The sequence below is a fragment of the Chryseobacterium viscerum genome (genome assembly GCF_002899945.2).
Taxonomy (GTDB): domain Bacteria; phylum Bacteroidota; class Bacteroidia; order Flavobacteriales; family Weeksellaceae; genus Chryseobacterium; species Chryseobacterium viscerum.
Genome location: NZ_PPEG02000010.1, coordinates 57,672 through 280,610 on the forward strand (window position 1 = coordinate 57,672; position 222,939 = coordinate 280,610).

At 36.7% G+C, this 222,939-nt stretch carries 199 protein-coding genes and 3 riboswitches (1 of these 202 cut by a window edge); of the genes, 123 read left to right on the forward strand and 76 right to left on the reverse strand.

All coding sequences use genetic code 11. The features are described from left to right. Positions 1-30, forward strand: partial view of a nitrilase-related carbon-nitrogen hydrolase gene (locus C1634_RS21400; protein ID WP_109739108.1) — the end only. It extends 723 nt beyond the left edge of the window; 30 of the gene's 753 nt are visible here — the last part of the coding sequence; its start codon lies beyond the left edge, outside the window; it ends in the stop codon at positions 28-30. A gap of 53 nt (positions 31-83) precedes the next feature. On the opposite strand, the gene C1634_RS21405 is transcribed toward C1634_RS21400, so the two are convergent. From C1634_RS21405 to C1634_RS21415, 3 genes are read right to left on the reverse strand one after another with little or no spacing between them, the layout of a single operon-like run. Continuing rightward, positions 84-383, reverse strand: a complete 300-nt coding sequence (locus tag C1634_RS21405) for a thioredoxin family protein (RefSeq protein WP_103235066.1) — start codon at positions 381-383, stop codon at positions 84-86. Between the two features lie 12 nt (positions 384-395). Further along, positions 396-773: a rhodanese-like domain-containing protein gene (locus tag C1634_RS21410; RefSeq protein ID WP_109739109.1), complete on the reverse strand. Its 378-nt coding sequence runs from the start codon at positions 771-773 to the stop codon at positions 396-398. Positions 774-777: 4 nt separating this feature from the next. Then, the gene (locus C1634_RS21415) at positions 778-2,187 is read right to left on the reverse strand and encodes an MBL fold metallo-hydrolase (RefSeq protein ID WP_103235064.1); all 1,410 of its coding nucleotides are present in this window, start codon (positions 2,185-2,187) and stop codon (positions 778-780) included. Positions 2,188-2,532: 345 nt separating this feature from the next. Here C1634_RS21415 and C1634_RS21420 point away from each other — a divergent pair, with 345 nt between their 5' ends. The 13 genes from C1634_RS21420 (at position 2,533) to C1634_RS21480 (ending at position 17,429) form a co-directional block, all read left to right on the forward strand. Then, complete coding sequence (locus C1634_RS21420) at positions 2,533-4,059, forward strand: helicase HerA-like domain-containing protein (RefSeq protein WP_103235063.1); 1,527 nt, start codon at positions 2,533-2,535, stop codon at positions 4,057-4,059. A gap of 148 nt (positions 4,060-4,207) precedes the next feature. After that, a complete protein-coding gene (locus C1634_RS21425; RefSeq protein WP_109739110.1) occupies positions 4,208-5,431 on the forward strand; it encodes a 3'-5' exonuclease in 1,224 nt (407 codons plus the stop codon). Positions 5,432-5,681: 250 nt separating this feature from the next. Then, positions 5,682-6,884 (forward strand): diaminopimelate decarboxylase, encoded by a 1,203-nt coding sequence (lysA, locus tag C1634_RS21430; protein WP_185145155.1) that lies wholly within the window; start codon positions 5,682-5,684, stop codon positions 6,882-6,884. Between the two features lie 302 nt (positions 6,885-7,186). Beyond that, positions 7,187-8,920, forward strand: coding sequence for a thiamine pyrophosphate-dependent enzyme (locus tag C1634_RS21435; RefSeq protein WP_103231461.1), 1,734 nt, complete (start codon positions 7,187-7,189; stop codon positions 8,918-8,920). 136 nt (positions 8,921-9,056) lie between these two features. After that, entirely contained in the window at positions 9,057-9,539 is a 483-nt protein-coding gene (locus C1634_RS21440; protein ID WP_103231460.1) for a hypothetical protein, read from the forward strand. Positions 9,540-9,549: 10 nt separating this feature from the next. Beyond that, positions 9,550-9,969: an energy transducer TonB gene (locus tag C1634_RS21445; protein WP_103231459.1), complete on the forward strand. Its 420-nt coding sequence runs from the start codon at positions 9,550-9,552 to the stop codon at positions 9,967-9,969. A gap of 132 nt (positions 9,970-10,101) precedes the next feature. After that, positions 10,102-11,538, forward strand: a complete 1,437-nt coding sequence (miaB, locus tag C1634_RS21450; protein ID WP_103231458.1) for a tRNA (N6-isopentenyl adenosine(37)-C2)-methylthiotransferase MiaB — start codon at positions 10,102-10,104, stop codon at positions 11,536-11,538. A 10-nt stretch (positions 11,539-11,548) separates the two neighbouring features. Beyond that, positions 11,549-12,067: a hypothetical protein gene (locus tag C1634_RS21455; RefSeq protein ID WP_103231457.1), complete on the forward strand. Its 519-nt coding sequence runs from the start codon at positions 11,549-11,551 to the stop codon at positions 12,065-12,067. Beyond that, positions 12,039-12,836: a tetratricopeptide repeat protein gene (locus tag C1634_RS21460; RefSeq protein ID WP_103231456.1), complete on the forward strand. Its 798-nt coding sequence runs from the start codon at positions 12,039-12,041 to the stop codon at positions 12,834-12,836. The genes C1634_RS21455 and C1634_RS21460 overlap by 29 nt, the downstream gene beginning before the upstream one ends. 36 nt (positions 12,837-12,872) lie before the next feature. Further along, entirely contained in the window at positions 12,873-14,165 is a 1,293-nt protein-coding gene (locus tag C1634_RS21465) for a sigma-54 interaction domain-containing protein (RefSeq protein ID WP_103231455.1), read from the forward strand. A 13-nt stretch (positions 14,166-14,178) separates the two neighbouring features. Further along, positions 14,179-14,883, forward strand: coding sequence for a hypothetical protein (locus C1634_RS21470; RefSeq protein WP_103231454.1), 705 nt, complete (start codon positions 14,179-14,181; stop codon positions 14,881-14,883). Next, positions 14,873-15,424, forward strand: a complete 552-nt coding sequence (locus C1634_RS21475; protein ID WP_103231464.1) for an LptE family protein — start codon at positions 14,873-14,875, stop codon at positions 15,422-15,424. Before C1634_RS21470 ends, C1634_RS21475 begins: the two co-directional genes overlap by 11 nt. A 1-nt stretch (position 15,425) precedes the next feature. Beyond that, complete coding sequence (locus C1634_RS21480; protein ID WP_103231453.1) at positions 15,426-17,429, forward strand: tetratricopeptide repeat protein; 2,004 nt, start codon at positions 15,426-15,428, stop codon at positions 17,427-17,429. 38 nt (positions 17,430-17,467) lie between these two features. Here the strand turns inward: C1634_RS21480 and C1634_RS21485 are convergent, their stop codons facing one another. The 4 genes from C1634_RS21485 to C1634_RS21500 form a co-directional block, all read right to left on the reverse strand. Next, positions 17,468-18,076, reverse strand: coding sequence for a DUF4126 domain-containing protein (locus tag C1634_RS21485; protein WP_103231452.1), 609 nt, complete (start codon positions 18,074-18,076; stop codon positions 17,468-17,470). Between the two features lie 268 nt (positions 18,077-18,344). Then, positions 18,345-18,716 carry a ribonuclease P protein component gene (gene rnpA / locus C1634_RS21490; protein ID WP_103231451.1) on the reverse strand — a complete coding sequence of 124 codons (372 nt, stop codon included), beginning with the start codon at positions 18,714-18,716 and terminating at the stop codon, positions 18,345-18,347. Between the two features lie 103 nt (positions 18,717-18,819). Then, complete coding sequence (locus C1634_RS21495; protein WP_103231450.1) at positions 18,820-19,545, reverse strand: tRNA threonylcarbamoyladenosine dehydratase; 726 nt, start codon at positions 19,543-19,545, stop codon at positions 18,820-18,822. Continuing rightward, positions 19,538-20,164 carry a TatD family hydrolase gene (locus C1634_RS21500; RefSeq protein ID WP_103231449.1) on the reverse strand — a complete coding sequence of 209 codons (627 nt, stop codon included), beginning with the start codon at positions 20,162-20,164 and terminating at the stop codon, positions 19,538-19,540. The genes C1634_RS21495 and C1634_RS21500 overlap by 8 nt, the downstream gene beginning before the upstream one ends. A gap of 96 nt (positions 20,165-20,260) precedes the next feature. Between C1634_RS21500 and C1634_RS21505 the strand changes: the two genes are divergently transcribed. The 12 genes from C1634_RS21505 (at position 20,261) to C1634_RS21560 (ending at position 32,099) form a co-directional block, all read left to right on the forward strand. Further along, the gene (locus C1634_RS21505; protein WP_047097234.1) at positions 20,261-20,890 is read left to right on the forward strand and encodes a TetR/AcrR family transcriptional regulator; all 630 of its coding nucleotides are present in this window, start codon (positions 20,261-20,263) and stop codon (positions 20,888-20,890) included. Positions 20,891-20,993: 103 nt separating this feature from the next. Then, a complete protein-coding gene (locus tag C1634_RS21510; protein WP_103231447.1) occupies positions 20,994-21,989 on the forward strand; it encodes an outer membrane protein assembly factor BamD in 996 nt (331 codons plus the stop codon). 41 nt (positions 21,990-22,030) lie between these two features. After that, a complete protein-coding gene (locus C1634_RS21515) occupies positions 22,031-22,354 on the forward strand; it encodes a DNA-directed RNA polymerase subunit omega (RefSeq protein WP_027372958.1) in 324 nt (107 codons plus the stop codon). Positions 22,355-22,477: 123 nt separating this feature from the next. Further along, positions 22,478-23,683, forward strand: a complete 1,206-nt coding sequence (gene coaBC, locus C1634_RS21520; RefSeq protein ID WP_103231446.1) for a bifunctional phosphopantothenoylcysteine decarboxylase/phosphopantothenate--cysteine ligase CoaBC — start codon at positions 22,478-22,480, stop codon at positions 23,681-23,683. Between the two features lie 36 nt (positions 23,684-23,719). Continuing rightward, a complete protein-coding gene (gene porD / locus C1634_RS21525) occupies positions 23,720-24,625 on the forward strand; it encodes a type IX secretion system protein PorD (RefSeq protein WP_103231445.1) in 906 nt (301 codons plus the stop codon). Positions 24,626-24,793: 168 nt separating this feature from the next. After that, positions 24,794-26,443, forward strand: a complete 1,650-nt coding sequence (locus C1634_RS21530; protein ID WP_109739111.1) for a DNA repair protein RecN — start codon at positions 24,794-24,796, stop codon at positions 26,441-26,443. Positions 26,444-26,494: 51 nt separating this feature from the next. After that, positions 26,495-27,961, forward strand: a complete 1,467-nt coding sequence (locus tag C1634_RS21535; protein WP_109739112.1) for a DUF5687 family protein — start codon at positions 26,495-26,497, stop codon at positions 27,959-27,961. A gap of 3 nt (positions 27,962-27,964) precedes the next feature. Further along, positions 27,965-28,681: an ABC transporter ATP-binding protein gene (locus C1634_RS21540; RefSeq protein WP_103231442.1), complete on the forward strand. Its 717-nt coding sequence runs from the start codon at positions 27,965-27,967 to the stop codon at positions 28,679-28,681. 20 nt (positions 28,682-28,701) lie between these two features. After that, a complete protein-coding gene (locus C1634_RS21545; RefSeq protein WP_103231441.1) occupies positions 28,702-29,640 on the forward strand; it encodes a Dyp-type peroxidase in 939 nt (312 codons plus the stop codon). A gap of 229 nt (positions 29,641-29,869) precedes the next feature. After that, positions 29,870-30,430, forward strand: coding sequence for an RNA polymerase sigma factor (locus tag C1634_RS21550; RefSeq protein WP_103231440.1), 561 nt, complete (start codon positions 29,870-29,872; stop codon positions 30,428-30,430). Beyond that, entirely contained in the window at positions 30,417-31,025 is a 609-nt protein-coding gene (locus C1634_RS21555) for a hypothetical protein (protein ID WP_103231439.1), read from the forward strand. The genes C1634_RS21550 and C1634_RS21555 overlap by 14 nt, the downstream gene beginning before the upstream one ends. A gap of 30 nt (positions 31,026-31,055) precedes the next feature. Continuing rightward, positions 31,056-32,099, forward strand: coding sequence for a porin family protein (locus C1634_RS21560; RefSeq protein ID WP_103231438.1), 1,044 nt, complete (start codon positions 31,056-31,058; stop codon positions 32,097-32,099). Between the two features lie 74 nt (positions 32,100-32,173). Here C1634_RS21560 and fumC read toward each other — a convergent pair whose 3' ends face one another. Continuing rightward, positions 32,174-33,568 carry a class II fumarate hydratase gene (fumC, locus tag C1634_RS21565; RefSeq protein WP_103231437.1) on the reverse strand — a complete coding sequence of 465 codons (1,395 nt, stop codon included), beginning with the start codon at positions 33,566-33,568 and terminating at the stop codon, positions 32,174-32,176. Positions 33,569-33,795: 227 nt separating this feature from the next. On the opposite strand from fumC, the gene C1634_RS21570 reads away from it, so the two are divergent. Both C1634_RS21570 and C1634_RS21575 read left to right on the forward strand, forming a co-directional pair. Continuing rightward, on the forward strand, positions 33,796-35,403 hold the full coding sequence (locus C1634_RS21570; protein ID WP_109739113.1) for a fumarate hydratase: 1,608 nt from the start codon (positions 33,796-33,798) through the stop codon (positions 35,401-35,403). Between the two features lie 93 nt (positions 35,404-35,496). Continuing rightward, positions 35,497-35,781 (forward strand): hypothetical protein, encoded by a 285-nt coding sequence (locus C1634_RS21575; RefSeq protein WP_171006268.1) that lies wholly within the window; start codon positions 35,497-35,499, stop codon positions 35,779-35,781. Between the two features lie 93 nt (positions 35,782-35,874). Here C1634_RS21575 and C1634_RS21580 read toward each other — a convergent pair whose 3' ends face one another. Continuing rightward, positions 35,875-36,747 carry a helix-turn-helix domain-containing protein gene (locus C1634_RS21580; protein ID WP_165835378.1) on the reverse strand — a complete coding sequence of 291 codons (873 nt, stop codon included), beginning with the start codon at positions 36,745-36,747 and terminating at the stop codon, positions 35,875-35,877. Between the two features lie 155 nt (positions 36,748-36,902). Between C1634_RS21580 and C1634_RS21585 the strand changes: the two genes are divergently transcribed. The 14 genes from C1634_RS21585 (at position 36,903) to C1634_RS21650 (ending at position 57,924) form a co-directional block, all read left to right on the forward strand. Beyond that, positions 36,903-38,981 (forward strand): T9SS type A sorting domain-containing protein, encoded by a 2,079-nt coding sequence (locus C1634_RS21585; protein ID WP_103231434.1) that lies wholly within the window; start codon positions 36,903-36,905, stop codon positions 38,979-38,981. Between the two features lie 181 nt (positions 38,982-39,162). Then, positions 39,163-42,000: an alpha-amylase family glycosyl hydrolase gene (locus C1634_RS21590; protein ID WP_109739114.1), complete on the forward strand. Its 2,838-nt coding sequence runs from the start codon at positions 39,163-39,165 to the stop codon at positions 41,998-42,000. 75 nt (positions 42,001-42,075) lie between these two features. Then, positions 42,076-42,182, forward strand: a riboswitch (SAM riboswitch). A 94-nt stretch (positions 42,183-42,276) separates the two neighbouring features. Then, a complete protein-coding gene (locus tag C1634_RS21595; protein ID WP_109739152.1) occupies positions 42,277-44,721 on the forward strand; it encodes a TonB-dependent receptor plug domain-containing protein in 2,445 nt (814 codons plus the stop codon). 7 nt (positions 44,722-44,728) lie between these two features. Then, complete coding sequence (locus C1634_RS21600; protein ID WP_109739115.1) at positions 44,729-46,027, forward strand: APC family permease; 1,299 nt, start codon at positions 44,729-44,731, stop codon at positions 46,025-46,027. A gap of 159 nt (positions 46,028-46,186) precedes the next feature. Continuing rightward, complete coding sequence (gene prfA, locus C1634_RS21605) at positions 46,187-47,272, forward strand: peptide chain release factor 1 (RefSeq protein WP_103232213.1); 1,086 nt, start codon at positions 46,187-46,189, stop codon at positions 47,270-47,272. Between the two features lie 77 nt (positions 47,273-47,349). Next, positions 47,350-48,027, forward strand: coding sequence for a hypothetical protein (locus C1634_RS21610; RefSeq protein ID WP_103232214.1), 678 nt, complete (start codon positions 47,350-47,352; stop codon positions 48,025-48,027). Between the two features lie 94 nt (positions 48,028-48,121). Continuing rightward, positions 48,122-50,224 (forward strand): prolyl oligopeptidase family serine peptidase, encoded by a 2,103-nt coding sequence (locus tag C1634_RS21615; RefSeq protein ID WP_103232215.1) that lies wholly within the window; start codon positions 48,122-48,124, stop codon positions 50,222-50,224. 139 nt (positions 50,225-50,363) lie between these two features. Then, positions 50,364-52,484, forward strand: a complete 2,121-nt coding sequence (gene scpA / locus C1634_RS21620; RefSeq protein ID WP_103232216.1) for a methylmalonyl-CoA mutase — start codon at positions 50,364-50,366, stop codon at positions 52,482-52,484. A 44-nt stretch (positions 52,485-52,528) separates the two neighbouring features. Then, positions 52,529-53,512, forward strand: a complete 984-nt coding sequence (locus C1634_RS21625) for a M28 family peptidase (RefSeq protein ID WP_103232217.1) — start codon at positions 52,529-52,531, stop codon at positions 53,510-53,512. 406 nt (positions 53,513-53,918) lie between these two features. Continuing rightward, positions 53,919-54,656: a hypothetical protein gene (locus C1634_RS21630; protein WP_103232218.1), complete on the forward strand. Its 738-nt coding sequence runs from the start codon at positions 53,919-53,921 to the stop codon at positions 54,654-54,656. 27 nt (positions 54,657-54,683) lie between these two features. After that, a complete protein-coding gene (locus C1634_RS21635; protein WP_109739116.1) occupies positions 54,684-56,075 on the forward strand; it encodes an RtcB family protein in 1,392 nt (463 codons plus the stop codon). A gap of 109 nt (positions 56,076-56,184) precedes the next feature. Further along, positions 56,185-56,730, forward strand: a complete 546-nt coding sequence (locus tag C1634_RS21640; protein ID WP_103232220.1) for a nucleotidyltransferase family protein — start codon at positions 56,185-56,187, stop codon at positions 56,728-56,730. Between the two features lie 2 nt (positions 56,731-56,732). Further along, positions 56,733-57,431, forward strand: a complete 699-nt coding sequence (gene prfH, locus C1634_RS21645; protein WP_109739117.1) for a peptide chain release factor H — start codon at positions 56,733-56,735, stop codon at positions 57,429-57,431. Next, a complete protein-coding gene (locus C1634_RS21650) occupies positions 57,418-57,924 on the forward strand; it encodes a tetratricopeptide repeat protein (protein WP_103232234.1) in 507 nt (168 codons plus the stop codon). Before prfH ends, C1634_RS21650 begins: the two co-directional genes overlap by 14 nt. A 47-nt stretch (positions 57,925-57,971) precedes the next feature. Here C1634_RS21650 and C1634_RS21655 read toward each other — a convergent pair whose 3' ends face one another. After that, positions 57,972-58,259: a cytochrome C gene (locus C1634_RS21655; RefSeq protein WP_103232221.1), complete on the reverse strand. Its 288-nt coding sequence runs from the start codon at positions 58,257-58,259 to the stop codon at positions 57,972-57,974. A 19-nt stretch (positions 58,260-58,278) separates the two neighbouring features. Then, a complete protein-coding gene (locus tag C1634_RS21660; protein WP_103232222.1) occupies positions 58,279-58,572 on the reverse strand; it encodes a c-type cytochrome in 294 nt (97 codons plus the stop codon). 197 nt (positions 58,573-58,769) lie between these two features. Here C1634_RS21660 and meaB point away from each other — a divergent pair, with 197 nt between their 5' ends. Then, positions 58,770-59,762: a methylmalonyl Co-A mutase-associated GTPase MeaB gene (gene meaB, locus C1634_RS21665; protein WP_103232223.1), complete on the forward strand. Its 993-nt coding sequence runs from the start codon at positions 58,770-58,772 to the stop codon at positions 59,760-59,762. Here the strand turns inward: meaB and C1634_RS21670 are convergent. Next, a complete protein-coding gene (locus C1634_RS21670; protein ID WP_103232224.1) occupies positions 59,759-60,307 on the reverse strand; it encodes a DUF4251 domain-containing protein in 549 nt (182 codons plus the stop codon). The genes meaB and C1634_RS21670 overlap by 4 nt on opposite strands. Before the next feature lie 105 nt (positions 60,308-60,412). Here C1634_RS21670 and C1634_RS21675 point away from each other — a divergent pair, with 105 nt between their 5' ends. Both C1634_RS21675 and C1634_RS21680 read left to right on the forward strand, forming a co-directional pair. Next, a complete protein-coding gene (locus C1634_RS21675) occupies positions 60,413-61,219 on the forward strand; it encodes a M48 family metallopeptidase (RefSeq protein ID WP_103232225.1) in 807 nt (268 codons plus the stop codon). Between the two features lie 86 nt (positions 61,220-61,305). Further along, positions 61,306-61,617, forward strand: a complete 312-nt coding sequence (locus tag C1634_RS21680) for a hypothetical protein (RefSeq protein ID WP_103232226.1) — start codon at positions 61,306-61,308, stop codon at positions 61,615-61,617. Positions 61,618-61,652: 35 nt separating this feature from the next. Here the strand turns inward: C1634_RS21680 and C1634_RS21685 are convergent, their stop codons facing one another. The 13 genes from C1634_RS21685 to C1634_RS21745 all read right to left on the reverse strand — a co-directional run bounded on the left by C1634_RS21685 (position 61,653) and on the right by C1634_RS21745 (position 73,708). After that, positions 61,653-62,264, reverse strand: a complete 612-nt coding sequence (locus tag C1634_RS21685; RefSeq protein ID WP_103232227.1) for an outer membrane beta-barrel protein — start codon at positions 62,262-62,264, stop codon at positions 61,653-61,655. Then, on the reverse strand, positions 62,248-63,063 hold the full coding sequence (locus C1634_RS21690) for an ABC transporter ATP-binding protein (RefSeq protein ID WP_103232228.1): 816 nt from the start codon (positions 63,061-63,063) through the stop codon (positions 62,248-62,250). Before C1634_RS21690 ends, C1634_RS21685 begins: the two co-directional genes overlap by 17 nt. Continuing rightward, positions 63,063-63,815, reverse strand: coding sequence for an MlaE family ABC transporter permease (locus C1634_RS21695; protein ID WP_103232229.1), 753 nt, complete (start codon positions 63,813-63,815; stop codon positions 63,063-63,065). Before C1634_RS21695 ends, C1634_RS21690 begins: the two co-directional genes overlap by 1 nt. 103 nt (positions 63,816-63,918) lie before the next feature. Next, positions 63,919-65,247: an exopolysaccharide biosynthesis polyprenyl glycosylphosphotransferase gene (locus tag C1634_RS21700; protein WP_228410132.1), complete on the reverse strand. Its 1,329-nt coding sequence runs from the start codon at positions 65,245-65,247 to the stop codon at positions 63,919-63,921. A gap of 85 nt (positions 65,248-65,332) precedes the next feature. Continuing rightward, positions 65,333-65,962, reverse strand: coding sequence for a 7-carboxy-7-deazaguanine synthase QueE (locus C1634_RS21705; protein ID WP_103232231.1), 630 nt, complete (start codon positions 65,960-65,962; stop codon positions 65,333-65,335). A 7-nt stretch (positions 65,963-65,969) separates the two neighbouring features. Beyond that, positions 65,970-66,854, reverse strand: a complete 885-nt coding sequence (locus tag C1634_RS21710; protein WP_103232232.1) for a bifunctional 5,10-methylenetetrahydrofolate dehydrogenase/5,10-methenyltetrahydrofolate cyclohydrolase — start codon at positions 66,852-66,854, stop codon at positions 65,970-65,972. Between the two features lie 33 nt (positions 66,855-66,887). Next, positions 66,888-67,511 carry a hypothetical protein gene (locus C1634_RS21715; protein ID WP_103232233.1) on the reverse strand — a complete coding sequence of 208 codons (624 nt, stop codon included), beginning with the start codon at positions 67,509-67,511 and terminating at the stop codon, positions 66,888-66,890. After that, positions 67,489-68,769: an AAA family ATPase gene (locus tag C1634_RS21720; RefSeq protein WP_109739118.1), complete on the reverse strand. Its 1,281-nt coding sequence runs from the start codon at positions 68,767-68,769 to the stop codon at positions 67,489-67,491. Before C1634_RS21720 ends, C1634_RS21715 begins: the two co-directional genes overlap by 23 nt. Before the next feature lie 23 nt (positions 68,770-68,792). Further along, complete coding sequence (pgi, locus tag C1634_RS21725) at positions 68,793-70,433, reverse strand: glucose-6-phosphate isomerase (protein ID WP_109739119.1); 1,641 nt, start codon at positions 70,431-70,433, stop codon at positions 68,793-68,795. 202 nt (positions 70,434-70,635) lie between these two features. Then, a complete protein-coding gene (locus C1634_RS21730; RefSeq protein WP_103232342.1) occupies positions 70,636-71,241 on the reverse strand; it encodes a hypothetical protein in 606 nt (201 codons plus the stop codon). Beyond that, positions 71,231-71,665: an RNA polymerase sigma factor gene (locus C1634_RS21735; RefSeq protein WP_394337111.1), complete on the reverse strand. Its 435-nt coding sequence runs from the start codon at positions 71,663-71,665 to the stop codon at positions 71,231-71,233. The genes C1634_RS21730 and C1634_RS21735 overlap by 11 nt, the downstream gene beginning before the upstream one ends. Positions 71,666-71,764: 99 nt before the next feature. Next, positions 71,765-72,640: a TraB/GumN family protein gene (locus C1634_RS21740; protein ID WP_103232344.1), complete on the reverse strand. Its 876-nt coding sequence runs from the start codon at positions 72,638-72,640 to the stop codon at positions 71,765-71,767. Positions 72,641-72,796: 156 nt separating this feature from the next. After that, positions 72,797-73,708: a DUF4349 domain-containing protein gene (locus C1634_RS21745; RefSeq protein ID WP_103232345.1), complete on the reverse strand. Its 912-nt coding sequence runs from the start codon at positions 73,706-73,708 to the stop codon at positions 72,797-72,799. 209 nt (positions 73,709-73,917) lie between these two features. Between C1634_RS21745 and C1634_RS21750 the strand changes: the two genes are divergently transcribed. After that, positions 73,918-75,276 carry an acyl-CoA dehydrogenase family protein gene (locus tag C1634_RS21750; RefSeq protein WP_103232346.1) on the forward strand — a complete coding sequence of 453 codons (1,359 nt, stop codon included), beginning with the start codon at positions 73,918-73,920 and terminating at the stop codon, positions 75,274-75,276. 60 nt (positions 75,277-75,336) lie between these two features. Here C1634_RS21750 and C1634_RS21755 read toward each other — a convergent pair whose 3' ends face one another. Beyond that, positions 75,337-75,714, reverse strand: coding sequence for a DoxX family protein (locus C1634_RS21755; protein WP_103232347.1), 378 nt, complete (start codon positions 75,712-75,714; stop codon positions 75,337-75,339). Between the two features lie 156 nt (positions 75,715-75,870). On the opposite strand from C1634_RS21755, the gene C1634_RS21760 reads away from it, so the two are divergent. Continuing rightward, the gene (locus tag C1634_RS21760; RefSeq protein ID WP_109739121.1) at positions 75,871-76,119 is read left to right on the forward strand and encodes a hypothetical protein; all 249 of its coding nucleotides are present in this window, start codon (positions 75,871-75,873) and stop codon (positions 76,117-76,119) included. A gap of 109 nt (positions 76,120-76,228) precedes the next feature. Here the strand turns inward: C1634_RS21760 and C1634_RS21765 are convergent, their stop codons facing one another. Both C1634_RS21765 and lon read right to left on the reverse strand, forming a co-directional pair. Then, positions 76,229-77,341 carry an AI-2E family transporter gene (locus tag C1634_RS21765; RefSeq protein WP_103232349.1) on the reverse strand — a complete coding sequence of 371 codons (1,113 nt, stop codon included), beginning with the start codon at positions 77,339-77,341 and terminating at the stop codon, positions 76,229-76,231. Positions 77,342-77,543: 202 nt separating this feature from the next. Further along, positions 77,544-79,949, reverse strand: a complete 2,406-nt coding sequence (lon, locus tag C1634_RS21770) for an endopeptidase La (RefSeq protein ID WP_103232350.1) — start codon at positions 79,947-79,949, stop codon at positions 77,544-77,546. A gap of 260 nt (positions 79,950-80,209) precedes the next feature. Here lon and C1634_RS21775 point away from each other — a divergent pair, with 260 nt between their 5' ends. The 11 genes from C1634_RS21775 to serS all read left to right on the forward strand — a co-directional run bounded on the left by C1634_RS21775 (position 80,210) and on the right by serS (position 93,775). Next, positions 80,210-82,363 (forward strand): peptidylprolyl isomerase, encoded by a 2,154-nt coding sequence (locus tag C1634_RS21775; protein ID WP_103232351.1) that lies wholly within the window; start codon positions 80,210-80,212, stop codon positions 82,361-82,363. A gap of 126 nt (positions 82,364-82,489) precedes the next feature. After that, positions 82,490-83,440 (forward strand): MlaD family protein, encoded by a 951-nt coding sequence (locus tag C1634_RS21780; protein ID WP_103232352.1) that lies wholly within the window; start codon positions 82,490-82,492, stop codon positions 83,438-83,440. An 11-nt stretch (positions 83,441-83,451) separates the two neighbouring features. After that, the gene (locus tag C1634_RS21785; RefSeq protein WP_103232353.1) at positions 83,452-84,789 is read left to right on the forward strand and encodes a (Fe-S)-binding protein; all 1,338 of its coding nucleotides are present in this window, start codon (positions 83,452-83,454) and stop codon (positions 84,787-84,789) included. 89 nt (positions 84,790-84,878) lie between these two features. Then, a complete protein-coding gene (locus tag C1634_RS21790) occupies positions 84,879-85,664 on the forward strand; it encodes a (Fe-S)-binding protein (RefSeq protein WP_103232354.1) in 786 nt (261 codons plus the stop codon). 20 nt (positions 85,665-85,684) lie between these two features. Further along, positions 85,685-86,821 (forward strand): hypothetical protein, encoded by a 1,137-nt coding sequence (locus tag C1634_RS21795; RefSeq protein ID WP_103232355.1) that lies wholly within the window; start codon positions 85,685-85,687, stop codon positions 86,819-86,821. A 111-nt stretch (positions 86,822-86,932) separates the two neighbouring features. Beyond that, positions 86,933-87,421 carry a hypothetical protein gene (locus C1634_RS21800; RefSeq protein ID WP_103232356.1) on the forward strand — a complete coding sequence of 163 codons (489 nt, stop codon included), beginning with the start codon at positions 86,933-86,935 and terminating at the stop codon, positions 87,419-87,421. 99 nt (positions 87,422-87,520) lie between these two features. Then, complete coding sequence (locus C1634_RS21805; RefSeq protein ID WP_103232357.1) at positions 87,521-88,654, forward strand: glycosyltransferase; 1,134 nt, start codon at positions 87,521-87,523, stop codon at positions 88,652-88,654. 10 nt (positions 88,655-88,664) lie between these two features. Continuing rightward, a complete protein-coding gene (locus tag C1634_RS21810; protein WP_103232358.1) occupies positions 88,665-89,918 on the forward strand; it encodes an oligosaccharide flippase family protein in 1,254 nt (417 codons plus the stop codon). A gap of 66 nt (positions 89,919-89,984) precedes the next feature. After that, positions 89,985-91,883, forward strand: coding sequence for an asparagine synthase (glutamine-hydrolyzing) (gene asnB / locus C1634_RS21815; protein WP_109739122.1), 1,899 nt, complete (start codon positions 89,985-89,987; stop codon positions 91,881-91,883). Between the two features lie 38 nt (positions 91,884-91,921). Next, positions 91,922-92,440, forward strand: a complete 519-nt coding sequence (locus C1634_RS21820) for a hypothetical protein (RefSeq protein ID WP_103234930.1) — start codon at positions 91,922-91,924, stop codon at positions 92,438-92,440. A 66-nt stretch (positions 92,441-92,506) separates the two neighbouring features. Next, positions 92,507-93,775 carry a serine--tRNA ligase gene (gene serS / locus C1634_RS21825; protein WP_109739123.1) on the forward strand — a complete coding sequence of 423 codons (1,269 nt, stop codon included), beginning with the start codon at positions 92,507-92,509 and terminating at the stop codon, positions 93,773-93,775. Positions 93,776-93,829: 54 nt separating this feature from the next. Here the strand turns inward: serS and C1634_RS21830 are convergent, their stop codons facing one another. The 9 genes from C1634_RS21830 to C1634_RS21870 form a co-directional block, all read right to left on the reverse strand. After that, positions 93,830-94,567 carry a hypothetical protein gene (locus tag C1634_RS21830; RefSeq protein ID WP_109739124.1) on the reverse strand — a complete coding sequence of 246 codons (738 nt, stop codon included), beginning with the start codon at positions 94,565-94,567 and terminating at the stop codon, positions 93,830-93,832. Positions 94,568-94,585: 18 nt separating this feature from the next. After that, the gene (locus C1634_RS21835; protein ID WP_103234928.1) at positions 94,586-95,311 is read right to left on the reverse strand and encodes a sulfite exporter TauE/SafE family protein; all 726 of its coding nucleotides are present in this window, start codon (positions 95,309-95,311) and stop codon (positions 94,586-94,588) included. Next, positions 95,302-95,754, reverse strand: a complete 453-nt coding sequence (locus tag C1634_RS21840) for a FixH family protein (protein ID WP_103234927.1) — start codon at positions 95,752-95,754, stop codon at positions 95,302-95,304. The genes C1634_RS21835 and C1634_RS21840 overlap by 10 nt, the downstream gene beginning before the upstream one ends. Positions 95,755-95,764: 10 nt before the next feature. Then, positions 95,765-97,219, reverse strand: a complete 1,455-nt coding sequence (gene ccoG, locus C1634_RS21845; protein ID WP_109739125.1) for a cytochrome c oxidase accessory protein CcoG — start codon at positions 97,217-97,219, stop codon at positions 95,765-95,767. 95 nt (positions 97,220-97,314) lie between these two features. Further along, complete coding sequence (locus C1634_RS21850) at positions 97,315-98,196, reverse strand: cbb3-type cytochrome c oxidase N-terminal domain-containing protein (RefSeq protein ID WP_103232098.1); 882 nt, start codon at positions 98,194-98,196, stop codon at positions 97,315-97,317. 9 nt (positions 98,197-98,205) lie between these two features. Next, positions 98,206-98,406 carry a cbb3-type cytochrome oxidase subunit 3 gene (locus C1634_RS21855; protein WP_103232097.1) on the reverse strand — a complete coding sequence of 67 codons (201 nt, stop codon included), beginning with the start codon at positions 98,404-98,406 and terminating at the stop codon, positions 98,206-98,208. 17 nt (positions 98,407-98,423) lie between these two features. Continuing rightward, positions 98,424-100,685, reverse strand: coding sequence for a cytochrome-c oxidase, cbb3-type subunit I (gene ccoN / locus C1634_RS21860; protein ID WP_103232096.1), 2,262 nt, complete (start codon positions 100,683-100,685; stop codon positions 98,424-98,426). A 21-nt stretch (positions 100,686-100,706) separates the two neighbouring features. Continuing rightward, positions 100,707-100,919, reverse strand: coding sequence for a cbb3-type cytochrome oxidase assembly protein CcoS (gene ccoS / locus C1634_RS21865; protein WP_103232095.1), 213 nt, complete (start codon positions 100,917-100,919; stop codon positions 100,707-100,709). A gap of 109 nt (positions 100,920-101,028) precedes the next feature. Beyond that, positions 101,029-103,407, reverse strand: coding sequence for a heavy metal translocating P-type ATPase (locus tag C1634_RS21870; protein ID WP_109739153.1), 2,379 nt, complete (start codon positions 103,405-103,407; stop codon positions 101,029-101,031). An 89-nt stretch (positions 103,408-103,496) separates the two neighbouring features. Between C1634_RS21870 and C1634_RS21875 the strand changes: the two genes are divergently transcribed. The 12 genes from C1634_RS21875 to C1634_RS21930 all read left to right on the forward strand — a co-directional run bounded on the left by C1634_RS21875 (position 103,497) and on the right by C1634_RS21930 (position 113,262). After that, positions 103,497-104,210 (forward strand): Crp/Fnr family transcriptional regulator, encoded by a 714-nt coding sequence (locus C1634_RS21875; protein WP_109739126.1) that lies wholly within the window; start codon positions 103,497-103,499, stop codon positions 104,208-104,210. 60 nt (positions 104,211-104,270) lie between these two features. Then, a complete protein-coding gene (gene panB, locus C1634_RS21880) occupies positions 104,271-105,086 on the forward strand; it encodes a 3-methyl-2-oxobutanoate hydroxymethyltransferase (RefSeq protein ID WP_103232094.1) in 816 nt (271 codons plus the stop codon). Positions 105,087-105,089: 3 nt separating this feature from the next. Beyond that, positions 105,090-105,407: a hypothetical protein gene (locus C1634_RS21885; RefSeq protein ID WP_103232093.1), complete on the forward strand. Its 318-nt coding sequence runs from the start codon at positions 105,090-105,092 to the stop codon at positions 105,405-105,407. Positions 105,408-105,418: 11 nt separating this feature from the next. Continuing rightward, positions 105,419-106,096: an RluA family pseudouridine synthase gene (locus tag C1634_RS21890; protein ID WP_103232092.1), complete on the forward strand. Its 678-nt coding sequence runs from the start codon at positions 105,419-105,421 to the stop codon at positions 106,094-106,096. Between the two features lie 107 nt (positions 106,097-106,203). Further along, positions 106,204-106,300: riboswitch (TPP riboswitch) on the forward strand. Positions 106,301-106,357: 57 nt separating this feature from the next. Continuing rightward, on the forward strand, positions 106,358-106,564 hold the full coding sequence (thiS, locus tag C1634_RS21895; RefSeq protein ID WP_103232091.1) for a sulfur carrier protein ThiS: 207 nt from the start codon (positions 106,358-106,360) through the stop codon (positions 106,562-106,564). A 24-nt stretch (positions 106,565-106,588) separates the two neighbouring features. Beyond that, on the forward strand, positions 106,589-108,400 hold the full coding sequence (gene thiC / locus C1634_RS21900) for a phosphomethylpyrimidine synthase ThiC (RefSeq protein ID WP_103232090.1): 1,812 nt from the start codon (positions 106,589-106,591) through the stop codon (positions 108,398-108,400). Then, a complete protein-coding gene (locus C1634_RS21905) occupies positions 108,397-108,984 on the forward strand; it encodes a thiamine phosphate synthase (protein ID WP_103232089.1) in 588 nt (195 codons plus the stop codon). The genes thiC and C1634_RS21905 overlap by 4 nt, the downstream gene beginning before the upstream one ends. Then, positions 108,960-109,700: a hydroxymethylpyrimidine/phosphomethylpyrimidine kinase gene (locus C1634_RS21910; RefSeq protein ID WP_103232088.1), complete on the forward strand. Its 741-nt coding sequence runs from the start codon at positions 108,960-108,962 to the stop codon at positions 109,698-109,700. Before C1634_RS21905 ends, C1634_RS21910 begins: the two co-directional genes overlap by 25 nt. A gap of 2 nt (positions 109,701-109,702) precedes the next feature. Then, positions 109,703-110,317: a thiamine phosphate synthase gene (locus tag C1634_RS21915; RefSeq protein WP_103232087.1), complete on the forward strand. Its 615-nt coding sequence runs from the start codon at positions 109,703-109,705 to the stop codon at positions 110,315-110,317. Then, the gene (locus C1634_RS21920) at positions 110,314-111,090 is read left to right on the forward strand and encodes a thiazole synthase (RefSeq protein WP_103232086.1); all 777 of its coding nucleotides are present in this window, start codon (positions 110,314-110,316) and stop codon (positions 111,088-111,090) included. The genes C1634_RS21915 and C1634_RS21920 overlap by 4 nt, the downstream gene beginning before the upstream one ends. Positions 111,091-111,099: 9 nt before the next feature. After that, positions 111,100-112,218 (forward strand): 2-iminoacetate synthase ThiH, encoded by a 1,119-nt coding sequence (gene thiH, locus C1634_RS21925; protein ID WP_109739127.1) that lies wholly within the window; start codon positions 111,100-111,102, stop codon positions 112,216-112,218. Between the two features lie 336 nt (positions 112,219-112,554). After that, complete coding sequence (locus tag C1634_RS21930; protein WP_165835379.1) at positions 112,555-113,262, forward strand: HesA/MoeB/ThiF family protein; 708 nt, start codon at positions 112,555-112,557, stop codon at positions 113,260-113,262. 169 nt (positions 113,263-113,431) lie between these two features. Here the strand turns inward: C1634_RS21930 and C1634_RS21935 are convergent, their stop codons facing one another. Next, positions 113,432-115,660, reverse strand: a complete 2,229-nt coding sequence (locus C1634_RS21935; protein ID WP_109739128.1) for an outer membrane beta-barrel protein — start codon at positions 115,658-115,660, stop codon at positions 113,432-113,434. 120 nt (positions 115,661-115,780) lie between these two features. After that, positions 115,781-115,878, forward strand: a riboswitch (SAM-I-IV-variant riboswitch). A gap of 298 nt (positions 115,879-116,176) precedes the next feature. Between C1634_RS21935 and C1634_RS21940 the strand changes: the two genes are divergently transcribed. Continuing rightward, positions 116,177-118,921, forward strand: coding sequence for a TonB-dependent receptor plug domain-containing protein (locus C1634_RS21940; protein ID WP_103232082.1), 2,745 nt, complete (start codon positions 116,177-116,179; stop codon positions 118,919-118,921). A gap of 113 nt (positions 118,922-119,034) precedes the next feature. Here the strand turns inward: C1634_RS21940 and C1634_RS21945 are convergent, their stop codons facing one another. Both C1634_RS21945 and C1634_RS21950 read right to left on the reverse strand, forming a co-directional pair. Continuing rightward, positions 119,035-119,874: a DUF5694 domain-containing protein gene (locus C1634_RS21945; RefSeq protein ID WP_103232081.1), complete on the reverse strand. Its 840-nt coding sequence runs from the start codon at positions 119,872-119,874 to the stop codon at positions 119,035-119,037. 28 nt (positions 119,875-119,902) lie between these two features. Beyond that, positions 119,903-122,026 (reverse strand): outer membrane beta-barrel family protein, encoded by a 2,124-nt coding sequence (locus C1634_RS21950; protein ID WP_103232080.1) that lies wholly within the window; start codon positions 122,024-122,026, stop codon positions 119,903-119,905. Between the two features lie 180 nt (positions 122,027-122,206). Between C1634_RS21950 and C1634_RS21955 the strand changes: the two genes are divergently transcribed. Then, on the forward strand, positions 122,207-123,226 hold the full coding sequence (locus tag C1634_RS21955) for a sensor histidine kinase (protein WP_109739129.1): 1,020 nt from the start codon (positions 122,207-122,209) through the stop codon (positions 123,224-123,226). Then, positions 123,219-123,896 (forward strand): LytR/AlgR family response regulator transcription factor, encoded by a 678-nt coding sequence (locus C1634_RS21960; RefSeq protein ID WP_109739130.1) that lies wholly within the window; start codon positions 123,219-123,221, stop codon positions 123,894-123,896. Before C1634_RS21955 ends, C1634_RS21960 begins: the two co-directional genes overlap by 8 nt. A gap of 149 nt (positions 123,897-124,045) precedes the next feature. On the opposite strand, the gene C1634_RS21965 is transcribed toward C1634_RS21960, so the two are convergent. After that, positions 124,046-126,313 carry an aconitate hydratase gene (locus tag C1634_RS21965; protein WP_103232650.1) on the reverse strand — a complete coding sequence of 756 codons (2,268 nt, stop codon included), beginning with the start codon at positions 126,311-126,313 and terminating at the stop codon, positions 124,046-124,048. A 318-nt stretch (positions 126,314-126,631) separates the two neighbouring features. Next, positions 126,632-129,415: a bifunctional aconitate hydratase 2/2-methylisocitrate dehydratase gene (locus tag C1634_RS21970; protein WP_103232649.1), complete on the reverse strand. Its 2,784-nt coding sequence runs from the start codon at positions 129,413-129,415 to the stop codon at positions 126,632-126,634. Positions 129,416-129,669: 254 nt separating this feature from the next. Between C1634_RS21970 and C1634_RS21975 the strand changes: the two genes are divergently transcribed. The 8 genes from C1634_RS21975 (at position 129,670) to C1634_RS22010 (ending at position 139,269) form a co-directional block, all read left to right on the forward strand. Then, positions 129,670-130,494, forward strand: a complete 825-nt coding sequence (locus C1634_RS21975; RefSeq protein WP_228410133.1) for a WG repeat-containing protein — start codon at positions 129,670-129,672, stop codon at positions 130,492-130,494. 296 nt (positions 130,495-130,790) lie between these two features. After that, the gene (locus C1634_RS21980) at positions 130,791-132,908 is read left to right on the forward strand and encodes a TonB-dependent receptor (protein ID WP_103232648.1); all 2,118 of its coding nucleotides are present in this window, start codon (positions 130,791-130,793) and stop codon (positions 132,906-132,908) included. Positions 132,909-133,133: 225 nt separating this feature from the next. Next, positions 133,134-133,886, forward strand: a complete 753-nt coding sequence (locus C1634_RS21985) for a hypothetical protein (RefSeq protein WP_103232647.1) — start codon at positions 133,134-133,136, stop codon at positions 133,884-133,886. Next, positions 133,874-134,416, forward strand: a complete 543-nt coding sequence (locus tag C1634_RS21990) for an acyl-CoA thioesterase (protein ID WP_034692538.1) — start codon at positions 133,874-133,876, stop codon at positions 134,414-134,416. Before C1634_RS21985 ends, C1634_RS21990 begins: the two co-directional genes overlap by 13 nt. A gap of 165 nt (positions 134,417-134,581) precedes the next feature. Then, positions 134,582-135,511: a 2-hydroxyacid dehydrogenase gene (locus C1634_RS21995; RefSeq protein ID WP_109739131.1), complete on the forward strand. Its 930-nt coding sequence runs from the start codon at positions 134,582-134,584 to the stop codon at positions 135,509-135,511. A gap of 205 nt (positions 135,512-135,716) precedes the next feature. After that, on the forward strand, positions 135,717-136,979 hold the full coding sequence (locus tag C1634_RS22000) for a serine hydrolase domain-containing protein (RefSeq protein WP_103232645.1): 1,263 nt from the start codon (positions 135,717-135,719) through the stop codon (positions 136,977-136,979). A 25-nt stretch (positions 136,980-137,004) separates the two neighbouring features. Beyond that, positions 137,005-138,807: an Ig-like domain-containing protein gene (locus tag C1634_RS22005; RefSeq protein WP_109739132.1), complete on the forward strand. Its 1,803-nt coding sequence runs from the start codon at positions 137,005-137,007 to the stop codon at positions 138,805-138,807. Positions 138,808-138,816: 9 nt separating this feature from the next. Beyond that, entirely contained in the window at positions 138,817-139,269 is a 453-nt protein-coding gene (locus tag C1634_RS22010) for a heme-binding domain-containing protein (RefSeq protein WP_103232643.1), read from the forward strand. A 157-nt stretch (positions 139,270-139,426) separates the two neighbouring features. Here the strand turns inward: C1634_RS22010 and C1634_RS22015 are convergent, their stop codons facing one another. The 5 genes from C1634_RS22015 to C1634_RS22035 form a co-directional block, all read right to left on the reverse strand. Further along, positions 139,427-139,939: an NUDIX domain-containing protein gene (locus tag C1634_RS22015; RefSeq protein WP_103232642.1), complete on the reverse strand. Its 513-nt coding sequence runs from the start codon at positions 139,937-139,939 to the stop codon at positions 139,427-139,429. Beyond that, the gene (xerD, locus tag C1634_RS22020) at positions 139,936-140,850 is read right to left on the reverse strand and encodes a site-specific tyrosine recombinase XerD (protein WP_103232641.1); all 915 of its coding nucleotides are present in this window, start codon (positions 140,848-140,850) and stop codon (positions 139,936-139,938) included. The genes C1634_RS22015 and xerD overlap by 4 nt, the downstream gene beginning before the upstream one ends. Positions 140,851-140,856: 6 nt before the next feature. Next, a complete protein-coding gene (locus C1634_RS22025; protein ID WP_103232640.1) occupies positions 140,857-141,279 on the reverse strand; it encodes a deoxycytidylate deaminase in 423 nt (140 codons plus the stop codon). A 52-nt stretch (positions 141,280-141,331) separates the two neighbouring features. After that, positions 141,332-142,099 carry an enoyl-CoA hydratase/isomerase family protein gene (locus C1634_RS22030; RefSeq protein ID WP_103232639.1) on the reverse strand — a complete coding sequence of 256 codons (768 nt, stop codon included), beginning with the start codon at positions 142,097-142,099 and terminating at the stop codon, positions 141,332-141,334. A 105-nt stretch (positions 142,100-142,204) separates the two neighbouring features. After that, positions 142,205-143,692 carry a catalase gene (locus tag C1634_RS22035; protein WP_109739155.1) on the reverse strand — a complete coding sequence of 496 codons (1,488 nt, stop codon included), beginning with the start codon at positions 143,690-143,692 and terminating at the stop codon, positions 142,205-142,207. Positions 143,693-143,826: 134 nt separating this feature from the next. On the opposite strand from C1634_RS22035, the gene C1634_RS22040 reads away from it, so the two are divergent. The 9 genes from C1634_RS22040 to C1634_RS22080 all read left to right on the forward strand — a co-directional run bounded on the left by C1634_RS22040 (position 143,827) and on the right by C1634_RS22080 (position 151,595). Next, a complete protein-coding gene (locus C1634_RS22040; RefSeq protein ID WP_103234933.1) occupies positions 143,827-144,777 on the forward strand; it encodes a LysR substrate-binding domain-containing protein in 951 nt (316 codons plus the stop codon). A gap of 245 nt (positions 144,778-145,022) precedes the next feature. Then, complete coding sequence (gene metK, locus C1634_RS22045; protein WP_109739133.1) at positions 145,023-146,303, forward strand: methionine adenosyltransferase; 1,281 nt, start codon at positions 145,023-145,025, stop codon at positions 146,301-146,303. An 86-nt stretch (positions 146,304-146,389) separates the two neighbouring features. After that, positions 146,390-146,881: a hypothetical protein gene (locus C1634_RS22050; RefSeq protein WP_103234931.1), complete on the forward strand. Its 492-nt coding sequence runs from the start codon at positions 146,390-146,392 to the stop codon at positions 146,879-146,881. Positions 146,882-147,075: 194 nt separating this feature from the next. Further along, on the forward strand, positions 147,076-147,666 hold the full coding sequence (locus C1634_RS22055; RefSeq protein WP_109739134.1) for an RNA polymerase sigma factor: 591 nt from the start codon (positions 147,076-147,078) through the stop codon (positions 147,664-147,666). Positions 147,667-147,868: 202 nt separating this feature from the next. Next, positions 147,869-148,564, forward strand: coding sequence for a YjjG family noncanonical pyrimidine nucleotidase (locus C1634_RS22060; RefSeq protein WP_103235166.1), 696 nt, complete (start codon positions 147,869-147,871; stop codon positions 148,562-148,564). A gap of 180 nt (positions 148,565-148,744) precedes the next feature. Next, entirely contained in the window at positions 148,745-149,194 is a 450-nt protein-coding gene (locus C1634_RS22065) for a PepSY-like domain-containing protein (RefSeq protein ID WP_202980648.1), read from the forward strand. Positions 149,195-149,229: 35 nt separating this feature from the next. Then, the gene (locus tag C1634_RS22070) at positions 149,230-149,436 is read left to right on the forward strand and encodes a PepSY-like domain-containing protein (protein ID WP_103235167.1); all 207 of its coding nucleotides are present in this window, start codon (positions 149,230-149,232) and stop codon (positions 149,434-149,436) included. 192 nt (positions 149,437-149,628) lie between these two features. Continuing rightward, positions 149,629-150,300, forward strand: coding sequence for a response regulator transcription factor (locus tag C1634_RS22075; protein ID WP_103235170.1), 672 nt, complete (start codon positions 149,629-149,631; stop codon positions 150,298-150,300). Next, positions 150,300-151,595, forward strand: coding sequence for a sensor histidine kinase (locus tag C1634_RS22080; protein ID WP_103235168.1), 1,296 nt, complete (start codon positions 150,300-150,302; stop codon positions 151,593-151,595). Before C1634_RS22075 ends, C1634_RS22080 begins: the two co-directional genes overlap by 1 nt. A 46-nt stretch (positions 151,596-151,641) precedes the next feature. Here the strand turns inward: C1634_RS22080 and trpS are convergent, their stop codons facing one another. The 7 genes from trpS to ileS all read right to left on the reverse strand — a co-directional run bounded on the left by trpS (position 151,642) and on the right by ileS (position 158,629). After that, the gene (trpS, locus tag C1634_RS22085; protein WP_109739135.1) at positions 151,642-152,610 is read right to left on the reverse strand and encodes a tryptophan--tRNA ligase; all 969 of its coding nucleotides are present in this window, start codon (positions 152,608-152,610) and stop codon (positions 151,642-151,644) included. Positions 152,611-152,955: 345 nt separating this feature from the next. Further along, complete coding sequence (locus C1634_RS22090; RefSeq protein ID WP_103234274.1) at positions 152,956-153,600, reverse strand: SanA/YdcF family protein; 645 nt, start codon at positions 153,598-153,600, stop codon at positions 152,956-152,958. A 15-nt stretch (positions 153,601-153,615) separates the two neighbouring features. After that, positions 153,616-154,254, reverse strand: a complete 639-nt coding sequence (locus tag C1634_RS22095; protein ID WP_103234273.1) for a lipoprotein signal peptidase — start codon at positions 154,252-154,254, stop codon at positions 153,616-153,618. Further along, positions 154,254-154,454 carry a DUF2683 family protein gene (locus tag C1634_RS22100; protein ID WP_103234272.1) on the reverse strand — a complete coding sequence of 67 codons (201 nt, stop codon included), beginning with the start codon at positions 154,452-154,454 and terminating at the stop codon, positions 154,254-154,256. Before C1634_RS22100 ends, C1634_RS22095 begins: the two co-directional genes overlap by 1 nt. Positions 154,455-154,470: 16 nt before the next feature. Further along, entirely contained in the window at positions 154,471-154,716 is a 246-nt protein-coding gene (locus C1634_RS22105; protein ID WP_103234271.1) for a DUF6576 domain-containing protein, read from the reverse strand. 78 nt (positions 154,717-154,794) lie between these two features. Next, the gene (locus tag C1634_RS22110) at positions 154,795-155,175 is read right to left on the reverse strand and encodes a TraR/DksA family transcriptional regulator (RefSeq protein WP_002983772.1); all 381 of its coding nucleotides are present in this window, start codon (positions 155,173-155,175) and stop codon (positions 154,795-154,797) included. A 58-nt stretch (positions 155,176-155,233) separates the two neighbouring features. Beyond that, entirely contained in the window at positions 155,234-158,629 is a 3,396-nt protein-coding gene (gene ileS / locus C1634_RS22115; RefSeq protein ID WP_103234270.1) for an isoleucine--tRNA ligase, read from the reverse strand. A 383-nt stretch (positions 158,630-159,012) separates the two neighbouring features. On the opposite strand from ileS, the gene C1634_RS22120 reads away from it, so the two are divergent. The 3 genes from C1634_RS22120 (at position 159,013) to C1634_RS22130 (ending at position 162,742) form a co-directional block, all read left to right on the forward strand. Beyond that, entirely contained in the window at positions 159,013-160,701 is a 1,689-nt protein-coding gene (locus C1634_RS22120) for a M23 family metallopeptidase (protein WP_103234269.1), read from the forward strand. A gap of 67 nt (positions 160,702-160,768) precedes the next feature. Beyond that, complete coding sequence (locus C1634_RS22125; RefSeq protein ID WP_103234268.1) at positions 160,769-162,061, forward strand: phenylacetate--CoA ligase family protein; 1,293 nt, start codon at positions 160,769-160,771, stop codon at positions 162,059-162,061. 75 nt (positions 162,062-162,136) lie between these two features. Continuing rightward, positions 162,137-162,742 carry a hypothetical protein gene (locus C1634_RS22130; RefSeq protein ID WP_109739136.1) on the forward strand — a complete coding sequence of 202 codons (606 nt, stop codon included), beginning with the start codon at positions 162,137-162,139 and terminating at the stop codon, positions 162,740-162,742. Positions 162,743-162,775: 33 nt separating this feature from the next. Here C1634_RS22130 and C1634_RS22135 read toward each other — a convergent pair whose 3' ends face one another. Continuing rightward, on the reverse strand, positions 162,776-164,032 hold the full coding sequence (locus tag C1634_RS22135; protein ID WP_109739137.1) for an NAD(P)/FAD-dependent oxidoreductase: 1,257 nt from the start codon (positions 164,030-164,032) through the stop codon (positions 162,776-162,778). 98 nt (positions 164,033-164,130) lie between these two features. On the opposite strand from C1634_RS22135, the gene C1634_RS22140 reads away from it, so the two are divergent. The 10 genes from C1634_RS22140 (at position 164,131) to C1634_RS22185 (ending at position 176,759) form a co-directional block, all read left to right on the forward strand. Continuing rightward, positions 164,131-165,651 (forward strand): HAL/PAL/TAL family ammonia-lyase, encoded by a 1,521-nt coding sequence (locus C1634_RS22140; RefSeq protein WP_185145156.1) that lies wholly within the window; start codon positions 164,131-164,133, stop codon positions 165,649-165,651. 81 nt (positions 165,652-165,732) lie between these two features. Next, positions 165,733-166,464: a 3-oxoacyl-ACP reductase FabG gene (gene fabG / locus C1634_RS22145; protein ID WP_103232887.1), complete on the forward strand. Its 732-nt coding sequence runs from the start codon at positions 165,733-165,735 to the stop codon at positions 166,462-166,464. A 1-nt stretch (position 166,465) separates the two neighbouring features. Continuing rightward, positions 166,466-167,686, forward strand: a complete 1,221-nt coding sequence (locus tag C1634_RS22150; RefSeq protein ID WP_103232886.1) for a beta-ketoacyl-[acyl-carrier-protein] synthase family protein — start codon at positions 166,466-166,468, stop codon at positions 167,684-167,686. Between the two features lie 4 nt (positions 167,687-167,690). Further along, entirely contained in the window at positions 167,691-167,945 is a 255-nt protein-coding gene (locus C1634_RS22155) for an acyl carrier protein (protein WP_103232891.1), read from the forward strand. A 120-nt stretch (positions 167,946-168,065) separates the two neighbouring features. Beyond that, on the forward strand, positions 168,066-168,950 hold the full coding sequence (locus tag C1634_RS22160; protein ID WP_103232885.1) for an LpxL/LpxP family acyltransferase: 885 nt from the start codon (positions 168,066-168,068) through the stop codon (positions 168,948-168,950). A 175-nt stretch (positions 168,951-169,125) separates the two neighbouring features. Further along, positions 169,126-170,652, forward strand: a complete 1,527-nt coding sequence (locus tag C1634_RS22165; protein WP_103232884.1) for a phytoene desaturase family protein — start codon at positions 169,126-169,128, stop codon at positions 170,650-170,652. A 2-nt stretch (positions 170,653-170,654) separates the two neighbouring features. Further along, on the forward strand, positions 170,655-172,343 hold the full coding sequence (locus tag C1634_RS22170) for a C45 family autoproteolytic acyltransferase/hydolase (protein ID WP_109739139.1): 1,689 nt from the start codon (positions 170,655-170,657) through the stop codon (positions 172,341-172,343). Further along, a complete protein-coding gene (locus C1634_RS22175; protein ID WP_103232882.1) occupies positions 172,340-172,705 on the forward strand; it encodes a hypothetical protein in 366 nt (121 codons plus the stop codon). Before C1634_RS22170 ends, C1634_RS22175 begins: the two co-directional genes overlap by 4 nt. Before the next feature lie 6 nt (positions 172,706-172,711). Continuing rightward, a complete protein-coding gene (locus C1634_RS22180; protein WP_228410134.1) occupies positions 172,712-173,965 on the forward strand; it encodes an alpha/beta hydrolase in 1,254 nt (417 codons plus the stop codon). A gap of 157 nt (positions 173,966-174,122) precedes the next feature. Beyond that, positions 174,123-176,759: a T9SS-dependent M36 family metallopeptidase gene (locus C1634_RS22185; RefSeq protein WP_103232880.1), complete on the forward strand. Its 2,637-nt coding sequence runs from the start codon at positions 174,123-174,125 to the stop codon at positions 176,757-176,759. 51 nt (positions 176,760-176,810) lie between these two features. On the opposite strand, the gene C1634_RS22190 is transcribed toward C1634_RS22185, so the two are convergent. The 16 genes from C1634_RS22190 to C1634_RS22265 all read right to left on the reverse strand — a co-directional run bounded on the left by C1634_RS22190 (position 176,811) and on the right by C1634_RS22265 (position 189,336). Then, complete coding sequence (locus tag C1634_RS22190; RefSeq protein WP_109739140.1) at positions 176,811-177,983, reverse strand: DUF2062 domain-containing protein; 1,173 nt, start codon at positions 177,981-177,983, stop codon at positions 176,811-176,813. 4 nt (positions 177,984-177,987) lie between these two features. Then, entirely contained in the window at positions 177,988-178,464 is a 477-nt protein-coding gene (locus tag C1634_RS22195; protein WP_109739141.1) for a hypothetical protein, read from the reverse strand. Beyond that, a complete protein-coding gene (locus C1634_RS22200; protein ID WP_103232878.1) occupies positions 178,461-178,841 on the reverse strand; it encodes a 3-hydroxyacyl-ACP dehydratase in 381 nt (126 codons plus the stop codon). Before C1634_RS22200 ends, C1634_RS22195 begins: the two co-directional genes overlap by 4 nt. Positions 178,842-178,925: 84 nt before the next feature. After that, on the reverse strand, positions 178,926-179,561 hold the full coding sequence (locus tag C1634_RS22205; RefSeq protein ID WP_109739142.1) for a hypothetical protein: 636 nt from the start codon (positions 179,559-179,561) through the stop codon (positions 178,926-178,928). Further along, the gene (locus C1634_RS22210) at positions 179,527-180,153 is read right to left on the reverse strand and encodes a LolA family protein (RefSeq protein ID WP_103232876.1); all 627 of its coding nucleotides are present in this window, start codon (positions 180,151-180,153) and stop codon (positions 179,527-179,529) included. Before C1634_RS22210 ends, C1634_RS22205 begins: the two co-directional genes overlap by 35 nt. Next, positions 180,146-180,901 (reverse strand): polysaccharide deacetylase family protein, encoded by a 756-nt coding sequence (locus C1634_RS22215; protein ID WP_109739143.1) that lies wholly within the window; start codon positions 180,899-180,901, stop codon positions 180,146-180,148. The genes C1634_RS22210 and C1634_RS22215 overlap by 8 nt, the downstream gene beginning before the upstream one ends. 171 nt (positions 180,902-181,072) lie before the next feature. Continuing rightward, the gene (locus C1634_RS22220; protein WP_103231428.1) at positions 181,073-182,134 is read right to left on the reverse strand and encodes a beta-ketoacyl synthase N-terminal-like domain-containing protein; all 1,062 of its coding nucleotides are present in this window, start codon (positions 182,132-182,134) and stop codon (positions 181,073-181,075) included. Beyond that, a complete protein-coding gene (locus C1634_RS22225; RefSeq protein WP_103231427.1) occupies positions 182,131-183,330 on the reverse strand; it encodes a beta-ketoacyl-[acyl-carrier-protein] synthase family protein in 1,200 nt (399 codons plus the stop codon). Before C1634_RS22225 ends, C1634_RS22220 begins: the two co-directional genes overlap by 4 nt. A gap of 63 nt (positions 183,331-183,393) precedes the next feature. Further along, the gene (locus tag C1634_RS22230) at positions 183,394-183,651 is read right to left on the reverse strand and encodes a phosphopantetheine-binding protein (RefSeq protein ID WP_103231426.1); all 258 of its coding nucleotides are present in this window, start codon (positions 183,649-183,651) and stop codon (positions 183,394-183,396) included. Between the two features lie 84 nt (positions 183,652-183,735). Then, positions 183,736-184,275 (reverse strand): 3-oxoacyl-ACP synthase, encoded by a 540-nt coding sequence (locus tag C1634_RS22235; protein WP_103231432.1) that lies wholly within the window; start codon positions 184,273-184,275, stop codon positions 183,736-183,738. Positions 184,276-184,285: 10 nt separating this feature from the next. Further along, a complete protein-coding gene (locus C1634_RS22240) occupies positions 184,286-185,443 on the reverse strand; it encodes a beta-ketoacyl synthase N-terminal-like domain-containing protein (RefSeq protein ID WP_109739144.1) in 1,158 nt (385 codons plus the stop codon). Continuing rightward, the gene (locus C1634_RS22245) at positions 185,440-185,868 is read right to left on the reverse strand and encodes an acyl-CoA thioesterase (protein WP_109739145.1); all 429 of its coding nucleotides are present in this window, start codon (positions 185,866-185,868) and stop codon (positions 185,440-185,442) included. The genes C1634_RS22240 and C1634_RS22245 overlap by 4 nt, the downstream gene beginning before the upstream one ends. Then, on the reverse strand, positions 185,858-187,126 hold the full coding sequence (locus C1634_RS22250; RefSeq protein ID WP_103231423.1) for an ABC transporter permease: 1,269 nt from the start codon (positions 187,124-187,126) through the stop codon (positions 185,858-185,860). The genes C1634_RS22245 and C1634_RS22250 overlap by 11 nt, the downstream gene beginning before the upstream one ends. Further along, on the reverse strand, positions 187,113-187,871 hold the full coding sequence (locus tag C1634_RS22255) for an ABC transporter ATP-binding protein (protein WP_103231422.1): 759 nt from the start codon (positions 187,869-187,871) through the stop codon (positions 187,113-187,115). Before C1634_RS22255 ends, C1634_RS22250 begins: the two co-directional genes overlap by 14 nt. A gap of 1 nt (position 187,872) precedes the next feature. Next, positions 187,873-188,868: a BtrH N-terminal domain-containing protein gene (locus C1634_RS22260; protein ID WP_103231431.1), complete on the reverse strand. Its 996-nt coding sequence runs from the start codon at positions 188,866-188,868 to the stop codon at positions 187,873-187,875. 63 nt (positions 188,869-188,931) lie between these two features. Beyond that, the gene (locus C1634_RS22265; protein WP_103231421.1) at positions 188,932-189,336 is read right to left on the reverse strand and encodes a hypothetical protein; all 405 of its coding nucleotides are present in this window, start codon (positions 189,334-189,336) and stop codon (positions 188,932-188,934) included. A 313-nt stretch (positions 189,337-189,649) separates the two neighbouring features. Here C1634_RS22265 and C1634_RS22270 point away from each other — a divergent pair, with 313 nt between their 5' ends. Beyond that, positions 189,650-189,829: a bacteriocin gene (locus C1634_RS22270; protein ID WP_123921544.1), complete on the forward strand. Its 180-nt coding sequence runs from the start codon at positions 189,650-189,652 to the stop codon at positions 189,827-189,829. Between the two features lie 462 nt (positions 189,830-190,291). Here C1634_RS22270 and C1634_RS22275 read toward each other — a convergent pair whose 3' ends face one another. Genes C1634_RS22275 through C1634_RS22295 form a run of 5 tightly spaced genes read right to left on the reverse strand, consistent with a single transcriptional unit; the run spans position 190,292 to position 196,925 of the window. After that, positions 190,292-190,735, reverse strand: coding sequence for an ABC transporter permease (locus C1634_RS22275; RefSeq protein WP_103231419.1), 444 nt, complete (start codon positions 190,733-190,735; stop codon positions 190,292-190,294). Between the two features lie 7 nt (positions 190,736-190,742). Continuing rightward, on the reverse strand, positions 190,743-191,174 hold the full coding sequence (locus C1634_RS22280; protein ID WP_103231418.1) for a hypothetical protein: 432 nt from the start codon (positions 191,172-191,174) through the stop codon (positions 190,743-190,745). Then, positions 191,174-192,313, reverse strand: coding sequence for a beta-ketoacyl-ACP synthase III (locus tag C1634_RS22285; protein ID WP_103231417.1), 1,140 nt, complete (start codon positions 192,311-192,313; stop codon positions 191,174-191,176). The genes C1634_RS22280 and C1634_RS22285 overlap by 1 nt, the downstream gene beginning before the upstream one ends. A 1-nt stretch (position 192,314) precedes the next feature. Beyond that, positions 192,315-193,229, reverse strand: a complete 915-nt coding sequence (locus C1634_RS22290) for a hypothetical protein (RefSeq protein WP_103231416.1) — start codon at positions 193,227-193,229, stop codon at positions 192,315-192,317. Between the two features lie 42 nt (positions 193,230-193,271). After that, a complete protein-coding gene (locus C1634_RS22295) occupies positions 193,272-196,925 on the reverse strand; it encodes an MMPL family transporter (RefSeq protein WP_109739147.1) in 3,654 nt (1,217 codons plus the stop codon). 192 nt (positions 196,926-197,117) lie between these two features. Between C1634_RS22295 and C1634_RS22300 the strand changes: the two genes are divergently transcribed. From C1634_RS22300 to C1634_RS22390, 19 genes are all read left to right on the forward strand, one after another. Next, the gene (locus C1634_RS22300) at positions 197,118-198,125 is read left to right on the forward strand and encodes a hypothetical protein (RefSeq protein WP_103231414.1); all 1,008 of its coding nucleotides are present in this window, start codon (positions 197,118-197,120) and stop codon (positions 198,123-198,125) included. Between the two features lies 1 nt (position 198,126). Beyond that, positions 198,127-199,266: an EpsG family protein gene (locus C1634_RS22305; protein WP_228410135.1), complete on the forward strand. Its 1,140-nt coding sequence runs from the start codon at positions 198,127-198,129 to the stop codon at positions 199,264-199,266. 208 nt (positions 199,267-199,474) lie between these two features. After that, positions 199,475-202,894, forward strand: coding sequence for a T9SS type A sorting domain-containing protein (locus C1634_RS22310; protein WP_103231412.1), 3,420 nt, complete (start codon positions 199,475-199,477; stop codon positions 202,892-202,894). 280 nt (positions 202,895-203,174) lie between these two features. Continuing rightward, positions 203,175-205,751, forward strand: coding sequence for a type I DNA topoisomerase (gene topA / locus C1634_RS22315; protein WP_109739148.1), 2,577 nt, complete (start codon positions 203,175-203,177; stop codon positions 205,749-205,751). 378 nt (positions 205,752-206,129) lie between these two features. Continuing rightward, the gene (locus tag C1634_RS22320) at positions 206,130-206,504 is read left to right on the forward strand and encodes a hypothetical protein (RefSeq protein ID WP_103231410.1); all 375 of its coding nucleotides are present in this window, start codon (positions 206,130-206,132) and stop codon (positions 206,502-206,504) included. A 182-nt stretch (positions 206,505-206,686) separates the two neighbouring features. Continuing rightward, positions 206,687-208,153: a T9SS type A sorting domain-containing protein gene (locus C1634_RS22325; RefSeq protein WP_103231409.1), complete on the forward strand. Its 1,467-nt coding sequence runs from the start codon at positions 206,687-206,689 to the stop codon at positions 208,151-208,153. A gap of 161 nt (positions 208,154-208,314) precedes the next feature. Continuing rightward, on the forward strand, positions 208,315-209,385 hold the full coding sequence (locus tag C1634_RS22330) for a formimidoylglutamase (protein WP_103231408.1): 1,071 nt from the start codon (positions 208,315-208,317) through the stop codon (positions 209,383-209,385). 3 nt (positions 209,386-209,388) lie between these two features. Continuing rightward, entirely contained in the window at positions 209,389-210,390 is a 1,002-nt protein-coding gene (locus C1634_RS22335) for a glycosyltransferase (RefSeq protein ID WP_103231407.1), read from the forward strand. Between the two features lie 111 nt (positions 210,391-210,501). Then, the gene (locus tag C1634_RS22340; RefSeq protein ID WP_109739149.1) at positions 210,502-211,620 is read left to right on the forward strand and encodes a glycosyltransferase family 4 protein; all 1,119 of its coding nucleotides are present in this window, start codon (positions 210,502-210,504) and stop codon (positions 211,618-211,620) included. Positions 211,621-211,657: 37 nt separating this feature from the next. Further along, a complete protein-coding gene (locus C1634_RS22345; RefSeq protein ID WP_394337112.1) occupies positions 211,658-212,539 on the forward strand; it encodes a polysaccharide biosynthesis/export family protein in 882 nt (293 codons plus the stop codon). Positions 212,540-212,541: 2 nt separating this feature from the next. Continuing rightward, a complete protein-coding gene (locus C1634_RS22350; protein ID WP_103231404.1) occupies positions 212,542-215,046 on the forward strand; it encodes a polysaccharide biosynthesis tyrosine autokinase in 2,505 nt (834 codons plus the stop codon). A gap of 213 nt (positions 215,047-215,259) precedes the next feature. Further along, a complete protein-coding gene (porG, locus tag C1634_RS22355; RefSeq protein ID WP_103231403.1) occupies positions 215,260-216,150 on the forward strand; it encodes a type IX secretion system protein PorG in 891 nt (296 codons plus the stop codon). Between the two features lies 1 nt (position 216,151). After that, the gene (locus C1634_RS22360; protein WP_103231402.1) at positions 216,152-216,901 is read left to right on the forward strand and encodes an isoprenyl transferase; all 750 of its coding nucleotides are present in this window, start codon (positions 216,152-216,154) and stop codon (positions 216,899-216,901) included. A gap of 26 nt (positions 216,902-216,927) precedes the next feature. Further along, entirely contained in the window at positions 216,928-219,462 is a 2,535-nt protein-coding gene (locus tag C1634_RS22365) for a BamA/OMP85 family outer membrane protein (protein ID WP_109739150.1), read from the forward strand. A gap of 8 nt (positions 219,463-219,470) precedes the next feature. After that, entirely contained in the window at positions 219,471-220,025 is a 555-nt protein-coding gene (locus tag C1634_RS22370) for an OmpH family outer membrane protein (protein WP_103231430.1), read from the forward strand. Positions 220,026-220,091: 66 nt separating this feature from the next. Continuing rightward, entirely contained in the window at positions 220,092-220,595 is a 504-nt protein-coding gene (locus C1634_RS22375; RefSeq protein WP_109739151.1) for an OmpH family outer membrane protein, read from the forward strand. 70 nt (positions 220,596-220,665) lie between these two features. Next, positions 220,666-221,151: an acyl-CoA thioesterase gene (locus tag C1634_RS22380; RefSeq protein WP_103231399.1), complete on the forward strand. Its 486-nt coding sequence runs from the start codon at positions 220,666-220,668 to the stop codon at positions 221,149-221,151. Between the two features lie 48 nt (positions 221,152-221,199). Next, positions 221,200-222,063, forward strand: a complete 864-nt coding sequence (gene rfbD / locus C1634_RS22385) for a dTDP-4-dehydrorhamnose reductase (RefSeq protein ID WP_103231398.1) — start codon at positions 221,200-221,202, stop codon at positions 222,061-222,063. 7 nt (positions 222,064-222,070) lie between these two features. Beyond that, on the forward strand, positions 222,071-222,751 hold the full coding sequence (locus C1634_RS22390) for a hypothetical protein (protein ID WP_103231429.1): 681 nt from the start codon (positions 222,071-222,073) through the stop codon (positions 222,749-222,751). The last annotated feature ends 188 nt before the right edge of the window (positions 222,752-222,939 follow it).

The following is a 222,939-nucleotide window of genomic DNA, read 5'->3' on the forward strand; positions in this document are numbered from 1 at the left end:
GACAGAGATCACTTTTCAATTGAATTATAAATAAAAAAACAGGCTGAAATTCATTGAATTTCAGCCTGTTTTTTTGTCTTTTGCTATGCATATTGCTGCAGAAGGTTCGTTAATGTATTCACATCATGAACACCACTTTCCTTCCATAATAATTCTCCATTTTTGAAAATCGCCAGCGTAGGTACTCCGCGCACTCCGTATTGAGCGGCTAATGCGGGATACTGGTCTACATCTACCTTGATGATTCTGGCTTCTTCGCCAATATTTTCCTTTACTGTATTTAATACCGAAGACTGTACTTTACAAGGCTGACACCATGTTGCGAAAAAGTCGATCAGTACGGGTCTCTCGGAATCAATGATTTCCTGAAATTTTTGTGACATATTTTGGGTTTATTAGTTTATCTTTTTAGATGTTTCGTCCTGAATAGCCTTTACGTTTTTCCAGCTTGTACCATCATAAGCCTCCACTCCATTTTTCTTCAAAATTTCCATAGCCTGATCCGCCTGGATTCCTTTGTTGCAGAAAACCACAATTTTTTTACCCTTAAGGCTTTCTATATTATTCTGAATCTCTGCCAAGGGAATATTAATGGCATTTTTTGCCGTTCCCGCAGCATATTGTTCCGGAATTCTGACATCCACCAACGTTACATCAGAACTGTTGACAACTTCCGTGATGCTGACTTTGGGCGTTTCTGGAATATGAGACGTTTTACAGGCACTTAGCGTAAAAGCTAATGCTAAAACAAGTCCAAAAAAACGAATCTTCATGATCTTACGACGTTTTGGATTGACATACAAAATCCGTAGTGGGGAATTTTTCCGTTTTTTTGATTCCGTTAAAACCTCCTTCGATCTCAGTGAAATTTCTGATTCCGTGTGAATTAAGAATGCTTGCGGCGATCATGCTTCTGTATCCGCCGGCACAGTGCAGGAAGAAGTGTTCAGAATCATCCATCGTGCGGGCCCAGTCACTGATAGCATCCAATGGTTTGTTGTAAGCATTGTCAATGTGCTCTGCAGAATATTCAGTCAGTTTTCTCACATCAATTACTGTAACATCTTCTGTAAACTGTTCAGCAAATTCAGCAGGGGTAATTCTTTTGATCTCATCCGTTTCTTTACCTGCATTTTTCCAGGCATCAAAGCTTCCTTTCAGATAACCTACTACATTGTCAAAACCTACTCTGCTTAATCTGGTAATTACTTCCTCCTCAGTTCCCTCGTCTGTTACCAGTAATAAAGGATGCTTTACATCCACGATAAGATTTCCTACCCATGGGGCAAAGTCACCTTTCAATCCTATATTGATAGAGTTGGGAACAAATCCTTTATGGAAGTCCGCAGCTCCTCTTGTATCTAAAATTAGGGCTCCTGTTTCTTCAGCCAGTGCTTCAAAGTCTTCAGGTGCAACAGGTTGTAGACCTTTGTCCATGACAACATCCAGACTTTCATATCCACCTTTGTTTAGCGCTACATTCATTCCGAAATATTTCGGTGGCGCTGTTAAACCATCAAGAACTTCTCTGATGAAAGATTCTTTATCCGGTTGATTAAGTGCATAATTCGTCTTCTTTTGGTTTCCTAAAATATCCACAGTTTCCTTCTGCATATTCTTTCCGCATGCAGAACCAGCTCCGTGAGCAGGATACACCGTGATGCTGTCAGCTAACGGCATGATTTTGTTTTGAAGGCTGTCATACAGAATTCCTGCAAGATCTTCCTGAGTAAGGTTGGTCGCTTTCTGAGCAAGATCCGGTCTTCCAACATCACCTAAAAACAGGGTGTCACCTGTGAAAATTGCCGTTTCAACACCATTTTCGTCTATTAAAAGGTAAGTGCTGCTTTCCATCGTATGTCCCGGAGTGTGCATTACCTTTATTTTTACTTTTCCAATCTCAAAAATCTGATTGTCTTCCGCAATAATGGCATCAAATTCAGGAGCAGCAGTAGGTCCGTATACAATCGGAGCTCCTGTTTTCTTGCTTAAATCCAAATGTCCCGATACGAAATCAGCGTGGAAATGGGTTTCAAAAATATATTTTAAAGTGACATTATCTTTTTCCAGACGATCCAGGTAAGGTTTTACCTCTCTTAGAGGATCTATAATGACTGCTTCATTCTCTGATACAATATAATAGGCACCCTGAGCCAGACAGCCCGTATATATTTGTTCAATTTTCATTGGGGTCTTTTTTTAATGAGTTAAAGATACAAAGTATTAGATAAATTCTAAATGAAATGTTAAATTCCAGTGATAGTTTCTTTCAATATTTTGTTAAACGAATGTTTAGTACTTTTTGTTTTTAAGCAAAAAGAATGCCTTACATAATGGTAATTTACAAATGCTGTTTTTTATCATGTTTCTTTAGTTGAATGAGCTTATTGACTAGGGATTTAATGGTCGTGGTTTAGAATTTGCTTATGCAGGGTTAAATGTATTTTTCTGGAGAATAGAGAAAAGTTCATTGTAAAATATTTAAAAATATCTTGTAAAAAATTTTATATTTATAAGTTAAAAAACAATCAGATGGCAGACAAAGCACAATTTATTGAAGAATTAAATGCTAGATATACTCCAAAAGGAGAACATATTATATTGGGAAAGGGAATGCTGGATGGAGAAGTGGTTCCTGGAGTAAACGTAACAATTCCCCTGAAAACGATTAACCGTCACGGTCTTATTGCCGGAGCTACCGGAACAGGTAAGACGAAAACATTGCAGGTATTTGCAGAACAGCTTTCCCATGCGGGAATTCCTTCATTGGTTCTGGATATTAAAGGAGATTTTTCAGGGATTGCTGAAGCAGGGCAGATGAATCCAATCATTGAAGAAAGATATGCTAAAACCCAGCTTCCTTATAATCCACAAGGATTTCCGGTTGAATTGATGAGTATTTCCGGAGGAGAAGGCGTGAAATTAAGAGCCACTGTTACAGAATTTGGACCTGTTTTACTAAGCAAAATCCTTGAACTTAACGATACTCAGCAAAGCATCATGTCTATTGTCTTCAAATATTGCGATGATAAAGGACTTCCATTGATCGATCTTAATGACCTGAAGAAGGTATTGCAGTATGTAACAGATAATGCACAGGGAAAAGCTGAGCTTGCAGCCAATTACGGATCTATTGCTTCTGCTTCTTTGGGGACTATTTTAAGGTCTATCGTTGCATTGGAACAGCAGGGCGCTGCAGGTTTCTTTGGTGAATTAAGCTTCGATGTTCAGGATTTACTGGAAACAAGAGATGGTAAGGGAGTAGTCAACATATTAAGAGTAGCAGACATTCAGAATAAGCCACAGCTTTTCTCCACATTCATGCTTTCACTTTTTGCTGAAATTTATATGACATTTCCGGAAGAAGGAGACAGTGGAAGACCAAAACTGGTATTATTCATCGATGAAGCTCACCTGATTTTTGATGAAGCATCAAAAGCTCTTCTTTCGCAGATTGAAACGATGGTAAAACTGATCCGTTCAAAAGGAGTAGGGATCTATTTTATTACCCAGATTCCTGGTGACGTACCCGAAAATGTACTTTCTCAATTAGGATTGAAGATACAGCACGCGCTGAGAGGGTTTACAGCAAAAGATAAAAAAGAGATTACCAAGGCGGTAGAAAACTATCCTACAACAGAATATTACAATGCTTCCAGCCTGATTCAGAATTTAGGAATTGGAGAAGCGTTTGTAACAGCTTTGGATGAAAAAGGGATACCCACACCATTAGTACACACTTATCTGATCTCTCCGGAATCAAGAATGGATGTTTTGAGTGGGGCGGAAATCTCAGAACTGACGTCTAAATCAGCTCTCGTTGCAAAGTATGAAGAAGCTATAGACAGAGAATCTGCTTACGAAATGCTAACCAACAGAATGGAACAGGCTGCACAAAACCCAGCTCCGACACAAAAAACGAAACCTGTAAAAGAAGAGCCGGGAATGTTTGAACAGGTATTGCAAAGTAAAGCGGGCCGTACTTTCACCAGTACATTAATGAGAGAAGGAGCAAAAGCGATTCTCGGTATGTTTGGTTTGGGAGGCAGAAGAAGATAATTTTGAAGCATAACCTGCTATATTTTGACATATTTTTTGTTATTTTAGCAAGTTATCTTTACATAACAGTAAAAATAGAACCGGATCTTATTGGGGAATAATACACGGTTTTACAAATAAACTAAAAACAGCAGTTAACACACATTCAATGTATTCGATTATAGATATAGAAAGTAATGGTGCAGGTTATAGAGACGAATGCATTATAGATATTGCCATCTACCGGTATGATGGTCAGAAAATTACTGACCAGTTTATATCTTTGGTAAATCCTGAAGGAAATATTACTCCTTTTGTACAGAAACTGACCAATATTACCCCTAAAATGGTCAAAACTGCCCCGAAATTTCATGAAATAGCCAAAAGAGTTATTGAAATAACGCAAAATACCACTTTGGTAGGTCATAATATCGATTTTGATTACAGAATGCTTCGCCAGTCATTCAAAAGATTAGGCTATGATTTTAAAATCAATACGTTAGATACCATTCCTTTAGCAAAGAAACTGATTCCTGATGAGGTAAGTTATTCATTAGGGAAACTGGTAAAATCACTTGGAATTCCTTTGACGAATCATCATAGGGCAGACGGTGATGCAAGAGCAACGTTAGACCTTTTCAAACTTCTGATTTCGAAAGATATTGAAAACGAGATTATTCAGGAACAGCATGAAGAGTCTAATGCAAAAACCTATATCAACAAGATCAAAGAGCTTACTCAGGATCTTCCTAATGATAAGGGTTTTGTTTATTTTCAGGATGAGGTAGGGCGCATCATGTTCTCAGATTATGTTCAGGATATCAACAAGTTTTCCAAAAAAGTTTTCAATTCCAAGTCAAAAAAATGGGAAAAGATTCAAAAAGAGGTTGAGCAGATTAACTATGAACTTACCGGGACAGATATTATTGCAAAGTTGATTCTGAACTCTAAGAATATTAAAAAGAAAGAAGTTTTGCCTTTTGGGCTTTATTTCAGAAACAATAAATATATTGTTGAAAAGAATAATCTCAATAAAACAGAAAAACCGGTTTTAAAATTCAGATCATTTACCCAAGGAACAAAAGCAGTTCAGTTTATTGGTTCTCAGGAAGAATTTACTGATTTTTCCGTGCTTAAACAGAAAATTGAATTCAGGAAAAGAAATGAATTGTGGCTGGGGTTAGGACGAAAATTGGGCGAAAAATTATTTTTAATCATTGAAAATGGAAAAGTGATTTCTTTTGGATTTTATGAATTGTTTACGCAGATTCAGACCTTAAGCAAGCTGGCTAAGTTAAAAATAGATCTTCCATTATCTTCCACAGACTTGAATAATGAATTGCAGCTGGCACTGCTTCGTGGTGATTTTGAGACCCTGCCGTTACCCAAATAATAGAGGAAATTACACGTTATTAAGAAGATGCTTTTCAAATCATTTTTCTTAAAATAAAAAATAAATAGTATTTTTGTAAAAAATAAGTAGAAGCAATGCAAAATTTTAAACAAATTAAAACTGGAAAAAAGGGAACTGTAAAGTTCTCTAAGGTTTGGAATATTTAAAAGAGTTGTCTTGCATAAAAAATAATCAATGTGGCAGACTCTTTTTTGGAAGAATCTGCCTTTTTTTATGTTAAAATGAAATTATGAATTCAAAAGAATTATTAAAGATTGCCAATGAGTTTGGCACACCAGTGTATGTTTATGATGCCGAGTCCATCAAAGTTCAATACGAGAAACTTACATCTTCTTTTTTAAAACATACAAAGTTCTTCTACGCAGCGAAGGCATTGACAAATATCAATATCCTTAAGTATGTCAAGAACCTGGGCGCATCTTTGGATTGTGTATCTATTAATGAAGTCAAACTTGGACTAAAAGCAGGGTTTTCGAAAGAAAAAATATTGTTTACTCCCAATTGTGTTGACTTGGCTGAAATAGAAGAGGCAATGGCTTTTGGAGTTCATATCAACATTGATAACATTTCTATTCTTGAGCAATTCGGGAATAAATACGGAAATACATATCCTATTTTAGTAAGAATCAATCCACATATTTTCGCCGGAGGTAACTATAAAATTTCGACGGGGCATATCGACAGTAAATTCGGTATTTCTATTCACCAGGTTCGTCACATCGAAAGAGTGATGAAAAGTACGAATCTGAATGTTGAAGGTCTTCACATGCATACAGGAAGCGAAATCAAAGATCCGGATGTGTTTTTGCAGGCTTTGGAAATTATGCTGGAACTTTCTGAGCATTTCCCGAACCTGAAATACCTGGATATGGGAAGTGGTTTCAAAATTCCTTATCAGGATAGTGAAGAAGAGACCGATGTGAGAACATTAGGTAAAAAAGTTGAAAAAGTAATTTCTGAGTTTTCAAAATCTACTGGTAAAAAATTCGAATTATGGTTTGAGCCGGGGAAATTCTTAGTGGGAAAAAGCGGATATTTATTAGTGAAAGCTAATGTAATCAAGCAAACTACAGCTACCGTTTTCGTAGGAGTAAACTCAGGATTCAACCATCTGATCCGTCCCATGTTCTACGATTCTTACCACATGATTGAAAACTTATCCAATCCAAAAGGAGCAGAAAGGATTTATACTGTAGTAGGAAATATCTGTGAAACCGATACATTCGCTTGGGACAGAAAACTGAACGAAGTAAGAGAAGGGGATGTCCTTGCTTTCCATAATGCAGGAGCCTATGGTTTTGAAATGAGCTCAAACTTCAACTCAAGATTAAAACCTGCAGAAGTGTTGTTCTTGGATGGAAAAGCTCACTTGATTCGTAAGAGAGATGAGTTTGAAGATCTATTGAGAAATCAGATCGAAATAGTAATGTAAACTTAAGATATACTAGATAAACAGCCTCCTTTTTGGGTGGCTGTTTTGTTTTTAAATCAATTCGGTTAGACTTTGCTGATGTGCTAAACCTATAAGGTTTGAAGAAGAAGAAAAAATCCCCCAAAATAATGGGGGATTTTTTTCTGAAAAATAATAAGGTTTTATGATAAAATTACAAAGTTTTAACATTGAAATGGGACTGGGTTTTCAACTATATTAGCTAAATTTGATAGAGATAGGGATTTTTTTATCCATGTCAATCACTATTTTTCATAAAAAACAACCACCAAAATAGATTAATTATGGCCAAAAATATTGCAGAGCAAATTGTTGAAATGCTCGAAAAAGCCAATGTGAAAAGAATTTATGCAGTAACCGGAGACAGCCTCAATCATTTGAATATTGCTGTCAAGAAAAGCAGTATTCAATGGATTCATGTGCGGCACGAAGAAGTAGGGGCTTATGCTGCAGCTGCGGAAGCTGAGCTTGATGGCCTGGCAGTATGTGCCGGAAGCTGTGGGCCGGGACACGTTCATTTAATTAATGGTGTTTATGAGGCACATCGTTCTCATGTCCCGATGTTGGTGATTGCTTCCACGATTCCCAGTGACGAAATGGGAATGGATTACTTTCAGGAAACCAATACCATAAAGCTGTTTGACGATTGCAGCTACTATAATCAGATGATTACACGCCCGGAACAGGTACAGAGAACCTTTCAAACTGCCATCCAGCATGCTATTTCCAAAAAAGGGGTTGCCGTGATCGGTCTTCCGGGAGACGTTTCTGAACTGGATGCGGAAGAAGGGCCTACTTCCCCGCAGATATTTAAAACCAATCCTATTATAAGACCCTCGGACGATGAGCTGAAAAGCTTGTCAGCATTGGTCAATCAAAGCAAAAAAGTAACCTTATACTGCGGAATCGGGGCCGCTGAAGCCAGTGAAGAGGTTATCGCATTGTCTAAGTTCTTAAAAGCACCTGTAGGGTATTCATTCCGTGGGAAAATGGCTATTCAGCCCAATAATCCAAATGAAGTAGGACTTACAGGATTGTTAGGGTTTCCTTCCGCTTATCATGCGATGCATGAAGCAGATCTGGTGATTCTTTTGGGAACAGATTTTCCATATCAGAAATTCATGCCGGTAAAAAATAAAATCGTACAGATAGATGAGAGTCCTGAAAGACTGGGAAGAAGAGCAAAATTGGAATTAGGGCTTACAGGAGATATCAAAGAAACGATTAAAGCATTACTTCCCTTACTTGAAGAAAAAACAGATGATCATTTTCTCAATCAACAGCTGGCATTTTATGACAAAGTAAAAGAAAACCAGTTAGATTATGTAAAAGACTTTGGAAAAGAGAATGCGATACAGCCGGAATATGTAGCACATACTTTAGACAGGCTTGCTAAAAAAGATGCCATCTTTACCGTAGATACCGGAATGTGTTGTGTGTGGGGAGCCCGGTTCATTACAGGAACGGGAGAAAGAAAAATGTTGGGATCTTTTAATCATGGATCGATGGCTAATGCAATGCCTATGGCAATTGGAGCAGCTCTGGCACATCCAGAAAAACAGGTTATTGCGATGTGTGGCGACGGTGGGTTGTCTATGTTATTAGGAGATATGGCGACTATTTTTCAGTATAAATTACCAATAAAACTGATCGTTTTCAATAACAGAACACTGGGAATGGTAAAGCTGGAAATGGAAGTTGGCGGTATGCCCGATAATGAGACAGATATGATCAACCCAGACTTTGCGATGGTAGCACATGCGATGGGCTATCCTGGTAAAAACGTACATCTTCCCGAAGATGTTGAAGGGGCTATCAAAGAGTGCTTAGATCACAATGGTCCTTATCTTCTGAATATCTTTACCAATCCCAATGCGCTTGCTCTTCCTCCCAAAATTGAATTTGATCAGGTGATGGGAATGACCAAGTCTATGGCACAGCTCATGCTTGGAGGGAAGATGGATGAGGTTTTTGAAACGGTAAAGAGCAATTACAAACATATCAAAGGTTTGCTATAAGAGAAATAAGAATCAATTTGAAAGCCTATCTGAAATTCAGATATAGATATTGTAAAACTTCATATTTTGTGTGAAGTTTTTCTTTTATATACATGCACTAAATATTTACCTTTGTTTATTATTAGTAAATAACATTATGAGAGCTCTATTTTTATTTTTAGCTTTATGTGCAGCGAATTTTTCATTTGCACAGGATCAGGAAGAACGTGATGACTCTTTTATTAGAGACAGCAATAAGAATCTTTTGAAAATAGATATAAAAGAACCTTTTATGCAGGTTGCGGTCAAATGTAATGATTTTAAACCGGCAGCTTATGAAGGAGGTGTCGCGGCATATAAAGAGATCCTGAACAAATACATGTATGCTTATCTGAATTCAGATTTCTATGCTCTTACAGGTGACTTTATATTTACTTTAGTACTTGATGCTAAAGGAAAAGTAGTTGATGTGAAAGGGATGCCTAAAGTTCTTAACAGTGAAGTGTTTTTTGATGATATGCAGTATGTCGTAAGAAGAATAAAGAAAAACTGGGCTCCTGCATCTTGCAACGGACAGCCTGTAGCTTCACAGATTAAAGTTAAGATGAACTTCTCTTCAATTTCAGCAGACATAGACTAATACCCAATAAATGAAAAAATACCTTATGGTTTTACCCTTTTTACTTTTAAGTTTTAAAGGGTTTTCACAAGAAACAAAAACTCAAATTCAAGTACAGCCAGGAGAAGATTTCAGAAAAGCAGAATTCCCGGGAGGTGAAGATGCCTTTAGAAAGGAATTTCTGAATATGGTGCATGCTTATATAGATGTTGCTTTATATGCAATTCAGGGAGAAGTAACTTTCTTATTTAATATTAATTCAAAAGGGAAAATTGATAAAGTCGATATACTTCCCAGATTCAAAAATGATGAAACGTTTATTGATGATATGAAGTTTGCTCTTAAAAAAGTAAAAGGAAAGTGGCAGCCGGCTACAAAAAATGGGATACCGGTTGATTCAAAGTTGATCATGAAAATTCGTTTTAGCAACAATGCTTATGACCATGATTAATTGTGGATTCAAACTATTTGTACAACTTTAGATTTTGTTAAAATAATAGCGCTGACAATCTGTCACAATATTTTGTATCTTTGCAAACTTATTTGTTCGTAATTTAAAATTGCGGATCTTAAATCGATTATCGTGCAGGAAAAATATATAGATGAAACAAAACAGGGCGAAGCTTTTGCTATTGCAGAAAGGCCGGAGAACTCTAAAAAACTGTTTTTGGAAAGCTATGGTTGTCAGATGAATTTTTCTGACTCTGAGATTGTTGCATCCATCCTTAATGAACAAGGATATAACACAACAATGAAGGTAGAAGAAGCGGACCTGATTCTTTTAAATACTTGCTCCATTCGCGAAAAAGCAGAGCAGACTGTAAGAATGCGTCTTGCCCAGTTCAAAAATCTTAAAAAAGAAAGACCGAATATGACGGTCGGCGTTCTGGGATGTATGGCGGAAAGACTGAAAACCAAATTCTTAGAAGAAGAACAATTGGTTGACCTTGTTGTGGGTCCTGATGCCTATAGAGATTTACCCAATCTTTTAAAAGAAACGGATGACGGAAGGGATGCTATTAATGTAATTCTTTCCAAAGAAGAAACCTATGCAGATATCAATCCGGTACGTTTAGGAGGAAACGGAGTTACAGCTTTTGTAACCATTACAAGAGGTTGTGATAACATGTGTACATTCTGTGTCGTTCCTTTTACCAGAGGAAGAGAAAGAAGCCGTGATCCACACTCTATTATAGACGAATGTAAAGACCTTGCCAACAACGGATATAAAGAAATTACCCTTTTGGGGCAGAATGTAGACTCTTATTTATGGTACGGAGGAGGTCCTAAAAAAGATTTTGTCAAAGCTTCTGAAATGCAGAAAGCAACAGCGGTTAGTTTCGCTCAATTGCTTGATTTAGTGGCTAAAGCTGTTCCTGAACTAAGAATCAGATTCTCAACGTCCAATCCTCAGGATATGAATCTTGATGTGTTCAAGATGATGGCAAAACATGATAACATCTGTAAATATGTGCATCTACCTGTACAAAGCGGAAGCAATAATATGCTTGAAGCGATGAACAGACAGCATACGCGTGAAGAATATCTGGAACTGGTTAAAAAAGCGAAGGAAATTGTTCCGGAAGTATCCTTTTCTCAGGATATGATCGTAGGATTCTGTAATGAAACGGAACAAGATCACCAGGATACCTTAAGTCTGATGAAAGAAGTAGAATATGACTACGGTTATATGTTTGCTTATTCAGAAAGACCAGGAACTCCAGCACATAAAAAAATGGAAGACAATATTCCTGCTGATGTGAAACAGAGACGTCTTGCTGAAGTTATTGCCCTTCAGGGTGAGCTTTCAAGACAAAGAATGAAAACTTACGTCGGAAGAGTACACGAGATTCTGATTGAAGGAATTTCTAAGAAAAATAAAAACCAATGGAAAGGAAGAAACTCTCAGAATGCCGTATGTGTCTTTGATATGCTTGAAGGACAGAAAATAGGTGACATTGTGAACGTTTTTGCTTATGACAACACACAGGGCACACTTTTAGGGAGAACAGTGGAATAAAAATTAAGTTTTGATCAAAGCGATTTATCTTTTTGCCCTATTTTCTTTTGCTTTGGTATCTTGCCAGACAGAAAAAAATGCAAAAAAATATCCCGGAACCGTAGGAGATATTGAGTTTGATAAAAAACTGGATGATCCTGATTTTAAAAAATGCGGAGCCGGAAAACTAGCCTCTTTTAGCTTGCAATATTACCAAGGTAAAGAGGGGTTCAGCTACAAAGGAGAGAAGATAGCGATCGCTGAAAAACTTAAAAAAGAAAATATATATTCTGAAAAGAAAATCAACGGTTATATTACCGTAAGATTTTTAGTAAATTGTGAAGGAAAGGCAGGGTTGTTCAGGGTACAGCATATGAGCTCAGATCTGAAAGATATTGCCTTAGATGAAGAATTGGAAAATAAGCTGCTGCAGTTTACAAAATCACTCGATGGCTGGATGCCCAAAGAGATAAAAGGTTTAAAAGTAGATTATTATCAGTATTTAACCTATAAAATTGAAAATGGAAAAGTTTCAGAGGTATTACCTTAGCTTTTTGTTACTTATAGTTTACACCAATACTATTGCACAGGTCAACTGTAATGCAGTAGAGGGTGAGAACTGCAAAAAAGCGTGTGAGTTATACAACTGGGCTTCAGATTTACAAGGTTTCGCAGCATCTCAGGAAGGCTTTGACAAAGCCATTGAATTGTGTCCCGATTTCTCTCATGCTTACATGGAGAAAGCCGTTCCTTATCTAAAAAACGGCGATTTTGTAACCTGGAAATTTTTAATCGATAAAGCGGTTGCTTTAAATCCTCAAATGTATCTTGGCTACAGAGGCTGGTGCAGGTTTCAGTTTGTAAGAGATTACAGTGGGGCTATACAGGATTTAAATGATTTAAAAAAATATTATCCCGAAGACTTAGGGAGATCCCAGAACGGAGATTATAATCTGGATGTGGTAAGAGCAATGTCCTACAGTGCGTTAGGGGAGAAAGACAAAGCCGCAGGGATTATTGAGCAGCTTCTGACCACCAGAGGCTATGTGAAGGGGATGTATGATCATTACCAGTTAGGAGTTACCTATTTCGAACTGGGAAGATATGATAAAGCCCTTGAAAATTTTGAAAAACAAAGCAAAGAATACGACTTTGCTGATAACATATACTTTAAGAGTAAAGTTTCTAAGATCAGAAACAAAGATTATTTGGATTTAAAGAAGTTAGCCTTACAAACGTATGATGAAGGAAAGACGATGAAAGATGTCTATACCCATCATTTTAACAAAGTCTACAGAAAACAGATTGAAGAGCTGTAGAAGATTAACATTAAATCAATAATCAAAAATTTACTTATGAGCAACGAGCTACAAAACATAAAAAACCGTTTCGGAATTATCGGGAACTTTCCCGCACTCAACCGAGCCCTGGAAAAATCTATCCAGGTCGCACCCACAGATATCTCTGTGCTGGTAATTGGAGAAAGTGGGGTGGGAAAAGAATTTATTCCGAAAATCATCCATTCAGAATCCAAAAGAAAACACCAGCCTTATATCGTAGTAAACTGTGGGGCTATTCCGGAAGGAACCATAGATTCTGAACTATTTGGACACGAAAAAGGAGCTTTTACGGGGGCTACCACTACTAGAAAAGGATACTTTGAAGTAGCAGATGCTGGAACCATCTTTTTGGATGAGGTAGGAGAGCTTCCATTACAGACTCAGGTTCGTCTTTTAAGAGTTTTGGAAAGTGGAGAATTTATGAAAGTAGGGTCTTCACAGGTGCAGAAAACAAATGTAAGAATTGTAGCGGCTACCAACGTTAATATGATGAAGGCTATTCATGATGGAAGATTCCGTGAGGATTTATATTACCGTTTGAATACTGTTCAGATTGATATGCCGCCTTTGAGAGAAAGAAAGGGAGATATTCATTTGTTATTCAGAAAGTTTGCGATAGACTTTGCCGAAAAATACAGAATGCCGGAACTGGAGCTGGAGCCCAGTGCAGTTCATTATATAGAAAGCTACGCGTTCCCGGGGAACATCCGTCAATTAAGAAACTTAGTGGAACAGATGACCGTTGTGGAAAGAAACAGAAGCATCACTGCTGAGAAACTTGCGGAGTATATTCCTATGGAAACACACCTTCCGATGGTGGTAAATACCCAAAATACTCCCAAACAGAACGACTTCGGAAGTGAAAGGGAAATCATGTATAAAATTCTATTTGATATGAGGAATGATATTAATGATTTAAAATCCTTAACTTCGGAATTGATCAAGAACAGAGGTACAGCAGATCTGAGCAATCATGAAAAAAGCCTGATCAACAGGATTTATACCCCTGAAAGCCAGCCACAGGTGAATAACTCAGGATCTTTATTATATTTTGAAAATAATAACGATACGCCGGCAGTTCAGACGCCGACAATCATTTCAAGTCCTGAAGACAGCTATGAAGATTTTGAAGATATCGAAGTGGAAGAAAACAGACCAGAATCGCTTTCTCTTCAAAACAATGAAAAAGATTTGATAATCAAAGCATTGGAGAAGCATAGGGGACGCAGAAACAGAGCGGCAGATGAATTGGGGATCTCGCAAAGAACTTTATACAGGAAAATAAAACAATATAATCTGGAAGACTAGCACACCATAAATAATGAAAGTAATTTTAACACCTAAACCGATCAATTTTAAACTCGGAGAATATATTAATAAAGGTTTCGAACTTTTAAAGAAAGATTTCGGGAACATTTTTATAGCATTTTTAGTATGCTTTATCATGTCGATCATTCCTTTCTGTGGACTGTTAGCTATGGGGAATTTATACAAGTACCTTCAAAAGCTTAATAGAAATCAGGCAGCAAGTCCCGGAGATATTTTTGATTTTAAAGATTTCATGCCTTATTTTATGTTGCAGTTAATTATTATTGGAGGTGTTTTAGTACTTTACATTCCTTTATTTGCTGTGCTGGGGATATCAGGCGCAATGTCTGAGGGTAATCAACCTAACCCAATGATCATGATTTTTATGTTTCCTTATATGTTTTTATTAATAGCAGCAATATATTACTTTCTATTGAAGGGGTTTTATATCATTCCATTAATCAGTCTTAAAGGAATCAGCGAAATAAAAGAAGCCTGGAATATTTCAAAAGTAATGACCAAAGGAAATTTATTGTCGATTTTTCTTTTCTCATTAGTGGTGAGTATTTTGTCTCAGATTGGTATTATTGCTTGCGGGATAGGAATTTTGCTTACGTTACCATTTTTATACACTGCAAATTATTTTGCTTATGAAGATGCCATACAACAAATTGAGTATGATGAAATTACTGAAATTGGATCTAAAAATGAATTTTAAAATTAAAAATATTAGCCTGAAACAATCACTACTAACGGTAATGCTTTTTGCACTGCTGGGAGTGTTGAATTCATGCTACAGCTTTACGGGATCATCTCTTACAGATGAGAAGACTGTTCAGATCAACGAATTTCCGAATAATGCATCTCTTGTAAACCCGGCATTATCCCAACAGTTTTCTACAGCAATACAAAATAGATTCCTTCAGAGAACAACTTTGAAAGGGACAAAAGAAAATCCTGATATCCTGATAGAAGGAGAAATCTCAGATTATTCAATTACTCCCACTACAGTAAGCTCCAGTACCGTGACAAACCCGTCTGGTGGAGTGATTCAGCAGGGGCAGAATAAGCTTACGATTACAGTAAAGGTACATTATGAAAATAAAATCCATCCGGATGCAAGTTTTGACAGAACGTATTCTGATGAAGCTGCTTTCAACAGTGATGTATCACTAAGTCAGATCGAAGACCAGCAGGTTAAGCTGGTAACAGATAGAATTATTAATAAGATATTTAACGACATTGTAGCGAATTGGTAAGATGAATCCCAGAGTTTTAGAATTAATAAAAAATCCGAAAAATATTCAGTTAGAAGACCTTGGTCTTTTGAAAGAAGAGATTCACACTTTTCCTTATATTCAAAATATTAGGGCGCTTCATCTGTATGGAATACACCTGTACGAAAAAGAAAACTATCAGAAAGAGCTTTCTACAACCGCTGCGTATACTACAGATAAGAAGATTTTATATCAACTGATCAACGGAAAGATCAGACAGGAGTCAAAACCTGAAATTGTTGAAGATAAAAAACCTGTCAAAGCAGTTGAAAAACCTGCTCAATATGCCCCGAAGAGCAAATCTTTTCCTATTAAAAGAGAAGAAGAAGTCTCTTTGGAAAAACAAGCAGATGAGCAAGCCCATGCATGTGTCCTGCCAATTTTACAAGACGTAAAACCTATTTATGTAAACGGTGAACGAAACAGAATTTTATTTGAAGGAGAAGAGAACTTCCTGGATGAAGAAAATTCTGAGATCATCGATATTGAATCTACCCTTGAATCAGGAACCTTGGTAACCCAAAAGACTGAGACTGTTGTAGAGCAGCCGGTTCAGGAACAAAAAGAAGAAATTCAGGCTGAAATAGAGGAGAATGCAGGAGAAGACTTTACACCGGAAACGATCATTCATGAAGATCAGATTTCTTCAGAAAAAGAAGAAGAGAAAATAAATGAAGTAGAAAATGTAAGTTTCCATGAAGTAGAACCCTTATTGCCAGAAGTAAATGTTGACGAAGAAGTCACAGAAGAACCTGAAAGTATAGCAACAACAGACAATCTTGAAGCTGTATCTGATCAAGAGCTGCCGATAGAAGAAATAGATGCTGAAGTAAGCTTTCACGGAACAGACTCGTTTATGCCTGATGTTAAAATAGAGGCAAATAGCGGAGAGACTGTCGAAGTGAGTGAAATTTCCCAACCCAATGTGAATAGGCATGAGGAGGAAATGAGACGTCTGATTGAAGAGGTGGAGAAAAAAATGAAGGAGACTAAATCTGTTTCTCAGGAAGAAGAACCAGAGCCGGAAACCATTGAAGATCATGAAATAAGCTTCGCTGAAACGCAAAATTTCCATTTTTGGTCAACAGGCCAGGAAGAGCCTGGAGAAACAAAAGAAGAGCCAATACAGGAAGAAATTGTTGAAAATCAATTGCCCGTAGAAGAGGAATCTAAAGTTGAAATTACTGAAGAAAAACAAGAAGAACAAGAAAAAGTTACCGAAGTTCAGTCTGCATGGAAGCCAATGAGTTTGGAATCCAATATGCCAGATTCATTAATCAGCAAATCAACAGAAGGATCAGCTCCTGAAATAAAAACTCCTGCAGCAGAAATAATTCCTGCAACAGAGGCGGAAGTAATACTCGAAGAGCCACAACCAAAGGAAACGGCTGAAACTATTATAGAAACGGCTAAGGAAGAAGCTGTGCCTGTAGAAGAAGAAACAGAAACTATTGAATCTCCTAAAGAAGAGAAAGCAGCAGAAGTTTCAAAAGAAGACGCCCCTGTGATGAATGTATCTTTCTTCGGAACCGACATTTCTACCCTTAAGGTTGAAGAAAAACAGCAGGAAAGTAAAGAAGAACCTGTAGAAAAAGTACAGGAGGTTACCATGAAAAATACCCCTCAGCCATCGGCTGATAGCAATGTTCCCGGTTTTATCAATACATGGCAAAGCTGGCTAAAGATTGACAGAGTTGAAGAAGTCGAAAAAGACAAATCAGAAGTTAAGGAGAAGGCTATTGAAGCCTTTATCGAAAACAATCCTAGGATCAGTCAGTTAAAAGAAGAAAGCAGCTATGTTGTTAAAGAAAAGAACAGTGATATATCACATTTGATGACAGAGACGCTGGCCAAACTTTATTTTGAACAGAAACTCTATACAAAAGCGATAAAAGCATTTGAAATATTAATCAAAAAGAATCCTGAGAAGAAAAAATATTTTGAATCTAAAATTCAGGATATTAAGGATTTCAGAAGTAAGAATTAAAAATTAAAAGGTACTGCTTATAACGGTACCTTTTTTATTTATATATTTTGAGGCTTGTCTTTATTGCCTCTCAGTTTTTTCCAGGCCTTCCGCCCAAAAACAATAACAAGAATTAAAATAATTATTGCAAAAATTGCGGCAATCACTGGAGCAGCCATTGCAAGAACAGACATAAGACCCGCTCCTGCCGTCTCTGTCGTTCCTACCACAGAATTCCCCAGTCCGCCTGTAGTAGCCGTAGAAGCGGCCCGTATTCCTGCAAATCCGGTACTGATGGTTGCTGCTGTACCACCACCTGCAATTAATGCCATTGCCCATTGCGGGAAAGTTCCAAGTTCGGTAAACTGGCTGGCAAATAATATAGAACCAGCAACTGTAGCCATAGGAATAGATACCGTATCCAGCAGATGATCAATAAAAGGGATATAATAAGCAAGGATCTCTGCAACCGTGGCAATTCCTGTTGTTATAAGCGCAGGTAAGCCTGCAAGCCACTCAAAATGCTCATTCATGGGAATCCAGTTGAAGTAAGAAGCCAAACTTACAACAAACATGGGGAGAAATACCCGGAAGCCTGTAGCCGCCGCCAATCCAATGCCAATAAAAGCACTGATTATATAAGAGAAATAGGGAACATTATCTAACATATTAATTTTCAGATTTATTGTTTTCCCTAAAATTACAAAAACTATATGATATTTGGAGTGCTGTTAATTGCGGAATTCGGGATGCGAGTTTCCAGATACGGGATTTGGGTTTCGAGCTTCGCTATTTATGATTTACTATAGAATAAAAAAAATATCCACATAATCATTCGTGTAAATCTGTGTGATCTGTGGGAAAATAAAAAACCTGTCTGATTCGCATAATCTGCGAGATAAATTACCTCACAGATCTCTTATTCTAATGAAAAAATTACTTTTTCTGCGCTTCACAAAGCTTTATAAACTGAGCCTCCACGTCCTGAAATTTCGGGGGCATCTCAGAAGAAACCCAAAATACCATCGCCATTGTTTTCTCTCCGAAAGCGAGCTTAAATAAATCCTTATTCAAACGGTAGCACTCTCTCAGCAGTCTTTTGATACGATTTCTGTGTACGGCTTTTTTAAAATATCTTTTAGAAACAGAAACTCCAAATCTTGCAGATTCTACAGAAAGGGTGGGCTTATCTTTCAGAATGATGATTCTCAGATTGCCATTGGTTCTCCATTTGCCTTTATCAAAAAGCAAACCGATTTCCGTGTTTTTTTTGAGCTTTTCCGCTCTGGGATATTGAGAATTTGTCATTGACGGAGTTGTAATTGTAATTTTTATATTTTTTCTCCCACTATTTCACAAATTAATACACAAAGTTGCTTTTGTACATCTGCGAAATAGGTGGGGAAATATGTTAATCCTGATTTAATAAATGATTAATCACTTCTGAAGCAGTGTACAACCCGAAAATGGCAGGCATATAACTTATTGTTCCGTAAAATGATCTTTTATAATTGGTTCCGTCAGTCATTTTCAAACTTTCTTCATCCTGGATATCATTGGCAAAAACACAACGAACTCCTTTGTCGATTTTTACTTTTTTCAGCCTTTTTCTTACCTGTCTTGCAAGGTGGCAATGTTCAGTCTTACTGATATCCCTTACCAATACTTTGCTTGGATCGGTTTTTCCGCCGGCTCCCATTGAGCTTACTATTTTTATCCTTCTTCTTTTGGCTGCGATAATCAAACTAAGTTTTGGCGTAACGCTGTCGATGCAGTCCAAAACATAATCAAATTTTGCAGAATCCAGAACTTCATCCATTCTTTCAGGATTTAGAAACTCATTGATTTTGGTTAAATTAAGCTGTGGATTGATGTCAAGAAGTCTTTCAGCAACAACTTCCACCTTGTGTTTTCCAACAGTAGAATGTAAAGCAGGAAGCTGTCTGTTGATATTGGTAATATCTACAGTATCACCATCCACTATCGTCATATTTCCCACTCCGGCTCTTGCAAGAAATTCAGCGGCAAAAGAACCTACTCCGCCCAGGCCTACAACAAGCACGTTCGCTTTTATCAGATTTTCCAATCCATCTTCCTTTATCAAAAGTTCAGTTCTTTCCAGCCAGTATTTATCCATTTTTTATTGAGTGTAAATTTTCTAAAATTTGTTCATTCAGTTGTTCCAAAGAAATTCCTTTTATTTCTGAAACCTTACCATACAATTCTTCGATGTTAAAATCTTCATTGTCAGTTTCTAAAAACAATTTGTCTAATGGAGTGTTTTTTAAAATATCCTGCAAAGATAAATTATACAAAACAGCTTTTCCAAAACTCAGATAAAAATTATTAGCCAGAAGGTCTTCGGCAATTTGTCTTTTTTTATTGAAACCATGGATAATCATGGGCTGTTCGGCCTTCTTCTTAAAAGAAATAACCTCGTAAAATTTTCTTACACAATGGATGATAAGAGGCTTTTTTACCTCATTGGCTATCCTTATCTGTCTTAGAAAAACTTCTTCCTGAATTTTCTGATCTACAGAAACCAATGAATCCAACCCACATTCTCCAATGGCGAAACAGTTCTCCAGCATCATACTCCTCATCCATGAAAACTGTACTTCTATATTGTTTATATCAATATCATTGGGGTGTATACCAATAGAATAAGGAAAATCCGGCGGAATATTTTCTATCCCAAGATTGTAGATTCCGTTCCTGATATATTTCTTATGATGATGAAAATCAAAAAATTCCATATTCAAAAATAGCATTTTTCAGATTTAATCTAAAATTATTAAACAATCGTTTATAAATGTGTTAAAAATTTCTTAACTTTACTCAAAGTGCACTTCATGAAAAAAAAATTTACAGAAAAACAGATTCACATACTGGATATTGCGGAAGAGCTTATCGCCAAAAAAGGATACGAGGGTACCTCTGTGAGAGATATTTGTTCTAAAGCCAATATTAATGTAGCCATGATCTCTTATTACTTCGGTTCCAAAGAGAAAATGATGTCTTATCTCTATCAGTACAGGGTACTGAAGACCAGAGAGAATTTCTCGGAATTTGCAGACACCATCAAAGAAGGAAAACCGGAGATGCAGATGAGAGAAATGATCAAATATATTGTTTCCCAGCTATTTAAATACAATTATTTCCATGGGTTTGTGACTCAGGAACTTCGCCATACAGAAAATCTGAAAGATGAACTGCTTGATTTTTACCAATTATTCGTAAAAAAACTGGATGAAGTCATTAAAAAAGGTGTTGCTTCCGGAGTTTTTACCTTTACACCCAAGCCCGAAGATATCCTTACCATGATTATCGGATCCACTTTATTTGTGATCAGGAATAAAAACTTTTATGAATTGTATGTTCCGAGTAAAAATGAAGAAACCTATACCAAAGAAGCTGAGAAGAAGGTGAGAATGAATCTTTTATTAAGTGTTTTTGCTATTTTGGGATACGCTGCAGACTAAAATTACGTTAAATATTCATAAAAAAAAATCTATTGACAAAAAAGTTATATTTTTGCAAATTAGTAAATCGGCTGTGTAACCCGAAAACTGTTGAATTTTTTATATGAAAAAATATATTTTAGGTCTTTTTGCTGTAGCAGTGATTTCATCTTGTGTAAGCCAGCAGGAAAGAGCAATGAGGAGTGCTGATAAAGAGTTTATCTTAAAGGCGGCTAATGAAAACTTCGCTAAGAAAAAGTGGAAAAATGCATTGGCTCTCTATGACAGACTTGCTAATCTTGTGGCAGGAACTGATGATTTTCCTAATGTAGGTTTCAACACTGCTTATGCCAACTATTATGACAAGAGTTATAAGCTGGCAGGTCACCAGTTTAAAAACTTTGCCGTTAGTTTTCCAAAAGATCCAAGAGCAGAAGAAGCAGCTTACATGTCTGCATTGTGCTACTATGAAGGATCTATGGATTACAACTTGGATCAGTCCAGTACAGAATTGGCGATCAATGAACTTCAGGACTTCCTGAACAATTATCCGAATTCCGAAAGATCTAAAAATATCAGTCAGCTTATTGATGAGTTGTCTTATAAGCTTGAATTTAAAGCTTATGAAAACGGAAAACAGTACTATAACATGGGAGAGTACAAAGCCGCGAATGTTGCTTTGGAAAATGTTTTGGAAGATTTTCCAAGTACAAAGCTTCGTTCAAAAATTTATGATTATATCATGAAGGCCCGTTATGAACTGGCTGTAAAATCGATATATGGTCTTAAAGATGAACGTATTGAAAGTGCATTGACTTATACTAAACTGGTAGAGAAGGAACTTCCCAATACAGAATATTCTAAGACGGCTACCGATCTAAGAGAAAAACTGGAAAAGGAAAAGCAAAACTTTGTGGTGGTTAAAAAACAAACTGAAGCAAGAATTGCAGCTTTAACAGCAAGACAGAAAAAAGAGGCTGAAAAAATGGCCGACAAAGATAAAACTGAGCAGCAAGTTAAAGATCAAATCAGCAATGAAAAGAAAGCAATGCAGTTACAGAGGGACAGTGCAGCACTTAAGACCCCTCCTCCGGCAGCGACTTTCAAAATCCAAAGATAATTCGTAAATTTGCCATCTTAAATAAAAATAATTTTCTCAAAATGAGTGTAAAAGATACAAAAGCCGAAGTAAATACAATTACTTACGACAAAGATAAGATTGAAGATAAAGTAGGTTCAATCTACGAAGCTATTGTTATCATGGGAAAGAGAGCAGAGCAGATCAATGCGGAGATCCGTACGGAACTTCACAACAAACTGGATGAATTTGCCGTTCACAATTCTACATTAGAAGAGGTTTTCGAAAACAGAGAACAAATTGAGATCTCTAAACATTACGAAAAGCTTCCAAAACCAACTTCAATTGCTATCGAAGAGTGGTTAAACGAAGATATCTATTTCAGAAAAACAGAAGACAGAAAATAATCATCTGTGTTTTAATAAATCAAGGTCATAAAAGAATTCATTTCTTTTATGACCTTTGTCGTTTTAAAGCCTGATTGTGTGGGAAAAAATAAGTACTTTAGTATTTCAAAAAATTAGAACTAAATGAGTGTTTCCGGTAAAAAGATACTTATCGCGGTCTCTGGAGGAATTGCAGCCTACAAAATTCATTTCCTGATCAGAGATTTTGTAAAAAAAGGAGCTGAAGTACAGGTTATCATGACCCCAGATGCAGAACATTTTGTGACGAAACTAAGCCTGTCTACGTTGTCCAAAAAACCTGTGTATTCAGACTTTTATGGTGATAACGGAACCTGGAACAGCCATGTAGAAATGGCGCTTTGGGCAGACGTAATGATTGTAGCTCCCTGTACTGCCAATACACTGTCTAAAATGGTTCATGGGATGTGTGACAATCTGGTTATTGCAACTTATATGTCAGCAAAATGCCCGGTATTTATTGTACCTGCAATGGATCTGGACATGTATGTACATCCTTCTACAAAGAAGAATTTAGAGCTTGCAGAAAGCTTTGGACATATCATTATTCCTGCAGAAAACGGAGAATTGGCAAGTGGATTGATCGGCCAGGGAAGAATGGCAGAACCGGCAACTATTTTTTCTACTGTTAAGAATTATTTTAATTCAAATATCCATTCAAAAAGTCTTGAAGGGAAAACTGTTTTAATCACGGCAGGACCTACCTATGAAGCCCTAGATCCTGTAAGATTCATCGGAAATCATTCATCAGGAAAAATGGGGTTTTCACTGGCTGAAGAAGCTTCAAAAAGAGGAGCAAGAGTTATTTTGATTTCAGGACCAAGCTTCCAAACCCTAAACGACCCAAAGGTTGAACTTCATAAAGTGACTTCAGCAAAAGAAATGCTGGCAAAAGTATTTGAATTTTATGACGGGATAGATATCGGAATTGCAAGTGCTGCCGTAGCAGACTATGCACCCAAAGAAGTGGCTAAAGAAAAAATCAAGAAGAATGACGATAGTCTGACCATAGAATTGGTTAAAAATCCGGATATTCTTAAAACGATGGGGGAGAAGAAAACACACCAGTTTCTGGTAGGATTTGCCCTGGAGACGCAGAATGAAGAAGAAAATGCAAAAGGAAAGCTGGAAAAGAAAAATCTGGATATGATTGTTCTAAACTCTTTGCGTGATGAAGGAGCAGGTTTTAAAAATGATACCAACAAAATCAAAATATTTACCAAAACGGAAAAGAAAGAATTCAATCTGAAATCCAAAGATGATGTAGCGAAAGATATTCTCAATTTTGTTGAGTCTCAACTTTTAAAATAATTTTAATAAATTTCCGTTCTCAATTTTTAATAGACAATGAAAAAAATTATAAGTTTATTTTTTCTGTTTTTCATATATACCCAAAGTTTTTCTCAGGAGCTGTTGGCTACTGTTCAGGTAAACTCCCAATTGGTAGGAGGAAGTAACCAGCAGGCGTATAAAGCATTGGAAAAAAGTCTCAGAGACTTTATCAATAATACCAGCTGGACTGGGAAAAAACTTCAGAATTTTGAGAAAATAAAATGTGGTTTTTCTGTTGTTATTGGGGAAAGAGATGGCAATAGATTTAAAGGATCCATTGTTGTTCAGGCCATGCGTCCTGTTTATAATACGACCTATGAATCTCCTCTGCTGAATCTTCAGGACCAGAGATTTGGTTTTGAATATATTGAAAATGAAAGTCTTATTTTTAATGAAAGACAGTTCTCGGGTAAGAATTTGACAGATGTTGTCAGTTTTTATATTTATGTTATTTTGGGCTTAGACGGTGACAGCTTCCAGTCGATGGGAGGATCCCAATGGTATGCAAAAGCACAACAAATTGCACAGAATTCTCAGAACAGAAACTATGAAGGCTGGAATACCATCAATGAGCCAAGAAGCCGTTCTATATTGATTAATGAAATTATGAACCCCAATTGGAGCCAGCTGCGTTCTACCATTTATACGTACCACAGAGCAGGAATGGATAACCTTTTCAACCAGGACCAGACTGCCGGTAAAAAAGTGATTTTTGATGCTCTTATGCAGTTGAAAATGTACGAAAATACTTTTCAGCAGGCATTTTTCTTCAACCAGTTTCTGGATACAAAAAGTGATGAAATCTTTAATATCTTCAATTCCGGCAATAACGGAGGCTTGATTCTCAATGATCTGAAGCAGACCATGATTATTCTTTCTCCGAAAAATATTGACAATAAGTGGAATAAATGGAAGGTATAAGGTTGACACTTATAAAAAACCTATAAAATTACTGACAGACCATTTGATTTTAGGTGAAAAATAGAATACTATAATTGAGCAGAATGCATAAAAACATTTTCTCACTTCATTAAAAAAAAACCTATTTTTACAGTTCAAATTCAAATTGAACCATAACCCGGATTATCAATGCTTTCGAGAATTTACATTAAAAACTTTGCCCTGATTGATACCCTTGACGTATCATTGAAGAATGGTTTACAGGTTATTACCGGTGAAACAGGAGCCGGGAAATCTATTATTTTAGGGGCTCTCCGTCTTATTTTAGGAGAAAGAGCAGATGTAAAATCCATTGCTAAGACCGAAGAAAAAAGTGTAGTTGAAACAGAGTTTTCACTCAACAACCAGTTTAAGAAATTCTTTATCGAAAACGATCTGGATTATGAACTTCAGACGATTATCAGACGAGAAATCCTTCCATCAGGAAAATCGCGTGCATTTATTAATGACGTTCCTGTAACATTGGATATTCTTAAGGAGCTTTCTTCGCAGCTGATTGATATCCACTCCCAATTTGAAACATCCAATCTTTTTACATCAGAATACCAGTTTAAAATTATTGACGGACTTTCTGACAATAAAAAGATTATCGAAGACTATCAACAGACATTTTCTGAATTTCAGACCCTTAAATTACTGTTGAAAAAACTGAAAACTCAACTTTCAGAATCCAATAAAGAAAGTGATTATAAAGAATTTTTACTCAATGAACTGGAGGAGCTGAAACTTGATGATGTAGACTATGAAGATGTTCAGAACCAGCTTTCTATTCAGGAAAATGCAGGAATGATTTCTGAAAATGTAGGTCAGATCCTATCGAGATTCCATCAGGAAGAAATAGGAATTTTGTCTTTCTTTCATGAAGCGACCCACAAACTTTCAAAAATCTCTGAAGTTTCAGCCAGTTTTGCAGAACTTGATGAAAGGCTTGAGACTTCTTTTGTTGAGCTTAAAGATATAATTTCCGAACTTGAGCATACCGCAGAGAGAGTTGAAATCAATCCTGAAAATCTGTTATATCTTACCGAGCTTAATAATAAAATCAACGCCTTATTTCTTAAACATAATGTTTCGGATCTTAATGAACTGATTGAGATCAGAAACCAGCTGGCAGGAGATCAGAAAGGAGCTTCAGAACTGGAAGCACAGATCGAAGAAACAGAGGGGAATATTTCTCAAAAAGAAAAAAAACTTCAGAATCTCGCGGAAAAGCTTTCAAAGAACAGAACGAAAAATGTTCCTGTTTTCATCAAAAAAGCAGAAGGACTTCTGAAAAAATTAGGGCTGGAAAAGGCAAAGGTAGATATAGAACTGCAGGATGCAGACGAATTCAATCAATTTGGAAAAGAAAATATCCAGCTGTTGTTCCAGGCCAATTCCGGGTTTCCTTTAAAACCGATTCAGACTGCCATTTCCGGAGGTGAAAGATCTAGAGTGATGCTTGCTGTAAAGAAGATTATTGCAGAAAGTGATGAGCTTCCAACCCTTATTCTGGATGAAATTGATACCGGAGTTTCAGGGAAAGTAGCTGAAGAGATCGGAAATCTTATGAGAGAAATGTCCGAAGACATGCAGCTGATCGTTATTTCTCACCTGGCACAGGTTGCCGCTAAAGGAAACGACAACTATAAAGTCGTCAAACAGGATGTTTCAGGCAGAACACAATCTACCATTATACCTTTGAGCGACGAAGAAAAACTCAATGAAATTGCTCAATTGCTTTCCGGAAGCAAAATTACCGAAGCTGCTTTAGCACAAGCAAAAGAATTAATTGGCTAGAAATCTGTAACATATTTTATTTTATATTTACTAATGTATAAAAACTAAAATATGTTTCTAAAGTTCCTTAGGCTTGAAATCAAAAGCTTCTTCCGTGGTACATCTTTAGGGATCAATCTGGCCATGAAGATATTCCGGTTCATCGGAATTCTCTATTTCATGGGATGTCTCGTAGGCGGGGCTTTTATTGCTTTTTTCTATGTAAAGGAAGAAATGCACCAGGATCCTTTAAAAGTAGTCTCAAAATTCATGATTGTTGCCTGGATCATTGATCTGGTCATTAAATATCTCTGGCAGGAAATTCCTACACAGAATATTAAGCCGTTTCTTACCATGAATGTCAGGAAGAATACACTGGTCAATTATATGCTGTCCAAAACCTTTCTTTCAGCATTCAGCTGGCTGAGTTCTCTATTCTTCATTACATTTTCATTGATTGCTTTATTTAACGGATATAGCATTTTAGGAATTTTGGTGTGGCTTATAGGAGTTATTTCATTACTCTATCTGAATAATTTCATCAATATTTTCTTCAACGGTAAAGAAACACTGGCAATCATCATAGGAGTTTTCTTTTTGGGAATCGGAGCTTTGGCATATTACAATATCGTTCCGGTTCTGTCTTATTCTGAATCTGTTTTCTACAGTTTCTATGAAAAACCTTACTTTGCTTTGATCCCTGTTTCCCTGTTTGTGATCTTGTGGTGGCTTTGTTTCCGTTATCTGCGTAAAGAATTTTATCTGGATCAGGGACTTGAAGCCAAAAAGACAATAGGAAAAACCGAAAATATTGCTTTCTTAAATAAATATGGAGCTACCGGAACATTTATCAATAATGATATTAAAATGTTAAGACGGAATAAAGTGGCCAAAGGTATTCTTCTGGGAAGTTTTATGTTCCTGTTCTATGGATTGCTGATGTTTTCGTCTTCTCTATACAAAACTCCGGCGATGATGATGTTTATGGGTCTTTTTGTAACAGGAGGTTTTCAGTTTCTGTTTGGACAGAGGGTTCCAGCTTTTGACAGTTCCTATTATCCATTGATGATGACCCTGAATGTTCCGTACAAAGACTATTTAAAGGCCAAATGGTGGCTGATGAATATTGTAACGGGAGTTTCTATGATTGTAGCGCTATGCTATGCGTATTTTGGCTGGGAGGTCTATATTACATTCTTCGCTGCAGGACTATACAATATCGGAGTCAATTCTCAATTCACCTTATGGTCCGGGGCTTTTAATAAAAATCAGATCGATCTTAATTCAAAAGAGAAAAGGATGGGGCAGAAAGGAAGTTTCAATCTGGCAGCGATGCTTCTGCTGATTCCAAAAATGCTTCTTCCAATGGGGGTATTTGCGTTAGCAAAATATTTCTCAGGAATTACAGGAGGTGTAATAAGCATCGCCATTATCGGTATTATAGGATTTTTCATGAGAGAGAAAATCTTCAATATTATCGTAAAACTTTACAAAAAAGAAAAATACAGCACAATTGACGCATTTAAAAATAAAGGTTAAGCCATGATCAACATACATAATTTATCAAAAACATACGGAACGGCAACCGTTCTTAATATCGAACATCTTGACATTCCAAACGGAGAAACATTTGGTCTTGTAGGAAACAACGGGGCAGGAAAAACAACTCTTTTTAGCCTGATGCTTGATTTGATTCAGGCGACTACCGGATCTGTAAGCATTGACGGAATCAAAGTCAGTGAATCTGAGGCCTGGAAGAATAAAGTTTCAGCCTTTGTAGATGACACTTTTCTTATCGGCTATCTCACGCCTGAAGAATATTTTTACTTCATTGGAGAGCTGAGAGGGCAAAACAAAGCTTCAATAGATGAATTTCTGAAACCCTTTCACGATTTCTTCAACGGTGAGATTCTAAAATCAGGAAAATATATCCGTGATCTTTCGAAAGGAAATCAGAAAAAAGTAGGAATTGTAGGAGCCATCATTGGAAATCCTGAAATTATTATTCTGGATGAACCTTTTGCCAACCTGGATCCGTCCACACAGATCAAACTTAAAAACCTGATCAAAGAACTGTCTAAGCAGGATGGTGTTACTTTCCTGATATCCAGTCATGATTTGTCTCATACTACGGAAGTCTGCAACAGGATTGTGGTAGTGAACAAAGGGCTACTGGTAAAAGACATTCAGACCAATCCGGAAACGTTGAAAGATCTGGAGCAATATTTTGCAGATCAGGTTTCAATTTCGGATATTTAGTACATTAAAAACAGACGTTTATGAATAGGGCAGAATCACAAAATGTAACAGATTATCCTAACAGCAATACGATTTTCATGGTGTGGAAACTTCATGATGATCCTCAATTGAAGGAGGTCTTTCAACAATTGTGTGCATTGGTACTCAACCTTAATAATTCGGTTTTCAACAGATTCCCGGACAGCAGAGCAAGCTGTGTAATGGGTATTGGAGCTGAAGCATGGAAAAAATTGGAGCTTCCGACACCTCCACCAAAAGAACTGACCAATTTTGAAGAGATCAAAGGGATAAAACATACCGCTGTTTCCACTCCGGGCGATCTTCACTTTCACTTAAGAGCAGATAATAAAAGTCTGATCTTTGATATGGCTATTGAAATATCAAATGTATTGAGCTCAGTTGCTGAAAGCATTCTGGAAATTCACGGGTTTAAATATTGGGATGCACGTTCTATTCTAGGTTTTGTTGATGGAACGGAGAATCCTCATGGTGAAGACCGTGATTATTTTGCAAAGATCGGAGACGAAGACTCTCAATATAAAGATGGAAGTTATCTTTTCGTTCAGAAATATCTTCATAATATGGCTGCCTGGAAAGGGCTTTCCACAGAAGATCAGGAAAAGGTGATCGGGAGATCAAAGCAAAATGATATTGAAATGTCTGATGATGTGAAACCTGCTAACTCCCATATTGCTTTAGCCAATATCGAAGGTGAAAACGGAGAAGAATTGAAAATTGTCAGAGATAATATGCCTTTTGGAAGTCCTTCTTCTAATGAGTTTGGGACTTATTTTATTGCCTATTCAAGTACATTTACGACCACCAAAAAGATGTTGACCAATATGTTTGTAGGTGATCCCCCGGGAAACTATGACAGAATCTTAGATTTCAGTACAGCAGTTACAGGAACGCTTTTCTTTGTTCCTACCCGAAATATGCTTGATGAATTCTCAGGATAAAATATAAAAAGGCTGTCTCACTCTGAGGCAGCCTTTAATCAATTATTTTTACAGAAACTATACAAAATTCTCAGATTTTTATGATTTGTATATTAAGTTATTAATGCTTGATTTTCAGTATTATAAATACTGTTTTGGAACAGTGTCGTTATTAAGTAAATAAAAAATATTTTTTTAAGTTGTAACCTTTTTTTGTTTTGATTGTCTTTAAAGTAGAAACAGCATAAGCATGAAACTTTTGTTCGGAAATAAAAAGAATGATTTGTTGAGCCTCCTGAAGAAACAGGATCCGGCTGCACAGAAGATTTTCTATGAACAGAATGTGAAGAGATTCCTGAGTGTAAGCAAAAGCTATGTGAGCGATTTGTATCAGGCGGAAGATTGTCTCATTAAAGCATTCTGCAAAATTTTTAAGCACATAGAAACCTTCAGAGAAGAGTCGAACCTGGATAGCTGGGCAAGAAGAATTGTGGTGAATGAATGCCTGAATTTTATCAAAAGCCACAAAACAGTATTCTATCTGGACGAGATCAACCAGTCTTTTCACGAAGACATCCACGAACCGGAGATTGATTGTGATTTTAATGCGCAGGACCTTTTGGATCAGCTTCCCGATGCCTACAGAATGGTTTTTAACCTCTATGTGCTGGAAGGGTACTCGCATCAGGAAATTGCTGATACTTTGCAGATTTCAATGGCTGTAAGCAAAACACAGCTGTTCAGAGCAAAAGAAAAATTAAGAAAGATCTACTTTCAACAACAAAAAAAATTGAAAAATGAAAACGTCTAAAGATAATCTTGAATTTCAGATCAAAAGACAGATTGAAGAAAGAGAAATAGCTCCATCCAGAGATTTGTGGTCAGAAATTGAACTTCAGAATAGGAGTACTCACCACCCCAAATCAAGAGTAAACTGGTTTTTGGTGGCTGCATGTTTACTTTTGACATTGAGTTTGGGAACCGTTCTGCTTTTTCTTAATCAACCCTCAGAAATTCAACCTGGAATTGTAAAAACGACAGAAAAAACGGACACCGATAAAATGGTGACTGAGCCTGCTCAAAATAATACTCCTTTAGCTGTTCAGGACGATGAAAAAAAGGAAGTAAAGAAAACGCTTTCCCAAGATAAAGAAGAAGTGATTTCTGCAGTGGCGATAGGTGAAAATAAACTTATTCCTAGAGAAACTGCCGTAAAGAAGCTGGAGATTCCTCAACTTTCTCACCCTAAACTCATAGCAAAAGCCGATTCTTTGAAAACTCCGGTTAAAAAGAAAAAATATGTAGATCCTTCTACACTTCTCTTTTCAGTAGAACATAAAGATGTTATTGAAAAAACCAAGGATGGAAGTAACGTAGCGACTACTATCGATTTGAATGCCAGATAATTTATCCGTAAAAAATTAAAAATTAATAATATGATCAAGAAATTAATCGTAATGGGATTGGTATGCTTTTCTGCAGCATCATTCCATGCACAGAAGAAGGCGCTGAATATTAACCTGTCTTCTAAAAAAGATACCGAAGTAAGCCCTATTGTAAAAGAGAAAGTGGAAGAATATGCCACAAAGATCAATACCATTATTCAGGAAGAAAAAAAATTGATGGAAGGTGAACTTGCCGTTTTACAGGCCAGAAATCTTGATAAAGCAGATTTTGACAGAGAGAAGGCCCAGATTGCAGACCGTTATTCCGAGAAAATGGATAAGAGAATTGAAGAACTGGGATTTGATCTGGATGATGTTATTCAGAAGCAGGTAAGATATTCACTTTTGAATACCGATGTTACCTCAAAAGAAGATCTTAAAGAAAAGTTGTTAAAAAAATTCCGTCCCAGCAGAAGCTTTACGGGCTATTTCTCTTACGGAATCATGACATTGACAAATAGTTCTCCCGACAATGTTCTCGATAAAAATATTGGATATGCCAATAACCTGGAATTTGGTTTGAAACTGAATTATCAGCTAAGCAGAACAAGTCCATGGGCCGTTATTTCAGGGTTAGGATTTTCATGGAGAACCCTGAGAGCAGACAATAATATGTACTTTACAAAAAGTGCTGACCAGGGAGTTGCTTTGGCACAGGCTAATGAAAATCTGGATAAAAGTAAGCTGAGAACAGGATATATTATCGTTCCTCTTGGTATGCAGTATAATTTTTCCAAGCTTAAAAATGCAGGAATGGATATCCAGTACAGAAGCTATTATACAGGATTTAAAGTAGCAGCCAATGTATATGGAGGAGTAAAAATGTCAACAAACAATATTGTAAAAGGAAATGATGGCGAAACCAGAGACCGCGGAAATTATCAGGTAAATCCTTTTGTGTATGGAGCACAGTTTACTGTATCGTATAACAGCTTTAGCTTATTTGTTAAAAAAGACTTTAGCAACTTCTTTAAAGACAGTCATTTTAAGGATGATAAAGCACTGATATTCGGCTTAGCCATTGGATTAGATTAAATAAACATTGAATGTAAATTAAAAACTCCGGGAATGAATCCCGGAGTTTTTACATTGTATCAGTTATAGAATCATTATTTTAAACTTCCTACCATATCTTCTGGTTTTACCCATTCGTCAAACTGCTCAGCAGTCAACAAACCAAGATTGATAGCTTCTTCTTTTAGAGTCGTTCCGTTTTTATGGGCAGTTTTGGCAATTTTAGCGGCATTTTCATATCCAATGTGAGTATTTAAAGCCGTAACAAGCATTAACGATTTATCTACAAGCTCTTTAATTCTCTCATGATTCGGTTCAATACCTACAGCACAGTGATCATTGAAAGAAATACATGCATCAGCGATCAATTGGGCAGACTGTAAGAAATTATAAGCCATTACCGGTTTGAAAACATTCAGTTCATAATTCCCCTGAGTTCCTGCAAACGAAATGGTCGTGTCATTTCCTAAAACCTGAGCACAAACCATTGTTAAAGCTTCATTTTGAGTAGGATTTACTTTTCCTGGCATAATTGAAGACCCCGGCTCATTTTCAGGAATGTGAATTTCCCCGATCCCGGAACGTGGCCCTGATGCTAAGAGTCTCACATCCTGAGCAATTTTATATAAAGAAACGGCAAGCTGCTTCAGTGCACCGTGGCTTTCCACAATAGCATCATGAGCTGCCAGCGCTTCAAATTTATTTTCAGCGGTAATGAAAGGATGTTTTGTAAATTGAGCAATATATTCGGCAACCTTTACATCATAACCGTTAGGTGTATTCAATCCTGTTCCTACGGCTGTTCCGCCTAATGCAAGTTCAGAAAGGTGAGGCAGAGTGTTTCTTAAAGCTCTTAATCCATATTCTAGTTGAGCGACATATCCTGAAAATTCCTGTCCAAGTGTAAGTGGAGTAGCATCCATCAAATGGGTTCTTCCGATCTTTACAACATCTTTGAATGCTTTTGATTTCTCAGCCAGTGTATTTTTTAACTTCTCTACTGCCGGAATGGTTACCTCCACTACTTTTTTATAAGCAGCAATGTGCATAGCAGTAGGATAGGTATCATTGGAAGATTGGGATTTGTTGACGTCGTCATTCGGGTGAACCTCAGATTTGTCACCCAATGTTCCGCCATTATTGACATGAGCTCTGTTTGAAATGACTTCATTGACATTCATGTTCGATTGTGTCCCGGAACCTGTCTGCCAGATCACCAAAGGAAACTGGTCGTTTAGTTTTCCTTCCAGAATTTCGTCACACACGTTGGCGATCATATCTCTTTTTTCGGCAGGAAGTACTCCCAGCTCAGTATTGGTAAAAGCGGCAGCCTTTTTCAGATAGGCAAAAGCTTCAATGATCTCATGCGGCATTGAACCTTCAGGTCCGATTTTGAAATTATTTCTTGAACGTTCCGTCTGTGCACCCCAAAGTTTGTCTGCAGGAACCTGCACTTCTCCCATGGTGTCTTTTTCTATTCTGTAATTCATTATGGTTGAAATTTGTATGATCTGTTGATGATAAAATCCTAAAACCCCTTCACATTATTGAATTTTAATGCAAAAAATAATGTTAGGCTTTCATTTATTTAGCTCCTATAAAGGTACTTATAAACTCAGAAACCCACAATTTATAATCATTATAAATATCAATTTAAATGACTGATTTTACTCATATTTTTTTTAATGAGGCGTATTTTTGCACAAACAAAAATTGAATGGACTTTAGATATCAGGATCCGTATCCAATTCAGAAAGATGATACGGTGTATAAGAAGCTTACATCAGACTATGTAAAGGTTGAAAAACTAGGTGACAGAGAAATTTTAACAATTGATCCGAAAGGATTGGAGTTATTAGCTGAAGAAGCGATGGCAGATGTTTCTTTCATGCTTCGTTCTTCACACCTGGAAAGCCTTAAAAGAATCATTGATGATCCTGAAGCTACAGATAACGACAGATTCGTTGCTTACAACCTTTTACAAAATGCTGCAGTAGCTGTTGAAGGAGCTCTTCCTTCATGCCAGGATACAGGGACAGCCATTGTAATGGGGAAAAAAGGAGAAAATGTATATACAGGAGTAGAGGATGGGGAATACCTAAGCAAAGGAATCTTCAACACCTATCAAAAAAGAAATTTAAGATATTCTCAGGTAGTTCCTTTAACGATGTTTGATGAGAAGAATTCAGGATCTAACCTTCCTGCACAGATTGATATCTATGCTAAAAAAGGAGATTACTATGAATTTCTATTCTTAACTAAAGGAGGCGGTTCAGCCAATAAAACATTCTTATACCAAAAGACAAAATCTTTACTGAACGAAAAGTCTCTTGAAGAATTTGTTAAAGAAAGAATCTCAGATCTTGGAACAGCGGCCTGCCCACCATACCACTTGGCATTGGTAATCGGAGGAACTTCAGCAGAAGCCAATCTTGCTGCAGTAAAAAAAGCATCCGCTAAATATTATGACCACCTTCCAACAGAAGGAAATGAAGCTGGACAAGCGTTCAGAGATCTCGAATGGGAAGCTAAAGTTCAGAAAATCTGCCAGGAAAGTGCAATCGGAGCTCAGTTTGGAGGAAAATATCTTACTCACGACGTAAGAGTAATCAGACTTCCGAGACATGCTGCATCTTGTCCGGTAGGAATGGGAGTTTCTTGCTCTGCAGACAGAAATATTAAAGGAAAAATTACAAAAGAAGGGATTTTCCTTGAGCAGCTTGAGCAGGATCCAAAAAGATTCTTGCCAGATACTCCTCCACACTTAGAAGAAGCAGTTGAGATTAACCTGAATAAGCCGATGCCGGAAATCCTTGCTGAGCTTTCAAAATATCCGATCAAAACAAGATTGAAACTGAACGGAACATTGATCGTAGCAAGAGATATTGCTCATGCAAAAATCAAAGAAATTATCGATAGCGGGAAACCAATGCCTGAATATTTCAAAAATCACCCGATCTATTATGCAGGACCAGCAAAAACTCCGGAAGGAATGGCTTCAGGAAGTTTCGGACCTACTACTGCCGGAAGAATGGACGTGTATGTAGACGAATTCCAAAGCCACGGAGGAAGTATGATCATGCTTGCAAAAGGGAACAGAAGTAAAGATGTTACCAATGCTTGTGGTAAATACGGTGGTTTCTACCTTGGATCTATCGGTGGTCCTGCGGCGATTCTTGCAAAAGACAATATTGTGTCTGTAGACGTAGTAGACTTCCCGGAATTAGGAATGGAAGCGGTAAGAAAAATCGAAGTAAAAGACTTCCCTGCATTCATCATTACCGATGATAAAGGCAACGATTTCTTCGCGAATCTTGCGCACTAATTAGTTTAAAATTAAAATAAATAAGAAAATAGAACATGTATCTTTTGTGTAAAAGGGAAAAAAGTTCTATTTTTGCCTAAAATCTTTAAGAGAATGATAACGATATTATCAGCATTTTGGCCGTTCTACCAGTTCCTTTGGACTATATTCTTCATTACTATGTTCTTAGTAGGATTCTGGTGTATTTTTATGTTCTTCGGATTAGTAATCCCAATGTGGCTAACTGAAGGTTTGAAAGAGTATTTTGGAAAAGTAAAGCCTTTCGATCCTGAAGATATCAGAAGAAAGCTTATTACTGAGCAGGAAGGTGTAGAAGTTATCTATAACGAACCTAAAGGAAACGGACCTTTCCTTCACGATCACGGACATCATCATTAATTGATTGTCATTGCTTTTTCACCTGAATTCTGAAAAAGTAATATCAAAGCAAAACAACATATACAAAACCGCTTAAGCAATTAAGCGGTTTTTCTATTTATTATTTCTCAGGCTTTCCGGTGATACCCCAAATTTCTTTTTAAAAGCCCGTGTAAAGTTCTGCAGGTATTCATAACCGCATTCAATGGCGATCTCTTTGATCATAATATTTTTATCGGGAATCAACTTTTTGGCTTTCAGCATTCTGAGTTCCGATATATAATGAGCAATCGTTGTATGGTACTGAGCCTTGAATTCTTTTCGGATGATATTCTGATTCATCCCAATATATTTCCCTATTTCTTCCGCTTTTATATTTCTGTGGTAATTTTCATCAATGAATTTTCTGATTATTTCAGGGGTCTTTGGATTGGATTCCAGTATATTCTTTTCATTGAACTGTTCGAAAATAAGAATAAGAAGCTTAATGATCTTAGCCTCTATAAATAATTTCTGCATGATTCCTTTCTTGGTATAGCCCAGAATCTCTTTTATGATCATGTGCATTTCAACCGTTATGTCAGGAGGTGTTTCTTTATGAAGGAAAATAAAATTATTATGAGTCATATTTTCCAGAACTTCTGCGTTCTCGAGATTAAGATCCGGATTGATGAGGTTAAAAATGTATTGATAATTGATTTGAATCTGGAGATATTTCAAAACCTCCTGATTTTCTGTCCATAGTTCAGCAACACTTTCGTTAGGCGAATAATGAAGGATATATTGATTTTTCCTGAATAAGAATTTCGTTCCACAGTCGTGAGCTTCCAGATTGATACCATCACTTAGCAAGAAAATAAGATTAAAGCTTGACTTCCCTTCCAGCATATGAGACTTGAAGGTTTGGTCAGGACACAGGTCTTCCTGCATGATGATTTTGATGTCTTCGGATCTGAACAAAAGTCCACTTTTAGAATGATTCCTCATACAACACATTTTTACAGCCATGGTACAACTAACTTAAGGTAAAAGTACCGCGTGGGATAACCAAAAGTTCGGAAATGATAACTCGGGGTTAATTATGTGAGGTACTTTTGCGCAAAATTAAATTAAATTTAGAATAATTAAAAATAATATTTCATATGTTTAAAGATTTACATTTTGCAATAAAGAAAATCAGCACAGGATTAGCATTGCTAGCCGCTGCTGGAAGCGGTTTGTATGCTCAGCAATGGGAAAATGTAGGAGGAGTTCAGGATGTATCAGCTGGGGGAAGCAGTTTTAATAACTTGGTTATTGATAACTCAGGAAATTATTATCTTTCCTATTATGATGTTTCAGTAACTAAAGGTTCTGTACAGAAATTCAATGGAAGTGCATGGTCCTATTTAGGAGGAAGTCCTGGAATTACTACTGGAACGGCAACTTACAATTCATTGTCTATAAGTCCTAATGGAAATAGTATCTATTATACCAACCAGATTGGTTATCCAGGGTCCGGAATGGAAGTACGTTTGTTTACAGGATCTTTATGGTCTCAGCTTCCTAACGCTACAGATAGCTCTGTTAACTATCAGGCTTCTGCAGTATCTTCTGATAATATTATATTCACTTATGGATCATATGGCTCAGGAACTGTAAAAAGATATTTTGGCGGTACATGGGAGCAGGTAGGAAACGCAGGCTTTTCTGGAGGTGCTGAATTTGCTGAAATGGTCATTGGAACCAATAATAAAGTATATACATGCAATGTTTCCGGAGGTTTAAAAGTATATCAAAACAATACCGATGCAATTTCATCACAAGACTGGAGCTTAGTAGGTGGGGCTGCTGTAGATGCTTCTTCATCAGGAGAACAATATAATGCTGATATCGCATTGGATGGTTCTAATAAAATCTATGTTGCCTATGTTTCAAACTCAGGAGGAGGAAGAAAGGTGAATGTTAAAAAGTTTGACGGAAATTCTTGGGTGCAGGTTGGAAATGCCAATTTTTCAGCAGGAAGTGTACAGCATATTGCTTTAGCCGTAACAGAATCCGGGAAACCTTATGTGGTGGCCAGCCGTTTTGAAAATGATAATTTCCTGAGAAATACGGTCTATAAATTAGATGATTCACAAAACTGGGTTCCTTTTGGAGGTGACTTCGTTTCTGATGGTGAAGCAAAATACAATGATCTTGCCATAGATAAAGCACACAATTACCTTGTTCTGGCTTATTCTGACAATACTACAAAAGTTAAAAGAATCTCTTTAACGTTAAATCCACAAACATGCAGCAATACAGATCCTGGATCAAATGTAGGAGATGTAGGCTGTGTGAGTTTTATGTATCGCGGTCAGCAGGTTGCTTATACTACGGTAAGAGGTGCAGACGGAAAAATATGGCTTCAGCAGAATCTGGGAAGTGCGCAGGTTGCTTCATCAATGGCTGATGCAAATTCATATGGTGATCTTTTCCAATGGGGAAGATGGGATGACGGACACCAGCTTAGAAATTCTCAGGTGGTACAGGCTCCATCACCGAATACTCCTGAAGGAACAAGTATAACAGGAGGTGGATATATTGCCGGACCTACAGCATGGTGGGCAGCTTTTGCAAGTGGAGATACATGGACAGGAGCTTCCATTGCAGATGTTAGTGCATCTGCCGGAGTAGATCCTTGTAAAGCAATAGGAACAGACTGGAAAATACCTTCTCAGACAGAATGGGCTACTCTGGTAGGAGCAGAAAGTATTGCAAACCCTGCAACAGCCTATGGAAGCCATCTTAAACTTCCGGCAGGAGGATTCAGAAGTTCAAGCAATGGAGATTTTACTTATGTAGGCCAAAGAGGATACTTCTGGAGTTCTGACACTTCGACTTCAGGAGGGAAATATCTTTATGTGGGAGCCACTATTGCTAATGCTTCGGCAGGTGCTATGAGAGGACAGGGGGCATCAGTAAGATGTATTAAGCCATCATCTTCTCTGGGGACTTCGGATGTTAAGCTGAATAAATCAGTAATAGGAATGTATCCTAACCCTACAAAAGGAATACTTATTATTAAGTCAGATTCCGGTATTGAAAAAGTGAATGTTATCAATGCTGTAGGGCAAAAAATGAATGTACAGTTCTCGGATAACCAGATCAACATGACCGAGCTGCCTTCAGGATTATACATCGTAGAATTAAAATTGAAGAATGGTCAATCCATTTCAAAAAAGATTATAAAAGACTAACCGGATTTCATCAAAGAATTTCGTTAGATAAAAAATAGTTCATTACAATTACTTTTATTGGGAGGCTCATGAAATTTTCATGAGCCTTTTTCTTATTTGTTTTTCCCATTAAAATGAAATATCAGATCAAAATAGTGATGATGAATAAAAAATAATATTATATTCGATAAAAAATATGATAATGAAAAAATTTTATTCCGTTGTTTTTCTGTTGATTACCATGGTTGTTTTCGGGCAGATCAACTATACAATGACGCCCAATCCATTCAACGAAACCGATGCTGTTACGCTTACAATTCCCGGGGACCAGATTGATGAATCTGCCTGGGGTATTTCCAACAATGCTGTTTATATCTGGTCATGGTCTTTTGATAGCAATTATCAGAACAGTCAGGACTGTCCTACCAATGGAAGCTGGAGCAATTCAAATGATCTGAACAAGCTGAATTATAATGTAGCCACAGATACCTATTCCCTGGCTTTTACTCCGACTTCTTTTTTCGGAAGAACAGGAATCGGAAGATTTGGTTTTTTATTAAAAGATAAAACAGGGTCACATCAGACCTCACCGGATATATTTGTAAACGTGGGTATTTTAAGCTTAACCCTTACAAACCCGCTGCCGAACAGTCTTACCTCAGTCCCGGCAGGAAATTCAATCAATATTACAGCAACTACCAATGTTAATAGTACCTTTCAGTTAAAAGCCAATGGAGCTGTTGTGAATTCAGTCTCAGCTCCTTCGCAATCTTATTCTTTTACTTATACGGTTTCGGAAGATGCTGCTATGGAGCTTACAGCAACTCAGGGATCCAATTCCAAAAATGCTGCATTTATTCTGCAGGTTCCGAGAAATGTTGTGTCTCAGGCGGTTCCCAGTTGGATCAGACAGGGAATTAATTATCATCCTACGGATCAGACCAAAGTAGGGCTTGCATTGTATGCTCCCGGTAAAAACTTTGTACATGTTATTGGCAGTTTTAACAACTGGGCTGTGAATGATGCTTATTTAATGAAAAAAGATACCACAAATCCTGATCTTTACTGGATTGAACTTAGCGGACTTACCCCTCAGCAATTATATTCTTTTCAATACAGAACCAATGATTTGAGAAAAGTAGCTGACCCTTATTCACCACAAATATTATCTTCTTACGACGATCCATGGATTTCGGCTTCTACCTATCCAAATCTACCTGTATTCCCTGCAGGACAGGGCTTTGAAGTTTCTACATTTAAAACAGGACAAACCGCTTATAACTGGCAGGTAACCAATTTTCAAAGACCTGCGAAAGAAGATCTGATCGTATATGAATTATTACTAAGAGACTTTACTCAGGAAAAAAACTGGCAGTCACTGATCAACAAGATTTCTTATTTGAAGAATTTAAAGATCAATGCTATAGAACTGCTTCCCATCATGGAATTTGATGGAAATCTTTCCTGGGGTTACAATACTTCCTTCCATTATGCATTGGATAAAGCGTATGGAACTCCTGAAAAATTCAAAGAATTTGTGGATCTGTGCCACCAAAACGGGATTGCAGTGATTTTAGATGTCGCCTTTAATCATGCAACAGGACGCTCGCCTTTGGTAAGACTATGGAATATAGATCCTGATGGAGATGGCTACGGAAATGTTGCTCCGGATAACCCTTATTTCAATCAGGTTCCAAAACACTCTTATAATGTGTTTAACGATTTTAATCATACAAGTTCTTCAACTCAATATTACGTTGAAAGATGCCTTCAGCAATGGTTGACAGAATACCGCATCGATGGATTTCGTTGGGATTTAACGAAAGGATTCACTCAAAACTGTTCCGAAAATGATGAAGCCTGTACCAATGCTTATCAGCAAGACAGAGTTGACATTATGAAACATTATGCAGACAGACAGTGGGCTATTGATCCCAATTCTTATATGATCTTCGAACACCTGGGAACAGATGCAGAAGAACAGCAGTGGGCCAATTACAGAATAGCAGAAGGAAAAGGAGTTATGCTTTGGAATAAGCAAACCGATCCTTACAATCAAAATACCATGGGATATAAAGAAAACAGCAATTATGACCGTATGAATCACAGTCTTCATGGCTTTACCAATATGAGTGCAGTGGGATATGGAGAAAGTCATGATGAGGAAAGGCTCATGTTTAAAAACCTTGAATATGGTGCCGTTAATGGAGGCTATAGTGTTAAAAATCTGAATACGGCTCTTGAAAGAATGAAAACCTTCGGAGCTACATTTTTCACCATTCCCGGCCCGAAAATGATCTGGCAGTTTGGAGAATTAGGATACGAATTCAGTATCAACAGATGTGCGGATGGTACGATCAACAGCGGATGCAGAACGGATGAAAAACCCGTTGCATTTACACTGGGATATGATACCAATACAAACAGAAAAGCAGTGTATGATACATGGGCTAAAATAATCAATATCAGAAACACCCATCAGATTTTCAAATCTAAAACGTACAGTATAGAATCCAATAATCTTACGAATGATCCTGATGGTCTGATCACCAGGATTTATCTCTATGATACCACCATTACTACCGGAATAAAGAATGTGGTGGTATTGGCTAATTATACTACTTCTGCACAAAATGTTGTTCCTTACTTTCCTTACACTGGTCAATGGCAGAATCTGATGGATGATAGTGTTTCCAATATAGCTTCAACAACAGCTCCGATAACTTTACAGCCTGGAGAGTTCAGGATTTTCGGAAATTATGCAGGCGCTTTGTCCACAACGGATACTCATGCAGCTAATAAATTATCCCTTCAGATTGCTAATAATCCAATACAAAATGGGATCGCAAAATTAATTTTTAACAAAGTAAAAAACGGCGAAATTTTATTTTTTGACGTGACCGGTAAAAAGCTGGGCTCATTCAAAATTGATAAAGAAAACGGGACTTTTGAAACCAAAATCAATTATCCGCCAGGAACTTATCTGGTTCAATTAAAATCAGAAACAGGAATCGCAATTCAAAAGATGATTGTTAAGTAAAACAAAAAGGCAGATTGGCAGAATAGCTGATTTGCCTTTTTTGTATATTGAAAAAAATAGTCTACTTTTGCGGTAGATTTATCAAGAAAGGTGGAGGGATTTGGCCCAAAGAAACCTTAGCAACCTGTACAATTCAAAAAAGTGCAAAGGTGCTAATTCCAACCCGAAAGGGGAGATAAGTGAAGTCAATATTCTTATATGAATTCCATTTCTTGAAGTCTTGTTTATCTGCGAAAAGGTTCGCAGGAATGTTATTATTAATTGGCAAGAACAAAAATGAAAAAATTAAGTACAGCGGTATTTTTGCTGAGTGTAATTGGGGTAGCTGCTCAGGAGAATGAGGAGAAAGGAAAACAAATCGAAGACATTATCATTGTCGGAAACCGAAATGTCAAAAGAACAAAACTTGAGACACCAGTCCCTGTAGACGTTATCAATATTGACAAGATCCAGAGAAGCTCTCCACAAATGACTGCTCAGGATCTTCTGAACTATGTGATCCCATCATTCAACGCAGTGAGACAGTCTGCTTCTGACGGTACAGAACATATTGATCCCGTGTCCTTAAGAGGAATGGGACCAGATCAGATTTTGGTATTATTAAACGGGAAAAGAAGGCATTCTACATCGTTAGTCAACTATCAGAATACGGTAGGAAATGGTTCTGTGGGAACAGATCTTGGGACAATTCCCATCATTGCAATTGATAGAATAGAAGTCCTAAGAGACGGAGCTGCTGCACAATATGGTTCTGATGCCATCGCCGGAGTGATCAATATTATTCTTAAAAAAAATGCAGGGGCATCAGCAAGCCTTACTTACGGAGTAACCGGAAGAAATGATGGCGACACTTATCAGGCCGGAGCCAATTACGGAACTTCATTAGGAAAAAAAGATGGCTATATCAATCTTTCACTACAATTAAGCCATAGGGGGAAAACGACAAGAACTCAAAACCATGATTTAGATATTTTCGGAGATAATTTTGCGTATGCATTTGCAAATGATCCCGAAGCGGCAAGAGCTGCAGATGATGCAAAAATTAAAGAGCGGGGATTGACCCGTGATGATTTTAATTTCCAGATCGGAGATGCCCAGATTAGACAGGGACAGCTGTTTTTCAATGCAGAGTACCCTTTTAATGATCATTTTAAACTGTATTCTTTCGGAGGTTTCAGTATCAAAGAAGGAAAAGGTTTTGGCTTCAGAAGACTTCCGAGCGAAACATCTAATGTCGTTTCATCCATTTACCCAAACGGTTTTCAGGCAAGTCTTGGATCTCAGGTCTATGATGTGTCTTATGCTGTAGGTGCAAAATATAATGTCAATGACTGGCTATTCGACCTGAGTAATACGTTCGGAAGCAATACTTTCAATTATAATGTAAGCAATACCAATAATGCTTCTCTTGGGGCAAAATCGCCAACCCGTTTTTATGCAGGAGCTCATAGTTTCCTTCAAAATACCGTTAATCTTGATGTTTCTAAAAATATAAAACGGTTCAATATCGCATTCGGAGGAGAATTCAGATTTGAACAATACCAGATCAAGGCTGGCGATGAAGCTTCTTACACCCAATATGACATCAATGGAAATGTGGCTGCTGAAGGTTCTACAGTGCTTGGTGCAGGAGGATCACAGTCTTTCATCGGGTTTTCTCCCAACAATGCATTGACGAAAGACAGACATTCGACCGCAGTATACGCAGATGTTTCCTATGATTTAGATAAAAAACTGAATATTGATGCCGCCGCAAGATTTGAAAATTACTCAGATTTTGGAAATACATTGAATGGAAAGCTTGCTGTACGATATGAATTTGTGAAAAACTATGCAGTAAGAGCAGCAGTAGGAACAGGATTCAGAGCGCCTTCACTTCAGCAGCAGTATTTTAATAATTCTTATGCAGATATTTCGACTTCCGGATTGAAAATTGTCACCAAAGGGATTTTCAGGAATGATAGCGATGCAGCGAGAATTCTTGGATTTGATAAACTCAAACAGGAAACTTCTGTCAATGGAAGTGCAGGATTCACTTTAAAACCTGTAAAAGGATTATTTATTACTGTAGATGGGTATATTATTAAAGTAAAAGATAGAATAGTTATTACCGGAAATATAACAGATCCAAGATTATCAGATCCGGCTATAGTAGGGAAAGGAAATGAGGTAGAAAGCGGAAGATTCTTTGCCAATGCTGTTGATACAGAAACCAAAGGAGTAGATGTGGTTGTTTCTTACGACTGGTTACTTGGTAACGGAAAATTAAATATGAATCTTGCCGGAAACTACACAGAAACAAAAATCACAGACTTCCATTTTCCGGAAAACCTAGGAACCCCTCAGAATGAATTCTTTGGTCCCGACCAGATTAATATCATTGAAACTTTATCACCCAAAACAAAAGCATCATTAGGATTAAATTATGGAATCGGGAAGTTCAATTTTCTCGTAAGAAATACCTATTTTGGCAAAGTAATAAGAGATGGTTATCCATTTGGCGGAGTTCAGGAATTCTCACCAAAAGTAGTGACCGACATCAGCGTTGGGTATGATATCACAAAAAGTATCAACTTTACCGTTGGAGCTAATAATGTTTTTGATGTCTTCCCGGATCGCCAGATTTATGAAAATTCATATTATGGAGTATTCAAATATGCGCCGGTTCAGATGGGAACGCTGGGGAATTATTTCTTCGGAAGGCTTAATTTTAATTTTTAATCATTAAATGAGTACTACCTCACATCAGATTGGCTGGAAAACAGCTGCAGCCATCGTCGTTTCCAATATGATCGGAACAGGGATTTTTACCACCCTGGGATTTCAGCTATCCGATATTACCAATACCTACAGTATTTTCCTGTTGTGGGGTATCGGAGGGATTCTCGCTTTGTTTGGAGCTTTTTGCTATGCCGAATTAGGTTCACACTTTAAAGGAAACGGAGGCGATTTTATCTATCTTAAAGAAACCTATCATCCGCTGTTCGGGTACCTGATAAGCTGGGTTTCTCTGATTATTGGATTTTCTTCTCCTGTGGCCCTTGCAGCATTGGCAATGTCAAAATACCTTTCCGTATTTGATTATTCTTTTGGCAATGGTTTTGCGATTGCAGCCATTTTCCTGGTTGCGATTGCGTTGTCATTTAGCCTGAAAACGTCCAGTAGATTTCATAACTTTTTTACTTTCATCAAAATAACCTTCATTATTGTACTGGTTATTCTGGGAGTTGGGCTTTCAGATTCACCACAGATTGGAAATAGTCTGAACTTCAATGACAACTGGAAAAACGAGATCATGCTTCCGGCTTTTGCCACTTCTCTTGTTTTTGTCACCTATTCCTACACCGGTTGGAATTCGGCTTCTTATATCGCCGGGGAAATAAAAGATGTTCAAAGGAACCTTCCCAAATCACTCATTATAGGAACTGTTTTCGTGACAGTAAGCTATATTTTGGTGAATTATATTATGCTGAAACATGCTTCTGTGAGTCAATTGGCAGGAAAAGAAGACGTAATGGGAGAAGCAGCGGTTAATATGCAGGGACCCACCTTCGGAAAAATTGTTAATATTTTTATCGCGTTACAACTGGTTGCAACCATAAGCGGATACCTATGGGTAGGATCGAGATTAACGCAGGCTTTTGCAAAACATACCTACATTTGGAAACCATTATCAGAGGGTAACAAAAAAGGAATTCCGGTAAGAGCTATTTTTGCGCATGCAGTGATTGCGGCTATTATTATTCTGACAGGAAGTTTTAAAGAAATTTTTGTGTACACGGCTTTTATTTTACAGCTTTTTGCAAGTCTGGCTATTTCTACCGTATTCTTTCTGAAGAAAAAAGACAGAAAAATTTTTAAGTCTAATGCTTTCCATATTTTTCCTGCTGTTTTTCTCCTGTTCAGTATTTATATTCTCTACTTTACATTTATTCATAATCCTAAAGAAAGCTTGATAGGACTGGGAATTATCGCAGTTGGAATTATTTTATATCTGGTGGACAGAAGGCTCTCCAAAGGATCTTAGAAGCGGTTTTAATCTCGTATAAACCCGGATAAACAAATTTGTAATTGGGCGTTTTTGCCATTTTACACCCTTTATCCCTAATGCTCAAAAATTTATGCTGATTTGGAATTTTAATTTTGAATTAATAATTCTTATCTTTGCACCCACAAAATTTCTACAATGTCTAAATCATTAATTCCAAAATTAGAAGCTATAAAACAAAGATATAATGAGGTTGCAGACCTTATTATACAGCCTGATATCATTTCAGACCAAAAAAAATATTCTTCTTTGAACAAAGAATATAGTGATTTGGGAAAAATTGTAAGAGTTTACGATCAGTATAAAGGTGCCCTTGACAGCATTGAAGAATCTGAAGAAATCATTGCTGATGGATCAGACAGAGATTTGGTAGATCTTGCTAAAGAAGAGAAATTAGAAGCTCAGGCTAAAATTCCTGGATTGGAAGAAGAGCTGAAAGTATTGCTTATTCCTAAAGATCCTGCAGATGATAAAAACATCATCGTAGAATTACGTGCCGGAACAGGAGGTGATGAGGCGGCTATTTTCGTAGAAGATATCTACAGAATGTACAGCATGTATTTCAAAACAAAAGGGTGGAGACATGAAGTTACAGATTCCAATGAAGCGGCGAAAGGCTACAAGGAACTGATCATGAAAGTGGAAGGAGAAGGCGTTTACGGAATCATGAAATTTGAATCAGGAGTTCACCGTGTACAGCGTGTCCCTGAAACGGAATCTCAGGGGAGAGTTCATACATCCGCAATCACAATTGCTGTTCTTCCGGAAGCTGAAGAAGTAGATTTTGAATTGAATCCTGCCGATATTGAAATGCAGACTTCCCGTTCAGGAGGTGCTGGAGGTCAGAACGTAAACAAGGTTGAAACTAAAGTTCAGCTTACCCACAAACCTTCAGGGCTCGTAGTGGTATGTCAACAGGCTCGTTCTCAGTTGGCTAACCGTGAATTGGCAATGGAAATGCTAAGAACAAAATTATACGATATAGAATTACAGAAAGTGCAGGGAGATATCGCAGCACAACGTAAATCTATGGTATCTACAGGAGACCGTTCTGCAAAAATTAAAACGTACAATTACCCACAAGGTAGAGTTACTGACCACAGAATCAACAAGTCTATGTATAACCTTGATGCCTATATGAACGGAGATATTTCTGAAATGATTGATGCAGTAATCATGGCAGAAAATGCAGAGAAAATGAAGGGAGAAGAAGAAAATTACTAAGATTAGAAAACATAAAAATAAAGCCTCTGATTCTTCAGGGGCTTTGTCTTTTCAAATAACAAAACATAAAATATACTATGAAAACCTACAAAATTATTTTGCTGCTGATGCTTACCATGATGGGTCAGCAACTTTTCGCGCAGACTGAAGTAAAGAAACCTAAAGAAGCCTTTGAACTGTTCTTTGGTACTTTCGTGAGCAATGATGAAGAAACTTTGAAAAAGCTTAATGATTATTTAAAACCTACAGTAGAAGGCCAGGATGCTTATCAGGTGAACTTCAAAGAAACTTCACAAGAAGTGATGAACGGCAGTGTAGAGAATTTTTTGTCGGCTTTTCCTAAAGCTACAGGTTCAGCATGTAAAAAAGAAGCTGAAGACTATTTCAGAGCCATGTTTGATAATTTTAAAAAAGGAAAACTTACCATTAAAGATGTGAAAGTAGTTCCTAATGAATACGTTGAAGGGCAAAAAATTGCAGAAATAACTTATTCTGTAAGCTTCCAGGTTCCATCAAAACTGACTTCCGGGCCAAAGGGGGATCTGAAAAAAATAAAAGTAGAAGATCTGAAAAAATACCTGACTCAGGCAGTTCAGGATTTTAAAAATGCTGATAAAACTGTAACCACAGATCAGAACTTTAATCTATACGAGCTTAAAGAAGGTGATAAAATATACTATTGGAATGGAAGTCCGGATGAGATTGTTACCAACCTTACCGATTTCTATTTTGAAAGTTTCGGTGCCAGTGAATAGACGGAAAATACGATAGTAAAGCATACAAGTCTCAATTTATTGGGACTTTTTTTATTTCATATACTTTGCGTATTTTTGAGAAAAACCGATCAGTATGAATTTTAAACCTATATTGTTAACAGCTGGAGTATTATTTTCAGCATCTTTTTATTCTCAGAAAATGAATTATCCTAAAGCATTAAAAGGAGGCCAGACCGATACCTATTTCGGAAGCGCAGTTTCTGACCCTTTCAGAGACCTTGAAAATGATTCTGAAGCGACAAAAAAATGGGTAGATGAAGAAGTTGCTTACAGTCAGAACTATCTTTCAAAAATTCCGTTCAGAGATAAAATCAAAAGTCAGCTGAAGGACATCTGGAACTATGAGAAAATTTCTGCTCCTTTTAAAGAAGGAGATTATACCTATTATTACAAAAATGATGGTTTGCAGGCACAGTCTGTTTTATATAGAACAAACAACAAGACGAATGCCACAGAAGTATTTTTAGACCCTAATAAATTCTCGGAAAAAGGAACAACTTCACTTTCTAATCTGTCTTTCAATAAAAAAGGAAACCTTGCCGCTTATTCTATCTCTGAAGGAGGAAGCGACTGGAACAAGATTATCATCATCGATGCAGTTACCAAAAAGCAGATTGATGAGACTTTGCTGGATGTGAAATTCAGTGGAATTTCATGGCAGGGAGATGAAGGATTCTATTATTCAAGCTATGATAAGCCGAAAGAAGGGACAGTGCTTTCCGGAATGACAGATAAACATAAGGTGTATTTTCATAAACTGGGAACAAAACAGTCTGAGGATAAGCTGATCTTCGGAGGAGATAAAACACCAAGAAGATATCTGGGAGCAGGAGTTTCTGAAGACCAGAGATACCTTATCATTTCTGCTGCTAATGCTACAAATGGTAATGAATTATATATAAAAGACCTTAAAAAAGGCGGAGACTTTGTACAGATTGTAAGTGGATTTGATGTCAATGCAAATATTGTAGACACAGAGGGAGATAATCTTTTCATTTTTACAGATAAAGATGCGCCAAATATGCGTCTTGTAAAAACGACCATCAGTAATCCTGCTCCTGCAACGTGGAAGGACGTCATTCCACAGACTGAAAATGTATTGGGAATTTCTTCCGGTGGAGGATATTTCTTTGCCACCTATATGATTGATGCTATAGATCAGGTAAAACAGTTTGATAAAGCTGGAAAACTGGTTAGAGAAATTACACTTCCGGGTAAAGGAAATATATCAGGATTCGGAGGAAAAGAGAAGGAGAAAGATGTTTACTTTTCTTTCAGTAACTATATTACACCGGGAACTACCTATAAATTCAATGCAGACTCGGGTAAATCTGAAGTATACCAAAAACCTAAAGTGAAGTTTAATCCGGATGAGTACGTTTCAGAGCAGGTATTCTATACTTCCAAAGACGGTACAAAGATTCCTATGATGATCAATTATAAGAAAGGGACTAAGCTGGATGGCAAAAATCCTACTATTCTATACTCTTACGGAGGTTTCAATATTAGCCTGCAGCCATCATTCTCTGTAGTAAACGCGATCTGGATGGAAAATGGCGGTATCTATGCCGTTCCAAACATTCGTGGTGGCGGTGAATATGGGAAGAAATGGCACGATGCAGGAACAAAACAGCAGAAGAAAAATGTTTTTGAAGACTTTATTGCTGCCGGAGAATATCTTCAGAGCAAAGGCTATACTTCAAAAGAATACATGGCACTTTCAGGAAGATCCAATGGAGGATTGCTGGTAGGAGCAACCATGACAATGCGCCCGGATCTGGCAAGAGTAGCTTTCCCGGGAGTAGGAGTTCTGGATATGCTGAGATATAATAAGTTTACAGCCGGAGCAGGATGGTCTTATGACTACGGTACTGCAGAAGACAGTAAAGAAATGTTCGAATATCTGAAATCATATTCTCCTGTACACAATGTAAAAGCAGGAACATGCTATCCATCAACAATGATCATCACCAGTGATCATGATGACAGAGTAGTTCCGGCACACTCATTCAAATTTGGAGCAGAACTTCAGGAAAAACAGACATGTAAAAACCCTATTCTTTTGAGAATTGAAAAGAATGCAGGCCACGGTGCCGGAAGAGCAACAGATCAGGTGATTAGTGAGAATGCAGATCTTATATCATTTGCTTTGTATGAGATGGGAATAAAGAAATAAATTAGACCATACACCAATAAGAAAGGCCGGGCATTTGCCCGGCCTTTTTCTTTTGCTAAAACTTAGAAAAACAGAACGTTAACAGAAGTTTCATGTTTCGCTCAAAAAAATTAACTTTACGCAGACAAAAATAATTGGAATGCGAAAGACAATTTCTGTGAAAAAACCTGATTTTAGTGTATCACCTCAGGAAAGAGAGATTTACAATTTTGAAAAAGATGGGCTTGAACTTAAATCATCCTATGAGAAAAACGATGTAAAAGATGAATCATTAACGCAGACTTCTCCAGGAATTGAACCGTATCTGAGAGGACCGTATTCCACCATGTATGTTCAGAAACCATGGACCATCCGTCAGTATGCCGGATTCTCTACTGCTGAAGAATCCAATGCTTTTTACAGAAGAAATCTTGCTGCCGGTCAGAAAGGACTTTCTGTAGCATTTGACCTGGCAACTCACAGAGGATATGATTCAGATCACACAAGAGTTGTGGGGGACGTAGGAAAAGCAGGAGTTGCCATTGACTCTATAGAAGATATGAAAATTCTTTTCAATGAAATTCCATTGGATCAGATTTCCGTATCGATGACGATGAATGGTGCGGTACTTCCTATTTTGTCTTTCTACATCGTTGCAGCAGAAGAGCAGGGAGTGAAACAGGATCAGCTTTCAGGAACAATCCAAAATGATATTCTGAAGGAATTCATGGTAAGAAATACCTACATCTATCCCCCTGCACCTTCGATGAAGATCATTGCAGATATTTTTGAATATACTTCGCAGAACATTCCAAAATTCAACTCTATTTCTATTTCCGGATATCATATGCAGGAAGCAGGTGCTACGCCAGTACTGGAAATGGCTTACACATTAGCAGATGGTCTGGAATATGTAAGAACAGGAATCAAAGCTGGAATGAAAGTAGATGATTTTGCTCCCAGATTATCCTTCTTCTGGGCAATTGGGATGAATCATTTCATGGAAATTGCTAAAATGCGTGCTGCAAGGTATATTTGGGCAACACTTTTAAAACAGTTTAATCCTCAGAATCCAAAATCTCTGGCACTAAGAACCCATTCTCAGACCTCCGGATGGTCTTTGACAGAGCAGGAACCTTTCAATAATATTACAAGAACAGCTATTGAAGCTCTATCTTCAGCATTAGGAGGTACCCAGTCTCTTCATACCAATGCACTGGATGAAGCCATTGCCCTTCCTACAGATTATTCAGCAAAAATTGCCAGAAATACACAGATCATTCTTCAGCAGGAAAGCGGAATATGTGATGTGGTAGATCCAATGGGAGGAAGTAGCCTGGTAGAAAGCCTTACTCAGCAAATGATTGAAGAAGCGATGAGGTATATCAACGAGGTTGAGCAGGAAGGAGGAATGACGAAAGCTATTGAAGCCGGAATTCCTAAAATGAGAATTGAAGAAGCTGCCGCTAAAAAACAGGCGAAGATCGACAGTGGAGAAGAATTCATTATTGGGGTGAACTCATTCAAGTCTTCATTGAAACAGGATGCAATAGAGATCTTAGATATTGATAATACAGAAGTCCGCAGAAAGCAGATCGAAAGACTGAAAACGATAAAAGCAGAAAGAAATGCTGACGCCGTTGAGCAGATCCTGAATGAAATCCGTGAAAGTGCAAAAACAGGAAAAGGAAACCTTCTGGCACTATGTATCGAAGCCGCGAGAAGAAGAGTTACTCTTGGCGAGATGAGTGATGCCATGGAAGAAACCTTTGGAAGATATAAAGCAAATATTAGAACAATCTCTGGTGTATACGCAATGAATGCCGGTAAAAACGAATACTTTGAAAAAGCCCTTAATCTGACTCAGAAATTTGAAGAAGAAGAAGGACGCCGTCCAAGACTAATGGTGGCTAAAATGGGTCAGGATGGTCACGACAGAGGAGCAAAAGTAGTAGCAACAGCATTTGCCGATATGGGATTTGATGTGGATGTAGCTCCATTGTTCCAGACTCCCGAAGAAGTAGCTAAGCAGGCTGTAGAAAATGATATTCACATTTTAGGAGTCTCTTCATTGGCTGCAGGACACAAAACATTGGTTCCACAGGTAGTGGAAGAATTGGCTAAACTGGGAGCGGATGATATTACTATTGTTGTAGGAGGAGTAATTCCACAGCAGGATTATGAATTCTTGTATGCTAACGGTGCTGACTTTATTTTCGGTCCGGGAACCAACCTTCCGAAATGTGCCGTAGAAATTTTAGAAAGATTTTTAGAAAAATAAACAGAAAAGCTTTAATTTCAGCATAGAGATTAAAAGCATACCCTATGAGTCTGAAAAATATAATAAAGCCGACAAAGAAAAAACTGCTTTTTCTTGTCGGCTTATTTGTTATTGCAGGTGTTTTTCTGCTGGCTTCCGGAAAGAAAAATACATCAGTAAAAACCTCTCCAATTCACGCAGATACGGGTTGGGTAAAAAAGCATTTAACAGCACTTACCCAAACGCCGCAGTTCCGGAATCATAAAAATATAGACCAGCTGAACGCAGTGGCAGACTATATTCATCAGACTTTTACTGCTTACAGTGACAGCACTTCTTTCCAGGAATATAAAGTTGATGGAAAAATATATAAAAACGTGATTTCCTCGTTTGGAACAGAGAATAAGAAGCGAATTATTATAGGTGCCCATTATGACGTCTGTGGAGACCAGCAGGGTGCAGATGACAATGCAACCGGAGTTACGGCCCTTTTGGAGCTGGCAAGAATGCTTAAAGGGCAGAAGCTGAACTATAGAGTAGATCTTGTTGCCTATACACTGGAAGAACCCCCTTATTTCAGAACCGAAAATATGGGAAGCTATATCCATGCAAAATACTTAAAAGACAAGAATATTGATGTGTATGGAATGGCAAGCGTAGAAATGATTGGTTATTTCCGGGATGAAAAAGGTTCTCAGAGCTTTCCTCTAGGTATTCTTTCCTGGGTATATGGAGATAAAGGAGACTTTATTACTCTGGTCAAAAAATTCGGAGCCGGGAAATTTGTTAATAATTTCAGTGGAAATTTTAAAGATGCCAATCAAATAAAAACAGAAACATTTACAGCACCAAAATTCATATCAGGAACCGATTATTCGGATCATCTTAACTATTGGAAATTTGGGTATTCTGCCCTGATGATCACCGATACCTCTTTTTTCAGGAATAAAAATTATCACGAAACCACCGATACGTTGGAAACGCTAGATACGAAACGAATGACAAAGGTGATTGATGCCATTTTTCTCAGTATTATTCACCTTAAGTGAAAAAAATATTTTGATTATCAGAAAAATTTATATATTTGCAGCTGAAAATCAAGTTTAACCAATAAAAAACGACGAAGCAATGTTCAGAACAAAACAGAATTCTACAGTTGGATTGCCCCTTATGGTGGTAAGGCTTCGCGGTTTGGTACATTCTTAGAATAATAGTACAATACAATATCAAAACCCGAAGTCGCAGAGATTTCGGGTTTTTTATTGCGCAATATTTCAAACTTCAAGTTTCCCCGAAATCTTTTTTAGTGTCATAAACGACAAAATAGGATGAGGTATACTCCTCAAAACTGTTACTGTCTATTATTAATCCATTCAACTAATGTTTTAGTTGATTGAAAGTTGTGTGAGATAAAATAAAGAACTTCTACTATCTCACATCAGACTTCTATTAACAATGGAAAATGATAATCTTCTGTTTTTCCGCCTTAGAAGCGTCAGAAGCAGAAAAAGAACAAGTAAAAAAGATGTAATAAAGCAAATAAGAAAAAAGTATAAACGTAGTGAAGAGCTCTGGGATATAAAAAGAAATATCCCATGGATTCCTTTAGATGATCCTTATCAAAGAGGATTTATAAGATTCTTTGTTGTCAGGGACGACGTAATGAGATCCAAAGACGGAGAATTTTTCGAAGGAATTCTGAAGAAAATCAATACTTATATGTACTCCGAAAGCCGTCAGTTTCTTAAGAAGAAGAGAAAATTTGGTAAAAGAATATATGTAGAAAAAGAGCAAAAGCTGCAGCGTATTTCTTCCTGGTCTTGGAATGATCCAAAATTTGGAATCACTGTACAAGAGCGACAATATTTTCTGAAATACGAAGAATATTGTCCCTATCGGAAATGCAATGAAGTGTACTATGAATTTACTGAGCCATGGAGGTTTATTTTACGTGTAAAGGCCAATATGGTTACCCATTATAAGCCTGTAGACTTTGAACTGGAAAAAGAATATGCGGAACTGGAATCTTATTTAAGGGACCATACCATTGCCGGAATTGTTCACAAAACAATTTATGGTAAATCAAATTCATGGCGCACGAAAAAAGAAGATTTACATCTTATCAAAAGCAGGAAATATATAGACTGCAGAATGTCTGCAATAGAGATTGCAGAAAGCTTTATGGACGTATAGGTCCTGTTATTATTTAAAACAAAAACAATGGGAAATTTAAAACTAAAAGGAAAAGATATATTAAAACTGGGCTATCCAAATAACCAAAGTGTAAACGTAGCATTGGAAGTCATGAAAAGAAATTTTGCAACTAAAAATATTCACCATGTAAAATCTCTTTTAAAGGAAATCCTGCTGAATCCGGAGAATTTTGAAAAAGATCTCACCTTCGGACAAATCGCAGAAACCCTGCTTTCATCCAAAAAAACAGAAAAAAGAATGTTGAATTCACAGCGTGCTTCATTTCAGATTTTTGGAAATAACATTTCAGAAGAGGCAAAAAATCAGTTATACACTGGTTTGAAGCTGCCTATTTCTACTCAGGGAGCATTAATGCCTGATGCCCACAGCGGGTACGGGCTTCCGATCGGTGGAGTTCTGGCAGTGGAAAATGCAGTGATCCCGTACGGAGTAGGAATGGATATCGGCTGTAGAATGAGCCTCAGTATTTTGGATACACCGGTTTCATATCTTGAAGGAGCAAGAGATAAATACGAAAAAGCGCTTGCTGAACATACAAAATTCGGGATGTATGAAACGCATAAATCTCACATAGATCACGAGATTTTCGACAGAGATACATTCGATATGATCCCGATCTTAAGAAGATTAAAAGGAAAAGCAATCAAACAGATGGGATCCTCAGGCGGAGGAAATCACTTTGTGGAATTCGGAGAAGTAGAAATTACCGAAGAAGACAAACAGATTGGTCTGCCAAAAGGAAAATATCTGGGAATCCTTTCTCATAGCGGCTCCAGAGGACTGGGAGCAGAGATTGCGCAGTATTACTCAAGAGCAGCAACAGAGCAATGCCCACTTCCAAAGGAAGCTCAAAACTTCGCCTGGCTGGATCTTAGCACCCATCTTGGACTGGAATACTGGACAGCGATGAATCTTGCCGGAGATTATGCTTCAGCCTGTCATGATGATATTCACAGAAGACTGGTGAAAGCAGTCGGTGGAAGAGTAAAAGCCAGAATTGAAAACCATCACAACTTTGCCTGGAAAGAAATTCATAACGGAAAAGAAGTGATTGTTCATCGTAAAGGAGCAACACCTGCCAATGAAAATGAATTGGGAATGATTCCAGGATCCATGACAGCAAAAGGGTTTATTGTTCGTGGAAAAGGAAACCCGGAGTCTCTGAATTCAGCGTCTCATGGTGCAGGAAGAGCCCACTCCAGAGGAGAATGCAGAAACCTTTTCACTCAGCATGATATCAAAAAAGAACTGAAATTGAAAAACGTCACGCTTATAGGCGGAAATGCAGAAGAAGCACCTATGGCCTACAAAAACATCAATGAAGTGATGAATGCACAGAGTGAGCTTGTAGATATTCTGGGAACATTCCAGCCAAGAATTGTGAGAATGGACAAATAGCTAGTGTAATACTTTATAACCTTATAGGTTTCAAAAACCTATAAGGTTTAATAAGGAAATGTTTTAAAATCTATAAGGTTTAAAATATTCAATTAAAAAAAACAAAAAAATGGGAGCACCACATAACATAAAAAGATACGGTGAAGTCTGGCCGGAATTCAGAATCCGGTTGGGGCTCGAAATTTTAAATACATTAAAAGATAAAATCATTATATCAGGAGGCTGGGCGTGGCATTTTATGTCAGAAACAGGACATACAGAATACAAACACGCTCATGACCACAAGGATATTGATGTTTTTGTAAAGAAAGAGAATGTAGCAGAAGTCGTAATCATTCTTCAGCAGGAAGGGTTTCAGAAAGTCTGGACCCGATATGATCACCTGCCGAGTGAGGAAAACTTTCGCAGGTATGAAAAAACGGTAGAATTGGACCATGATAAATTCCATAGAATTACGATAGATTTCTTTGAAAAGGATGGTCTTGAAACGATTGAAGCCAATGGTTTTACTGTTGTAAAGCCTGATGCTTTACTATCATTTTACAGAAACATTCATTCCAGCGACAAATGCTGGGCAGTGATGGCTGCAAAAGATTTATTACAAAAGGGAATAGATCCGGTAGGACACCCTTTATTAAGCAAAATGCCAACATAAAAATGGAAAAATTAATACAGATCACTTCGGGAAGAGGTCCTTTAGAATGCCAGTGGGTAGCAGCCAAGGTTCTGAAGACCTTTCTTGAAGAGGCAAAACAAAATACAATAGAATACGAAATCATTCATCGTGAGAATGGTGATGAAAACCTGACACTGAAATCGGTGACGGTGCTTCTAAAAGGCGGAGGAGTAACTCTGTTTTTAAAAAACTGGTTAGGAAGCGTTTGCTGGATAGGAAAAAGTACATTCAGAAAACTGCATAAAAGAAGCAACTGGTTTATCGGGATTTTTGAACTTGAAAATCTAAAAATGATTGATTTCAATGAAAAAGATATTCGTTTCCAAACCGCCAGAAGCCAGGGAAGTGGAGGACAAAATGTAAACAAGGTGAATACCGCTGTGCGTGCCACCCATATTCCTACCAGAGAAACTGTTTTTGTGCAGGACTCCCGTTCGCAGCTGGAAAATAAAAAACTATCCGTTATCAGATTAAAAGAAAAAGTAATGGCGGTTTATATTCAGCAACTGGAAAGAAAGCTGAAAGAAACCTGGTCTCTTCAGATGCAGATAGAACGCGGAAATCCGGTTCGTACATTTTCAGGTACAGATTTTAAAAAGAATTACGAAGACAAGACATTCAAAAAACAAAGGAATGCCTTGAAAAATGACCTTAAAAACTACAAAAATGACCTTAACTAAGAGTAAATATTATTTTGAAGCATTAGATTATTTTCCATTCAATCTTTCCGAATGTATGGATGCGCTGAACTATGCCTTGTCTTATGAACCTGAAGATGCAGACAGCCTTTGCCTGATGGGAAGAGTATATTCGGAGGAATTGAAAGACTACGAAACTGCAAAGAGATACTTTGATGAAGCCATGCAGAACAACATCGGGAATATCAATACTCCCAAGTATTATATCGAATGTCTTTTGAATAATGAAGATTACAAGGAAGCAGAAAAGTTAATTGAATTTGCTTTAAAGATAAAAGGAATCGATAAGTCTGAAATTCTGAACGGTCTGTCTCTTTTGCAGGAAAGAAACTTTGAGTACAAACAAGCTTTAGGAACTCTTAAAGAAGCCAAAAAGTTTGCCTACAGCCGCACTGCGCTTGAAGTCATTGAAGACAGAGAAAAGTTTGTCAAAGGAAAGGTTACCAGAACAAGAACCGTAAAAAAGGCAGAATAATCTTATTTTGACTTATACTTAAAAGAAATAAGCTTTCGTTAGAAAGCTTATTTTTTATTAACAGAGATCAGATAATCATACACCATTTGATGTTGGTCATCAGTCAGTTTAGCCTTGGGAGCCATTCTGCTTAACGTATTGATCCATCCCTGGTTGTCATGCTTGGTAGGTTCTGGAAGCTTATGACATTTTGTACAGGAGTTCTCAAAAATGGTTTTTCCTTGTGTCAATTGCTCAGATGAGGTATACTTTGGCCCTGTTACGGCCACACTTTTTGGTCCGCAGGATACCAGAAATACGGATGCTGCGATACCGCTTAAGATGAGTTTTTTCATACCTATTTTTGTTTGATGATTACTTCTTCACAGAAACAATATAATCATAAACCCATTGATGCTGTTCATCCGTTAGTTTTGCTTTTGGAGCCATAGAATTCATAATACCTACCCATTGCACAGGATTGTGTGAAGCAGGATCGGGGAGTTTATGGCATCTTCCACAAGAGTTTTCAAAAATAGTTTTCCCTTGAGCAATCTGTTCTGCAGTAGATGTTGAAGTTCCTGCAGTAGCAGCAGATGTAGTGGCTTTTGGCGTACAGGAAACCAGCAAGATAGCAGTAAACGAAGCCGCAGCGATGAGTTTTTTCATGTTTCTTTTTTTGATATATAACAAATGTAATAAATTCCTTAACCCGTTGATACAGGGCTTTGTAGTTTTAATTTAGAAGAAATAAAAATTGAATTGATGAGAAATTGATAATTGTAAATAAAGTCAATGTAAATCTTTTGCTTATCATTATGAGCAGGCTATTGACCATTCGCATTTTAATTATTAATTTTGAATTAATGAAATTTTCTACAGAAGAGCTAATAGAAGGAATACAGTCAGGAAACAAACGCCTGATTGCAAAAGCTATTACATTGGTTGAAAGTAAAAAAGCAGAACACAGACAACAAGCAGAAGAACTTTTAAAGAAGATCATGCCCTTTACCGGAAACTCCTTGAGGGTAGGGGTAACGGGAGTTCCTGGAGCTGGAAAATCCACCTTTATAGAAAACTTCGGTCGCTTGGTTATAGCTCAGGGCAAAAAAGTTGCGGTTTTAGCTATCGATCCGAGTTCTGCGATCAACAAAGGAAGTATTTTAGGTGATAAAACCAGGATGGAAGAACTGGCCAAAGAAGAAAATGCGTTCATACGTCCTTCCCCAAGCTCAGGTTTTCTGGGTGGAGTAGCCAATACTACTTTTGAAACGATGATGATCTGTGAAGCCGCAGGTTATGATTATATTTTGATTGAAACAGTGGGAGTGGGGCAGTCAGAAGTTCTTGTAGCAGATATTACTGATGTTTTTTTATTCCTTAAAATCATTGGAGGAGGAGATGAACTGCAGGGAATAAAACGCGGGATCATGGAAATGGTAGACCTCATTTTCATCAATAAGGTAGAGAAGGACAATCTTCAGAAAGCAAAAAATACAAGACTGGAATTAAAAAGAGCACTGGATTTTATTCCTCCTAAAGAAAAAGGATGGAAGATCCCTGTTTTATTGGGTTCAGCCCTGTATAATGAAGGATTGCAGGATGTCTATGATAAAATCTTTGAATTTATTGATCTGAAAAAGAAAACAGGACGTTTTGAGGAAATTCGTGTTCAGCAGGCCGAAAAACGCTTTGAATATTGGGTTCAGGAATATATTTTGTCCCTGATGAAAAAGAGCAACGCTGTGGAAGAAGCTTACCACATGCACAAAAAAAATGCTTCAGCTATGGTTTCCAATCCAAGTACTGAAGCAAAATTATTTGTAGAGAAATTTTTATCTAACGAAAACAGGGATTAAGGTTTCTCTTTTTCCTGTTTTACCTCAGTTTTAGAAACATATCCGTCATAAGTAATGGGTTGTCTGTCGTTACTTCTCATAGAAACGAAAGCTTTACCGTTTTTAAAGATCTCAATATTGACTTCATCTACGGTTCTTACATCCTTAGGCTTGAACTTTAATGTCCAGGTTCCTTTTTTATTCTGAGTTTTATTGACAGTAAAATCTTTTGAAGTGAATCTGTAGCTGTTGTCACCTGCATTTCCATAGCTTGGGTTGAATACCCTTCCGAAATAAGGTAATACTACGTCCAGTGTATTTTTAGTTACATCAATCGTATAATCTCCATTCAGATTAAGCAATCTTGTTGCAGTGGCATTAGGCATAGAATTCATGACATTGATAACATCATAATTCGTAGGATTGGCTCTTTCCGCATGGAACGTAAACTCCTGAGAATCTACCAAAGTGTTCACTATTTTCGGATCTAATGAACCCTGTGATGCACAACTTTGAAAAAAGAACAGAAATCCAAAAATACTCAGTAAAGAAATATACTTTTTCATAATGAAATAATTATTACATTTAAATAGCAAAATGTATGCAAATATATTCTTTCTGAAATATTTTGGAATAAAAATTGTAAAGGTTGAATTATTAACACTCAAACTATGAAAGTTACACATCTATTTGGAATGGGAGCTGTTGCTCTGTTGGCTGCTGCCTGTACTACAAACCCGATTACAGGAAGGTCTTCTTTACAGCTGGCCAACAATTCGGAAATTTTAACAATGTCTTCACAGGAATACAGAACGACATTGTCTAAAGGTAAAGTGATTACCGGTACAGCAGATGCAAAGAGAGTGGTAAATGTAGGAAGTAGAATCAAGAGCGCAGCAGAAAGATATTATCAGAGTATAGGAAGATCAGCAGATCTTGCTACTTACAGCTGGGAATTCAATCTTTTGCAGAGCAGTGAGCTGAATGCCTGGTGTATGCCTGGTGGTAAAGTCGCTGTATACACCGGAATATTACCGGTTACCAAAGACGATAATGGTCTTGCCGTAGTATTGGGACATGAGGTTTCTCACGCATTGGCAGGACATGGAAACGAACGAATTTCTCAGGCAATGGTTGCTCAGTACGGAGGGGCTATCCTGGGAGGAACGATCTCAAATTCACAATGGGCAAGTGTTTTCCAGAAGGTATATCCTATCGGCTCACAGGTTGCTTTATTGAAATACGGAAGAGGTCAGGAATCTGAAGCTGATGAAATGGGGCTTTACCTGATGTCTATGGCAGGATATGATCCGAGAGCAGCAATTCCTTTCTGGAACAGAATGGAGGCAGCATCTACAGGATCAAGACAACCTGAGTTCTTATCTACCCACCCGAACCCGGAAACAAGAATTTCAGATATTAATAAGGATCTTCCGAAAGCATTAGAATACTATAAGGCTGCGGGAGGAAAAATATAATTAGAATTTTAATCTTGAGTAAGGCCTTATTAAATTTTTAGTAAATTTGGTAAGGCTTTTTTATACAACCACCTAAACACAATATTATGAAGAGTTTATCAATTACCGGACTTATACTTTTGGCTGTTTCTGCATTACTTTTCTATCTAACAACTGATTTTGCCGTAGAACAAATAAAAATCTCTCACATTATGGGAGTGATGGCAGGAGTTGGGATAGGACTTATCATTGGAGGAATGGTAGGGTATTTAAGTAAGGGAAGCGCTATCAAAGCGGAACAGAAGAAAAAAGAATTCAAGCAGCTGCAGAAAGACAAAGAAGAGCTTGAGAAACAGGCTGCAGAAATTGCAAAGCGTCAGGCTGAACTTGAAGATCAAAATAAAAACCCTCAAATTTAATTTGAGGGTTTAAAGTTATTATTTTCGATATTTGATTAGAATTTATATCCTAAACCTACCATAAACAAGTTAGGTCTGTTATCATATCTGATTTCCGAACCGGAAACCTTGTTGATAAAGTTTCTCTCATCCTTACTGAAAGCACCTTCATATCTTGCATTTACAAGAAACTTTTTGATTTCAAGCTGAGCACCAAATTGGTACCCTACTGTAAAATCATTTTTAGCATTTTCTTTAAAATCGTTGTAGGTATTGTCTTTGTTTAAGTTGAAACTTCCGACAGGTCCAACGAAAACACCCAGCATATTTCCTAAAAGATTGTATCCCAAAAGAACGGGTACATCTATACGGTTGCTTTTAACATCAAAAGTAGTGTTCTGTGTCGTAAACTCGTTTTTGAAATGAGTATAATAGATTTCCGGCATCACAAACAGTGAAGTAGGAAGACCCACTTTTAATGAAAGTCCCACATTGAAACCTACATTATTTTTACCTGTTCCATCAATGGCATCATTCACTGTTCCTTTAATGTTGGACCATGAAGGTGAGCCTGTAGGAAAAATTAAGTTAGCCTTACCTGCCAGAGAAATCTGCGCAGAAGCCCACATTGAAAACCCTAATAACGCTATACTAAGTACCTTTTTCATTATCGTCTATTTTTGTATTTGTATTTTCAATCGTTTTATTATTCTCAAGTAAATATTCTCTCAGCTCTTTAAACAGTTCTGAAGAATAAACGAAATCAATCAGATTTTTATTGCCTGCAGTAATCAGAATGTCTTTGTTCCCTTCCCATTCTTTGATTCCCAATCGAAGGTATACAATTTTCTCGCCAATTGTCATCACAGAGTTCATATCGTGAGTATTGATAATGGTAGTCGTGTTATACTCTTTTGTGATTTCATAAAGAAGATCATCGATGATCTTTGAAGTATACGGATCGAGTCCGGAATTGGGCTCATCACAGAATAAGTATTTAGGATTGTTGACAATGGCTCTGGCAATGGCAACCCTTTTCTGCATCCCTCCTGAAATCTCAGAAGGATATTTTCTATCAGCTTTATCAAGGTGTACTCTTCCGATTACCTCAAAAACTCTTTTCTTTTTCTCTTTGTAGGTAAGATTGGTAAACATATCAAGAGGGAACATAATATTCTCTTCCACAGTAAGGGAATCAAATAATGCACTTCCCTGAAATACTGTTCCGATTTCTGCACGAAGATGCTGTTTTTCATCTCTGTTCATGGTATTTACATTGCGGCCGTCAAATAAAATTTCTCCTGAAGATGGCATATACACATTCAACAGACTTTTTAGAAAAACGGTTTTCCCGGAACCACTCTGCCCAATAATTAAGTTTACTTTTCCTTTATCAAATGAAGTTGAAATTCCCTTCAGTACTTCAACATCATCAAAACTTTTCTTAAGATCTTTTACCTCAATCATTAGCTTAATATTAATTGGGTTAAAATTAATTCGGAAATGATAATAAATACCATTGTCCATACCACTGCCTGTGTACTGGCTCTACCTACTTCCAAAGACCCTCCTTTTACATTGTATCCGAAATAAGACGGTACAGTAGCAATGATAAAAGCAAAAACGGTTGTTTTGGTAAATGCATAGTAAACAAATAAATTGGGCATATACATTTGAATACCAACGATATAGTCGTTTTCGGTCCAGTTTCCTGTTAATATCCCTGCAATATAACCACCTCCGATACCGAATACGATACTGATGGCGATAAGAAGAGGATTAAAAAGCATACATGCGATAATTTTCGGAAGGATCAGAAAATTGGGTGAATTTACTCCCATAATATCCAAAGCATCAATCTGCTCGGAAACTCTCATCGTTCCGATACTGGATGCAATATATGATCCTACTTTACCTGCTAAGATCAGACTGATAATCGTAGGTGCGAATTCCAAAACCAATACCGCTTTCGTAGCATATCCTACAAATGCAGGTGGAATAGGAAATGAAGAAGAATCAAAGTTGTTGAACATTTGAATAGCAACTACTGCCCCCACGAAGATGGATGTGAAGATGACAAGTCCGAAAGAATTCACTCCCAAATCATTAATTTCTCTCATGAACAGCTTCCAGAAAACTCTCATTTTCTGAGGTTTCTGCAGGGATTTTCCCAAGAGGATCATGTATTCCCCTACTGCTGTGAAAAACTTTTTTAACATACTGCTAAATTAGACTTTTTTATTTAATTGGGCTAGAGTCGAGAATAAGACTAAAGCTTAGTTTTGTGTTAAAATTATTTCAATATTTACCTTATTCTGATCTTTATTTGGCATTTTTATCACCTCCTATAACCAATAAAACAGTTTTTAAAATAATGACCAGATCAAGTACAAAGCTCCAGTTTCTTACATAGAAAGCATCAGCCAGAACTCTTTTTTTCATTTCTACTTCCACGTCTCCAAAATCACCACGCAATCCATTCACCTGTGCTAATCCTGTAATTCCCGGATTTACCATGCTCCTTAGGCTATATCTTCCGATTTTTGGTTTATAATAATTGTCTACTGAAAGCATATGCGGCCTTGGCCCTACGACAGACATCTCACCTTTCAATACATTAATGAACTGTGGTAGCTCATCAAGGCTGGTTTTTCTTAAAAATTTACCTACTTTGGTAATTCTGGAATCATTTACAGAGGTTGTTTTGGTTGCAGACTCATCATTCACAATCATCGTTCTGAATTTGATACAATTGAAAACCTCTTCATGAAAACCATATCTTTTCTGAAGGAAAAAGACCGGACCTTTTGAAGTCGCTTTAATAAGAATAGCAATAATGGGAAATACCCAGGAACAGATCAAAGTCAATATCAGGATAGAAAAGAAAATATCAAAAGTTCTTTTCATTAGAAAATTGGAATAATAATCTAACGGATATCTTGCCTGATTAAGGACCGGCTGAGTTTGTATATATCCAAGATCATACAGAAAAAAATCGCTTTGCGTGATACTCGGAATCAATGAAATATGAATCTTATTATCCTCCGCCAGTTTGAAAATCTCATTCTCCATCTTTTCATCGTAAGAGTTTTCCATGGATAAAAACAAGGTGTGAATCCCGTTCTTTTTCCAGAAAGTAACCAGTTCACTAATGATGATATCAGAACTTTCGTATTCAAATATCCTGTATCCATAGTCTTTACGGTCCATAAAGATATTCTTCAGGATATCTGTAGACTGATGATCTCCTAAAAACATTACATTTCTGTAATTGGCTCCCAGAGATCGTAAATATTTGATCGCAAAATAGATCAATGACTTTGTCAGGAAGATGAAAATAAAAAGATAAAATGAAAGCCAGTAAATATCCGAATTGAAAAATGCATTATTACTTACCTTCCCTATAAGCAGAACGCCAAGTATAAAAAAGAGGAAATGGATTAAGAGGCGTTCAAGAAACAAGGTATACGTAAGGTTTCTCGGAATGTTGTATATTTTTGTTCTACCACTCAGAAGTACCCAGAACAAAAACAACAGAATCAGAGAAAAAATATTTTGATACCAGGTTTCTTTATGGTATTTTAAACTTTCGTTTCTGCTTATAAAAAAGAATATGAAAATAGATGCAATAACCATGAGGTCAAGCAACATAATGATCGATTTCAAGTATCTAGAGTATCGAATTCTCTGCATCTAACGGAATTATAGCTTATAAGACCAGCTAATTTAAGCTTTTTTAAGGGATATTCAGATATTTATGAGTCTGAACTGAAGCCTGCCATTCCGGATGTTCCAGGATGAAGTCTGTGATCTTAGGATACATGTCATCTCTCTTGCTCCATTCGCTTTGAAGATAAAGCCTGCAGTTTTCAGAAACTTTTGAAGCCTGCTCCTGCGCGAAGGTAAAGTCATGTTGATTGAAAATGATCATTTTAAGCTCATTGGCCTTTTGATAGATCTCTTCTTTAGGTAATCCTGTTTTCTTTGGAGAAAGCGTAATCCAGTCAAGGTGCCCGCTCATAGGATAAGCTCCTGAAGTTTCGATATGTACTGTGCACCCCAGTTCTTTTAGCCTGGAGGTCAATATTTCTAAATTCCACATTAATGGTTCACCACCCGTTAAAACAATTGTTTTACAATGTTTGGCAGCCATTTCTGCAATTTCTACTGCATTCATCAAAGGGTGGAGTTTCGGATCCCAGCTTTCTTTTACATCGCACCAGTGACAGCCGACATCGCAGCCTCCAAGTCTGATAAAATAAGAAGCTTTTCCCGTGTGTGCTCCTTCTCCCTGTAAAGTGTAAAAATGCTCCATTACGGGGAGCATTTTACCTTCTTTTAATAAAATATCTTCTTCTTTATTCATTTTAAAATTAGTCGTTATAGACCGAAGTTTTGTAAGCGATGATGGTATTTTTCATCAACATTGCTCTTGTCATTGGGCCTACACCTCCAGGTACCGGTGTAATCCAGCCTGCTTTTGCAGCACAGCTGTCAAAATCTACGTCACCTGCAAGGTAATATCCTTTCGGAGAGTCGTTATCTACTCTTGTAATACCCACGTCAATAATTACGGCTCCTTCCTTGATCATATCTCCTTTCAAGAAGTGAGGATCTCCTAAAGCGGTAATCACAATGTCTGCTTTTCTTGTGTACTCTTCGATGTCTTTTGTGTAGGAGTGTGTAAGGGTAACAGTAGAGTTTCCAGGGAAATCTTTTCTTCCCATCAGGATACTCATTGGTCTTCCTACAATTTTACTTCTTCCGATAATTACGCAGTCTTTTCCTTTGGTTTCAATATTATATCTTTCCAATAATGTTAAAATCCCAAAAGGAGTTGCTGGCAAGAATGTATCCATTTCAAGAGCCATTTTTCCAAAATTTTCAGGGTGAAAACCATCCACGTCTTTTCTTGGGTCAATAGCATTGATGATCTTTTCCTGATCTATCTGATCTGGTAAAGGCAGCTGAACGATAAATCCGTCTACTGCTTTAGATTTGTTAAGCTCGTCAATTTTTTCCAGTAATTCAGATTCAGAAACTGTACTAGGAAATTTAATTAAGCTGGACTGAAATCCTACTTCCTCACAGTCTTTCACTTTAGAGTTTACATAGGCTTTGCTTGCTCCATTATTTCCTACAAGAATAGCCACCAAATGTGGAGCTCTTCTTTTGCTTTCGAGAATCTTGTCTACTTCAACCTTGATCTCTGCTTTTATTTCTTTGGATACTTTAAGTCCGTCAAGAATTTCTGCCATTTTTACTTTTTTACTTTATAGATTTACTTTTACTTAGTTTGTTTCAGGAATCATTTCCCAAATATTGAGATTGAATTCTTCCTGTATGCTTCTCAAATATTTAATTCCTGATACATCATCAGAAATTAACATTTTAAAAAAATCTTCCTTTGAAAGACCAAAGTTTTCGATTTCTCTTTTTTTGCGGTTAATATATAGTTTTCTTCTTTCTATTTTTTCAGGTAAATTTAGATCAAGCAAATTTATCAAATTTGAAAGTTTTGTATCATCGGTGTTTTCTTTAAATCTATATTCTCCTTTAATATATTGCAATCTATCTTCAAAATCATTTTCACAAGGATGTAAAACATCATTAAAAGAAATTCCTTTTTTATTAAATTCTAATTCCTTAAGACGTTTTTTAAAATTTACTTTATTTTTAGTTTTAAACCAATTTTTATATGAATCTTGAGGTGTACATTTTAAGTCTGGATTAAAATGTTCAATATCATTAGAATCTGATGTAATATCAATGAATTCTTCTGAATAAGCACAAAATGATTTTTGTTCCTTTAGTAAAGCATTACCTAGAATACTATTATTACCTCCTGGCTTACAATTATATTGCAATGAATCTCTGATAATTTTAGAATCATCAAATTTTACGATCTTCTTCATCCAAATTAAAATTATAAAGGTTCCCTAGTTTTGAAGCTTCTAAAATATATTTTTTCTTGAGTTCATTATTTATTTCACTTTTAGATTTATCTAATAATTCTAAATAACGCTTGAATTTTTCCTGATAGTCTTTATTATAATAATTTACATTAAAATCTTCGTATATAATATCGTTTGGATCTTCTCCGATAGGAGATATTCCACCACGAACATTTACTTTACCTTTTTCATCAAAATATAAAATAAATCTTTCAGAAGGTTCAAAAGCTGCTGCAACAAATGGAGAATGTGTTGCAACAATAAATTGAGCACGAGGTGCGAGATCCTTATAAAAATTCATAAGTTCCATTTGAATATCAGGATACAAAGAACGTTCTGGTTCATCAATTAGTATTATTGAATTTTCTGTATCTAATTTCAATAAAGGTAAATAAGTGAATAATAGCTGTTTAGTTCCTGTACTTGCTTTGGATATATCGATGTTTTCTTTTGTAAGTAAGTGTTTGAATGAAATTATTTTATTAGTGTTCGTGCTATCAATTTCTAGATTTATTTTTTTTAAAATTGAATTAAATTTTTCTGAATAAGTAATTAAAGGATTGGGATTCTCATCATTAAACTCATTTATTATATCAGTAATGGCGGTATCAAAAATTTGCCCACCGCTTGTAAGCTTTGAAGATAAATTAAGTTGTTTTTTCCTATAATCAATAACATCTTCTAATACTTCGAACCAAATGTTTTCATGTATTGTATATGAAAAGCCATGATTTAATTCAATATTTTGAAATCTTGAAATAACATCAAAAGAATCTTTTTCAAAAAAGTCAGTATTTTTATCGTTAACAATATTGCTTTCAATCGAAATTAAACTATCAAATGAAATAGTTTTTAATATTTCTAATCCTTTTTCTTTATTATTTTCGTTATAAATAAGATTTAATATTTTATCTTCTAATTCAATATGATAAATGTCTTTATTATCATCTTCTATTTGAAACTGTATATAATCATTATGGTTTGAAAAGTCTTTCTTTTTTATTTCTTCAAAAAATGTATATTCAGTAATATATTCAAAACGCGATCTAATTAACTCTAATAACCCGGTTTTACCTGTTGCACTTTGACCTATAATGCAAATTTTATCCAATGGTTTTCCACGTTTTTCTTTAATGTGAAAATCGTCAGGATAGGTAAAATCAAATTTTAGATTCTCCAAATGTCGAAATGATTCGATATGAAGCTTTTTGAGTTTCATTTAGAACAAATTTAATTATAAAATTACTTGTTTTTCTTATAATACTGAATCAATCCATTGGTAGAGCTGTCGTGAGAACTTATTGCCTCATTGTTCTCAAGCTCAGGAAGGATTTTACTGGCTAATACTTTTCCTAATTCCACTCCAAACTGGTCGAAGCTGAAAATATTCCAGATTACGCCCTGAACGAAAATTTTGTGTTCATACAAAGCGATCAGCTGACCTAATGAAAAAGGAGTTAATTCCTTGAATAATATAGAGTTGGTAGGGGTGTTTCCGTGGAAAACCTTGAAATTGATCAATCTGTCTATTTCTTCATCAGATTTTCCTGAATTTCTAAGTTCTTCTTCAACTTCCTCTTCCAGCTTTCCGAAGGCAAGTGCTTCAGTCTGAGCGAAAAAGTTCGCTAATAATATATCCTGATGGTCAGAAACTTTGTTCGGGCTTTTTGCATAGGCAATAAAATCTGCCGGGATCAATTCTGTACCTTGGTGGATCAATTGGTAGAAAGCGTGCTGACCGTTTGTACCTGGCTCTCCCCAGATAATAGGCCCCGTTTCATATTCTACGAATTCACCATTTCTGTCTACACATTTTCCGTTGCTTTCCATATCTCCCTGCTGAAGATAAGCCGCAAATCTGTCCAAATACTGAGAGTAAGGTAAGATTGCATAGGTTGTTGCTGCGTAGAAATTACGATACCAGATCCCAAGAAGTCCCATTAATACAGGAACGTTTTCAGAGAAATCTGCAGTCTGGAAGTGTTGGTCAGTATCAAAAGCTCCTTTTAAAAGCTGTTCGAAGTTTTCATATCCTACAGAAAGAACAATGCTTAATCCGATAGCACTCCAAAGTGAATATCTTCCGCCTACCCAATCCCAGAACTCAAAAATATTTTCCTCAGCAATTCCGAATTTTTTAACGGCTTCAATATTAGTAGACAGCGCAACGAAATGTTTGGCAACATCTTCCTGTTTTCCAGCTTTTAGGAACCAATCCTTAGCTGAATTCGCATTGGTCATTGTTTCCTGAGTGGTAAATGTCTTGGAAGCAATGATGAATAAAGTGGTTTCAGGGTTTAAGTTTTTTACCACTTCTGCGATATGATTTCCGTCCACATTGGAAACAAAGTGAACATCCAATCTTGTTTTAAAATGCTTTAAAGCTGAACAAACCATTACAGGTCCCAGATCTGAGCCTCCAATACCAATGTTCACAACATCAGTGATCTCTTTTCCGCTGAAACCTTTGTGCTCTCCTGAAATAATTTTCTCAGAAAAAGATTTCATGTGGTCAAGAACTCTTTTAATATTTGGTTTGATGTTTTCTCCGTCCACAAGAATTTCACGGTCAGAGAAATCTCTTAATGCCGTATGCAGAACCGCTCTTCCTTCCGTTTCATTTATTTTATCACCGGAGAACATTTTAGAAATGGCATCCTTTAACTGGCTTTCTTCTGCCAATTGTAATAAAAGCTCCTTCGTTCTTGAATCGATTAGATTTTTAGAATAATCAAAAAGATAATTGTCCTTTTGCAGGGAAAACTCACTAAAACGTTTCGGATTATAATGGAAAAGGCTTCTAAGATCAAAATCATTTCCACCGAAGTGTTCGTCAAGTGCCTTCCAGCTATTAGTTTGTGTTGGATTTATTTTTGATAGCATAGTACAGAATTTTTATACTTCAGAAAATCATGTATTAGATGAAAATTACTGACAATCTATAATGATTTATTTCTGATTTGCAAATTTACGGAAAAATAAAACCTCAGATAAATTTGAAGATGAGAAATAACGATTTTTTAAAAAACAAAGCCTCAGATATTCTCTGAGACTTCATTTTTAGCGTGTATAAAAAGCAGTTAAACTATTCTTCCATTTCATTCAGGATCTTTTCCAATTGTCTGGCACTGGGCCCATAAATATATTTTGTCCATAAGATAATACTTACTACAAGGGCAAAAACGCCTATCAATACTAATAAAATGAGTGATAATTGATGTTTATCGGTAATGTCAGCTAGCGATTCCCCCTTTTTCTCCAATAGATTAAAAGCGAGTAAACCTAGGGTTATTAAGAAATGGGGAAGTAACAAGAAACCAAAAGACTGGTATCTCTCCATGTTTAACTTGAGTTCGTGATAGATCTTCCACAGGCTGTTTCTTGTGTTTCCGGTATAAAGTTCTGCTTGTTTGTAAAATTGATAAAATCCGAATAAATAATAACAGGATACTACTACCAATACAGCGTAAGATATATAATAAATGACATACTGTGAAGAGGGAAATTGAAATAGTAGCGGGAAGAGTCCAATAAGTATGATGGAAAGAACCTGTGCAGGAAATTCCTTTTTCATACTCTTTTGAATCTTTTCTATAGGATGTTTACTTTCTTTTAGTTGTTCTATAGTGTCAGGAATATGAACGCTGCCGCCTTCGTTATTCCATTGTTCTTTTAATTGATCAAAATTCATAGCCTGATTTTTTTATGATTTGTTGTATTTTTTCTTTTGTTCTGTTGAGTTTTACACGGGCATTGCCTTCACTGAGTCCTAGATTATTCCCTATTTCTTTGTGAGACATCCCTTCCATGAAATAAAATATGACTGCTTTTTCTAAGGAGTTCAGTTCCTGAACGGCACTGTAGAAGATTTCCAGCTGCCTGTCTTTAGTGGGATTATAATCTTCCTGCTGTACTTCAAAATAAGTAGGAGCATCTGTGTGGTTATTGGATCTCTGCTTTTCTTTTTTTAAATACGTAATAGCAGTATTGATGGCAACCCGATACATCCAGGTAGAAAACTCACTGTTCCCTTTGAAGGTCTGATAGGATTTCCAAAGCTGGATAAGGATTTCCTGCTGCAAGTCTTCCCGGTCCTCTACAGAATCCGCGTAGATCCGCGAGGCTTTGTACAAAATACCCTTGTGCTGGTTGACAAGCTTTAAAAAAGCAGTTTCAGTTGGATTGCTCACAATAGTTTCATGGTTTGGTTATGATTATAAACTTGATACAGGTTTTACAGTATAACCTTTTGCCTGCAGAAGAGGGATGATGCCATTTTCGCCCATAAGATGAGATCCGCCCACGGCAAATAAAGAACTTTGGTTTTTCATTATTTCAGGCATTGCTTTTACCCAGTTTTGATTTCTGTCAGTAAGCATTGCTTTTTCCTGTTGAGTATTCATAAACCTTTCATCCTTAAAAAGACTGTAAAGTAATTGTACATTTTCCTTTTTAAAAGCTTCTATCATCTGTTTAAAAAGGATTTCATATTCCTTACTCATTTTTAGCTGGGCGATGGTGCTTTTCAGATTATAAGCTTCATTCATGCTCTTCATCTGATCCTCTACCTTTTCAAGTCCTCTGACTGTTTTTTTATCTTTTATTGCTTTTTGAAGAAGTTCTATTTCATAGAGCTTTATTTCAGTCTGGGGACATGGTATTGCTTTAGTCGAAAGCAGAGCATACAGTGCTTGTGGACTTGATGAGTCTATACTTTTTAGATCCGTCCCGTAATCAGCCAGAATTGTATTCAGCTCTTTGGCTTCATCCGGAGAAAGCTGATCTGATATTTTTTTATCTGTCTGATACATTTTTTGAAGTGATTTTATTTCAGCAGGATCTGTATAATTGATCTCCATGACAAAATTTTCAGATTTCTCAAGCGCTTTCAATACCTTGGATTTTATTTCAAAATCTTTACTGCATAAGATATGAAAAGTTCCGGTAATATAAGAAGGCTTAGAGAGACCATTCCCGGATACTTCCCAAAGCAGGCTGTTGTCATTGCTGGTAGTTGCTTTCTGTGCTTTTGCAGTCATCGTACTTATTGATAATAACGCTGCGAATCCAAGTTTTACTAAATTTTTCATACTATTAATTTTTTTGATTTTTTATTATTTTAAAGAGTAGGTAAAGCAGGGGTTACAATCGTTACAGTTTTTTTTCAAAAAAAATAAAAACCTCCTGGAAAAGGAGGTCGTAAAATCTAAAATTATGATGATAACCAATTGGTTAGGAATATTTTTTTATTCTTGAATTTTTGGCTGTTCAGGCTTTGAAATTCTTTTTTTTCTTAGGAAATAGATCACAGCAGCTGCAATTAATAGGATCGGCCAGATGTTGATAAGAGCCACTATGATTTTCTGAATCAAGTAGAAACCATAAACAAAGCCATCTTTGGCGTCATAAATGAAATTGTATTTATATTTATTATCAATGCTTGTTGTATTGGTAACCGCAATTTCTGCAATACGCAATTGAGGTTCTTTGATGTAAATCTGAATGGTGCTGTATTTAAGATCGTCTGTCATATTCATACTTGACAGCTTTTGAAGATTTCCTTCAGACATATTTTTATCATCTAAGTTTACTTTATCCTTATTGGTTTTCAGCTTGCTGATATTTTCAGAGGTTTTTTGATTTCTTTTCCCTTCAAGTTCAGAATATTTGATGTTGGCAGTCACATCTTCCGCATTAATGGATCTGGAATTAAGAAATAATTTATTCGTATTAATTGACATTAAAAGTTCACCTAATTTCTCAGTCGGAATACGCACCTGCATTGTATTTTCTGTCTGGTATTTTTTGACCAGCATAGCTTCTTCATTAGAAGTATTGTAGGTGTTTTCAGAAACCACATTGCTTTGAAGATTACTGTTGGTAACAAATCCTCCAAGCTCCTGAACCGATTTTTCAATAGCGATGGTTGCATTGTACACATCTTTTACTTCCATATTCACATCTGCAGTCTTGATGAACTGTTTGTCTTTTACTTTCATATCTGCGACAGATGAGATACTGTCTGATACAACTGCCGTTGCTGAATCTGTAGTTGCATAGGCTTCAAGGTCTGTAGAAGAAACTTCGCCTTTTTTACATGAATAAATACCTAATAAAAGAACAGCAGATAGAGATAATTTAATGTAAGTGGTTTTCATAGCGTTTATTTTTAATGTTTTTGCTTGAGTCAAAGTTCAGTCAGGATCTTTTGTAACGCTTGAAAATCAAAAGTAAAAAACTTGTAAACGGAATATTCTGTTTTAATGAGTTGAAATTAAACGCTTTGTAAAACACAGTTGGGCTTTGCACATTGCTTTCGGAGCAATTTTTGCTTATCTTTTACAAACCAAAACTACAATCTATCATTATGTCAAATACCTTTTCCAAAATCAGAAACGCAATAGGACTATTCACATCCATAGATTTTGATCAGCTGAGTGCCATTTCTCAAAAAGTAGATCTGCCAAAACTGATGCATAATTTTTCAAAACTGGATGATAAACAGCTTTCCGGGCTTATGAAAATGCTTGATCCGGAAAAGAAAAAGAAGGAACTTCCCCCTATTGATGGAGACTTCTATGATATCTACCATACTCTGTCCCCCGAACAACGCGAAATTCAGCTTAAAGTAAGAGCATTCATGGAAAAAGAAGTAAAACCTCTGGTCAATCATTACTGGCTTAGAGATGAATTTCCTTTTGAACTGATTCCGAAATTCCAAAAACTGGATATCTGCGGTGTTACTTATGAAGGGTACGGCTGTCCGGGAATGCCTTTCCTGATGGAAGGTGTTATTGCGATGGAGATGGCGAGAATAGATGCTTCTATTGCCACATTTTTTGGAGTACAATCTGGATTGGCGATGGGATCTATTTATATCTGTGGTTCTGAAGAGCAGAAACAGAAATGGCTTCCGCAGATGCAGAAATTTGAAAAAATAGGAGCTTTTGGGCTTACAGAACCGGAAGTAGGTTCCGGAGCAGCAGGTGGATTGACTGTAACCTGCAAAAAAACACCTGAAGGATGGGTACTGAACGGTCAGAAAAAATGGATTGGGAATGCTACTTTTGCCGATATTATCATTATCTGGGCAAGAGATTTAGACAGTGGAGAAGTAAAAGGATTTATTGTAGAAAAAGATAATCCGGGATATTCCGTAGAAAAGATCAAAGGGAAAATGGCTTTAAGAATTGTGCAGAACGGATTGATCACCTTAAAAGACTGTCTTGTAACCGAAGAAAATCGTTTGCAGAACGCCAATTCCTTTAAAGATACTGGAAAAGTACTGAGAATGACAAGGGCAGGAGTAGCATGGATGGCCACCGGATGTGCAAGAGGAGCGTATGAAAGTGCATTGGATTATACCCGAAAAAGAGAACAGTTTGGAAGACCTATCGCCTCATTTCAAATGATTCAGGGGCATCTGGTAGAAATGCTATCTAACCTTACAGCAATGCAGACCATGGTTTTTAGACTATCTGAAATGCAGGATGAAGGAATTTTAAAAGATGAACATGCTTCGCTGGCTAAAGTTTTCTGTACACTCAGAACAAGAGATATTGTTTCCAGAGCAAGAGAAGTGCTGGGTGGAAACGGAATTTTGCTGGAATATGATGTAGCTCGTTTCGTAGCCGATGCCGAAGCTATTTATTCTTATGAAGGGACAAAAGAAATCAACTCGCTCATCGTAGGACGATCGATTACAGGATTCAGTGCTTTTGTGTAAGGAGCAGATGATAGGTTGCAGGTTATAGGTAATACAACCTGCAGCCTACTATCTGCAGCCTTATGAAACTAAATGCTTGTATTTTTCTTTATTGTCAATAATGATCCAAAGGTTGATCAGGAACATCACTCCGGCGATGCTCATTCCCATTGGAGATTTATCCATCGTGAAAATGTGGGTAACAATTCCTACCATGACAGGTAAAATAACAATGGCACCTAACGCTCTTGTTTTTGGGAAAATAAATAGTAATCCGCCAATGACTTCTACGATACCCACCAAAGGCATCAGCCAGCTGATTTCTCCAAAAGCAGAGAAAAGTTTCATTTGCTCTGGAGTAGGTTTCTCCATTGGCATATAATTAAAAAACTTGTTTAATCCAGCATTAATAAACATAAGCCCGAAAAGTAAGCATAAAATGAATTTTACTATTTTCATAATTGATGATTTTATATCAAATGTAAAATAAAAATAGGATTTATTGATTTAATTTTTATAAAAAACATTTAATTAATGTTAATGGTAGGTTAATGTTGGATTTTGAATAATTTTATTATCTATATTTGAGATACAAACAAAAACTAATAAAATATTATGTTGAAAAGCTTAAAAAAATTAAACCGTACGGATTTAAGAGAAATTCAAGGGGGTGGTGGCATTGGAAAATGTGATATAGGCCCAATAGGATGTCCATGTAAAATTCCACCTGGTGATCCTTGTTTAGGCGGGGGCGGAGGTACGACACCACCACCGGATTATGGATACTGCCCGGATATTCAGGCCAATATTCTATGTACAGAAACCTGTCCAAACGGAATGAGCCCATACTGCGCTCTTCCATAGTAAAATATAAAAAGACTGTCTTGAAAAAGGCAGTCTTCTTTTTTATATAAAGTTCGGGTCTGAAATGATCTCACTTACTCTTTATTATCCATTACTCATTACCCATATTCTAGTCCATTTCCTCCAAGGTAATATTCTTAGAAATCTTATAGCTTTTCTTCTTCTTATTGGGCTTCTGTTCTTCACCCAATAATCCTCCCCAAGGTTTGAGGTCATCCACTCTTTCGCAGATAATTTTAATAATAGCAATAGCTGGAATACACAGGAACATTCCTGCAATTCCCCAAAGATGCTCGCCTAAAAGAATACCAATAAAGGAAAATAAAGCATTGATCTTTACTTTGGAACCTACAACAAATGGAAGAACAATATTTCCGTCTACCGCATGAATCGCAATATAACCCAATGCAACATAAATACATGTGGAAGGAGTTGAAGTGGCAAATGCTATAAAACATGAAATTAAAAGAGAAATAAAAATTCCCAGATACGGAATGACGTTTAGTAATCCTGTCAGAACTCCTAAAAGAATAGCATATTTCACGCCCAGAATTGTAAGAAGGATTGAAGTAAGAATAGATACGATAATTACCTGTAGAAAAAGTCCGAAGATATATTTCTTGGTCATAATACGAATCTCACTTACGGCTTCCTGTACACTCGCTTTATGTCTTTCGTTGAAAACAGTAACGATAAAATTATTTAAAAGCCTTCTGTAATTTAAAATAAAGATAAAAAACAGGGTGAAAAATATAATAAAACCGAATCCCGTTGAAAATATCCCAAAAGTAAACCCTAAGATCATTCCTGAAGAAGATAAGAGTTTATTCAATCCCTGGTTGATATAATCTACCTGTTCATCCACTTTCACATTGAATGTTTTGGAAACCCAGTGCTGGAGACCATTAAAAACAGTAGTAAACTGTTCTTTAAGGTGGGGAAGATCCTTGCTGAAATCAGAGAGCTGATTGGTGAAGAAATAAATGATTCCACCTAAAATCATCAGCATAATAAATACCGAGGTCATGGTAGACATTGATCTTGGAAACCTTAGCTTTTTTTCCATAAAAGTGGCAGCCGGTAAAAACAGCATAGCCAGCAGGAATGCCAGGAAAAACGGAGCTAAAATACTCTGTCCTAATGCCAGAAGATAACCAAGGCCGATAATGGAAACCACTACCAGCGAAAGCTTGAGAAGGAAAGGGAGTCTAAGAAAATTCATAATCTATAAAATCTGTAGTGTGGAATAAAAATAAGAAAACCCCACTGAATTGAAAAATTTTTATTCAATCCTTCAGGGTTTTTCTTGTAATGAAGCAAATTTTATTCCACCGAATAAATAAAATTCTGTTTTTTATTTATAAAACAGAAACACGCTCTGATATTCAGAGCGTGTTTCCTTATTGAGAAGTTAATATGTTATTTTATGCTTCAATAGCAATGTCAATTACTTCCTCCATTCTGTTGACGTAATGGATGTTTAGATTTTTCAAATAATCTTTTTTGATCTCTTCCACGTCTTTTCTGTTGGCTTCACAAAGAATAACATCTTTTACTCCTGCTCTTGTCGCAGCAAGAAGTTTTTCTTTGATTCCCCCTACAGGAAGTACTTTTCCTCTTAGCGTAATTTCTCCTGTCATGGCAAGGTGAGGTTTTATCTTTTTATTTTTAAAAGAAGAAACCATTGAAGTTAGCATTGCAATACCCGCAGAAGGTCCATCTTTAGGAGTTGCTCCTTCAGGAACATGGACGTGGATGTTTTTCTTATCCAGTTCTTCCTGAGAGATTCCCAGTTCGTCATGTTTGGCTTTAATATATTCCAGGGCAATCGTAGCAGATTCCTTCATGACTGTTCCAAGGTTTCCGGTCATGGTCAAAGAACCTTTTCCGTTGCTTAGAATACTTTCAATATAAAGGATATCTCCACCAACACTTGTCCATGCAAGACCTGTTACAACACCCGGAACTCCGGTGATTTCAGATAAGCTTTTTGGTCTTGGTACACCAAGGATCTCATCTACTTTTTCCACTGAAATTTTTGGATCATAATCTTTTACCAGAGCAGTCTGAAGGGCTACCCATCTTGCAACGGCAGCAATTCTTTTCTCCAGAGTTCTTACACCGCTTTCAGAAGTATGGGCCTCTATAATATGCTTAAGCTCTGCATTTCCAAGTTTGAATGATTTAGCATCTAAGCCATTTTCTTCCTGTTGTTTCTTGATTAAATGTCTTTTCGCAATTTCAGTCTTTTCTTCCAAAGTATAGCCGGCAATCTGAATGATTTCCGTTCTGTCCAAAAGAGGAGTCTGTATGGTTGAAAGAGAATTGGCCGTAGCAATGAACATTACTTTTGACAAATCATATCCCATCTCAAGGAAATTGTCATAAAAAGACTTATTTTGTTCAGGATCAAGAACTTCTAGAAGTGCTGAGCTTGGATCACCATGGATGCCTTGTGCGATTTTATCAATCTCATCAAGAACAATTACCGGGTTTGAAGTACCGGATTTTTTGATAGATTGTAAAATCCTTCCCGCCATAGCACCAATATATGTTTTTCTATGTCCGCGGATTTCGCTCTCGTCATGAAGACCACCTAGAGATAATCTTACATATTTTCTTCCTAAAGCATCTGCAATAGATTTTCCTAAAGATGTTTTACCCACTCCCGGAGGCCCTACCAATAATAAGATAGGAGATTTCATGTTGTTTTTTAATTTTAAAACAGCCATGTGCTCCAGAATTCTTTTCTTGATATCTTCCAGTCCGAAGTGTGCCTTGTCTAGTACTTTTTCAGCCTTTGCGATATCAAAAATATCTTTTGTATAGGTTTCCCATGGAAGATCTGTAAAGAAATCCAGATAGTTTCTCTGTACATTATAGTCCGGAGAATTAGGATTCTGACGTTGAAGCCTGTTGATTTCCTTTTGGAAATGCTCCTCTACTTCCTTGCTCCATTTCTTAGTTTTAGCCTTAGCAATTAGATCTTCAACATCACTTTCAGGTCCTCCGCCCAGTTCTTCCTGGATGGTTCTGATCTGTTGATTCAGAAAATATTCTCTTTGCTGCTTGTCAAGATCTTTTGAGGTCTTCTGGTGAATCTGATTTCTCAATTCCAGTTTTCTGAAATCCTCATGCATCATTTCATAGCATTGCTTAGCTCTTATCATCAGGCTTTTCTCTTCAAGGAGCTTTTGCTTGGCAATCGAAGAAAAATTGGCGTTGGTACAGATGAAATTCAGAAGATCATCATTATTGTTGATGTTTTTGATCGCGAAATTTGCTGCATTAGGAATATTAGGATCCAGTTCAATGATCTTTAAAGCAAGATCTTTGATGTTTTCCAGCAATGCCTCATATTCTTCCTGATCTTTAGGCTGGGTATCTTTTAATTTTGATATTTCCGCTCTGAAATAAGGTTGGTTTTCAATGATCTTTTTAATCTTAAATCGGTGAAAACCTTTTGTAATAGCAGTAATATTGCCTTCCGGGAGCTTGATGATCTTAATGATCTTGGCCAATGTACCGGTTGTATAAATATCTTTTTCGGAAGGTTGTTCCAGATCCGAATTTTTCTGGCTTACAATTCCAATGAAATCTCCGTTCTTCTGTGCTTCCTCAAGAAGTTGTATTGAAGTCTTTCTCCCTGCAGTAATAGGAATTACCACATTGGGGAACATGACCATATTTCTTACGGGAAGTATAGGGAATATTTTCTGTTCGGAATTTTTATCAGTCTCTGCGAAGTCGGAAAGATTGATTTCTTCAGTGACAATATCAAAACCGTCGCCGATCATTTCTTCTAAACTAATATCTTCAAATTCTGTCATAGTCAATCGAATGACAAATTGTCATTTTCGTTTTTTATCGTTATTGGGATTTTTTATAAGATGCGCTGAAAACGTGTGGCATATTATAATATTCTAGAAATGCACAATACTTATGCCATTTGTTTTTTACTTAAAAATGCGGTCAAAATTTCCTTTTTTAGTTAATCTTTATATTAAAAGTCAAAATTAAGCACTTCGATTTCTGTAATTTCTTAAAAATGTGTATTTTCGCAAACTGATAAAAAACTATAATTTATAAAATGGCAATTTTAGGACAGATTAGGAGTAAGCCTTGGCTTTTAATGGGTGTAATAGCCTTAGCGCTTTTGGCGTTCTTGGTAAACCCGGATAGTATCGACAAGGTTTTTGGTAAGAATCCTGACGTTTTAGGAAAAGTAAACGGTGAGAAAGTCACCCGCGAAGAGTTCAATGATCAACTTTTCGTGCTGCAGCAGCAGGCCGAACAACAAGGTCGTCCGAAAAACGGTCTTGAAGAACAGGCTTGGCAGTTACTTGTACAATCTAAACTTATCAAACAACAGTTTGAGAAATTGGGCTTTGAAATGACTGATGATTATTTCTGGAATCAAATCCAGTACGATCAGATGTTTGCTCAGAATCAACAGTTCTTTGATGAGAAAGGTAATTTTAAAACTCAAGAGCTTAAAAAAGAAATTGAAACATTAAAAAACACCAATCCTCAGGGATATGCTCAATGGTTGAAAACTAAAAAGACGGTTGAGTATAGACTAATGGCAAGACAGGTGTTTATGAATATTTCAGCAGGTGTTACTACAGGTAAAAAAGAAGCTGAAGAATTGATGAAGCAGAGAGATCAGCTTGCAGATATCGACTTTGTGAAAGTAGACTATGCAGCTTATCTTCAGAAAACAAAGATCAATGTTACAACACAAGATCTTGCGAACTACATCAAGCAGCACCCTGTAATGTTCAAAGCTGAGCCGAGCAGAAATATCGGTATCGTATACTTCCCATCTAAACCTAGTGCGGCAGATGATGCAGCAGCCTTGAAAGAGATTACAAAACTTTATTCAGGAGGTACAGATGCAAGTGGAGGTGCTGAAAACTTCCAGAATACGAAAAATGATTCCATGTTTGTAACGGCAAATTCTGATGCGCCATTCAACCCTCAATATGTGAATCCTACACAATTGCCACCCACTATAAAAGATCAAATCACTGCAGCAGCAGTAGGTCAGACTTTTGGCCCTTATAAAGAGCAGGATGTATATGTTGTTTCTAAGCTTGTAGGTAAAAGAGCTTCAGATTCTACATTATCAAGACATATCCTTATTGCTTTCAAAGGAAGCCCGGCAGGTGAAGGAGTAACAAGAACCAAGGAGCAGGCTAAGAAATTGGCAGACTCTATCGGTGCTATTGTAAAAGCAACTCCTGCTAGATTTACAGAATTCCTTAAGGTTTCTAGCGATCCGAATTCTGCAGCTCAGGGAGGTAGCTTAGGATGGACAACTCCGGAAACGCCTTTCGTTCCTGAGTTCCTTACTTACCTTGCAAACAATCCAAAAGGAGCTACAGGAGTAGTAGAAACACAGTTCGGTTACCATATCATCAATATTGAAGATAAAAAATCAGGATCAATGGGGTATAAAGTTGCTAACCTTGTGAAAGCAGTTAAACCTTCAGATGCTACTGAGGCTGAAACAGATAAAAAATCAAGAAAATTCATTCAGCAGGTTCAAGGAAAATCTTTCAACGATTTCGTGAATATTGCTAAGAAAGGAAACTACCAGTTCACCAATCCAAAAGCAGCAAAAAGATTTGAAGCTCAGCTTCAGGGCTTAGGTACTGAAAAAGATCCGGAGATCCTTACTTGGGCTTTCGATAAGAAAAGAACTAAAGGAGATACTGAATTATTTACAGTAGAAGGAACAGGTGATAAAATTGTAGTTTATCTAAACGGAAAACAAGATGCAGGTCTTGCTGATCCGGAATCTGTGAGAGATCAGATTGAAGTTCTTGTTAAAAATAAATTGGCAGCAAAACAAATTTCTGATAAAATTGCAGCAGCGAAAGCTTCAAGCTTAGATCAGATTGCTAAATTATTCGCAGCTCCAAAACAGTCTGCTCAAGTAAACCTATTGAACCCTTCAATAGCTGGTACTATGGAACCTAAAGTTGCTGGTGCAGCATTCGGTGTTGCAAAAGGTAAACTATCCAATCCGGTTGAAGGTGGAACAGGAGTTTATGTTTTGATCAAAAAATCAGAAACAGTAAACAAACAACCTGGAGATCTTAAGCAGTTTACAGAGTCTCTTACTCAAAGAAATTCCGGAATGTTCGGACAAGCTTGGATGAAGAGTCTTCAGGACAATGCAGATATCGAGGATTACAGAATTGAGATCTGGAACAAGCTGGGAAATCAGCAACAATAAGAAATTCATTTCAATGATATAAAAAGCGACAAATTTTTTGTCGCTTTTTTTGTATTTATCGCAGAACAATAAAGGAAAAGATTTATTTAAAATGTACTATATTTGCTTATTAGAAAAAATTAGCAAGTGAAGTTCAGTAAAGAAATAAAAGCAGGTGTGATTACACTTCTAGCTATTGTAGGTTTTGTGGTGTTGTTTCAGTTTATGAAAGGGAAGAGCCTTTTTACTACTGACAATATATTTTACGCAAAATATGATAATGTAGAAGGCCTTGCGCAGTCTTCAGCAGTTTCTATCAACGGTTTGAAAGTAGGGCAGGTAGATAAGATTGTTCCTCTGACCGCGAAAGACGGTAAAATCAATTTTGTTGTAAAAATTACAATAGATAACAAATTCGAGTTTTCGAAAAATTCATCATTGGAAATCTTTGAACCAGGATTAATGTCTGGTAAAGAGATGAGAGTAAACCTTGCATATGGAGGTCAGACGGCTAAGGACGGAGACACTCTGAAAGGTGCTTTTAAATTGGGAACACTCGGAAGTCTTTCTTCGCAGGTAGGTCCGGTAAAAGATCAGCTGCAGGTAGTGCTACACAGAGTAGACTCTTTGATGACCAATGCCAATATGCTTGTTGATGCTCAAAACAGAGCTGAAATAAAAGCTTTATTATCCAATCTTAATAAAACCGTAAGTGCATTACAGACGACCGCTGGGAATGTAAATAATCTTGTAGGGCACAATGACCCTAAACTTCAGAAAGTATTGGATGATGCAAGTCTTACCATGCAAAGTGGAAAAGTGACTTTGGATAAATATGGAAACCTGGCTCAGAGCATCGATACTAAGCAGTTGAATTCAACAATTGCCAACTTAGATGCTACAGTAGGAAAATTGAATCAGGTGATTGGCGGTATTGATAAAGGAGAAGGAAGTTTAGGTAAACTGATGAAAGATGATCAGCTTTATAACAACCTGAATTCGGCTTCTACTAACTTGAATTCATTAATCGAAGATATGAAAGCGAACCCGAAGAGATATATCAACTTCTCGGTTTTCGGTAAAAATAACAAAGACTAATACGCCACCTTATGCAGTACATTGATAACATTATTTTCCTGATTTTATTAGTGGCAGGATTTGGGCTGTTTGCTAAAAGCCTGCTGAAAATCTACAGAAATATCAGGTTAGGTCACGAAATCAATAGAAACGACAGAAAAGGAGAACGCTGGGGAACCATGGCTCGTGTAGCGATGGGACAGAGTAAAATGACGGCACGTCCTGTTGCCGGAGTTCTACACCTTTTTGTATATGTAGGTTTTGTGATTATTAATATCGAATTAATAGAAATCATTGTTGATGGAATATTTGGGACACATCGTTTTCTATCAAGCATTTTCGGACATACATTTTATAATTTCTTCACCGCAACATTAGAAGTTTTAGCACTTTTGGTGGTCATTGGAGTTGTTATCTTCTTTATCCGTAGAAATTTTTACGGCGTTAAGAGATTGACAATGAAAGAGCTTTTTGGGTGGCCGAAGAATGATGCAAACTGGATCTTAATCATCGAGTTTGCCCTGATGATGGCATTCTTTAAAATGAATGCTTCAGATTTTATTTTACAGACGAGAGGCATTTTTCCAGAACATGGAAGCTTCCCGATCAGTGAAATGACATTAGTTCCGTTTTTGGAAATCTTCAGTTTTGATAGCGGATTTTTGATGTTTACAGAGAAAGCTGCTTGGTGGTTCCACTTTGTAGGGATTCTTTTCTTCATGAACTATCTTTATTACTCAAAACATTTGCATATTATCCTTGCGTTTCCAAGTACATGGTATGCCAATCTTAATAAAAAAGGGAAATTCAACAATCTTGACTCTGTAACCAAAGAGATCAAATTAATGATGGATCCCAATGCTGATCCCTACGCAGCTCCGGCTGAAGGTGCTGAAGCAGATACTCCTTCTAAATTTGGGGCAGAAGATATTTTTGATCTGAACCAGGTACAGCTTCTTAATGCATACTCATGTACAGAATGCGGACGTTGTACTTCCGTTTGTCCGGCTAATATTACCGGGAAAAAACTTTCTCCAAGATTGATTCTGATGAAAACCAGAGACCGATTGGAAGAAGTAGGAAGAAATATTGATAAAAACGGAAAATTTGTTGATGACGGTAAAAAACTGCTCAACGATTATATTACAAAAGAAGAACTTTGGGCATGTACAACATGTAATGCATGTACAGAGGCTTGTCCGGTATTGCTTGATCCGCTTTCCATTATTTTTGAGATGAGAAGATTCCTGGTGATGGAACAGTCTGCTGCGCCACAGGAACTGAATCTGATGATGACCAATGTGGAAAACAATGCTGCTCCTTGGCAGTATAATCAGGCTGACCGTCTGAATTGGGCAGCGGAAAACTAGATAATTAATCAATTTGTAAGTTTGAAATTGATTAAAGTCTACATCACTTTCAAATTTCCAAATTCTCACATTTTCAAATTGAAAAAGAAATGGATTTCAATATAAAAACAATGGCAGAATATGCTGCCGAAGGAAAAGCCCCGGAAGTTTTATTTTGGGTTGGATGTGCGGGAAGTTTTGATGACCGTGCTAAGAAAATTACAAAAGCATTTTGCAAGATATTAAACAAAATAGGGGTTGAATTTGCTGTACTGGGGCAGGAAGAAAGCTGTACCGGAGATCCGGCTAAAAGAGCAGGAAATGAATTCGTTTTCCAGATGATGGCCCTTACCAATATTGAAGTGCTGAACGCCTATGAAGTAAAGAAAATCGTAACGGCTTGTCCACACTGCTTCAATACCCTGAAAAATGAATATCCAAGCTTAGGAGGACACTTTGACGTAGTGCATCATACCCAGTTCCTGAAAACCTTAATGGAAGAAGGAAGACTGAAAATAGAAGGAGGAGCCTTCAAAGGGAAGAAAATTACATTCCATGATCCATGCTATTTAGGACGTGCCAATGATGAATATGAAGCTCCGAGACTATTGCTTGAAAAGCTGGATGCAGAGCTTGTAGAAATGAAGCGTTGCAAGACTAACGGACTTTGCTGTGGAGCAGGGGGTGCACAGATGTTTAAAGAACCTGAAAAAGGAAACAAAGACATTAATATTGAAAGAACAGAAGAAGCTTTATCTTTTGAACCTAAAGTAATTGCTACCGGATGCCCTTTCTGCAACACGATGATGACGGATGGGGTGAAACACTTTAACAAAAATACTGAAGTTGCCGTAAAAGATATCGTTGAACTTCTTGCTGAAGCAGAAGATTTATAGTTGTAATCTTATACAGGTTTATGAAAGTAAAATGGAGACTCTCCTTTTTGTTTGTAATTTCGATACTTACTCTTCTTACATTCTGGAACTACCAAAACAGAGTATATGACTGGGATATGCCAGGCTATCTGGGATGTATGTATACTTCTGAATTTCCGGACTCACCGGATAAAGTTCGAATCATTACGTATCAAGAAATAAAAAAAGAGGCTCCTGCAGAGCATTATGCAGACGTAATCGGAATAAAGCAGTGGGACATTCCCAGGCAGTATTTCGTGAAAAATACACAATCTTTTACAGAACAATTACCCTATTTTCAAATTAAAATAGGGTATATTCTTGTGATAACTCTTTTTTATAAGCTTGGGCTTTCCTCCCCAATGGCCGTTCTGTTTACCAGTCTTATTTCTTACTTTGTTTCAGGGTTATTATTCTTTTATATTCTAAAGCTTCTGTTTCCGAAGAAATACTGGCTTGCTGTATTATTAACGGTAGCTGCAATGCTTCTGCCGCCAATGACGTATATGTCCAGGGTTTCTACACCGGATATGTTTATTTTTCAGTTTATGCTGATCTTTATTATTGCTTTGATTAAGAATTGGAGCAAATGGATCATGTTTCTGCTTCTTTTTGGAATCACTTTTATACGTCCGGATTACATTACTTTTACTCTGACTTATATTATCGCTGTCTTCTTCTTTTACTACATCAGAGACAAGAAAATTGATGTTTCTCTTATTGTACAAGGAACAGTACTTTTAGTGATGTACCTGGTAATTATTAAATTTTACCATTATCCCGGTTGGAAAGACGTCTTCTATGACACGTTTATAGACAGAAGACCTATTATCTCTACCCATCCTATCGATGTCAGTTTAATGGAGTATTTAAGCATCATTTATATCAAAATTATTTACTTTAAAAAAGTGACTTTATCCGTAGCGATTATGATTGGCGTTATTTTCTGGAAATCAAAAGATATGTGGGTAAGGATGATCTCAGTTCTTTTTCTGGTGAATGTTTATATCAAATTCTTTTTCTTTCCACAATCGGCGGCACTGCGGTTTTTCTTCCCGTTTATTTTTCCACTTTTCATTATGATGCTTTATGTACTGAGCAAAAAATACAATGATCTTAAACTCGAGAAAATTGCGTAATTTTGTCTTTTAGATGGTAAGGATATGAAATCACTGTTACAGTAATATTCTGTTCTATGAACCGAATTGAAGAGTGATTGCACAGTGCCTTGAAAAATAAATTGTTACATTATGAAAATCGAAGAATCTAGCATTGTAGAAACCAACGACTACAGAGTTATTATATACCCGGCTTCAAGACCTTTTGAAACGAAAGAAGCAAAGACTATTACTGAAAAACTATTTGATTTCCTTGCGACTTGGGCTGCCCATGGAAAACCGCTTTCTTCTTCATTTAAAATTGAAAAGAATCAGTTTATAGTGGTTTGTGTAGATGAAGAAAAAGAAATGGCTTCAGGATGCAGCATTGATGCATTAGGAAAGATCATGAGAGAAATTGATGAAGAATATCAATTGGGTCTTTTTGACAGAATGAAGGCAAGCTTTGTTGAAAATGGAGAAGTGAAAACTTTAAAACTGATCGATTTTAAAACGAAGTTGAGAAATGGTGACCTTTCAAACGATATCCAGGTTTTTGATTTCTCCAAAAATACGTATCTGGACTTTTTGAGCCACTTCCTTCTTCCATTGGAGAAGAGCTGGGCGGCTTCTATAAAATAAACGATGTTAAGCTGATACAGCTGATCAAATATAAAGTGGGAACCTGTTTCCCACTTTTTTGTTTTATAATGTATCTTTGCATAGACTCGAGTAAAACGGATGCCTAAAGTACTTTTTTTAACGACCTCCCACAACTATAATGATGATCGCATCTTCTATCATCAGGCGAAAGCTCTTAGAGATAAAGGGTATGAAGTAAAAATATGCAGCTTATATGCAGAGTACAAAGGCCATATTGATGGTATTGAAATAGAGTCGTATGCAGTTCTGGAAGAAAGTATAGAAAAGAAGATAGAAACCTTGCGAAAAGTCTGTGATGCCTTTCAGCCAGAATGCATCATTTGTTCCGAACCTTTAGCAGTAATAGCCGCAAAGAAGTTTGTAAAAAAACATAAAGTAAGCTGTATCTATGATGTTACAGAGTGGTATCCCTCCATGTCTATGCTTGATGGATACCGATATCCGGCTAAAATTTTCCAGACTGTTAAGTTTTCCCTTATTCAGTTGTATGCAGGACTTTTAAGTACGCATTTTATTTTTGGAGAAACCACCAAAAAATTCCCCTTAGCCTATCTTTTTGGATTTAAAAGGCAAATAATTCTACCTTATTATCCTGATACTGTTTACATCAGGGAAAGTGTAAAAAGGCTCGATCCTGAAACCATTACACTCTGTTACACAGGTCAGATTTCTAAGGATAAGGGAATTGATAATTTCTTTAAAGCAGCAGATAAAGTTCGTCAGAAATATCAGGAACTTTGTATAAAGATTCTTATTATAGGATCGACGGTACAGGAAAGTGATGAACTCTACTTTTCAACACTATTGAAAAAGTATTCTTTTGAACATATTGAGATCAGAAAGCCCACTACTTTTGAAAAATTTACAGAAGCATTGGCAGAAGCAGATGTATGTTTTGACCTTCGGGAGATCAATTTTGAGAACAATCATTCACTGCCAATCAAGCTTTTTTACTTTATGGGGGCAGGAAAACCAGTGATCTATTCAAACTTGAAAGGAATCCGGAAGCATATGGGAAATCTTTCCTTTGGTACTCTGGTAGATCCGCAGAATGCTGAATCTATTTCAGAAATTATCATTCATTATATCAGGAATCCGGAATTGTATTATTCACATGCTGTCAATGCGCGAAAAGAATTTAACGAAAAATATAATTGGGAAGTGATCAGAAACTCCTTTGTTGATTTTGTGAAAAGTTCTATTGATAAATAATCACATCACCATGCAGTTTACTATTATTAAAACTTTTGTCTCACGTTTTCTTATACTGATCCTCAGTTTTGGTCTGGTGATCTATTCTACGAATATGTGGGGAAGTGAGGGGAAAGGAACCATTTCTATTGTGGTTGCCAATGCTGCAGCAGTAAGCTTTTTCAGTAGTATTTTTTCAGGAAGCAGCGCTTCTTATTTTGCTTCAAGGTTTAAAATAGAAAAAGTTTTATTGTATGCCTATCTATGGTCTATCCTGATTGGACTTTTTGTGCCGTTTTTATTCAGTGTGGCCTCCATTCAGAGTGAATATGTTTTTTATCTTATCGGGATCTCAGTTTTTTCATCCCTTTTGTCTACTAATATTAGCTTGTTTATTGGAAAACAGGATATTAGGCAGTTTAATGTGTATACTGTTTTACAACAACTTGTCCATATTATTTTTATCGGAACATTGGTATATGTGTTCGGAAAGAAAGATGTTTCCGTATATTTTCTTGCACAGATCGGATGTCTGGCACTTTTATCATTGACCAGCTTCCTGCAGATCATTAAAAAATGTAAGATTTCAGAAATTTCATTCTCTAAAGATGTTGCCAAAAACATGTTTGAATATGGTTGGAAAACCCAGCTGAGTGCTTTTGTTCAATTTCTGAATTACAGGCTCTCATTTTATTTTTTAGAATATTTTGAAGGCATTGCCAGTGTAGGAATCTTTTCAATTGGGGTTACATTTTCAGAAGCTATTTGGACGATCACGCGAAGTATTGCTGTTGTTTTATACTCAGATGTGGTGAACAGCAAAAGCAGAGAAGAATCTGTCGTGAAAACCAAAGAATCCCTGAAGCTGACGTTTATTTTAATGATAGGTTTTGTACTGGGAATCATAATCATACCTTCACAGGTTTATGAGATGATTTTTGGAAAAGAATTCAGAAATACCAAAGAAATCATGCTCCTTTTATCTCCCGGAATCTTTGCCATTGCCGTAAGTGATATGGTAGGACATTACTTCTCGGGAATGAGAGAGTTGAAAATTCTGAATGTAAAATCAATAGTTGGTCTGATCGTTACCGTTGTATTTTCTTTCATTGCGATACCCAGATGGGGAATTTTAGGCGCTTGTATTGCCACTACATCCTCTTATTTGGTTTCCGCTTTCCTGCTGTTCCGAAAGTTTTATGGCGCTACAACATTCAGTTTAAAAGATTATCTGGTTTCAAAAGAAGAAATACAGCTTTTAAAAGAAAAATTTCTGAAGAAATAATTACTCTCTTTTGGTACAGAAAATAAAGTCATTTCCCTATTTTTACAAATCTATTAAGACTTTACTATGTGCGGAATCAGCGGTTATTATTCATTTCATAAAAGTATTTCCTCAAAAAATATTCTGGAAATGAATCAGGCGATCAGACATCGCGGACCGGATGATGAAGGATTTTGGCTTTATGATCATGACCAGGCAACTTCTTTTTCAGGAAATGATTCTACCCTAAAAATTAAAGAACAATTTCCACTTTTACAGGACAGAAATTCAGAAATTGCCTTAGGTTTCCGCAGGTTATCCATTATTGATCTGTCTGAAAAAGGCCATCAGCCCATGCTCTCGGAAGATGAAAAGATCATTGTTACTTTCAACGGAGAGATTTATAATTTTAAAAAATTAAGAAAAGAACTTGAGGCTGCAGGACATTCTTTTCGAAGTCATTCCGATACCGAAGTCATTTTAAAAGCTTATCAGGAATGGGGAAATTCAACTTTTGCAAAGCTAGATGGCATGTTTTCCCTCTGTATTGTTGATCTGATCAGTCACAAACTTTTGCTGGCAAGAGACAGAGTAGGGATGAAGCCCCTATTTTACCATCAAAGTGAAAAAGGATTGGTTTGGGCATCAGAAATAAAAGCCTTATTAAAAAATGAATTTGTAAAGCCTGAAATCAATTGGAATGGAGTCTATACCAATTTTCTTTTTCAAACCACGCTGGCTCCACAAACCTGCTTTCAGGATATTTTGTCCCTTGAACCTGCTTCTTTTATGACCATTGATTTAAAAGATCAGAAAATCACCAAAGAGAAATTCTGGAAACTGCCTTCACCATCTTCTGAAAATATTTCTGAAGAGGAAGCTGTAAGAAAAGTAGATGAACTGCTTTCTGAAAGTATATCAGAACAATTGTATGCAGATGTTCCTGTAGCAGTGATGATGAGTGGTGGAATAGATTCTACCTTAATTGCTTCAAAATCAAAACCTTTTAATGCCAATGTCAAAACATACACGATCTCTTATCCGTTTTCTGAAGAAGAAGTGAAAAATGCATCTTTGGCTGCTGAACATTTTGGAGTTTCGCATGAGGTAAAAGAGGTAAGTGATGAAGAAGCACTGGAACAGCTTAAAGAAAATATCCAGCATTTTGAAGAACCGTACAGCAGTTTTGAAGTGTTGATCAATGCCGCAAAATATGCACACGATAAAGATTTTAAAGTGGTATTAAGCGGAAATGGCGCTGATGAACTTTTTGCAGGCTATTCTCATACTTTGAAACTTAAAAGATGGCTGCTGATGAAGAATTTTAATTTTATAAAACCTTTTATTTTTACGAAAGATAAATTTTCACAACGGGTTAAAAATTATTTCAGTCAGGATTATCTATTTGATTTTTTCCGTCAGAGCCAGATCAGTATGATGCCTCTTGAAGTTAAAAACCTTATAACACCTGCCATTTACAATACTATTAATACTGATTTATCCCGTTACCATGGTCTGGAAATAAAAGGGTATTCAGGATATTTTGAATATGATATGAAATATTCCCTGTCTTCCCATCACGTCTTCCGGGATGACCTGAGTGCGATGAAATACAGTGTAGAGTTTCGTTATCCGTATTTAAGCAATAATCTGATCGATTATGTGGCAGCCTTACCTGAACATATCAGGTTTAATGGAATACAGAATAAACCATTGCTGCGTAAAACGGCAGAAAAATATCTTCCCGACTCAGTTTTGAATATGCCCAAAAAAGGATTTTCATTTCCGGTCAATTATTTCATTAAAAACGAGAAAAAAGTAAGGGACTTTATTGTTGAAACCCTTGAAAGCTTAAAGAAGAGAACCTTTTTCAACGCAGCCATGATTGATGAATGGTGGAATCATCAGGAACACGAATATGATTGGGTGAAAATCTGGCAGCTCGTCACTTTTGAGTTGTGGTATCAGAAATATTTTGAAAAATAAAGAAGCAGCCTAAAGATTAATATTTTACCTTTGTAATTATGATGAAATATTTTTGGGGCATATTTGTTGCGTTTTTTGCACTGGTAAGTTGTAAAAGTGATGATGATTCTTTGCAGAGAGTGGATCAGGTACTTAATATCTATATGAAAAACAGTGCCGGCCAGGATCTTCTGAACAATAAACTTCCAGGATCTTACACCGGGTTTTCCGTGAACGATGTTTTTGGAACAAAAGATATTGCTCCGGTAAGTATTTCGTTAAGAACGTCACCCGAGTCATTATTCTATATGGAATATCTTGCAGGGGCAAAGAGAAGAAGATTAGATTCTATCAGTCCAGACAATCCGGGGACAGGAACTTCTTACTATTCCAGAATGCAGATTACGTTTACAAAAAGTACTAATGTAAGTGATAATGTGATAGGATTGCTGGAAGTTCAGTATCGTAATACCCCTACAGCATTCCAGGTTTCAAAGGTATTGTATGAAGGAAAAGAAGTATTTTCAAAAAATGCTGATGCACCAACTTCGATAAATACCGTTACTATCACAAAATAATTTTTAAATTTGCACAATTGTTAGCTTATTATAAGCTAAACATCTAATATTTAACATCTAAATAAAATGTTACAAGTCAATTTTTTGCGCGACAATAAAGAACGCGTTTTAGAAGGTCTTAAGAAAAGACAATTCAAAAATCTTGAGTTGGTAGACGAGGCTATCGCTGCCGACGACGAAAGAAAAAGAATCCAGTTCGAACTAGATTCCCAGCTTTCCGAAATCAATAAAATTTCGAAAGAAATTGGACTTTTGATGAAAGAAGGGAAAAAAGAAGAAGCGGAGTCTGCAAAATCTAAAACAGCACAATACAAAGAGTCGAGCTCAGAATTGAAATCCCAGTTAGAAGTTAAAGAAAATGACTTACTGAATATTCTGTACCAGCTTCCAAACATTCCAAATGAATTGGTGAAAAGTGGTGTTTCTGCTGATGATAATGAAAATATTTTTCAGTCTCATCCTGTAGAGGGTCTTGGTGAAGGAGCTATTCCTCACTGGGAACTGGCCAAAAAATACAACCTGATCGATTTTGAATTAGGGGTGAAAATTGCCGGAGCAGGTTTTCCTGTATATTTAGGAAAAGGAGCAAGATTGCAGAGAGCTTTGGTTCAGTATTTCTTAGATAAAAACGTAGAAAAAGGATATACAGAAGTGAATCCTCCTCACGTTGTGAATGAAGCATCAGGTTTCGGAACCGGACAGCTGCCAGATAAAGAAGGACAGATGTATTATATCAATGAAGATAAGTTATACCTGATTCCTACGGCAGAAGTTCCAGTAACGAACCTTTACCGTGATGTATTGCTTGATGAGAAAGATCTTCCGATCAAAAATACAGCATTCTCTCAGTGCTACAGAAGAGAAGCGGGAAGCTACGGAGCTCACGTAAGAGGACTGAACCGTCTTCACCAGTTTGAAAAAGTAGAGATTGTAAGAATTGAAAAACCAGAAAATTCTTATGCTGTTTTGGAAGAAATGGTAGAACATATCAAAGAGATCCTTACAGATCTTGAACTTCCGTTCAGAGTATTAAGACTTTGCGGTGGTGATACAGGTTTTGCTGCTGCCATGACGTATGACTTCGAAGTTTGGAGTGCGGCTCAGGAGATGTGGCTGGAAGTAAGCTCTGTGTCTAACTTTGAAACGTTCCAGGCAAACAGATTAAAGTGCCGTTACAAAGCAGATGGGAAATCTCAGTTGGTTCACACCCTGAACGGATCAGCAATGGCTTTACCAAGAATTATGGCAGCATTGCTTGAGAATAACCAGACAGCGGACGGAATTAAGCTCCCTAAGAAGGTTGCAGAATATGCAAGATTTGATGTAATCAACTAAGCTTAGAAAGTTTAGCATACAATAAAAACCCACCGAATTTCGGTGGGTTTTGCTTTATTTTGTAACGATAATAATCTTTTTATCAGCGTTTTTAAGTTTTGGATCTTTATCATAAATGGCTTTGAGATCATATTCTATTCTTACCGAATGATCATCAATCTGTTTCAGCCAGTCATGTTTTCCTGAAATTGATTGTATTGGGTTTTCAAACCTTATTGTGGTCCCGATCTTTTTGAAAAACATAATCATCATACCTCCGATCTTCTCAGTCTCTTCCTTTGAGCTTTTAGTTCGGATGGCTTCTTCAATACTTTTAAGGTTAAAATTTTCGGTATTGATGGTTAATGTTTTTCCATCCCAATTATTGTAAATATTCTGATCTAGGGGTAATTTTTCAGTTTTTGTAAAGCTTTTCAATGCCTGATAATCTTCCTGAGCAAAATGTTCCATCTTAAAAGAAAAACCTGCCAGCTTATTATCTTCTTTCGTTGATTTCATGAAGATCTTTTTCATGATCTTGATGGAATCCTGATTTTCAGTTTTTAATTTTCCTTCCTGCTTGGCAAGATCGTACATACTTGTCCAGGTAGTCGGAAGCCTGTCCATTTCTCCAAATTCCTTCTGCTTTAACGAGTCTGGTGTCATGGCCATCATTTCCGCCATAAACTCTCTTGTATCAATATCTGTTACGGAAGTAGAAGCGGCATCTTTGTGATAAACAATTTCAGAATTGACAGTACAGGACTGCAGTATAAAAAGGCTTGTCAGGAATAAGACAATGGTTTTCTTCATGGTTTGTTTAAATACAAATTAATGGCAGTTAACAGCCCCGCTTGGATCTTTGATGATGGTCATGGCTTCAGCCTTCGGAGAAACATAAGGAATTCCCAGTTCAAGACCTCTAAGAATGAATAACCCTCCTAAAATAATCATGATTACCGGAACTGCTTTCAAAACCTTTACCCTGAAGGCCTGATTCATGAGATTTCCGGCTAAAACGATAGCAAACATGAATGGAAGGGTTCCAAGACCAAATAAAGCCATATATAAGGCTCCCCGCCATATTCCTCCTCCTGCGAGACTTGCGGTAAGAGCCATATAGACCATTCCACATGGTAAAAAGCCATTCAGAATTCCTGTAGTAAATCTTGAACGGTAATCTGCTTTCTGAAGCAACCGGCCTAAGTTTAATTTAACAGTGTATAGAAACTTAGACAAAAAAGGAATTTTTGAAGCAAAATCTTTCCCTCCAAATGAAAATACAGCCATGATAATCAGCAGAACTCCCGCGGTAATCGTCAGGTATTGCTGAAAGCCTGCCATTTCAAATCCTTGTCCTATAATTCCCAGAAGGGCACCCAATAATGAATAGGTGAAAATTCTTCCGAATTGATAGGTAAGGTTCTGAAGATAAAAATTGGCAGCCTGTTTTTTGGTTAATCCCATCGATAAAGCAATAGGTCCGCACATTCCGATACAGTGAAAACCGGAAGCAAAGCCTAAAGCAATAGCCGATACAATAAGTCCTATTTCCATATCACATCATAATCCATTCTGTAGTCTGTTTTATCTTTGGTCCAACTTAATCTTAATGTGTAGTTTCCTACTTTCAATACCTGTGCTGGTATTATGAAAGACTGGCTGGCGTCAAGCTGTACAGATTTTTTAATATCTAAATTCTGGTCGTCGGTTCTGTTTAAAACAAATTTTACCGTAGTATTTGAGTTGTTATATTCTTTTGGAAAAGTGATTTTAATTCCTTTGGTATCCTGACTGTATACTGGTTTTTCCTGTAAATCATCAGCCTTTTTCTTGGCGTCAATCACATCCTGATACTTCAATTCTTCTTCGTAATAGTTATCGGTTACCATTTCAGAATTCTTCTGCCCGTTCGGGAAAAGAAACAGCATGGATAATATAAAAACTATGAATGCAAATAATGCAATTACAACACCGTGTCCCCAACTAAAGTTCTTCATTTTTTTCTAATTAAAATTGCAGTTTAAATGGCCCTTCAAAATAAGTCTGATATGAATCTATCAATTTACCCTTCATATCATAAACACCAATCGTGATATTCTGTTTAGACAGTTTCATTTCATCTTCCGGGAAGCTGATATTGATTGTCCCTTTTGAAATTTTATCTCTGTCTACCTGAATTTTGCTTGATGCACTATACGTAATTTCACCATGTGCCGGATCCATTACTTTGATGGTAACTATTTTTTTATCGTTCGTTTTATTAAGGAAAGTATAATTATAGGTATTGGTAATTTTACCATCTCTTACAAAGAATGTGCTTCCTGCCGGTTTGATGAATTTTGCTTCCATCTCACCACGGCTGTAAAGAAGATATCCCAAGAATCCTACAAGAAGGAAAAGGAATATTGAAAAACCTTTCATTCTTCCTGTAAACTTGAACTGAGTCTGTTGCTCAATTTCGTTTTCAGATGCATATCGAACCAATCCTTTTGGAAGACCTACTTTTTCCATTACTTCATCACAGGCATCAATACATGCTGTACAGTTGATACATTCCAACTGCTGTCCATCTCTGATGTCAATTCCGGTAGGGCATACCACTACACACTGATGGCAGTCGATACAATCTCCTTTACCAGCTGCTTTACGGTCTTCACCTTTTCTCCATTTTGATCTGTTTTCTCCTCTTTTGAAATCATAGAAAACGTTGATGGTATCTTTGTCAATCAGTACTCCCTGAAGTCTTCCGTAAGGACATACCAGCGTACAAACCTGTTCTCTGAACCATGCAAATACGAAGTAGAATGCCGCAGCAAGAAGAATCATTACGATGAAATTGGTAGGATGGGCAAATGGCCCTTCACCAACGATTTTAAATACCTGCTCATATCCTACGATATACATAAACATGAAGTGGGTAATGATCAATGAAATGATGACATAAACAGTCCATTTCAAACTTCTCTTCCAGATTTTCTCCGTATTCCACTCCTGTCTGTCCAGCTTCATCTGCTTGTTTCGGTCACCTTCAATCAGATATTCTATTTTACGGAAAATCGATTCCATAAAAATTGTCTGAGGGCAAATCCACCCGCAGAAAATTCTTCCGAACGCAATCGTAAAAACAATAATAAAGATTAAAGAGGCGATAGCACCTAAAGTAAGGATAAAAAAGTCCTGTGGATAGAAAGGCTGTCCAAAAATGAAAAATTCCCTGTCTATGACATTGAATAACAATAACGGGTTACCATTGATCTTGATGAACGGTAACGCAAAATAAATAATTAATAAGAGATAGCTTACAATGTTTCTATAGTTGGTGTATTTTCCTTTAGGTTTTCTTGGAAATACCCATCTTCTCTTTCCGGATTGCTCCATTGTCCCTATAGAATCTCTATAAGTCTCAGGGTCCAGAACCTGTCCCTGTCCGCCGCGTACTTCTATTTCTTCTATGTCTGACATATGTAATAGGTTTTAAAAAAGAAAAAACATAATTCGTTACTATTTTAATCTAATAACAAATTATGTTTTTTTCATATGTTTTCTAATTTTTTAAATTATTCTTTTTCCCAATGTGCTTCAGTTCCTTGAGGAGCAGCTCCTCCCTGGGCTTGAGTTATTGGTGGTTGTTCCTGATTAATATGATATACATATGCTGCAATCTTTTCAATCTCTGCACCTGAAACCTCTCCGTTTTTACCGAATGCTCTCATCGCAGGGTTAGTAGGAGAACCATTCCAGTCCATATGGAATACGTTTTTGAATAACGTTTTCTCAGGCTGGTTGATCCAGTAGTTATCAGTAAGGTTTGGTCCGATACCTCCACTACCATCTTCTTTGTGACAAGATGCACAGTTTGTTTTGAATAATTCTTTCCCTTCTGCAATATTATCAGCTGAATACTTAGCTGTTTCAATCGTTACAGGAGGCTGAGTTTTTTGGTATTCTTCAATACTAGCCAACTGCTCTTTATATTCTTTTTCATATTCGCTTAACGGGTGAGCGAAGTCTGTGAAAGAATATGCTGCGATATATACAATACAAAAAGCGGTCCCAAAATAGAATAAACCTACCCACCATTTTGGTAATTGGTTATCCAACTCCATGATCCCATCGAAACCGTGGTCAATAAGGATATCTTTTTCTTCAGTTTCAGATTGCTTTTTGAAAGCGGCATCATACATTCTTCTCAAGAAAGGAACTTTCTTTTCAGCTAAGTAAGCTGCTTTCTCTTCCGGAGATAATTTTTTGAATTTGTTGTTTTCAATAAGGTCTCCAATAGCACTATGGATATAGGCAAGGATACCAGCGATCACAACTGTTCCCCAGAAGTAAGGCGAAGCTAGGAACGCGTAGCTTTGTACAAACAAATAATAAAAAACTATTAAAAGTCCTATTATTATCAAGATGTTTACGACAACAGGTGTTCTTTGTTTCATAAAAATAGTTTAATTTTTTAAATTAAAATTGTCATCCTCATCATCCCCAAGTGGTGCCTCTTCTTCCTCTTTGTAATATTTTTTAGGCCTGCTAAAAACATAGATTACTAGAGCAACGAAGAACAGCATAAAGAAAATCAGAGCCAACGTCTGGTAAAAGCCAGCGTTTTCTGTATTGGATAATATATCTTTAAAGTTCTGAGGAATCATATGAACCTTTTAATGTTTTAGTTATTACTTGCTGTTTTGATTTCCGTTGTTTTGATATCGGTACCTAGTCTCTGAAGATAAGAGATAAGAGCTACAATTTCTTTTTTCTCTAATTCTCCCTGAGGTCTCTTTGCATAAGCCTGCTTAAGGTCATTTGCTTCAGAGAAGATATCTTTTACAATTTTTGCTGACTGGTTATTAGCCCATTTGTCTGCAGAATCGATTTGAGCCTTAGTATAAGGTACATCGAATACATTCTTCATCAGCTTCATTTTGTCTACCATCTTAGTTCTGTCTAAGTCTGTAGCAATTAACCAAGGGTAACGAGGCATAATAGAACCTGCGGAAGTAGATCTTGGGTTATACATGTGTTTGTAATGCCAAGAACTTGGGTTTTTACCACCTTCTCTATGTAAATCCGGACCTGTTCTCTTAGATCCCCATAGGAATGGTCTGTCGTATACAAATTCTCCAGCTTTGGAGTATTGTCCGTTTTTACCATTGAATCTTGTGATCTCATCTCTGAACGGTCTGATCATTTGAGAGTGACAAGCGTTACATCCTTCACGGATATAAATATCTCTACCTTCAAGTTCAAGGGGTGAATAAGGCTTCACTGCAGAAATCGTAGGTACACTTTTCTTAAGAGATAGTGTAGGGATGATTTCAATTGAACTACCGATAGATATAGTGAAGAAAGATAAAATACCTAATAATACCGGAGTTCTTTCCAGCCAAAGGTGAGTACCTTCTCCTTCTTTTCTGTTTTTACTGATGTTTGCTAATGCAGGAGCTTCAGCAGGAACTTCTTTCTGGAATGATCCTTTTCTTACCGTAGCGATTACGTTAACGATCATTAGGATAGATCCTGAGATATAGAATAAACCTCCTACGAATCTCATTTTGAAGTAAGGAATAATTGCCGTTACAGTATCCAACCAGTTTTTCCATAATAATGTTCCGTCTGGGTTGAATTGCTTCCACATTAAACCTTGTGTAAATCCTGAAATATACATTGGAACTGCATAGAAGATAATTCCTAAAGTACCTAACCAGAAATGCCAGTTAGCTAATTTTACAGACCAAAGTTTTGTTCTCCACATGATGGGTACCAAATAATAGATAACCCCGAATGCCATGAAACCATTCCATCCAAGAGCTCCTAAGTGTACGTGACCGATAACCCAGTCTGTAAAGTGACCAATTTTGTTGATGTTTTTAGTTGCTAAAAGCGGTCCTTCAAACGTTGCCATACCATAACAAGTAACGGCTACTACGAAGAACTTAAGGATAGGATTTTCTCTTACTTTATCCCAAGCTCCTCTTAAGGTAAGAAGACCATTTAACATTCCTCCCCAAGATGGTGCAATAAGCATGATAGAGAACCCCGTTCCTACCGCCTGAGCCCAAGCTGGAAGAGCTGTATACTGAAGGTGGTGAGGACCAGCCCAGATATATACGAAAATTAATGACCAGAAGTGAATAATAGACAGTTTATAAGAGAATACCGGTCTGTCTGCAGCCTTCGGAAGGAAGTAATACATTAAACCAAGTACCGGAGTTGTCAATACGAATGCTACCGCATTGTGTCCGTACCACCACTGTACTATCGCATCTTTTACCCCTGCATACGCTGAATAAGATTTCCAGCCTGTGAAAGATAAAGGTACTTCTAGGTTGTTGAAGATGTGAAGCATTGCTACTGCAATCCAGGTACCAATGTAGAACCATATTGCTACATAAAGGTGTCTTACTCTTCTCTTCGAAATAGTCAGGAACATATTGATACCAAAAATGATCCATGAGAATGCGATCAATATGTCGATCGGCCACTCGTGTTCTGCATATTCCTTAGAGGTATTGATCCCCATAAAGAATGTAACGAACGTAGCAACGATCATAAACTGCCAAGTCCAGAAATGTAACCATGACAATGTATCACTGTACATTCTTGTTTTTAATAATCTCTGTAATGAGTAATAAATACCCGTGTAAACAATGTTACAAACAAATGCAAAGATTACTGTGTTGGTGTGCAACATTCTGATTCTACCAAAACCAAATGCACCATGAGTGTTTATTAACCCCTCAATATTACCCGATGCCAAACTTTTGATGGTCGTGTCATCTGTCCCGAAAAAGAATTCAGGTAATTCCGGGTAGAAAAGCATTAATGCCGCCGTAAGCCCGAACGTAAATCCAATGAGACCGAAAACTAAGGTCGCATAAAGGAACGCACGGACAATACTATTGTCATAACTAAACTTTTGTGTTTCCATATCAACTATTCACTATTTTTCTCAATTTTTATTATTTTCTCCTATTTCTTTCTCGTCTTTATCTTTGTCGCCACTTTCATCATTTTCTTTGACTCTTTCATCATCAAAAAGGATTCTGACAGCTGGAGATTCATCATCTTCAAACTGTCCTTTTCGGGCATACACTATAAATACGACCAAGAAAATCGCAGCTAAAGAAACACTGCAGAGGATCATTAAATATAGAATATCCATTGGACAACAAAATTAACCTATTTTCGGGGTTCAAATTTAGTGAAAAATAATGACATTCATCACGAAATGCCGATTTCAGCTAATTTAAAATCAGTCTAAATAAGGGCCTTTAAGCCTGCTTTTTGAAATATTTCCGACCTAAAATCCAAGTTGAAACTGTAGTAAAGGTAACCACTGTGATCGAACTGATTGGCATAATGATTGCTGCGAAGAGCGGATGCATATGCCCTGTAACTGCGTAACTTAAACCAACAATATTGTACAAAAAGCTGATTATAAATGTCATTTTCACAATGGTGATAGAGCCTTTACAAACATTCAGATAATTGTCCAGGGTGACTACTTTATCACCATTCATGATGACATCAGAGGATGGTGTAAAACTGTTGGTGTCGTCGGCAATAGCAATCCCTACATTACTCTGTTTTAAAGCTCCTGCATCATTAAGGCCGTCTCCAAGCATTGCCACTTTCATGTGCTGATCCTGAAGGGTTTTTATATAATTCAGTTTGTCTTCCGGGCTCTGGTTAAAGGCCATTCCTTTGTAGTTTGGAATAAGCTCTTTAAGCTGGTTTTCTTCTGAGGAATTGTCTCCGCTCAGGATAAATATTTTGTAGTGGGTTAGTTTTGTGAAAAGTTCTCTCAGTTTCGGGCGGTATTCATTTTTAAAGATGAATTTACCTAGATATTCACCATTTTTACTGATATAAACTGCTGTTTCAAGGTTTTTAGGCTCCTGGTTGTTATACCTTGCGGATCCGATTTTATAAAGATTTCCTCTTACGCTGGCTTCATATCCTTTTCCTGAAATTTCAATGAAATTCTCTACAGGGAAATAATCATCGCTTACTTCAATGAACTCATATAATGATTTTGAAAGCGGGTGATTGGAGTTCTTTAATAATGTTTTGATATTCAAGGAATCAAACTCGTTGATCTCAGATCCGTCGTATTTGATATTTGATTTTTTTCTGTGGGTAATGGTTCCTGTTTTATCAAAAACAATCGTATCAAGTTTCGCGATTTTTTCAATCGTTAAAGTATCTTTTACATAAAATTTATTCCGGCCTAAAATCCTCATAATGTGTCCAAAAGTGAACGGTGCAGATAAGGCAAGCGCACAAGGACATGCGATAATCAGGATGGCTGAAATAACTTGGAACATCGTATTCAAATCAATAAAATACCAATAAGTTCCTGCGACCAAAGCAATACCTAAAATAATGAATGTGAAATATTTGCTGACGTTATTGGTTAGCGTGTCAAGCCCTGTTTCATGTTTTTTAAATGCTTCTTTATTCCAAAGCTGAGTTAAATAACTTTGATCTACGTTTTTAATCACCTCAAGTTCTAAAGAAGATCCAACCTGTTTTCCTCCCGCAAAAATTTTATCTCCGGGTTGTTTGCTGATACTTTCGCTTTCTCCGGTGATAAAACTGTTATCAATATTTCCTTCTCCGTTGATCAAAATTCCATCAACAGGGATGATTTCCTGATTTCTAACTAGAATCCTATCGCCAACTTTTATTTCAGACAATAGAATATTATCTTGTTTTCCTTCAAAATCAACTTTCGTTACGGCAATCGGATAGAAAGATTTGTAATCTCTGTCATAGGAAAGAGCACTGTATGTTCTTTTTTGGAAAATTTTCCCGAGAAGCATGAAGAATAAAAGTCCACAAAGGGTGTCGAAATATCCTGGACCATAATCTGTTACCACTTCATAAATACTTCTTCCGTATAGAACAAAGATTCCTAAAACAATCGGAACGTCAATGTTGACGATCTTATTTTTTAAACCATACCATGCAGATTTATAGTAATCAGAAGCTGAGTAAAATACAACGGGCGTCGCCAGAAGGAATATCAAGGTTCTGAATAAACCTTTATAATGTTCCATCCAATAATCTTCGCCTCCAATATATTCAGGAAAGGCCAGGAACATACCGTTACCAAAAGCAAAGGCAGCAATGGCAAATTTCACTAATAAAGATTTGTCGAGATGATCTTCATTTTTATCAGCAGTTTCAAGGCTGATAACCGGTTTATACCCTAGGTTGGTTAAAAATTTAGCGAGTTCGCTTAATTTCAGATCGTTATGATTGAATGAGATCTGCAAGGTCTTCCTGGTAAAGTTGACCTGAGAATATTTGATGTCCTTATGTAAAGTATGAAGGCTTTCCAATAGCCAGATACACGAAGAACAGTGAATTACAGGGATTTTGAATGTAACAAGACTGGTGCTTCCTTCAGAGAAATCAGTGACCTTTTCAAAAATTTCAGGAGTATCCAGGTAATCAAATTGGGTAGAATTTTCATCGTTCGGACGAATTCCTGCCCCTTTATTAAGCTCATAAAAGTTGCTTAAATTATTCGTGTTTAGAATTTCATAAACAGACTTACATCCGTTACAACAGAAAGTCCTTTCATCAAATAAAATTCTCTCTTTTTCTATACCTTGACCACAATGAAAACAGTTCTCGCTCACCACCATAATATATTGAACGACAAAATTATAACAATTTTTTTTGTTTATCGCGTTAAAAAGTTCTATTTTTGTGATAAATATCATATAAAATGCCGCAGGAACAACAGATAGCAATTGAAGAGAGGTTCGCCAAAGTTTTTAATGATAAATCATTTAAGGAAAGACTTTCTAGCGCAGATTTTGAAAAATACATTAATGGCAAGAAAAGACTGAGTTTTCAGAAACATGACACCATTTTCGAGGATGGTGAAACTCCCAAAGGAGTGTTTGTTCTGGAAAAAGGGGCTGCCAAACTTTCGAAATCAGGAGCGTTCGGGAAAGATCAGATTTTAAGATTTATCAAAGAGGGGGATATCATCGGCTATCGTTCTTTGCTTTGCGGGGAAAATTTCCAGGCCAAAGCAGAAGCAATGACAGATATTGAATGTGTTTTCTTACCTGCAGATATCTTTATGTATCTGTTAGAGGTAGATCCACAGCTGTCTTTCGTAATGCTTCAGAAAATCTCATACGAATTAGGTGAATCTTCAAATACCATTACTTTCCTTGCCCAGAAAACGGTAAGAGAAAGACTGGCGGAAATTCTTTTGCTTTTGGAGCAGAAGTTAGGAGTAGATCCTGAAGGGTTCATCAAGATCTCATTGACGAGAGAAGAAATTGCCAATATTATCGGTACAGCTACAGAAAGTGCCATCCGTCTGATCTCAGAATTCAAACAGGACAGTCTGATTGAAGTGGACGGAAGAAATATCAAGATTCTAAATCACGACAAACTCATGAAACTCGGTCACGTAGTTTTATAAAATCATACAAAACTTAAGTCGGCTGAAGGCCGACTTTTTAACTTTTAAAATAGATAAATTATGTCTGTTCACTCTGAAATTAAAAAAGTTACGACTGAAACCTTGCGTAAAATGAAATTCGACAAGGAGAAAATAACAATGCTTACAGCCTATGATTTTACCACAGCAAAGATGGTAGATGCAGGTGGAGTAGATGCTATTTTGATTGGAGACTCTGCAGCGAATGTAATGGCTGGTTTTGAAACTACATTACCTATTACGCTCGATCAAATGATCTATCATGCTCAAAGTGTGGTAAGGGGAACCGACAGAGCTTTGGTGGTAGCAGACTTACCTTTCGGAACTTATCAGAGTAATCCTGAAAAAGCATTGGAATCTGCAGTAAGGATGATGAAGGAAGGAGGAGCACATGCTGTAAAAATTGAAGGGGGAAAAGAAATTTCCAAGTCTATCAAAAAAATTATCAATGCAGGTATCCCGGTAATGGGGCATTTGGGATTAACACCACAATCAATCTATAAATTCGGAACCTATAAAGTAAGAGCTAAAGAAGAAGCAGAAGCTGAAAAATTGATCGCTGATGCACAGCTTTTAGAAGAATTAGGCTGTTTCTCTGTAGTATTAGAAAAAATACCTGCAGAATTAGCGAAAAAGGTTACAGAAAGCATTTCTATTCCTACCATTGGAATAGGGGCCGGAGCAGATTGTGACGGACAGGTTTTGGTATATCATGATATGGTAGGAATGAACAAAGGTTTCAGTCCGAAATTCTTAAGAAGATACCTTGACCTTTACACAGAAATTACAGGAGCGGTTGCTCAATATGTGAAAGATGTGAAAAGTGTAGAGTTTCCAAACGAAAACGAAAGCTATTAATCCATGCAAAATCAACAACAATCTATCCAGGGAATATTATCCATCGCAGCACTGATTTGTCTTGCGATCGGGTGGTTCAATTTATTTTCTCCGGAAATCAATCATTTACTTTCAAGAAAAGTTTTCTATGTCTTGATAGGTGCCAGCTTCTTTATTCAGGCTCCATTGCTTACCAACAAAAACTTTGTTTATGCGATGTATGCAGCAGCAGCTATTTGTGTAATCGGAGCTTTTATACCGGAAGGTTCAAAGCTTTCAGCGGTTAAAACAGTAGGGCTTCTGGCGGGAATTATTCTATCATTATCTAATAGAAGAAGGTAGACTGAAAAAGTATGAAGGAGCAGATTATATATGAAGACAATCATCTTCTGGTGATCAATAAAAAAGTCGGTCAGCTCGTACAGGGTGATAAAACCGGCGATGAATCACTATTAGAATCCATCAAGAATTTTATAAAAATAAGAGATGCTAAGCCGGGAAATGTTTTTCTCGGCTTGGTTCATCGTATAGACCGTCCTACATCAGGCTTGGTGATCTATGCAAAAACTTCCAAAGCGCTTTCCCGTCTTACCCAGATGGTGAAAAACCGTGAGGTTAAAAAAACGTATTGGGCCGTTGTGGGAAAAGAGATAATTCCACAGAGTCAGAGATTGGTTCATTATCTAAAGAAAAACGAGAAGAATAATAAAGCGATTGTCTTTCCTAAGGTTACGGAAGGAGCAAAAGAAGCCATTCTAACTTATCATGTGATCAAAACATTAGATAATTATCTGCTTCTTGAGATTGATCTTGAAACCGGGAGACATCATCAGATCCGTGCTCAGTTGTCAAAAACGGGAATTCCTATCAAAGGTGATTTAAAATATGGTGCTCCACGTTCCAATCCGGATGGAGGAATTAATCTTCATGCCAGAAAACTGGAATTTATTCATCCGGTAACCAAAGAAAACATTGAAATCATAGCTCCCGTTCCGCAGAATGATGCCATTTGGAGAGCTTGTGAAGAATAGTGAAGAATGTAAATAAAAAATAAAAAGCCCGTCTCTGGAATTGAGACGGGCTTTTTGTTTAAAATCATTTCAGATTTTGCCCATTCTAAAAAAATGTCTAACTTCGTCCCATACTTTAGGGGTGTCTGTTATCAACAGACTGAGACTTTACCCTTTGAACCTGATCTGGATCATACCAGCGTAGGGAAAAGTAGGTGACTTTTACTGTGCATTCTATTGTACAATAATGGCCATTCCTAAAGTATATTTAAAATATTAGGAATGGAACTTATAATCAACCACACCCGAAAAACATTTGATGTACTTCCTGAAACGCTGGAAGCATTATTGGCTATTGAACTACCCGGAAAGAAAAAAGGTATTGCCGTAGCCCTCAACAATCGCATTATTCCGCTGCCGCTCTGGGCGGAAACCATCCTCAACAATAACGATTCAATTTTAATCATTACTGCCACTCAAGGCGGTTAATTCTCATACTTAATACCTATACTTATGGCTCACTCCATTACATGTTCGCCATTTCCGAACTCAAAGAAAATCTATGTTGAAGGAACAATACACCCTATCAATGTAGCAATGCGTGAAATACAGCTTAGCCCAACCAAATTGACCAACGGTGGCTTTGAACATAATGCTCCGGTAACCATTTATGACACTTCAGGTCCTTATACCGATGAAAATGCAGTCATTGATATCCAGAAAGGACTTCCAAGAATCAGAGAACAATGGATTCTGGACAGAAATGATGTGAATATCCTGGATGGGATTACCTCTGAATATGGAAAAGCACGTTTAGCAGATCCACGTCTCGACGAACTGAGGTTTTCTTATGATCATAAGCCTAAAGTGGCACAGGAAGGAAAAGAACTGACCCAGCTTTACTATGCAAAGCAGGGAATCATCACTCCGGAAATGGAATATATAGCGATCAGGGAAAACCAAAGGATAGAACAGCTTGAATCTGTATCGAAAGAAATGGCTTTCCAGCATCCCGGACACAGCTTTGGAGCCAATACTCCGAAAGGAAAAATCACTCCGGAATTTGTAAGAGACGAAATTGCAGCAGGAAGAGCAATTATCCCCAATAATATTAATCACCCGGAAAGTGAACCGATGATCATCGGAAGAAATTTCCTAGTGAAAATCAATGCCAATATCGGAAACAGTGCTGTTTCATCCAGTATTGATGAAGAAGTAGAAAAAGCAGTATGGGCTTGCCGATGGGGAGCAGATACCATTATGGATCTTTCAACCGGGAAAAATATTCACGAAACAAGAGAATGGATTATCCGAAACAGTCCGGTTCCGATTGGTACGGTACCTATTTATCAGGCCCTGGAAAAAGTAAAAGGCGTTCCGGAAGATCTGACATGGGAAATTTTTAGAGATACCCTTATTGAACAGGCAGAACAGGGAGTTTCCTATTTCACCATCCATGCAGGAGTTTTGTTGAGATACATTCATTTAACAGCGAAAAGAGTAACCGGAATTGTCTCCAGAGGAGGTTCCATTATGGCGAAATGGTGTTTGTTTCATCATAAAGAAAGTTTCTTGTACACTCATTTTGAGGAGATTTGCGAGATCATGAAGAAGTACGATGTTGCTTTCTCTCTTGGAGACGGGCTTCGTCCCGGATCTATTGCAGATGCCAATGATGCAGCTCAGTTTGCTGAACTGGAAACTTTAGGTGAACTGACAAAAATAGCATGGAAACACAATGTACAGGTAATGATTGAAGGGCCCGGCCACGTTCCGATGCACATGATCAAAGAAAACATGGAAAAGCAACTGGAAGAATGCCATGAAGCTCCGTTTTATACCTTAGGACCTTTAACGACAGATATTGCTCCGGGTTATGATCACATTACTTCCGGAATCGGGGCTGCAATGATTGGATGGTTTGGATGTGCAATGCTTTGTTATGTAACACCGAAAGAGCATTTAGGTCTTCCAAATAGAGACGATGTAAAAGTGGGGGTTATTACGTATAAACTGGCAGCTCATGCAGCAGACCTGGCAAAAGGGCATCCTGGGGCGCAGTACAGAGATAATGCATTGAGTAAAGCAAGATTTGAATTCAGATGGGAAGATCAGTTCAACCTTTCATTAGATCCCGAAACAGCAAGAGCTTATCACGATGAAACATTGCCTGCAGAAGGAGCTAAAATTGCGCATTTCTGTTCTATGTGTGGTCCGAAATTCTGTTCAATGAAAATTACTCAGGAAATCCGTGAGTCTGCAGAACAGGGAATGTTTGATAAGTCTCAAGAGTTTATCGAAAAAGGGAAAGAAATTTATATATGATCCTAGTCATCACTCCTGAATTGATGGTTCCGAAAGAAACTGATACTATTAATCAGATGTTTCAGGAAGGGCTTGATTTGCTTCACATCCGTAAACCATGGATCACCCGCAATGAAATGATTGAGTTGATCAGCCAGATTGATAAAAAATTTTATCCACAGCTGGTGCTCCATACTCATTATGATCTTGGAAAGGAGTATGATATTTCAAGGTTTCATTTCAGGGAAATTGATCGTAAGGAAGAAACGTACAAACCTTTTGCAGAAGAAAATACAATTTCAACTTCGGTGCACGATATCACAACATACAATACGTTGGACAAAGAATGGGAATATGCTTTCATAAGCCCGTTCTTTCCAAGTATATCCAAAAAAGGATATGGAATAGATTCTACCATAAAAGAAGAAATAAAACATCGTAATAATCCGGATGTAAAGTTGATTGCCCTTGGAGGAATTGATCAGGATAATATTCACGAAGCTTTCGAAACAGATGCAGATGGAGTTGCTTTATTAGGGGCGATCTGGGAAAGTAAAGAACCCTTAAAAGTATTCAGAAAATGCAGGAACGTCCTTATGTCATAAGTATTGCGGGCTTTGATCCGAGTGGTGGAGCAGGCTTATTGTCAGATAGTAAAACCTTTGAACAATCGAAAGTGATGGGACTGGGAGTGTGTACAGCCTTGACATTACAAACAGCTTCCAAATGTCTGAGTTTAGAATGGCGTCCTGTGGATGAAGTGGTTGAAGCGATTCAGGTGCTGATGGAAAATTATCTCATTTCAGCAGTGAAAATCGGAATTGTGAAAGATGCGGAATTTCTGGGTAAAATTATTGAAGCAGTAAAGGCTGGTAACCCTGAAGTAAAAATCGTTTGGGATCCGGTGCTGAAAAGTACTTCTGAATTTACCTTTTTTGACCTTGAAACACTTCCACAGCTGAAGCACATTGTAAACGATATCAGCTTAATGACTCCCAATTACAATGAATATAGGGTTTTAAAGGAAAATAATCTTTTACCGGATACTAATAAATGTTCATTACTGATCAAAGGAGGACATAGAAAAGACCTTTTGGGAACGGATGTTTTAGTTGGAAACGGTACAGAAACACTTTTAAAACCAAGTGATGATAATGAGATCTGTTTTCCCAAGCATGGTTCGGGCTGTGTTTTATCTTCAGCCATTACAGCAGAACTGGCGAAGGGTGAAAATAGGGAAACAGCCTGTCGGAAAGGGAAATTATACATCGAAAAATTTTTAAAAAGCAATCCCTCGTTACTGGGAACACACTCATCGTAAATATGGAAAAATTACAATACATATCACAGGGAAATACAATACAGGAACAGGAACTTCATATTCGTAAAGCCCTGGATAACGGAATCAAATGGGTGCAGGTCCGATGGAAAAATGCTCCTGAAAACGAATTAATTAACCTCTGTGAAATATCAAAACAGCTTTGCTCGGAATATCAGTCTGTTTGTATCATTAACGATCATGTACAGCTGGCAAAAAAGATAGATGCTGACGGGGTCCATTTGGGATTGAATGACAGCTCTGTCGAAGAAGCAAGATTAATCCTGGGAGAAAATAAGATTATTGGCGGAACGGCGAATACCCTTGAAGATGTGCTTCAAAGGCTCAATGAATCTTGTGATTATATTGGTTTGGGACCATTGAGATTTACGGCAACCAAAGAAAAGCTAAGTCCTGTTCTTGGATTTGAAGGGTATCAGAAAATTGTTGATGGTTTAAGAGAAAAATCAATAGACATCCCCAGAATATTTGCGATTGGAGGTGTAACCCTTGAAGATATTTTGTCATTGCAGCAGATCGGAATCTATGGGGTTTCCGTATCAGGATTGATTACAAAACAGCCAACCATTATTAATGAATTAAAAAAAGTAATGATATGAACAATCAGAAATTAGAAATCGCAGGAAGAACTTTTGAATCAAGACTGTTTTTAGGAACAGGAAAATTCGGAAGTCTGAGAGATATGGTACAATCTGTCATCGCATCAGAAACCGATATGGTAACTATGGCTCTGAAAAGAATAGATGCCCAGTCTAATGAAGATGATCTGCTCGACTCATTAAGAGAAACAAAGGTTCATCTTCTGCCCAATACTTCTGGAGCGAGAACCGCCAAAGAAGCAGTATTGGCCGCGCAATTAGCCAGAGAAGCATTGGAAACAAACTGGGTGAAACTGGAAATTCATCCGGATCCGAAATATTTATTACCAGATCCTATTGAAACCCTATATGCCACCGAAGAACTTGCCAAACTAGGATTTGTCGTGATGCCTTACATTCACGCCGATCCTGTCCTGTGCAAACGTCTTGAAGATGCCGGAACAGCAGTAGTAATGCCTTTGGGAGCACCCATTGGCACCAATAAAGGATTAAGAACCCTGGACTTTCTGGAAATCATCATCAGCCAAAGTAATGTTCCAGTAGTGGTAGATGCAGGAATTGGAGCACCATCAGATGCAGCAAAAGCAATGGAAATGGGAGCAGATGCGGTGTTGGTAAATACAGCAATTGCCGTTGCCGGAAATCCATTGAATATGGCAGTAGCTTTTAAAGAAGGAGTTATTGCAGGAAGAAGAGCCTTTGAATCAGGATTGGGAGCAATAGCCAACCATGCCGAAGCTTCAAGTCCGCTCACATCATTTTTATTTGAATAAACCAAAATCATGAAAAGCTTTAAAGATGTTTTTGAAAACTATCAATGGGATGAGGTAAAGAATAAGCTTGAAAAAGTAAGTCTGTCTGATGTAAGACACAGTCTTCAGAAAAAGAATAAAACACTTGATGACTTTCTGAATTTCCTGTCACCAGCCGCTTCTCAGGAACTGGAACTGATGGCAAGAATGACACAGATGCTTACCCAAAAACGATTTGGAAAAACCATTCAGCTCTATGCTCCGCTGTATCTCAGTAATGAGTGTCAGAATATCTGTACCTATTGTGGATTCAGTCTTGATAACCAATTGAAGAGAAAAACGCTTTCTGATACGGAACTGATGATTGAAGCATCAGTATTGAAATCAATGGGAGTGAATCATGTATTGCTGGTAAGCGGAGAAGCCAATAAAATTGTAGGAGTTCCTTACTTTCAGAATGCTGTCCGTAAATTAAAACCTCATTTTTCCAATATTTCCATTGAAGTTCAGCCATTAATGGAAGAAGAATACAGGCTGCTTCATGAGGAAGGAGTACATTCTGTGTTGGTTTATCAGGAAACTTACCATCAGGACGTTTACAGAGAATACCATCCGAAAGGTAAAAAATCGAACTTCCATTTCCGGCTGGAAACTCCGGACCGTATAGGAAGAGCGGGGATTCATAAAATCGGTCTGGGAGTTCTCCTGGGACTTGAAGATTGGAGGGTTGATAGTTTTTTCAACGCCTTACACATTGATTATCTTCAGAAACAGTACTGGAAAAGTAAATTTTCTGTTTCCTTTCCAAGGCTCAGACCGGCAGAAGGAATCATAGAACCCAATTTTATTATGGAAGACAAAGATCTGCTTCAGCTGATCTGTGCCTATAGAATCTGGAATGAAGACCTGGAGATCTCTATTTCTACGAGAGAAAATGAAGTATTCAGAAATAATATTATATCACTGGGAGCAACAGCCATGAGTGCAGGATCAAAAACCAATCCGGGAGGCTATGCTGTGGATAAAGAATCCCTGGAACAGTTTGAAACCAGCGATGAACGAAGCATGGAAGAGATGAAAATAATGATTAAAAAAGCAGGTTATGATCCTGTGATGAAAGACTGGGATTCTGTTTACAGTGGATTTTAAATTTTTAAACCATTAAGAACTTTGAAGAGGTGAAGTTTAATTAAGAAAAATCAAAGATTTTTAAGATAGCATCTTTTTCAAGCGAAGCTCAACTTAACTTTCCTTAAAAACTTAAAGGATCTTAATGGTTCAATGATTATAAAGTATGAAATTAGAGTTACGATCCTGTCATGAAAGACTGGGATTCCGTGTACAGCGGATTTTAAATTTGTAAACCATTAAGAACTTTGAAGAGGTGAAGCTTAATTAAGAAAAATCGAAGATTTTTAAGATAGCATCTAGCTCAACTTAACTTTCCTTAAAAACTTAAAGAATCTCAATGGTTCAATTATAATTATGAAAAAAGATCATTTTTCACGATACAGTCGGCAGATATTTATTGAAGAAATAGGATTGGAAGGACAAAAGAAAATTAAGGCTTCAAAAGTCCTTGTTATAGGAGCCGGAGGTTTGGGAAGTCCCGTTATACAATATCTGGCTGCCGCAGGGATAGGAACTTTAGGGGTTGCAGATTTTGATCTGGTAGAACTCCATAACCTGAACAGACAGATTATTCATACCGAAAATAGAGTAGGAGTATCTAAGGTGAAGAGTGCTAAAATATTTGTAGAAGAGCTCAATCATCACGTGATATATAGAGAAATTGAAAAAAAAATAAATGAAGACAACGCTGAAGAACTTCTTTCACAGTATGATATTATAGTAGATGGATCAGACAATTTTTCAACAAGATATCTGGTAAATGATACCTGTGTAAAATTGAAAAAGACACTCATTTATGGGAGTATTTTAGGATTTTCAGGACAAGTTGCCGTATTCAACCATAAAGGAAGCAAAAACCTGAGAGATCTATTTCCGGACCCTCCTTTTGATGAAGATGTACCGGATTGTGACAGTCTTGGTGTTTTGGGAGCTCTGCCAGGAATAATAGGAAGTATGATGGCCATTCAGACCTTGAAAATCATTACGGATCTTCCGGTGAGCTTAAATCAGCTGACTCTGGTGGATACGCTGGATTGGAGATTTCAAACCATAGATTTTTGATGTAAATATAAACACTAATATTTTCACCAATAACACCACTTCAATATCAATAGGAACGGGCTTTAGCCCGTTTCACTTTTTAATACCATCCATTGGCTTTAGCCAAAACGTATTCCACATCAAAAAAAATAGGCAGTAATTATGTACTGCCTATTTTTTATCTTAAGAATTATTGTCCCTGCTGCATTACGCCGCCGTTATCTTCTTTTTTAGTACTATTGAGGATATTTGGATCTTCCTTCGCCAGCTTATTTCTGGTAGGAATCTTATAATTGATTGAGAATCCAAAGTTTCTCGTATCATATTTACTGCTGATCATTACCGGAGTTCCTTCTGGCGGATTAGAACGTACCTGCATCATCTGTCCGTTGAAAATATCATTCGCAAAAACAGAAAGCGTCAGACGGTTGTTCATAAATTTCTTCGTCAATGTAAGATCAAGCGAGTTGTTGAACGGTTTTTCTGCAGTGAAGTAGAAATATCCTGCTTTTGGAGTAAGATAGCTGTAATTGGCTGTCAGTTTGATGTCTTTAGGCAAGATAATCTGCGTCATGATATTGAAAATCCAGAAGCCTTTATTGTTCAGATTGTCAATTTCATGCTTCTGATAACCAGCATATAAATACATGAAGTTAATTTTATCAGGATTAAAATTAAATTTCATGATTTCGCTAAAAGGTTTGCTGAAAATCATAAAAGGAACCGGTAATCCAACGTTGAAATTGTGAATTTTCATATTCGAAATATTCACTTGCTCATTGAAGAGTTTTCTTCCGTCTTTTCGGATAATCTGTGCTACTTGATTACTTGCTGAACTTACGCTATATCCAATGAATGCATAGTCAAAAGCTGATATTTTTAATTCATAATTATCAAAAATAGTAGGCTGTAGATTCGGGTTACCGTTCACTTCTGTACTTGGCCCGGAGAAAGTTACGTTATTTGGATTCAGGGCAGAAATACTAGGTAAGCTGATTTTTTTGTTGTAATTCGCAGCAATATAAACCTGATTCATCACATTATACTGTACACTTGCATTCGGGAAAAGCTTAAATTTATTGAAAGGAATCAAATCAGCCTCCACCAGCTTTGCATCTTTGTTGAAGAATCTTGTTACCCCTGTAATGTCATAATTTTCAGCACGGGTACCCAATGTGAAGTCAAACTTTTTCAGCTTAGCCTGAAATTCCAAATACGTAGAAGCCGTCTGTCTCTGATATTCAAGATTGGTTAGACCAAAACTTTCCGTATCATAATCCTGCCTTTCATATAACCCTCCCAGGCTTATCTTTCCACCATCAAGAAGCTTAATGGGTTGAGCATAATCTACTTTGAAGTTGGTAATATTCATCACAGATTTATTGTTCAAAACATCTTTTAATCCATTCGTAGGACTATTGATTGGCAGGTTTGGAGCTGCTGCAAATGTACCATCTTGAAAGAAATTGTCCTGAGCAAACTTACTGTCAGATCTTGTATACCCCAACTGGAAGTCCAGCTTTTGAGATTTGTCTGCAAAACGCTTCTGATAAGTTACCACCGCTTCCTGTCTCAGGTTATTGGTATGAGCAACATCCGAAGAAGTATAAAAAGCTTCTCTTAAATCTTTTGGATTATTCTGAAAAGGTAAATCTCCATGACCGTTACTTAAAGTATAGTTATCATTATTATTGTGATAAATATCGTAGTTTACTAATAATCTGTCTTGCCCTAAATCAAAAGTCAATCCTGATTTTGCAAAATATCCTCGTCCATATCTGTCGGTATGACTCGATAGCAGCTCATCCTGCTGACCATTTAGCATACTTTCGCGGTAATTTTGACCCACATTCAGCTGCCAGCCGAAAAGTTTATTTCTTGCATTTAAATTAACAGAATTCGTGGTTCTGTTTCTATATTTATCGTAATTCGTGAAAGAATAATTCCCTGAATACGTAGCTGTTAAATATTTATTGGCATTTTTGTTGGTAATGATATTCATGATAGCACCTCCGGAAGTCGCTGGAAATTCAGCGCCGGGCTGGGTGATCACTTCAATTCTTTCTACAGAATTGGCCGGCATTCCTTCAAGAAAAGAGTTCAATTCATTAGAGGTGATATTCAAAGGTCTTCCGTTCAGATATACATCCAGTATTTTTCCCTGATACATCATCCCCGCAATATCTGTTGATACAAGCCCCGGAAGTTTTTTGATTCCTTCCAAAACGTTTCCGTTATTCAGCTGAGGCTGCTCGGAAAAGTCAAAAATGGTACGGTCTGCTTTTTGTTCAACGGCTTTTTTAGTTTTGGTGATGACTACACCTTCAATTTGCTTTTCTTTATCAGCAGTAGTGTTCTTTTCTTGTGAGAAGACCAGCATAGAACTTACCAGTGATAAAGCGAAGATAGTTTTTTTCATAATGTTTTTTACTGATATCCGGTTAGACGCTGAAAAAGAGAAATTGTTACGCTAAAATGGTGAAAATCGAAAAATTAAGCCAAATATTTTTTTATTTACGAAATAATTATATCTTTGTCAGGTAATTATCAAGAATCTCTAGATGGGATAGCAACCTGCAAAAACAAGCAAGGTGCTGCAATCGATAAGCCGGATCTTCCGGAAAAAATGTTTATCATTCTATCATTACCCCATCTTGAATTTTTGTTTTAAAGTTAAAATCAAATGTTTAAAGACAAGGGAAATCACCTTACATCAGTTATTTTTTATGCCTCGGATCATGAAGTGAGTCTTCATTATTCTGATATGTTCTCATGCCATTTCTACATGCGCATGTGTTGTTGTTTCTAGTCTTTTCTATTTCTAAAAAATAATACAAACATTTCGAGCATCTATGGTAACCTTAAAAATTAAGGCTACAGGATTTTTTTTGCTCAAAAAACAATTTTTAACAACAAAAAGTAAACAACAATCAACATGCATAATTTCAAAAAAAGAATCTTTGTTCCTTCTATTGCGCTTATCTCTACATTTTATTATGCGCAGACAGACACTTTACAATCTAAGAAAATAGATGATGTGGTTATTCTTGGGTCAAGAGGTTCCGGAAGATCACTCACAGATACACCCGTTCCGGTGGATATCATTAATATTTCTAAAATTTTAAAACAAAGTCCAACGAACAATATCAGCCAGGCTTTAAATTATATTGTACCTTCATTTTCATCCACCTCTCATACGGTGAACGATGGAACTGATTTTGTAGATCCGGCTCTTTTAAGAGGGCTAGGTCCGGATCAGGTGTTGGTTTTACTCAATGGAAAAAGAAGATATCAGTCTTCATTGATTAATGTTACCCTTACACCGGGAAGAGGATCTGTGGGAACCGATCTAAATGCTATTCCGGCCTTTGCTTTGGAAAAAATAGAGGTTTTAAGAGACGGGGCTTCTGCTCAATATGGTTCTGATGCCATTGCAGGAGTCGTTAATCTCGGACTAAAAAAGAGACTGGGACTTTCCGGACAGGTATTTCTGGGAGGGTATGCTTCTCCTGTTACCAATAATTTCTCCGGGGGAGTGGATGGACAGACTATTTCTGTAGACCTTAACTATGGTGCTAAAATTGGAAAAACAGGATTCATTAATATTACAGGTTCTGCACAATACCGAGATCCTTATTCCAGAGCGGGAGTAAGGGAAGGTGATATTTTCAATGCTTATAATGCCATTAATTACAGAGCATTGCAGGATGGCGTTAATATTGACGGTCTGTATAAAAATATCACCAATACGTCCAATACTCAACAGATTATTAATACTGTTAAACAATATGCTGCCAAGGTAGATTATTTTGGAACTAATTTTCAATCTCAAATTTCGGGAGCCAACAGCATTTCCGATCTTCAAAAAATATTGGGTAAAGATGTTACATCACAGGAACTGAATTACAGAGGATTGGAAAGAAAAGATTTCAGCCTGAGAGCAGGTCAGTCTAAATTACAGTCGGGGCAGCTCTTTTTCAACTCTGAAATTCCTGTGAATGATGATTGGAAAGTTTACTCATTCGGTGGTTACAGTTACCGTCTTGGAAATGCCGGAGGATTTTACAGACTTCCGAATACGGAAAGAAACATCAATGCTGTTACTCCCAATGGATATCTTCCACAGATTGAAGCAGCGGTAAATGATTATTCTCTCGCAGCCGGAATCAAAGGAAAATGGAATGGCTGGAATGTGGATTTCAGCAATACGTTTGGGAAAAACACCTTTGGTTTTGGAGTTGTCAATACATTTAATGCATCACTTACAGATGGCTCTCCAAGAACTTTTGATGCCGGAGGATCTGAGTTCTCACAAAATACAGTTAATCTGGATTTCTCCAAAAAATATGATGTCCTGAAAGGATTAAACCTTGCCTTTGGTGCTGAATACCGACATGAAAACTATAAAGTGAATGCCGGAAAAGAAAACTCTTATGCTTCTTACGATATTTATGGGCGTGTGGTAACAGCCAAAACCCCTGAAAATGAAAAAGTAACTGATTTCTTCGGAAGTATAAGGCCAGCCGGAGCACAGGTTTTTCCAGGTTTTAGTCCGGAAAATGCTGTTTCGGGAAATAGAAACAGTATTGCTGCATATGCCGATGCAGAGCTGGAAGTTACGGACGGATGGTTGCTGGAAGGAGCTTTACGATATGAGAATTATTCAGACTTCGGGTCTACATTCAATTATAAAGTGGCCACCAATGTAAAGCTGGCACCCAATCTAAACTGGAGAGGTGCTTTTTCTACAGGGTTTAGAGCGCCTTCTTTAGCTCAAATTTATTATAGTTCCACTTCTACATTGATTCAGCAGGGAAAAACTACACAAGTGGGAACTTTCAGAAATAATTCTGAAGCAGCACAGGCATTGGGTATTCCAAAATTAAAACAGGAAACTTCGCAATCTTACAGCACAGGAATTACATGGAAAATTCCATCATTAAGTCTTACTTTTACAGCAGATGCTTATTTAATAAAGATTAAGGACAGAGTAGTGCTGACAGATCTTTTCTTCCGCCCTGATGGTAATTTTACCCCAGGTTCAGATCAGGCAGTTTTGCAAAGTGCTTTTGATCTGGCAAGGGCTAGTGCTGCTAACTTTTTTGCCAATGCGGTAGACTCTCAGACGAAAGGGTTGGATATTACTATTTCTCAGAATTCAAAGATTTCATCAGGGGTTTCTTTGGAGAATAATTTGGGAATCAATTTTAATCAGACCAAAAGAATCGGGGATATTCATGCTTCGCCTAAATTGATAAGCCAGATTGATAATTATTTTTCAGAGCCGAACAGAGTCTATTTTGAAGAGGCGGTACCGCGCGTAAAAGCGACTTTATCCAATGTTTTAAGAGTTTCCGGGTTTACCTTCCTGCTGCGTAATTCGTTCTTTGGCAAAGTGACCGATGCGGATGTTTTAGACGCTAATTTTGACGGTGTGACAGGAAGTACAGAGCATTTTATCCTTAATAGCCGTTTTGTAACAGATTTATCCGTAGGATATGATTTTAATAAAAATATTTCCGCAACGATCGGAAGCAATAACATCCTGAATATTCTGCCATCTAAAAGTCCGAATATAAGTTCATTAACGGCCGATAATCAGTTTGTGTATTCCAGACAGGTTTCCCAGTATGGGATAGGAGGAAGGTTTTTGTTTGCAAGAATCGAATTCAGGTTCTGATAGATCAAGCTTAAATGTCTTAATAAAAAAACAGAGAGTTTATCTCTGTTTTTTTATATTCTATTACACCATAAAGAATGAATTTTCTATGAGAGTGATGATTCTGATTTTATTTATTTCAGTGAAGAAAACTCAATAAAATCATATTCGGCGGAAGAAGAGAAAAGTTGTCTGAGTACTGCTGCATGCCCATTTCCTGCTATCACAAGAATTCGGTCTTCGCTGTTATGAGGAATTTTTTGAATATTGCGGAACATTCTCAGATTTCTGCTATACCAATACAATGCAAGCATATCTGCTCCATCAAACTCTCTAAGTTTAAAATCTCCGCTCAGATAAGCTCCATATCCATACTGATGACTTTCTTTAGAATTCATGTAGGTAAATGTATCTAAAATCGATTTAAAATTTTTCGGCTCAGAGCTTTTAAAGAAAGCATTAAACTGTTCGGAGATCACATCATCACTTTTAAAATCATAATCTTGGCTGAGGTTGTTAAAAAATGTAGAATCTGTCTTCCCAAATTTTGTCTGGAGATCATTCCAGATCGATTCTGCATCTATACTGAACAGTTCTTTGATTTTTAGTTCATTGGCTATTCGCATAGCAAACTGATAGCGCTCATCTCTTTCTTCTCGGTGTTTTCCCTCACCGTACTCTTTCAGTTTTTGATTTGCATTCCAGTTTGGCCAGGCTTCTATCGCAATTTTTGTAGGCTTAAATTTTTTGATGTACTCTACAAGTTCAGTAACTTCCTTTGCCGTTTTGGGAGACAACACGTCTATCTGGTCTTCTTTTTTTGTTTTATGAGCGTCAAGATTAGGATACTCAAAATGGAATGAGCCTACCACCAGGACTTTAGTCTTTGGATTTTGAAAATAATCGGAGGGCTTTTTCTGAGCAAAAATAGATGTTGATAAACATAGTAAGAAAATATAAATAAAGGTTTTCATAGTATTGCTTTTTTTGTTGGTTTAAAAATTATTGTGCACGGTTTTTTTCTTCAAAATTTACCGCTCTGTTATTTGATTTTACTTTCTGATTTCCAAAGGTATAAGTGATACTGAGTGTCATTCTCCTGGCATCCCAATAGTTGTCAAATGTCTGTGTGTTATCCGTAAAATACATCTCTCCTTTATATCCGGATTGTTTAAAAATATCACTCACTGAAAGATTGACCTGGAGTGCTTTTTCCGCAAAACTCATTTTCACTCCGGCATCCAGGCTAGCTCTGTTTCTTGAAGAAGAAAATCCATCTCTGGAAGGAAGATTATTCCAGTAGTTGACAAATAGGAGGAATGTTTTGGCCTTATTCAGCTGGAAAGTATTGTTGAGAGAATAATAGAATGACTGCCCGCTTTTAGGGACCAAGTTAAATCTTGTAATCTGAGTCTCATTATAACTGAATGAAGTTGAGATATTGCTTTCCCAGATTTTGAAAAAAGTATCCGTATAATTGAAATTGATCCCATAATTATCCTGATTATAATAATTTTCAAACGTGCTGGTAAGGTCAATTCCGTTCAGGAATGAAATCTGGTCAAAATTATTGGTTGTTCTTTGATAATACAAATTAGCAGAAAACTTATTTTTAAAGATATAATTGAACTCAATATTATGGTTAAAAGATGGCTGCAGGCTTGGGTTTCCGGAATAGTAAGTGTTCGGATTAGAGTACCATCGGAACGGGTCTAAAGCCCGGAAATAAGGACGGTTGATTCTTCGGGAATAATTAATGCTGTATTGATTGTTTTCATTAGCTTTATATGAAAGATAAGCTGTCGGGAAAAACTTCCCATAATTGTTCTCAGATTTAGACTGTGTAGTAGGAGAGAAACCGCTGGTTTGTGAATATTCATAACGAAGTCCTGCTTTCACAGACCATTTTTCACCAAGGTCTTTGCTGGCACTGATATAAGCAGCATAATTTTTCTCATTATACTCAAAAAGATTACTCTTAGAAGGATCTATGGTATAATTTCCATTCGTAAGATTAAAATACCCGATATCTGAATTATTGGAAAACTGACTGTATTTTGCCCCGGTTTCCAGCTGTATTTTTTTGAAATTTAATGTTAAGTCCCCCTGTCCGGAGTAGATTTTATAATCTACAGATGAAAGATTTCTCACGACTTGCGCTGCATTGTTGGCAAGATTTCTTGTTGTAAAATTAACCTCCGTATCAGGAAGGTTTCCATAATAATTGGCTCCGAAGCTTAGCTTATGCTCCCCGAACTTCTGATCAAAATACAAATTTAAAATTTGGGAAGTGAAGGCAGAACGGTGTTGAGAATCTGTATCCGTTTGTAAAGTGGGAGTGCTTCCGGTGAAATAGTTTTGTGTGGAATAGATATCCATATTAGTATGCCCCTTCGTTATATCATATACCAACCCAATATTGGTGTTTTTAGAAAGGGAATAATCAAAATTGGCATTCAGACCAAGCCCATCATTCATATCCCGCCTTTCATCCCTGCTGATAGAAGAATTTTGGCCGATAATATTATATTTTTCTACCGATCTTTTATCCCCATCATAGCCCATAAGCTTTATGGAAGTTTTAATTTTTTCATTCTGATAATTGACTCCTGCTACACTGCTGAAGCCGGCATATGTCTTTTGAACATAGTTGGTATTCAGATAGCCGCTCCATCCGAGATTCTGATTCTTTTTGAGAACGATATTGATAATTCCGCTGTTTCCCTGGGCTTCATATTTGGCAGGTGGAGTGGTGATCACTTCAATTTTCAATATATTTTCTGATCGAAGGTTTCGCAGATAATTCATCAGTTCAGCTCCGGAAAGATTAAGCATACGGTCATTTACCATTACAGAAACTCCATTTTTACCGGCTATGGAAAGAAGACCTTTATTTTCATCCACCTGCAATAAGGGAGTACCAGCCAGCACCTCAGTCCCGGAACTTCCCTGCGAAAGCATAGAATTCTGAACATTGTAAACAAGACGATCCACCTTACGCTCCACCAGAACTTTTTTACCATTCACTGTAACCGCTTCAATTTTGTTGACATTGGCGGTATCTTTAGTTTGTGCCGCTGCAAAAGAAGAGAGTAGGGCAGTTATAAATAAAATAGGGTTTTTCATGGTATATAATTGACAGATTATGTTGTATTTCTCTGACAAAATTAGAGGGATGTTTTTTGAGATGAAATAGCGTTTAGACGAAAGGCATGATTGTGCATATCAAAAAAGTTTCGTCGGGAAAAAACAGGTTTTTATCGAAAAGGGTTGATGAAGTATCCTAGTATAGATTTATATTTGAATATGAATAAAAAACAAATAATCTGGCTGCAGGTTTTTTATTGGAGTTTCAATTTTATAGGAAATACCATTACACCTTATTTCTTTTTCCCTGAGAGCAGGGGATTTGAATGGTATGTACTGAACGTTACTTATTTTATTACTGAAATTTCTACTTTTTATCTTTTGTATCTGGTTATTATTCCCAAAATATTAAATCTGGATAAAATTTATTCCGCTGTTTTGGTTTTTGTGATTTCTATTTTAAGCTTTGGAGTGATTCGGTATGGAATAGAAGAGGTTTTGCTTCCTCTTACCCTTGGATTCAGGAATTATAATAAAGATACCGGACTTTTGTATTATTTGATCGATAATATTTACAATGCTTCATTGACCGTTTTCATTGCTGGAATTCTATGGATACTGGAGAAATACGGAGTGTCAGAAAATGACAAAAAACAACTTCTGATCGAAAAGAAACAGGCAGAGCTTCAGGCATTGAAAACCCAGATCAATCCTCATTTTATTTTTAATTCATTGAATAATATTTATTCCCTGGTCTATCAAAAATCTGATAAGGCACTTCCGGCGATTGAAGAACTCGGCCAGTTGTTAAGATACAGTACAAAAGACCTGGAGAAGGATTCTATTTCTTTGGATAAGGAAATTGGATATATTGACAGTTTGATTGCTCTGGAGAAGCTCAGAATCGGAAATCCGGAGTTGCTGCTCATAGAAAAAGATATTCAGCATCCTCATCTGAAGATCTCGCCGATGCTGCTGGTTCCTTTTGTGGAAAATGCTTTTAAACATGGTGATTTCCGTGATAAAGGTTTTGAAATGAAAATCTCAGAGCAGGATAAAACCCTTCATTTTTATCTTTTAAATTTTAAAACACAGAAAATGAAAGATACAGTGTCCGGGATAGGAATCCAGAATGTGAAAAAAAGACTGGAAATATTGTATCCCAAACATCAGCTTGATATCAAGGATTCAGAGAAAGAATTTATTGTTGATTTAAAAATTGATTTAAAGGATGAGTAAGATAAAATGTATCATTGTAGATGATGAGCCTCTGGCAATATCTCTTTTGGAGCATTATGTAGAGAAAATACCTTTTCTTGAACTGGTTTTTTCAACAGAGAATCCAATTCTTGCGTTGGAATATCTTCAGAAGAATGATTGTGACCTCATCTTTCTGGATATTCAGATGCCTGAGCTTACGGGAATCAATTTTATGAAAATCGTAGGAGCTGATCAAAAGTATATTTTAACAACGGCTTATTCCGAATATGCCTTGGAAGGCTACGAACATAATGTTGTTGATTATCTTCTGAAACCTATCTCTTTCGAAAGATTTCAGAAGAGTGTGTCGAAGGCTCAGGAGCGTTTTTCTTTTCCACAGGAAGAAAATACCCATTTCTTTGTAAAATCCTCGGGACAAAGGCATCGCATCGGCTTCAATGAGATTCTGTATGTAGAAAGTATCAAAGACTATGTGAATATCAGGACGGAAACTGATGAGTATATCGTTCTGGATACCCTTAAATCAATGGAAAGTCAGCTTTCTGAAAGATTTGTAAGGATTCATAAGTCTTTCATTGTCAATCTTGATAAAGTCAAAAGTATTGGGGCCAAAAAAGCTATTCTTCCCGAGTATGAAATTCCCATCGGAGAAAGCTATAGAGCAGGTCTTCAGGATAGATTAAAGTAAGAATATCATAAGATCATTATAATGATTAAATCTTATAGGTTTCTAAAACCTATAAGGGTTAGAATGTTTACCAAAGCTCAATACAGCTATAATAAAAAAGACGACTTCCAATGAAGCCGCCTTTATATTAATTAATCTAACAATTAATTTTATTTTTCCTGTTGTTTGATCAGATTCAGGGCAGAACCAGCCTTAAACCAATCAATTTGCTGATCGTTGTAAGTATGGTTGGCCATGATGATGTCTTTAGTTCCGTCAGCATGAACGAATTCTAAAGTCAATTGTTTACCTGGAGCAAACTGATCAAGATCTAAGAAGTTAACCGTGTCATCTTCCTTGATTTTGTCATAGTCAGCCTCATTAGCGAAAGTGATTCCCAGCATCCCTTGTTTCTTAAGGTTCGTCTCGTGGATTCTCGCAAATGATTTTACCAATACAGCTTTCACACCAAGGTGTCTAGGCTCCATAGCTGCGTGCTCTCTTGAAGAACCTTCCCCATAGTTCTGGTCTCCTACAACGATAGTTGGAACGCCTGCTGCTTTGTAAGCTCTTTGTACAGCCGGAACTTCACCGTATTCACCGGTTAATTCGTTTTTAACCTTATTGGTTTCCATGTTGTAAGCATTTACAGCTCCAATCAACATGTTGTTTGATATATTGTCTAAGTGACCTCTGTACTTCAACCATGGTCCAGCCATAGAGATGTGGTCAGTTGTACATTTTCCGAAAGCTTTGATCAATACTTTAGCCCCTTCAATATTTTTACCATCCCAAGCAGGGAACTCTTCTAATAACTGAAGTCTGTCTGAGGTAGGACTTACATTCACAACGATTTGAGAACCATCTTCTGATGGAGCCTGGTATCCGTTGTCATCTACTGCAAAACCTTTTGCAGGAAGTTCGAAACCTTTAGGCTCGTCCAGTTTTACCTGCTCACCCGCTTCGTTGGTTAAAGTATCCGTAATTGGGTTAAAGTCTAATCTGCCTGAGATTGCCACAGCAGCTACCATTTCAGGAGATGCTACGAAGGCGTGAGTATTCGGGTTACCATCCGCTCTTTTTGCAAAGTTTCTGTTGAAAGAGTGAATAATAGAGTTTTTCTCTCCTTTTTCAGCACCTTCTCTGTCCCACTGCCCAATACATGGTCCACATGCATTGGTAAAAATTCTTGCGTTTTCAAATTTTCTGAAAGAATCTAAGAAACCGTCTCTTTCCGCAGTGAATTTCACCTGCTCAGAACCTGGATTGATTCCTAAAATTGCTTTAGGCTTTACTCCTTTTGATACCGCGTCCTCTACGATGGAAGCAGCTCTTGATAAATCTTCATAAGAAGAGTTGGTACAAGAACCGATAAGAGCCCACTCCACTTCTAGCGGCCATCCGTTAGCCTCAGCTTTAGCTTTGAATTCAGCAACTGGAGTCGCCAAGTCCGGAGTGAAAGGTCCGTTTAGGTGAGGAGTCAGTTCAGAAAGGTTGATTTCTATTAACTGGTCGAAATATTGTTCCGGGTTTGCGTATACTTCGGCATCACCTGTTAAGTGTTCTGCAATAGTATCAGCGGCATTTACCACATCCTGTCTTCCTGTCGCAGCAAGATACCTTCTCATAGAATCATCGTATCCGAAAGTAGAAGTCGTAGCTCCGATCTCAGCACCCATATTACAGATAGTCCCTTTACCGGTTGCAGAAAGAGATTCTGCCCCTTCACCGAAATATTCTACGATACATCCTGTACCTCCTTTTACGGTAAGAATTCCTGCTACTTTTAAGATAACATCTTTTGCAGAAGTCCATCCATTCATTTTACCGGTTAATTTTACCCCGATAAGTTTAGGCATTTTAAGCTCCCAAGCCATTCCTGCCATTACATCTACTGCATCAGCACCTCCTACACCAATAGCAACCATTCCCAGTCCTCCCGCATTTACGGTGTGAGAGTCGGTACCAATCATCATTCCTCCCGGGAAAGCATAATTCTCTAAGACAACCTGGTGAATAATACCTGCTCCTGGCTTCCAGAATCCGATTCCGTATTTATCACATACAGAGCTCAGGAAGTTGAATACCTCAGAGTTTTTGTTAATACCTTCCTGTAAATCTTTATCAGCACCTACTTTCGCCTGGATCAGGTGATCCGCGTGTGCCGTTGAAGGAACAGCAACTTTAGTTTTTCCTGCCTGCATGAACTGTAAAAGTGCCATCTGCGCAGTTGCATCCTGCATTGCTACTCTGTCTGGTGCGAAGTCTACATAAGAGTTCCCTCTTTCATATTCTTGTGTAGCATTTCCTTCCCAAAGGTGGGTGTAAAGGATTTTTTCTGAAAGGGTAAGAGGTTTTCCCACGATTTGTCTTGCCGCAGCAATTCTTTCCGGGTAACGCTCATACACCTTTTTGATCATATCAATATCAAAAGTCATATCGTATTTTAGTTTTGTTCTTTTTCCGTGAATGCTTCTTTCTCTTATGCTGAGAAAGAAAAATCATTTTTTTATACATCAAAAAACGTTCCTATAATCCATAAATAGGGATGGTTTTGACTATAAAATTGAGAGATTTTATAACTTTCAATTTAAGAAAAAATAGATTCTATTTTCTCGGTTTTGTCGAAAAAAAAATGTATTTCTCTTAAAATAGAAACATTCTAAACAAAAAAATGAAAGATTTTAAATCCTAAAGGACTAAAATCTTTCATTTATATAACATTCAATAGTCTTGCGACTTATAAATTAATTCTGTTAGTGAGCGCTTGTGCTTGTCAATTCTTTAATTGAAGGTACAAAGGTTGTAAGGTCAATACCTTCAACAGCTGCTTTATATTCATCGATGCTAGGGATTCTTCCAATGATAGCAGAAAGAACCACTACCGGAGTCGAAGCAAGCAGAGATTCTCCTTTTTTACGTTCAGAATCTTCAACCACTCTTCCCTGGAAAAGACGCGTAGAAGTTGCCAATACAGTATCTCCTTTAGCTGCTTTTTCCTGGTTACCCATACAAAGGTTACATCCAGGACGCTCTAAGTACATTACGTTTTTGTATTCAACACGAGCCTCTCCTTTTGGAGTATTGTCATCAAATTCAAACGCTGAATATTTCTCTAATACTTCCCAGTCTCCTTCTGCCTTTAGCTCATCAATGATGTTATAAGTAGGAGCTGCTACTACAAGAGGAGCATTGAATTCTACTTTTCCTTGTTGTTTTTCAAGGTTTTTAAGCATTTGAGAAACAATCTTAAGGTCTCCTTTGTGAACCATACAAGATCCTACGAAACCTAGGTCTACTTTTTTCTCACCTCCATAGTAAGAAAGATCTCTGATGGTATCGTGAGTATATCTCTTGGAAACATCTTCGTTGTTTACATCCGGGTCAGCAATCATAGGTTCTACGATGATGTCAAGATCTACAACAACTTCAGCATAATATTTTGCATTTGCATCCGGAGTTAACGCTGGTTTTTCACCAGATCTTATTTCAGCAATTCTCTTGTCTGCTTTATCAATTAATCCTTGAAGAACCTGATTGTGGTTATCCATACCTTTATCAATCATAATCTGGATTCTGCTTTTTGCAATTTCCAATGATTCGATCAAAGTATTGTCTTCAGAAATGTTGATAGAAGCTTTTGCTTTCATCTCAGCAGTCCAGTCTGTAAATGTAAATGCCTGGTCAGCAGGTAACGTTCCGATATGAACCTCAATGATTCTACCCTGGAATACGTTTTCACCTCCAAATTGCTTCAGCATCTGAGCTTGGGTTGCATGAACTACATCACGGAAATCCATGTGTTCTTTCATGTTTCCTTTGAAGGTTACTTTCACAGATTCAGGGATAGGCATAGAAGCTTCCCCTGTAGCTAATGCAAGAGCAACGGTTCCTGAGTCAGCTCCGAAAGCTACTCCTTTCGACATTCTTGTGTGAGAGTCGCCACCAATAATAATCGCCCACTCATCTACCGTAATGTCGTTAAGAACTTTGTGGATTACGTCCGTCATCGCGTGGTATTCACCTTTAGGGTCACGAGCTGTAATCAAACCAAATTCATTCATGAACTTCATCAGTTTAGGAATGTTAGCCTGAGCTTTTTTATCCCATACTGAAGCAGTGTGACATCCTGACTGATAAGCACCGTCAACAATTGGAGAGATCACTGTCGCTGCCATTGATTCAAGCTCCTGAGAAGTCATCAAACCTGTTGTATCCTGAGATCCAACAATATTTACCTGTACACGAACGTCTGAACCTGCGTGTAATACTTTTCCTGGAGTAGTTCCCACTGCATTTCTGTTGAAGATTTTTTCTACAGCAGTAAGCCCTTGTCCTTCGTGAGAAATTTCTTTTGATGGAGCAAATACAGCAGGAGCTTCAATTCCTAAAAGCTGAGCTGCAAATGTCTGTAGCTTCTTACCAAATACGATAGCGTAAGATCCACCCGCTTTGATGAATTCCATCTTTTGTGGCGTGAAAGACTTCGTAAGGTCGATAAGCTCTTTATCTCCGTTATATAATTTCTTTTCTTTTGTATTAATTGTTAAAACAGTTCCTGTAGCTACTGAATAAGCTTCTTCAAGAACTACATCTCCATTTTCGTTACGAATAGCGTTTCCGTTTTCGTCTACTTTCTTCACCCAGTTTTTAAGATCGATACCAATACCTCCGGTAACGTCAACTGTTGTAAGGAAAATTGGAGAAATACCATTTGTTCCTGCTACAATTGGAGCAATGTTTACAAAGGGTACATATGGGCTTGCCTGCTTACCTGTCCAAAGAGCAACATTATTTACTCCTGACATTCTCGAAGAACCTACTCCCATTGTTCCTTTTTCTGCGATAAGCATTACGCTTGCATCAGGATGCTGTGCCTGTAAAGCTTTAATTTCTTCCTGAGCCTGAGGAGTGATCATACACTTACCGTGAAGTTCACGGTCAGAACGAGAGTGAGCCTGGTTACCTGGAGAAAGTAAATCGGTTGAGATATCTCCTTCACCAGCGATAAAAGTGACTACTTTTATTTCTTCTGCAGCTTCTGGCAGTTTTGTGAAAAATTCAGCCTGTGCATAGCTTTCAAGAATTTCTTTTGCGATTTCATTACCGCTTTCGAACGCTTCTTTTAAACGGGTAGTGTCTGCCTCATAAAGGAAAACCTGTGTCTTAAGGACATTTGCTGCTTCTTTTGCAGTAGCAGGATTGTCACCTAAAGCTAGATCAAGCAATACTTCAATGGAAGGACCTCCTTTCATGTGAGATAATAACTCAAATGCATAAGCCGGAGAGATTTCTTCTACTACGGATTCACCAAGGATGATTTCCTTTAAAAATTTAGCTTTTACTCCTGCAGCACTTGTCGTTCCAGGCAGTGTGTTGTAAATAAAAAAGTTAAGAGAATCTGCTCGATATTCGTTACCTGAATCTTTAATTTGCGTAATGATTTCGCTTAGTAATTCAGCACCATCGATTGGCTTTGGATGAAGCCCTTGGGTTTTTCTTTCTTCAATTTCTTTGATGTAATCCTTATAAATATTCATAATAGAAGTCTTTCAATATTAAAGGTAGATTAAAATATCTGTTTATAAGGTGACTTCTTTACCGGTTTGTATAAAAATACAATAATAACATTTTGATTTCTTGCATCTTAATGGGCAACAGGAACCGGGGCTAAAGTCAAAATAATCTACGCTTTTTTAAAAGTTTTAAAATTATTAAACAATTCAAAATGTTCCCCAAAATTACGAAATTTTACTATTTTATCAGAATGAAATTATTTAGATTCTTTATAAATATGAATTTTATAATATCTATTTTTGGGCGTATTTTTGTAAACGATATGGTTAATATGAAAAATATCCTGAATGTTTTGTGCTTTTTTGTTTCGGTTTTTGTTTTCTCACAGGCCAAATCTGTGAAGAAAACACCCGCGGGAAAAGGGACTAAGACCACAATGAAAAAAGGGATTACAACGAATAAATCCAATCCTGATTTGGTAATTATCAATAAAGACATCCCTGTTTTGATTCCTAAAAAGAAAGGGGCTAGTTTTGGATATGTCAATCAAAACGGAAAATTCATCATTCAGCCGGAATATCATATTGCTGTATTTTTTTACGAAGACTGCAATCTTTTGAACTCTCCCAATGAAAAAATTAGAAAATTTGGTACAAAAGACTATGCGACAGTAGAAAAAGAAATGATCTCTTACCGTGTAGATCAATCAGGAAAGAGAGTTTATCAGTTCAAAGAAGCAGATTTTGGAAAATGTAAATTCGAAGAATACAAACAGCAGTTATTTCAAGCCTATATTCTGAATGGCTTTTATGGGATCATTGAAAAGTCAAAGTTTGTGAATGCTGCCGATTACAGACAGTTTCAGATCTATCCTCAATATCAGTACTTGTTCATTCTGGAAGGAGATGATGTATCTAATCCAATGATTATCGCTTCCAATAATGACAAATTTGGAGTGATTGATGTTAATAATAAAGTCATCATTCCTTTTGAATATGCCAATATTAAAAGAAATTTCAGCTGGAAACTAGGTAAAATGTTTGAAGTGACAAAAGATGGGTCAAATTACTACTACATTGATGCAAATAACAAAACCTACTAAAGAATTATGAATGATTCATTTGATAACTCCTATTTTCCAGAATGTTTTTCTGTCTCAGAAACCCAATATCACCAAGCCGACAACCCGAATCTTATCGTTGATATCCATTCGCCCATATCTCATATATTTTTTGTAATTTTGCGGCTGAAATAAAGGGGTGCTTTAACAGGCTGAGATTATACCCAATGAACCTGGAACAGGTAATGCTGTTTAGGGACGTAGACTTTACTTAAGGTCTAATCTGTATAATATCTTATCGATCCCCTTTTATTCATTAAATGTTAAAGATTTATAGAATGAAAGGATTATTTTTTTTAGGGCTTACTGTAGGCTCTGTAGCCTTTATACAGGCTCAACAAAAGGACTCCCTGAAAATCAGGGAAATTGAAGCGGTCAACTTTACCAAGAGACTTCCTGTTGCTAAGGAAATTATCAATGTTCAGAAAGATTTAGACGGAAAAAATTTGGGGCAGGATCTCCCTATTCTTTTAAAAAATCAAACCTCCATCATTTCCACTTCAGATGCGGGAAATGGAGTAGGATATACTGGTTTTAGAATTCGTGGAGTATCAGGATCAGCGATTAATGTAATGATGAACGGTGTTCCTTACAATGATTCTGAAAGCCAGGGGACGTTTTTCGTTAATGTTCCGGACTTAACAAGTTCTGCATCACAGATTGTTATTCAAAGAGGAGTAGGGACTTCCAATAATGGGGTTTCTGCCTTTGGGGCAAGTATCAATGTGATTTCAAGGGAGCCGGAAGAAAAGTTTTATTTTAAAACGGATGATAGCTATGGTTCTTTTAATACCTATAAATATTCAGCAGAGGCGGGTTCCGGGAAATTCTGGAAGAATCGTCTTTCTGTAATGGGAAGATATACCCGTATTCACTCTGATGGATATATAGACAGAGCTTCATCAGATTTGCATTCTTATAATTTTACAGCTTTGTTTGAAGAAGGGAAAACGAAATTACGTTTAATGGCTTTTGGAGGAAAAGAAAAAACCTATCAGGCCTGGAACGGGATCAGTAGAGAAGTATGGGAAACAAATCCAAGATTCAACAACTCTGGGGCAATTAAGGATACCAATGGGAACGTTACAGGTTTCTATGATAACGAAACAGATAACTACAGACAGAATCATTATCAGTTGCTTTGGGAACAAAAATTTGATGACCGTTGGAACTTAGAAACTACTTTTCACTACACCAAAGGAAAAGGATATTACGAAAATTATAAACAGAGAAGTTCTTTCTCAAAATATAACCTGCCTGACATCATAGAGGGCGGACAGACTATTAAAAAATCAGATTTTATCAGAAAAAAATGGCTGAATAATGATTTTTACGGTGTTGTTTCAACGCTTTACGGTAAGTTTGAAAACCTTGATTTAAACTTTGGAGCAGTTGCTAATCAATACTATGGAAGGCATTACGGAAACGTTACCGGAGTGTTTTATCCGCAGATTGACGAAAGTGAATATTACAGAAATCGTTCTGTGAAGAATGAAGTTTCTGGTTTTGCTAAAGCATTGTTTAGAATGGAAAATTTTGAATTCTTCGGTGATGTACAGCTTAGAAGCATCAATTATAATACTAAGATTTTAATGGCAGGAGATGGGGAAGGAGCCGATTTGGATAAAAACTGGCTGTTCTTTAATCCAAAAGCTGGGGTGAATTATAAAATCAATGGTGGAAAGATATTCTTATCCTATGCCCATGCCCATAGAGAACCGAACAGAGATGACATCATGGCCAACAATGATGTTAAGCCCGAAAAGCTTCATGATTTTGAAGCCGGTCTGGAAAAACAGTTTGGATTTTTATCCTTAACAGCGAATGTCTATTATATGTACTATGTTAATCAATTGGTTTTGAATGGCCAACTTAATAATGTGGGGGCATTTATCAGAACCAATTCAGGAAAGAGCTACAGAAGAGGAGTTGAAATAGGAGCACTGGCAAAACTATCCAAACAATGGGAAGTTTCAGGAAATCTAACGTTAAGCCAGAACAGAAATCAGGATTTTAATATCGAAGTTGGGACTGCACCGGTAAGTTTGGGAAATACTCAGATTTCATTTTCTCCGAATATGATTGCTAATTTGGGCGTGAAATTTAATCCAACCCGAAATTTCCAGTTTGCTTTAATGAACCAATATGTTGGAAAACAATACATAGATAATACGGAAGATAAAAACTTAGAGCTTAAAGATTATTTCCTTACCGACTTTAATGCGCAGTACCAGTTTAAAATTGGTAACAATGATATTGCATTAAAATTGTTGGTGAATAACCTGTTCAATAAAAAATATGTGAACAATGGTTCTATTAATGATGAAGGGAATCCTTTATACTTTTCACAGGCAGGAACTAACTTTATGTTCGGAATAAGCTGGAAAATTCAATAAACTGAGAAAGCTAGATGGGCAAGAAAGCAGAAAGGATATCAGAAAGTGCATTTATAATTTTGTCTTTTTACTCTTTTCATACTAATTGCTAAGCTTAAAAAAAGAAGTTTAAATAACAGTATCCCCATTTTAATATAGAATACTCAAAAGACTGTTTCGGCAGTCTTTTTTTATATCCGTTAAATATCTTAAAAAGTCATGAAAAAGTTATAAATTTGCTGCCAAATGAATATTTCAGCATACATTTTAGAATATTTAAAACAATTTGGAACTGCCACGGTTCCAGGCTTTGGGGTGTTTTCATTGAAAAATTCTAAGGCAATTATTAATTCCGAAAATGGTAGTATCCTACCTCCAGCCAGTCAGATTGAATTGACAATAGACTACGAAGTACAGGCTGAAGATCTTACTGCTTTTATTGCAGAACAAAAACAGATGTCCCTGGAAGCTTCCAGAAGTGACCTGAAAATTCAGACAGATTTTTGGAAGAAAAAACTTCAGGCCGAGCAGGTTCTTGAAATTCAAAACCTTGGAACGGTCTTCATTGAAGAAGGACATACCCATTTCAAAGGAAAAAGGATAGAATCCGGACACCCGGACTTCTATGGATTGGAAGAAATCAGATTTTCAGATATCAATAACGGGGAAAAGGTAAATACTTCTGTCAACCGCGAAAAAGATTTTAAGTTCAAGAAAACGATTCTATGGATTTTCCTTCTGATGATCCCGGTTCTGGGAATTGTATATCTTGCATTTACCCAGCAGGAACTTCTTTTTGGGAAGAAATCTTTCGATAAGGTTTCTGTGCAGACTTCTACCCACAGAATTGTAAAAGATACCATTAAGATAATGGCTCATACCCCTGAAGCACCTGTTTCAGATTCTTTGAAAAAAGATTCACTTGTAAAACCTGCCGCAAAAGCAACACAATCTGCTCCGGCTGTTCCAAACAACACTAAGACTAAATGGCAAAAATAAAAAAAGCGTCAGAATCTCTGACCATTATGACCAATATCGTTCTTCCGAACGAAACCAATTCTTTAAGAAATCTTTTCGGTGGTGAGCTTTTAGCAAAAATGGACCGTTGTGCGTCTATTTCTGCAGCAAGACACTGCGAAAGAAGAGTAGTAACAGCATCGGTAAACCACGTATCTTTCAACCATCCGATTCCGGAAGGAGGAGTAGTGGTGTTGGAATCCAAAGTTTCCAGAGCATTCTCTACTTCTATGGAAGTGTATGTAGATGTATGGTTGGATGACCCAATCAATCAGAAGAAAATTCATACCAATGCCGGTATTTATACTTTCGTGGCTGTAGATGAATTCAACCGCCCAATTCCTATCCCAGAAATGATTCCTGAAACAGAAGAGGAAAAAGAAAGATTTGCTGCGGCATTCCGTAGAAAAGAACTTTCATTGATTCTTTCCGGTAGAATGAAACCTCTGGAATCTGTAGAGCTTAAGAAACTATTCCAGGAGCCGCAGGAGTCTAAGAAAGACAAGAAATAAAAAAACAAATATTTTATAAGAATAAATGCTTTTAAACTTTGCTAAGTGATAACACCTTTGCGAGCTTAAAAGCATTTGTTATTTTAGAGTTTTGCAAACTTCGAGTCAGAATAAAATAGTAATCACTTAGGAATCAGTTCCTATGTCTAAATTTTTAAATAAAAAATGAAAATACTTCTTTTAGATAAAAATCATCCTCTTATTACCGAACAGCTTTTGGCTCAAAATTTTATTTTGGAAGAGGATTTTACGTCGTCTTATGATGAGGTTTGTGGTAAAATTGAGAATTACGATGGAATTATTATCAGAAGCCGTATTCCATTAGACAGAAACTTTCTGGAAAAAGGGAAGAATCTGAAATTTATTGCAAGAGTAGGCGCCGGAATGGAAAACATTGATATTCCTGTTGCTGAAAAGCTGGGCATCCAATTGATCAATTCTCCGGAAGGAAACAGAGATTCTGTGGCAGAACATGTGGTAGGAATGCTGCTTGTCATCATGAACAGGCTTTTTATTGCTTCTCAGGAAGTGAAAAATGGTATCTGGCAGCGTGAAGAAAACAGAGGAGATGAGTTACTGGGAAAAACAGTAGGATTGATAGGATATGGAAATATGGGGAAAGCAACTGCCAAAAGACTTTCCGGATTCGGATGTAAAGTGGTCTTCCATGATATACTTCCCGGTCTTTCAGATGAATATGGAACACAGGTTTCTCTGGAGGAGCTGAAGCAGTCTGCAGAGGTTGTAAGCTTGCATATTCCTTTGACTTCCGAAACTCATTATCTCATTGATGAAACATTCATTGCAGAAATGAAAAACGACTTTTATTTTGTGAATACAGCAAGAGGAAAGAATGTGAAAACTAAAAGTTTAGTAGAAGCGTTGAAATCAGGAAAAGTAAAAGGCACCTGTCTGGATGTATTGGAATACGAAAAGTCTTCTTTCGAGAATATTGAAGTAGAAAATGAAGACTTAAAATATCTTCTTGAATCTGAAAAAGCAATTGTAACGCCGCATATTGCCGGTTGGACACATCAGAGTAAAGAAAAGCTGGCGCAGTTTATTGTAGACAAAATTGTAGCTTCGTATTGCTAGATTTATAAGCTAAGAAAGCTGAGGAGGTAAATAGGTAAGTTTACTTATTGGCTTCCTTTGCCCTCTTTTTTATTTCACATTTTGGCCGTTTCACCTTTTCAAAATTTTACTTTTCCACTTATTTATGTTAAATAATTCATAATGTCCCCCTCTTATTTATTATTTATTTTCGAGTTTTATTAAATTGCCGCTCATTTTGAATCTCATGACGACGCGTAATTTTATACTTATCCTAACTGTTCTTTTATCAATATTTTCCTGTAAAAAAAAGACTGAAGCTAAAGATGTTTCAGCTGAAAATACAACCAATCTTCCTAACTATGGAGATGTGGACCTCGGAAGTGTTTTCACAAAAGGCGATGGCCAGCTTCTGAATAGGCAGACCACAGTAAGTTATATAGATCAGTATTATAAGAAAATTTGGGAAGGAGGTGACCTTAGCGGTGGAATTCTTGTGGCCAAAGGAGACGAGATTTTATACGAAAACTACAGAGGTTTCGGAAGAGAAGGAAACCAGATGCCGATTGATAAAAATACACCTTTGCACGTAGCTTCAGTTTCAAAGACTTTGACGGCAATGGCGATGATGAAGCTAGTAGAGGCTGGAAAAATAAAACTTACTGATCACCTTACCCAGTTTTTTCCAGGGTTCCCTTATCCGAATGTTACCGTTCAGACTTTACTGGATCAAAGAAGTGGTCTTCCGAAATACGAATATTTTATTACTAAAATACAGCCTGCTCCGGCAGAAATATCCAAGCCTTTTATTACCAATCAGGATGTCTTGAATATGATTATCAAATATAAACCTGACCTGGCGAGAGATACGGATACAGGATTTATGTATTGCAATACCAACTTTGCTTTATTGGCTTTATTGATTGAAAAAGTGACCAAAACTCCTTTTCCGCAAGCCATGAAAGAAATGGTTTTCACTCCGTTGAAAATGACTCATACTTACATCTTCCAGGAAAAAGATATTCCTACGGCTTCACAGTCTTTCTACTATGGGGCAAACAAGCTTTATCCTCTGGACAGACTTGATCTTATTTATGGTGATAAAAATGTATACACAACACCAAGAGACTTATACAATTTCTCAAAAGCAATGTTTTCAAAAAACTTCTTGAAACCCGAATTGATGCAAATGGTATTTACCCCATATAGCAATGAAAAGATGGGAATGAATAATTATGGGCTGGGATTCAGAATGAAAATATTTGATAACGGAGAAAAACTGACTTATCACAATGGATGGTGGCACGGGACCAACTCGGTATTTGCCCACCTTTTAAAATCTAAAGTGACCATTGTTGCGATTGGAAATAAATATTCAAACAAAGTATATACAGCTCTTGCGTTGTCAGGATTATTCGAGGATTTCCCTTTACAAAAGGAGAAGCTTCATACAGTTATGAACGACAATAAAGATACTTTGAATTCCGGACAGGAAGTTTTTGGAGAATAATGTTTACTTTTGCTTAAACATTTTCATGAAAAGGTTTCTTTTATTATTCGTTATCTGTTTTCTTGTACACTCATGTGCAAGAGTAGGATCTCCTGTCGGAGGGCCTAAAGATACTCTGGCACCCAAGTTTTTAAGCGCAAACATTGATACCACAAGAATTAATGTTAAAAAAGATATTCACGAACTCCGTCTGGATTTTGATGAGTATGTGACATTGAAGGATATCAACAAAAATCTGATTATTTCGCCACCTATTAAAAATATAACAAGGATTCTTCCTTCCAATATTGCCAATAAGTTTGTCCTGATCCAATGGACAGATACCCTTCAGGCCAATACGACTTATAATTTCAATTTCGGAAATTCAATTGTAGATAATAACGAGTCGAATATATTGAGGTATTTCAATTTTGCTTTTTCTACAGGAGATAAACTGGATGATCTTTATATCAGCGGTGAGGTAAGAGATGCATTCGATATCAAAAAGAAGACGACAACAACAACTGAAAATAAGCTGGTAGTTGGATTGTATCAGGTAAAAGATACGATGGATTATAAGAAAAAGCCTTATTATATCACCAAGGTAGATGATGACGGATATTATGAATTAAACTATCTGACCCCTGGAAAGTATAAGATTATAGCTTTTGATGATGAGAACGGGAATTCTATGTATGATCCCGGAAAAGAAAAGGTTGGATTTCAGAAAGATCCTGTAGATATTGAAAAGTCTATTTCTGGGTTAAACTTAAAGGTATATCCTTCCAAAAAGCCTGTGAAATATTCAGAGATGAAAGAAATTGCAGGAGGTATTTTAATGACATTTGAAGGCCATCCGGATGAAGTAAAAGTTCAGTCGTTAAATGAAAAGTTAAAGGATATCAAAATAATGCACAATCCAAAATCTGATTCTGTGAGAATATGGTTTGATGCAGTAAAAGATGATGTGGGGCAAACAGCCAACGAAAAACTTACATTTACTCATAATAAAGGGATAAAAAAAGACAGTGCCTACAGCGTTTCTTTATTTTACAAATACAATAAGAAAAATGCGATGGATGTCTTTAGTGATAACGATGGAACTTCATTGGCTCCAAAGGCAGACTTAAAAATTGCATCAAACTATATCGTAGATAAAATTGATCCCTCAAAATGGACATTAAAGATTAAAGGTGACAGCTTAACAACGTTACCATTCACTGCTAAAATTTCAGAAACTAACCCTTACCAGATCCATGTTCAATCGGATTTTGTGATGGGGAAAAGCTATGAACTTACTGTTCCTAAGGAAACCGTATCTTCATTCTACGCAAAAAATACCCAATCAAAACGTTTCGATTTTGATATTGCTAAAGCAGATCAGTTTGGAAGTGTTGAATTCTCTATTCAGAATGCTCCGGCTACCAGTTACTGGATCCAGCTGGTAGATTCTTCCGATAAAATAGCCTATCAGAAATACTTAAAAGGAGATAATGTAAAGTTTGATATTCTGAAGCCGGGAGAATACATTGTAAGAATACTGGTAGATAACAATGAAAACAAATATTGGGATGAAGCCGATTTTGCGAATGATATTTTCGCTGAAGATGCGTATATTTTCTATAAAAAATTAATCGTCAGAGGATTGTGGGAAACAAGAGAAAATTGGGATTTGAAGGATACCAGAACCCTTGATAGTCCTAAATCAACAGCAGCAGCTCCGGCGGTACCAGCTTCAACCTCTACTTCAGTATCTGAAACCCCGCTGCCTGCTACAAATACAGCAACGAAACAACCGCTGAAAAAAGAATTTAAATCCGGTAATGCCGTTTTAACTCCGGCAAAGTAAGCAGAAAAGATGGCTAAGAAAATCATATTTTGGATATTGGTGGGCTTTGCCCTTATTCAGTTCTTTCCTATTGACAGGACTAATCAGCCTGTTGATTCTGTCAAGAACTTTGTTGAGGCAAAGAAAACCCCCGAAAAAATCAGAACACTGCTTAAAAACGCATGCTATGACTGTCATTCCAATGAAACAGTCTATCCGAAATATGCTTTTATTGCGCCCGTGTCATGGTCTGTAAAAAGCCATGTGAATGAAGGCCGAGAGCATATTAATTTTTCCACCTGGGAAACGTATAATAAGGATTTAAAGGAGAGTATGCTTACGAAGGTTGTTCAGACTATCCAAAACAAGACAATGCCAATGCCGGGATATATTGTCTATCATAAAGAAGCCAACCTTTCAGAGGCAGAAAGAACATTGCTGATTCAGTATTTTGAAGAAATGCTGAAGACTAAAGCTTATTAGTTCTCAAAAATAAGAGCTGAGAGAATTCCTGCCGCTTTATTCTTCTATTGAATTTAAAATAAATAAAAAACTCTCGCAGATTTTGCAAATCAGGCAGATGATGTATTGTTACAATCTGCTCAATTTGCAAAATCTACGAGAGAATATATTACAAAAATTATTTCTTTAAATACCTCTCAAAAAATCTCTTCTGAGAATCAAAAGCAATATCTTCAAGATTCAGATCCTGTAAAGGGATCCAAACCGCTTCTGAGATCTCAGTAAGTTCAAGATTTACCTCAAACTTTTCCGAAACAGTATACTCATAAAAGAGATCGATTGTATTGTAGTCAATTTCTTTGTATTCATAAATATTCGGGAGGCTGGTAAGGTATTTCAGTTTTGAAATATCAATATCAAGCTGAAGTTCTTCAAAAAGTTCTCTTTTACAGGTTTCTTCTGCACTTTCTTTAGGGTCAACAAATCCTCCGGCAAGATCAAGTTTCCCCTTCTTAGGGTCTCTGCTTCTTCGGGTAAGATAGATTTCGTCACCACATCTGATGACAACCGCTACAGCGCCTGCCACGTTATTATACAGGGTAAAACCACATTCCGGACAGGTCCATTTTTTTTCGCCATCCCAATGTAGAGTCTCTTTGCCACAGCTTGGACAATATTTCAATAGTTTCATTGAGCAATATTAATATTTCTCGGGTGATAACTTAAAATAACATCCCTTAATTCTTCTGTTTTCAGATGCGTATAGATTTCCGTTGTGGTAATACTGGAGTGTCCCAGCATTTCCTGAATATAACGCAAATCTGCCCCATTCTGTAATAAATGAGTGGCAAAAGAATGTCTGAAGGTGTGTGGAGATATTTTTTTGTTAACCCCAGCTTTATCTGTAAGTTCTTTGATAATAAGAAATACGATTACTCTGGACATCGATGTTCCACGGCTGTTCAAAAACAGTGTGTCTTCATATTTCTTATTGATTTTACCTTTTGAACGTACCTCCTTGATATAATTTTCAAGCAAATCAGCAGTATAATCGGCTAAAGGAACAAAACGGGTTTTGTTTCCTTTTCCGTGTACCTTGATGTATTGCTCTTTAAAGTTGATATTGGAGATCTTCAGATCAATCAGTTCAGAAACACGAAGTCCGCATCCATATAGAACCTCTATAATGGAGTGGTTTCTTTTTCCGAGATCAGTATTCATCTCAATAGCAGCAATAATCTTGTTGATATCAGTAAGGCTTAAGGTATCAGGTAGATATAGTCCCAATTTAGGACCTTCAAGTAGCGTTGCAGGGTTGTCTTCTCGATACTCATCCTCTAGCAGAAATTTGAAAAATGCTTTGATGGAAGATATCCATCTTGCTTGTGATCTCTCACTGAATTTCTGTTTGGAAAGATTGAAAATGTATTCCTGCAGGTTCTCGTAACCGATAGAATCTGGACCGACGTTTGCCAGATCTTCTTCTGCGTAATCTTTTAATTTCTTAATGTCCCGAACATAGGCGTCGAGTGTGTTTTCTGAAAAATTTCTTTCGAAACGAAGAAATATTTCAAAATCTTTGATCTTTTCATCCCAAGTCATTTGTGCTTATTTTTTTAGTTCACAGTCAGATATTTGTTCTATTTCAATGTTATGGTTTCTCAGGAACGATATTCCATCGTCATCCGAATACTCATTTATATACACCAGTCTCGAAATTCCTGCCTGCAGAATGAGTTTACTACATTCTTTGCAGGGAGACAGCGTCAGATATAACGTTGCCCCTTTTGCAGATTGAGTAGAAGCAGCCAGCTTTAATATAGCGTTCGCTTCAGCATGCAATACGTACCAGTGTGTTCTCCCTTCTCCATCTTCACAGCAGTTTTCGAATCCCGAAGGAGTCCCGTTGTAACCATCTGAAATAATCATCCTATCTTTTACGATAAGAGCTCCCACCTGTTTTCTCTTACAGTAGGAGAGTTTTGCCCATTCCTGAGCCATTTTTAGATAAGCTTTATCAAACTTATTCATACCGCAGCATTGTTTTTTTTCGAAATAATTTGGATTAAAATCTTTTGAAAGATTAAAAGTTAGGCTTTCTCTTCTCTAGAAACGCAGTAACTCCTTCTTTCTTATCTTCCATTTCAAAAAGTTCTCCGAAATATTTGATTTCAGTTTCAAAACCTTTATCCGTATCAGATAAATTTACGGCATTTATAGCCTTAGATATTGCCATAGGTGAATTGTGGGCAATGGTGTTCGCTAATTCTTTCGTTTTAGTTAATAATTCTTCGATAGGATATACTTCGTTTACCAGTCCGATTTCCTTTGCTTTTTGAGCAGGAATCATTTTGGCAGAGAAGATCATTTCGTTGGCAATACCTTTTCCGACAAGCTTTGGAAGCCTTTGTGTTCCTCCATATCCCGGAATTAATCCAAGAGTTACTTCAGGAAGCCCTAGTCTGGCGTTTTCCGATGCATATCTGATGTGGCATGCCATGGCAAGCTCTAAACCTCCCCCTAATGCAAATCCGTTTACGGCTGCAATGACAGGTTTGGACATGTTTTCAATTTTATTGAACAATATATTTTGTCCGTTTCTCGCTAATTCTTCAGCTTTTTCCTGTCCGAAATCACTGAATTCCTTAATGTCAGCTCCGGCAACGAAGGATTTTTCTCCACTTCCGGTAAGAATAATTACCCTGCAGGAAGTATCAGCATTAAGCTCATCCATTGCGGCACTGATTTCCTGAATTGTTTTTGCATTCAAAGCATTTAAACTTTCAGGTCTATTTATGGTAATAATAGATAATTTATCTTCTTTTTTTAATAATATATTTTCGTAACTCATTTTTCCACTTTAAAATATCATCCTTTGCAAATTATGAATTTTTTACAAAAAAAAGGAAAAAATCTTATTTTTTTTTCCTTTTTTTTAATTTATTGTTCAATATGATTATTTGGAATGATTCATCATATTTGCATCAATATTGACATTTAGTTGAGAAGCTACTTTCATGCCAAGCTCAATATTGGCACGGAAAAAGTGACATAATTGTCGGTTAATGATCTCATCTTTTTTAGGTCCGCTGATTCCCTTCATACTCCCTATGATATTTTTGATCAGATGGTCTCTGTCTTCTGCATTCATTGCTTTTGAATAAAGAAGTCCCGGCTGAGTATAATGATCACTGTCGTTATCATTTCTGTTATAGCTTGCAACATGAGCACTATCCAGCTCATATTCGTAGTTTTTATAATCGGAATCCGCTTGGATGTCATCAAAGCTGTTGGGGTGGTAATTAGGTTTATCCTGATAATGGCTCGAGTCTGCCATATAACCATCTCTCTGGTAATTGTTGACTTCAAAAGGACATCTGTTTACCTCCAGCTGATGTGAGTTCACTCCAACTCTGTATCGGTGTGCATCAGGATAAGAGAACAATCTTCCCTGCAGCATTTTGTCCGGTGAGAAGCTGATTCCATTAATCAGGCTGCTTGGTGAGAAAGTAGATTGCTCCACATGGGCAAAATAATTAACAGGAACTTCATTAAGCTCCATTTCTCCTACTTCGATCAAAGGGAAATCATCATGGAACCATACTTTTGTTACGTCAAAAGGATTCCATCTGAAATCTTTTGCCTGCTCCTCGGTCATTACCTGGATGTATAAGGTCCATTTTGGGAAATCTCCATTTTCAATAGCATTGCAAAGATCTTCCTGTGCAAAGTCCGGATTTTCACCCGCCATTTTCCCTGCCTCTTCATCTGTGAAATTTTTTACTCCCTGTTTTGTTTTGAAGTGGAATTTCACCCATACTCTTTCATTTTTATCATTGATCATAGAGAAAGTATGAGATCCGAAGCCATGCATATGTCGGTATCCGTAAGGGGTACCTCTGTCTGACATTAATATAAGGACCTGATGAAGAGATTCAGGATTTAAACTCCAGAAATCCCACATCATGGTGGCGCTTTTCAAATTGGTTTTTGGAAGTCTTTTCTGAGTGTGGATAAAGTCCGGGAATTTTTTTGCATCCTTAATAAAGAATACCGGCGTATTATTTCCTACAAGATCCCAGTTTCCATCTTCTGTATAAAATTTTAAGGCAAATCCTCTTGGGTCTCTTGCGGTATCTGCGCTTCCTTTTTCTCCTCCTACAGTAGAAAATCGGGCAAACATTCTGCATGAGTTTCCAACTTGTGAGAACAGTTTTGCTTTCGTATACTGGCTGATATCATGAGTTACGGTAAAGGTTCCGTATGCTCCGCTTCCTTTGGCATGCACAATCCTTTCAGGAATTCTTTCCCTAACGAAATGGGCAAGATTTTCCTGAAGAATAAAATCTTGCAGCAATACCGGGCCTCTTGGTCCTACCGTCTGTGAATCCTGATGTTCAAAATAAGGCGTGCCGTTACTTAACGTTAATTTTTTAGAATCCATATCATTGATGATTTGTATAAATGTTTTTTGTTTTTCTAAATCCAAGTGTAAAGGTAATGAATGTCAAATTTACTTGAATTTTTAATTGCTAATAGCAAAAACGTTATATCTTTGTAATAGATAATATTAATCAAATGAACATTCAGCAACTGGAGTATCTTATCGCTGTTGATAAGTATAAACATTTTGGTAAAGCAGCTCAGGCGTGTTTTATTACCCAACCTACGTTAAGTGCCATGATACAGAAATTTGAGGATGAACTGGATGTGAAGGTTTTCGACAGGACTACCCACCCGATTCGTACTACAGATGTAGGGCTGCAGATTATTGACCAGGCTAAGGTTATTATAGAATCTGTCAATGAGCTGAAAAACAAAGCAAACCTTTTGAATAATATTCTGGGAGGAACCATCAACCTGGGAATCATTCCTACTGTTTCATCTTTTATTCTGCCTACGGAAATCTTCAAATTCCTTGAGGACAATCCAAAGATTCAGATGAATGTAAAAGAAATGACTACTGATAATATTATTAAAGCTTTGAAAGCCGGAGAACTTGATGCGGGAATTATCTCTACTCCTTATGATACAGCAGATGAGTTTTATCAGGATTTCTTATTCAATGAAGAACTGATGATCTACAGTTCCAATACTGAAGCCAACAAAAAGAATTCTTATATCATCCCTGAAGATCTGAATGTAGAAAAGGTATGGCTCCTTGAAGAAGGAAACTGTCTTAGAAATCAGTTTGAAAATATCTGTCATCTGAAAGAAAATACGCTGAAACCTAAAAATTTAGACTTCTTAGCTTCCAATATCCAGACTTTGGTCCATATGGTAGATAAAGTAGGAGGGATCAGTATACTGCCGGAACTTGCTTTAAGTCAACTTTCTGAAGAGCAGAAGAAAAATGTATTCAGATTTAAAAAGCCTTTCCCATATAGAGAGATCAGTATTATTTACTACAAACCTACTTTTAAGCAAAAAATTATTGATGAATTGTCACATTCTATCAAAACTGCTTTGGAACTTAAGCTGAATTATCATGCAAGTCCTAAAGAATTTGTAAGCATAAAGCCTCAGTAGTAGAAATGCTTTAAAGTGATAGAAATCATTAATTTAAATAATATCATAATTAATAAACAAAATTTTTGAGTATTACGAAAATAGTACTTAACTTTGCTGACGTTTATTACGAGGAAAAATTTGACCTGATTGCAACCTCTATAAAAAAATGCTAAAACAGTATAGTATTCTTTTTTCTGGGCAATTTTATTTCATATTTTTCTACAAAATTATTTTTTTTAAATCTTTAAAAACAAAAGAATTATATGTCTTATTTATTTACATCTGAATCAGTTTCAGAAGGACATCCGGATAAAATCGCCGATCAAATTTCCGATGCACTTATCGATCATTTTTTAGCATACGATAAAAATTCTAAAGTAGCATGTGAAACTCTTGTAACTACCGGACAGGTGGTGTTGGCAGGAGAAGTAAAATCTGATGCTTACCTTGATGTACAGACGATTGCCAGAGAAGTAATCAATGGAATAGGGTATACAAAAGGAGAATATATGTTCAATGGGGATTCATGTGGAGTTATTTCCGCAATCCATGAGCAGTCACCTGATATCAACCAGGGAGTTGACAGAGCTGTAAGTGACGAGTCTTTCGAAGCTAAGGCAAATGCACAGGGAGCTGGAGATCAGGGAATGATGTTCGGGTATGCTACCAATGAAACGGCAAACTATATGCCTCTTGCATTGGACCTTGCCCATACGATCCTTAAAGAGCTTTCTGCAATAAGAAGAGAAAATAAGGAAATCACTTATCTTCGTCCGGATGCAAAGAGCCAGGTAACGATTGAGTATTCTGATGATCACAAACCTGTTAGAATTGATTCTATCGTAGTTTCTACTCAGCATGATGACTTCGGAAATGAAGAAGAAATGTTGAACAAGATCCGTGAAGACATTAAAAATATTTTGGTTCCTAGAGTAGTTGCACAACAAACTGAGGAAATCAAGGCTTTATTCAACGATCAGATCAAATATCACATCAACCCTACAGGGAAATTCGTTATTGGAGGACCTCACGGAGATACTGGTCTTACAGGTAGAAAAATCATTGTTGATACCTATGGAGGTAAAGGAGCTCATGGTGGGGGTGCTTTCTCTGGAAAAGATCCTTCTAAAGTAGACAGAAGTGCTGCTTATGCAACGAGACATATTGCTAAAAACTTAGTGGCAGCAGGAGTTGCGGATGAAGTTTTGGTGCAGGTTTCTTATGCAATCGGTGTAGCTGAGCCTTGTGGTTTATACATCAACACTTACGGAACGGCAAAAGTAGATCTTCATGATGGTGATATCGCTAAAAAAGTTTCTACAATTTTTGATTTAAGACCTTATGCTATCGAGCAGAACTTAAAATTAAGAAATCCTATTTATCAGGAAACAGCTTCTTACGGACATATGGGTAAAGAGCACTATGTAGCTGATAAAACGTTCAATAAAGGACATAAAAAAGAACTTACATTGAAAGGTCTTGAGTTCTTTACTTGGGAAAAACTAGACAAAGTAGAGGAAATTAAAACCGCTTTCGGAATTTAATTTTCCCTCTAGAGAATAATAAATAAGCTGCTTTATCTTTGGGTAAGGCAGTTTTTTTTAATTTTACACCTTAATAATATAGAAAGATGATGAATTTTCGAACTGTAATTGCTGTTCTGTCCCTATTTTTACTAAGTACCCTGGTAAAAGCACAATATACCATGCATAAGATGATCAGTGTGGGATATACTTACCAGAATCAAAGTTTTGGTGAAGTAGGAGGTAAATTGCTTTTTCTTAAAAATGATGATGTGGTTTACAGATTAGGAGGATCTGCCATGATGGGAGTTGCAGACTCTAAGTTTGCGATTATGCCCAAACTACAAGCTGATATTCTCCTTAATTTTGCAAAAAACGTAGACTTTTATCACTCTTATTACTTTTTAGCAGGTGCTGAAGGAACCAATAAATACATCGCTCCCAAAATTGGAGTGACCCTGTTTGGAATGTTGGACCTTACAGGAGGCTATGCTTTTCCTATCGGAGATGCCCGATTGAACGGAAAAGAAATGAAAGGATTAAATATTAATTTTACATTAAATGTCCCTACTGTATTCATTCATGACATGTTTAAGTGATTTTTATTAAATTTTTCTTTTGAAAATTTAATAATAGGTTAACAGTTATTAAAAAATTATTATATTTACATCATAATAATTGTACTACCGCCTATAGAAGAGACTCTACTCTACACTGTTTTGTTTATGCAGCAAAGGCCAGATAAAATATCTGGAGGAATGTCTGTCTGCAAATATTTATATTGAGAAGAGTTATGAAATCAGAATCGGATAGTTTACTAATTTCCCTTTACCAGAAAGGAGACGAGGAGGCGTTGTCAATCCTCATTCACCGACACCAGAGAGAACTGTTTACATTCATTTTTTACAAAATTAATGATGAAGATTTGGCCAACGATATCTTTCAGGATACATTCATGAAGATCATTGTCATGCTGAAAGAAGGACGCTATAACGAAGAAGGTAAATTTATTCTTTGGGCGAAAAGAATTTCCCACAACCTAATTATCGATCATTTCAGATCAAAAGCGAAAAACATTAAAGTTTCAGAAACTACTTTTGAAACCGATGAGTATTCTATTTTTGATTTGATCAGAGAGCCTTCGGAAAATATTGAAGATCAGCTTGTCACCAATCAGATTCAGGAAGACCTGTTGAGGATGTTACAGTTTTTACCGCAAAACCAGCAGGAGGTAATTAAACTGAGATTTTTTGATGGTCTGAGTTTCAAGGAAATTGCGGACCATACGGATATGAGCATTAATACTACTCTGGGAAGAGTACGGTATGCGCTGATAAACCTGAGAAAAATCATGGATGAAAACAACATAATATTAACCAGATAAATAATATTTCGGAAAATTTCACGTTTTAAGGAAAACATACTTCGCTTATGAAAAAAAATGACTCCTTAAAAGTGAAAACTTTGAAACCTAAGAAACAAACTATTGATTTTTTGCTTAATTTTTCCAAAGGTCTTGAAATCGTGAAAAGCAAGAGCAAGAATTACCCTGTTTTAAAAAATTAAAATGACTAACTTTGTGCTGTATGAAAATGCAGCATGTTTTTTTTGACCTGGATAATACACTCTGGGATCACCGTAGGAATGCCTATCTTACCATCAAAGACCTTTTTGAAAAACAGGAAATTACTTCAAAGTATCATATTGACTTTGAGGAGTTTCATTCTGTTTACCACGATATCAACGAAGAGTTGTGGGAAAAGATCAGAGACGGTATTATTGGCAAAGAGTATTTGAGAGAACACCGTTTTTATGATTCATTTAAACATTTTGGAATAGATAATAAAGAGCTTGCCCTTTATTTTGAAGAAAATTTCCTTGACAATATTGTGGGTTATAACGAATTGGTGGAAGGAGCAGAAGATGTCCTGGAATATCTGAAAGCTAAGAATTATACATTACACATTATTTCCAATGGATTTCAGGATGTAACGGAAAGAAAATGTACGCTGTCCGGGATCGCTCCTTATTTTAAGACGATTACCAGTGCAGATGCAGTGGGAGTAAGAAAACCTAATCCAAGGATTTTTGAATACTCTCTAGGGCTTTCTGATGCTAAAAAAGAAGAAAGTATCCTCATTGGAGATGACTGGATCGCTGATGCTATGGGAGCAACAGACTTTGGAATGGATGCCATCTTTTTTGATGTCTATAAAGAAGACAAGAAGAAAGAAGGGTTAAAAGCCATTACCCATCTTCAGCAGATTAAAGAATACTTGTAAAATCATCAATACAGTATATACAAGCCATTAAGTTCGTCTTAATGGCTTTTTCGTTTTTAAAGGATGTCACACAAATCTCTGCGATAAGCCAACTTTTTTTTGCTGAAATCATTTTTCCCAATTCTTTCCTAAATTGATTGTGACCTTTGCTTTATAATAATGACAGTAAAACTTAATGTTATGAAAAATGTAAAGAAAATCACAGGAGTACTGATGATCATGTTTTTATTGATGGGAGGATTAATTTCCGCACAGGACAGAGCGATCAATGCCAATCAGTTACCTAAAACAGCCAAAACCTTTCTTGCTTCCCATTTTAAAGGAATAGCTGTAAACTCAGCAATAGAAGACAGAGAAATCTATGGGGTAGACGAGTACAAAGTGTATCTGGCTAATGGAATGAAAATGGAGTTTGACAGTAATGGAAACTGGAAAGAAATTGATGGTAAACATCAGAAAGTACCTTATGGTTTCATTCCTGTATCGATCAGAAATTACAGCACGAAGAATTTCCCAAATACTTATATCGTTAAGATCGAAAAGAAAAGATGGTCTTATAAAACAGAACTTTCCAACGGGCTTGAACTTGAATTTGACAGAAACGGGAATTTCAAAAGAATTGACGATTAAATCAGAATTAAAAATTAACACTAAATCTTAATAGTATGGTCAACTGGAATTTAATAAACAGCAGCGGAAGAAAGGTTTCTTCTGCACAGATTAGAAAAAATATGGTTTCATTTATGACAAGGAATCATCCTTGCAGTGTGATAGATTCTATTGAAAGAAAGTATAATGCTTATAAAATTCATCTGATGAATGGTTTATGTCTCGTTTTTGATGCTGACGGCCGTTATGTGAAATCGAATTAATTAATGATGAAAATGAACATGAGGGAAGAGAGCAGAGATTATTGGTATATGCTGGATATAATATCGGTGATATATCATAGTACACTTATATTGATGATCTTCTCGTAGGCTTTCGAAGTCGGCTTCCCTCCTTATAATTTCATATATTTGATATACATTAATGATGCAGCAGAATATATAGATCCAGAAAGTATGAAGATTTTAATAGTAGAAGATGAGCCGGAATTGAAAGATACGGTACAGAAATTTCTGGAAGCAGAACATTTCATTGTAGAATATGCGGAAAATTACAGTGACGGGCTGGAGAAAATTATTTCTTATGAATACGACTGTATTTTGCTTGATATTATGCTGCCTGACGGAAACGGTATAGATCTGCTGAGGGAAATCAAGAAAATGCATAAGAAAGATCCGGTGATCATTCTTTCTGCCAAAGATTCAGTAGATGATAAGGTGACCGGATTGGAAATAGGAGCTGATGATTATCTTGCAAAACCTTTTCACCTTGCAGAACTGATGGCAAGGATCAGATCTGTCATAAGGAGAAAGAACCAGGATGGTGAGAATATCATCAGATATAAAAATATAAGCATCGATCCGGAAAATAGAATCGTAAGAATAGGTAAGGAAGAGCTGGTGCTTAATCGGAAAGAATATGATCTTTTATATTATTTTGTCATTCATCCGGAAAAGACCTTACAGAAAACGACATTAGCAGAAGCGATCTGGGGAGATTATATAGATCAGGCAGATAGTCTGGATTTTATTTATTCTCAGATTAAAAACCTTCGTAAAAAACTGAAAAACCTCCATGCGGATGCTGATTTCCAGGCTGTCTATGGAATAGGATATAAATTTATCTGATGAAAAGTTCATTAAAATATTACACCATAAAATATCTCATTATGGTCCTTCTGCTCATTATCGCAGTGTGGGCAGGGCTGTTTTATGCGTATATCCTGGATGAAGTACATGATAATGTGGATGATGGACTGAGGAACCGTAAAATACAGATCATCAAGGCCGTTTATCTTAATCCTCAGCTGTTGAATAATAATGACTTCGGATTCAATGAATTTAAAATTAATGCCATTAAAGCTGAAGAGTATCAAAATAAAAGCAGACTCTACAATAAGATGTACTACATGGAGTATGATGATAAGGACCAGCCTTACAGAGTTCTTGAGGCAGATTTTATCGATCAGTTCAAAAAACACCAGCGCCTTGTGATCAGAACTTCTACTGTAGAAGAAGACGAGCTGATATACGATCTTACGACTGCATTGATCGTGCTTTATATTCTTTTGGTAGTAAGTATTGTGGTGGTCAATGGATATCTCCTTAACAAAGCTATGAGGCCGTTCTACTTAATTTTAGATAAGCTTAAAAGATATCAGTTTGGAATTCCTTTTTCCCAGGAAGAACAGAAGTACAAGATCACTGAGTTTGAAGAACTGAATGTAGAAATCAATGAAATGATTGAGCGTAATGAACTTGTTTTCTACCAGCAGAAACAGTTTATTGAAAATGCTTCGCATGAACTTCAGACTCCCTTGGCTATTGTTATCAATAAAATTGATCTTCTGATTCAGAATGACGACCTTGATAAAAAGAATCTTACTTTTCTTACTGAGGTTAAAAATGATCTGAGAAGAATGGTAGGCTTAAACAAATCTTTATTAATGCTGTCCAAAATTGAAAACAGCCAGTTTAATAAAACATCAGATGTTGATTTTAATCATCTGATTACTCAATTGGTTCAGAATTACGAAGATTTTATTGCCTTTAAAAAAGTAGAAGTCAGCATTATTGAGAAAGGACGGTTTATTGCAGATTTTAATCAGGATCTTGCCGATATTCTGTTGTCTAACCTTCTTAAAAATGCAGTTAAATATAATAATGAAGAAAGAACTTTAAATATCATTGTTGAAAATAACAGAATAACATTCCAAAACAGCGGATCATCGGTACCTTTGGATAAATCCAGGATCTTCAACCGTTTCTATAAACAAGGCTCAGATCATACTTCCACTGGATTGGGACTGTCTATCATTAAAACCATTATAAAGCAATATCCAGGCTGGAATATTACTTATGAATACGGAGACAAGATGCATTATTTTATCCTTACAAAGAATAGCAACAACTTCAATAAATAGAAAAAGCCTTTCAAATGAAAGGCTTTCTTATGTTGATCACTCAGAATTAAAATCCTAAGCTTGTTCTTACTCTTTTAAGAGTTTCCAGAGCGATAGGTCTGGTTTTCTCAGCACCTTGCTGTAGTTTTGCTTCCAGTTCTTCAAGATTACTCATGTAATAAGCGAACGTTTCTCTTTCTTTGGCAAAACGAGCCAGGATAAGATCCAGCAATTCTTTTTTAGCATGTCCGTATCCGAAGTTTCCGGCAAGATATTTTGCTCTCAACTCTTCAGTTTGCTCAAGAGTTGCAATAAGCTCATAAATCTGGAAGGTTTTATCCGTTTCAGGATCTTTAGGTTCTTCCAAAGATTTAGAATCCGACTCAATACTCATGATCTGTTTTTTCAGCTCTTTTTCAGGCAAGAAAATATTAATGATATTTCCCATTGATTTAGACATTTTGCGCCCATCGGTTCCAGGAACATATTTGGTGTCCTGCTGAAGTTCTGCCTGAGGTAATACAAGAATCTCACCCATCTGGTTATTAAACCTCGAAGCAACATCTCTTGCGATTTCCAAATGCTGAAGCTGGTCTTTTCCTACAGGAACAATTTCAGCACCATACAGCAAAATATCCGCAGCCATCAAAATAGGGTAGGTAAACAAACCTGCATTCACATCCTGAAGACGATCTGCTTTATCCTTAAATGAGTGGGCCAATGTTAATCTTTGATAAGGAAAAAAACATGATAAATGCCAAGATAGTTCACAGGTTTCAGCGATATCACTTTGTCTGTAGAAGAATGTTTTTTCAGTATCTAATCCACAAGCAAGCCAAGCCGCAGCAATCTCGTAGGTATTCTGTCTTAAAATCTGCGCATCTTTAATCTGCGTAAGCGTATGAAGATTCGCGATAAATAAAAATGATTCATTTCCTTCCTGCTTGGATAGTTCAATAGCAGGAATAATTGCACCCAATAAATTTCCAAGATGGGGTGTTCCGGTGGCTTGTATGCCGGTAAGAATTCTTGACATTTGTTTAAAATTTATATTTAAAAATTAATGAATAGCAAATTTACGAGGTTTGCCGGGAATAATGAATTAAAAAAGATAAAAGATAAAAGATAAAAGATAAAAGATAAAAGATAAAAGATAAAAGATAAAAGATAAAAGATAAAAGATAAAAGATAAAAGATAAAAGATAAAAGATAAAAGATAAAAGATAAAAGATAAAAGATGTTGTCATTTAAAATTCAATAGGGGTGGGCTTTAGCCCAGCTGTTTTAAATGAAGAACCTATCCATTGGCTTTAGCCAAAACCTATTTCTAATATCTTCTCACCAATCATCCGTGAAAATCCGTGCAATCTGTGGGAAAATATTAAGGAATTAAAATCTTTTCCCCGCCAAATTTCGGTTCTACTCCGAAAAGAAGATCCCAGTATGCTTTAGCTTTGGCAAGATACTCTCTCATATTAGTCTTTAAGCCTGCATATTTATTAACATCGGCTGCATTATACCCAAAGGCTTCCATCCCATTTTTTCTGGCAAGGAAAACGGCTCTTTCATTATGGAATTTCTGAGAAATGATGATCAGCTTTGTCTGGCTGAAAATATCTTTTGCCCTTACCACAGAATCCAGCGTTCGGAATCCGGCATGATCCATAATGATCTTATCCTGTGGAATTCCACTCTCCATCAATGCCTGCTGCATATCTTCAGGTTCGTTATAATCTTTGGTGCTGTTGTCACCACTGACGATGATGTACTGTATTTTTCCGCTTTTAAATAAGTCTGCAGCAGCTTTAATTCTGTTGTAGAAATAAGCGTTCGGTGTTCCGTTGCTTAATGTTTTTCCAGTGCCCAGCAGCAGTCCGGTTTTGGCTTCCGGTACATCAGCAATAGTATAGGAAACGAAGGATTCGCTGTCCTTTTTAATGCTGTAATTGGCCCAGGCAATAAAAATAATTCCTGCAACCAGAAGAAGCAGGAAAATTTTAAAAATATTTTTGATTATTTTTTTCATCCGAAAATAGATCTTTTAAAACTCAAGCCCATTCGGGAATGCTTTTTTCCTGAAGATTAATAGGAATGCTGCTCCTACAGTAATAGCAGAATCTGCTACATTGAAAATATATTTGAAGAATTCAAAATGCTTTCCTCCTATTAGCGGCCAGCTTTCAGGAACAGTCCAATCTACCAATGGGAAGTGAAGCATATCTACCACACACCCTTTCATAAAAGTAGAATATCCATGTCCGAAAGGAGCCATTTTAGAAATTCCGCCATAGCCTATCCATCGGTCAATGCTTGGATCATAAAGGGTTCCGCTGTCGAAGATCATTCCGTAGAACATTCCGTCGATAAGGTTTCCGATAGCTCCTGCAAAGATGATAGCCATAGGAATCAAAAGATAATTGGAAGCCCCTTCTTTTAACCATTTTTTAAACATGTACACCATTCCTCCGATAAGGAAAACTCTTAGGATAACCAGGAAATATTTTCCGATAATTCCTCCAAAGTGAAATCCATAGGCCATTCCCGGGTTTTCCACAAAGGTTAGCTTAAAGCCTGGTAAAACAGTTACACTATCATCCAGGTTAAAATGGGTTTTAATGTAAATTTTTGAAGCCTGGTCAATTAACAACACTAAAAATGTTATCGCTAATATCTTTTTCATTACTGTTGTCCTTTAGGTTTTGAAGGTTTTGCAGCAGCAGGTTTTACATTTTTATTATCGCTTGCTTTCTTGATCACTTTCTGTCCGTTATACGAACTCTTGACGTGAGCTTTTTCAAACTTAATGTTCATTTCTTTCAGAACAGTTTTCAGGGCACTCAGCTCCATTGCATTTTTTGGATGTACTATAATAGATTCCATTTCTTATATTTAATTTTTACATTTTGGACAATTCGTCGAGCCGTTTTCTTTCTTTTTCTGACAAATCATTGACTCCGTTTTTGCCCATTTTGCTCAAAAGTTTGTCGATTTCTCTTTCCCTGTCACGCTTATCAGAATTGAATTGATCGTCAATAGTATAGTTCTTCTTCTGATCAGGGAAGAATCTGTTTTTGATCCATTCTCTGTTGAAAAACAACAATACTACTGCAACAATAGCTCCCAAAATTAATAATCCGCTCATGGGTATACATTAAAAATTAGGTCTATAAAGTATCCGTGAATACAATATAAACCCAATATTATTTTACAAACCTTACGGCTATTTTTGCATATTTTTCGCTTCGATGCTCAGCGTAGCGTGAGGAACGGCTAAAAGTCTTTCCTTTGGAATCAATTTTCCTGTTACTCTGCAAACACCATACGTTTTGTTTTCGATTCTGATCAAAGCATTTTTAAGGTCACGCACGAATTTTTCCTGTCTTCCTGCCAAAATAGAGTTCTGCTCTTTGCTCAGCGTTTCTGCTCCTTCTTCAAAAGCTTTGAAGGTAGGAGAGGTATCATCAGTTCCATTATTCTGGTCATTGATGAAACTTTCTCTGATAAGCTGAAGATCTTTTTCTGCTTTTTCTATTTTTTCTTTTATGATCGCTTTAAATTCCTGTAAATCAGCATCGCTGTATCTAACTCTTTCGTCTGACATATTCTTTCTCTTTTTTAATAAAATTATGAAATGGAATTTGAAATATAATAACTATATGTTAATTTTTTTCAACATTTATCTTAAAATTAACCTCATCTATTTCTATTTCGTTAAAATTTGAAAGTGAAGATACAATTTCTATTTTATTTGACAAGACTTCAGAAGAAATATATTCCTCATTTTTCTTAATATCATCAAGGAATGGAGAGTTTTCTTCAATGGAGATATTAATCCTGTCTGTCAGTTCAAAGTCCTTATCTTTTCGCAGATTTTGAATTCTATTAATGAACTCCCTTGCGATCCCTTCAGATTTTAATTCATCGGTTAACGTCAAATCTAATGCCACAGTTGTTTTTCCGTCGGAAGTAACCGTCCATCCCGGGATGTCTTTAGTTGAGATTTCCACATCATCAAGAGTGATCTCATATCCCTGAATATCAAGTTTTCCTTCTTTTTCAAGACCGGCAATCTGTTCTGTGCTAAGATTGGCAATCTCTGCACCTACTACCTTCATGTCTTTTCCTAATTTAGGGCCAAGAGCTTTGAAGTTAGGCTTTATCTGTTTTACAATTAAGTGAGATGCTTCTTCAGCATTGATTAACTGTAGTTCTTTTACATTTACTTCCTGTTTGATCAGATCAGCCACAGCAAGAATCTGTTCTTCCGTTTTCTTATCCAATACAGGAACCAATACTTTTTGTAACGGCTGACGAACTTTTACATTTTCTTTCTTTCTCAATGAGAAAACCATACTGGTAATATTCTGAGCCAAATGCGTTTTTTCAACCAGGTCCTGATCGATTAAGCTTTCATCAGCTATTGGGAAGTCCGTTAAGTGTATCGATTCAAAACTTTCTTTTCCGGTTACTTTATTTAAATCCTGGTATAATTGATCCATAAAGAACGGAGCAATAGGAGCAGATAGCTTTGCAACTGTCTCAAGACAAGTGTATAAAGTCTGGTAAGCAGAGATCTTGTCATCAGAATAATCTCCTTTCCAGAAACGTCTTCTGCATAATCTTACATACCAGTTACTTAGATTGTCATTCACGAAGTTGCTGATCGCTCTTGCTACTCTTGTAGGCTCATAATCTTCATAGAATGCTTTCACATCCTTGATCAAAAGATTCAGTTCGGAAAGAACCCATCTGTCGATTTCAGGACGGTTTTCCACCTCTTTTTCTGAATAGTTGAAGCCGTCCACATTCGCATACAAAGCAAAGAATGAATAGGTGTTATAAAGTGTTCCGAAGAACTTTCTTCTTACCTCGTCAATTCCTTCAATATCAAACTTCAGGTTTTCCCATGGGTTCGCATTGGAGATCATATACCAACGTGTAGCATCCGGTCCGTATACAGAAAGCGTTTCGAACGGATCTACCGCATTTCCTAAACGTTTTGACATCTTTTGTCCGTTCTTATCCAGAACAAGACCGTTACTCATTACATTTTTATAAGCAACAGAATCAAACACAGCCGTTCCGATTGCGTGAAGCGTATAGAACCACCCACGAGTCTGGTCAACACCTTCTGCAATGAAATCAGCAGGGAATGCTTTGTTATTGTCTATTAATTCTTTGTTTTCGAAAGGATAATGCAACTGTGCATACGGCATAGAACCTGAATCGAACCAAACGTCGATCAAGTCGCTCTCACGTCTCATTGCTTTTCCTGAATCAGAAACCAATACTATTTTGTCTACTACATTTTTGTGAAGATCCACAAGATCATAGTTAGATTCAGCCATATTTCCGATGATGAAACCTTTGAACGGGTTTTCCGTCATCAATCCAGCTGCAATTGATTTTTCAATTTCGTTGTAAAGTTCTTCTACAGAACCGATGATCTTTTCTTCTTTCAGGTCATCTGTTCTCCAGATTGGCAACGGAATACCCCAATATCTTGAACGGGAAAGGTTCCAGTCGTTTACATTTTCCAACCAGTTGGCAAAACGTCCCTCTCCGGTAGCTTTCGGCTTCCAGTTGATTTCTTTGTTTAAATTAACCAGTCTGTCTTTTACAGCAGTCATTTTTACAAACCATGAATCCAATGGATAGTACAAGACCGGTTTGTCTGTTCTCCAGCAGTGCGGATAAGAGTGGACATATTTCTCTACTTTGAAGGCCTTGTTTTCCGTTTTCAGCAGGATCGCAAGTTCTACATCCCAAGATTTCTCAGGAGCAGTTCCTTCATCGTAATATTCGTTTTTGATATAAGTCCCGGAGAATATCTCAGGAACATTTTCTCCTTTGATGAATTTACCCTGTAAATCTACCAATGGTACAAGATTGTCGTTTTCATCCTTTACCAACATTGGTGGGATCTCAGGCTGAGCCATTTTAGCAACTCTCGCATCATCAGCACCGAAAGTAGGCGCTGTGTGAACGATACCTGTACCGTCCTCAGTTGTTACGAAATCTCCTAATATTACTCTAAATGCATTCTCAGGATTGTCATTAGGTGTAAACCAAGGAACCAATTGCTCATATCTTGTATCAACAAGTTTTTCTCCTGTAAATTCTTTTACTATCTTGAAAGGAATTACTTTAGTCTCCGGAGTATAATTCGCAAAATCCTCATCTGTACCTTCTGCAAATTTTTTACCGAAAACCTTAGGTAAAAGAACACTCGATAAAACAACAGTTACAGGTTCAAATGTATATTGATTAAAGGTTTTCACTACAACATATTCAATATCTCTACCTACGGTAAGAGCGGTATTGGATGGCAGTGTCCATGGAGTCGTCGTCCATGCAAGGATATGTACATCTCCCTCAACATCATTGAACAATGCTGAAGAGTCTTTCTTCACTTTAAACTGAGCCACAACCGTTGTGTCTGAAACATCACGATAGGTCCCGGGCTGATTCAGCTCGTGAGAAGAAAGTCCTGTTCCTGCTTTTGGAGAGTAAGGCTGGATTGTGTAGCCTTTGTACAACAAGTCTTTGCTATACAACTGCTTCAATAACCACCAAACGGTTTCCATATATTTTGACTTGTACGTGATGTACGGATCATCAAGATCTACCCAATATCCGATTTTCTCGGTAAGGGTATTCCATACATCCGTATAACGCATTACTGCTTCACGGCAAGCTTTGTTATAGTCTTCAATAGAGATTTTTTTGCCAATATCTTCTTTCGTAATTCCTAATTCTTTTTCTACGCCTAGCTCTACAGGAAGTCCGTGTGTATCCCAACCCGCTTTACGGAAAACCTGTTTCCCGTTTTGGGTCTGATAACGACAGAAAATATCCTTTAATGCTCTAGCCATTACGTGGTGAATTCCAGGCATACCGTTTGCTGAAGGTGGACCTTCATAAAAAACAAACTCAGGATTTCCCTGACGAATCTCAACACTCTTATTGAAAGTTTTATTTTGTTTCCAAAATTCCGCTACATTCTCTGCTACGTCAATAAGGTTGAGGTTTTTGTATTCTTTAAATTGGCTCATTGTAAATATCTCAATATCGTTGATTAATTAAGTCTGCAAATTTACTAAAATTTGTCGGTTTATAATATATGTTTTATTTAGGTAATTTCTATTAAAAAGTTCAATCTCAGAAATATAAATAAAGAAAGTGCTGAAAAGTGAATGATGAGTAGCGAATAAGTAAGTTTTCTTTGGTGTTTTTAGATGAACTTTAGGGTGTTTAATTCAATAGAAGCGGGCTTTAGCCCGCTTAAAAATAAGATCATAATCCATCAGCTTTAGCCCAAACTAAAAAATAACTTATCACTATTTCATTCAGGCTCATCTGTGAGAATTTGCAGGAAAAAATAAAAGCTAATACTTAAAAATTCGTATATTTAAGTAGACGTAAACCCAAATGCTGTATGAAAATCTTTTATCAAATGATGCTTTTTGTTTGTTGTATCAACATCAGCATTGTACAAGCTCAAAATAATTACCCCCAGAATTATTTCCGAAATCCTTTAAACATCCCCATGCAGCTGGCGGCTAACTTCGGAGCTGTCCGGACCAATCACTTTCATATGGGACTGGATCTGAGAACCAACAGTCAGGAGAATTTACCGGTTCTTGCAGCGGCAGAAGGCTATGTAAGCAGAATAAAAGTGGAACGATATGGTTTTGGAAATGCCGTGTACATTACGCATCCCAATGGTTATACCACAGTGTATGCCCATTTGAACAAATACTTTGACAAACTTGATGAATATGTAAAAGAAAGACAGTATAAAGACGAAAAGTGGGAACAGGATATTACTTTTCAACCCGGGCAGTTTCCTGTAGAAAAAGGTCAGCAAATTGCTTTGAGTGGAAATACCGGAGGCTCGGCAGGACCACATCTGCATTTTGAAATAAGAGATACCAAAACAGAAGAATGTATCAATCCGTTACTTTTTGGGTTTGCTATTCCTGATACTATAGCACCCATTATCAGTGGGCTTTACTGGTATGACAGACGTTTCAGTACTTATGAACCCGGTGCAAATGGAATTGCTGTAAAAAAAGCGGGAAATGTTTATACTTCTAACCTTGTTCAGGTAAATTCTCCGGAAATAAGTTTTGCTATTAAAGCAGTAGATAAGGCCAATCAAGGGTTTAATCTTGGGATTTATAATGCAGAACTATTAATGGATGGCAAGCTCATTTACAGTTTTAAAATTGATAAAGTACACTATGATGATACCCGATACATCAACGGTTGTATAGATTATGCAAAATTTATCAGGGATAAAATGGGGATTCAACATTTGTCTTCCTTACCGGGAATGAAGCTTCAGAATTACAGTTTTCCAAATTTAACAGGGATGATCAAACTTCAGGACGAGAATGTTCATACCATTGAAATTATTCTGAAAGATGTCAAAGGAAACACGAGCCGTTTAACAACAAAACTTCAGTTAAATAAAACTTCAGAAAAAATATCTTCCACAGGTAAGACCGTATTGCCTAATGAAGGGAAAACAGTTACGACCGAAAATGCAGAGATTAATTTCAGTAAAAATGCAGTTTATGATGCCGTAAATTTCAACGCCTATGAAAAATCGGATACTGATCCGAATGCCGTTTCAAATAGTATTGTTTTACATAGCCCATACATTCCCGTTCAGGATGAATATACTTTAAAGATAAAAGCTAATCGAAAATTGTCCAATACAGAAAAAGATAAAGCTGTTATTCTCCTTGATTATGGTAGTGATAATAATGTTGTCAAGGTAAAATGGAATGGTGATTGGGCAGAAGGAAAATTCAATAGATTAGGTACTGCAAAATTGTTGATTGACAATAACCTGCCATCAGTTTCATCAGGCTGGGCCGAAGGGGCTTTGGTCAACAGCAGTTCTTTACGGTTAAAAGGCACAACTAAAATAGGAGATATTATTTCATTCCGTGCCGAACTGGACGGGAAATGGCTGCGTTTTGTCCGTATAAAAGATGATTTTGTTTATACTTTTGATGAAAAATGTCCCAAAGGATCAGGTTCTCATACTTTAAAAGTGACAACTATCAATACTGCTGGAAATACCAATACGCAAACTTTTACGTTTCAGAGATAAATAGCCCCTTAATACTTTAATCTTTTAATTTTAATTAAATAAATTTGCTCTTTAAAAATTAAAATCATTGGAATTTCATCCGTCAATCGAGAAAGCAGATATTCAGGAAATAAAAAAGTTTCAGGAAGGAAAACTTCATGAGCTTTTGGATTATCTTGAAAATCATTCACCCTTTTATCAGAAACTGTTCAAAGAAAAAAATATCCGTATTGCTGATATCCGTACTTTGGAGGACCTTCAGAGAATTCCTACGACCACGAAGAATGATCTGCAGCAGTACAACCATGATTTTTTCTGCATAACACCGGATAAGATTGTTGATTACAGTACCACTTCCGGAACCTTAGGAGATCCCGTTACTTTCGGGCTTTCTGACAGTGACCTTGAAAGACTGGCTTACAATGAAGCAATTTCATTTGCCTGTGCAGGAATTCAGAAAGGAGACGTTGTTCAGATGATTACCACCATAGACAAGCGGTTTATGGCGGGTCTTGCTTATTTTTTAGGCTTAAGAAAAATGGGGGCAAGTGTGGTGAGAATGGGTCCCGGAATTCCTGAGCTGCAATGGGATTCTATTTTCAGATACAAACCTAAATACCTGATTACCGTGCCTTCTTTTCTGCTGAAAATGATTGATTATGCTGAAAAACATGGATTGGATTATAAAAATTCAAGTGTTTATGGGGCTGTATGCATCGGGGAAAGCATCAAAAATCAGGATTTTACAGATAATATTCTTTCGCAGAAGATCAAAGAAAAATGGGATATAAAACTGTTTTCAACGTATGCTTCTACCGAAATGAGTACCGCTTTTACAGAATGTGAATTTCAGATCGGAGGACACCATCACCCGGAATTAATTATTACAGAAATTTTGGATGATAGCGGCAATCCGGTGAAAGAAGGAGAAAATGGTGAACTAACGATCACCACTTTAGGAGTTGAGGCCATTCCTCTGTTAAGATTTAAAACCGGAGATATTGTAAAAGCCCACTATGAGCCTTGCCCGTGTGGAAGAAATACGATGAGGTTAGGACCTGTAGTCGGAAGGAAACAGCAGATGATCAAATACAAAGGAACAACCTTGTATCCGCCGGCAATGAATGATATTCTGAATGATTTTACTACTATTCTGTGCTATCAGATTGTCATTCAGGCTAATGAAATTGGTCTTGACGAAATTATCATTAAACTGAGCACAGAAGAAGATCACGATAGCTTTGTCAATGAAGTGAGAGATCATTTCCGTGCAAAATTGAGAGTAAGCCCAAAAATCGAAATCATAGATTTTGATATCTTGTCTAAGACTGTTTTTAATCCAAACAGCAGAAAACCAATTACTTTTATTGATTTAAGATAAAATTAAATATAAAAGATATGTAAAAACGTCCTTTTTAAATATCTTTGGCCACTTAAATAGTAAAACTAATACACTATGAAAAAATTATTATTGCTGCTTTTTGCAGTAATTGCAACAACAACATTTGCACAAGATAAAATCAACTTTGAACAAGGGAATTTTGACTTTTTAAAAGATCAGAAAGAAGTGAATGTTAAGTTTGTATTTGACAATGTTGCCTTTCACGAAAAGAACCTTACAGAAGCTCAGTATCTCGAAAACAGAAAATCAGACATCACAGCTAAAAAAGGCCAGAATACCTGGGATAGCTGGAATACTCAATGGGAAAAATATAAAGCATCAGAATTTCTGGAGTTCTTTCTTAAAGGAATCAACGGGAAATCAAAAAAAGTATACTTCAGAAGTGATGTAAAAACGAAATATACTTTAATTATTGATACAAAATGGCTATATGCAGGCTGGTACGGCGGATTTATGGGAACTCAGCCAGCAAAATTAACTGCAAACCTGACATTTGTAGAAACAGATAATCCTTCAAATGTAGTAATGAAGCTAATCGCAGATAAAATAGAAGGGAATAAAGGAAATGACGATCTTAATTGGGAATATGGAAGAATGGGTGCAGCCTACGAAATTACCGGGAAAAAATTAGCAAAAGAAATTAACGCAGTTGTAAAATAAAATAAAAACGGTCTGAAAATTCAGACCGTTTTTTTATGCTTGGTTTTGCTGTTCCTGTTTTTCTAACTTGATCAGGTTGGCAAGATTTTTAATCACTGTATCATGCTTTTTCACAAAAGGATTGTCTTTGTTCCAGACATAGCCTGCTAAAACAGCACAGATCTTTTTCTTTACATCTGGGTTTTCCGGCTGATGGAAAAATAATTCCTGAAGATTTCCGGTATACCATTCTTTGACATACGTGGTAAAAACATCTACTCCGTATAAAATATAATCCGAGTATTCTGTCTGCCAGTTGATTTTTTCACCGTTTAGCTGTCTTAATGCCAGTTTTGCAGCCAGCATTCCGGATTCTGTGGCAAAAGCCATTCCTGAAGAAAATACTGGATCAAGGAATTCTGAAGCATTCCCCGTTAAAGCAAATCCATCCCCGAATAAACTTTTAACCGAACATGAGTAATCTTTCAGATGTTTGGGTTCAAAAAGAAAATCTACATCCCCAAAACGTTTTACATAATAATCAGAAAGAGAAATCGCCTTTCTCAAAGCTTCAGCAGTATCTCCGTTTTCAGATAATTTATCAATATATTCAGTAGGACCTACAATTCCCACACTCGTATTGCCGTTGGAAAAAGGAATTACCCAAAGCCATACTTCCGTTTCAATAATGTCAAAAGAAATTAAAGTACCTTCTTCTCCCGGTTCTCTGTTAATATCATTTACATGAGAGAAAATGGCAGAGTGAGGAGATAATTTTGAAGGCTTTTCAAGATCCAGAAGACGAGGCAGTACCCTTCCGTAACCACTGGAATCAATAACAAACTTAGCATGGATCTCTTTTGTTTCTCCATCCTTATTTCTTACCGTTGTTACAGAATTTGTTCCATCAAATTGTATGTCAATAACTTCGGTTTCAAATTCAAGATCAATTCCTTTATTAATGACCTCCTGAGCAAGCGTATTATCAAAATCAGCTCTCGGAACCTGCCAGGTCCAGTCCCAGCCTTCCCCGAATTTGTTGCTGAAATCAAAGATGCAGACTTCGTCGCCGCGAAGGAAGCGTGCTCCCAGCTTTTTTTCAAAGCCCATTTTGTCTAATGCAGGGAAAAGCCCGGCCTCCTCAAAGTGGTCCATTACCCTTGGAATTAAGCTTTCTCCGACTACCAATCTTGGGAATTGTGTCTTTTCGACCACTTTTACGCTGACGTTATTGTTCTTCAGGTAAGAAGAAGAGACGCATCCGGAAGGTCCAGCTCCGATTACAAGAACGTCAACAAATTCTTTGCTCATCTTTGATTTTTTATTTTAATAATAACTTTTATCTTTGCCGCAAAATTAGTGACAAATAATTAATATTTTACAAAATTATCAACTATTACTTTTAATTGATGAAAATAAATAACTTTTTAGAACTGAAAGACTTTCAAAAAATTATCATTGAAAATGAAAAAATAGAACTGGATGAATCACTTTTATCAAGAGTGGATAAGAGTTTTCAGTTTTTAAAGGAATTTTCAAAAAATAAAGTAATATATGGTGTAAACACCGGTTTTGGGCCCATGGCTCAGTTTAAAATCAGTGACGAAGATACCCACCAGCTGCAATATAACCTGATAAGAAGCCATTCTTCAGGAATAGGGAATCCTTTACCTGCAGATGAAGTAAAAGCATGTATGCTGGCAAGACTGAATACCTTATCATTAGGAAATTCAGGAGTACACCAGTCTGTTGTTTATCTTCTTCAGGAGCTTATCAACAGAGATATTACCCCATTGATATTTGAACATGGAGGAGTAGGAGCAAGCGGCGACCTTGTTCAGCTGGCTCATCTTGCGTTGGTGTTGATAGGAGAAGGAGAAGTCTTTTATAAAGGAGAAAGAAAATCTACAAAAGAAGTTTTTGAAATTGAAGGCTTAGAACCGATACAAGTAGAGATCCGTGAAGGTCTTGCTTTGATGAACGGAACTTCCGTGATGTCAGGAATCGGTATTGTGAATGCCTATAAAGCCAATCAGCTTACAGATATATCTCTTAGACTTTCTTGTGCTATCAATGAGATTGTACAGGCTTATGATGACCATTTATCAGAAGCTCTGAATGGAACGAAAAAACATTACGGTCAGCAGAAAGTAGCCGAAAGAATGCGTGCTCATCTGGCAGACAGTAAACTGATAAGAAAAAGAGAAGATCACCTTTATACCCATTTTGAAGAACAGGAAAAAGTATTCAAAGAAAAAGTTCAGGAATATTATTCATTAAGATGTGTACCTCAGATTTTAGGTCCGGTATTGGATACTTTGGAATATACAGAGAAAGTTCTTGAAAATGAGATCAATTCAGCCAATGATAATCCGATTATCAATGTTGAAGATCAACACGTTTATCACGGAGGAAACTTCCACGGAGACTATATCTCTCTGGAAATGGACAAACTTAAAATTGTGGTAACCAAATTGACGATGCTTGCAGAAAGACAGTTGAACTATCTTCTGAATGCTAAGATCAATGAAATTTTGCCTCCTTTTGTAAATTTAGGTAAATTAGGTTTCAATTTCGGGATGCAGGGTGTGCAGTTTACGGCAACTTCTACTACGGCAGAAAGCCAGATGCTATCAAACCCAATGTATGTTCACAGTATTCCAAACAATAATGATAACCAGGATATCGTTAGCATGGGAACCAATGCTGCGGTGATCTGCAGAAAAGTCATTGAAAATGCTTTTGAAGTATTGGCGATTGAAGCTATTACGATTATTCAGGCTGTTGAATATCTTGGGTTCCAGGATAAAGTTTCATCCTCTACAAAAGAACTGTATGATGACATCAGAAAAATAATTCCAGCTTTCTCAGATGATATGGTCATGTATCCGTATCTGGAGGAAGTAAAGAAATATCTGAAAGGAATGTAACTATTCACGGTTATGAATTGTCTTTAAAGAAAGACATGATACTCAACTTAAAAAAACTAAAAACGATATAAACACTAACGCATGAAATGTGCAATTGTAACAGGTGGCTCCAGAGGAATCGGGAGGGCAATCTGTATAAAACTGGCTGAAGAGAAAAACTATCATATCCTCATCAACTACGCTTCAAATGAAACGGCAGCAAAAGAAACATTGGCTAAAGTGGAAGAATTGGGTGCTACAGGAGAAATTCTTAAATTTGATGTAGGAAATACCGAAGAGACACAATCTGTTTTAACGGATTGGCAGGAGAGAAATCCTGATGCATTGGTAGAAGTTATTGTCAATAATGCCGGAATCACGAGGGATGGTCTTTTTATGTGGATGCAGAAAGAAGACTGGAATAGTGTGATCAATACAAGTCTGGATGGATTTTTCAATGTAACCAATTTCTTTATCCAAAAACTGCTTCGCAACAAATACGGACGAATCATCAATATGGTTTCTGTTTCCGGAGTAAAAGGAACAGCTGGCCAGACGAATTATTCTGCTGCAAAAGGAGCTTTGGTGGGTGCTACAAAGGCTCTTGCTCAGGAAGTTGCCAAAAGAAATGTCACTGTAAATGCAGTAGCTCCAGGTTTCATCAGAACTGATATGACCCAGGAATTCAATGAAGAAGAATTGAAAGCAATGATTCCTGCCAACAGATTCGGGGAAGCAGAAGAAGTGGCTGATCTTGTAGCATTTTTAGCATCTAAAAAATCTTCCTACATTACAGGAGAAGTGATTAATATTAACGGAGGAATTTATTCATAATATGGAAAATAGGGTTGTAATTACCGGAATGGGAATTTATTCCTGCATCGGGACGTCTTTAGAAGAGGTCAGGGAATCCCTATATCAAGGAAAATCCGGTATTGTCTTGGATCAGGACAGAAAAGAATTTGGCTTCAGATCAGGTCTTACAGGCGTTGTTCCGAAACCGGATCTGAAAAATCTCTTAAACAGACGCCAGCGTATCAGTATGGGAGAAGAAAGCGAATATGCTTATCTGGCTACCATGGATGCACTGAAGCAGGCAAATCTGGATGAAGAGTTCTTAGATTCTCATGAAGTGGGAATCTTATATGGAAATGACAGTGTTTCGCAGGCAGTCGTAGAATCTATCGATATTGCCAGAGAAAAGAAAGATACAACATTGATGGGGTCGGGAGCGATCTTCAAATCAATGAACTCTACAGTAACCATGAACCTTTCTACGATCTTTAAGCTGAAAGGGATCAACCTTACCATAAGTGCAGCATGCGCAAGTGGCTCACACTCATTGGGACTGGCTTATGTGATGATCAAGAATGGTTTTCAGGATATGATTATCTGTGGAGGAGCTCAGGAAACCAATAAATATTCTATGGCAAGCTTTGACGGATTGGGTGTTTTCTCAGCCAGAGAAGATGAACCTACAAAAGCATCCAGACCTTTCGACGCAGAAAGAGACGGATTGATCCCAAGCGGAGGTGCCGCTACTTTAATCGTGGAAAGCCTAGAATCTGCCCAAAAAAGAGGAGCGCCTATTATTGCTGAAATTATTGGATATGGTTTCTCTTCAAACGGAGGACATATTTCAACTCCAAATGTAGACGGACCGGCTCTCGCGATGGGAAGAGCCTTAAAACAATCGGGATTAAATGCCTCGGATATCGATTATATCAATGCACACGCAACTTCTACTCCTATTGGGGATGCCAATGAAGCAAAAGCAATTTATGAGATTTTCGGCAGTGAAGTTCCTGTAAGTTCTACCAAATCTATGACCGGACATGAGTGCTGGATGGCTGGTGCAAGTGAAGTTATCTACTCAATTCTGATGATGCAGAATGATTTCGTTGCTCCAAATATCAACCTGGAAAATCCTGATAATGAGGCACAAAAGATAAATTTGGTCGCAAAAACAAAAAATCAAAAAATTGATGTATTTTTGTCGAATTCTTTTGGGTTTGGGGGAACCAATTCTGCACTAATAGTTAAAAAATTTGATTAAAAACATGGAAAGGGAAAAAATTGTTGCCATTGTTAATGATTTTCTGATAAATGAATTCGAGGTAGACGGAGACGAAATCAGTAACGATGCCAACCTTAAAAATACACTGGGCTTAGACAGCCTGGATTATATCGACATGGTAGTCGTGATCGAATCCAATTTCGGAGTGAAGTTAGGAGAAGCAGATTTCAAGAAAATGATAACATTTGACGATTTCTATACAACGATTGAACATAAGATTGCTGCAAAAAACGCTTAGTTATTGAGTCAATCTTTATTCTATAAAATGTGCCAATGTAATAATATCATCGTGTTCCGGTAGCGGACACTTTAAAAAAGGTATTATTACATTGGTTCTCTGTTATATTAAATTCTATCTATGAACAAGTGGAAAGGTAAATCTAAAGGAACAGTACTCGGATACAGAATATTCGTCTGGTGTATTAGAAATATCGGAATCAGAAGTTCATATGGCGTGCTTTACTTTGTGGCTGCCTATTACTCGCTGTTTCAGAAGAAAAGCAATCAATATATTCTTTATTACTTTCAGAAAAGACTGAACTACGGATACTGGAAATCTAAAGTATCTATATTTAAAAGCTATTTTACATTCGGAAAAGTTCTGATTGATAAAACTGCTATTTCTGCCGGGCTCAGAGGGAAATATACCTATGAATTTGACGGGATTGAAAACCTCAGAAATCTTTTAGCCGCTAAAAAAGGAGGAGTACTGATCAGTGCTCATATCGGTAATTTTGAAATTGCAGAGCATTTTTTTGCAGATATAGACTTCGACTGTCAGATCAATCTGGTGACTACAGATCAGGAAGTTACCGTGATTAAGGAGTATCTGGAAAGCGTTGCTGTAAAAGAGAGTAATATCAAATTCATTTATGTAAAAGAAGACATGTCGCATATCTTCGAGATCAACAAAGCTTTGTCGGACAATGAATTGATCTGTTTTACAGGAGACCGCTATTTTGAAGGATCCAAATATCTGGAAGCAGAACTCTTAGGAAAAAGTGCAAAATTTCCGGCGGGTCCGTTTTTGATAGCCTCAAGACTGGGAGTTCCCGTTGTCTATGTCTATGTGATGAAGGAGAATAATCTTCATTATCATCTGTATGCAAGAGTGGCCCAGAATATCAAAAACCGTGATTCACAAGGACTTTTACAATCTTATGTCCAGAATCTTGAAACAATGGTCAAAAAATATCCGCTTCAATGGTTTAATTATTTTGATTTTTGGGATGATGTTGATTAATTTTTCTATTTTTATCCCTTAAAACTAACATAAAAACTAACAACCATTAAGATTTACCGAGATTTAAGAGTGTCAAATAGCAGTATCGAAATAGAATTTCTTTGCTTACTGTATCAAAGTAAGCTTTAATTATCTTAAATTCCCTGTTTCTTAATTATTAAAAGCACATTCTCTTTTGAAGAAAGAATACGACATACTTGTAATCGGAAGCGGATTGGGAGGTCTTGTTTCAGCTCTTATTTTGGCGAAAGAAGGCCTGAAAGTATGCGTTCTGGAGAAGAATAACCAATACGGAGGAAATCTGCAGACTTTTTCACGGGAAAAACTGATTTTTGATACAGGAGTGCATTATCTTGGTGGCCTTACGAAAGGGCAGAACCTGAACCAATTCTTTTCCTATCTTGAAATTATGGATGATCTTGAGCTTCAGCTGATGGATGAAGATGGATATGACAGGATCAGTTTTGGAGAGAATGAAATAGAATATCCGCATGCACAGGGCTACCAGAATTTCGTTGAACAGCTTTCTAAATATTTTCCGGAAGAAAAAGGAAACCTTGAAAACTACTGCGAAGAGATTCAATATGTCTGCAGCCAGTTTCCAAGATATCATGTAGTGGGAAAAGACAATTACAACGAGGAAATCCTGCATCTCAATACCAAAAGATTTATAGAATCTGTTACCCAAAATAAAAAGCTTCAGGCTGTTTTACTGGGATCCAACTTTTTATATGCCGGAGATTCTGAAAATGTACCTTTTTATGTACACGCTTTAACGGTAAATTCTTATATTCAAAGTGCTTACAAATGCGTGAACGGAGGAAGCCAGATCTCTAAACTTCTTATCCGGAAGCTTCGGGAATATGGGGCAGAGGTCCACAAGCGTTCAGAAGTTTCTGAATTTATTTTTAATGAAAATAATGTGTTGTCATCTGTAAAAACGAAAGAAGGAAGAGAGTATGCTGCAAAACAGTTTATTTCAAATATAGAGATTCGTTCCACCATTAAGCTGGTAGGAGAGGAAAGGCTTAAGAAATCTTTTCTGAACAGAGTTTTAAGCTGGAAGCCGGTTTCATCATGCTTTAGTATTTACCTGGTTTTAAAACCTCAAAGCCTCCCGAACTTTAATTACAACAAATATCACTATTCATCAGAAGAGCAGGTTTGGAATGCATTCCGTTACCGGAAAGAAGCATGGCCGGAAACTTTTATGCTTTCATCCACCCCTTCAAAGCATCATCCCGAATTTGCAGAAAGTCTTACAGCTATTTCCTATATGGATTTTGATGAGGTTAAAGAATGGGGGAATACATTCAATACGGTAGCATATGAAGATGAAAGGGGGGAAGCCTATGAAAAATTTAAGCTTGAAAAAATTGAGAAAATGCTGGATGCACTGGAAAAGAAAATTCCTAATGTAAGACATGCCATCAAAACCATTTATACATCTTCTCCCTTGTCTTACAGGGACTATATCGGAAATTATGAAGGAAATATGTACGGATACATGAAAAGCTCGGAGAATCCTCTTAAAACAATGGTTTCTCCCCGTACCAAAATAGATAATCTGTTTCTGACAGGGCAATCGGTGAATATGCATGGGATTTTGGGAGTTACCATCGGTGCTTTTAATACCTGTGCTGAGATTTTGGGAAAGGAAACGATCGACATGCGGTTGACACAAATGATTAATAAAAACTAAAAGTGAAAAAGACTAATACTATTGATCCATCTTATAAAAGAGCTCTACTTTATCTCACTTTTTGCTTTTTTCTGGCTTCCTGTGGGATCTCAAAGTCTCTCCATCATATTCCTGAGATAAAACAGTATTCACTGGAAATTCCAGAAGTAGCCAAGATCAATGACAGTACTTTCCGTTATAATCAAAACTACCTCACAAAAAATAAACAGCAGCTCTGGGAACTTTATATCAAAGGAAATCCTTTGCAGCTGGGATATAATAATGGTGCATTGACGCAAAGTTTAATGCAGAAACAGGAAGAGATCTTCTTTTCAAAAGTAGAGGGATTTGTACCCTCAAAATTCAAACAGAGACTGCTAAGAGGTTTTCTAAAATGGTACAACAGAAAAATGTACCTCAATGTAAGAGAAGACTATCAGGCAGAATTATATGGGTTGTCACAATACTCATCTGATCAGTACGATTTTATTGCCCCAAAATATTTAAGAAACCTTTATCTGCACGGGGCTCATGATATTGGGCATGCCATGCAGGATCTGGCAATGGTAGGATGTACTTCCCTTGCGGTATGGAACGAAAATACAGAAGATGGAGACCTGCTGATCGGAAGAAATTTTGATTTTTATGTGGGCGATGATTTTGCAAAAAATAAACTGGTAGAATTTGTTCAGCCGGAAGAGGGAATCCCCTACATGTCGGTGAGCTGGCCGGGAATGATTGGGGTGGTTTCCGGAATGAATAAAGAAGGAATTACCGTAACGATCAACGCTGGAAAATCAAAAATTCCTTTGACCGCAAAAACACCTATTTCCCTTGTTACCAGAGAAATTCTGCAGTATGCTAAAAATATTGATCAAGCGATTGCAATTGCCAAAAAAAGAAAAGTTTTCGTTTCAGAATCTATCCTGGTGGGAAGTGCTGCAGATAAAAATGCTGTAATCATTGAAGTATCACCTGAAAATTTCGGTGTGTATAAAGTACAGAATACCAGCAGGGTTCTTTGTACCAATCATTTCCAGTCAGATGCCTATAAAGATGATAAAAGAAATCAGAAACATATCGAAGAAAGCCACTCAGAATACCGTTATGAAAGGCTTCAGGAGCTTTTGCAGGAAGAGAAAAAGATGACTCCGGAAAAGATAGCTTCTGTATTAAGAGACAGATCCGGTTTGAAAGGTGAAAAGATAGGTTATGGTAATGAGAAAGCACTCAATCAGCTTCTGGCCCATCATGCCATTATATTTTCTCCACAGAAAAAATTGGTTTGGGTTTCTTCAAATCCTTATCAGCTGGGAGAATTTGTATGTTATGATCTGAATGAAATCTTTTCGGACAAAGGATTGCAGCCTGATGACTTTTCAAAATCAGCATTGAATATTGCCCGTGATCCCTTCGCAGACTCTGAAGAATTCGAAAAATATGAGCAGTCTAAAATGTTGGGTAAAGAGATAAATGCTGCAGCGGACAGTAAAGACATATTATTGACAGATGACCTTATTCCTTATTACCAGTCCATGAACCCGGATTTTTGGCTGGTGTATTACCAGTCAGGAAAATATTATTTTAACAAAAAAGAATATTCAAAGGCAAAAACTGAGTTTGAAAAAGCTTTAACGAAAGAAATTACAACTGTTCCGGACAGAAAAAATGTAGAAAAATATCTGAAGAAAACTTTAAAGAAACTGAAATGATCCCTAAATATATAAAACTGCTGTTCTGCATTCCTTTCGTCATTATTATCTGCTATTCGGTGTATCTGTGTACGGTATACAGTTCCATCCCTGACGTCATCCCCATTCACGGCTATGGAAATATGAAAGATAACTATGGAAGTAAAATATTTGTTGTGTTCCCGGTACTCATGAATCTGGCCGTTCTGATATTTATCTGGTTGATTATAAGAAGACCGGATAAGATAAAATTTACTTTCGAAATAAAAGAAAACGAAAGAGAAAAAATATACCATATAACACAGCTGGCCCTGGTAATTATTGCGATATTTGTTACCATTATGATGACGCCATTAGCATTTTCTGATATTGTTTATAAATAATTGATTATGAAAAAACTTTTAACCCTTTTCCTTACCACATGGTTTCTATTATCATTTTCTCAGGACAGAAAAGAAATAGGAAAAACCTTCATCAAAACGCTATTAGTCGATAAAAACATAGAAAAAGCACATTCTTATTTTGATCCTTCTATAGCGGGGCAGATCCCGGTAGATCAACTTAAAGCCATCACAGAACAACTTCAGGGACAGATTGGAAGTTTTAAAAACATTCTTGAAGTGAACAACGAAGGAAATATTTACTATTACTATACTGAATTTGAAAAGACCAAGCTGGATGTTCAGCTTACCTTTGGGGATAACAATAAAATGCTGGGCTTTTTTTTAGTTCCTCACAAAACAGTTGAAAAGCCGGACGAAAAAACTACCTTAAAAATAAAAAGTGATGCCATTGAATTGGAAGGAACACTGCTGCTCCCTCCATCGAATGGCAAAAAGAAACTGGTTATTTTTGTTCATGGCTCCGGACCTCATGACAGGGATGAAATGATTGGAGAAAACAAACCCTTCAAAGATATTGCAGAATACCTTCTCAACAACGGAATTGCTTCTTACCGATATGATAAAAGAACCTATTCTTACCCTGAAACATTCACCGAGAAATCTACTGTAGAAGAAGAGACCATTAGTGATGCAGTAAACGCGGCTTTGTATTTTAAAAATAACACAGACTATAAAGGATATCAGATCATTATCCTGGGACACAGTCAGGGAGCTTATATGATGCCTAAAATTGCAGAAAGGGCTCAGGTTTCAAAATATGTTTTTATGGCTGGTAATGCAAGACCACTACAGGATCTCCTGGTGGAACAGTATGAATATCTTCATTCTTTAGATGCGGCTAAAGTTCCTGCTGAAGCTGTTCAGGAGGTAAAAAAACAGGTTGCATTTTTAAACTCATCTCAATTCAACCTAAATTCACCGGCATCAGAACTTCCTTTGGGGCAATCTGCAGCGTATTGGAAGTATTTAAAAGACTATAACCAGCTTAATGAGGTTAAAAAAATAAAAGCTCCGATGTTTTTTGCACAGGGTGGAAGAGATTATCAGGTAACGGAGAAGGATTTTAACCTTTGGAAAGAAACATTGAAAAATGATAAAACAGCTGAATTTAAATTCTACCCAACATTAAGCCATTTATTCATAACTGGTTCCGGAAAACCATCACCAAAAGATTATGAAACAAAAGGAAAGGTTGATGAACAGTTTTTAAAAGATCTTACCCAGTTTATTCTGAAATAATTCTCATTCTTTTTTTTGCGAAGTTGATACCAAATGAAATATTTCGTTTGGTATAATTTATTTTTTTTAAATAAATATTATTCAATTGTGTAACATTTTAGATTATTCCCTACTAACTGAAATATTCATGTATTAATATTATTTAAAAGTAATCTAAATGAAAAAAATTCGACTTAGTGTTAAACTGTTGTTGTTTTGTTCCCTTTTCGGTGCAGGTATAGTATCTGCTCAAAAATATGAACAAACAATTAAGAACTACGTTAATTCCGCTCAGGGATCATTTCAGAGAGTTAATCCGGAACTGAAAGCATTTAAAATTATTAATGTAGACCATTCAAATAGCTTAAATGGAGAGGTTGTAGGGATACAGCAAACAATTAATGGGATTCCGGTTTTTGGAAGTTCTGCCAATGTTTTAATCAGAGATGGTAAAGTTTTAAACTTTGCAGATTCCTTTATTAAGAACTATCCTTCTGCCATTAAAGGAAAAGAAACTGGTAGAAAAGAGGCTTTAGTAGCAAGTACAATTCAAAAACTGAACGGATTGCCTTTTGTAAAGAATATCGACGGGAAAGGACATCCAATACCAGTTAATGCTGTCTATTTTGCAAAAGGAGGAGAATTGATATTGGGGTATCAGTTCTATGTTGAAGAAAAAGGAACGGGTAATGTATGGAACACTATCGTTAGTACAGATGATGGTACTATTTTGTATCAGGAAAACACAACACTCTCTTGTAGTTTCCATGATGAAGCCTATGATCATCACTCCGGATCGGTTGTACAAAATATTCCAAGCTCTTTACCCGCAAATATAGCCGCTGCAAACCTACAGAATCCCACAAATTTTGTTTTAGGACCTGATAATGCTTCTTATAACGTATTTGCATTCCCTACGGAAGCGCCTACATTTGGTGCAAGAACATTGCTTACAAATCCATGGGATTTGACGGCTTCACCGGAAGGCTGGCATTCTGACGGGACCAATCATTACACAATAACAAGGGGAAATAATGCATTTGCCTATACAGATGAGAATGCTACCGATACACCACAATTTTCTCCTGATGGTGGTGCAGGCAGAGCCTTTGATTTTCCTTTAGATTTAGCCGCAGCACAGACAACTTATACTTCTGCAGCAGTAACCAATTTATTCTACACAACGAATAAAATGCATGATGTGTTTTATAAATTCGGATTTACAGAATCTGCAAGAAATTATCAGACCAACAATTTTGGAAACGGTGGAACGGGTAATGATCCTGTTCTGGCTGAATCAAGAGATGGAAGCGGGCTTAACAATGCTAACTTTAATCCGGGTGTTGACGGAACAAGCGGAAGAATGCAGATGTTTCTTTTCGTTCCTAACGGAGCACGTTACCTCTATTATAATGCACCATCAAATTATGTTGCAAGAATACCTGCAACTGCAACCGCCAATTTTGGGCCGTCAATTATTGGGAATCCTCCTGTAACGGGAGACCTGGCTCTTCCAATACCGGCAGATGCATGTACCGCAGTTGCTGCGGGCAGCCTTACAGGAAAAATCGCTGTAGTAACCGCAGCTACGTGTGGTTTTGCTGTTAAAACAAAGAATTTGCAAAATGCTGGTGCCATTGGCGTTATACAATACCATCCGGCAAGTGATACACCAGTAGGAATGGGAGGTACGGATGCTACTATTACTATTCCCACAGTGATGGTAGGAAAATCAGAAGGTGAATTCTTAGTGAATGATTTGACCAATGGTATTGTAGGAAATGCTTCATTGAAAACAGATGCCGTTTATAAAGATGCAAGTTTGGACAATGGAATTATCAGCCATGAATATGGACACGGAATTTCTAACCGTCTTACAGGAACCGGCAGTTCTTGTTTGTCATATACTACATCGAATGAGCAAATGGGAGAAGGATGGTCTGATTTCTTTGCATTGATGATGACAACAAGGCCTGGAGATACCTCTTCCATTGCGAGAGGAATTGGGACCTTCACTTCAGGAGAAGCAACAACTGGTGCAGGGATAAGACCATCGAGATATTCACCTGATTTTGCAGTTAATGACTATACTTATGGACGTACTAACGGGATGAAGGTGAACAGCAGTATTTTTGGGATTGGGATTACCGTACCGGATGTTCACAGTATTGGGTTTATCTGGGCAACAATGCTGTGGGATCTTAACTGGAAATATGTAGATAAGTATGGATACAACAGCAACGTCTTAGCAGATCCAAACAGCGGAAGTGCAAAAGTGTTGCAGCTGGTAATGGATGCACTCAAGCTGCAGCCATGTAATCCTACATTTGTACAGGGAAGAGATGCAATTTTGGCTGCTGACCAGGCATCTACAGGAGGACAAAATAAGTGTATGATCTGGACTACGTTCGCCAAAAGAGGACTCGGTGTCAACGCTGCGTCAGGAGGACTTAGCGGATTATATATTGGAGCTAACAATGCCGCCCCGGATTTAAGTGATCAGGTGGAAGATTTTACAGTTCCTGCAGAATGTTTGGCATTAGCGGTAAAAGAAGTCAATAATTCTAAAGGAATATCAATTTATCCAAACCCTGTAAGAAATGAATTCACGATAAAAACTCCTTCTGATGCCAACCTATCAGGAATTACCACGGTTTCTATTTTTGATTTTACAGGAAAACTGATCTCCAAAGAAAGTATCAATCTTAACAAACAGAATACAATCAGCGCAGAAAAACTAATCAATGGTGCTTATATTGTGAAAGTGAGCAATGACTCAATTGATTATTCTCAAAAGATTATCGTTTCTAAATAGGAAATTATAATAACTAATTGTGTTGAGCCTGGAATTTTATTCCGGGCTTTTTTAATTGTTTTCCGGACTTACTTTATTCAAAAACAAAAAGACAGCTACTCCAGACAAAGCAGAAAGTGTAGTACTTAAAATAAAACTGCCAATGATATATTGCAGCAGATTGTTTTTGATCAGTTCAAAATTTAAATCCTGGCTTAGAATATCGCTGTCACCACCTACAAATGGGGCTCCGAGAAATAGAGAAGCAGCAATGATAAAAGGAATAAAAGGAGGAAGGCTCACATTGGAAGCTACAAAGGCAAGTACTTTATTGAGCTTAAAGAGCACCGATAAGCTGATGACTAAAAGCGTCTGGAATCCCCAGAAAGGAGAAAACCCGATAAAGACTCCCAATGCTATGGAAAATGCTTTTGTACGGTTGCTTCCGTCACTTTCTAAGACATCTTCCTGGATGAATTTTTTAAAGCTTTTTTTTTTGAAATTATTCACGAAGTTTCTCGGAATAATATAAAGCAAAGTGATCGTTACCAGAATTGTATTCAGAATGCTGATCCTTGTAAAATCTTTGAAAGGCCTGAAATGCGAAACACGTTCTGCCGGATCATACAAAACTTTGATTGGGATGTTTTTTACCGGAACATGCCTCCATGCTGTTCTTACAATGATTTCGATCTCAAACTCAAACTTAGGAGTAAAATATTTCTTTGGAATTTTATGTAAAGGATAAAGCCTATAGCCAGACTGCGTATCTTCCAGCTTGATGCCGGTTTCAAACCAGAACCAAAAATTAGAAAACCTGTTTCCGAAACTGCTTTTTTTAGGAATGCCGTCCTGAGACATATTTCTGTTTCCGATCAGAAGAACTTCCTCTTTTTCCTGAAGAAGAGCATCTACAAATACCGGAATGTCATCCGGATAATGCTGTCCGTCTGAATCTATTGTAATGGCATAATCATACCCAGATTCCTTTGCTTTTCTAAAACCTGTTTTAAGACCATTTCCTTTCCCTTTGTTCTCCGGTAAGGATATGACTGTGATCTGAGGGTATTGAGCAAGAATCTGAGGGGTAGAATCTGTGGAACCATCATTGACCACAATAATACTTTCGGTGTAGTTGATAACACCGTCAATAACCCTCTTCAGGGTTTTTTCATTATTGTAGGTAGGTATTAAAACGCATATCTTCTTTTCAGAAATTGCATTTTGTACTTCAGCAAGGGACATTCTTTTATTTTAAAGTGGCTCTTTCCGTCTCTGTAATAGTTTTAGACTGCATAGCAAACCTTTTGATATAACCTTTTAATGCGGTATTCTGTTTGCTGTAATTACTTAATAGGAATGCTTTGTCATCTTTCAGACTTCCGCGGTATCCTACAATTTTAGGGATATTTTCCTGAACACTTAATCTGATCAGACGAAGTTCAGCATTGCTTGGGTTGCTTTTGATAACCCCTTCAAGACTTGTAGCTCCTGTTTTTACCAGTGATTTTCTGTTGCTTTTGGCAATTTTAGCTTCCATAATCTTCGCCGCGGCTTTATATCCAAGAGTTACTGCATCAGAACCAGACTGTTTTTCCGCCGTTTCAATGAAGGTCGCTGTATTGGTATTGGATTCGTTGGCTTTAGCGTAGCTGTTTCTCAGTGTTTCAAGATCAGACTGAAAGAAAAAAATAAATGCTGTTACGAATGATAAGATAAGTTTCATGACGGTATTTTTTTATAGCTTACAGACAATTTCAATGCAATAGTCTCGCCAAAAGAAGTTATATTTTTTACTTTAACATCCTCTTCATTTTTGTTAATATCCAGCTGAAGATGTAAATCCGGAGTCTCAAAAGGATTGATGATCGCCATGAACTTTACATTCGATGCTGTTTTTAAGAATAATTTCGAACTTGTAAATTCCTCAGTAAGTTCTTTGATGATCTGCATCATGCAAACACCGGGCGTTACCGGATTTCCTGGGAAATGGCCCTTGAAAATATCATGATCTTTATTGAGGTTGATGTAGGCAGTAAACTTTCCGTCTTCTGTCTTCTCGTATGATGTTAACGTATAAAAGTCTGTAAGAATGGTTTGCATGATCTTATTTTTTAAGATTAAATGTACAATACACTTCAGTTTGAAAATAACACTCGTATGTTGTACCGTTTTTCCTGTTGGAAATTATTCCGTTTCGGTTATTTGAAATAGTTTTATATTGATCTTAAAATCTTTGTGCTGTAGATGTAAGCTATCCGCGAAGATATGCTTTTTTGCATCAAAAGTAAAATCGATTTTTTCCTTATTATTTTTCGTGTAAATGATCTGTTTCAGTAAATTGTTTTCCTTATTGAAGAATAAATAATAGCTTTTATTCTCCATTTTTGAAAGATAAATTTTAGCATTGTCATTCTCAAAACTTTCGCTCACCGGATACTGTCTTTTCAGAAGCTGCTGGAAATCATTCTTCAGAAAATTGATGACAATTTTTTTATCCAGATCAGGAAGAACATAATTCAGTTTGAAGTCATTTTCAGAAACCTCAAAATCAATCAGTTTATTCCCAAAATCTGAAGTTAAAGCGACACGATGTGTTGTTTCATTCAGTTTTTTGATGATCAGAATACCGCTCACATGGTTTTTATAAATATCCATCTGGCATTTGTATACATAATCTTCGCCGGTAGAGAAATATAAATTTTCTACCATTTTTTCAGAGGTAGAAACCGGCATGACACCAGTCAGCTGATAGCTTTTACAGGAAACAGCCAGAATCAGGATAAGGCTATAAAGTAAACTCTGACGCAGGAATTGAAGCATTGATCTTGGTATTTTTGAAAACAATATTGGTAGTATCTCCGGATGCCTCGGTCATATTAACCTGGGAAACCGTCGACTGATTCTTTGGGAAATACAGTTCGATCTGTTTGATATATTTCAATAGCTGAGAGGTTTTAGGAATAAACTTCGCGACATTGTAATTTCCGTTCTTAAAATACGTTACCGTAAATTCAGGATCATTGAACATCGTTCCATTTGAGCTTCCTACAATCAGCTTATTGATTTTTTCAAATGTTTTGCTCTTGGCATCTACAGACGATTTTTTCCCCTGATCATTGATGAAGATTTTATTGCTTTTAAAAACAATACTGTACTGATAAGGCTTGGTATACTTCCAGCTCAGCATATTGGGAGTCTGCAATGACATTCTTCCATAGGTAACAATGCTTTTATCCAGAAAGTCCATCTTTTTGGTCTGGGTAAAATCACTCTGTAAAGTTTTGATCTCCTTCGTATCAGAAGAAACCTTCGATACAAATGCTTTGGCCTCAGCTCCTGACATGGGCGTATTTTGGGCCAAAAAGAATCCTGAGATCAGTAAGAATGCTCCGAGAGCTATATTTTTAATCATTTTTCTTTGAATTTATAACTGTATCAACAGTAAAGGTTGAATATTTTTTATCCTTCAAAAATACTAATAAATCTGCCAGAACACGATAGGTCTTTTCAGAGGTATCATGAAGGAGAATAATACTCCCTTTTTTCAAACCTTTGGTAACTCTGCTGTAGATTTTCTTTTCATCATCAATGATGGTGTCTAAAGACCGGACATTCCATCCGACACTTGTTTTATGGGTCCTTTTGATCGCTTTGGCAATATTGGGATTCGTTACCCCAAAAGGAGGTCTGTAAAGATGGGTTTTTATATTTCCCGTATTTTTCATGACTTCATCACACTTTTCAATCTCCTCAATCATTTTTGAAGTGGATAAAAAACCAGTAGAATTGGAATGTGATAAGGTATGATTTCCGATAGTATGACCTTCTGCAATGATTCTCTGAAAGGTTTCAGGATATTTTTCAATCTGTTTCCCGATACAAAAAAAGGTTGCTTTTACCTGATGTTCCTTAAGTAAGTCTAAAAATTTCGGAGTAAACTCAGTAGGGCCATCATCAAAAGTAAGAGCTACTTCTTTGATTCTGGTGCGTTTATGAGTAATGCTGTTGACGAAATATCCCAGTTCAATATCAAATGAACCCCAGACTACGACCGCAGAAAAAGCAAAAAAACAAAACAGATATACCCAAAAGCTTCCATGAAACGCATAAATAAAAACGTTGCAGAAAAGATAGAACAGGATGAAGGGATAATGTTTCATTGCTGAATACTTTTATATTGTTAAACTTTCTGGATGTATAGCCATTTTGTCATTCTGAAGATAACGAAGCGAAATGAAGAATCTATCATGTAAAAGTAGAGATTATTCCTTCATCAGAATGACAACAATACTGTTTTAATTGTAGGGTAAGCGCTATTGACTTTTTGCCAATTAAGCCTTTTCCAATAATACCAGACTGTGATCACTCCCCGCCAGATGATTGTAAAGAAGTACATACTTCACGCTTTCCTTTTTCTCTTCATTGATCATCATCACTTCCGGAATTTGTTGTTCCTTAAGAATATGACAGGCTATAAAGGTAGAAAAACCACTGGCTGTATTGAATTCTCCACTCAAATGTTTATAATACAACTGTGATGAAGCTGGAAACAGATCTGCAGCTTTCGTATAATAAACATCAGAATCTGCATCTCCGCTGAATCCTAGAATAACAGCATCAATATCATGATGGGAAAGATTGTTTTGAGCTAAGAAATTTTGGATAAAATCCTGAACTTCAATCAATTCAACTTTGTTACTGATCTGAATATTTTTAAGCTTTGCGTAAGAATTTTCAGTCTTATCTTTTCCTACAACAAAAAAGCTGGCACCTTCGCCCCAAATCACTCCATCAGTAGATGAATTCAAATAATCGGCAGGAAGATCTTCTTCTTTTTTTATGATATTATTTAAACAATAAAGTTCCATTGTTCTGTCTGTCTGCTCATCTGTAGAGCCTACAAGAACATTTTCAGCATCTCCGTCATTGATCTGAAGCTGAGCATCCAATAATGAAAACTCCAGAGAAGAAGAGGTATTCACATACGTGAAGTTATAAGCATGGCATTGCAATCCAAGAGCAATCTGTCCTGCTACCGTGTTGTGGGTAGACTGGATAAAGAAGGTTGGAGTAAGGAACTCTTCATGATTATCGATCACATTTTTCAGGAACTTTTCAGAATCCTGTGAGCAGCCCATTCCAGTCCCTACAATAATGGCATCAGGTTGTTCAATACCTGCTTCTTTCAAAGCGTTTTTTGATGCTACAGAACTCATTTTTACCGTTTTGGACATTCTTCTGATCATGGCAGGCGGAATGAACTCTTTGTAATGAGGTTCTATTGCTTTGATGATGTTTGAAGAATTTTTCGGTGTAAGATTCTGAAGGATATTTTCGTTTAACGTGTCCTGAACAGAGATACAGGATGCACTGTTGATGTATACTGCACTCATGATTTTGAGAAAATTAAGGTGGAACAGTTTCCTCCAAATCCAAATGAGTTGGAAAGCACATGATTGATGTTTTTCTCTTTCAATTCGGTAACAGGAGTAAGATCAAACTCTTCCATTTTTGTTTTGAAATTCAGGTTCGGGAAAATAATGCTGTTCTGCATGGCTAAAATTGAAAATACAGCTTCAATTCCGGCCGCTGCGGCCAAAGTATGTCCTGTAAACGCTTTTGTAGAGCTGAATTCAGGAACTTTATTTTCACCAAAGATTCTGATCATAGCAATTCCCTCAGACAAATCATTATTGGGGGTAGCCGTTCCGTGAACGTTGATATAATCTATGTTTTCTTTAGTTAATCCAGAGATTTTCAAGGCCTGCTGCATGGCTAAAAATGCTCCCTGTCCGTTTTCAGAAGAGGCGGTCTGATGGTGTGCATCATTAGCATTTCCGTATCCGGAAAGATAAGCCAGAACCTTTTTATTTTCTTTTTTGACTACTTCTTCGGACTCAAGAACTAAGAAAGCGGCTGCTTCCCCAAGGTTAAGTCCTTTTCTGTCGTTGTCAAAAGGAGTATTGTAAGAATCCGTAAGAATCATCAGGGTATTGAATCCATTCAAAGTAAATTTTGAAAGAGAATCTGTTCCCCCAACAATGACACGGTCCAAAACTCCGTTTTTGATCAGTTTGGCTCCCATCATAATAGCATTGGCTGCCGATGAGCAGGCTGTGCTGATGGTGGAAACCATGCCTTTTAATCCCAAATAATCAGCAATAGCCAATGAGGAACTTCCGGCATCGTGAGCGTCAATATATTTTTGCTTTTCAGGGAAGTCTTCGTAAGAGTAGAAGTATTTTTCAGTGATATCCATCCCGCCTACACTGGTAGAAGAGATCAGTCCGGTTCTGTAACCATTGATATCTGAAATTCCTGCACTTTCTAAAGCTTCTTTCGCAGCAATCATTCCCAATAGAGAAGTCCTTGTTACGTTGTTGTCTTCATCAAGCTGAAGTTTCTGTACAAGTTCTTCGTTGGATAATTTTATTTCACCCGTTTTAATGATTCCGGCGTGACGGGTTTCAAACATTTCGATGTCTGAAATTCCATGTTTTCCGGATTGTAATGAAATAAAATTTTCCTCCACATTGTTTCCGATGGAGGAAATGATGCCCATTCCCGTTATGGCAATTTTTTGACTCATTGTATTAAATAATGTAACAATATACCAATCTAACAATATTGGTATATTGCTAGATTGAATGAATTATTTTGTTCTGTTTTCTTCGATGAATTTTGCCATCGTATCGATAGATTGAAAAATTTCCTTTCCTTTTTTAGGATCAGCTAATTTTATTCCGTAGTCTTTATCAAGAAGAACAATCAGTTCCAAAGCATCAATAGAGTCTAGTCCCAATCCTCCTCCGAATAAAGGATCAGTATCTTTGATTTCTTCTATAGATACGTCTTCAAGATTAAGGACTTCAATAATTTTGTGTTTCAATTCTGTTTTTAAGTTTTCCATAATTAAGTTAATTTTCCAGAGTATCAAGGCATCAGCTTATCAACTAAGCCTGAAGCATTGCTACGCTGTTATATTATTACATTTTTATAAGGTTAGCAAATATACAAAAGCTTTATAATTTTCCTGATACAATTCTACCCAGCCACATAATACTTTGTCAGCCTTTCCGGACTGCAGGATTTGTTCAGAATAATCATTTAAAAAATTTTCATCAAATTCGTCCAAAACGAAAAAAGCATTTTCTGTCTGCATTTTATGTTTAATGCTGATTTCGCCTACACAGATATTGGGTAAGGTGTAGACAAAAACTGCAGGACTTGGATAGAAGTTATCCTGATCATTGATGCTTTCCTGATATTTGAAATCGGTATCCAGACTGGATGCTCTGTTGGCAAAAACGATAGCCGTTCTGCTATGATCTTCCTCTTTCAAAATGGTTTCAGCGGAAAGAAAAGCGAGCTTACTCAGGTTATCCATTTTATGAAACTTTGGATAGCTGAGGTCTAAACTTTTATACGCTTCTTTGGCAAATTCCTGAAAGGTTTCGCTCTGACTTTCAAAAATGATATTTCCGTCAACGGTTATTTTTGAATGTTCTATGGTACAGCTGTTTATTTTCTTCATCACGTTCATTTTAACATTTTTCCAAAACAACTGCTGCATTGCAACCTCCAAAACCTGAAGCTGTTTTCAGAATATATTGTACTGCTGCAGATTGGTTTTCTTTGATAATATTCAACGGTTGGGATACTCCATTTTCTTCAAAATTCTTGGAAGGAAGCAGCGTACTGTGAAGAGCACTTTCCATAGAAATAATGCTTTCAAGAAGTCCGGATGCACCCAGACAGTGTCCGTAATATCCTTTCATGCTGTTCAAAGGAACATTTTGAAGCTCCATTCTGTTGAAGGCAATAGCTTCCATTTCATCATTATATAAAGTTGCCGTTCCGTGGGCAGAAATAAAATCAATTTGTTCTGCAGAAACTTGCGCTTCGGTCATTGCATTTTTAATACTGGCAAATAAACCGTCTCCGGTTCTTGAAGGTCCGGAAATATGGTTGGCATCATTCACGGCAGAGTCTCCGAGAACTTTAAATCTGAATTTTTCATTTTCAGAGATTTTTCCTTCGTCAGAATGACGGCTAGTTATATAGATAGCTGCAGCAGCTTCACCGATATTGATTCCGTCTCTGTTTTTATCATAAGGCTTGCACGGGCCTGATCCTATAGCCTGGAATGAATTGAATCCTGAAATAACAAATTCAGAAAGCTCATCACCCGCAATCACAAAGGCATCTTTATATTTTCCTGCCTGGATCATATTCTTGGCAACTGCAATGGCCATTACCCCGGAAACACAAGCATTGGATACGACAATAGGTTTTGTTTTGAATCCAAAAAAGTCTGCTATTTTCTGTGCTAATTTTGATAAATAAACGCCTTCCGGTAGCTCAGACTGGTTTTTTAGCAGGCTGATGTTTCCTTTTGTCGTTGAAAGAATAAAAGCGGTGTTTTCTGATAGGGTGTTTTTTTCAACAAGAGGCTGTAAGCTTAAAAGAAGCATCTTCTCCAGTCTTGTGAAATCAATAGTATTCTGAGTAAAGAATCTGTTGAATTCTTCATCCAGTTTTTGAGAATCAATCATGGAAGCATAAAAAGCCTCCTGATTGTCTATAATTTTATGTAAAGCAACTCCTGATTTGCCTTCTAAAAGGGCTTTCCAGTTAGAATCTGCATCGAAACCTAAGGGAGTTACACAATTGTAGTCTGTGATATAAATTTCCTTCTTCATGATAATCCCATTTTGTCTTTCCAGTTTTGAAAAAATTCCGGATTGTACAGGCATAAACCTCCATTGCTGTCCAGAAATACCTGGATCGTTTCACCGCTGCATACCAACTTGTCTTCCTGATTGAAAATCTCATATCTGTAGATAAGCTTGGCAGAAACAGAATTGATAAACGTCGTTACAATCCTGAAGGTTTCTCCATATTTTAAAGGAAGAAAATGTTCACAGGTACTTTTTACAATCGGTGTTACATATCCTTCATTCTGAATGTCAAGATAAGTGAGACCGTGTTGGCGGCCAAAAGCTTCTCTTCCGTCTTCAAAATAAACGATATAATGTCCGTGCCAGACAATTCCCAGTGGATCTGTCTCATTGAATCGTACTCTGACTTCTTCAGTACAGGTTAATATATTTTCTTTAGACTGCATTTTGTTTTCTTTCGTAAAAAATGGAAATAGATACGGTGGCAATATAAAATAATAATAAGAATACCAACTCTTTAGCAATTCCACCAATGCCGCTGTTTCTTAAAATAATATCGTAATAAGCATTCAATCCCCAGTTCATGGGAGAGAATTTGGCTACGGTCTGCATAAATTCCGGCATTAAAAATACGGGAACCCAGATTCCTCCGATGGCTGCTAAAACTACTACAGAAGTTGCTCCGAATGGGGCAGACTGTTCCTGTGTATCGGCAATAGTTCCCAGTAAAACTCCGAATCCGATGGCGGCCAGCCCCGCAAACAGCGTTACTATTATAAGCTGGAACATTTTTCCGGACACATCAAACGCCGGAAGATCCATATAAGGGAACAAATAAATTCCCACCGCTACCATCAGTAAAAACTGAATGATACAGATGATCAGATAGGTAAAAGTTTTTCCTAAAATATGTACAAAATAGGGGGTAGGGCTTATTCTCGCTCTTACACTTGTTCCCTGGCTTTTTTCTTTAACCAAATTGATGGATAAAGGAACTACAATAAAGAAGATCGCAAAAAGAGTCCATGCAGGAACGTTGTGCTGAACAGAATTCGGCATGACATCCATTGCTCCTTTCTTGGGTGTGATTTCTTTAAAGCTGATCAGGTTTTTATTTTCGTCAAGATTCTCCGTCGTTCCCAGCTGATCCTGGAATGCTTTGTAGATCTTTTTATTTTCAATCTCAAAAACCATTTTATTGACTGAATTCATCACTGAATTTTTGAATCCCGCATTGGTAGCCGGGTCAAAGTATAAATGAATCTCTTTTGTCTTCGGAGCAATGGCTTTTACTTTTGCAGAATCTCCTTCCAGACCAAAAGAACTTACAATGGTCTGAACTTTAGAATCAATATTGGAATTTAAGTCTTTCGTTAAATTTTCAGGAATGACAATTGCCATCTGATAATCTCCCGAAAAGACAGCTTCCTGAGCAGATTTTTCATTGAAATTGGTCAGCAGCTGGAAGGTTTTACTGTTTTCCAGTTCCGCTTTTATATTTTTTGAAACTTCAGATTGATCCTGATCTATAAAAATAATCGGGATTTTTGATCCTTCCAGGTTTTTAAAAGTAGAATCCTGAATAAGGGTAATGGTTACAATCAGAAGCAACGGCATCACGAAGATGATGACGATTCCTCCAATATCTCTTTTCAAAAGAAGAATTTCTTTGATAAAGCTTCTCCACAGTTTATACAACAACATCTCTTAGTTCTTTTCCGGTTAATGAAATGAAAACATCTTCAAGGTTTTCCGCATTGGCGATCTGTGCAACAAGTTCTTCAGGAGTTCCTACTGCATGAATTTTTCCATGGTCGATGATGGCAATTTTTGTACAGAACTCTTCAGCTTCCGACAGGTGATGGGAAGTATAAATAATGCAGGTTCCCTGTTTATTTAAATCCAGGAGATAGTCAATAATGGCTTTTTTAGACTGAACATCTACTCCTACAGTGGGTTCGTCTAAGAATAAAACATTAGGATTGTGAAGGGTTCCGGCGATGAGGTTGCATCGGCGTTTCATTCCTCCGGAAAATTGTCCTACCTGCTTATTAGCAAATTTTGAAAGTCCCATAATTTCCAGGGATTCATCAATTGCTTTTTTAAGCTGGTTGTGCTTCAAACCATACAGACTTCCGAAAAACATCAGATTTTCTTTGGCTGTAAGAGTAGGGTACAAAGCATATTCCTGCGGAACAATCCCTATGATCTGCCTGATTTTGAAACCATCTTTCTGTGGAGACAAACCATTGATGGTAAATTGTCCTGAAGTAGGTTTTATCAATCCAGAAAGCATAGATATCAGAGTCGTTTTTCCGGCGCCGTTAGGTCCAAGAATTCCGTAGATGTCATTTTTATTGATATTCAGAGAGATATCATTGACAGAAAAATCATCAGAATTTTTGTACTTCTTGTATAGGTTTTTGATCTCAATCATATTTTCTGCCATATCAGATCGCTTTTCTCAGTTTTTTATAGAAAGCTTCTTCCAGATCTGCAATGTGCAACATCGTTTTTGAAAGTTCATTATAAATATTGCTTTTTGAGTTTCTGTTTTTGTAAACTCTGGCAATATCCACTGCAAAATCTCTCCAAAGGTCACCGATAGAAGTAATTTCTTTTGATAATTCTTTCAGCTCATCATTTTTAAGAATGACAGAAGCTTCCTGAAGAAATGCTCCATAGATAAATCTGAAACCTCCGCCTCCGGTCCCGATTTCTTCCTGCATTCTGATCAATTGTCCCAAATAATGGTTGGTGACTTTTGTTCCCTTCTTTTCGGCCCATTTCGGAATGCTTTTCGCCACCCATCTCATGGCTTTTACTCCGATAAGCGGTACCGGTGCCAGCATATTTTTGCAGGTGTCTTTGATTCCTTTTTTTATGGCTTCTTCAAGATTGATGTTTTCAGGAACATAAACAGGATAATACATGTGCCCTTTTGGTGGCAGTGCTCCTTTAGCATATCTTACTTTTTCCAGTTCTGCTTCAGAAAGGGATGTTGTATAATCCATTACAGGATCACTGATCAGGAATTTTCCGTCTTCCTTTCCATATACCACAAGATTGTGGGCATTGAAGTGGAATTTGTACTCCTCCGGGAAGTAGGTAAGATTGAAAACGCCTACCTGAAGTCCTGTAGGTATATTTTGATCCAGATTTCTTTCAAGAGCTTTTTGGGCATCTTTAGGATTTGAGAATTTTTCTCTTTTGATTTTAATTCCTAATCTTTTGGCTGCTTTACTGAAAATAGCACCCGGCATCGGACGATAGCTGAAGCCCGGAGCAAAATTTACCTTTAAAAAAGGAAGATAGACAAAAAACAATCCTGAACCGATCCCGAAGATCATCGGCTCACTGAGTTTCAGGCCTTTATTAAGCAGTAGATTAGAAGCAACACCGTTTTCGCAATGCGCAGTCTGATGGTGTTCAAAGTTTAATTTCATTTGCAGATTGTATCTTTTCATTGGTCAAATGGAATCCGGCACTTTATATAGGCCTTATTTCATTTATTTTCCGTTGAAGTTTTTTAATTCATCCACTGAAATTCCGAATGCATCGGCATATTTTTTCAGTGCAGTTTCGCTTAGTGTTTTGAATATTCCGGGTTTAAAATGTCTTTTCACCCTCCATTGCCATATTCCTACATAAGAAGCAAGAACAGGCGGGTCCATTTTATTCAGTTCCATAAAATAAACGATGGGACTTACTATATTATTGGCAACATTTTGTTTTGCTTCCTCAATTCTTTCATAAATGAGTTCCATCGATTCATCCAGAGCAGCTTTCTTGGCATCCCAGCCTGTGCTGTTTGCTGTCGTGTAGTTGTCATTCTCATCCGTTACATACAGAACTTCTGTCATGTTGGCGGACTTCAGGTTACTTTCGTCTTGAGGCAGGTCTTGTTTTTTCATCTAAATAATGTTCATTTTTTTAGATTCCAGATGAAATAAGGTTCACCTGTTTTTGATTCTTTTAATCAGGTGGCTAAAATAGTGAAAATACATTATATGTAAATCATATTAAATCTGAGGGAGTTATTGCTTTGAAAATGAGGTTGTATCAAAAATATTCTACAGATCCTGATGTCCAAATGCAATTATGTTAAATTACGAATACCTATAAAATTTTGTTAATTATTGGGGAATTATTTATTATTTGATTGTTTTATCTATATTTGTTCCTGTTAAACAACAAAAACTAATAATCAAAAACAAATTAAATTTCATGAAAAATTTAAAGTTACTTACAAAGAATGAGTTAAAACAAGTGAAAGGAGGAATTACTGTTTACATTGCATGTGCTAACGGAACCAGCGGCCAAATACGTAATGTGAATGTGAATACTGATATTGCTACTCCTGCAGAGCAGATTTGCGGAGGGAATGAGTATGAAGTGATTATCTAAGGAGGTATTCAAGACATTAGATTACATCTAATCCTACTTTTACGGTTTTATAAAAATAAAACTTTCAAGTAAAAAGTTATAGGCGGGACAGAAATGTTCCGCTTTTTTTGTGCTTTAAATTTCTTTCTCCCTGATGATCAGGGTTTCACAGATTGGTAGAATGTTTCACGTGAAATAATTCATTGTATGATGAAATTTTTTATTTGTATTGGCTTGGTTATCAATTGTTTTGTAGCAGGCTTAATTGATTTGAAAATAAAAAAAATAAATGTTTTTATGGTAAGATCATTGTAATCAATTCAATAGGAGTGAGCTTTAGCCAAAACCTGTTTTTTAAACACCAATGCCACTAATGAATTACACAAATATTCACGAATCTATTGAAAGGATTGAATACGGAATGGTTTAAAAACAAAAAAGCTGTACGTTGTGTACAGCTTTTATGATATGTTGAATTGATCTTTACGACTTTACTTCCTGAATAAACAGGTTGATTTCCGCTCTGATCAATAATTCATCATTATGAAATGTTTCACAGAAGATGTGGCAGATGTTTTCAAACTGTGAAATAAGTGAGGCTTTGGAAATAATTTTATCATTCACTTTTGGAAGGGCAAAAACCTCAATTTTCTTGATATTAGTAATAAAACCTATCACTTTGGTATCTGCTTCAGGATTTTCAAAGAAGCTTTGTCCCAGGATGGATGAGCAGGTTTGTGCCAGATTTTCAATTAGGCCGGCTTCTACAAATTCATTGTTGTGAACAAATATATTGTCTTCTTTTATTTCAAAGGAAGTCACTACTTTTTCTTGGGTCAGCTCCAGGATATAGTCTGCCATAAGCATCGGTTCACGATGTGGTAAAAAGTTGTGTATATTGATGATATTCTCTTCCTTTATTTCCATTTTCAGTTTATTTTACAGCGGTTTTCATTTGAGATTTTGCAATCACTTCACCGTTTAGTTTGGTAACGATATCTACCAGTGTAACTCCCATTACTTCATTGAGGATGGTTACCTCAGATTTCAGCTGGTCACCTATTTTGGGCAATATTTCAGCTTCAAAAGATTTGATGGCTCCAATATATCCTGTAGGAGCATCTTTCCCCAACAGATAATATTTATATCCGGTGTGCAGGGCAACACTCTGTGCCTGATGCTCAATCAATCCGGAAGCCTGAAATAATCCGTCCTGGATGAAAAGACTGTCTTCTTTGATCTCAAAACCGGATAAGAGATGACTTTCAGAATATTCTGATAACTCATGCACCATCACAAAAGGGAACCGTTGCGGAATAAGGCTCTCTACAAAGTCTTTATCAGATGTAGGCAGTTTATTTTCCATTAGCAAACTGTTAATAAGGCACAAGAATAAGCGAATCTTCCACTTTCAGGAACACAAAGAAGTACTTTTTCTCCTTTTTTCAATGTCCCGGAGTTCATCAATTCTTCAAGAGCAATAAATATAGATCCTGCTCCGATGTTTCCAACCTCAGAAAGATTGTAGAACCATTTTTCTGCAGGGAAATCCATTCCTTTTTTAGCAAATTCTTCTTTCAGTCCGTCTTTAAAATATCCTGAAGAAATATGAGCCAATACATGATCAATTTTTTCCGGATCCAGATTGTGTTTGTCAAAAGAAGATCTTAAACTTTCTGCACCTTTTACAAGGATATATTTATCAAGGATTTTAGTATCCTGTTTGATGGCAAAAATAGATTGCTTCAGCCACTCGTCAGAAGGGTAGTCTGCCCATGATTTCAGGCTTCCGTCTTCCAGTTTGTCACATCCTGCATACATACATGCCTCGATTTCGTGAGCATAAGAATAGAAATCAATGAATTCTACCTTTAAAGAAATACTGTTTTCTCTTGGCTTATTCTCCAACAGGAAAGCTCCTGCTCCGTCAGAAAGCATCCATCTCAGGAATTCTCTTTTGAACGCAATAATAGGTCTTTCTTCCAGTAATTTTAAATTTTCAGCCTCGTGGTTGAATTTATCAGCAGTCATCCATGCAGACATTCTTTCGGAACCTGCACATACTGCATTTTCCTGTACACCGGCTCTTACAGAAAGGAATCCATAGTTCAGGGCATTCATTCCTGAGTTGCAAAGACCTGTTGAAGTATTAATTTCAATAGATTTTCCGATGTTCAGTTCACCGTGAACCATAGAAGCGTGAGAAGGCTGTATCTGGTCTGGTGAAGTAGTTCCTACGGATAATAACTTCATATCTTCCTTTTTGAAATTTTCATCAAAAAGTCCTTCAACTGCTTTTGCAGTAAGCTGCGCATTAGAGTGTGTAGGATTTCCTTCTTTGTCTAAAGCGTAGTATCTGGTCGTGATTTTATTATTTCTTAGGATAAGTGATTTTGCTTTAGATGGCGCATCATTGATAAGCCCAAGATAAGTCTCCATTTCATCATTCGCTACCGGCTCATTGGGTAAGTATTTTGATGCTTTTGTTATAAATACGTCGTACATTCTATTTTAAATTAATTCCTTGTAAATATCTTTTTTGTTTTTGTCTTTTAAACCAAAATATAGGGGTTGTAAGCAGGTGTAATACCAAAACGACAGGTGAGATAATCCATATCGCTGCCATCAAATATACCTTAAAGAATTTTATCAGCAATGGGCGTTTCTCTTTTTTCTTGATAATCAGGTTAGACCATACTGTGAAAATTTTGTTTCCTACCTTCTCTACCCGTACCAAAAATGCACGGATTTCAATGGCTCCATTTTTAACGAGCTCCGGCTGTAAATTATTCAGGTCGCTATTCTTAAAATGTCTTTCAATAATCTCGCCATACTTTACTGAGCCTGTTATTTCTTCATCAGAAACCCCTGCTGCGGGAAGCATTCCGGATTTTTCCTTCTGACCTGTTGTCAGCCATCGAAGGATAGTCAGTACACTGGTATAATTGTCATGCCTGTCTACCAGGGCTATATTCCCGACAAGTTTTGCCTGTAAGTCTCTTAAGTATACCTTTAGTTTCTCCTGGGAAAGCATCCACATATTTCTGGTTCCGGAAATGGTGACTATAGGAGTATCTTTAAGGATGCGCTCTGCATAGCCACTTTTTAAGAATGAAATAATAGGAATGGATGGTGTGAGATACCATACTTGATATCCAAAGAGGATAAGGTCATACTTTTTGCTCAGAATTTCTTCGGATGGGGGCAGAATTTCTTTCGGAATCTGCAGATAAGATTCAGGAAAAGTGTTGAAAAAAACATCACCTGGCCAGGGAAAAGGAAAATCTTCCTTGAGCTGAATGTTGTAATACGTAATATCATAAGCATCCTTTTGAGCTTCAAAAGGCTTGGCTATGTTTCTCACAATATCTTCGAGTTGTCCGGTTTGCGAATAATATATGACAAGTATATTTTTCTTCATTAGTTTTCTTTAGCGTTTACAAAAATATGTTTTTCATATTTATTATTGAGTCTTAAATACTTTTAATGATTCAGAACTGAATTTCTGTGTATAATGATCACTTTCAAACGAAGTGTTTTTCGTATTTAAAAAAATGATAGTTTCAGGAAGATCCTGTATATCATTCATGGTAAAGTTATCATCTGAGATCAGAAGAACATCAATCTTTTTGTTCACCTCAGAAAGGTATTTTATATATTGAATCTTTCTTCTTTTTACCAGATAGCTGTGTGCTGCCGTTGCTCTTTTATCATCATTTTTTATCAGGGAAAAAACTCTTCGGCTGGCCTGATATAAGGTTAATAAAGCATCTTTTTGCCCAAAATCGTTGGCTATATGAAGTATGTTGGCCTCATTGGAAATATGCTTATTAAGTTCGAAATATACGGATTTGTTGGTTTTAAAATCGTGTTTTACTTCTTTTACTACTTCACTGTCTTTATATAGATAGCTCAGGAATAATTTATTTTTAAAATAATTTTCATCCTCAATCTCTTCCCTCAGCTTGGCAAATTCTTCTCTGAAATAAGCATTGATCTTTTTGGTTCTTTCAGAATAGTTTTTTCCGAAGCTCATATCATCTTTACTGATCCTGTTGCCTACTTTTACCGTAATGCTTCCGTTGTATATAATGAAATCTCCTTTCGGTAATACTTCAGAATTTCCGTGGATGTAAAGCGGAAGAACATCCAGACCAAATTGCTCAGCAAGATAGAATGCTCCTTTATGGAATCTTTTGACATCATTGGTATAAGAACGTTCTGCTTCAGGGAAAACAACCAAAGAATATCCTTGTGCAATCTTTTCTTTCAGCTTCTCCATTCCATTTTCAATTCCCTGTGAAACGGGATAAAAGCCCAGGGCTTTTACCAGTTTTCCAAAAACAGGAGATTCATATACCCAGTCATTCACCAGGTAGATGATTTTGTGGGTAGCCATTGCAATCGCCAGTGTATCTAAGAAAGACGTATGGTTGGCAATGATAACAGCCGGTTTGCTGAAGTCTTCTGACGGATTTTTAATCACTCTTTTCTTTACAAAAGGGGATAAATAAAGAACGGATGTCAGAAACTTAGCGAGAATTAATTTGATAATATCTAATGTTTTTCCCTTGGAATTTTTAATAAATAAACTTCCAAAAGCAGAAAAAACTAATCCTCCTAATCCATAATATAAAAACGAGAATACAGCACGTAAAAGTAGCCTGAAAGTAATAGGGGAAAGACCTTTCTTTGCCCGGTTGGTAATCAATAATCTAAACCAGAAAGGATATAGAGTAGAGGTAATAATAATCACGGAGAACATTCCAATCAGCGCAACTAATGCTAAAGAATGCAGAGCCGGATGCTTGGCAAAGATCAGGGAACCAATTGAAAGAATGGTGGTGAAAACGGCAAGAATAATAGATGTTCTATACGTTGGTAGTTCATTTTTACCCGTCGTATGCTCTTTTTGCATCGCCTGGGTCAGGAAAATACTGAAGTCATCCCCAACTCCAAATACGAGTGTACAAACTACGGTACTGAAAATATTTAGTTCCAATCCTAAGAAATAAAGAATTCCAGCGGTTACAACCCCCGTTAACACAATCGGAAACATGGTAAGAATGGTTAATTCAAAATTTCTGAAGAATACAATAATGGTCAGAACAATCGCTAAAAGAGAGTAATTGATCAGCGTATTGAAGTCTCTTTTCAGCAAACCAAGAAAATTCTCGTTCATCTGCTGCCGGTCAATAGCGATGGCATCATGTTTCTTCTCAATATCTTTGATGAAAGTGTCTCTTTTGTTTTCGTCTACTTTTACTACATTGGAAACAGTGTAAAAACCATTTTCATTGCTCATAAATTCTGAAATCTGAAGAGCTTTTACTTCTTGATAGTCTTTCAGGCTTAATTCAGAATAGTTTTTATGCAGAGCTTCGTTGAAATTATCAAAAGCTGAAGCATTGAACCCAAATTTATTTCCATTACTGGTCAGTTCGGAAATCGTCTGATTCTTCTTAGAGTCACTCCAGAAGCTGTTCCATTTCTCAATCTTTTTTTGCTGGTCTTTTTCAGAAAGCACAATACTTCCTATAGAATTGTAACTTAATATTGTACCTTCTTTTTTCTCTTTTTCAAGGAAACTGCTTAGCTCAGAATTTCTGGTTAGCGCCTCTTCTTCAGAATTTCCGTAAGAAATAGTATAGATAGATTTTGAAGTAATATCTGAGAGTTTCTGAAGTTTAGCTTCACTTATTTTCAGTTCTTTCGGGATGTAATTCAGCTCACCGATATCTTCATTAAAACCTACATGTCTGAATCCGAAAAGGCAGGCAAGAATGATGATAGAACATCCGATAATCAAAGGTTTGTTTTTCTCGTAAGGATAAGCCCCGATTTTATCAATGAAGTTGGTATTGAGATGTTCTCCCTTTTCTTTTGGTTTATAAAGCTGAGGAACGATAATCAAAGCTGTGATGGAGGACAGAATAACGGTGATCGCCGCAAAAAGACCTAAATCTTTTAATGCTTCAGAACGTACAAAAACCAGACATAAGAATGAGACGGCAGTGGTTGCACTACTCAAGATAATAGGCTGGGTGATTTCTTTGTAAAGCTCTTCAATATTATTGTTGTGCTTATAATGAGTAAGGATATGAAGGGCATAATCTATCGTAATCCCAATCAGAATAGCTCCTACACTTAAGGAAATTGCTGAGATCTTATCTTTAATAAAATAAAGAACCAATAACGCAAGAAGTACAGAAAATACGGTGGGTAAAAAGACAATAACAGGCGTAAAAATGTTCCTGAAATAATAGATCAGGAGAATCAAAAGAACCGTCATGGAAATAACTACGGTATTTTGAATGTCTTTTTTGATCTGCTTGGCATTCGCTACAGCAATCACCGGAGACCCGAAATAACTGATTTCTGTTTTTCCTTTGAATTGCTTATTGATGCCGTCTTTTATGGAGTTGAGCTGATCTACAAATGCCTCATTGGCTTTTGTATCATTGCTTTTATTTTTAGGATCAATAAAAAGTAAGAGATTTTTTCCGTCTTTGGTTACAATGTAGCTGTCTTCAAGCTTAAAGTCCTTACTGATATTTAAGGCATTCAGCTTTTTGATTCCTAAAAAAGTAAGCCCCAAAGGATCTTTTTTGATAAATTCTTTTGTAACAAGACTTGTTGGAGAAACCAGGGAGATGTAATTGTTCTCTACCTGTTTGGCAATACTGTCTTTCTTAAGCTTTCTGTCAATTTCCTTATAATCATTTTCATTGAGGAATAAGGGCAGATTCTGACTGACAAAATCAAATGTTTCTGAAATTTCATTATCATTCACTTTACCCTGCACAGAACCTATATATTTTTGTAGAGGTTCTATTTTTTGTAGAAAAGTATCCGCCGTTTCAGAAAGCTGAAAGTTGTCTTCTTTGGATTTATTCTCTATAATGACAATAATTTTATCAGAAAAGTTAAGCTGCTTAATAACTTTTGCGGTAAGATCGGATTTTTCATTTTTAGGAATGATCTGATTGATGTCTTCCTCAAAATTAATCTTTGATGCAAAAAATAGGCATAAAACGGCAATTCCTAAGGCTGTCAGTACAGATAGGATTTTATTTTTGGAAATCAGATAATATAAAAATATAAAAAAGCGATGCATTGCATGTATATCAAGTCTGCAAATTTAATTTTTTAAGCATTAGTTCAAAATAGTTAATGATAAGTTTTGACTGAAAATCAATAAAATATTCTAGGAAGAATGAAAAAATATTCTACTTTTGCAGAAGTTCCCCTTTAAAAAAATGTATTTTAAACCACAATTATTATTAAAAAATAAGAATCTGTTTTAGATATGTTGAAAAGAAATGATGAAAAAATAAACGGATTCCTATTTGTAATAGTACTTCCGCTTCTGCTGTTTGCGATGTCTTATTATGGATTTGAATCTTCCTATACAAGATTAAAAACATCAGAAACAACCCCCGACTTTTTATTTTCCTCGGTATATGCTTACAGAGTCATTCCTAATTATCTGAGTGTACAGATGACAGATCTGATGTACAGCCTGATCAATGGACCTCTTTCTTTTTTTAAAGATTTTTTATCCAAAAACGGAACTCCATTTTATCACGGGCTTTTCCTGATGAACAGCGTTTTCTTTATTTTGTGTTCCCTTATTTTGAATGCCATATTTAAACTAAGGTCAACAGGGCTTCTTTTGAATCTTAATGCAAGGAGGATTATTCATCTTCTGGCTGTTTTTTTTATTGTCATAACACAATATGCTCCGACAAACTGTGATACGATTGCCCTTTTTTGTTATCTGACAGGGGTGTTTTTGACCCTTAAGTATTTAGATACTCAAAAAAATATATTCTTTTTTGTTCTCATTGGCCTGATCGGAATCTCTACTTTGGTTAGAGAAACAGCCTGCTTGAATATTGCTTTCTTTGCTGCTGTATTTTTCAATATGGATGAATTGAAAAAAGGAAATTATCAGGTCATCTGGAAAATAATACCATTGGTGATCGCGTTTATTGTCCCTTATCTGGGATTGAGAGCTTTGCTTGTACAGGATGAAACAACCTTTGTAGAAGGGTTTTATATCAATAGAAATTTTTCGAGTCCCTTCAATCTAGCAGGGTTGGTATTTGCGGTAGTTGTGATTTACTTTATATACAGACTTTGTATTGACGAAGAAAATAGAACTGTTTTTGGGAAATATTTTTTCTTTTCAATTCCTTACCTTATTATGATTACTTTAGTGGGGCTTTTTTGGGAAGTAAGGCTCTTTTTGCCTCTGATTCTCACCGGAATCATTACAGCCTATCATCAGTTTAAAAAAACATCAGAGATTTAGCATGAGTTTATTACACCCTTATTATATAATTGCGATCCTCTATATGCTGTTTTTCAGTATTCAGGAGGTATATGGAAAAAAGGTTGATAAAAAATGGTTCTGGTTCCTTGCAGTTTATTTCATTATTATTGTGGGGCTCAGGAATGATGTAGGTCCGGATTACGGAAGTTACAAAGGAATTTATATTTACTCTGATACCAAAAGCTATTACAGTATCTTTATGAAGATGCTTCATATGGAAGGAACAGAAAACCTCGATGTGGAGTGGCTTTATACACTGATTAATAAAGTTCTTCTCAATTTCTTTAATGCGCCCTTTTATATGCTGACTCTGGTCATTGCTATTTTTGCGATGATCTTTAAGGTGGAGTATACAGAAGACAATACTTTTTACCCTTTTACCTTTACCCTTTTTATGTTTATTCCCAACTTCTTTATTGGGGAAAGTGGGCAGATCAGACAAAATCTTGGGACCTTTATCGTTTATTTTGCGATACGCTATATCAAAGAACGAAAATTCTGGCATTACTTATTTTTCATATTCATAGGCTCTGGTATACACAGTGTTGCCTATTTATTCCTCCCGATGTACTGGCTGGCCCGCGTTCCTTTGAACAAAACGGTGATGCTTATTATGATTATAGGCTCAGTCTTTTTATCTCCATTTGAAATCTATAGGAGCTTTGGTGGGTTTTTGGATGGGATGGCCTCTGACAATATGCTTATAGAGGGATTCAATGGATATATGGATGAAACCGTACAGCGACTGAATGGAGGTATCGGAATTCCTGAAGTGATGATGGCTATTCTTACTTTTTTCCTTTTTGCTTTTGATAATAAAATGAAAGAATATTTTCCTTATTACGAATACCATAGGAACTATGCCGTGATTGGAATCTGTCTGTATTTTATCTTTAGGAATAATCCAATCTTCTCATCGAGGCTTGCAGGAGCATTTATTGGATTTTCGTATATCATTATTCCGAATGCCATGTATGTGGTCACAGCGAGGACTAAGAATATGATTTATGCTTTTATTATCTCACTTGTTGTCTTCAATTTTGTCGTCTTCTCTATCTTTAACAATATCAAGGCAGGACGATTTTCGATAGAACGTTATAGAAACCATATCCTTCCATAATATTGGATGAATTAAAATATAAAGGCAGCTTTTAGCTGTCTTTTTTTATGCGATAATAGTGCTGGAATTTGTCATGTTTACAAGATTTTGTTTTTAATTTATTGACAACATAATTTAAATATGTAATTAATATTTATAAAATAAATGTATTTTTATTGACGTAGGCTTAAAAATTGTATTCCGCTAATGACACTCAAATCAATAAGGTATGAAAAAGTTAGTTGGTAAATTAGCGGCAGTTTTCTGCCTGATATCATTGGCAATCTATACAAAAGGTAATATTAGAGGAAGTCTTCCCTCGGTTGGGCATATAAGTCATACGGCGATTTTTAACAATAGGGACTCACTGGTCAGGCCCATACATGATGGGTCCAAACTATTGATTCCGGATTGGAAAAAAGCTCCCAACAGTTACATCTTTGATCCCAGCCAAAATAGTGAAGGATTACTGGTACCTGTAAGAAAAGCATATGCGATGTGGGAAGGAGGAGGTTACCTTAACGGAAGTGGTATTCCGGCGGGAACGATCACCGCAGATGTACTGTGGGAAGATGTTCATGGACTTATAAAATCAGGAGCAAACTATGCCCTCGAGATGGTAGGGGCAGGTCAGGAAGCCAAAATAAAAGTCCCCATCAACAAAACAAAAAAAGGGAATGCTGTTGTTGCTATTAAGGTAAATGGAGAGATCTTCTGGAGCTGGCATATCTGGGTGACGGATGATCCTACGAATGGAGCCACCTATAGAAGTTTCAACAATGTTAAAAGGATGAAATCGGATGGTACCACTGAGCTTATTCCAGACGGTGATTGGAAATGGATGGACAGGAACCTTGGGGCGATTACAAATTCTATCACAGCTTCAGACTGGAACAGAAGTATAGGGCTTCTCTATCAGTGGGGACGAAAAGATCCTATTCCGCCTTTGGTTACAAGAGGAAATGACTTCTATGAAGCTTCAGGGTCTATGGGGAGAATCAGGCATAGAGGGGCAAAAAATATGGATAATGCTACAAGTATTGATGATCTCCGGAAATATGTTTTGCTTTCCAATGCAGAGGTGACCAACAACCTCAGGCTTTCTGTAAAAAATCCTTTGAGCCTTATCTATGTCAATAAAGATGACAACTCTGGTCAGGCCTACTACAACAATAACGTCAATCTGCCTGTCAATTGGTTTGGAAAATCCACTGCTTTACCGAATAACAGACTTTCAGAACTTAATCTATGGTCTGATAATGCACAGGGTAAAATTGAAACTGTTTACAATACCGACGATAAAGCCAAACCCTACAGAGACAAATCTTCTTACGACCCTTGTCCCAACGGGTGGCGTATACCTTCTATGCTGATCGCTAATCTGGCTTCTGCATCCTATGTAGACGATATCAGAATAGACTTTTCGCCTTTCGGAGTGAAAACCAATATGTCTAAAAATGTTTTTGAAACCAATAAGTACCATATTATAAAACCTACTGATGCCGGAGTTCCCACATTTATGACTGGCTTTAAGGTGTATTCTAATTTGGGCTTTGATCTTTCAGCGGTTGGCGGATACAACATGGGAGTATTTCCTGGAAATGGACAGCTTATCAGAGGTGCTCATTTGGGACAATATACCGATCAGCACCACATCGCATTGTGGACAGCTACTATGGCACGGCAGTTCGATGCTTCTCCGGCTGTCACAGTCAGAGGACTTTCTATGATTCCGGATAAGACACAACCTGATATTCCGGATCCTAATTACCCCAATATTAAAGGACGTTATTATTACTTTCCAATGTCAGTAATGTATACCTCTGATGCCAATGGATGCAGATGTATAAAAGATCCGTTATATCTTGTCAATGACTATGATTTTCCTACAGAATATCTGCCTGCATCAGTAGAATATAAAGAAGGAATTAATAACCCTAATACTTATCAAATGGTGAAGAGTGGAACACCTGCAACCATTGAAATCCCAGTAAGCAAAGCATTCTCAGTACAAAGTCAATTGTTGAATAATGTTGATCTATTGAACCCTTCCAATTTTAATAATTTAAAAGGAAATGTTCTCTGGACCACTAATGCCAACCTTATCAATAAAATTTCTGTGGTGAATCCATCTCCCTCTTCACTACAAGATATTGCTAATTCTAAAATATCTGTTGAGATTACCCCCGATCAAAGCGGAAATGCTGTGGTTACATTGCATAATGGCAGTATAGCAGCTCCGGTGTATTGGAGCTGGCATATCTGGGTTACGGATTCTCCTGTAGAATCGTATACGTATACTACGGAAGTTCCGGCAGCAGTCACCAACTATGTGAACTACGTAAATAAAGCAGATGTCATATTGCAGACGACCTTCATGGATCGTAACCTTGGGGCCACAGATGCTTTTCCCAATATTGCCAATCCCCTTGCGCCTACTGCTGATGAATTATTGAAAATACGCGCCTCCACAGGACTGCACTATCAATGGGGAAGAAAAGACCCCATTCCTGCATTTCAATATGCAGATAATAGAAGTTTCTACAATATATTTTTAGGCTCTTCAGGTGCGAATGGAACCGTTTCATATGTTACCCTTGCACAGGCTGATTATAATAATCTTTCGGGTAGTTATATCATCCCTTATAATGCGTATGCTGCAGCAGCAAATGTACAGATCACAGATAAGCCTATCGATAAGATCTCTAAAATAACATCTTATTCTATTAAAAATCCTCTGGTATATATGGTTCCAAGTGCTTTAGCACCTTTTAACAGTGCGACACCCAATTATACCAACGGAACAGACTGGCTGGCTGCAGAACCCAATTTAGCTCCTGACAGATGGGGAAGAGGGGGGGCAAAATCTCCTTTTGATCCTTGTCCCGAAGGATGGAGGATTCCTGATCTTACGAATGTTGCATTGGTTTCCGCGGCTGATTTTGGGCAAACTCCGTGGTATAAAAAAGATAAAAATGTGGCCACGTCCTATAGTATTGCCACCGATTATTTAGGAACAAGAGTGAGAAACGCTGCCAACTCCACGATAGGATATATGTTTAATAATCCGGTATATTCTATCGGGAACTATCCGGATTCAGGATCGAGAGGGTTCAGAAGTGTAATTGCCAATCAAACAGCCCAGGGAACATTCAATAGTCTCAATTTTCAGTATCCCGCTGTCTGGACGGCTGCTTTAACTTCAAATTATCTGGGAAGAGCAGTGAACGTACTTTTTGATGCAGCTCCTACAACGAATAGAATAATGGCCTTTCATGATAATAATGATCCCTATTTCGGTGTGGGATGCCGATGTATAAAAATAAAATATGATGCCAATGGTGATGAGGAAGGGCCGGCCTCAAGACTTACAATTGTTCCTAATGCTCCTACATTGAGCACTGCGAATACAGATCTTAAAGCTGTGGATAACAAAATTTCCTTATACCCAAGTCCTTTTTCCGATATCCTTTACATCAAGGCTACGGAGAATAAAGAATATGACTATGAAATTTTTAATGTATTGGGACAGCTTGTAAAATCCGGAAAGTTTATCAACAATCAGACAGATCTTTCGACTTTAAATACTGGAATGTATGTAATAAGAATAAACGATTCTGAAGTGGTTGTAAAAATTATAAAACGATAAAATCTTTAAAATAAACAGGTATAAAAGCGGAACAAGCGTCTTTGTTCCGCTTTTGTATTGATGAACATATTTCTTACATCTATTACGGCTGATGAAAAATTCTATATCATTATTTGTTGATATGTATATAACAGTCTAAAACCTACACTACAAAAGGATTTATTTCTTTAGAAAATAGGTGTTTAAAGAAGATGTAAACTAACTTGATTGTTAAATTAAACTCTGTTAACAAAAAGTATATAATAAAAAAGCTTTACTTTTGCAAAAATTTTTAGTTAGAATGTCGAAAAATTTAGTAATCGTAGAGTCCCCGGCCAAAGCAAAAACTATTCAGAAATACTTAGGAAAGGATTTTGAAGTAAAATCCAGTTTCGGACATATCCGTGACCTTCCTAAAAAGGGGATGGGGATAGACCTGACTACATTCAGTCCTGATTACGAAGTTTCAGCAGACAAAAAGAAATTGGTAACCGAATTGAAGGCCGCAGTGAAGAAAGCTGAGATGGTATGGCTTGCTTCCGATGAGGACCGTGAAGGAGAAGCTATTGCATGGCACCTTGCGGATGAATTGAAACTGAAGCCTGAAAACAGAAAAAGAATTGTTTTCCATGAGATTACCAAAAATGCCATTCTAAAAGCAATCGACAATCCAAGAGATATTGATCAGAACCTGGTAAATGCCCAGCAGGCAAGAAGAGTGCTGGATAGAATTGTAGGTTTTGAAATGTCACCTGTTTTATGGAAAAAAGTAAAACCGGGGCTGTCTGCAGGAAGAGTACAGTCTGTAGCAGTAAGATTGATTGTTGAAAGAGAAAAAGAGATCCGTGAGTTTACTCCAAAAGCAAGCTTTAAACTTGATGGAATCTTTTTAAATAAAACAGAGCAGGAAATTGCTGCCAAACTGAAAAAAGACTTCGAAAAAGAAGAAGACGCTGAAAAATTCCTTGAGAAGGCAAAAACTACAGAATTTAAAGTTCTGAATGTTGAAACCAAACCAGGTACACGTTCGGCTTCGGCTCCGTTTACAACATCTACGTTGCAGCAGGAAGCTTCATCAAGGCTTGGGTATAATGTTACCAATACAATGCGTCTGGCGCAGAGACTGTACGAAGAAGGGTTTATTACCTATATGAGAACAGACTCAGTAAACCTTTCCCAGGAAGCTATTGAAGGGGCAAAAAGACAAATTACTTCAGAATATGGAGCAGAATATTCTTCTCCAAGAAATTATACGACAAAATCTTCTTCAGCACAGGAAGCTCACGAAGCAATCCGTCCTACAGATTTCGGAATGAAAAGCATAGGAGATGTACAGCTGAACAAGTTATACCAATTAATATACAGAAGAACATTAGCTTCTCAGATGGCGAACGCCAAAATTGAAAAGACAGTGATCGAGATTGGAAATGCATCATTGCCTCACCATTTTGAAGCACAGGGAGAAGTAATCATTTTCGATGGTTTCCTGAAAGCTTATGGTATTGTAAAGACAGAAGAGGACGATGAAGAGAACAACGATAAGTTGTTGCCCAAAGTAAGCGTAGGGGAGGTATTAAATTATAAAGCCATTACTGCTACTGAAAAATTCACAAGACCAAGTGCAAGATATACCGAAGCAGGATTGGTGAGAAAACTTGAAGAACTGGGAATTGGTAGACCTTCTACTTATGCTCCGACCATTCAAACTATTCAGAACAGAGAATATGTGGATAAGAGGGAAATAGAACCTCAAACCCGTGAAGTGATCAAAATGTCTTTGATAAATGATAAGATCAAAAAAGTAGTTCTTGATGAGAAATTCGGGGGTGATAAAAATAAATTCCTTCCTACAGATATCGGAGAAGTAGTCAATGATTTCTTAACTGATAACTTCAAAGAAATCCTGGATTACGGTTTTACAGCAAGAGTAGAAGAAAGTTTTGACGAAATTGCAAGCGGTGATCAGAAATGGAAAGAAATGATGACGAATTTCTACTCAAAATTCCACCCAAGAATTGAAGATGTAGAAGAAAATGCAGACCGTGCAACAGGAGACCGATTATTAGGAGTAGATCCTAAGACGGGTAAAAATGTTCATGCTAGAATCGGAAGATTTGGAGCGATGATCCAGATTGGAGAAACAGATGATGAAGAAAAACCTGTTTTCGCGTCATTAATGACAGGACAAAATATTGCAACCATTACTTTTGATGAAGCTCTGGAACTGTTCAAATTACCTTTCGATTTAGGTGAAGTTGACGGTCAATCAGTTTCTGTAGGTGTTGGTAGATTTGGCCCTTATGTGAAATGGGGAGAAACTTATATCAGCATTCCGAAAGGTGAAGATCCACTTTCTGTAGATCAGAAGCGTGCGGAGGAAATCATCAATGAAAAGAAAATTGCTGATGCTCCAATTGCTACTTATAAAGGAGAGCCGGTAACGAAAGGAACAGGAAGATTCGGACCATTTATCAAATACAAAGCTATTTTTGTAAATGTTCCAAAGAAATATGATTTTGAAAATCTTTCTCAAAGTGATATCAATGAACTGATTGATGCAAAGCTTGAAAAAGAAGCCAACCGATATATCCAACAGTGGGAAAAAGAAAAAATTTCTATTGAAAACGGAAGATGGGGACCTTTCATCAAGTTCGGAAAAGCAATGTTCAAAATTCCAAAGAAAGCAGACGATACAAAATACGATGCTGATGAATTGAAAGAACTTTCTTTAGATGAGGTTAAAAAATGGATTACCGATCAGGATCCTAAAGCCTTTGCTGAAAAGAAAAAGCCTGCGGCTAAAAAAGCAGCCACAACTAAGAAAGCAACTACAACAGCGAAAAAGCCTGCGGCTAAGAAACCGGCAGCTAAGAAATAAATAGTCTTTAATAGAATATAAAAGCACAGATTTTGGTCTGTGCTTTTTTTGCTTTTATAAAGTTAGGTATTAAATGATGGCATGGGTTTTTTAACATGTGCTTTTCATTTATAATTATTTCAAAAAATGTAAAAATTGCATCACTTTATTCATTAAATAAATTTCTCTCTGTTGGGAATTAACCTTCACGTACGCTTATCACGTAGGTCTAGGTATAAATACGCAAATGGAAAATTCCGTACTAAGACTGTGATATACAGTGTTTTAATTCTGTAGTTTTACATCGTAATATTACAGACAGTGGAGTTCAGGAACCACTTTAAAAACGAGGCGGATTCTGAAAAGCCAAACGAGTAAGAAAACAAAAACTATAAAATCATGGCAGAATTTAAATTTAGCGAAGAAGCTATTTCACACGCATTAGAAGCGGCAAAAAGATCACACGAAGACAGTCAGGCAAATCGTCGTTCATCAGGAGCGGATTCAGATTTAAGCCTTGCTAATGCTAGCGCAGGTTATCTACTTGTAACAGCAGAGTGTATTTCAATCACTGTTGAGAACAACAAAGTGTGCATCAACCTACCTTTAGGTTTTGGAAAATATTGTTTCAGCATACCATTAAGTATTCCTAATGGAACAGCTGGGCAGGCTTGCTTGTCTATTTGTACTACTTGGGGAATTCCAACAGGAATTAGAGTAACTATTGTTATAGCTGGAATCACAATTATCAGTCAGTCATTCGGAAAGTGCTAATTAGCCAGTACACGAATTAGAATAAAAAGTCCGCCTCATATTATATGTGAGGCGGATTTGTTTTTATAACGTTTTTGAAAATGTATTGTTGCTAATAAACCTTAACAGCTTTGTCTTTTCCTAAATTCCTTGTTTAATTTTATATATTTGGGAATTATAAAACTAATATAACAAACTGTACCGTGAAACCTTATTTTATACACAAAATTCTACCCTTTTTAGGACTGTTTATTTCATTAAACTTCTTTTCTCAGGAAAACTTGCTGGACACCTCTTACGGCTTGAGTGGAGGGTATACCGATTTTGCTTTTTATAACGGCAGTCAAATGTCCGGAGGGCTGCAGATACACGCTACAACAAAACTTCCTGATGGAAAAGTTTTAGCAGTAGGCGCTGGCTTTATTGCCCGTTTTACCTCCAATGGGGTATTAGATACTTCTGTTCTCAATGGTTATGGGTATAAATTGTTTTCCCAGTCAACCTATGGCCGCATAAAACCTGCAGGAGATGGTAATTATATTGTCATGGATTATGGCTTTGGTGGTGTTCAAAAAATAGATGCAGATGGAAATTTTGTAAATGGCTTTACTTCTTTTAATCAGGGAGCATCGTATGTGGACATAGATGTGGATGAGAGTGGGAGAATTTATCTGCTGAAACATTCTAATTATAACTATACCCTTGTTCGTCTTTTACCGAATGGAACTGTTGATACTGCTTTCGGAAATAATGGGATAGCCACTTTAGGAACCAGCTACCGATATGGCAGAGTAAGAGTTAATACCAATAACGAGATCTTTATAGCAGGTCTAAAGATTGTCGCCACGAATAGTGATCAGAGAATAGTAGTTACAAAAATTTTGCCTGATGGAGGTCTTGACAGTTCTTTTGGAGCCTCAGGGAATTTCCTTTATCAGTATGGTCAGAATGCAGGTACCAGTGCACAGCTTATGTTCCTGGATAATGGGAAAATCTTAGGATTGAGTTCCGGAAGTATTTGTAATGGAAACAATTGCTTTGGACTTATCACTTATCGCCTTAATGCAAACGGAACTTTGGATACGACATTTAAAAATACCGGCATTGCTGTTATTCCTGTTCAGTCTGATTCAACTCCTATGAAGATGGTGCGCCTTCCGGACAATACATTTATGATTTCCGGAACGGGATGGTACAATACCTATGTGCTGAAGATGGATGAAAATGGGAATCTGGATAATTCCTTTGGCTTAAACGGTAAAATTATTACTCCGCAAATGCTGAATAAGAATGTATATAACTCAGGTTTCGAATTGTATGGAAATTCTATTGTATTATTTGGAATTTATTCAATCTGGTATGGAGCGCAAACCCAGTATGTAGGAACAGCCCGCAAATACTTCTTTAATACAAGCAGTCTGGGGGTTTCAGATGTAGCATTGAAGACTGTTAAGATTTACCCCAACCCAGTTAAGGACTTTCTTCATTTGACATCAAAGGAAAAAATAACAGGTTATGAAATTTCAGATTTGAACGGCCGGAAAATAATAAATGCCGAAGCTGGTTTTTCAGAAGGAAAGATTAATTTGAGCTTTTTATCATCAGGAACATATATGATTACTGTTCATACATCGAAAGGAACAGTCTCTTCTAAATTTATTAAAAAATAATACAATATCATATCTTGCAAAAAGTCTTCTTTTGGGAAGACTTTTTTTTGTTTTTTTGAAAGTTAAAAAGCGATACAGATTACCAATTTGCGGAGGTTTTTTTGTATGTTTGTTACATTGGGTTATTCAATAAATTATTATTATTCAAATTAAGTTATAATATGGATTTCGAAGACTTTATCATTTCACCAAGAAATTTCAAGACAGAAAGCTGGCAGATAGGAAATCGGATTACAAAAGATATCAAAGAAGACAGTATTGTTCTTTTGTTTGTATCAGACTACCGAGGTGCGGGCGGAGATGCGGAAGTACAGGACTTTACCGGGGTAAGGAAAGAATTTTATAAACTTTCGCAGATGGACTTCGAAATTCCTGTTGTAGATCTTGGAGATTTGGTCTCAGGGAAATCGGTTCAGGATACCCACTATATTTTACAGGAAGTTCTGTCGGCATGTCATTATAAAAGAGCAATTCCGGTGATTATCGGTGGCTCCAATGATTTTGCCTTTTCAGTATTTTCTGCATTGAATTTTCACAAAAAAAGTCTCAATTATACCCAAATAAGTAATATTATTTCTCTTCAACAAGGGGAAACGATTAATGAACATACTTTTTTAGGCAAAATTTTCGGAGCCAAAAAATTTTCTATTAAAAATTACCATCATTTAGGGTACCAGAAACATTTGAATGAAATGGATTCTGTGAGGCTGATCAAAGAAGTAGAATTTGATATTATCCGTCTTGCAGAGATGATGAATTCTACAGAAAAAACAGAACCTTTCTTCAGGAAAGCAGATCTCGTTACAGTAAATTGTGATGCTGTGGAAAGCTTTAGTGAACCTTTTTCTATGAATCCGCAGGTAAATGGACTGAACAGAAGGGAAATTTGTGCTTACATGAAGGAAATCGGGTTGAGTGAAAACCTGAAGTCTGTCGGGATTTTTAATTATAATATTTATTCTGAAAATCAACTGAACCACCAGCTGTTAGCACAGATGTTATGGTATCTGATCGAAGGAATAAACATTCAGTACTCTCATCCGAAGGAAAGACATTATGAACAATTCTATGTGTTGATAGATGACAGACAATATGCATTCAAGCGTGATACTTTCAGTAATTTGTGGTATTTTGGTGATGATGAAAATATAGAAAACTGCATTCCGTGTTCCAGAAAAGATTTTGATGAAGCTAAGAAAGGATGGCTGAGTGCAAGACTGACGAAAATTTAATGTATGACAAATGTTCCCCCAAGAGTATCCATTATTGTTCCCGTTTATAATGTAGAGAATTATCTGACAAAATGCATTGACTCCTTGGTGAATCAAAGTCTCCCCAATATTGAAATTCTTGTAGTGAATGATGGAAGCAAAGATCATTCTGAAAAAATTATTGAAGGATATGCACAAAGATATCCGGAAAAAATAAAAGCTTTTACCAAAGAAAACGGGGGCTTAAGTGATGCCCGTAACTTTGGGATTGATAGGGCAGCAGGTGATTATATAGGTTTTGTAGACAGCGATGACTATGTTACCGAGACCATGTTTGAGGAAATGCTCCTTTTAGCAGAAAAGCACCAGGCAAAAATGGTCATCTGTAATATTCAGAAAGTAGACGAGAACGGAAAGGTTACCCAAAAACTGACTCAGATTCCCAATATGCCCGAAAAAATAGCTCTTGAAAGTAATTTTTCAGTGTTTTCTGATATCAGCTATTTTGCCTGTAATAAGCTGTTCAAGAGAGAGCTTTTTAATCAAAAAAGATTTAAAAAAGGGGTTCATTTTGAAGATATTCAACTTATTCCACAATTACTGCTTGAATGTGAAACGATAGCTCAGACTCAAAATTTTCATTATCAATATCTGGAGCGTTCCGATTCTATTACAAAAACCCACACCGAAAAAGGACTTGATATGCTAAAAGCCGTTGGTGATGTGGAAAAAATATTCGGCGAATCTCAATATTCTCATAAAAAAGAGGAGCTGAAAAATTTTCAGATTTTTGAAGGTATTTATTCGTTTTTGGCCTATCTGGCATTCGTGAAAAAAGAAGAATTGTTCTATAGTATGTCTGATCAGTTAATTCTTTTTATGAATGAAAGACAAATAAAAGTTCAAGATATATTGAAGTATAGTCGTTTTGGTAAGAATTATCTTTTATCTTTGCCCTTGAAGAAAAAGATTTTTTATCTATTGTTTTTTGCCGGACAGAAAAGATTGATAAGAAAATTGATATAACACAAATGTAAGTACTATTGTTTCGGTCAATAGAAAACAATGATGAAGTTCTTTATAAGTTCTGCATCATCAATTTTTATTGTAAGATACAAGTGCTGAATAAGAAAAAGAATGAAAAATTTTGAATTGTTCTTAAGCGGATCGGGAATACCTATTTTCTATATAAAAATAGGATTAAGTTTTGTATTCTCATTTTTAATTACTTTTTTTTCTATTCCTACCATTGTTAAGATTTCAAGAAGAAAGAATCTGATGGATGAGCCGGGAATGAGAAGTTCGCACCTTAGAGAGATTCCCAATCTGGGAGGAATTGCCATATTTTATTCCATAGGAATTTGTGCCTCAATTTTTGCTTACGAGCTGTTTGACCTCTATAAATTCTTATTTGCTTCATTGATTATCCTGCTGTATGTAGGGGTAATGGATGATATTGTTGTAATGAGGGCATACAAAAAACTTGTTGCACAGATTGTGGTGTCATCGCTGGTGGTGATAGGATCAGATATCAGAATCAGAAGCTTATTTGGAATATTTGGAGTGTATGAATTAGAATATTTTGTGAGTGTTCTGTTCAGCATTGTTACTTTTATTATTCTGATCAATGCTTTTAATTTAATAGACGGAATAGATGGATTGGCAGGTGGATATTCTGTAATCTGTAGTGCTTTATTTGGAATAAGCTATTACCGGTTAGGAGAATATAATTATCCTCTGGTTATACTATCCGTAGTTATTATTGGGACCGTATTGGCATTTTTATACTATAATCTTTCGAATTACCGTACCCGTAAAATATTTATGGGAGATACTGGCTCCATGTTACTGGGCTTTTTACTGGCGTTTACCTCTATTTGTTTCATCGATATTTTTATTGATAAAAAACTGGCAGATGTACCGAGGTATCATCTTCAGTCTGCGCCTGTTGTAGCCGTTGCGATCCTGATTCTTCCGATTGTAGACACATTAAATGTAATTATGGTGAGGCTCTATAACAAAAAGTCACCATTCGATGCAGATAAAAACCATATTCACCATAAGTTACTAAAGCTGAATCTTACCCATAGGAGATCTACTTTTTATATTATTCTTTATTATCTGATGATCGTAGGAATAGCTTATTGTTTTAGGCATATTAATGTAAATATGCTATTATTGATGATCCTTTCCTTAGGTTTTTTTGGAGCTTATTTGCCAGATTTGCTATATCGATTAAGAAATAATAAAAATTAACAATTAAATATTACTTTTGTAAACAATATTATATATGATGAAGAACTTTAAATATTTATTTTTAATATTCCCCTTTTTAGTTACCTCATGTATCACAACAAAGGATGTGAGGTATTTGCAGCCAAGTGAAAGTCTTGTTATTAACGAAGAAGGTCTGGTTCCTTACAACATTCCCGTGTACAGGATTACCAAAAATGACATCCTCAATCTTAATATTGTGACAACTCCCAAAGGAGATGCAGCACAATTTTACTCCTCTTACAATACTTCCGGCGGATTAACCAACGGAGGGGTAGTAAGTTCTGCAATATCAGGAGGAGGCGTTAATGTAGGAACTAATGGTGGTGGTTCCGGAGGAGGTAGAGGTGGAAATATGAATTTTTATTTTAACGGATTGAAAGTTGACTCCAATGGTGATATCAATATTTTTGGAATAGGATATATAAAAGCAGAAGGAAGAACACTTGATGATATTACAAAAGAAATACAAGATAAAGTAAATGAAAACTTCCAGGAAGGTAAGTCAGAAGTACGATTAAATACAGATGGTATTACTTATTATATTCTTGGGGATGTGGAGACTACCGGACTTTCAGGAGAAAAAGTAACCCACAAAAATACCCTTACCATTACTGAAGCATTGGCGATTAATGGTGGGTTAAACAGAACTATCGATAAAAAAGAAGTGGTTATCCACAGAAAACTTCCTGAAGGAATCAAAATTGCCAAAATAGATCTTACCCGTGAAGATCTTATGAATTCTCCTTACTATTATATACAAAATGGGGATGAAATCTATCTGAACACAAGAGCAAAAAGCTTGAATGGATTTGGAAAAGATCCAATTCAGACTTTGACGACCGGAGTTTCGGTAATTACTACGGCATTGTCTATTTATTTACTCCTTAAAAATCTTTAATTATGATTCCAGAAAGAGTAACCCCTACACAGAAGAATCAGTCTCAGAAAGATAAGTATGGTACGTTTGCATTGTTTGATTTAGAACATTTTTTAAGAAGAATCCTTAAAAACTGGTACTGGTTTGTATTCATGCTCATCATTGGATATGCCATGTCATGGGTATACAGTAAATATTATGCACAGAATATTTATGCATCAGACTTGTCATTAAGTACTTCCAGTAAAGCTTCTGAATTTTTACCCACTCAGTCTAATCAGTCTATTAACTTCATTTGGGGAGATACAGGAAACCAGGATGGGCTTTATCTGAAGAAAATGCTTTTATCCAGATCACATAACGAATTTTTGGTAAAAGAATTAGACCTTTTTGTAAACTATTCTACCAAAGGGCTTATAAAATCTACTTATCTGGACAAAGACGATTCACCAGTCTTTCTTCAGATTGATAAAAAACACCTTCAGCAGATCAATTATCCTATTACCCTGATGCCAAAAGGAGATGGGAATTATGAAGTTGTTTTACCTGAAGAAGGCGAATCGACAAGCTTATATAGCTATGAAGCAGAAGGTTTCCAAAGCATTAACTCATACAACAGACCTGCTAATAAAACGATTAAGGTTAACGAATGGTATACCTCTCCTAACCTGAGATTCAGATTGCTTAAGAATCCTATTACTTCTAAAATTAAGCTGGATAATATCATCATAAGTCTGAACTCAGTAAACCAGAGTGTAGACGAAATCGTTTCTACAACAGGCGTAGACTTTGATAAAGAAATCAGGTCTATTATGATCATTACTAAAAAAGGGTATAACCTTAACAGTACTGTGAATTTTCTTAATAAATCTGTTACAGAGCTGCAAAAAAAGAGACTTGCTGATAAAAATATTGTTAATAAGAATACAGATATATTTTTAAAAGATAATTTAGGTAAAGTCCGTAAAAAACTTGATTCTAGTGCAAATGTATTAAACTACCTAAAGACTTCAGAAAAGCTTTACAATATTAAAGATAGAGATGAGAAATCTCTTGAAAAAATAAAAGAACTTGAAGCTAAAAAAGCAGATGTTTTAAGCAAAATCAATTCTTTGAATAATATCAGGAATACGCTTCAGTCTCAGAATTTTGATAAAATGATCGGGACAAATGCTGCAGGTTTTGAAGATGGTGTGTTTTCAGCAACAGTTTCCGAACTTAAGGCTCTATATGCTAAAAAATCTGAAATGGCTGCTATCTATAAGCCTTCATCAGAACCAATAAGAGAGATCAACAGACTTATTGATGAAGCAAAAATGGGTTCATCCAATAGTTTGAGAAGCTATTATAACAGATACTATGAGGAGATTAATAAAATAGACCGTGAAGTAGCGGGTGCCAATTCTGATTTAACTTCTTATCCTGAAAAAGAAAGAAGATATATGGATGCAGAGAGAGGATATAATATGATTGAAGCTACTTACAACAGTCTTTTGGGAAGACAGGGTGATACTCAGATGAGAATGGCAACCAATCAATCTGATATTACGGTGATTGACCCGGCTAAGAATTTAGGACAAAGACCAATAGGACCTAATGTGAAGTTGGCAAAGACTGCAATTATTTCAGGAATGCTGTTGCTTCCATTATTATTTATCCTGATTGGTGAAGTGCTTGATAGCAAAATCAGAAATATCAAAGAACTGTTAAGTGCAACGAAAATTCCTCTTCTTGGGGTGATCGGAAATAACAGCAATGAAAATATGCTTACTGTTCTGGAACAACCAAAATCATCGGTATCTGAAGCCTTCAGGGGAATAAGAGCCAATATGAGATTTTTGATGGATAATGAAGAGGAAAAAGGAAAGGTCATCCTGATAACATCATCTATTGGAGGGGAAGGAAAAACGTATATTTCAATTAATTTGGCATCTGTAATAGGATTAAGTGATAAGAAAACAATCTTATTGGGGATGGACCTTAGAAAGCCAAAAATCTTTGGAGATTTCAAGATTGATAACAAATATGGTATTTCAAATTACCTGACAGGGGAAGTAGGAATTGATCAGATTATCAACAAAACAAAGATCCCGAATCTTGATGTTGCCACTTCAGGACCTATCCCGCCAAATCCTTCCGAGCTTTTGATGAGTCAGAAAAACATCAAATTTATAGAAGAACTGAAAGAAAAATACGATTTCATTATTATAGACTCTCCGCCGGTAGGATTGGTAGCAGACTCATATGAATTGATGAAACATTCTGACGCTAATCTTTATGTTGTTCGCCATGAATACACGGAAAAGTATATGCTGAAAATGATAACGGAAAAATATCATAACGATGAAATTAATAATTTAGGACTTGTTTATAATGACTATAACACAAAACAAGGGTATGGTTACGGATATGGCTATGGCTACGGATATGGCTACGGTTATGGCTATTTTGATGAAGATAAAAATTATAAAGAACCTTTGTTGATCAGGATTCGAAATAAAGTACAGGGATTATTTAATAAAAAATAAAGCATTAAACCTCCATTTAATGGGGGTTTTTTTATATGTAAGCTATTTTCATTCTATGAAAAAAAGAATATTTTTGCCACTTTGCCGTTTACTTTATAACAAATTATGTTTTTTTGTTTATTTTTAACTAAACATTAAGATTATCATTAATATAAAAAAGTTTTATATTTGCAAAAATTAAATTTTAAAATAACCATAAATCCATATTCTTTTATGAATAAAAAATTATTGTTTAGCTTCCTTGCCTTCCTTGGAGTGGTAAGTGTTAAAGCACAAAGAAACGAATTGGGAGTTCGTCTAGGTATGAGTAACCTAGTGGGAGATGTAGGAAGTACGAATTATATTTTACAAAAGCCGTTGGATTTAAACAGAGTGTCAGATTGGGGCATCCCATTTTATGGAGGTTTATTATATAGGTTTAATTTTAACCCGCATCAGACCATTCGATTGGATTTAGGATACAACCAGGTTCAGTTCAGTGATAAAGCGGCAAAAGAGGATTATAGAAGAAATAGAAACTCATACGGAAAAAATAACGTGTATGAGGCGAGTTTAATGTTTGAATATAACTTTTTCCCTGTAAATAATGAGCAGATCAGCATGCTAAGTCCTTACATCTTCGGTGGTGTTGGTGCTTTGATGTTTGATGCTCCTAAAGCAACCCTGATGAATGACTTCAGAAGAGATGCTGATGGGGTGGCACAGGCTCCAATCAATGAATTGGATTTCACGACCAAAACAGATTATTCATTAGGGAAAAAAGTAACAGTGCATATCCCTTTTGGGGTAGGTTTGAAGTATAAATTCAACCACTCATGGGCTATATTTGCAGAAGCTACGTTCAGATATACATTGACGGATCAGTTGGATCACAGCAAGATCCTTTCCAAAGATGTAAAAACGTCTTTTAATGCTGATATTTTGGACCCTGCTACAGGAAGTTCATTATTACAGTCAGGAAATTACTATGCAGTTTCTAAAGAAAGAGAAGCAGAGTTTATTAAAAAGAGAAATATTGGAGATGGAAGATCTAATGACTGGATGAATACTTTCAGCTTAGGGCTGACATATTCGTTCGGAAGACCTCCATGTTATTGTGAATAATATGTCGTTGATTAAAGATAAAATAAATTCTGAGAATTTACCAAAACACGTAGCCATCATTATGGATGGTAATGGAAGATGGGCAAAATCTCGTGGCGAAGAAAGAACCTTCGGTCACAAAAATGCCATTAATGCAGTTAGAAATGCCATTAATGCTTGTAATGAGATTAATATCCCTTACTTAACATTGTATACATTCTCTTCAGAAAACTGGAGTCGTCCAAGCGAAGAAGTGAATACCCTTATGAACCTGTTGGTAGAGACCTTACTGCTAGAGGCAGAAGAGATCTTCAGCAAAGGATTAAGAATGCATGTTATAGGGAATTTGGAAAAACTGCCTACTTTAGTAAAAGAGCAGTTGGAACGTGTGGTAGAACTTACAAAAGAAAACACAAAAGGAAACCTTGTATTGGCTATAAGCTACGGCTCACAAAATGAAATTTTGGAAGCGGTAAAAAATATAAGTTCTGATGTAAAAGAAGGAAAAGTAGAGATAGAAAATATTAACGAAAGTTTATTTGAAAATTATCTTTATACAAAAGATTTTCCTCCTGTAGACTTATTGATCAGAACCAGCGGTGAAATAAGGATAAGCAATTTCCTGCTTTGGCAGATCGCTTATGCAGAATTACAGTTTTTAAATGTACTATGGCCGGATTTTTCCAAAGATATTTTCTTTCAATGTATTGTTGATTATCAAAACAAAGAAAGAAGATATGGTTTAACCGGTGAGCAAGTAAAAGGCCAATAAAATTTAGAAAAGAAAGACTCGATAAAATGAAGTTTAGACTATTACCCATCATTATGTTTGCTGCTTCTGCACATTTTTATGGACAAGTAACTCCAAAGGACAGCACAAAAGTAAATAATGCTGTACACGCAGAAAATGAGGCAGGCACTTATACGCTTAAAGACATCGTTGTAGATGGGGTAAAGAAATATACACCCGCTCAGATCTTAAGATTTACAGGCCTTACAAAAGGAGAAAGTGTAGATATTCCAGGACAAAAAATCAGCAATGCTGTTAAAAAACTTTGGGATACTCAATCTTTTTCTGAAGTGGAAGTGTATGTTCAAAGCATTGAAGGACAGACGATCGTTCTGAAATTTTACCTGCAGGACCTTAAAGAACTTGGAGAAGTTAAATTCGCAGGGAAAGGAATTGGTAAATCTAAAAGTGAAAAAATGGCAAAGGATAACAACCTTAAGCCAGGAACTAAAATCACTCAGAACCTAGTTTCAAGCCTTAAAACCAATGTCCCTAAAGACTTTATTAAAAAAGGTTTTGCGGACGCCAAAATCACTATTCAGGATAAAGTAAATGCAGGAGACCCTGCTTTAGTAGACTGGACAATCAATGTAGAGAAAGGGAAGAGGATTAAAATTGATCATATTGAATTTGAAGGAAACGAAAGTGTAACCGATAGAAAACTTAGAAACAAAGCTTTCAAAGAAACAAAACAGAAACGTTTTGGTATCGGGGGTATCTTGAAATCCTCAAAATTCATTGAAGATAAATATCAGGAAGATAAGCAAGGTCTTATCAGTTATTACAACTCCCTAGGGTATAGAGACGCAAAAATTGTTTCAGACTCAGTATGGAGAAACAAAAGAAATAACTACGAAATCAATGTAAAACTTAACGAGGGTAAAAAATATTACATCGGTGACGTTACGTTCACAGGTAATACAGTATACGCTACAGAATATTTACAAAGATTATTAGGATATAAGAAAGGAGATATTTACGATGCTGTAGGATTCAACAAAAAAGTAGGAGAAGACGGTGGTAAAGAAGATGATTCAGATATCAAATCTGTTTACATGAATAATGGTTACCTTTTCTCCAATGTAACACCTGTTGAAAAATCAGTATCAGGAGATGCCGTAAACCTTGAAGTTAGAATTAATGAAGGAGAACAGGCTACCTGGAATAAAGTAACTTGGCAGGGGAATACAACAACCCATGACCACGTAATTCTTAGAGCATTAAGAACAAAACCAGGAGAGCTATTCAAGAAAACGGAAATTAAAAGAACGTATTTCGATTTAGCAGGGATGTCATTCTTTGACCCTCAGCAGATCGGACAGGATATTCAGCCAAATCAGCAGGATAACACCGTTGATGTTAATTGGAAGCTTGTAGAAAAAGGATCTTCTCAGGTACAGTTACAGGCAGGTTACGGTGGTAACAGCTTTATTGGTACCTTAGGATTGACATTTAACAACTTCTCATTAAGGAATTTCCTTAAGTTTAAAGACTTCAAACCAGTACCTCAGGGAGACGGGCAAACCTTCTCTATTCAGGTTCAGGCAGGACAGTACTTCCAGAACTATGGAGTATCATTTACAGAACCTTGGTTATTTGGGACAAGACCAACAGCCCTTTCTGTAAGTTTGAACAACTCCAGAGTAAGATATACAGATCAATATGGAGCAGCTCAGAAATTGAACATCTTCTCAGCTTCAGTAGGTTTAAACAGACTATTGAACTGGCCGGATGATTACTTCTCACTTTATACTGGTTTACAGTTCCAGAAGTATGACTTCAATAACTATCCATTCCAGTTTGGTGATACTACAGAAAATAACGGTACAGCCAATAACTTCAGTATCAACCTAGGATTGAGTAGAAACTCAGCAGGTATTGACCCAATCTTCCCAACAACGGGATCCAATATGGAACTTTCAGCAAAACTGACACCTCCATATTCATTGTTTAAGAAGAAAGATTACTCCACCATGTCTGCAATTGACAAGTACAAGTGGATGGAATTCTATAAAATCAAGTTTAAAGCAGACGTTTACAATGAGATCATTGGAAAATTGGTCTTGAGATCTTCTGCTGAAATGGGATTCATGGACGGATATAACAGTCAGTTGGGAGCTCCGCCATTTGAAAGATTCTATATGGGAGGTACAGGTCTTTTCGGAGGTAGATATGACGGTAGAGAATTGATTCCTTTAAGAGGTTATGAAAATGCCACTACCAATGGAGGTGAAGCAGAAGATATTACTCAAAAAGGAGGAGGTACAATCTACAACAGATTCACATTAGAATTAAGATACCCAATCTCAATGAGCCAGACTGCAAAAATCTATGCATTGACATTTGCTGAAGGAGGTAACGTATGGAACACATGGAGTTCTTACAGCCCATTCCAGTTGAAAAGATCAGTCGGGATTGGAGTAAGAGTTTATATGGGAGCATTTGGATTGATCGGATTCGACTTTGCACTTGGTCTGGATAAAACATTATCAGGTGATAAGTCCGGATGGAGAAACCACTTCTTGATGAACCAAACACTATAATTAGAAATATGAAGCACTTTAAAATAATTTTCACATTCGCATTACTTTTGCTTTTTGGGTTTAATAATGCCCAAAAGATAGGAGTAGTGGATACTAATGAAATTTTGAATAAATTACCTCAGTATAAAGAAGCGGAAGCAAGACTGAATTCTCAGATTGATACCTGGGAGTCAGAACTTCAAAGCCTTCAGTCTGAATATGAAAGAAAAAAAGCTGCTTTTGAAAGTGAAAAAGTTTTATTAATAGGGGATCAGCTTAAGCTTAGAGAAAAAGAAGTTGTAGACCTTGATAAAAATATTAAAACCACAACAAGCTTACGTTTTGGGGCTAATGGTGAAATTACAAAACTGAGAACAAATCTGGTTTTACCTTTTCAGGATCAGATCTGGGGAGCTATCAAAACGATGTCTGAAAAAAATGGATTGGGCATAGTTCTTGATAAAAGCAATAACATTAGTGTTATTTTCCTTCAGTCAAAATATGATTACACCGAGAAAGTATTATCTATTCTGCTAAAAGGAACAGATAAGAAGGAAAAAACAAATAGCAAAAGCAAAAAATAATTATTTAAATTAACTTTTGCTATATTTTAAAATCTAAAAACAAATTAAATTATTTATTTACCAGTTATGAAAAAATTAAGTGTATTATTTGCAGCAGTAATGATGGTTGTATCTGTAGGTATGGCAAAAGCTCAAAAAATTGCTACTTTAGATGTAATGGGAGTTCTTAACGCTATGCCGGAGAAAAAGAAAGCAGATGCTGATCTTAAAACATTCTTAGATACTAAACAAGCTGAGATTAAGAAAAAAGCTGACGCAGCTCAAACTAAATATCAGCAATATCAGACAGAAGCACCAAAAAAGACAGCTGACGAAAACAAAGCTAGAGAAGAAGAGATGAAAAAATTAGCTGAAGAAATTCAGCAAATGCAAGACAAAGCTCAAAAAGATCTACAAGCTAAACAAGATGTAGCTTTCGGACCAGTTGAGAAGAAATTGAATGAGGCAGTAGAAAAAGTAGCTAAAGCTAACGGATACGATTATATTATGGATGCAAATTCAACAGCATTCCTTTATAAAGCAGGACCAGACGCTACTCCAGCTGTGAAGAAAGAACTAGGAGTTCAATAATTTCAGCAAATTAACAAAGATTTATAAAACTAACCACCTCTTTTAGAGGTGGTTTTTTTATTTTTGCGGAATGGAAAAAGAAGTATCAACTACGGTTAAAGTTAGGTTTAGTGACTGCGATCCGATCGGACATTTGAATAATGTAAAATATCTTGATTATATGTTCAATGCCAGAGAAGATCATGTAGAAACATTTTATGGATTTACCTATGAAGAATATACCAAAAAAACCGGCTGTACCTGGATTGCCATTCAAAATGAAATAGCATACTTAAAAGAAGTAAGATACAACACACAAGTGGTCATCAGCAGCAAGACCATAGAAGTGCAGGATAGAACTGCTAAAGTTGAAATTCTGATGAAGAGCCTGGATGAAAAGACAATTCATGCCGTACTTTGGGTGACCGTTATTTATTTTAATGTTAAAACCAGAAAATCTGAAGTTCATCCCGAAGAGATCAAAGAACTCTTTGATAAATTTTATGTAGATTTAATACAGAAAGACTACCAGTCAAGAGTAAAGTTTTTAAGAACTCAGAATGCGAAAAATTCTTAGTCAACAGTTCTTATCAAACATACCAACTTAAAAATTAATAATAGATAAATGAAAAAAATAGCAGTAATAGGAAGTAACGGACAATTGGGAAACTGCATTAGAAAAATAGCGCCTGACTTTGAACATCAATATGAATTCTTATTTACAGACTCATCCACTTTAGATGTTACAAATGAAGAACAGGTAAACGATTTCTTCTATGATAATAAACCCGATTACTGCATCAATGCTTCTGCATATACCGCAGTGGATCTGGCAGAAACTGATAAAGAAAAAGCTTTTGCCATCAATGCAGATGGAGTAGCTCATCTTGCTCAGGCATGTGTAGAATGCAAATCTACTCTGATTCATGTTTCTACTGACTACGTTTTTGATGGAAGTACGAATCTTCCCTATTCTGAAGATGATTTTACCAATCCAATAGGCGTATATGGTGAATCAAAAAGAAAAGGAGAAGAACTTGCTTTAGAAATCAATCCTAAAACCATTATACTAAGAACTTCCTGGCTGTATTCTGAATTCAATAAAAACTTTGTGAAGACAATGCTGAATTTGTTCTCTCAGAAAAAAGAATTGGGAATCGTTGCCGATCAGTTTGGGCAGCCAACTAATGCAACCGATCTTGCAGAAGCAATCCTAGCAATCATTGAAGCCCCAAACAAAACCTATGGGATTTTCCACTTCTCAAACTATCCGGAAACAACATGGTTTGAATTTGCCAAAAAAATTGCTGAATTTTCAAAATCCTCAGTAAAACTAAATCCGTTAACAACCGAACAGTATCCAACTCCTGCCAAAAGACCCGTGAGAAGTACAATGTCTTTGGATAAAATAGAAGAGACCTATAAAATTGAACCCAAACATTGGGAAAATAGTCTTGAAGAATGTGTTGATGTACTTTCACAACAATAATATATATATGAAGAAAATAGCAATCATCTTTTCCGTGCTGTGTATCCAGTTGTGGAGTGCACAGAATGTTTATCTGACCAAGGTTGAGAAAACAAATGATAACCCGGATAAATTCTTCCATAAAAAAGAAGAAGCGGGTACCGATGCAGTTTATCTGGGAGAAGTAGAAGTTCAGGGATTTTCAAAAGATGATGCACTCGTATTTTCTTTAGTATATAAAAAAGCAAAAGAGATTGGTGCCAATACATTCGAATTAAAACCTTTCGAAAATGTTGACGGTACCCCTCAGGAATTCAATGCCGCTAATTATAAAGTTGCTTTATACTATACCCCTAAAGAAAAGCTAACCGCTCAGCATGGTGACATGTATATATTTGCATCCTCTGAAAAAGATCAGAAAATAAGTATCAACCGTAAAGACTATACGATCTCTCCAAGATCATTTTTAAAAATTAAAGTTGTTCCCGGAGAAATCTATACCATTTCAACAAAGAAGCTTTTAGGATCTACTGTAAAAGTTCAGCCAAAAGCCAATGATGATAATCTTTACTTCCAGGTTTCATCCTTAAAAGTGAAGCCGGATAACTCAGGAGTAGGAGGTTTGAACCTTAAATCTGGAGATATTATTGGGCTGGAAAAGTCTTATGCCGAATTTTTGAGCGCGATTTACAAAAAAATTACTCCTTAAAAGTAGGCAGGAACCGTATTATTCCTGGTTTTGCTTTATAAGGATATAAGGTAACCAATTTTGTTTAAAATTTTTCTCTCTGCCTACCAGTGTTTTAGGTTTAAATATTAATAAAAGGTAAAATTTATGTTAAATAAAGTTGCGTGGTGTATGTTAAGTTTCTATCTTTGCCCCACTGAAAAACGAGA

Bases quoted from the DNA above. Each gene is read 5' to 3' on its own strand.
- C1634_RS22050 (WP_103234931.1), top strand. From the start codon at position 146,390: ATGATGAATTTTCGAACTGTAATTGCTGTTCTGTCCCTATTTTTACTA.
- C1634_RS22155 (WP_103232891.1), top strand. From the start codon at position 167,691: ATGGAAAGGGAAAAAATTGTTGCCATTGTTAATGATTTTCTGATAAAT.
- C1634_RS21535 (WP_109739112.1), top strand. From the start codon at position 26,495: ATGTTTCTAAAGTTCCTTAGGCTTGAAATCAAAAGCTTCTTCCGTGGT.
- C1634_RS21475 (WP_103231464.1), top strand. From the start codon at position 14,873: ATGAATTTTAAAATTAAAAATATTAGCCTGAAACAATCACTACTAACG.
- C1634_RS22175 (WP_103232882.1), top strand. From the start codon at position 172,340: ATGATCCCTAAATATATAAAACTGCTGTTCTGCATTCCTTTCGTCATT.
- C1634_RS21465 (WP_103231455.1), top strand. From the start codon at position 12,873: ATGAGCAACGAGCTACAAAACATAAAAAACCGTTTCGGAATTATCGGG.
- C1634_RS21855 (WP_103232097.1), bottom strand. From the start codon at position 98,406: ATGATTCCTCAGAACTTTAAAGATATATTATCCAATACAGAAAACGCT.
- C1634_RS22250 (WP_103231423.1), bottom strand. From the start codon at position 187,126: ATGTTGTTGTATAAACTGTGGAGAAGCTTTATCAAAGAAATTCTTCTT.
- fumC (WP_103231437.1), bottom strand. From the start codon at position 33,568: ATGAATTACAGAATAGAAAAAGACACCATGGGAGAAGTGCAGGTTCCT.
- C1634_RS22225 (WP_103231427.1), bottom strand. From the start codon at position 183,330: ATGAGTCAAAAAATTGCCATAACGGGAATGGGCATCATTTCCTCCATC.
- C1634_RS22180 (WP_228410134.1), top strand. From the start codon at position 172,712: ATGAAAAAACTTTTAACCCTTTTCCTTACCACATGGTTTCTATTATCA.
- meaB (WP_103232223.1), top strand. From the start codon at position 58,770: ATGAAATTTTCTACAGAAGAGCTAATAGAAGGAATACAGTCAGGAAAC.
- C1634_RS21485 (WP_103231452.1), bottom strand. From the start codon at position 18,076: ATGTTAGATAATGTTCCCTATTTCTCTTATATAATCAGTGCTTTTATT.
- C1634_RS21680 (WP_103232226.1), top strand. From the start codon at position 61,306: ATGAAGAGTTTATCAATTACCGGACTTATACTTTTGGCTGTTTCTGCA.
- C1634_RS21460 (WP_103231456.1), top strand. From the start codon at position 12,039: ATGGAAAAGTTTCAGAGGTATTACCTTAGCTTTTTGTTACTTATAGTT.
- C1634_RS21685 (WP_103232227.1), bottom strand. From the start codon at position 62,264: ATGAAAAAGGTACTTAGTATAGCGTTATTAGGGTTTTCAATGTGGGCT.
- C1634_RS22185 (WP_103232880.1), top strand. From the start codon at position 174,123: ATGAAAAAAATTCGACTTAGTGTTAAACTGTTGTTGTTTTGTTCCCTT.
- C1634_RS22305 (WP_228410135.1), top strand. From the start codon at position 198,127: ATGAGTTTATTACACCCTTATTATATAATTGCGATCCTCTATATGCTG.
- C1634_RS22310 (WP_103231412.1), top strand. From the start codon at position 199,475: ATGAAAAAGTTAGTTGGTAAATTAGCGGCAGTTTTCTGCCTGATATCA.
- C1634_RS21615 (WP_103232215.1), top strand. From the start codon at position 48,122: ATGAATTTTAAACCTATATTGTTAACAGCTGGAGTATTATTTTCAGCA.
- C1634_RS21940 (WP_103232082.1), top strand. From the start codon at position 116,177: ATGCATAATTTCAAAAAAAGAATCTTTGTTCCTTCTATTGCGCTTATC.
- C1634_RS21410 (WP_109739109.1), bottom strand. From the start codon at position 773: ATGAAGATTCGTTTTTTTGGACTTGTTTTAGCATTAGCTTTTACGCTA.
- ccoS (WP_103232095.1), bottom strand. From the start codon at position 100,919: ATGGATATTCTATATTTAATGATCCTCTGCAGTGTTTCTTTAGCTGCG.
- C1634_RS21695 (WP_103232229.1), bottom strand. From the start codon at position 63,815: ATGTTAAAAAAGTTTTTCACAGCAGTAGGGGAATACATGATCCTCTTG.
- C1634_RS22380 (WP_103231399.1), top strand. From the start codon at position 220,666: ATGGAAAAAGAAGTATCAACTACGGTTAAAGTTAGGTTTAGTGACTGC.
- C1634_RS21435 (WP_103231461.1), top strand. From the start codon at position 7,187: ATGGCCAAAAATATTGCAGAGCAAATTGTTGAAATGCTCGAAAAAGCC.
- C1634_RS21905 (WP_103232089.1), top strand. From the start codon at position 108,397: ATGATCCTAGTCATCACTCCTGAATTGATGGTTCCGAAAGAAACTGAT.
- C1634_RS22285 (WP_103231417.1), bottom strand. From the start codon at position 192,313: ATGTACGACGTATTTATAACAAAAGCATCAAAATACTTACCCAATGAG.
- C1634_RS21720 (WP_109739118.1), bottom strand. From the start codon at position 68,769: ATGAAACTCAAAAAGCTTCATATCGAATCATTTCGACATTTGGAGAAT.
- scpA (WP_103232216.1), top strand. From the start codon at position 50,364: ATGCGAAAGACAATTTCTGTGAAAAAACCTGATTTTAGTGTATCACCT.
- C1634_RS21790 (WP_103232354.1), top strand. From the start codon at position 84,879: ATGGATTTCAATATAAAAACAATGGCAGAATATGCTGCCGAAGGAAAA.
- topA (WP_109739148.1), top strand. From the start codon at position 203,175: ATGTCGAAAAATTTAGTAATCGTAGAGTCCCCGGCCAAAGCAAAAACT.
- C1634_RS22160 (WP_103232885.1), top strand. From the start codon at position 168,066: ATGAACAAGTGGAAAGGTAAATCTAAAGGAACAGTACTCGGATACAGA.
- C1634_RS21660 (WP_103232222.1), bottom strand. From the start codon at position 58,572: ATGAAAAAACTCATCGCTGCGGCTTCGTTTACTGCTATCTTGCTGGTT.
- C1634_RS22255 (WP_103231422.1), bottom strand. From the start codon at position 187,871: ATGGCAGAAAATATGATTGAGATCAAAAACCTATACAAGAAGTACAAA.
- thiC (WP_103232090.1), top strand. From the start codon at position 106,589: ATGGCTCACTCCATTACATGTTCGCCATTTCCGAACTCAAAGAAAATC.
- C1634_RS21635 (WP_109739116.1), top strand. From the start codon at position 54,684: ATGGGAAATTTAAAACTAAAAGGAAAAGATATATTAAAACTGGGCTAT.
- C1634_RS21640 (WP_103232220.1), top strand. From the start codon at position 56,185: ATGGGAGCACCACATAACATAAAAAGATACGGTGAAGTCTGGCCGGAA.
- C1634_RS22140 (WP_185145156.1), top strand. From the start codon at position 164,131: ATGAAAATAAATAACTTTTTAGAACTGAAAGACTTTCAAAAAATTATC.
- porG (WP_103231403.1), top strand. From the start codon at position 215,260: ATGAATAAAAAATTATTGTTTAGCTTCCTTGCCTTCCTTGGAGTGGTA.
- C1634_RS22245 (WP_109739145.1), bottom strand. From the start codon at position 185,868: ATGCAGTCTAAAGAAAATATATTAACCTGTACTGAAGAAGTCAGAGTA.
- C1634_RS21570 (WP_109739113.1), top strand. From the start codon at position 33,796: ATGGACTTTAGATATCAGGATCCGTATCCAATTCAGAAAGATGATACG.
- C1634_RS21580 (WP_165835378.1), bottom strand. From the start codon at position 36,747: ATGAGGAATCATTCTAAAAGTGGACTTTTGTTCAGATCCGAAGACATC.
- fabG (WP_103232887.1), top strand. From the start codon at position 165,733: ATGAAATGTGCAATTGTAACAGGTGGCTCCAGAGGAATCGGGAGGGCA.
- C1634_RS21670 (WP_103232224.1), bottom strand. From the start codon at position 60,307: ATGAAAAAGTATATTTCTTTACTGAGTATTTTTGGATTTCTGTTCTTT.
- C1634_RS22025 (WP_103232640.1), bottom strand. From the start codon at position 141,279: ATGAATAAGTTTGATAAAGCTTATCTAAAAATGGCTCAGGAATGGGCA.
- C1634_RS21715 (WP_103232233.1), bottom strand. From the start codon at position 67,511: ATGAAGAAGATCGTAAAATTTGATGATTCTAAAATTATCAGAGATTCA.
- C1634_RS21595 (WP_109739152.1), top strand. From the start codon at position 42,277: ATGAAAAAATTAAGTACAGCGGTATTTTTGCTGAGTGTAATTGGGGTA.
- C1634_RS22275 (WP_103231419.1), bottom strand. From the start codon at position 190,735: ATGGAAATAAAGGAAGAGAATATCATCAATATACACAACTTTTTACCA.
- C1634_RS22215 (WP_109739143.1), bottom strand. From the start codon at position 180,901: ATGAAACATTATCCCTTCATCCTGTTCTATCTTTTCTGCAACGTTTTT.
- C1634_RS22290 (WP_103231416.1), bottom strand. From the start codon at position 193,229: ATGAAGAAAAATATACTTGTCATATATTATTCGCAAACCGGACAACTC.
- C1634_RS21980 (WP_103232648.1), top strand. From the start codon at position 130,791: ATGAAAGGATTATTTTTTTTAGGGCTTACTGTAGGCTCTGTAGCCTTT.
- C1634_RS21885 (WP_103232093.1), top strand. From the start codon at position 105,090: ATGCAAAATCAACAACAATCTATCCAGGGAATATTATCCATCGCAGCA.
- C1634_RS22230 (WP_103231426.1), bottom strand. From the start codon at position 183,651: ATGGAAAACTTAAAAACAGAATTGAAACACAAAATTATTGAAGTCCTT.
- C1634_RS22345 (WP_394337112.1), top strand. From the start codon at position 211,658: ATGAAGAACTTTAAATATTTATTTTTAATATTCCCCTTTTTAGTTACC.
- C1634_RS22240 (WP_109739144.1), bottom strand. From the start codon at position 185,443: ATGAAGAAGGAAATTTATATCACAGACTACAATTGTGTAACTCCCTTA.
- C1634_RS21625 (WP_103232217.1), top strand. From the start codon at position 52,529: ATGAGTCTGAAAAATATAATAAAGCCGACAAAGAAAAAACTGCTTTTT.
- C1634_RS21805 (WP_103232357.1), top strand. From the start codon at position 87,521: ATGCCTAAAGTACTTTTTTTAACGACCTCCCACAACTATAATGATGAT.
- C1634_RS22130 (WP_109739136.1), top strand. From the start codon at position 162,137: ATGAAAAAATTATTATTGCTGCTTTTTGCAGTAATTGCAACAACAACA.
- C1634_RS22135 (WP_109739137.1), bottom strand. From the start codon at position 164,032: ATGAGCAAAGAATTTGTTGACGTTCTTGTAATCGGAGCTGGACCTTCC.
- C1634_RS22195 (WP_109739141.1), bottom strand. From the start codon at position 178,464: ATGAAACTTATCTTATCATTCGTAACAGCATTTATTTTTTTCTTTCAG.
- C1634_RS22015 (WP_103232642.1), bottom strand. From the start codon at position 139,939: ATGAAACTATTGAAATATTGTCCAAGCTGTGGCAAAGAGACTCTACAT.
- panB (WP_103232094.1), top strand. From the start codon at position 104,271: ATGTCTGTTCACTCTGAAATTAAAAAAGTTACGACTGAAACCTTGCGT.
- C1634_RS21935 (WP_109739128.1), bottom strand. From the start codon at position 115,660: ATGAAAAAAACTATCTTCGCTTTATCACTGGTAAGTTCTATGCTGGTC.
- C1634_RS21590 (WP_109739114.1), top strand. From the start codon at position 39,163: ATGAAAAAATTTTATTCCGTTGTTTTTCTGTTGATTACCATGGTTGTT.
- C1634_RS21530 (WP_109739111.1), top strand. From the start codon at position 24,794: ATGCTTTCGAGAATTTACATTAAAAACTTTGCCCTGATTGATACCCTT.
- C1634_RS22190 (WP_109739140.1), bottom strand. From the start codon at position 177,983: ATGTCCCTTGCTGAAGTACAAAATGCAATTTCTGAAAAGAAGATATGC.
- pgi (WP_109739119.1), bottom strand. From the start codon at position 70,433: ATGCTATCAAAAATAAATCCAACACAAACTAATAGCTGGAAGGCACTT.
- C1634_RS21835 (WP_103234928.1), bottom strand. From the start codon at position 95,311: ATGGAAATAGGACTTATTGTATCGGCTATTGCTTTAGGCTTTGCTTCC.
- C1634_RS22335 (WP_103231407.1), top strand. From the start codon at position 209,389: ATGACAAATGTTCCCCCAAGAGTATCCATTATTGTTCCCGTTTATAAT.
- C1634_RS22300 (WP_103231414.1), top strand. From the start codon at position 197,118: ATGTTGAAAAGAAATGATGAAAAAATAAACGGATTCCTATTTGTAATA.
- C1634_RS21965 (WP_103232650.1), bottom strand. From the start codon at position 126,313: ATGACTTTTGATATTGATATGATCAAAAAGGTGTATGAGCGTTACCCG.
- C1634_RS21995 (WP_109739131.1), top strand. From the start codon at position 134,582: ATGAAAATACTTCTTTTAGATAAAAATCATCCTCTTATTACCGAACAG.
- C1634_RS21970 (WP_103232649.1), bottom strand. From the start codon at position 129,415: ATGAATATTTATAAGGATTACATCAAAGAAATTGAAGAAAGAAAAACC.
- C1634_RS21975 (WP_228410133.1), top strand. From the start codon at position 129,670: ATGAATTTTATAATATCTATTTTTGGGCGTATTTTTGTAAACGATATG.
- C1634_RS21500 (WP_103231449.1), bottom strand. From the start codon at position 20,164: ATGGAATTTTTTGATTTTCATCATCATAAGAAATATATCAGGAACGGA.
- C1634_RS22000 (WP_103232645.1), top strand. From the start codon at position 135,717: ATGACGACGCGTAATTTTATACTTATCCTAACTGTTCTTTTATCAATA.
- C1634_RS21760 (WP_109739121.1), top strand. From the start codon at position 75,871: ATGTTGAAAAGCTTAAAAAAATTAAACCGTACGGATTTAAGAGAAATT.
- C1634_RS21420 (WP_103235063.1), top strand. From the start codon at position 2,533: ATGGCAGACAAAGCACAATTTATTGAAGAATTAAATGCTAGATATACT.
- C1634_RS22110 (WP_002983772.1), bottom strand. From the start codon at position 155,175: ATGTCAGACGAAAGAGTTAGATACAGCGATGCTGATTTACAGGAATTT.
- C1634_RS22220 (WP_103231428.1), bottom strand. From the start codon at position 182,134: ATGAGTGCAGTATACATCAACAGTGCATCCTGTATCTCTGTTCAGGAC.
- C1634_RS21730 (WP_103232342.1), bottom strand. From the start codon at position 71,241: ATGAATTTTGATCAATTAAAAGAACAATGGAATAACGAAGGCGGCAGC.
- C1634_RS21600 (WP_109739115.1), top strand. From the start codon at position 44,729: ATGAGTACTACCTCACATCAGATTGGCTGGAAAACAGCTGCAGCCATC.
- C1634_RS21480 (WP_103231453.1), top strand. From the start codon at position 15,426: ATGAATCCCAGAGTTTTAGAATTAATAAAAAATCCGAAAAATATTCAG.
- serS (WP_109739123.1), top strand. From the start codon at position 92,507: ATGTTACAAGTCAATTTTTTGCGCGACAATAAAGAACGCGTTTTAGAA.
- thiS (WP_103232091.1), top strand. From the start codon at position 106,358: ATGGAACTTATAATCAACCACACCCGAAAAACATTTGATGTACTTCCT.
- C1634_RS21810 (WP_103232358.1), top strand. From the start codon at position 88,665: ATGCAGTTTACTATTATTAAAACTTTTGTCTCACGTTTTCTTATACTG.
- C1634_RS21985 (WP_103232647.1), top strand. From the start codon at position 133,134: ATGAATATTTCAGCATACATTTTAGAATATTTAAAACAATTTGGAACT.
- C1634_RS22095 (WP_103234273.1), bottom strand. From the start codon at position 154,254: ATGAAAAAGATATTAGCGATAACATTTTTAGTGTTGTTAATTGACCAG.
- prfH (WP_109739117.1), top strand. From the start codon at position 56,733: ATGGAAAAATTAATACAGATCACTTCGGGAAGAGGTCCTTTAGAATGC.
- C1634_RS21990 (WP_034692538.1), top strand. From the start codon at position 133,874: ATGGCAAAAATAAAAAAAGCGTCAGAATCTCTGACCATTATGACCAAT.
- C1634_RS21445 (WP_103231459.1), top strand. From the start codon at position 9,550: ATGAAAAAATACCTTATGGTTTTACCCTTTTTACTTTTAAGTTTTAAA.
- coaBC (WP_103231446.1), top strand. From the start codon at position 22,478: ATGAGTGTTTCCGGTAAAAAGATACTTATCGCGGTCTCTGGAGGAATT.
- C1634_RS22265 (WP_103231421.1), bottom strand. From the start codon at position 189,336: ATGAAAAAACAAGACCTGCCTCAAGACGAAAGTAACCTGAAGTCCGCC.
- C1634_RS21890 (WP_103232092.1), top strand. From the start codon at position 105,419: ATGAAGGAGCAGATTATATATGAAGACAATCATCTTCTGGTGATCAAT.
- rnpA (WP_103231451.1), bottom strand. From the start codon at position 18,716: ATGACAAATTCTCAATATCCCAGAGCGGAAAAGCTCAAAAAAAACACG.
- ileS (WP_103234270.1), bottom strand. From the start codon at position 158,629: ATGAGCCAATTTAAAGAATACAAAAACCTCAACCTTATTGACGTAGCA.
- C1634_RS22350 (WP_103231404.1), top strand. From the start codon at position 212,542: ATGATTCCAGAAAGAGTAACCCCTACACAGAAGAATCAGTCTCAGAAA.
- C1634_RS22340 (WP_109739149.1), top strand. From the start codon at position 210,502: ATGAAAAATTTTGAATTGTTCTTAAGCGGATCGGGAATACCTATTTTC.
- C1634_RS21415 (WP_103235064.1), bottom strand. From the start codon at position 2,187: ATGAAAATTGAACAAATATATACGGGCTGTCTGGCTCAGGGTGCCTAT.
- C1634_RS21405 (WP_103235066.1), bottom strand. From the start codon at position 383: ATGTCACAAAAATTTCAGGAAATCATTGATTCCGAGAGACCCGTACTG.
- metK (WP_109739133.1), top strand. From the start codon at position 145,023: ATGTCTTATTTATTTACATCTGAATCAGTTTCAGAAGGACATCCGGAT.
- C1634_RS21785 (WP_103232353.1), top strand. From the start codon at position 83,452: ATGCAGTACATTGATAACATTATTTTCCTGATTTTATTAGTGGCAGGA.
- C1634_RS21765 (WP_103232349.1), bottom strand. From the start codon at position 77,341: ATGAATTTTCTTAGACTCCCTTTCCTTCTCAAGCTTTCGCTGGTAGTG.
- C1634_RS22005 (WP_109739132.1), top strand. From the start codon at position 137,005: ATGAAAAGGTTTCTTTTATTATTCGTTATCTGTTTTCTTGTACACTCA.
- C1634_RS21585 (WP_103231434.1), top strand. From the start codon at position 36,903: ATGTTTAAAGATTTACATTTTGCAATAAAGAAAATCAGCACAGGATTA.
- C1634_RS22200 (WP_103232878.1), bottom strand. From the start codon at position 178,841: ATGCAAACCATTCTTACAGACTTTTATACGTTAACATCATACGAGAAG.
- C1634_RS21755 (WP_103232347.1), bottom strand. From the start codon at position 75,714: ATGAAAATAGTAAAATTCATTTTATGCTTACTTTTCGGGCTTATGTTT.
- C1634_RS21875 (WP_109739126.1), top strand. From the start codon at position 103,497: ATGCCGCAGGAACAACAGATAGCAATTGAAGAGAGGTTCGCCAAAGTT.
- C1634_RS22270 (WP_123921544.1), top strand. From the start codon at position 189,650: ATGAAAAATTTAAAGTTACTTACAAAGAATGAGTTAAAACAAGTGAAA.
- thiH (WP_109739127.1), top strand. From the start codon at position 111,100: ATGAAAAGCTTTAAAGATGTTTTTGAAAACTATCAATGGGATGAGGTA.
- C1634_RS22370 (WP_103231430.1), top strand. From the start codon at position 219,471: ATGAAGCACTTTAAAATAATTTTCACATTCGCATTACTTTTGCTTTTT.
- ccoG (WP_109739125.1), bottom strand. From the start codon at position 97,219: ATGTCAGACATAGAAGAAATAGAAGTACGCGGCGGACAGGGACAGGTT.
- C1634_RS22210 (WP_103232876.1), bottom strand. From the start codon at position 180,153: ATGATTAAAAATATAGCTCTCGGAGCATTCTTACTGATCTCAGGATTC.
- C1634_RS22065 (WP_202980648.1), top strand. From the start codon at position 148,745: ATGAAAAATGTAAAGAAAATCACAGGAGTACTGATGATCATGTTTTTA.
- rfbD (WP_103231398.1), top strand. From the start codon at position 221,200: ATGAAAAAAATAGCAGTAATAGGAAGTAACGGACAATTGGGAAACTGC.
- lon (WP_103232350.1), bottom strand. From the start codon at position 79,949: ATGACAGAATTTGAAGATATTAGTTTAGAAGAAATGATCGGCGACGGT.
- C1634_RS21795 (WP_103232355.1), top strand. From the start codon at position 85,685: ATGAAAGTAAAATGGAGACTCTCCTTTTTGTTTGTAATTTCGATACTT.
- C1634_RS21505 (WP_047097234.1), top strand. From the start codon at position 20,261: ATGAAAAAAAAATTTACAGAAAAACAGATTCACATACTGGATATTGCG.
- xerD (WP_103232641.1), bottom strand. From the start codon at position 140,850: ATGACTTGGGATGAAAAGATCAAAGATTTTGAAATATTTCTTCGTTTC.
- C1634_RS22075 (WP_103235170.1), top strand. From the start codon at position 149,629: ATGAAGATTTTAATAGTAGAAGATGAGCCGGAATTGAAAGATACGGTA.
- C1634_RS21955 (WP_109739129.1), top strand. From the start codon at position 122,207: ATGAATAAAAAACAAATAATCTGGCTGCAGGTTTTTTATTGGAGTTTC.
- prfA (WP_103232213.1), top strand. From the start codon at position 46,187: ATGTCTAAATCATTAATTCCAAAATTAGAAGCTATAAAACAAAGATAT.
- C1634_RS21440 (WP_103231460.1), top strand. From the start codon at position 9,057: ATGAGAGCTCTATTTTTATTTTTAGCTTTATGTGCAGCGAATTTTTCA.
- C1634_RS21750 (WP_103232346.1), top strand. From the start codon at position 73,918: ATGTCAAATACCTTTTCCAAAATCAGAAACGCAATAGGACTATTCACA.
- C1634_RS21675 (WP_103232225.1), top strand. From the start codon at position 60,413: ATGAAAGTTACACATCTATTTGGAATGGGAGCTGTTGCTCTGTTGGCT.
- C1634_RS21745 (WP_103232345.1), bottom strand. From the start codon at position 73,708: ATGAAAACCACTTACATTAAATTATCTCTATCTGCTGTTCTTTTATTA.
- C1634_RS22330 (WP_103231408.1), top strand. From the start codon at position 208,315: ATGGATTTCGAAGACTTTATCATTTCACCAAGAAATTTCAAGACAGAA.
- C1634_RS21550 (WP_103231440.1), top strand. From the start codon at position 29,870: ATGAAACTTTTGTTCGGAAATAAAAAGAATGATTTGTTGAGCCTCCTG.
- C1634_RS22040 (WP_103234933.1), top strand. From the start codon at position 143,827: ATGAACATTCAGCAACTGGAGTATCTTATCGCTGTTGATAAGTATAAA.
- C1634_RS21950 (WP_103232080.1), bottom strand. From the start codon at position 122,026: ATGAAAAACCCTATTTTATTTATAACTGCCCTACTCTCTTCTTTTGCA.
- C1634_RS22150 (WP_103232886.1), top strand. From the start codon at position 166,466: ATGGAAAATAGGGTTGTAATTACCGGAATGGGAATTTATTCCTGCATC.
- C1634_RS21850 (WP_103232098.1), bottom strand. From the start codon at position 98,196: ATGAAACAAAGAACACCTGTTGTCGTAAACATCTTGATAATAATAGGA.
- C1634_RS21930 (WP_165835379.1), top strand. From the start codon at position 112,555: ATGAAAAAAGATCATTTTTCACGATACAGTCGGCAGATATTTATTGAA.
- C1634_RS22375 (WP_109739151.1), top strand. From the start codon at position 220,092: ATGAAAAAATTAAGTGTATTATTTGCAGCAGTAATGATGGTTGTATCT.
- C1634_RS21800 (WP_103232356.1), top strand. From the start codon at position 86,933: ATGAAAATCGAAGAATCTAGCATTGTAGAAACCAACGACTACAGAGTT.
- C1634_RS21610 (WP_103232214.1), top strand. From the start codon at position 47,350: ATGAAAACCTACAAAATTATTTTGCTGCTGATGCTTACCATGATGGGT.
- C1634_RS22320 (WP_103231410.1), top strand. From the start codon at position 206,130: ATGGCAGAATTTAAATTTAGCGAAGAAGCTATTTCACACGCATTAGAA.
- C1634_RS21560 (WP_103231438.1), top strand. From the start codon at position 31,056: ATGATCAAGAAATTAATCGTAATGGGATTGGTATGCTTTTCTGCAGCA.
- C1634_RS21775 (WP_103232351.1), top strand. From the start codon at position 80,210: ATGGCAATTTTAGGACAGATTAGGAGTAAGCCTTGGCTTTTAATGGGT.
- C1634_RS22280 (WP_103231418.1), bottom strand. From the start codon at position 191,174: ATGGAAAATAAACTGCCTACATCTGATAAAGACTTTGTAGAGAGCCTT.
- C1634_RS21425 (WP_109739110.1), top strand. From the start codon at position 4,208: ATGTATTCGATTATAGATATAGAAAGTAATGGTGCAGGTTATAGAGAC.
- C1634_RS21690 (WP_103232228.1), bottom strand. From the start codon at position 63,063: ATGATTGAGGTAAAAGATCTTAAGAAAAGTTTTGATGATGTTGAAGTA.
- C1634_RS21705 (WP_103232231.1), bottom strand. From the start codon at position 65,962: ATGAATAAAGAAGAAGATATTTTATTAAAAGAAGGTAAAATGCTCCCC.
- C1634_RS21840 (WP_103234927.1), bottom strand. From the start codon at position 95,754: ATGAAGAACTTTAGTTGGGGACACGGTGTTGTAATTGCATTATTTGCA.
- C1634_RS22105 (WP_103234271.1), bottom strand. From the start codon at position 154,716: ATGAGCGGATTATTAATTTTGGGAGCTATTGTTGCAGTAGTATTGTTG.
- C1634_RS21945 (WP_103232081.1), bottom strand. From the start codon at position 119,874: ATGAAAACCTTTATTTATATTTTCTTACTATGTTTATCAACATCTATT.
- C1634_RS22295 (WP_109739147.1), bottom strand. From the start codon at position 196,925: ATGCATCGCTTTTTTATATTTTTATATTATCTGATTTCCAAAAATAAA.
- asnB (WP_109739122.1), top strand. From the start codon at position 89,985: ATGTGCGGAATCAGCGGTTATTATTCATTTCATAAAAGTATTTCCTCA.
- C1634_RS22260 (WP_103231431.1), bottom strand. From the start codon at position 188,868: ATGAAATTAAACTTTGAACACCATCAGACTGCGCATTGCGAAAACGGT.
- C1634_RS21510 (WP_103231447.1), top strand. From the start codon at position 20,994: ATGAAAAAATATATTTTAGGTCTTTTTGCTGTAGCAGTGATTTCATCT.
- C1634_RS21575 (WP_171006268.1), top strand. From the start codon at position 35,497: ATGATAACGATATTATCAGCATTTTGGCCGTTCTACCAGTTCCTTTGG.
- C1634_RS21915 (WP_103232087.1), top strand. From the start codon at position 109,703: ATGGAAAAATTACAATACATATCACAGGGAAATACAATACAGGAACAG.
- C1634_RS21920 (WP_103232086.1), top strand. From the start codon at position 110,314: ATGAACAATCAGAAATTAGAAATCGCAGGAAGAACTTTTGAATCAAGA.
- C1634_RS22080 (WP_103235168.1), top strand. From the start codon at position 150,300: ATGAAAAGTTCATTAAAATATTACACCATAAAATATCTCATTATGGTC.
- trpS (WP_109739135.1), bottom strand. From the start codon at position 152,610: ATGTCAAGAATTCTTACCGGCATACAAGCCACCGGAACACCCCATCTT.
- porD (WP_103231445.1), top strand. From the start codon at position 23,720: ATGAAAAAAATTATAAGTTTATTTTTTCTGTTTTTCATATATACCCAA.
- C1634_RS22030 (WP_103232639.1), bottom strand. From the start codon at position 142,099: ATGAGTTACGAAAATATATTATTAAAAAAAGAAGATAAATTATCTATT.
- C1634_RS21960 (WP_109739130.1), top strand. From the start codon at position 123,219: ATGAGTAAGATAAAATGTATCATTGTAGATGATGAGCCTCTGGCAATA.
- C1634_RS21710 (WP_103232232.1), bottom strand. From the start codon at position 66,854: ATGGCAGAAATTCTTGACGGACTTAAAGTATCCAAAGAAATAAAAGCA.
- C1634_RS21910 (WP_103232088.1), top strand. From the start codon at position 108,960: ATGCAGGAACGTCCTTATGTCATAAGTATTGCGGGCTTTGATCCGAGT.
- lysA (WP_185145155.1), top strand. From the start codon at position 5,682: ATGAATTCAAAAGAATTATTAAAGATTGCCAATGAGTTTGGCACACCA.
- C1634_RS21545 (WP_103231441.1), top strand. From the start codon at position 28,702: ATGAATAGGGCAGAATCACAAAATGTAACAGATTATCCTAACAGCAAT.
- C1634_RS22010 (WP_103232643.1), top strand. From the start codon at position 138,817: ATGGCTAAGAAAATCATATTTTGGATATTGGTGGGCTTTGCCCTTATT.
- C1634_RS21515 (WP_027372958.1), top strand. From the start codon at position 22,031: ATGAGTGTAAAAGATACAAAAGCCGAAGTAAATACAATTACTTACGAC.
- C1634_RS22070 (WP_103235167.1), top strand. From the start codon at position 149,230: ATGGTCAACTGGAATTTAATAAACAGCAGCGGAAGAAAGGTTTCTTCT.
- C1634_RS21540 (WP_103231442.1), top strand. From the start codon at position 27,965: ATGATCAACATACATAATTTATCAAAAACATACGGAACGGCAACCGTT.
- C1634_RS21470 (WP_103231454.1), top strand. From the start codon at position 14,179: ATGAAAGTAATTTTAACACCTAAACCGATCAATTTTAAACTCGGAGAA.
- C1634_RS22235 (WP_103231432.1), bottom strand. From the start codon at position 184,275: ATGAAGAAAATAAACAGCTGTACCATAGAACATTCAAAAATAACCGTT.
- C1634_RS22055 (WP_109739134.1), top strand. From the start codon at position 147,076: ATGAAATCAGAATCGGATAGTTTACTAATTTCCCTTTACCAGAAAGGA.
- C1634_RS21555 (WP_103231439.1), top strand. From the start codon at position 30,417: ATGAAAACGTCTAAAGATAATCTTGAATTTCAGATCAAAAGACAGATT.
- C1634_RS22365 (WP_109739150.1), top strand. From the start codon at position 216,928: ATGAAGTTTAGACTATTACCCATCATTATGTTTGCTGCTTCTGCACAT.
- C1634_RS21630 (WP_103232218.1), top strand. From the start codon at position 53,919: ATGGAAAATGATAATCTTCTGTTTTTCCGCCTTAGAAGCGTCAGAAGC.
- C1634_RS22035 (WP_109739155.1), bottom strand. From the start codon at position 143,692: ATGGATTCTAAAAAATTAACGTTAAGTAACGGCACGCCTTATTTTGAA.
- C1634_RS21495 (WP_103231450.1), bottom strand. From the start codon at position 19,545: ATGGATAAATACTGGCTGGAAAGAACTGAACTTTTGATAAAGGAAGAT.
- C1634_RS22060 (WP_103235166.1), top strand. From the start codon at position 147,869: ATGAAAATGCAGCATGTTTTTTTTGACCTGGATAATACACTCTGGGAT.
- C1634_RS22205 (WP_109739142.1), bottom strand. From the start codon at position 179,561: ATGCTTCAATTCCTGCGTCAGAGTTTACTTTATAGCCTTATCCTGATT.
- C1634_RS21700 (WP_228410132.1), bottom strand. From the start codon at position 65,247: ATGTTGCTTGACCTCATGGTTATTGCATCTATTTTCATATTCTTTTTT.
- C1634_RS21740 (WP_103232344.1), bottom strand. From the start codon at position 72,640: ATGAAAAATTTAGTAAAACTTGGATTCGCAGCGTTATTATCAATAAGT.
- C1634_RS22120 (WP_103234269.1), top strand. From the start codon at position 159,013: ATGAAAATCTTTTATCAAATGATGCTTTTTGTTTGTTGTATCAACATC.
- C1634_RS21820 (WP_103234930.1), top strand. From the start codon at position 91,922: ATGATGAAATATTTTTGGGGCATATTTGTTGCGTTTTTTGCACTGGTA.
- C1634_RS21655 (WP_103232221.1), bottom strand. From the start codon at position 58,259: ATGAAAAAACTCATCTTAAGCGGTATCGCAGCATCCGTATTTCTGGTA.
- C1634_RS21650 (WP_103232234.1), top strand. From the start codon at position 57,418: ATGACCTTAACTAAGAGTAAATATTATTTTGAAGCATTAGATTATTTT.
- C1634_RS22390 (WP_103231429.1), top strand. From the start codon at position 222,071: ATGAAGAAAATAGCAATCATCTTTTCCGTGCTGTGTATCCAGTTGTGG.
- C1634_RS22360 (WP_103231402.1), top strand. From the start codon at position 216,152: ATGTCGTTGATTAAAGATAAAATAAATTCTGAGAATTTACCAAAACAC.
- C1634_RS22100 (WP_103234272.1), bottom strand. From the start codon at position 154,454: ATGGAATCTATTATAGTACATCCAAAAAATGCAATGGAGCTGAGTGCC.
- C1634_RS22090 (WP_103234274.1), bottom strand. From the start codon at position 153,600: ATGAAAAAAATAATCAAAAATATTTTTAAAATTTTCCTGCTTCTTCTG.
- C1634_RS21830 (WP_109739124.1), bottom strand. From the start codon at position 94,567: ATGAAGAAAACCATTGTCTTATTCCTGACAAGCCTTTTTATACTGCAG.
- ccoN (WP_103232096.1), bottom strand. From the start codon at position 100,685: ATGGAAACACAAAAGTTTAGTTATGACAATAGTATTGTCCGTGCGTTC.